The sequence below is a fragment of the Parabacteroides johnsonii DSM 18315 genome, assembly GCF_025151045.1.
In the GTDB taxonomy this organism is placed as follows: domain Bacteria; phylum Bacteroidota; class Bacteroidia; order Bacteroidales; family Tannerellaceae; genus Parabacteroides; species Parabacteroides johnsonii.
This window is the reverse complement of record NZ_CP102285.1, coordinates 1-230,686: the sequence shown is the minus strand read 5'-3', so window position 1 is coordinate 230,686 and position 230,686 is coordinate 1. Positions and strand designations below refer to the sequence as shown.

At 44.8% G+C, this 230,686-nt stretch carries 218 protein-coding genes, 2 tRNA genes and 6 pseudogenes (1 of these 226 cut by a window edge); 113 read left to right on the top strand and 113 right to left on the bottom strand.

Annotated features, from left to right (window positions below):
- Positions 1-1,442: the 3' portion of a type IV secretory system conjugative DNA transfer family protein gene (locus tag NQ564_RS01130; protein ID WP_129649713.1), read on the top strand. Its footprint begins 745 nt before the window's first position; 1,442 of the gene's 2,187 nt are visible here — the last part of the coding sequence; its start codon lies off the left edge, out of view; its stop codon occupies positions 1,440-1,442.
- A gap of 134 nt (positions 1,443-1,576) precedes the next feature.
- On the opposite strand, the pseudogene NQ564_RS01125 reads toward NQ564_RS01130, so the two are convergent.
- Positions 1,577-2,138, bottom strand: a pseudogene (locus NQ564_RS01125) (PDDEXK nuclease domain-containing protein); the annotation flags it as partial.
- Positions 2,139-2,461: 323 nt separating this feature from the next.
- The gene (locus tag NQ564_RS01120; protein ID WP_129649711.1) at positions 2,462-2,668 is read right to left on the bottom strand and encodes a hypothetical protein; all 207 of its coding nucleotides are present in this window, start codon (positions 2,666-2,668) and stop codon (positions 2,462-2,464) included.
- A 180-nt stretch (positions 2,669-2,848) separates the two neighbouring features.
- Here NQ564_RS01120 and NQ564_RS01115 point away from each other — a divergent pair, with 180 nt between their 5' ends.
- Complete coding sequence (locus NQ564_RS01115; protein WP_008151956.1) at positions 2,849-3,169, top strand: DMT family transporter; 321 nt, start codon at positions 2,849-2,851, stop codon at positions 3,167-3,169.
- A gap of 17 nt (positions 3,170-3,186) precedes the next feature.
- Complete coding sequence (gene nim / locus NQ564_RS01110) at positions 3,187-3,675, top strand: NimABCDEF family 5-nitroimidazole reductase (RefSeq protein ID WP_008151958.1); 489 nt, start codon at positions 3,187-3,189, stop codon at positions 3,673-3,675.
- Positions 3,676-3,850: 175 nt separating this feature from the next.
- Here the strand turns inward: nim and NQ564_RS01105 are convergent, their stop codons facing one another.
- The 4 genes from NQ564_RS01105 to NQ564_RS01090 all read right to left on the bottom strand — a co-directional run bounded on the left by NQ564_RS01105 (position 3,851) and on the right by NQ564_RS01090 (position 10,826).
- A complete protein-coding gene (locus NQ564_RS01105; RefSeq protein ID WP_008151960.1) occupies positions 3,851-4,870 on the bottom strand; it encodes a DUF3089 domain-containing protein in 1,020 nt (339 codons plus the stop codon).
- Positions 4,871-5,178: 308 nt separating this feature from the next.
- Positions 5,179-6,546 carry an efflux transporter outer membrane subunit gene (locus NQ564_RS01100; protein WP_008151964.1) on the bottom strand — a complete coding sequence of 456 codons (1,368 nt, stop codon included), beginning with the start codon at positions 6,544-6,546 and terminating at the stop codon, positions 5,179-5,181.
- Positions 6,547-6,564: 18 nt separating this feature from the next.
- Complete coding sequence (locus NQ564_RS01095) at positions 6,565-9,714, bottom strand: efflux RND transporter permease subunit (protein WP_008151966.1); 3,150 nt, start codon at positions 9,712-9,714, stop codon at positions 6,565-6,567.
- Positions 9,715-9,722: 8 nt separating this feature from the next.
- The gene (locus NQ564_RS01090; RefSeq protein WP_008151968.1) at positions 9,723-10,826 is read right to left on the bottom strand and encodes an efflux RND transporter periplasmic adaptor subunit; all 1,104 of its coding nucleotides are present in this window, start codon (positions 10,824-10,826) and stop codon (positions 9,723-9,725) included.
- A gap of 219 nt (positions 10,827-11,045) precedes the next feature.
- Between NQ564_RS01090 and NQ564_RS01085 the strand changes: the two genes are divergently transcribed.
- Together NQ564_RS01085 and NQ564_RS01080 are read left to right on the top strand one after the other, a co-directional pair.
- Positions 11,046-12,092, top strand: a complete 1,047-nt coding sequence (locus NQ564_RS01085) for a sensor histidine kinase (protein ID WP_039848399.1) — start codon at positions 11,046-11,048, stop codon at positions 12,090-12,092.
- Entirely contained in the window at positions 12,089-12,793 is a 705-nt protein-coding gene (locus NQ564_RS01080; protein WP_008151973.1) for a LytR/AlgR family response regulator transcription factor, read from the top strand. Before NQ564_RS01085 ends, NQ564_RS01080 begins: the two co-directional genes overlap by 4 nt.
- Before the next feature lie 198 nt (positions 12,794-12,991).
- Here NQ564_RS01080 and NQ564_RS01075 read toward each other — a convergent pair whose 3' ends face one another.
- The 5 genes from NQ564_RS01075 to NQ564_RS01055 form a co-directional block, all read right to left on the bottom strand.
- Positions 12,992-13,945, bottom strand: coding sequence for a fibrobacter succinogenes major paralogous domain-containing protein (locus tag NQ564_RS01075; protein WP_008151975.1), 954 nt, complete (start codon positions 13,943-13,945; stop codon positions 12,992-12,994).
- A gap of 39 nt (positions 13,946-13,984) precedes the next feature.
- Positions 13,985-14,647 (bottom strand): recombinase family protein, encoded by a 663-nt coding sequence (locus tag NQ564_RS01070; protein ID WP_008151976.1) that lies wholly within the window; start codon positions 14,645-14,647, stop codon positions 13,985-13,987.
- A 241-nt stretch (positions 14,648-14,888) separates the two neighbouring features.
- Positions 14,889-15,191, bottom strand: coding sequence for a hypothetical protein (locus NQ564_RS01065; protein ID WP_008151978.1), 303 nt, complete (start codon positions 15,189-15,191; stop codon positions 14,889-14,891).
- Positions 15,192-15,227: 36 nt separating this feature from the next.
- The gene (locus NQ564_RS01060) at positions 15,228-15,500 is read right to left on the bottom strand and encodes a hypothetical protein (protein WP_129649707.1); all 273 of its coding nucleotides are present in this window, start codon (positions 15,498-15,500) and stop codon (positions 15,228-15,230) included.
- A 7-nt stretch (positions 15,501-15,507) separates the two neighbouring features.
- Positions 15,508-15,786, bottom strand: coding sequence for a hypothetical protein (locus NQ564_RS01055; protein ID WP_008151984.1), 279 nt, complete (start codon positions 15,784-15,786; stop codon positions 15,508-15,510).
- A gap of 14 nt (positions 15,787-15,800) precedes the next feature.
- Between NQ564_RS01055 and NQ564_RS01050 the strand changes: the two genes are divergently transcribed.
- Positions 15,801-16,118 carry a hypothetical protein gene (locus NQ564_RS01050; protein ID WP_008151986.1) on the top strand — a complete coding sequence of 106 codons (318 nt, stop codon included), beginning with the start codon at positions 15,801-15,803 and terminating at the stop codon, positions 16,116-16,118.
- A gap of 119 nt (positions 16,119-16,237) precedes the next feature.
- Here the strand turns inward: NQ564_RS01050 and NQ564_RS01045 are convergent, their stop codons facing one another.
- The 4 genes from NQ564_RS01045 to NQ564_RS01030 all read right to left on the bottom strand — a co-directional run bounded on the left by NQ564_RS01045 (position 16,238) and on the right by NQ564_RS01030 (position 19,718).
- The gene (locus NQ564_RS01045) at positions 16,238-16,609 is read right to left on the bottom strand and encodes a hypothetical protein (protein ID WP_008151988.1); all 372 of its coding nucleotides are present in this window, start codon (positions 16,607-16,609) and stop codon (positions 16,238-16,240) included.
- Between the two features lie 31 nt (positions 16,610-16,640).
- Positions 16,641-17,144 (bottom strand): DUF4313 domain-containing protein, encoded by a 504-nt coding sequence (locus NQ564_RS01040; protein ID WP_008151989.1) that lies wholly within the window; start codon positions 17,142-17,144, stop codon positions 16,641-16,643.
- A 517-nt stretch (positions 17,145-17,661) separates the two neighbouring features.
- The gene (locus tag NQ564_RS01035; RefSeq protein WP_008151995.1) at positions 17,662-19,410 is read right to left on the bottom strand and encodes a ParB/RepB/Spo0J family partition protein; all 1,749 of its coding nucleotides are present in this window, start codon (positions 19,408-19,410) and stop codon (positions 17,662-17,664) included.
- A 56-nt stretch (positions 19,411-19,466) separates the two neighbouring features.
- Positions 19,467-19,718 (bottom strand): hypothetical protein, encoded by a 252-nt coding sequence (locus NQ564_RS01030; protein ID WP_008151997.1) that lies wholly within the window; start codon positions 19,716-19,718, stop codon positions 19,467-19,469.
- 143 nt (positions 19,719-19,861) lie between these two features.
- Between NQ564_RS01030 and NQ564_RS01025 the strand changes: the two genes are divergently transcribed.
- Positions 19,862-20,173: a hypothetical protein gene (locus tag NQ564_RS01025; protein ID WP_008152000.1), complete on the top strand. Its 312-nt coding sequence runs from the start codon at positions 19,862-19,864 to the stop codon at positions 20,171-20,173.
- A gap of 58 nt (positions 20,174-20,231) precedes the next feature.
- Here NQ564_RS01025 and NQ564_RS01020 read toward each other — a convergent pair whose 3' ends face one another.
- The 5 genes and pseudogenes from NQ564_RS01020 to NQ564_RS01000 form a co-directional block, all read right to left on the bottom strand.
- The gene (locus NQ564_RS01020) at positions 20,232-20,375 is read right to left on the bottom strand and encodes a hypothetical protein (RefSeq protein WP_157632070.1); all 144 of its coding nucleotides are present in this window, start codon (positions 20,373-20,375) and stop codon (positions 20,232-20,234) included.
- 179 nt (positions 20,376-20,554) lie between these two features.
- Positions 20,555-22,513, bottom strand: a pseudogene (locus NQ564_RS01015) (helicase-related protein); the annotation flags it as partial.
- Between the two features lie 356 nt (positions 22,514-22,869).
- Positions 22,870-23,217: a DUF6527 family protein gene (locus tag NQ564_RS01010; protein ID WP_008152007.1), complete on the bottom strand. Its 348-nt coding sequence runs from the start codon at positions 23,215-23,217 to the stop codon at positions 22,870-22,872.
- Entirely contained in the window at positions 23,204-24,379 is a 1,176-nt protein-coding gene (locus NQ564_RS01005) for a ThiF family adenylyltransferase (protein WP_008152009.1), read from the bottom strand. Before NQ564_RS01005 ends, NQ564_RS01010 begins: the two co-directional genes overlap by 14 nt.
- Complete coding sequence (locus NQ564_RS01000) at positions 24,354-25,043, bottom strand: multiubiquitin domain-containing protein (RefSeq protein ID WP_207212133.1); 690 nt, start codon at positions 25,041-25,043, stop codon at positions 24,354-24,356. Before NQ564_RS01000 ends, NQ564_RS01005 begins: the two co-directional genes overlap by 26 nt.
- A 123-nt stretch (positions 25,044-25,166) precedes the next feature.
- Between NQ564_RS01000 and NQ564_RS00995 the strand changes: the two genes are divergently transcribed.
- The 5 genes from NQ564_RS00995 to NQ564_RS00975 all read left to right on the top strand — a co-directional run bounded on the left by NQ564_RS00995 (position 25,167) and on the right by NQ564_RS00975 (position 30,240).
- Positions 25,167-25,811, top strand: a complete 645-nt coding sequence (locus tag NQ564_RS00995) for an RNA polymerase sigma factor (protein ID WP_008152013.1) — start codon at positions 25,167-25,169, stop codon at positions 25,809-25,811.
- Positions 25,812-25,823: 12 nt separating this feature from the next.
- Positions 25,824-26,162, top strand: coding sequence for a hypothetical protein (locus NQ564_RS00990; protein ID WP_129649703.1), 339 nt, complete (start codon positions 25,824-25,826; stop codon positions 26,160-26,162).
- Positions 26,152-26,949, top strand: a complete 798-nt coding sequence (locus tag NQ564_RS00985; protein ID WP_008152016.1) for an ImmA/IrrE family metallo-endopeptidase — start codon at positions 26,152-26,154, stop codon at positions 26,947-26,949. The genes NQ564_RS00990 and NQ564_RS00985 overlap by 11 nt, the downstream gene beginning before the upstream one ends.
- 361 nt (positions 26,950-27,310) lie before the next feature.
- Positions 27,311-29,320, top strand: a complete 2,010-nt coding sequence (locus NQ564_RS00980; RefSeq protein WP_008152017.1) for a DUF4209 domain-containing protein — start codon at positions 27,311-27,313, stop codon at positions 29,318-29,320.
- Between the two features lie 8 nt (positions 29,321-29,328).
- Entirely contained in the window at positions 29,329-30,240 is a 912-nt protein-coding gene (locus NQ564_RS00975; RefSeq protein WP_008152018.1) for a DUF4238 domain-containing protein, read from the top strand.
- 717 nt (positions 30,241-30,957) lie between these two features.
- On the opposite strand, the gene NQ564_RS00970 is transcribed toward NQ564_RS00975, so the two are convergent.
- Entirely contained in the window at positions 30,958-34,032 is a 3,075-nt protein-coding gene (locus NQ564_RS00970; protein WP_081450251.1) for an N-6 DNA methylase, read from the bottom strand.
- Positions 34,033-34,481: 449 nt separating this feature from the next.
- Between NQ564_RS00970 and NQ564_RS00965 the strand changes: the two genes are divergently transcribed.
- On the top strand, positions 34,482-35,516 hold the full coding sequence (locus tag NQ564_RS00965) for a PDDEXK nuclease domain-containing protein (RefSeq protein WP_008152022.1): 1,035 nt from the start codon (positions 34,482-34,484) through the stop codon (positions 35,514-35,516).
- 143 nt (positions 35,517-35,659) lie between these two features.
- On the opposite strand, the gene NQ564_RS00960 is transcribed toward NQ564_RS00965, so the two are convergent.
- The gene (locus NQ564_RS00960; RefSeq protein WP_008152023.1) at positions 35,660-36,286 is read right to left on the bottom strand and encodes a hypothetical protein; all 627 of its coding nucleotides are present in this window, start codon (positions 36,284-36,286) and stop codon (positions 35,660-35,662) included.
- A 75-nt stretch (positions 36,287-36,361) separates the two neighbouring features.
- The gene (locus tag NQ564_RS00955; RefSeq protein ID WP_008152024.1) at positions 36,362-36,586 is read right to left on the bottom strand and encodes a DUF7688 family protein; all 225 of its coding nucleotides are present in this window, start codon (positions 36,584-36,586) and stop codon (positions 36,362-36,364) included.
- Between the two features lie 528 nt (positions 36,587-37,114).
- On the opposite strand from NQ564_RS00955, the gene NQ564_RS00950 reads away from it, so the two are divergent.
- Both NQ564_RS00950 and NQ564_RS00945 read left to right on the top strand, forming a co-directional pair.
- Positions 37,115-38,284, top strand: coding sequence for an ATP-binding protein (locus NQ564_RS00950; protein ID WP_129649701.1), 1,170 nt, complete (start codon positions 37,115-37,117; stop codon positions 38,282-38,284).
- Positions 38,285-38,313: 29 nt separating this feature from the next.
- Positions 38,314-39,128: pseudogene (locus NQ564_RS00945) on the top strand (orotate phosphoribosyltransferase).
- A gap of 15 nt (positions 39,129-39,143) precedes the next feature.
- Here NQ564_RS00945 and NQ564_RS00940 read toward each other — a convergent pair.
- Entirely contained in the window at positions 39,144-39,815 is a 672-nt protein-coding gene (locus tag NQ564_RS00940; protein WP_008152030.1) for a M23 family metallopeptidase, read from the bottom strand.
- A gap of 219 nt (positions 39,816-40,034) precedes the next feature.
- Here NQ564_RS00940 and NQ564_RS00935 point away from each other — a divergent pair, with 219 nt between their 5' ends.
- From NQ564_RS00935 to NQ564_RS00855, 17 genes are all read left to right on the top strand, one after another.
- The gene (locus tag NQ564_RS00935; protein WP_008152032.1) at positions 40,035-40,793 is read left to right on the top strand and encodes a DUF4099 domain-containing protein; all 759 of its coding nucleotides are present in this window, start codon (positions 40,035-40,037) and stop codon (positions 40,791-40,793) included.
- A gap of 20 nt (positions 40,794-40,813) precedes the next feature.
- Entirely contained in the window at positions 40,814-41,038 is a 225-nt protein-coding gene (locus NQ564_RS00930) for a hypothetical protein (RefSeq protein WP_008152034.1), read from the top strand.
- A 22-nt stretch (positions 41,039-41,060) separates the two neighbouring features.
- Positions 41,061-42,665 (top strand): hypothetical protein, encoded by a 1,605-nt coding sequence (locus NQ564_RS00925; protein ID WP_008152036.1) that lies wholly within the window; start codon positions 41,061-41,063, stop codon positions 42,663-42,665.
- Positions 42,666-42,671: 6 nt separating this feature from the next.
- The gene (locus NQ564_RS00920) at positions 42,672-44,123 is read left to right on the top strand and encodes a toprim domain-containing protein (protein ID WP_008152038.1); all 1,452 of its coding nucleotides are present in this window, start codon (positions 42,672-42,674) and stop codon (positions 44,121-44,123) included.
- Positions 44,124-44,164: 41 nt separating this feature from the next.
- Entirely contained in the window at positions 44,165-45,550 is a 1,386-nt protein-coding gene (locus tag NQ564_RS00915) for a toprim domain-containing protein (protein WP_039848405.1), read from the top strand.
- Positions 45,547-46,044, top strand: a complete 498-nt coding sequence (locus tag NQ564_RS00910) for a PH domain-containing protein (RefSeq protein WP_008152042.1) — start codon at positions 45,547-45,549, stop codon at positions 46,042-46,044. Before NQ564_RS00915 ends, NQ564_RS00910 begins: the two co-directional genes overlap by 4 nt.
- Positions 46,025-46,720, top strand: a complete 696-nt coding sequence (locus NQ564_RS00905; protein WP_008152043.1) for a hypothetical protein — start codon at positions 46,025-46,027, stop codon at positions 46,718-46,720. The genes NQ564_RS00910 and NQ564_RS00905 overlap by 20 nt, the downstream gene beginning before the upstream one ends.
- 13 nt (positions 46,721-46,733) lie before the next feature.
- Positions 46,734-47,417 (top strand): hypothetical protein, encoded by a 684-nt coding sequence (locus NQ564_RS00900; RefSeq protein ID WP_008152046.1) that lies wholly within the window; start codon positions 46,734-46,736, stop codon positions 47,415-47,417.
- 11 nt (positions 47,418-47,428) lie between these two features.
- The gene (locus NQ564_RS00895; protein WP_008152047.1) at positions 47,429-48,094 is read left to right on the top strand and encodes a hypothetical protein; all 666 of its coding nucleotides are present in this window, start codon (positions 47,429-47,431) and stop codon (positions 48,092-48,094) included.
- A gap of 21 nt (positions 48,095-48,115) precedes the next feature.
- On the top strand, positions 48,116-48,946 hold the full coding sequence (locus NQ564_RS00890) for a M23 family metallopeptidase (protein WP_129649699.1): 831 nt from the start codon (positions 48,116-48,118) through the stop codon (positions 48,944-48,946).
- 23 nt (positions 48,947-48,969) lie between these two features.
- A complete protein-coding gene (locus NQ564_RS00885) occupies positions 48,970-49,254 on the top strand; it encodes a hypothetical protein (protein ID WP_081450239.1) in 285 nt (94 codons plus the stop codon).
- Positions 49,255-49,266: 12 nt separating this feature from the next.
- Positions 49,267-51,069, top strand: coding sequence for a hypothetical protein (locus NQ564_RS00880; RefSeq protein WP_008152053.1), 1,803 nt, complete (start codon positions 49,267-49,269; stop codon positions 51,067-51,069).
- Positions 51,070-51,094: 25 nt separating this feature from the next.
- Entirely contained in the window at positions 51,095-53,473 is a 2,379-nt protein-coding gene (locus NQ564_RS00875) for a MutS N-terminal domain-containing protein (RefSeq protein ID WP_008152055.1), read from the top strand.
- A gap of 4 nt (positions 53,474-53,477) precedes the next feature.
- Positions 53,478-54,992 (top strand): glucosaminidase domain-containing protein, encoded by a 1,515-nt coding sequence (locus NQ564_RS00870; protein ID WP_008152056.1) that lies wholly within the window; start codon positions 53,478-53,480, stop codon positions 54,990-54,992.
- 11 nt (positions 54,993-55,003) lie between these two features.
- Complete coding sequence (locus NQ564_RS00865) at positions 55,004-55,180, top strand: hypothetical protein (protein WP_008152058.1); 177 nt, start codon at positions 55,004-55,006, stop codon at positions 55,178-55,180.
- A gap of 78 nt (positions 55,181-55,258) precedes the next feature.
- On the top strand, positions 55,259-55,867 hold the full coding sequence (locus NQ564_RS00860) for a single stranded DNA-binding domain-containing protein (RefSeq protein ID WP_008152060.1): 609 nt from the start codon (positions 55,259-55,261) through the stop codon (positions 55,865-55,867).
- Positions 55,868-55,872: 5 nt separating this feature from the next.
- Positions 55,873-57,561 (top strand): zincin-like metallopeptidase domain-containing protein, encoded by a 1,689-nt coding sequence (locus NQ564_RS00855; RefSeq protein ID WP_008152061.1) that lies wholly within the window; start codon positions 55,873-55,875, stop codon positions 57,559-57,561.
- Between the two features lie 81 nt (positions 57,562-57,642).
- Here the strand turns inward: NQ564_RS00855 and NQ564_RS00850 are convergent, their stop codons facing one another.
- From NQ564_RS00850 to NQ564_RS00805, 10 genes are all read right to left on the bottom strand, one after another.
- On the bottom strand, positions 57,643-57,927 hold the full coding sequence (locus NQ564_RS00850) for a hypothetical protein (protein ID WP_008152064.1): 285 nt from the start codon (positions 57,925-57,927) through the stop codon (positions 57,643-57,645).
- Between the two features lie 4 nt (positions 57,928-57,931).
- The gene (locus NQ564_RS00845; RefSeq protein WP_008152065.1) at positions 57,932-58,126 is read right to left on the bottom strand and encodes a hypothetical protein; all 195 of its coding nucleotides are present in this window, start codon (positions 58,124-58,126) and stop codon (positions 57,932-57,934) included.
- Entirely contained in the window at positions 58,123-58,470 is a 348-nt protein-coding gene (locus NQ564_RS00840; RefSeq protein WP_039848406.1) for a hypothetical protein, read from the bottom strand. The genes NQ564_RS00845 and NQ564_RS00840 overlap by 4 nt, the downstream gene beginning before the upstream one ends.
- A 405-nt stretch (positions 58,471-58,875) precedes the next feature.
- The gene (locus NQ564_RS00835; RefSeq protein ID WP_008152068.1) at positions 58,876-59,301 is read right to left on the bottom strand and encodes a hypothetical protein; all 426 of its coding nucleotides are present in this window, start codon (positions 59,299-59,301) and stop codon (positions 58,876-58,878) included.
- Positions 59,302-59,737: 436 nt separating this feature from the next.
- The gene (locus NQ564_RS00830) at positions 59,738-61,003 is read right to left on the bottom strand and encodes a PcfJ domain-containing protein (protein WP_008152071.1); all 1,266 of its coding nucleotides are present in this window, start codon (positions 61,001-61,003) and stop codon (positions 59,738-59,740) included.
- Between the two features lie 2 nt (positions 61,004-61,005).
- Entirely contained in the window at positions 61,006-61,428 is a 423-nt protein-coding gene (locus tag NQ564_RS00825; RefSeq protein ID WP_008152072.1) for a PcfK-like family protein, read from the bottom strand.
- Positions 61,429-61,446: 18 nt separating this feature from the next.
- Positions 61,447-61,929, bottom strand: coding sequence for a hypothetical protein (locus NQ564_RS00820; RefSeq protein ID WP_039848339.1), 483 nt, complete (start codon positions 61,927-61,929; stop codon positions 61,447-61,449).
- Positions 61,930-62,390: 461 nt separating this feature from the next.
- A complete protein-coding gene (locus NQ564_RS00815) occupies positions 62,391-62,972 on the bottom strand; it encodes a hypothetical protein (RefSeq protein WP_008152079.1) in 582 nt (193 codons plus the stop codon).
- Between the two features lie 479 nt (positions 62,973-63,451).
- Positions 63,452-64,036 (bottom strand): hypothetical protein, encoded by a 585-nt coding sequence (locus NQ564_RS00810; RefSeq protein ID WP_039848407.1) that lies wholly within the window; start codon positions 64,034-64,036, stop codon positions 63,452-63,454.
- 351 nt (positions 64,037-64,387) lie between these two features.
- The gene (locus NQ564_RS00805; protein ID WP_008152086.1) at positions 64,388-64,678 is read right to left on the bottom strand and encodes a hypothetical protein; all 291 of its coding nucleotides are present in this window, start codon (positions 64,676-64,678) and stop codon (positions 64,388-64,390) included.
- Positions 64,679-64,770: 92 nt separating this feature from the next.
- Here NQ564_RS00805 and NQ564_RS00800 point away from each other — a divergent pair, with 92 nt between their 5' ends.
- The 3 genes from NQ564_RS00800 (at position 64,771) to NQ564_RS00790 (ending at position 68,482) form a co-directional block, all read left to right on the top strand.
- Positions 64,771-66,795, top strand: coding sequence for an energy transducer TonB (locus NQ564_RS00800; RefSeq protein ID WP_008152089.1), 2,025 nt, complete (start codon positions 64,771-64,773; stop codon positions 66,793-66,795).
- Positions 66,792-67,661: an immunoglobulin-like domain-containing protein gene (locus tag NQ564_RS00795; protein WP_008152091.1), complete on the top strand. Its 870-nt coding sequence runs from the start codon at positions 66,792-66,794 to the stop codon at positions 67,659-67,661. The genes NQ564_RS00800 and NQ564_RS00795 overlap by 4 nt, the downstream gene beginning before the upstream one ends.
- 119 nt (positions 67,662-67,780) lie before the next feature.
- Positions 67,781-68,482, top strand: a complete 702-nt coding sequence (locus NQ564_RS00790; RefSeq protein WP_008152093.1) for an SIMPL domain-containing protein — start codon at positions 67,781-67,783, stop codon at positions 68,480-68,482.
- A gap of 543 nt (positions 68,483-69,025) precedes the next feature.
- Here the strand turns inward: NQ564_RS00790 and NQ564_RS00785 are convergent.
- Positions 69,026-69,406: a winged helix-turn-helix transcriptional regulator gene (locus NQ564_RS00785; RefSeq protein ID WP_008152098.1), complete on the bottom strand. Its 381-nt coding sequence runs from the start codon at positions 69,404-69,406 to the stop codon at positions 69,026-69,028.
- Between the two features lie 156 nt (positions 69,407-69,562).
- On the opposite strand from NQ564_RS00785, the gene NQ564_RS00780 reads away from it, so the two are divergent.
- Both NQ564_RS00780 and NQ564_RS00775 read left to right on the top strand, forming a co-directional pair.
- On the top strand, positions 69,563-70,525 hold the full coding sequence (locus NQ564_RS00780; RefSeq protein WP_008152100.1) for an alcohol dehydrogenase catalytic domain-containing protein: 963 nt from the start codon (positions 69,563-69,565) through the stop codon (positions 70,523-70,525).
- Positions 70,526-70,536: 11 nt separating this feature from the next.
- A complete protein-coding gene (locus tag NQ564_RS00775; RefSeq protein ID WP_008152102.1) occupies positions 70,537-71,034 on the top strand; it encodes a GlcG/HbpS family heme-binding protein in 498 nt (165 codons plus the stop codon).
- Positions 71,035-71,112: 78 nt separating this feature from the next.
- On the opposite strand, the gene NQ564_RS00770 is transcribed toward NQ564_RS00775, so the two are convergent.
- Complete coding sequence (locus NQ564_RS00770; RefSeq protein WP_227963199.1) at positions 71,113-71,487, bottom strand: hypothetical protein; 375 nt, start codon at positions 71,485-71,487, stop codon at positions 71,113-71,115.
- 441 nt (positions 71,488-71,928) lie between these two features.
- Here NQ564_RS00770 and NQ564_RS00765 point away from each other — a divergent pair, with 441 nt between their 5' ends.
- Positions 71,929-72,102 (top strand): histone H1, encoded by a 174-nt coding sequence (locus NQ564_RS00765; RefSeq protein WP_008153459.1) that lies wholly within the window; start codon positions 71,929-71,931, stop codon positions 72,100-72,102.
- A gap of 214 nt (positions 72,103-72,316) precedes the next feature.
- On the opposite strand, the gene NQ564_RS00760 is transcribed toward NQ564_RS00765, so the two are convergent.
- The 15 genes from NQ564_RS00760 to NQ564_RS00690 form a co-directional block, all read right to left on the bottom strand.
- Positions 72,317-73,165, bottom strand: a complete 849-nt coding sequence (locus NQ564_RS00760) for a helix-turn-helix domain-containing protein (protein ID WP_129649693.1) — start codon at positions 73,163-73,165, stop codon at positions 72,317-72,319.
- A gap of 21 nt (positions 73,166-73,186) precedes the next feature.
- Entirely contained in the window at positions 73,187-74,596 is a 1,410-nt protein-coding gene (locus NQ564_RS00755; RefSeq protein WP_157632072.1) for an amidohydrolase family protein, read from the bottom strand.
- Between the two features lie 5 nt (positions 74,597-74,601).
- A complete protein-coding gene (locus NQ564_RS00750; RefSeq protein ID WP_008152109.1) occupies positions 74,602-75,165 on the bottom strand; it encodes a flavin reductase family protein in 564 nt (187 codons plus the stop codon).
- Positions 75,162-75,992, bottom strand: coding sequence for a carboxymuconolactone decarboxylase family protein (locus tag NQ564_RS00745; protein ID WP_081450240.1), 831 nt, complete (start codon positions 75,990-75,992; stop codon positions 75,162-75,164). Before NQ564_RS00745 ends, NQ564_RS00750 begins: the two co-directional genes overlap by 4 nt.
- Before the next feature lie 36 nt (positions 75,993-76,028).
- The gene (locus tag NQ564_RS00740) at positions 76,029-76,721 is read right to left on the bottom strand and encodes a flavodoxin (protein ID WP_008152112.1); all 693 of its coding nucleotides are present in this window, start codon (positions 76,719-76,721) and stop codon (positions 76,029-76,031) included.
- A gap of 26 nt (positions 76,722-76,747) precedes the next feature.
- On the bottom strand, positions 76,748-77,701 hold the full coding sequence (locus NQ564_RS00735; protein WP_008152114.1) for an aldo/keto reductase: 954 nt from the start codon (positions 77,699-77,701) through the stop codon (positions 76,748-76,750).
- A gap of 372 nt (positions 77,702-78,073) precedes the next feature.
- Positions 78,074-78,865 carry an SDR family oxidoreductase gene (locus NQ564_RS00730; protein WP_008152117.1) on the bottom strand — a complete coding sequence of 264 codons (792 nt, stop codon included), beginning with the start codon at positions 78,863-78,865 and terminating at the stop codon, positions 78,074-78,076.
- Positions 78,866-78,994: 129 nt separating this feature from the next.
- Complete coding sequence (locus NQ564_RS00725) at positions 78,995-79,900, bottom strand: helix-turn-helix domain-containing protein (protein ID WP_008152118.1); 906 nt, start codon at positions 79,898-79,900, stop codon at positions 78,995-78,997.
- Between the two features lie 254 nt (positions 79,901-80,154).
- A complete protein-coding gene (locus NQ564_RS00720; RefSeq protein ID WP_008152121.1) occupies positions 80,155-81,618 on the bottom strand; it encodes an OmpA family protein in 1,464 nt (487 codons plus the stop codon).
- A gap of 54 nt (positions 81,619-81,672) precedes the next feature.
- Positions 81,673-83,130, bottom strand: coding sequence for a MobV family relaxase (gene mobV, locus NQ564_RS00715; RefSeq protein WP_008152123.1), 1,458 nt, complete (start codon positions 83,128-83,130; stop codon positions 81,673-81,675).
- 218 nt (positions 83,131-83,348) lie between these two features.
- On the bottom strand, positions 83,349-84,191 hold the full coding sequence (locus tag NQ564_RS00710) for a MarR family transcriptional regulator (RefSeq protein ID WP_129649692.1): 843 nt from the start codon (positions 84,189-84,191) through the stop codon (positions 83,349-83,351).
- A gap of 61 nt (positions 84,192-84,252) precedes the next feature.
- Positions 84,253-84,774 carry a hypothetical protein gene (locus NQ564_RS00705; protein WP_008152126.1) on the bottom strand — a complete coding sequence of 174 codons (522 nt, stop codon included), beginning with the start codon at positions 84,772-84,774 and terminating at the stop codon, positions 84,253-84,255.
- The gene (locus NQ564_RS00700; protein WP_008152128.1) at positions 84,771-85,166 is read right to left on the bottom strand and encodes a hypothetical protein; all 396 of its coding nucleotides are present in this window, start codon (positions 85,164-85,166) and stop codon (positions 84,771-84,773) included. The genes NQ564_RS00705 and NQ564_RS00700 overlap by 4 nt, the downstream gene beginning before the upstream one ends.
- 57 nt (positions 85,167-85,223) lie before the next feature.
- Entirely contained in the window at positions 85,224-85,676 is a 453-nt protein-coding gene (locus NQ564_RS00695) for a hypothetical protein (RefSeq protein ID WP_008152131.1), read from the bottom strand.
- A gap of 20 nt (positions 85,677-85,696) precedes the next feature.
- Complete coding sequence (locus NQ564_RS00690; RefSeq protein WP_008152132.1) at positions 85,697-86,743, bottom strand: hypothetical protein; 1,047 nt, start codon at positions 86,741-86,743, stop codon at positions 85,697-85,699.
- A gap of 235 nt (positions 86,744-86,978) precedes the next feature.
- Here NQ564_RS00690 and NQ564_RS00685 point away from each other — a divergent pair, with 235 nt between their 5' ends.
- From NQ564_RS00685 to NQ564_RS00660, 6 genes are all read left to right on the top strand, one after another.
- Positions 86,979-87,629 carry a recombinase family protein gene (locus tag NQ564_RS00685; protein ID WP_008152134.1) on the top strand — a complete coding sequence of 217 codons (651 nt, stop codon included), beginning with the start codon at positions 86,979-86,981 and terminating at the stop codon, positions 87,627-87,629.
- Between the two features lie 344 nt (positions 87,630-87,973).
- Positions 87,974-88,630, top strand: coding sequence for a ParA family protein (locus tag NQ564_RS00680; protein ID WP_008152135.1), 657 nt, complete (start codon positions 87,974-87,976; stop codon positions 88,628-88,630).
- A 5-nt stretch (positions 88,631-88,635) separates the two neighbouring features.
- Positions 88,636-89,004, top strand: coding sequence for a hypothetical protein (locus tag NQ564_RS00675; RefSeq protein ID WP_008152136.1), 369 nt, complete (start codon positions 88,636-88,638; stop codon positions 89,002-89,004).
- 235 nt (positions 89,005-89,239) lie between these two features.
- Positions 89,240-90,754 carry a Y-family DNA polymerase gene (locus tag NQ564_RS00670; RefSeq protein ID WP_008152137.1) on the top strand — a complete coding sequence of 505 codons (1,515 nt, stop codon included), beginning with the start codon at positions 89,240-89,242 and terminating at the stop codon, positions 90,752-90,754.
- Positions 90,751-91,167 carry a hypothetical protein gene (locus NQ564_RS00665; RefSeq protein ID WP_008152138.1) on the top strand — a complete coding sequence of 139 codons (417 nt, stop codon included), beginning with the start codon at positions 90,751-90,753 and terminating at the stop codon, positions 91,165-91,167. Before NQ564_RS00670 ends, NQ564_RS00665 begins: the two co-directional genes overlap by 4 nt.
- A 74-nt stretch (positions 91,168-91,241) precedes the next feature.
- Positions 91,242-91,541 carry an HU family DNA-binding protein gene (locus tag NQ564_RS00660; RefSeq protein ID WP_008152139.1) on the top strand — a complete coding sequence of 100 codons (300 nt, stop codon included), beginning with the start codon at positions 91,242-91,244 and terminating at the stop codon, positions 91,539-91,541.
- Positions 91,542-91,762: 221 nt separating this feature from the next.
- On the opposite strand, the gene NQ564_RS00655 is transcribed toward NQ564_RS00660, so the two are convergent.
- A complete protein-coding gene (locus NQ564_RS00655) occupies positions 91,763-92,326 on the bottom strand; it encodes a flavodoxin family protein (RefSeq protein ID WP_008152140.1) in 564 nt (187 codons plus the stop codon).
- Positions 92,323-93,282: an arginase family protein gene (locus NQ564_RS00650; protein ID WP_039848411.1), complete on the bottom strand. Its 960-nt coding sequence runs from the start codon at positions 93,280-93,282 to the stop codon at positions 92,323-92,325. Before NQ564_RS00650 ends, NQ564_RS00655 begins: the two co-directional genes overlap by 4 nt.
- Before the next feature lie 177 nt (positions 93,283-93,459).
- Here NQ564_RS00650 and NQ564_RS00645 point away from each other — a divergent pair, with 177 nt between their 5' ends.
- Positions 93,460-93,810, top strand: a complete 351-nt coding sequence (locus NQ564_RS00645; protein ID WP_008152145.1) for a winged helix-turn-helix transcriptional regulator — start codon at positions 93,460-93,462, stop codon at positions 93,808-93,810.
- 48 nt (positions 93,811-93,858) lie between these two features.
- Here the strand turns inward: NQ564_RS00645 and NQ564_RS00640 are convergent, their stop codons facing one another.
- On the bottom strand, positions 93,859-94,719 hold the full coding sequence (locus tag NQ564_RS00640) for a helix-turn-helix domain-containing protein (RefSeq protein WP_008152147.1): 861 nt from the start codon (positions 94,717-94,719) through the stop codon (positions 93,859-93,861).
- A gap of 129 nt (positions 94,720-94,848) precedes the next feature.
- Here NQ564_RS00640 and NQ564_RS00635 point away from each other — a divergent pair, with 129 nt between their 5' ends.
- The gene (locus NQ564_RS00635; RefSeq protein ID WP_008152152.1) at positions 94,849-95,475 is read left to right on the top strand and encodes a nitroreductase family protein; all 627 of its coding nucleotides are present in this window, start codon (positions 94,849-94,851) and stop codon (positions 95,473-95,475) included.
- Positions 95,476-95,485: 10 nt separating this feature from the next.
- Positions 95,486-96,382, top strand: coding sequence for a DMT family transporter (locus NQ564_RS00630; RefSeq protein WP_008152154.1), 897 nt, complete (start codon positions 95,486-95,488; stop codon positions 96,380-96,382).
- Between the two features lie 131 nt (positions 96,383-96,513).
- On the opposite strand, the gene NQ564_RS00625 is transcribed toward NQ564_RS00630, so the two are convergent.
- Positions 96,514-96,804, bottom strand: coding sequence for an LPD11 domain-containing protein (locus NQ564_RS00625; RefSeq protein WP_039848412.1), 291 nt, complete (start codon positions 96,802-96,804; stop codon positions 96,514-96,516).
- Positions 96,805-97,204: 400 nt separating this feature from the next.
- Here NQ564_RS00625 and ung point away from each other — a divergent pair, with 400 nt between their 5' ends.
- Complete coding sequence (gene ung / locus NQ564_RS00620; protein WP_021861925.1) at positions 97,205-97,867, top strand: uracil-DNA glycosylase; 663 nt, start codon at positions 97,205-97,207, stop codon at positions 97,865-97,867.
- A gap of 36 nt (positions 97,868-97,903) precedes the next feature.
- Here ung and NQ564_RS00615 read toward each other — a convergent pair whose 3' ends face one another.
- From NQ564_RS00615 to NQ564_RS00550, 14 genes are all read right to left on the bottom strand, one after another.
- Entirely contained in the window at positions 97,904-98,899 is a 996-nt protein-coding gene (locus NQ564_RS00615) for a FimB/Mfa2 family fimbrial subunit (protein WP_039848342.1), read from the bottom strand.
- A 196-nt stretch (positions 98,900-99,095) separates the two neighbouring features.
- Positions 99,096-100,697: an Mfa1 family fimbria major subunit gene (locus NQ564_RS00610; protein WP_008152166.1), complete on the bottom strand. Its 1,602-nt coding sequence runs from the start codon at positions 100,695-100,697 to the stop codon at positions 99,096-99,098.
- Between the two features lie 53 nt (positions 100,698-100,750).
- Positions 100,751-102,598, bottom strand: a complete 1,848-nt coding sequence (locus NQ564_RS00605) for a hypothetical protein (RefSeq protein ID WP_008152168.1) — start codon at positions 102,596-102,598, stop codon at positions 100,751-100,753.
- The gene (locus NQ564_RS00600; RefSeq protein WP_008152171.1) at positions 102,595-105,390 is read right to left on the bottom strand and encodes a fimbrial protein; all 2,796 of its coding nucleotides are present in this window, start codon (positions 105,388-105,390) and stop codon (positions 102,595-102,597) included. Before NQ564_RS00600 ends, NQ564_RS00605 begins: the two co-directional genes overlap by 4 nt.
- A 359-nt stretch (positions 105,391-105,749) precedes the next feature.
- Positions 105,750-106,334 carry a hypothetical protein gene (locus tag NQ564_RS00595; protein ID WP_008152172.1) on the bottom strand — a complete coding sequence of 195 codons (585 nt, stop codon included), beginning with the start codon at positions 106,332-106,334 and terminating at the stop codon, positions 105,750-105,752.
- 66 nt (positions 106,335-106,400) lie between these two features.
- A complete protein-coding gene (sov, locus tag NQ564_RS00590) occupies positions 106,401-113,852 on the bottom strand; it encodes a T9SS outer membrane translocon Sov/SprA (RefSeq protein WP_008152174.1) in 7,452 nt (2,483 codons plus the stop codon).
- 37 nt (positions 113,853-113,889) lie between these two features.
- The gene (ruvA, locus tag NQ564_RS00585) at positions 113,890-114,483 is read right to left on the bottom strand and encodes a Holliday junction branch migration protein RuvA (protein ID WP_008152176.1); all 594 of its coding nucleotides are present in this window, start codon (positions 114,481-114,483) and stop codon (positions 113,890-113,892) included.
- Positions 114,484-114,856: 373 nt separating this feature from the next.
- A complete protein-coding gene (locus NQ564_RS00580; RefSeq protein ID WP_008152177.1) occupies positions 114,857-116,311 on the bottom strand; it encodes a TrkH family potassium uptake protein in 1,455 nt (484 codons plus the stop codon).
- A 1-nt stretch (position 116,312) separates the two neighbouring features.
- Positions 116,313-117,650 carry a Trk system potassium transporter TrkA gene (gene trkA / locus NQ564_RS00575; RefSeq protein WP_008152179.1) on the bottom strand — a complete coding sequence of 446 codons (1,338 nt, stop codon included), beginning with the start codon at positions 117,648-117,650 and terminating at the stop codon, positions 116,313-116,315.
- A gap of 29 nt (positions 117,651-117,679) precedes the next feature.
- A complete protein-coding gene (gene dxs, locus NQ564_RS00570; protein ID WP_008152181.1) occupies positions 117,680-119,587 on the bottom strand; it encodes a 1-deoxy-D-xylulose-5-phosphate synthase in 1,908 nt (635 codons plus the stop codon).
- 515 nt (positions 119,588-120,102) lie between these two features.
- Positions 120,103-120,399, bottom strand: a complete 297-nt coding sequence (locus tag NQ564_RS00565) for a helix-turn-helix domain-containing protein (protein ID WP_025018363.1) — start codon at positions 120,397-120,399, stop codon at positions 120,103-120,105.
- Positions 120,377-120,685 (bottom strand): helix-turn-helix domain-containing protein, encoded by a 309-nt coding sequence (locus NQ564_RS00560; protein ID WP_039848413.1) that lies wholly within the window; start codon positions 120,683-120,685, stop codon positions 120,377-120,379. Before NQ564_RS00560 ends, NQ564_RS00565 begins: the two co-directional genes overlap by 23 nt.
- Before the next feature lie 278 nt (positions 120,686-120,963).
- Positions 120,964-121,317 carry a hypothetical protein gene (locus NQ564_RS00555; RefSeq protein ID WP_008152188.1) on the bottom strand — a complete coding sequence of 118 codons (354 nt, stop codon included), beginning with the start codon at positions 121,315-121,317 and terminating at the stop codon, positions 120,964-120,966.
- A 122-nt stretch (positions 121,318-121,439) separates the two neighbouring features.
- Complete coding sequence (locus tag NQ564_RS00550) at positions 121,440-121,799, bottom strand: hypothetical protein (protein WP_050771065.1); 360 nt, start codon at positions 121,797-121,799, stop codon at positions 121,440-121,442.
- 395 nt (positions 121,800-122,194) lie between these two features.
- Here NQ564_RS00550 and NQ564_RS00545 point away from each other — a divergent pair, with 395 nt between their 5' ends.
- The 23 genes and pseudogenes from NQ564_RS00545 to NQ564_RS00435 all read left to right on the top strand — a co-directional run.
- The gene (locus tag NQ564_RS00545) at positions 122,195-122,398 is read left to right on the top strand and encodes a helix-turn-helix transcriptional regulator (protein ID WP_008152193.1); all 204 of its coding nucleotides are present in this window, start codon (positions 122,195-122,197) and stop codon (positions 122,396-122,398) included.
- A gap of 49 nt (positions 122,399-122,447) precedes the next feature.
- Complete coding sequence (locus NQ564_RS00540; RefSeq protein WP_008152194.1) at positions 122,448-123,665, top strand: nucleotide sugar dehydrogenase; 1,218 nt, start codon at positions 122,448-122,450, stop codon at positions 123,663-123,665.
- Positions 123,662-124,498, top strand: coding sequence for a radical SAM/SPASM domain-containing protein (locus NQ564_RS00535; protein ID WP_008152196.1), 837 nt, complete (start codon positions 123,662-123,664; stop codon positions 124,496-124,498). The genes NQ564_RS00540 and NQ564_RS00535 overlap by 4 nt, the downstream gene beginning before the upstream one ends.
- A 1-nt stretch (position 124,499) precedes the next feature.
- Entirely contained in the window at positions 124,500-125,243 is a 744-nt protein-coding gene (locus NQ564_RS00530; protein ID WP_050771076.1) for a class I SAM-dependent methyltransferase, read from the top strand.
- A gap of 2 nt (positions 125,244-125,245) precedes the next feature.
- Positions 125,246-126,361 (top strand): DUF512 domain-containing protein, encoded by a 1,116-nt coding sequence (locus tag NQ564_RS00525; protein WP_008152200.1) that lies wholly within the window; start codon positions 125,246-125,248, stop codon positions 126,359-126,361.
- A gap of 1 nt (position 126,362) precedes the next feature.
- On the top strand, positions 126,363-127,235 hold the full coding sequence (locus NQ564_RS00520; RefSeq protein ID WP_195486216.1) for a radical SAM protein: 873 nt from the start codon (positions 126,363-126,365) through the stop codon (positions 127,233-127,235).
- Positions 127,211-127,846, top strand: coding sequence for a class I SAM-dependent methyltransferase (locus tag NQ564_RS00515; protein WP_039848343.1), 636 nt, complete (start codon positions 127,211-127,213; stop codon positions 127,844-127,846). The genes NQ564_RS00520 and NQ564_RS00515 overlap by 25 nt, the downstream gene beginning before the upstream one ends.
- Positions 127,847-127,850: 4 nt before the next feature.
- Complete coding sequence (locus NQ564_RS00510; RefSeq protein WP_008152206.1) at positions 127,851-128,366, top strand: hypothetical protein; 516 nt, start codon at positions 127,851-127,853, stop codon at positions 128,364-128,366.
- A 10-nt stretch (positions 128,367-128,376) separates the two neighbouring features.
- A complete protein-coding gene (locus NQ564_RS00505) occupies positions 128,377-130,137 on the top strand; it encodes a polysaccharide deacetylase family protein (RefSeq protein WP_008152208.1) in 1,761 nt (586 codons plus the stop codon).
- Positions 130,134-131,183, top strand: coding sequence for a glycosyltransferase (locus NQ564_RS00500; protein WP_008152210.1), 1,050 nt, complete (start codon positions 130,134-130,136; stop codon positions 131,181-131,183). The genes NQ564_RS00505 and NQ564_RS00500 overlap by 4 nt, the downstream gene beginning before the upstream one ends.
- Positions 131,180-132,343, top strand: coding sequence for an ADP-ribosylglycohydrolase family protein (locus tag NQ564_RS00495; RefSeq protein WP_008152211.1), 1,164 nt, complete (start codon positions 131,180-131,182; stop codon positions 132,341-132,343). Before NQ564_RS00500 ends, NQ564_RS00495 begins: the two co-directional genes overlap by 4 nt.
- Positions 132,343-133,059: a metallophosphoesterase family protein gene (locus NQ564_RS00490; RefSeq protein ID WP_008152213.1), complete on the top strand. Its 717-nt coding sequence runs from the start codon at positions 132,343-132,345 to the stop codon at positions 133,057-133,059. Before NQ564_RS00495 ends, NQ564_RS00490 begins: the two co-directional genes overlap by 1 nt.
- A gap of 53 nt (positions 133,060-133,112) precedes the next feature.
- On the top strand, positions 133,113-133,901 hold the full coding sequence (locus NQ564_RS00485) for a GTP 3',8-cyclase MoaA family protein (protein WP_008152215.1): 789 nt from the start codon (positions 133,113-133,115) through the stop codon (positions 133,899-133,901).
- 56 nt (positions 133,902-133,957) lie between these two features.
- Positions 133,958-135,130, top strand: a complete 1,173-nt coding sequence (locus NQ564_RS00480) for a PHP domain-containing protein (RefSeq protein ID WP_157632074.1) — start codon at positions 133,958-133,960, stop codon at positions 135,128-135,130.
- Between the two features lie 9 nt (positions 135,131-135,139).
- On the top strand, positions 135,140-136,114 hold the full coding sequence (locus NQ564_RS00475) for an SDR family oxidoreductase (RefSeq protein ID WP_008152218.1): 975 nt from the start codon (positions 135,140-135,142) through the stop codon (positions 136,112-136,114).
- A gap of 350 nt (positions 136,115-136,464) precedes the next feature.
- On the top strand, positions 136,465-136,785 hold the full coding sequence (locus tag NQ564_RS00470) for a hypothetical protein (RefSeq protein ID WP_157632076.1): 321 nt from the start codon (positions 136,465-136,467) through the stop codon (positions 136,783-136,785).
- A gap of 279 nt (positions 136,786-137,064) precedes the next feature.
- The gene (locus tag NQ564_RS00465) at positions 137,065-137,223 is read left to right on the top strand and encodes a hypothetical protein (RefSeq protein ID WP_227963198.1); all 159 of its coding nucleotides are present in this window, start codon (positions 137,065-137,067) and stop codon (positions 137,221-137,223) included.
- 574 nt (positions 137,224-137,797) lie between these two features.
- Positions 137,798-138,550, top strand: coding sequence for a ParA family protein (locus tag NQ564_RS00460; RefSeq protein ID WP_008152224.1), 753 nt, complete (start codon positions 137,798-137,800; stop codon positions 138,548-138,550).
- Between the two features lie 5 nt (positions 138,551-138,555).
- Complete coding sequence (locus tag NQ564_RS00455) at positions 138,556-138,993, top strand: DUF3408 domain-containing protein (RefSeq protein ID WP_008152225.1); 438 nt, start codon at positions 138,556-138,558, stop codon at positions 138,991-138,993.
- A gap of 2 nt (positions 138,994-138,995) precedes the next feature.
- The gene (locus NQ564_RS00450; protein ID WP_008152227.1) at positions 138,996-139,370 is read left to right on the top strand and encodes a DUF3408 domain-containing protein; all 375 of its coding nucleotides are present in this window, start codon (positions 138,996-138,998) and stop codon (positions 139,368-139,370) included.
- On the top strand, positions 139,358-140,017 hold the full coding sequence (locus tag NQ564_RS00445; RefSeq protein WP_008152229.1) for a DUF4122 family protein: 660 nt from the start codon (positions 139,358-139,360) through the stop codon (positions 140,015-140,017). The genes NQ564_RS00450 and NQ564_RS00445 overlap by 13 nt, the downstream gene beginning before the upstream one ends.
- Positions 140,018-140,135: 118 nt before the next feature.
- Positions 140,136-141,074 (top strand): LysM peptidoglycan-binding domain-containing protein, encoded by a 939-nt coding sequence (locus NQ564_RS00440; RefSeq protein ID WP_008152230.1) that lies wholly within the window; start codon positions 140,136-140,138, stop codon positions 141,072-141,074.
- A gap of 401 nt (positions 141,075-141,475) precedes the next feature.
- A pseudogene (locus NQ564_RS00435) lies at positions 141,476-141,559 on the top strand (IS66 family transposase); the annotation flags it as partial.
- 108 nt (positions 141,560-141,667) lie between these two features.
- Here NQ564_RS00435 and tnpB read toward each other — a convergent pair.
- From tnpB to NQ564_RS00415, 4 genes and pseudogenes are all read right to left on the bottom strand, one after another.
- A pseudogene (gene tnpB, locus NQ564_RS00430) lies at positions 141,668-141,886 on the bottom strand (IS66 family insertion sequence element accessory protein TnpB); the annotation flags it as partial.
- Positions 141,874-142,257: pseudogene (locus NQ564_RS19290) on the bottom strand (hypothetical protein). The pseudogenes NQ564_RS19290 and tnpB, both read right to left, overlap by 13 nt.
- A 136-nt stretch (positions 142,258-142,393) precedes the next feature.
- Positions 142,394-145,141 (bottom strand): hypothetical protein, encoded by a 2,748-nt coding sequence (locus tag NQ564_RS00420; RefSeq protein ID WP_008152241.1) that lies wholly within the window; start codon positions 145,139-145,141, stop codon positions 142,394-142,396.
- A 100-nt stretch (positions 145,142-145,241) separates the two neighbouring features.
- Positions 145,242-145,619 carry a hypothetical protein gene (locus tag NQ564_RS00415; protein ID WP_008152243.1) on the bottom strand — a complete coding sequence of 126 codons (378 nt, stop codon included), beginning with the start codon at positions 145,617-145,619 and terminating at the stop codon, positions 145,242-145,244.
- 469 nt (positions 145,620-146,088) lie between these two features.
- Between NQ564_RS00415 and NQ564_RS00410 the strand changes: the two genes are divergently transcribed.
- The 16 genes from NQ564_RS00410 to NQ564_RS00335 all read left to right on the top strand — a co-directional run bounded on the left by NQ564_RS00410 (position 146,089) and on the right by NQ564_RS00335 (position 159,950).
- The gene (locus NQ564_RS00410; RefSeq protein ID WP_007843736.1) at positions 146,089-146,385 is read left to right on the top strand and encodes a DUF4134 domain-containing protein; all 297 of its coding nucleotides are present in this window, start codon (positions 146,089-146,091) and stop codon (positions 146,383-146,385) included.
- Positions 146,386-146,388: 3 nt separating this feature from the next.
- Positions 146,389-146,712 carry a DUF4133 domain-containing protein gene (locus tag NQ564_RS00405; RefSeq protein WP_004326321.1) on the top strand — a complete coding sequence of 108 codons (324 nt, stop codon included), beginning with the start codon at positions 146,389-146,391 and terminating at the stop codon, positions 146,710-146,712.
- Positions 146,709-149,228 (top strand): TraG family conjugative transposon ATPase, encoded by a 2,520-nt coding sequence (locus tag NQ564_RS00400; RefSeq protein WP_008152246.1) that lies wholly within the window; start codon positions 146,709-146,711, stop codon positions 149,226-149,228. Before NQ564_RS00405 ends, NQ564_RS00400 begins: the two co-directional genes overlap by 4 nt.
- Before the next feature lie 5 nt (positions 149,229-149,233).
- Positions 149,234-149,821 (top strand): hypothetical protein, encoded by a 588-nt coding sequence (locus NQ564_RS00395; protein ID WP_039848419.1) that lies wholly within the window; start codon positions 149,234-149,236, stop codon positions 149,819-149,821.
- Positions 149,822-149,865: 44 nt separating this feature from the next.
- The gene (locus tag NQ564_RS00390; RefSeq protein WP_008152250.1) at positions 149,866-150,225 is read left to right on the top strand and encodes a DUF3876 domain-containing protein; all 360 of its coding nucleotides are present in this window, start codon (positions 149,866-149,868) and stop codon (positions 150,223-150,225) included.
- Positions 150,222-150,851, top strand: a complete 630-nt coding sequence (locus NQ564_RS00385; RefSeq protein ID WP_008152252.1) for a DUF4141 domain-containing protein — start codon at positions 150,222-150,224, stop codon at positions 150,849-150,851. The genes NQ564_RS00390 and NQ564_RS00385 overlap by 4 nt, the downstream gene beginning before the upstream one ends.
- A 3-nt stretch (positions 150,852-150,854) precedes the next feature.
- Positions 150,855-151,868, top strand: a complete 1,014-nt coding sequence (gene traJ, locus NQ564_RS00380) for a conjugative transposon protein TraJ (RefSeq protein WP_008152253.1) — start codon at positions 150,855-150,857, stop codon at positions 151,866-151,868.
- Between the two features lie 32 nt (positions 151,869-151,900).
- Positions 151,901-152,524: a conjugative transposon protein TraK gene (gene traK, locus NQ564_RS00375; protein WP_004326315.1), complete on the top strand. Its 624-nt coding sequence runs from the start codon at positions 151,901-151,903 to the stop codon at positions 152,522-152,524.
- A 225-nt stretch (positions 152,525-152,749) separates the two neighbouring features.
- Entirely contained in the window at positions 152,750-154,081 is a 1,332-nt protein-coding gene (traM, locus tag NQ564_RS00370; protein ID WP_081450241.1) for a conjugative transposon protein TraM, read from the top strand.
- A gap of 47 nt (positions 154,082-154,128) precedes the next feature.
- Positions 154,129-155,043 (top strand): conjugative transposon protein TraN, encoded by a 915-nt coding sequence (traN, locus tag NQ564_RS00365; RefSeq protein WP_039848420.1) that lies wholly within the window; start codon positions 154,129-154,131, stop codon positions 155,041-155,043.
- Positions 155,040-155,597 carry a conjugal transfer protein TraO gene (locus NQ564_RS00360; protein WP_008152259.1) on the top strand — a complete coding sequence of 186 codons (558 nt, stop codon included), beginning with the start codon at positions 155,040-155,042 and terminating at the stop codon, positions 155,595-155,597. The genes traN and NQ564_RS00360 overlap by 4 nt, the downstream gene beginning before the upstream one ends.
- A gap of 6 nt (positions 155,598-155,603) precedes the next feature.
- Positions 155,604-155,786, top strand: coding sequence for a hypothetical protein (locus NQ564_RS00355; protein WP_008152260.1), 183 nt, complete (start codon positions 155,604-155,606; stop codon positions 155,784-155,786).
- Between the two features lie 547 nt (positions 155,787-156,333).
- Positions 156,334-158,142 (top strand): reverse transcriptase domain-containing protein, encoded by a 1,809-nt coding sequence (locus tag NQ564_RS00350; protein ID WP_039848421.1) that lies wholly within the window; start codon positions 156,334-156,336, stop codon positions 158,140-158,142.
- A gap of 4 nt (positions 158,143-158,146) precedes the next feature.
- Positions 158,147-158,947: a toprim domain-containing protein gene (locus NQ564_RS00345; RefSeq protein ID WP_157632094.1), complete on the top strand. Its 801-nt coding sequence runs from the start codon at positions 158,147-158,149 to the stop codon at positions 158,945-158,947.
- Positions 158,944-159,447 carry a DUF3872 domain-containing protein gene (locus NQ564_RS00340; RefSeq protein WP_008152264.1) on the top strand — a complete coding sequence of 168 codons (504 nt, stop codon included), beginning with the start codon at positions 158,944-158,946 and terminating at the stop codon, positions 159,445-159,447. Before NQ564_RS00345 ends, NQ564_RS00340 begins: the two co-directional genes overlap by 4 nt.
- A gap of 47 nt (positions 159,448-159,494) precedes the next feature.
- Positions 159,495-159,950 (top strand): glycoside hydrolase family protein, encoded by a 456-nt coding sequence (locus NQ564_RS00335; protein ID WP_008152266.1) that lies wholly within the window; start codon positions 159,495-159,497, stop codon positions 159,948-159,950.
- Between the two features lie 43 nt (positions 159,951-159,993).
- On the opposite strand, the gene NQ564_RS00330 is transcribed toward NQ564_RS00335, so the two are convergent.
- From NQ564_RS00330 to NQ564_RS00230, 21 genes are all read right to left on the bottom strand, one after another.
- Positions 159,994-160,341: a hypothetical protein gene (locus tag NQ564_RS00330; protein WP_008152268.1), complete on the bottom strand. Its 348-nt coding sequence runs from the start codon at positions 160,339-160,341 to the stop codon at positions 159,994-159,996.
- Positions 160,341-160,646, bottom strand: coding sequence for a helix-turn-helix domain-containing protein (locus tag NQ564_RS00325; RefSeq protein ID WP_004326306.1), 306 nt, complete (start codon positions 160,644-160,646; stop codon positions 160,341-160,343). Before NQ564_RS00325 ends, NQ564_RS00330 begins: the two co-directional genes overlap by 1 nt.
- On the bottom strand, positions 160,630-160,965 hold the full coding sequence (locus tag NQ564_RS00320; RefSeq protein ID WP_007560861.1) for a type II toxin-antitoxin system RelE/ParE family toxin: 336 nt from the start codon (positions 160,963-160,965) through the stop codon (positions 160,630-160,632). The genes NQ564_RS00325 and NQ564_RS00320 overlap by 17 nt, the downstream gene beginning before the upstream one ends.
- A gap of 56 nt (positions 160,966-161,021) precedes the next feature.
- Complete coding sequence (locus NQ564_RS00315; protein WP_008152271.1) at positions 161,022-161,792, bottom strand: hypothetical protein; 771 nt, start codon at positions 161,790-161,792, stop codon at positions 161,022-161,024.
- 2 nt (positions 161,793-161,794) lie between these two features.
- Positions 161,795-163,729 carry a hypothetical protein gene (locus NQ564_RS00310; RefSeq protein WP_008152273.1) on the bottom strand — a complete coding sequence of 645 codons (1,935 nt, stop codon included), beginning with the start codon at positions 163,727-163,729 and terminating at the stop codon, positions 161,795-161,797.
- Positions 163,726-164,319: a hypothetical protein gene (locus tag NQ564_RS00305; protein ID WP_008152274.1), complete on the bottom strand. Its 594-nt coding sequence runs from the start codon at positions 164,317-164,319 to the stop codon at positions 163,726-163,728. Before NQ564_RS00305 ends, NQ564_RS00310 begins: the two co-directional genes overlap by 4 nt.
- A gap of 42 nt (positions 164,320-164,361) precedes the next feature.
- Positions 164,362-164,628 (bottom strand): hypothetical protein, encoded by a 267-nt coding sequence (locus NQ564_RS00300; protein ID WP_004326296.1) that lies wholly within the window; start codon positions 164,626-164,628, stop codon positions 164,362-164,364.
- A gap of 86 nt (positions 164,629-164,714) precedes the next feature.
- Positions 164,715-165,605: a hypothetical protein gene (locus tag NQ564_RS00295; RefSeq protein WP_004326295.1), complete on the bottom strand. Its 891-nt coding sequence runs from the start codon at positions 165,603-165,605 to the stop codon at positions 164,715-164,717.
- A 26-nt stretch (positions 165,606-165,631) separates the two neighbouring features.
- Positions 165,632-166,351, bottom strand: coding sequence for an N-6 DNA methylase (locus NQ564_RS00290; protein WP_008152278.1), 720 nt, complete (start codon positions 166,349-166,351; stop codon positions 165,632-165,634).
- 21 nt (positions 166,352-166,372) lie between these two features.
- Positions 166,373-167,185: a DUF4121 family protein gene (locus tag NQ564_RS00285; protein WP_008152281.1), complete on the bottom strand. Its 813-nt coding sequence runs from the start codon at positions 167,183-167,185 to the stop codon at positions 166,373-166,375.
- Entirely contained in the window at positions 167,182-167,451 is a 270-nt protein-coding gene (locus NQ564_RS00280) for a hypothetical protein (RefSeq protein WP_004294953.1), read from the bottom strand. The genes NQ564_RS00285 and NQ564_RS00280 overlap by 4 nt, the downstream gene beginning before the upstream one ends.
- Complete coding sequence (locus NQ564_RS00275; protein WP_008152282.1) at positions 167,448-168,386, bottom strand: hypothetical protein; 939 nt, start codon at positions 168,384-168,386, stop codon at positions 167,448-167,450. The genes NQ564_RS00280 and NQ564_RS00275 overlap by 4 nt, the downstream gene beginning before the upstream one ends.
- 299 nt (positions 168,387-168,685) lie before the next feature.
- Complete coding sequence (locus tag NQ564_RS00270) at positions 168,686-168,979, bottom strand: DUF4120 family protein (protein ID WP_004326290.1); 294 nt, start codon at positions 168,977-168,979, stop codon at positions 168,686-168,688.
- Between the two features lie 33 nt (positions 168,980-169,012).
- Positions 169,013-169,990: a hypothetical protein gene (locus tag NQ564_RS00265; RefSeq protein ID WP_009121406.1), complete on the bottom strand. Its 978-nt coding sequence runs from the start codon at positions 169,988-169,990 to the stop codon at positions 169,013-169,015.
- Between the two features lie 18 nt (positions 169,991-170,008).
- Complete coding sequence (locus NQ564_RS00260; protein ID WP_008152291.1) at positions 170,009-170,353, bottom strand: hypothetical protein; 345 nt, start codon at positions 170,351-170,353, stop codon at positions 170,009-170,011.
- 15 nt (positions 170,354-170,368) lie between these two features.
- Positions 170,369-170,524: a hypothetical protein gene (locus tag NQ564_RS00255; protein ID WP_008152292.1), complete on the bottom strand. Its 156-nt coding sequence runs from the start codon at positions 170,522-170,524 to the stop codon at positions 170,369-170,371.
- 15 nt (positions 170,525-170,539) lie between these two features.
- Positions 170,540-171,157: a DUF4313 domain-containing protein gene (locus tag NQ564_RS00250; protein WP_227963196.1), complete on the bottom strand. Its 618-nt coding sequence runs from the start codon at positions 171,155-171,157 to the stop codon at positions 170,540-170,542.
- A gap of 56 nt (positions 171,158-171,213) precedes the next feature.
- A complete protein-coding gene (locus tag NQ564_RS00245; protein ID WP_039848345.1) occupies positions 171,214-172,095 on the bottom strand; it encodes a hypothetical protein in 882 nt (293 codons plus the stop codon).
- A 3-nt stretch (positions 172,096-172,098) separates the two neighbouring features.
- Positions 172,099-173,268 (bottom strand): hypothetical protein, encoded by a 1,170-nt coding sequence (locus NQ564_RS00240; RefSeq protein WP_008152298.1) that lies wholly within the window; start codon positions 173,266-173,268, stop codon positions 172,099-172,101.
- 240 nt (positions 173,269-173,508) lie between these two features.
- The gene (locus tag NQ564_RS00235; protein ID WP_086004358.1) at positions 173,509-174,744 is read right to left on the bottom strand and encodes a site-specific integrase; all 1,236 of its coding nucleotides are present in this window, start codon (positions 174,742-174,744) and stop codon (positions 173,509-173,511) included.
- 445 nt (positions 174,745-175,189) lie between these two features.
- Positions 175,190-175,262 (bottom strand) — tRNA-Phe (locus tag NQ564_RS00230).
- Positions 175,263-175,448: 186 nt separating this feature from the next.
- Here NQ564_RS00230 and NQ564_RS00225 point away from each other — a divergent pair.
- Positions 175,449-175,522: transfer RNA gene (locus tag NQ564_RS00225), tRNA-Pro, on the top strand.
- 99 nt (positions 175,523-175,621) lie between these two features.
- Complete coding sequence (locus tag NQ564_RS00220) at positions 175,622-176,269, top strand: pentapeptide repeat-containing protein (RefSeq protein ID WP_008152304.1); 648 nt, start codon at positions 175,622-175,624, stop codon at positions 176,267-176,269.
- Positions 176,270-176,274: 5 nt separating this feature from the next.
- Here the strand turns inward: NQ564_RS00220 and NQ564_RS00215 are convergent, their stop codons facing one another.
- Complete coding sequence (locus NQ564_RS00215) at positions 176,275-176,541, bottom strand: GNAT family N-acetyltransferase (protein WP_008152307.1); 267 nt, start codon at positions 176,539-176,541, stop codon at positions 176,275-176,277.
- A 4-nt stretch (positions 176,542-176,545) separates the two neighbouring features.
- Positions 176,546-180,097, bottom strand: coding sequence for a hypothetical protein (locus tag NQ564_RS00210; RefSeq protein ID WP_008152309.1), 3,552 nt, complete (start codon positions 180,095-180,097; stop codon positions 176,546-176,548).
- A 192-nt stretch (positions 180,098-180,289) separates the two neighbouring features.
- On the opposite strand from NQ564_RS00210, the gene NQ564_RS00205 reads away from it, so the two are divergent.
- Complete coding sequence (locus tag NQ564_RS00205; protein WP_008152311.1) at positions 180,290-180,754, top strand: MaoC family dehydratase; 465 nt, start codon at positions 180,290-180,292, stop codon at positions 180,752-180,754.
- A gap of 69 nt (positions 180,755-180,823) precedes the next feature.
- The gene (locus NQ564_RS00200; protein WP_039848346.1) at positions 180,824-181,081 is read left to right on the top strand and encodes a hypothetical protein; all 258 of its coding nucleotides are present in this window, start codon (positions 180,824-180,826) and stop codon (positions 181,079-181,081) included.
- Between the two features lie 268 nt (positions 181,082-181,349).
- Here the strand turns inward: NQ564_RS00200 and NQ564_RS00195 are convergent, their stop codons facing one another.
- Entirely contained in the window at positions 181,350-182,147 is a 798-nt protein-coding gene (locus NQ564_RS00195) for a M48 family metallopeptidase (RefSeq protein WP_036607361.1), read from the bottom strand.
- A gap of 317 nt (positions 182,148-182,464) precedes the next feature.
- On the opposite strand from NQ564_RS00195, the gene argR reads away from it, so the two are divergent.
- The 5 genes from argR (at position 182,465) to NQ564_RS00170 (ending at position 187,061) form a co-directional block, all read left to right on the top strand.
- Entirely contained in the window at positions 182,465-182,908 is a 444-nt protein-coding gene (gene argR, locus NQ564_RS00190; RefSeq protein ID WP_008152320.1) for an arginine repressor, read from the top strand.
- Positions 182,909-182,939: 31 nt separating this feature from the next.
- A complete protein-coding gene (locus tag NQ564_RS00185) occupies positions 182,940-183,521 on the top strand; it encodes a GNAT family N-acetyltransferase (RefSeq protein WP_008152322.1) in 582 nt (193 codons plus the stop codon).
- A 29-nt stretch (positions 183,522-183,550) separates the two neighbouring features.
- Complete coding sequence (locus tag NQ564_RS00180; RefSeq protein ID WP_008152324.1) at positions 183,551-184,750, top strand: argininosuccinate synthase; 1,200 nt, start codon at positions 183,551-183,553, stop codon at positions 184,748-184,750.
- A complete protein-coding gene (gene argC, locus NQ564_RS00175) occupies positions 184,747-185,715 on the top strand; it encodes an N-acetyl-gamma-glutamyl-phosphate reductase (RefSeq protein ID WP_008152326.1) in 969 nt (322 codons plus the stop codon). The genes NQ564_RS00180 and argC overlap by 4 nt, the downstream gene beginning before the upstream one ends.
- 218 nt (positions 185,716-185,933) lie before the next feature.
- Positions 185,934-187,061, top strand: a complete 1,128-nt coding sequence (locus tag NQ564_RS00170) for an aspartate aminotransferase family protein (protein WP_008152328.1) — start codon at positions 185,934-185,936, stop codon at positions 187,059-187,061.
- Between the two features lie 127 nt (positions 187,062-187,188).
- On the opposite strand, the gene NQ564_RS00165 is transcribed toward NQ564_RS00170, so the two are convergent.
- Together NQ564_RS00165 and NQ564_RS00160 are read right to left on the bottom strand one after the other, a co-directional pair.
- Positions 187,189-187,683: an FKBP-type peptidyl-prolyl cis-trans isomerase gene (locus NQ564_RS00165; protein ID WP_008152331.1), complete on the bottom strand. Its 495-nt coding sequence runs from the start codon at positions 187,681-187,683 to the stop codon at positions 187,189-187,191.
- Between the two features lie 72 nt (positions 187,684-187,755).
- Complete coding sequence (locus NQ564_RS00160; protein ID WP_008152332.1) at positions 187,756-190,044, bottom strand: alpha-L-rhamnosidase-related protein; 2,289 nt, start codon at positions 190,042-190,044, stop codon at positions 187,756-187,758.
- Positions 190,045-190,200: 156 nt separating this feature from the next.
- On the opposite strand from NQ564_RS00160, the gene NQ564_RS00155 reads away from it, so the two are divergent.
- Together NQ564_RS00155 and NQ564_RS00150 are read left to right on the top strand one after the other, a co-directional pair.
- Positions 190,201-192,507 (top strand): S9 family peptidase, encoded by a 2,307-nt coding sequence (locus NQ564_RS00155; RefSeq protein ID WP_008152336.1) that lies wholly within the window; start codon positions 190,201-190,203, stop codon positions 192,505-192,507.
- An 87-nt stretch (positions 192,508-192,594) separates the two neighbouring features.
- The gene (locus tag NQ564_RS00150) at positions 192,595-193,164 is read left to right on the top strand and encodes a copper resistance protein NlpE (RefSeq protein ID WP_008152338.1); all 570 of its coding nucleotides are present in this window, start codon (positions 192,595-192,597) and stop codon (positions 193,162-193,164) included.
- 95 nt (positions 193,165-193,259) lie between these two features.
- Here NQ564_RS00150 and NQ564_RS00145 read toward each other — a convergent pair whose 3' ends face one another.
- Positions 193,260-194,477: a C1 family peptidase gene (locus NQ564_RS00145; protein WP_008152340.1), complete on the bottom strand. Its 1,218-nt coding sequence runs from the start codon at positions 194,475-194,477 to the stop codon at positions 193,260-193,262.
- Between the two features lie 133 nt (positions 194,478-194,610).
- Here NQ564_RS00145 and proC point away from each other — a divergent pair, with 133 nt between their 5' ends.
- A complete protein-coding gene (gene proC, locus NQ564_RS00140) occupies positions 194,611-195,417 on the top strand; it encodes a pyrroline-5-carboxylate reductase (protein ID WP_008152341.1) in 807 nt (268 codons plus the stop codon).
- A gap of 121 nt (positions 195,418-195,538) precedes the next feature.
- Here proC and NQ564_RS00135 read toward each other — a convergent pair whose 3' ends face one another.
- Positions 195,539-196,717: a proline dehydrogenase family protein gene (locus NQ564_RS00135; protein ID WP_008152343.1), complete on the bottom strand. Its 1,179-nt coding sequence runs from the start codon at positions 196,715-196,717 to the stop codon at positions 195,539-195,541.
- 145 nt (positions 196,718-196,862) lie between these two features.
- Positions 196,863-198,494, bottom strand: a complete 1,632-nt coding sequence (gene pruA, locus NQ564_RS00130) for an L-glutamate gamma-semialdehyde dehydrogenase (RefSeq protein WP_008152345.1) — start codon at positions 198,492-198,494, stop codon at positions 196,863-196,865.
- 195 nt (positions 198,495-198,689) lie between these two features.
- Between pruA and NQ564_RS00125 the strand changes: the two genes are divergently transcribed.
- The 8 genes from NQ564_RS00125 to NQ564_RS00090 all read left to right on the top strand — a co-directional run bounded on the left by NQ564_RS00125 (position 198,690) and on the right by NQ564_RS00090 (position 206,705).
- A complete protein-coding gene (locus NQ564_RS00125; protein ID WP_008152347.1) occupies positions 198,690-198,878 on the top strand; it encodes a ferredoxin in 189 nt (62 codons plus the stop codon).
- Between the two features lie 294 nt (positions 198,879-199,172).
- Positions 199,173-199,727: a helix-turn-helix domain-containing protein gene (locus tag NQ564_RS00120; RefSeq protein WP_008152349.1), complete on the top strand. Its 555-nt coding sequence runs from the start codon at positions 199,173-199,175 to the stop codon at positions 199,725-199,727.
- 32 nt (positions 199,728-199,759) lie between these two features.
- A complete protein-coding gene (locus NQ564_RS00115; protein WP_008152350.1) occupies positions 199,760-201,430 on the top strand; it encodes an AMP-binding protein in 1,671 nt (556 codons plus the stop codon).
- Positions 201,408-202,532 (top strand): glutamate 5-kinase, encoded by a 1,125-nt coding sequence (gene proB, locus NQ564_RS00110; RefSeq protein ID WP_008152352.1) that lies wholly within the window; start codon positions 201,408-201,410, stop codon positions 202,530-202,532. Before NQ564_RS00115 ends, proB begins: the two co-directional genes overlap by 23 nt.
- 12 nt (positions 202,533-202,544) lie before the next feature.
- Positions 202,545-202,961 (top strand): hypothetical protein, encoded by a 417-nt coding sequence (locus NQ564_RS00105; RefSeq protein WP_008152354.1) that lies wholly within the window; start codon positions 202,545-202,547, stop codon positions 202,959-202,961.
- A 16-nt stretch (positions 202,962-202,977) separates the two neighbouring features.
- Positions 202,978-204,222, top strand: coding sequence for a glutamate-5-semialdehyde dehydrogenase (locus NQ564_RS00100; protein WP_008152355.1), 1,245 nt, complete (start codon positions 202,978-202,980; stop codon positions 204,220-204,222).
- Between the two features lie 120 nt (positions 204,223-204,342).
- Entirely contained in the window at positions 204,343-205,299 is a 957-nt protein-coding gene (locus NQ564_RS00095; RefSeq protein ID WP_039848347.1) for a Rossmann-fold NAD(P)-binding domain-containing protein, read from the top strand.
- 110 nt (positions 205,300-205,409) lie between these two features.
- Positions 205,410-206,705, top strand: a complete 1,296-nt coding sequence (locus NQ564_RS00090) for an NAD(P)/FAD-dependent oxidoreductase (protein ID WP_129649690.1) — start codon at positions 205,410-205,412, stop codon at positions 206,703-206,705.
- An 11-nt stretch (positions 206,706-206,716) separates the two neighbouring features.
- Here NQ564_RS00090 and NQ564_RS00085 read toward each other — a convergent pair whose 3' ends face one another.
- The 3 genes from NQ564_RS00085 to NQ564_RS00075 all read right to left on the bottom strand — a co-directional run bounded on the left by NQ564_RS00085 (position 206,717) and on the right by NQ564_RS00075 (position 210,952).
- Positions 206,717-208,816 (bottom strand): outer membrane beta-barrel family protein, encoded by a 2,100-nt coding sequence (locus NQ564_RS00085; RefSeq protein WP_039848424.1) that lies wholly within the window; start codon positions 208,814-208,816, stop codon positions 206,717-206,719.
- A gap of 84 nt (positions 208,817-208,900) precedes the next feature.
- Positions 208,901-209,131, bottom strand: coding sequence for a hypothetical protein (locus NQ564_RS00080; RefSeq protein WP_008154494.1), 231 nt, complete (start codon positions 209,129-209,131; stop codon positions 208,901-208,903).
- Between the two features lie 156 nt (positions 209,132-209,287).
- A complete protein-coding gene (locus tag NQ564_RS00075) occupies positions 209,288-210,952 on the bottom strand; it encodes an AMP-binding protein (RefSeq protein ID WP_021863050.1) in 1,665 nt (554 codons plus the stop codon).
- Between the two features lie 420 nt (positions 210,953-211,372).
- Here NQ564_RS00075 and NQ564_RS00070 point away from each other — a divergent pair, with 420 nt between their 5' ends.
- The 5 genes from NQ564_RS00070 to NQ564_RS00050 are packed head-to-tail and all read left to right on the top strand — an operon-like array spanning position 211,373 to position 217,048.
- Positions 211,373-212,452: a 6-bladed beta-propeller gene (locus NQ564_RS00070; protein WP_008152369.1), complete on the top strand. Its 1,080-nt coding sequence runs from the start codon at positions 211,373-211,375 to the stop codon at positions 212,450-212,452.
- A gap of 12 nt (positions 212,453-212,464) precedes the next feature.
- Positions 212,465-213,667, top strand: a complete 1,203-nt coding sequence (locus tag NQ564_RS00065) for an acyloxyacyl hydrolase (protein WP_008152371.1) — start codon at positions 212,465-212,467, stop codon at positions 213,665-213,667.
- 53 nt (positions 213,668-213,720) lie between these two features.
- Positions 213,721-215,043: a tRNA (N(6)-L-threonylcarbamoyladenosine(37)-C(2))-methylthiotransferase MtaB gene (mtaB, locus tag NQ564_RS00060; protein ID WP_008152372.1), complete on the top strand. Its 1,323-nt coding sequence runs from the start codon at positions 213,721-213,723 to the stop codon at positions 215,041-215,043.
- A 7-nt stretch (positions 215,044-215,050) separates the two neighbouring features.
- Complete coding sequence (locus tag NQ564_RS00055; RefSeq protein ID WP_008154490.1) at positions 215,051-215,959, top strand: lysophospholipid acyltransferase family protein; 909 nt, start codon at positions 215,051-215,053, stop codon at positions 215,957-215,959.
- Between the two features lie 24 nt (positions 215,960-215,983).
- Positions 215,984-217,048, top strand: a complete 1,065-nt coding sequence (locus NQ564_RS00050; protein ID WP_008152376.1) for a glycosyltransferase family 2 protein — start codon at positions 215,984-215,986, stop codon at positions 217,046-217,048.
- A gap of 10 nt (positions 217,049-217,058) precedes the next feature.
- Here NQ564_RS00050 and NQ564_RS00045 read toward each other — a convergent pair whose 3' ends face one another.
- The 4 genes from NQ564_RS00045 to folB all read right to left on the bottom strand — a co-directional run bounded on the left by NQ564_RS00045 (position 217,059) and on the right by folB (position 221,603).
- Entirely contained in the window at positions 217,059-217,703 is a 645-nt protein-coding gene (locus NQ564_RS00045; RefSeq protein ID WP_005648061.1) for a MarC family protein, read from the bottom strand.
- Positions 217,704-217,837: 134 nt separating this feature from the next.
- Positions 217,838-219,082 (bottom strand): PNGase F N-terminal domain-containing protein, encoded by a 1,245-nt coding sequence (locus NQ564_RS00040; protein ID WP_008152381.1) that lies wholly within the window; start codon positions 219,080-219,082, stop codon positions 217,838-217,840.
- Between the two features lie 6 nt (positions 219,083-219,088).
- Complete coding sequence (locus NQ564_RS00035) at positions 219,089-220,534, bottom strand: monomeric [FeFe] hydrogenase (RefSeq protein WP_008152383.1); 1,446 nt, start codon at positions 220,532-220,534, stop codon at positions 219,089-219,091.
- A gap of 706 nt (positions 220,535-221,240) precedes the next feature.
- Positions 221,241-221,603, bottom strand: coding sequence for a dihydroneopterin aldolase (folB, locus tag NQ564_RS00030; RefSeq protein ID WP_008152389.1), 363 nt, complete (start codon positions 221,601-221,603; stop codon positions 221,241-221,243).
- A 135-nt stretch (positions 221,604-221,738) separates the two neighbouring features.
- Here folB and NQ564_RS00025 point away from each other — a divergent pair, with 135 nt between their 5' ends.
- On the top strand, positions 221,739-222,095 hold the full coding sequence (locus tag NQ564_RS00025; protein WP_021863059.1) for a bactofilin family protein: 357 nt from the start codon (positions 221,739-221,741) through the stop codon (positions 222,093-222,095).
- 100 nt (positions 222,096-222,195) lie between these two features.
- On the opposite strand, the gene NQ564_RS00020 is transcribed toward NQ564_RS00025, so the two are convergent.
- The 4 genes from NQ564_RS00020 to dnaA all read right to left on the bottom strand — a co-directional run bounded on the left by NQ564_RS00020 (position 222,196) and on the right by dnaA (position 230,686).
- Positions 222,196-223,449, bottom strand: a complete 1,254-nt coding sequence (locus NQ564_RS00020) for a DUF6383 domain-containing protein (RefSeq protein ID WP_129649689.1) — start codon at positions 223,447-223,449, stop codon at positions 222,196-222,198.
- A 273-nt stretch (positions 223,450-223,722) separates the two neighbouring features.
- Positions 223,723-226,407: a 4-alpha-glucanotransferase gene (locus NQ564_RS00015; RefSeq protein ID WP_008152397.1), complete on the bottom strand. Its 2,685-nt coding sequence runs from the start codon at positions 226,405-226,407 to the stop codon at positions 223,723-223,725.
- Positions 226,408-226,500: 93 nt separating this feature from the next.
- Complete coding sequence (locus NQ564_RS00010; RefSeq protein ID WP_039848426.1) at positions 226,501-229,044, bottom strand: adenosylcobalamin-dependent ribonucleoside-diphosphate reductase; 2,544 nt, start codon at positions 229,042-229,044, stop codon at positions 226,501-226,503.
- Between the two features lie 253 nt (positions 229,045-229,297).
- Entirely contained in the window at positions 229,298-230,686 is a 1,389-nt protein-coding gene (dnaA, locus tag NQ564_RS00005; protein WP_005637083.1) for a chromosomal replication initiator protein DnaA, read from the bottom strand.

The following is a 230,686-nucleotide window of genomic DNA, read 5'->3' as shown; positions in this document are numbered from 1 at the left end:
TGTACTACCATTTCAAGAAGAATCAGAAGCTCGGCAAAGTGCCCAAAGGGTGCAAATTCAACATGATAAACTTCGTGGACGTGGAGTACAGCCGCCGGGTGAACCCCATTCAGGCGAAGTACATCAACAACCTTGCAGCGGCGAGCGAGACAGCGGAAACGTTGCTGGAATCCTTGCAGAAAGGTAAGAAAGAGGGCGGCGGCGGCAGCGACCAGTTCTTCCAGACCTCGGCGGTGAACTTTCTGGCCGCCTGCATCTACTTCTTCGTGAACTACGAACGCGAGCCTTACGATGCCAACGGCAAGATGCTGTACGCGGAGAAACGGCAAGACCCCGAAACAAAGTTCTGGAAGCCGACGGGCGTGGTGCGCGACCGCGAGGGCGGCGAAATCGTGGAACCGGCCTACTGGTTAGGCAAATACTCGGATATGCCGCATATCCTGTCGTTCTTGAACGAGAGCTACCAAACCATCTTCGAGGTGCTGGAAACGGACAACGAGGTGGCCCCGCTGCTCGGCCCGTTCCAAACAGCATTCAAGAACAAGGCGATGGAACAACTTGAGGGTATGATCGGTACGCTGCGTGTCTATACTTCGCGTCTGGCGACCAAAGAGAGCTATTGGATATTCCACCGGGACGGCGACGACTTCGACCTGAAGGTGAGCGACCCGAAGAATCCGAGCTATCTGCTGATAGCGAACGACCCGGAGATGGAGAGTATCATCGGGGCGCTGAACGCCCTTATCCTGAACCGCCTCGTGACCCGTGTGAATACGGGGCAGGGAAAGAATGTCCCCGTGAGTATCATCGTCGATGAGCTGCCGACGCTCTATTTCCATAAAATCGACCGTCTGATCGGTACGGCACGCAGCAACAAGGTGAGCGTAACGCTCGGCTTTCAGGAGTTGCCGCAGTTGGAGGCCGATTACGGAAAGGTGGGTATGCAGAAAATCATTACGACAGTAGGTAATGTGGTGAGCGGCTCGGCACGTGCCAAAGAGACTTTGGAGTGGTTGTCAGGCGACATCTTCGGCAAGGTGGTACAGATCAAGAAAGGGGTCACGATAGACCGGGACAAGACGAGTATCAACCTGAACGAAAATATGGACAGCCTCGTGCCCGCCTCGAAGATTTCGGACATGCCGACCGGCTGGATCTGCGGGCAGACGGCGAGGGATTTCATCAAGACCAAGACCGGCATAGGCGGCTCGATGAACGTTCAGGAAGCGGACGAGTTCAAAACCTCGAAGTTCTTCTGTAAAACAGACTTCGACATGAAGGAAATAAAGAAAGAGGAAGCCGCGTATGTGCCGCTGCCGAAGTTCTACACGTTCAAATCGCGGGACGAGCGGGAACGCATTCTGTATAAAAACTTCGTGCAGGTAGGGCAAGACGTGAAGGAGATGATAAAGGACGTGCTGAACAAGCGCGGAGCGAAATAAATCAAGCACCTGCAATAGCCACGAAATTATTGCAGGTGTTTTTATATTACGGAAATACTTCACTCTTCCGATGGCTAATTCTGACATTCATCCATCAAGAACTGTTCTAATTGCCGACGGTCTGGCAACTGCAACTAATATGTCGGAACAAAAAGCTGATTATCCATATTACCAAGGGCGTATTCCACCATCTTCTTCCCTTTGCGCGTACAAAGCAAAATTTTTACCGGTGGATTGTCACCCGGCTGCATTTCATTCTCGGCATAATAATTGACATAGGCGTTCAACTGTCCTATACACTTTTTCAAACCTACGATAATAGTACAATGAAGCAGGAGATTGTAGAAAACGAGGTCTGCAAAATAAAACTATCCGTCTATGATGATGCGTTTCTGGCATGTTTCGAAACAGAACCCTTTCCCTAATTCCAGCAAAAACTCCTGCAAATGCACAATCAAGGCTTCCTTAATGTCGCTTTCCGTAAGAACCGTCTTTGGCTTAGAGACCGAGAAACTCGAACGTATAGGGATCACGTATCTGAAGAATCGGAGAGTTTCGTTCCACCTTGCTATTCGTAAGCATAATCGGTTTCATTTTATCCTCCGACAAAACGATACGAACATGAAGATTGGAAACAATCTGGAAGTGCAGCTCTCGCACGCTCCATGTCCCGCGAATACATTCCGTTTCATAGAAAGTATGACCGCTCTTTCTCCCTCTTTTCAAGCTATCGTAGATTTTGCGGCAGCCGCCATATTCGACAATCCTTCCGGCAACGTCAGTCGCACCGTATAAAAAAGCAAAAATACCCCTGCTATTTCTTGCTTAATTCGCATAGTTTCATAATTTTGCATTCGGTCAAACGGATTTTTCCGTGAAGCACCCGTACCGGTATGTGTTCCATCCGGATCAGATGTTTTTTTGTGTCACTTTTGAATATGGTAAAACAATGAAAGCGAAACGAATATTGTCATCAGTCCTGCTCGCTGTCTTGTCAGTGATGCTTGTTACTTCATGCGCTACCCGCCGCCTTCATCATTCGTCTCCTCCTCCGGCGCATCATCTGCACGAACGACCGAAACCTCACCATAAGAAAGGGCCGAAACCGCATGAACGCCCCCGGCCGGGACACAGACCGGAGACATCTCCACCACCTCGTTCGCACAAGAAAGATGTTCCTCCACCGCCACCGGATATTCGTCCGAATCAAGGCCCGGAAACACCATCCCCGCTGCCTGCACCTACAGCATAGAGGGCACTCTTGCTGTAAGGAAAGCCGAAGCGGGCGTATATAAAAAAACGTTGTGTTGAACCTAATTTTCGGTCAGACAAAATACGATATGAATAAAAACCCGTAAATTTGCAATTACTTTTACATTTTGTCATAAATAAATTAAGAAAGCCGTATGAACTGGATTATTCTGATTGTTGCCGGATTCTTTGAATCCGGCTTTGCTTTTTGTTTGGGGAAGATGAAAGAAGTAACCGGCATGGAATACTACCTTTGGGGTGCCGGATTCCTTGTAAGTCTTACATTGAGTATGGTACTGTTGGCCAAGGCGGTGCAGACATTGCCCATAGGTACGGCCTATCCGGTATGGACAGGCATCGGTGCGGTGGGTACGGTTGTACTTGGCATCGTGTTCTTTCATGAACCAGTCTCGTTCCTCCGCCTGTTCTTTATTGTAACGCTGATAGCTTCCATTATCGGCTTAAAAATGGTTTAACGTTAAATTTCAGTAGTATGTTCAGAGAAATGCGTCGTAAACGACAGTTGTTACCACATGAGGAGAGCATAGCGATTCTTGAGAAAATGACAAACGGGACTTTGGCTCTTCACGGGGACGAAGGTTATCCTTATGCCGTTCCTATCAGTTATGTCTATGCCGATGGCAAAATCTACTTCCACTGTGCAATGAAAGGACACAAGGTGGACGCCATTATGCGAAATGAGAAAGTGTCGTTCTGTGTTGTGGAACAGGACAATATCAAACCTGCCGAGTTTACTACCTACTTCCGGAGTGTGATTGTCTTCGGGAGAGCTGGCATTTTAACGGACGAAACGGAAAAACGTGCCGCCCTGAATTTGCTGGCTGACAAATACTCTCACGGCGAAGCGGGCTTGTCAGATGAAATAACCAAGAGTTTCAATCATTTGCTGATGGTGAAGATCGACATCGAACACATGACGGGTAAGGAGTCTATCGAGCTGGTCAGAGAAAAGAATAAGTAAAGAGGGTCGGCTTTAATCAATGACACCAGAAGGTTTCCTAACTGCAAAAAAACCGGACAAATACAGTGTGATGTATCTGTCCGGTTGTCGTATGTACCTATAATTGGTAACTACAAATTACAGTGTCTATATATTCCTATTGTTTTTATTTGTCTGCTTTTCCTCCTTTTCGGCTTCACTCGCTCCGGAAGGCCGCAATCCGCTGTGCGATGTTCTGCTGCACATTCAGAAAATAGAGATTCAGCTCCTGAACATGGTAATTTCCTTTCGGAAACAGCTCCCCGATACTCGGAATGTAATAGGCGTCGTCATCCAAACCGTCCACGATTAAAGTACGGGTGTTTTTGTCAATCCGTACCCCGATGCGGTGGCGCAGGGTATCCATCCCACCTTTGCCGTCGAAGAATACCGCACCGATATGCCGCCCAGTCGGGGCATAGGCCGTGTCCGTGCGCCAGCTAAGCGGATTGATGCAGACCGCATTCTCGCCAAACAACGGAGAAACGGCCCCCGGCGAGGAAACGCTGTTGTAGCAGATCAATACCCCGCAATCCAGCGAGTCGCGGGCAGGACGGAATAATGGATATTTCTCCAACTCCTGCCGGCTGACGGTATAGCCGAATGCATAAGCGGCGACCATATTTTCATGCTGCTGGGGCGTAAGAGAGTGTTTCAGCAGTTCGATGACCGCTTTCGCTCCCTGGCTGTGCCCGGCGAGAATGAAAGGACGCCCGGCATTGCAATGCGTCATGTAGTAATCGAATGCCCGTACCACGTCCTCGTGGGCAACTGCGTACCTGCGTTCTGTTTCTTCGGGCGCAACCGTCCACGACTGCATCGTAACCTGACGATAGTAAGGAGAATAGAACCGGCAATATTTGCCGAACAAGGCATGAGCCAAGCGTATGGAACCGTCCACCCGACCTCGCTGTTTCGGGTTATCGACGTCCATGTGGTAGTAGGTCTTGCCATCCTGATCCTTCCAGTCCCAAATACAAGTCGGGGCAATGTAGAACACATCGACCTGTGCCGACGTATCCACTGGCGCATCGAACCACATCGTGCCGAGCGAATAATTCGGTTCGGCAGTCAGGTTATACCGTTTTCCTGACGAGCAGCCCGTCACAAAAAGGAACGCCGACAGCCATACCGCCATCCGTATTCCCAATGTTGTTGTCTTATCTTTATACCTCATAACCAAATATCTGTCTAATGTTGCAAATATAGAGGATTTTTAGATAAATACCTCGGTTGGAATCCCCATATTCCGAGCGCCTCCGATGGTTTTTCGGATTCCACCACCTGATTTTGCGAAGTGAACGCCTTTCAAATTTAATACTCACTCGTCCAGCATATTTATATTCATACAGAAAATCCCAGAAGACTGCTATCTGCCGGTCTTCTGGGATTTCTTTGCAATCTCCCACTTGAGATGTTCTGTCAAAAAGCCTTCATAAAGCGATTTGCCATCCACGTGAAAAGTACAATCCTCGATATGAACCATTATTCACTCCCACCACCCAGTGAGCGGTAGAGATTGATGACTCCCTGTATCTCGTCGAAACGATCCGAAGCTGCATCCAGTTCAGCCTGCAACAATGTCTGGCGGGCTGTTAATACCTCAAGATAATTCTGCGAACTATGTTTCATCAACAATTCCGCACTACGCACAGCTGATGTCAGGGCGACAACCTGTTGCTCGTCAAGTTTCAGTCTTCCCCTTGCCGTCTGCCATTGCACCAGGGCATTATTTACCTCCGTACCGGCATCGAGCAGACTTTGCCGGAAAGACAGCAATGCCTCTTCCTGCTGTGCCTTGGCAACTTTCAAATTAGCTATATTCTGTCCCCGATTGAAAAGTGGCTGTATAAGCGAACCGACAGCAGAAAACAGCCATTGACCGGGATTGGTGATTGCGGCACCCGCCGCATTCGTCCATCCGGCAGAACCCGAAAGCGTAATTGACGGGAAGAATGCAGACCGGGCCCGGTTTGTTACATAGAACGCGGCCGCCAATGCAGCCTCGCTCTGTCGTACATCCGGACGGCGTTGCAGAAGTTGTAACGGTACCCCCACTAAAAGCGTGTCGGGAAAAGACTGGCCGGAAAGCGTCGAACGTGTGATGTCGCCCGAAGCAGATCCCAGTAATGATGATAAGGTGTTTTCCAACTCGGTAATCTGCCGTTCAAGCGAAAGCAGTGAGGCATCTACGGATAATTTACCAGCTTCAGTCTGTGCCACAGCCATATCGGTAGTCTGTCCCGCCCTTTTAAGGGCTTTCATTACACGCAGATTTTCATTCCAGTTCTCGGCTGTACGACGGCTGATATTAAGCTGTTCATCCAACATCAGCAAGGTGTAATAATTGTTGGCAATAGTGGCTATCAACTGGGTTTGTACAGCCTGACGATAGGCTTCGCTCTGTTCCAGAACAGCACGGGCTTCCCGTTTGGCATTTGTCAGCTTACCAAAAATATCAATCTCCCAGCTCGCCGAAGCCGCCAGATCGTATGTCTTGGTTGTCTTTCCATGTTCCGCCTTACTTATTGTCCCTTGAGGACTAAGGTTGACGGACGGTAAATAGGAAAGACGTGCCGATTTAAGAAGCGCCTCGGCCTCTTTGACACGCAGGCGGGCAATGCCCAGATCGGAATTATTGCGAAGACCTCTCTCAATAAGTTTCTGTAATTGTGGGTCTGTAAACAACTCTTTCCACGAAAGGTCGGCAATGGAAGCGGCACTGTCGGCAGGCGAAATCTGCCGGCGGTAAAGGCTGTCCACGACCGCCACGTCAGGCCGCTTGTAGGGACGGTAGATTGAGCATCCGCCCAATACCACCGACAAGCATATATAGATAATTATTTTCTTCATTGTACAAATATATTCTGTTTATTGATCTTTTTCTTCCAAATTCGGCAACTGGCGTTCAGGCATAAGACGTTCCTGCAAATATTGGAATACGATAAAAAGTACCGGCACAATAAAAAGCAGGGCAACCGTACCGATCAACATACCGCCGACCGTACCCACACCGATAGAGATATTACCATTGGCTCCCACACCCGAAGCGAACATCAGCGGAAGCATACCGAAAATCATTGTCAGCGAGGTCATCAGAATCGGACGCAGACGAACTTGGGCGGCAGACACCGCTGCCTGAGAAATGCTCATACCCTGACGACGGCGTTCCGAAGCATATTCCGTAAGCAGGATTGCCGTCTTGGCCAAAAGTCCTATCAACATCAACAAACCGATTTGCAGATAAATGTTATTTTCCAGACCGAACATCTTGGCAAAAAGGAAACTTCCGGCAAGACCAAAGGGAACAGAAAGGATAACCGCAATCGGAACAAAGAGACTCTCATAAAGGGCACACAGGATCAAGTATATGAACACTACACAAATGATAAAGATAACGGTCGTGGAACTTCCCGTTGAAGCCTCCTCACGCGACATGCCACCAAACTCATAGCCGTAACCGGCCGGCAGCGTCTCCGCCGCCACCTCACGTACTGCCTGGATAGCCTGCCCGGTACTGTAACCGTCAGCCGGAATACCGTTGACATTGATAGCCGAGAAAAGGTTGAAACGGGAAAGTGTCTCGGCTCCATATACACGTGTAAGTTTCAGATATTGTCCTACGGGACTCATCTCACCTTCATCATTCCGTACAAACATATTGTTCAGAGCCTCTGTATCCAAGCGATATTCGGGAGAAGCCTGTACCATCACACGATATAGCTTGGAGAATCGGTTCATGTTGGAAGCATAGTTACCGCCAATATAGCCGGACAACACGGAAAGCACATCGGATGGAGAAATGCCGTTACGCTTGCAACGGGAAGCGTCCACCTCCACAAGGTATTGCGGGAACTTGGTATCAAACGAAGTTGTGGCACGTGCAATTTCAGGACGGGCATTCAGCTTGTCGATCATCTGCCGGGTTATGGACAGTAAATCTTCTACTTTCCCTCCTTTTTGGTCTTGTACATAGATTTCAAAACCACTGCTCACACCATATCCCGGAATCATAGGGGGAGCAAAGACCATAATGTCGGCCGAAGCGATGTCGGCTGTACGGCGGTAGATTTCAGATATTACAGAATTGATGTCATCTCCTTTTTCTGTCCGTTCACTCCAATCCTGAAGACGGACTATGAACATACCATTGGCCGCTCCCTGCCCGCTAATCATGGCGTTACCCGTAATCTTGGAGAACATGCGGATTTGCGGAATGTCCTTGATACGGCGGTTGATCTCATCCATCACAAACTGTGTTTCCGCCAAGTTGCTTCCGGGAGAAGTACGTACATCTATGAAAACCGTGCCCATGTCCTCTTGAGGTACAAGTCCCGTCTTGGTCGTTTTCATCAGGAAAAAGAGTCCGGTACCGGCTATTACCAGCAATACGGCAGCCAGCCATTTACGTTTGAGCATGAAAAACACACCGCCTTTATATTTCATCACAACACGGTGGAAAGCCGTATCAAAAGCGACGTGGAAACGCGAGGAGAAACTCATCTTCTCTCCACTGCCGGTATCCGCGTGCGGAGTCATGATAAGCGCACAAAGAGCCGGACTAAGGGTCATGGCATTAAGCAGGGAAATACCTACCGCCACGGCCATCGTAAGACCGAACTGGGTATAGAACGTACCGGTCGTACCCCCCATGAAAGATACGGGAATGAATACCGCCATGAAGACGAAAGTAGTGGTTACCAAAGCGGAGGTTATATTGCTCATGGCATCTATGGTGGCAAGATAAGGGGACTTATACCCTTCATCGAATTTCGCCTGCACCGCCTCGACGACGACTATCGCATCGTCCACCACCGTACCGATTACCAGCACTAAAGCGAAAAGGGTCAGCATATTCAAACTAAAACCTGCCACGGCCAGAAAAGCAAAAGTACCGATCAGGGAAACGATGATTGAAACGGCAGGTATAAATGTGGAACGGAAACTCTGCAAGAATACATATACCACCAGAATAACAAGGACTATAGCCTCGATAAGAGTCTTGATGACATTTTTGATGGACGCGTCAAGAAAGTCCTTCGTACTCATCAGGTCAGCTATTTCCATACCCTTGGGAAGGGTTTCCCGAATATCCTCCACCACCTTGTCGATTTCCTCGATAATTTCATTGGCATTAGAACCCGATGTCTGGGCAATCATACAGTTGGAACCCGGATGCCCGTTCACCTCACCGATATAAGTGTAAGTACGCGATCCCAATTCGATAGTGGCCACATCCTTCAGCTTCAGTTCCTCACCACCGGGAAGGGACTTGATGACCATATTCTCGTAATCCTGTTCAAATTCATAACGGCCACGGTATTTGAGCACGTATTGGAAAGTGTTTTCCGATTCAGTACCTAAAGTACCGGTCGGAGCCTCCAGATTCTGTTCGTCAAGAACTGCCGTGATGTCGCTCGGAACAAGGCCGTAACGTGCCATCTTGCCGGGATCAAGCCAGATGCGTAACGAATAGTCCGATCCCATTACATTCACCTCACCCACACCGGCTATACGAGCCAGACGGGGCTCGATGTTAATTTTCAAATAATTGTTCAGGAATTTCTCATCGAACGAATTGTCCGGGCTGTATAGGGCCAGAGCCTTGATATTACTGGTCTGGCGTTTACGCACCGTAATACCGCTTCGGGTAACTTCGGCCGGGAGCAACCCTTGTGCGGAAGCAATACGGTTCTGCACGTTTACCGTTGCCATATCCGGATCTGTCCCCTGACGGAAATAAATACGGATATTCGCCATTCCGGCATTGGTAGCTGACGAGGTCATGTACATCATGTTCTCCACACCGTTGAGAGCTTCTTCCAGAGGCACCACAACGCTCTTCTGCACGGTCTCGGCATTGGCACCCGTATAGTTGGCCTGCACGCTTACCGTAGGCGGTGCGATTTCGGGAAACTGTTCGACCGGCAGCTGAACAAGGCTGATAATACCCAATATAAGAATGAGGACGGAGATTACACCCGCCAAAATAGGTCTATCAATAAAAGTCCTTATTTTCATGGCACAGCTTATTCATTAGTGGTCGTGTGAGTTTCTATCTCGGTTCCCTCGCGTACAAGACCGGCACCTTCGGCAATAATCACATCGCCGGGAAGCAGGCCGGACTCGACAATATATTCCGTCCCGTTATTCAAACGGAACACTTCGACCGGAGTTGATTTGGCCTTGCCGTCAACCACCTTATATACGAAGACCCGGTTCTGTAATTCATAAGTGGCAGCCTGGGGAATGGCAATCACGCTGTCACGGTGCGAAGGGACGAATACCGTACCGCTACCACCGTTACGGAGCAGTTTCTCCGGGTTGGCAAACTCCGCACGCAGACTCACCGCACCCGTACCTTCATCCACGGTTCCACTCACCGCATTGATTTTACCGGAATGGGAATATGCCTTGCCGTTACTCAAGGTCAGCTCCACATCGGGCATCCCGTCCATCGCTTTCTGAAGCGAGCCGTATTGTTGTACCAAGTCCAATATCTGGTTCTCGTTCATCGAAAAATAGGCATAAACGCTCTCGTCATCGGAAACTGTTACCAACGGTTCTGTAATATTGCTACCCACAAGAGCGCCCACACGATAAGGGATCATGCTGGCAACCCCGTTGACGGGACTTTTAACCTCTGTATAAGACAAGTTATTACGTGCATTGGTTTCCTCCGCCCGGGCTTGGGCAAGAGTGGCCTGAGCCTCTGCAAGAGAGTTACGGGCGGTTTGGAGATCAAATTCGGAGACCACGTTCTCCCGGAAGAGTTCCTCCTTGCTCTCTGCCGTAAGCCGCGCGGTAGCCAGACGGGATTCAGCACTCTTTACGTTGGCTATCGCCGTTTCAAGCGCGGCCTTATAAGGAACCTGGTCAATGACGAACAACACTTGTCCCTTTTTTACCACGTCACCCTCGTTCAAACGAATCTCTGTAATGATACCGTCCACCTGCGGACGTATCTCAACATACTGCCGGCCCCGCAGACTGGCTGCATATCCGTTTTTCAGTGTCTGGTCAGAAAATTCCACGCGAAGCGTCTTGTACTTGGCACCCGGTTCTTGCTGTTGTTTAGAACTGCACGAAGATAGTAATGCCGCAACTGATAATAAAATGAAGAAGCCTTTCATTTTTCCTGTTTATTTATTGTTATTGAATTAAAATTAGTCCTCCCGAAACGGTTGGCGGCAAATCTAAAAAGATTTTATCTATATTCTAAGAATGTGTTGATGAACGACGGAAATGTGTTGACGAACGACAATGCTCCGGCTTTTGGAGGTATGAGAACAAAGAATTATCTTTGCAGAAACAATCTAATGTTCAATCATTCAAAAAGATATAGAGTTCAGATGCTTCTGGAAGGAATAAAGAAAATAATGAGGGGGACAGCGGCATATCCCGGGATAACCCTCTGTGTGGACCTGCTTTTTTGCCTGGTCATATTGCCCCTGACCATACTGCTTGTCCCGGTGGACAAGTGGTTTGTAACCCAGCCCGCTTTTGTAGTGACACTGGTCATATACCTTTATCTGCTTTATTTCGTGTACCGTAAGGTCAATATCCCGTCACTTTTCATGCGCAAAAGGTATGGGAGGATCATAATGACAGTCGTCACTCTCCTGCTCGTGACCGAGCTGATGACACATTTTCCCCTGCCGGAAAACTCCCATTCCAAACTGCCGCTGGATTTCCGCCGTCATCTTCATTCCCAGACCGTATGGTTCTTTTTCCTTATCATATCCGGATTCGGACTGGCTATTGAAGTCACCTTCGAACTTTTCCGCCAGATGCTTGCCCGTCAGGAAATAGAAGCGGAGAAGAACCGTGCCGAACTGGCCATGTACAAGGCGCAGATAAATCCCCATTTCCTGTTCAACACCCTCAATACCCTGTATGGTCTGGTCATAACCAAATCCGACCAGACCGAATCCGCTTTCGTCAAGTTCTCCAATATCCTCAAGTATATGTACCATAATGCCTCCGTGGAGAAAATAGACATAAAAAGTGAAATAGAATATATACGCCAGTATGTCGAATTGCAACAGTTACGGCTCAACGACCATACCAAGGTCATATTCGAGAGCAGCACAGATCAGGATAACATCAAGATTCCTCCCATGATCCTGATTACCTTCGTGGAGAACGCATTCAAGTACGGGACGTCTTCTTCCGAAGATTGTACCATACTTATACGAATTGTTGTAGAAGACGGTACGCTGCTTTTTAAGACACACAATTCCATTATGAGAGAAAAAGAGCAGGATACTCCTTCCATAGGTATAGAAAATTGCCGAAAGCGCCTGAAACTGCTTTATCCGGAACGTTTCACGCTGCTTACGGAAAAGGATGAGAACAAACGGGAGTTCATAACGAAATTAATCATACAGCTTTCATGAGAAAAATCAAATGTGTGGCCATAGACGATGAACCCATCGCATTGCTTGTTATCCAGCAGTTCTGTGAAAGAAGGGGAGATATGGAAATCACCACTTTCTGTGATCCCCGCATCGGACTCGAAGAAATCATGCGGACAAGACCGGACTTGGTATTTCTTGATATTGAAATGAACGGTCTCAACGGTCTGGATGTGGCAAAAGCCTTGCCTTCGGAATGTACCCTTATCTTCACTACCGCACATGCCAAATACGCACTGGACGGCTTCAATCTGGACGCCGTGGATTTCCTGCATAAGCCCATAGCCTATGAACGTTTCGAGAGGGCCGTGGAGAAAGCCATACCACATATTGAAAGCCTTACGGAATCACGGCAGGAAACTATTGTTGTAAAGCAGGATTACAGCAGTATAACCGTACCTGTTTCCGATATATTTTATATTGAGGCGATGGAGAATTACAGCAGGATATTCCGGATAGATGGAGAAAACATCATTTCCAGACTCAATATAAAGGCACTCCATGAAATGTTACCAAAAAACGAATTTCTGAGGATACATCGTTCGTTCCTGATTCCGATAAACAAGGTCAGCCGGTTTTCCAAGCAGGAAATACACCTCCAAGGGCTTGAGAGAACCATTCCCATAGGAAGAAGCTACGCCAAGGACATATACGAAATATTATCACAAAAACGGGGGAAATAAATACCCATTATGCCGGAAGAGGCATACAGTCTGCAAAAACGACAGAACAACCTCTATCAGGAATCTCGTCCGAAGGAATCCAAGAACAAGAAAATCGCGATGACCGCCCGCTTGTGTAACAAGTGCATTCGGGCAGGAGCGGTCATCACAATCCTTATATCATATATAACCATGCGGTCTTGCCGGAGCAGCGCAGCTCTATGGGGTCTCACGCACGGGGCGCACCGAATAGCCGTAGGCACGACATTCTTGGGTATATTTAGGCGCAACTTGTGTTTGGGTGAAATGCAGGTAATAGGATGTTTTCGCATTATTCGGATTGGCCGACCAATAATTGCCGTTAAGTCCGCCATGTCCGCTACCGGCATAACGATAGCCGTGACATCCATAGAAAATCGTACCGCCGCTATTGTCCCAGTTCAACAGCCCATTCATTTTACTGCAATAGAATATCCACCCCGCATTGTTTGTAAACTCGTTATAATATTGCTTGTAAGGCGAATTGATTTTGCCATACGAGTAAGCAGGGGCCTCCGAAACGCCGTTGCCATTATGCGTGACTCCCGTGAACGCATTTGCAGGCGGCACACAATAACCTACTGGTGAGGGGTCGTAAATGGTTTTGACCACCTTGTCGGTCGCTCCGGCGGTCGTTTGGGTAGCGTTCCAAAGGTTATGATAAGGTGTTGAACACCAGTCGTCATATGCGGATCTAACATAATGGAAATGATAGGGGTGCTGTATGCCGAGGTTAATAGCGACCTTCCCTGTACCAGTCACTGATTCGTCAACGAAAGTGAACTTGTATTGTAATGGGCCATATTGATCCTTATCCAGATTGTACGCTTCATCGTCATAGAACAACGGGAGCATCGGGTCTTTGCGCCCGAACTGGTAATAGGTGCAGTTACCCAGCATTTCGGTATAATATCTTGTCTGGGTGATTTCGAATTCGTCCGACTGCTGCCCCGTACCGGTCTGCTTGAAACGCACCTTCACTTTGCGCTCTTTGTATTCCAAGCTGTTGCCGTTGCACAGGCCGAGTTCGACGCCCATGAATGTATATTGTCGGTTGTTGATGTTGGTAACAACCATGTCTTTCGCAATCTCTCCTGCCTTGTAGTCGTCGGTCGATGTTGGCTGCTCCGGCACGTAGTCCGTTCCCCTACCTTGTCACGGTAGTTCACCTTCCTAAAAACCCTGCCTGTACAACGCCCTCACTCTTCTCCTCTCCTCTTTCTCGTTCAAGGCTTTCATGACATCCTTGTACTGTTTGCGAAACTTGGCGAACGCGTCCCGCGAGATGTCGAAGCGTCTGCATATATCGGCAACCGAGCAGTCTCGTTTCAACATGCCGATAATGATGCGACGGTTCTCGATAAGCACATTCGTCTTGGTGTAGCTGCCTTTTTTCCTGCCAAGCACGGTACCTTCGGCTTTTCTCAAGGCGAGGGCTTCTTTCGTCCGCAACGAAATCAGGTTATGCTCTATCTCCGCCACAAGCCCGAAGGCGAAGCAGAGCACTTTGCTGTTGATGGTGTTGTCGAACGAGTAGCCTTCCTTGGTCGTGTACAGGTTAATGCCCTTTTCCAGACATTTACCCATGATGGACATGATGTCGGTCAATGTCCGGCTCAACCGAGACACTTCCGTCACGATCAGCGTGTCACCGCTTTTCATGCGTTGGAGCAGCCCGCCGAGCTTGCGGTCAGCCCGTTTTTTCTTGCCACTGACAATTTCCGTCACCCAATGATCGACACGAAGATTCCTACTGTCGGCGAAACGCCGGATTTCGTCCTGTTGGTTAGCCAGATGCTGTTTGCTCGTGCTAACTCTCAAATAACCTATTATCATAATTTTACGTATTACACGGCAGCGACATTGCTCCCGTTTTTTCATTAAATAATAATAAGCTATCGAATAGGTTGAGAGAGGATAACATAAGATTTATTCTGCAAAACTTATCTTATCGTTCACTCTCCGGCAGCATTCAGAAAGGGACAGAAAAAGGAGGCGCATCATAACGCCGTGCTTTACGGATTATGACACGCCTTCGGTGATCTACACACATCCCCTACCGGTGCGCTGCGGTCGGTCAGGAGATATGACAATCGAGCAATTCGCCCAGCTCGTCGAAACACACTTCATCATGTACGCACTCCGTGCCCGTGTCGTTCTGGAGATAGACGGCATAATGGTTCGAACCATTCAGTGCGATGATGACGAACCCGGTGTACATCCTCCCACTGACGTAGAATTTCAGTGCGGGCATATTTTCGAATACCGTGGCTATGAAGCCTTTGAGTCCCCAAGAGATAAGGGCGTTCGTAGGGACTAATGCTACCAGCAGTTCCCTGATGGTCTCTACGACCTGCATTACATATTCTTTTTTCATCATTCCATTGCTATTTAAGTGATTATTTGATACTTTGTTTCAGTCGAACCAATCGGGGTTATCCTCTTTCAGCACCTCGATCAATTCGTTGTCAGAGAGTTTAAGGTTTTCCGCATCGGTGAAATAGAACACCTCGTCGTAGATCCTTTCGGCTTCTTCACCAGCAAAGCCTTCGTTCTCGTCATCGAAGCTGCCCGGTTGCAAGGCGTCGAGCAAAGCTGTCGGGGCAATCAGCAGTTCTTCGTTCTCATTTGATTTCACTACGCGGCAACGGTAGGTGGTGCCGTCAAATTTCAATTCTTCTGTTTTCATATCGCTATTATCTTAATGGTATATTGTATCCATGTTTATCGAGGTATTCCATGATAGCTTTAGCTTCCTCGTGCGAAGCTCTGTTGCGGTCGTCGTATCTACGGCTGTCGTCCGCCATCACTTTGATACACTCTCTAATCAGCCGATAAAGGCTTTGTTGTAATGTGGGGTGCATGTCGGGAATCGCTGCCGCGAAGCGTTTCGGGTTGAAGTTGTAACTGTTTACCGCCATTTCCCACTCTTTGGCGAGCTTGTACTCTTTGCTTTCTCGAATTTCGTTGTCCATAATCTTAAATTTTAATGATTGTTGTTTTTCTTCCCTCTGTTCGGCTTCCTTATTCCGGAGCCGCTTCGGGTTTTATGGTGCATCAAAAGGCTGTCGGGAAAGCCTCTCCCGCTGTTTTTTCTTGCCAATTACTCTTGCCCGGCAAGGAAGAATTTGCAAGAAATGCACTTCAAAACAGCGGAACAGGCACGACAGCCTACCTTTGCAGCGATAAAACCTATGCGGTGACGGTAAGGAGAGCCAGACGGGAGAAATCGGCGGCTCTTGCTGCTATAAAAGGGAAAAGGCAGATAGAAAAGGAAACGGGCGGTGGCGGGGTATCCGGGCGGTAAGCTACAAAAGGACAATGCGTGCCGGTGGCGGACGGTGCTGAACGACTTTCATCGAGCAATGAACGAAAGCGGAAAGGGGGAAACCACACCGAGTATCGCTGCCGGTGCGGTTTCTGTTCTCAATTATCGGCTACCAGTGCTTTCAGCTCACGGAGCGCATGATAGATATGTTCGGGGCACAGCGCCGGGGAATAGACTTTCTCCAGCTCGTCCGGTTCGTCGGGCAACTCCGCATATTCGGTGGCGACCATTTCCAACCAATGTTTTTCCTCGTCCGCATAATAGCATTTGACGATGGTACGCAGCAGGCTTTTCAGCGGATTTCCCGGATAGACCTTGTTCGTCGGCATACTTCCGTTCACGGTTTCCGACATCTGCACTTCGTTAGCAGAAAGAAAAGTGACGGCACAAGGCTCGTCGTGCGCTTTCTTCTCTGCAACCACTTCGGCCAACCAAGCGGTCAGCAGGTTTACTTTTTCTTCTTTGTTCATATCGCTTATCTATTTAGAGAACATATATAATTTACTCGAACAAGCAGATGTTCGCTTTTTGGAAGGTCTGCGGGGCGTGCTGGTAAAGCAACGGCAAGTTCAGCATGACCATCGGGTATTCCACGAATCCGCTTCTGCGTTTGTAGCCGGAATCGGTCGCCAATCCGTTTGCAGTCAGGAACTCCATAACTTCCGGATAGTGATTGACATCAATGAAAGTACGGTCGGGCAAATCGAGTGCGTCCATTGCTTCCAAATTGACCGACAGCACGATATACTCGTCTTGGTCTTCTACCAACTCCAACGTGAGCGCTAACCAACCGTTCGGGTAAAATCTGGGGACGAGGTAATAACGTTCTCCTCGGAACTCGTATTCTTTCCGCATGAGAGATTCGTCCGGCTCTACGATTTCAAATTCATCTTCGCCGACGGTAAAGGTTATCATGGGATTACTGGCATTCACATACACGTCATCTACCTTGTAACACAAATAATTCACGTTTTCCGACCGAACGATTGCAAATTGAATCTTCATAACTTTTTCGTTTTAAGTAATTAAACATCTTGTTTTTTTCTTCCCTCCGTTCGGAAGCCATCAGGCTTCTTCCGTCGGGATTTGATTTTTACGTGCATTCAGAAATTGCCTTTAAGGAAAACCAGACAAGGAATTTGGGCGGAATTTTATAGTAGCGGTTTGAGCGGCAGCGAAATATGACCGATTGAAAATCGGGAAAGCCACTGGAAAATTACGTTCAAATAGCAATAGCGGTACTTGAATGCTTTTCCGGGGCAATACCTTTGCACAGGAAAAAGCAAGTCCTGACGGCAAGCAGCCTTAGTCGAAGCAATTCCAAGTATAATAGGGAGAATGAAACCGGTAGAAAGGGTGAGATTCGCAGAGGTATAAAAGGATAAGGAGAGAACAGCGGATTATAAAAGGCCGGGGTACAAAAGGTCTCGGAGGAAGTAAAACGGGTGTCCCGGCGTTGCACGTCCGTAAGGAAAAGAGCGGAACGGATTGCTCCGTCCTGCTCTTGAATTATGAATTACGGTCAGGCAGCCACTTCTTCGGGGTGTGGCAGTGCTTCGGGTTGCGCCTCTGCTGTGGACTGTGTATTTTCGGTCTCGGCGGCTTCTGCCTGCTTCTGCTGCTGTTCCTTTACCAACAGCACGGCTTTGCGTTCCTCGATACGTTTATGGCGTTTCTCATACACCTCATTGTATTCACTTTCAATTCCGGCGAGCGTATCGGGCATGTGCTTCCGTGCAAAGTCAAGCAAGAGAGTGGCGGCGGCGTTACTGCCGTTTGCACCTTTGAAATTGGCAATCAGAAAATCCCTGCGGATAACGGCTTTCTGCTTGGCCGTGAGGTTGGCGATGATGTCCATCTTTTCTTCGTCTGTAAGATGTTGGTAGGTTTCTTTCTCCCCGATGCCAAATATCCCGAAGTGTTCCTTGCGGAGAGACGACAGCAGGAAGAAATATATCATCTTTTCCTCGTCCTGCGTGAATTTGCTTTCGGACATATCGACGTCCAAAATCTGTTTCTTGGTGTCCTCTACGGTCTTTTCGAGGGCGATTTCCTTGTTTCGTTTGTCCTGCTTTTCCAATTTTTCCACCGGAGAAAGCGGTTTTTCGGTCGTTTCGTCCGTATCGGCGGCACTTGCCTTATAGCACAGCTTAATTTCTTTCTGCCCGATACAGATATAAAACGTGAGTTCGCCCGTGTCGATTCGTTCATGGATTGACCTACATTTTTCCATATATTTGCTGAAATCCTGCTCGTATTCCTCATGCGCTTGCTCGTATTCCTCGATAGTGTCGTATTCCTCTTTTTCGGGTGCTACCGGCACTTCGGGATATGCCGTTGCGTAGGTATTGAGGTGTTCGACCTCGTACCCCATCGCTTTCAGGCGTTCCACTACAACCATGTTATTGTTGAAATCTTGATAGCCCAACGATACGGAGGGGTATTGCTCTACGAACTGCAAGGCTTTCTCTACAAGGTATGAAGCGTTCATTTCGGCCAGACAGCTTCGGTTGGCGCATTTTCCGCAATCACCCTCGCAGAACAAGGTCATGTTGTTGGTATTGTGGGGACATGACAGACAAAGGGTCTTGTCGAATGCGTAACGTTCCAAGTCGGTCGTATAGTCTCGTTCGATATACTTCGCTACCTCGGCGGCTTTCAGTCCTCGCCAACTACTGTACAACATACTTTCTTCTTTCAGATGTTTTATGTACACTTCCCGTTGAATGTCCTCTCCGTAACGGCAGATTTCCGCTGCCACGCTGACGGTCAACTCGTCCTGCTCCAACAGCAGAGCGATTTCGGGTATCAAGGAAGCGAATTTAAGACGTGTGCGGATATAGCTTTCGCTCTTGCCGAATTGTACGGCCAACGACTGCACATCATAGCGACCACTCTCCATGAGTTTTTGATAGGCATTCGCTTCTTCCATAGGGGTAACGTCTTGACGTTGCAGGTTCTCTGTTATTGCCATTTCTTCGGCGGTCTCGTCCGAGACGTTCAGAACGACAGCCGGAATTTCTTCCAACCCTGCCATGAGGGAGGCACGGTAACGGCGTTCTCCGAAAACGATTTCGAAGCGGTCTGTGTCCGCAACGGGGCGCACTCCGATAGGCTGTATCACCCCCTGCTGACGAATACTTTCGGCTAACTCGGCAAGGCTTGTCTCGTCAAAATACTTGCGAGGGTTGTAGTTACTTGGTTGAACATTTGCCAATGCTACCGCTACGATGTTGTTCTCTGCTACTGTTTGAAATTTTTCTGTTGCCATAATTCATTTAATCTTAAAGGTTTGTAATTGATTTTTATATAAAGTTCTTTTATTTGTCAGTGTGTCGGGTCAAATTCGTACATCTGCGGATTGTCGTACCCCTCGAACGATAGCCGGAACGTGTCGAAGTCTTTCCTGCTTGCCAGTCTGACGGTATCTCTCGCTCCGATGAAGTAGGGTTCGTTCATTACCCGAAAGGGTGCGCCGAGCGTTATCCTATCTACCAATGTGCAAACTTTGTCGGGTTGTTCGGGCATGATATAACCCAATGCGTACTCGTTGTAAACTACCAATTTGATTTTGTCCATATTTCTGTATGTTGTTAATCGTTTTTTTTCTTTTCCCTTATCTCGGTTCTTTTCTGCCTGAACCGTTTTTGGGTTTTATGGATGCGGTACACGGCTGTCGGTAGAGCTTCATACGACGGCTTTTTTTGCCAATTACGCTCCGAATGGAGGAAGAATTTGCAAAAAATTCACTTCAAGCCGCCGAATCAAGCGCGACGGCCGACCTTTGCGTCCAAAAAACAAAATCGGTGATGGCAGGAAGTACCCGAAGAAAGCAGCAGATATGCCGGTTAGAACGGGAAGGCCGGCGTGCCGGAGATAAAAAAGAGAAATACAGCTACAAAGGGAGAATACGGCCCGGACAGCGAGAGCAATGGCCTGCCGAGGCAAACATCGGGGGGACTTTTTCTGCCTTGCATCGTGCCGGAGTTCCGACAGCACGACGCAAAGCAGAAGATGTCACCGTTTGCCCATGACGCGGCCGGCCCGAAAAGAAAAGACTACGGAAAGAAGGCGGAAAGTGCCGTAACAACATCAGGCAGACTGCCTCATGGCGCAGAATACCGTGTTATTTCGACAAGTCGAAGCTCCGGCATGTAGCGACACGAAGCGGGCTGCCGTTGTTCCGGCACGGCCTTCCCGTACCTTGCAATGTAGGGCGGGCTGCGGCACAGACATCGCACCGAGCGGTATAAAGGGGAAACCGCAGTTTTCAAAAGGGGTGAAATACTTGTGAAAGTATTCGTTAAAAAGGCGTTCCTCGCGGGATTGGATTTTAACGCGGCGTAAAAAAATCCCCCTGCCGGGTTGTCGCAACCGAGCAGAGGGGAAGGATTGATATATGAATTGAATTATGGTCAGGCGGCCTGTTCGATGTTCTCGTGTCCGGAAAGTGCAGTCTGCGTTTGTTCCGCCTTTTTGAGACTTTCATCGATCTTCCGCTGCAACTCCTTGCAGTCCAGTTTGAGTTTCGCCAATTCGTCGGCTTTGTTCCAGTTTCGGTCTATGATACCCTGCAAGGCCGGTACCTCGCTTTCCAGTTTTGCGATTTTCTCCTGCTGTCCCTCTATCAGTACGGACAGCCTTTTCAGCGTATTTTGCGGATATTGTGCCGATTCGACAAATCCCAAAGGGAGTGCGCCCGACATGCCGCAACGGTATTTCAATCCGTCCGTTCCCTCTACGAAGAACGTGTTACGGTCGAATATGCCGTCAATGGTATATTCGCTACGCACCAGCAGATTAAGCCCTGCATAAGAGCCTATCGTGCCGTATGCTCCGCTGCGGTAGGTCTTGGCTATGCGGTGCAGTTCCCGTCCGGTCTCTTCGGCTGTGGCCTGCGGCATGTTCAGGAGTAAAGTCGTCCGATTGCCCGTGTACGAGGTGATGTATTCCATGTCCTGCGTCATACGCGCCGCCATGCGGCTTGCCTTTTCCATTTCTTCCCGATTGGCGGTTAACTTGTACTCGGCTCTGATACGCTCTTTCTTGAAAATGGCGTGTTCACGTTCCAACTGCATAATCTTGTTATCGAGTTTCGTCTTTTCGAGCAGGTCTGTATTTCCCGACAGAACGGCCACGAACTCGGCGAAATTCATTCCGCTGTTCTCGTCCATGCAGTCCTCGTCGATACGGCGCACGGCAATCGTACCGTCATTGATTTGGTTGATGAACATTTGCTTGTTCTTTAACAGATTGAACTTGTAGGCGTCGAGTGTCTTTTCCGTGCCGTAAACCACCACGTCCACCACATTGCCGCCCCAGTGCTTCACCGTATTGCCCTTGCGTACCGCCCGCCCGTTGCGCTGTTCCATGTCGGCAGGACGCCAAGGTATTTCAAGATGATGCACCGCAACGGCTCTCTGCTGCGCGTTTACCCCCGTACCTAACATGCTCGTCGAGCCGAAAAGCACACGCACCCGACCTTGGTTCATGTCCTCGAACAGCCTTTTTCTCGCCCGTTCGGTGGTGGCGCACTGAATGAACTGTATTTCATCAGCCGGAATGCCGAGCCGTACCAGTTTGTCCTTGATGTCGGCATAGATGTTCCACTCGCCCGATTTATATGTGGAAAGGTCGCAGAAGACGAACTGTGTGCCCCGGTTGGCGTTCGAGCGCATGTAGTAGTCGTAAACCGTCCTTGCACAAACGGAAGCCTTATTGTTCCCGTCGTCGCCGAACCGTTCGCCCAACAGCCGCATATCGAGGGACATCTTGCGGGATATGTTGGTGGCGACAAGCATTTTCGCCTTGTCGAGATTATCCGGTTGCGGCATATCGAGACCGAGGTCTTCCCATTTTCCGCTATGTGCAAAGGAGACAAGACGCTCGATCATATCTTTTTGCTGTGCCGTAGGTTCGAGGGAAAGGAAGCGCACGTTCTCTTTCGGTATGTCGAGGTTTATCATCTTGGCGGTACGATAGTCGGTAATCTCCCGCAGGAACATCGCCAGTTCCGGGACTTTGATGTAGGTTCGGAAACGTTCTTTGCGTTTTACCTCTCCCGTTACGCTCAACTCATAGTCGGAGGTCTTTTTCGTGAATATGGCCGCCCATGCGTCGAAACAACTGATCCGTTGCCGCCGGAGTTCCTGCGGACGCAGGTATTTGAACATGACATACAGCTCGGTCAGCGCATTTACCACAACCGTACCCGACAAGAACGTAGCCCCCAAATCCTTGCCCGTGCGGTGCTGAATGTCCCGAATGGCGAAAAGCAGGTTCATCGCCCTTTGCGAGCCTTGCGTGTTGCCTATTCCGGCTACTCTCGTGTGGCGTGTCTGAAACATGAGATTTTTGAACATGTGGCTCAAATCCGAAAGTTTGGATTTATCGCAGAAAAATATATCGAAAAAATGGAAATCTGAATCTGACAATTTAGCTACATTTTTGGGTTTCAAGGGAATAATTGATAGAAAAACATAGTTGCAAATTTCCCAATTCACAAGAGGAGGAATATGTAAAACTCAATTTTAGAGAGGACGAACTTTTAATCTAAAACTTGACTATCCTTATCAGCAATGAAAAGAGCCATATCATTACTCAAAAATAGAGTTTGATACGGCTTTTTTATGTTTGTTAGTTACAATCTGTAATTTTTTAGAGCGGTCATGTTAGTTTTAACACGCCCTTTCTTTTAGTGTTTTTGTTACAACAGTCTGAATCTTATCGTTCATTTCTCCCAAAATCGAAAAAAACTTTTCTTGGATTTTTTCTTCTTTTTTGATATTTGTTTTTCTTCCCAATCTTCAACAAATACACTTCGATTATTCCGAATAAAATAGTGTGATCTGCAAGGGAAATCCCAATTTCCAATGGAAGGATAGAGGGAAATGGTTTCCCCGTCAAATGTTAATTTCCAATCGTCGGGAGATATTGGTGTTACAACTTTTTCGCCACAGCCACAAGCGCATAAATGGATTACAATCTTACCCCGCATCGAAATATACAATACCCCTTGCTTAAATTCGTCAGGCATATAACCCACAAACTGAATTTCGTAATTATCAATCTTTTCCATTGTATATATCATTATCGTTTATGGAGTAAACAGAACGAACCTCTTGCTTTGTATCGCAGTAAAATCCTAACATTTTTTTCCATTTAATGATAGAATATATTGCAGCCATCGCATTTAATTCGGCTATTTGAATGTTGCTTGCATACATATCATCATCTTTAACATCATTACCGCTAAACACTTCTTTAATATGCGAATAATGATCCTTGTAAGCAGCTGTAATTTCCACCATCCCATCTAATGTACAGTTAGATAAACCTATACCTAGACCTGAGTTGATGAAGGGAATTTCGTTATCAATGAGGTATCCTGCTATTGTATTACGAACACTCACTTTGTCTATACACAAAAAAACGTAACTCATACTTTTTAAAGAGGTTATATTATCTTGTGTAATATATTCTTTATGAGGAATAATTCCTTTGTGAATTTGACTGTATTTTTTATACAGATACTCAACCTTAAAAAGTTGTTGTTCCAATTCTTCAACAGAAGCAGCACCAGGTGCTCGAAATGCATTGTGTGTATTAAATAAATCAGCATCAAATAAATGTATTTCGGAAACTGGTGTTTTAGAAACAAAATCAAGTATGTAAGAGCCAGTACCTCCTGCTCCAATGATAGCAATTTTCAGCGGATAAAACTTGTCATTAAAACAGGCTGTATTAGAATGGCTTGCATTGGTATCGGTATAAACCAATGGGCTATCTTCATTTTTGACAATCAATGGCTTTTTCAACTGACGACACGCTTCTGAATCTAAATTTATTGCAGGTGAAGAGATTATGTTATAGTATGTTGTAACTTTATCATAATAGTCAGCATAAACCCGATCATCAGGATGACACGAAAGATAAAAATCAGAGACGACATTTGCGTAAAGATTTTGTTTTTGGGGAGAATTTACTAATGAAGTAACAAAACTGCCATCAATATTACAAGGCTGCTCTCCAATGAAATATGCAGTATGATCTTTGGGCTTGATTGTGATATTCCCTGAATTAGCCAATGCCATAACAAGGGTACCTGATTTAATTTCCTTGTTTTTATTGAGATAAGGTATGTAGTGGACAATTAAGTATCCACTACATATTTCAATCCTATAATCTTCGCTTTGAAGTTTTATCAGGTCTGGACTACGATTGATGATTGCTTCTGACATTGAAATTCATATTATGTTTGACAAAAACTTCCGTTCCTTTGGACATCAAACCTTTAGGGTTTTCTTTTGGTCCATCGGAATATTTCACTGTATAGCCCCTATTTGGGTCATAGCTTCCATTTGCCAATCTGACAACCTCCTCAAAACTAATTTGGGGTTTATCGTACTTCTTTCTCGACTGATTTACAATGATTTCAACACCTTGAATTTTAGCACGACTAATAAAATGTTCCACGCCTGGACGCGCTAAATCAACAATTTCATCATCTTCGATAAAATCGTCTTTCCAACCATCTGGTAAATCCAAATAAAGTTCATCTTCACGAGGTATGTTACCTAGTTCCCGAATCTGAATACCGCGAATAAATTGTTTGTACCAAGTGTAGTGAACACCGTTAATGGTAAAATGTAATTTCTTCTTCACAAAGAAATACTCCGTTTCTGGTCTTGCCAGGTTTACTCGAACTTCATTTTCTATCAGTTCATCGTTGTATGGCCTGCTGATAGACAAAAATAACTCTGTATCCAAAGGAATACCTACCAATTGTTTTAACTCTGCACCGGTTTTGTACTGGTCAAAAGTCTCAAACTCTTTCCCTTCAATAACAAACTTCAAGGGAACTCTTGATTGCTGTGCGTTTGGCGCCCCGTCATTTAAATTCATAATCATTCTCAATTTAATTCAACTATTATACTGTAAAGCGTGACATTTTTTATAAATTTGCGGGAAATAGCATTTTACTGCAATGCGTCACGCTTATAGGTATATTAAATAGACTGGTAACAAATGGATATTTTACAAAATAAGGAACAAACATATATTTCATACTCGGATGAAGATTTGTTTGTAATGATGTCATTCCGAGAAGAAAATGAGATGGAGGCTCAAGCAGCCTTTAGAATATTCTATGATAGATATAAAGATTTTCTATGGAGCCTATGTTATAAGGTATGTCAAAATGATGAAGAGTTAGCAAAAGATGTATTTATGAATACAATGATGGCTGTTTATCAAAATTCTCATACCTATAATGCATCAAAAAGCAAGGTTACTACTTGGATGTCAAATATTGCAAAGCATGAAATGTTTGACCTGCTCGATGTGCTAAAAGAAAAAAGGATTGGAGAAAAAACTTTTGTTCCCCTAGATGATAATTTAGTAGTCCCAGATATTAAAGATGATACTAACATTGAGACTCCGGAAAAGAAGGCACTCAATGAAGCTTTACAAACTTTATCTGAAAGAGAAAGAGATGTCTTACTTACATATATGATGTATCAAGATGGCAATAAACACCTTCCAGATGAGGTTACAAAACTCTTATGCGAAAGATATGGAACTACTAGTGTCAACTTGAGAAAAATAAAACAAAGAACATTGGAAAAAGTAAAGACCCATATATTGCATAACACCCATCTTCTAAAATCGTAAATTCACATGATTATGAAAAAGAAAATTAATATACAAGAGGTAGATTTTGAGGTGTATCTTGATAATGCACTAAAATCTTGTGGATATTTATTTCCAGAAACAGATGAACAAATATCTATATTTGAAAAAGATATGGATCAAATCCCTATTCCAGAATGTCTCAATTCCCCTGATTTTGTGTTTAAATCTCAACGTAGAATTATAAAGAAAAGTCTAAAAGTCTTTGACAATTCAGAAGGTGATATGAATTGGGCTATAGCAGCTAGAGATGGCAAAGATATTCCCAGTGATATATTGGAAAAGATGAAACAGGACAAGGAGGAAGCAAAGAAAAGGCAAAATGGAAATTAGTAATGTTAGAAAAAATGAGCTTATTGAGTTAGCTGAATTTGTTGCTGACGACTTTTGCCCCAAAGGAATGATTATGCCTGAAATAATAGCTACACGATCAGGAATTACTTATAATTATGGGGAATATGGAACCTATTTCGACGGGGTTTTGGAACATGATGCCGGAGAATTTCATATTTACTTAAACAAGCAAAATATCCTATATCAAGACAATACAAGACTCAGGTTCTCTTTTGCTCATGAATTAGGTCATTTTTTTATAGATGAACATAGGAATGCATTAAAAAAGGGAAAATCATTACATAAATCATATCATAGATTATTGCCTAAGAATATCATAGAATACGAAGCTGATTGTTTTGCTTCGAATCTGTTAATGCCACCTAAGCGATTTTTGCAATTCGTTCACAAAAGAAAATTCGATTTTTCTGTCATAGAATCTTTATCAAAAGAATTTGGAACAAGTTTATCTGCTACTCTTTTCAAATTTGTTGAAATTGGCAATTATCCAATAATGGTAGTTTATTCAGAAAATAACAAAATCAAATACCATTGGTGTTCTCACGATTTTCCTTACAAATATTTTAAAGAACATTCTTCTAAAAAATTGCCACCACTTACAGTAGCTGGTGACTATTTCATTAATGGAATCACATGTGAGGATGCTGAAATTGTCAATGCAAACGATTGGTTTAGCTCATATGAAGATATTCGAGGTGTTAAACTTTTTGAAAAATGTATTTATCCTACTTATAATAATGTAGTAATTAGTATTATTTGGCAATAAGAAAGTGTACTAAAACATCCCTTTTAACAAAATCACTTTCGCTACAACGATCTGTGGCAAAGGTGATTTTTAGTCTATGAAAGTTTTGACATCCCCTTATTATGCTATGTATAATATTGTTTGTGTTATATCTTGAAATATTAAACTCTAATGAGAGAACTTTTTTTTGCTTCTTTTTTGTGATTCCACAATATTTTGATAACTTGCCACTGTTTTCAGATAGGTTGGTTGGATAATTGCTCATAACTTATTTTATCGCAACCTTGAAGCTACGAAACAACACCTGTTAATTAGCTGATTAACAATTAAATATAAATTATTAAATCATTTCAAAACTGTTTCTTAATCTTTTAATGTTTAAATGGGAAAAGGAGACCGAAAAACTCGTAAAGGAAAAAGATTTATAAATTCTCCCAGAAAGGGGGCTAGACATGAATATACAAAATCAGGAAACAAGAATATGGAACAGAAGGTAGAAAAAAAGCAAAATGCTTATGAAAAATATATCGAAAAATTAGACACTTCTAGTTATGGGCACAACGATTCATATAAAATTAATGATGAACTTCAAGAAGTGATAAGAAAACTTGTTGATGCAGGCTTAAATGATATTGCTATAAAAGCAGATTTAGATCGCCAAGTCTTTGCAGTTAGGAAGTCATTTGACTATGTTGATGATGAGGAACAAGGAATAGCGAAAGGATTGTCTTGGCAAGCATCAGGTATCAAAACTTTACAAGATGGTGTAGAAGCCCCTTTTTACTGGCCTGATGTTAGAAATTATACACAGGAAGATTTTGAGTATTTTGAAGAACGTTATAATGAAGCAAAAAATCTGTATGCAAAGACAGAATATGGGTTAATGGTGTACTTTGGAGAAAAGACGGATTTTTCTAAGCGGAATGATTTTAAATCTCAACTTAGCAGTGAACTACAAAAATTAGCAGAAAAATATTATGATGAAGCTCAGAAGGGAGATTATCAAAAAATAGGATACATTTTAAGTACTCTTACTATGGCATTCAAAATAGCATCAAGTTGCAAATTAGAAACACAACTTGAAAAAGCTATAAATTTATTATTTGAAATACAGCAAAACTGGGATATTGAATCTACTAATACTACATATGTTCCTTTGAGATATTCAGCATTTATGTCTGATAATTATAGTATATTCAAAAAATATATAGATTTTTCAAAAGTAGTAAGTCGTAATGATTATGCAATTAAAATAATTGAAAACGAAAATTCTTATAGTGCTGTTGATGCATTAATAATCAATGATAGAATAAAACGGAAAATTAATCAACCTATTGATGATTCTATTCGTAAAAGAGCCGAATTATACGAAAAAATTGCAAGCCAACGAAAGAACGATATGGCTTCTATTCATTTTATAGAGTTAGCATTAGCATTATATAAGCAACTTAACGATGAAGTCAAGACACAAGAACTTGAAATATTATATTCTGAAAATAGAGGCTCATTCCCTTTAAATCAAGTTAGCACACAGCTACCTCAAACCTATACGGATGCAGTAAACAAAGCGATTGAACAAACAATAAACACGAACAATGAAAAAGGTTTATTGGATGTATTTGCAAACTCTCCTTGGTACGAAACTGATGAATCTATTCGGTCATTATCTGAAACGGTAGAGAGAGGGTTAATTGATTCATTGCCTCTGTCCATAATTGATGAGCGTGGTAATACAATAAAAACCTACTCTCCTGATGAAGGTAAATTCTGGTCAACATATAGCTATTACTTTAGTTTTGGAACAATGAAAATGTTTGAATTATTTAAAGCTGCTGTAAAATCGGGAAGATTAACTTATGAATCGACTATATCATACTTAGAAAACACATGGTTAAATGAATCTATTGAAAGAAATTATAATGGAACAACAAAAATAGTTATACCATTAGACACTATAAAGCCGGGAATTAAAAGAATATTTGAAGAATTTAATAATGCGGTGAAAGATGAAAAATATGTCTGTGATTTTGTTACTATTATTGACAGCTTGACTTTAAAAATAGAAGGAGTGTTAAGATTCTTTATTGAAAGACTTGGCATACCGACTTTTGCCACAAGACGGACAAAAACAGGGAGTGTTATAATGGAAAAACTCTTTGATGATATAATCGCAGACTTGCAAAACACACCCGAAAAGCCAATTGGTTTTGAAGAAGATCACCGCACACTGATTAAATATGTAATGTCTGAAAAAATCGGCTGGAATTTGAGGAATGAAGTGGCACATGCTCTTCTACAAATAGAAGATTATACACCAGATAAAATTATTGTTTTATTTTGCTTGATTTTGAAATTAAGCAAATATTCATTTACTAATAAAAATGATAATTGAAATACAATATGGAAGAATCGTGGAGACATCATTATTTACCTCAGTTTTATATAAAAGGGTTTTGCGATGAGAATGGAACAATAACTGTATATAATAAGCAATATAAAAAATTTGAGAAGAAAACTCCTAAATATATTTTTTTTGAAGCGAATAGAAATACTTTTTTTGATGCATTAGGAAATCAAGGAGATACACTTGAAAAAATATATGCTTACTTAGAATCAACTATTTCTCCTCATCTAAACAATGCCATTAATGATACAACAGGAAAGATGGCAGTAGAAACTTTGAGAAATCTTATATTTTTAGCGTATCTGACTAAGTGGAGGAATCCTCTATATGATGAATCTTTTGAGAACTTAAAGGAAACTTTTACGGTTGATGACTTAGGTTTAGGATTAAGGGCAGATGGGGAAAGATTAGATATTGAATTAGAAAAATTTTTCCAGTCTGATCTTTCGCAAGAGAGTAAAAGGCTTCTTTTGTCGATTCAACCATTTAGGTTTAAAGATGATTACGAAATAATATTTAAAAACAGTTTTATTATTCCCTCATCCACCCCATGTTTATTAGGAGATTGTCCTTTTTTAGAGGCAAACATAGATGAGAATAGAGTTTTTGAAGACTTCATCTTTCCTGTTAGCCAAAATCAAAGATTAGTATATTCTAACAGAATCAACAAATATGAATTTGTAGAGTATTGTAAAAATAATGAATCTGCAGCATGTGACTTTATTCACTTATTTTCAACAACGAATAATCTTGCCACATTTCATTTAGCTGAAAAATATGTAGCTTGTTCCGATGAGACATATCTAAGAACAATAGTAGATTCTTACGACAATTTGATAAGAAATCAACTATGCAATATAAACTTACTCAGGCAGGTTTTTAGTATTTTACATAACTATAATACTTGACAGAAAACAAATATTACTTGTTTATAAATTAATTTATTTTATATCAGCCTACCATATTTGCGCTTTTTCTTTCAGCGCAGGAATGGCATTTCTTCTTTCGGGTGGTTCTCCGGTTTGGGATTAAAGGATTGAAAAAAGTCCTCCGGTTACACTATCCGAAGTATAGCTGTTCTCATAATGTGTGCCTGGTTGATTCTTTGATTGACTCTTGTACTTGTTCCTGTTTTCCACCATACAAATCATTAAATACGTTGGCTGAATACTCCTTACCCAGTCGGGAACTGTTCAGTATAGTATGGGTGGTAAGGTCAAAAAACGTAGTCCCATAAATCCGTCCTTCGTCGTTTCGCCGGAACAAAACATCAATACCCTGCAGCCTTAACTTGGTTCGGAATTCACTCTCACTTCGGCTGCCCAGCTTGGCTTCCGATATCGTTTTGAGTAACAGTTTGAAAATGGATCCAATCTGCTTTTTCATAGCTTTACCAAGTGTAATGAATTGATTCATTTATAATCCAGAGGATGTCTTTTTAAATATATTGTATATATTGCTTGGAATAACTCTCTGTTTCCATATAGGAAAGAAGAAGTGGGTAGGTATCTCTCTAATTTTTTAAATCCATGTTATATATTTTTTGTTAATAATAAATTGACAAGTAAGAAATAAAATCAGAATCAGTAAGGAATCCTATAACTGTTTATCAAATAGTTATAGAATTAAGTTTGGATTTTATTTTTGTTTGGATAATGGCACTCGTCCACGAAAATATGGTCGATACCCATTGTATGAAAATCCACCGTGTCGTCCTTGCGGTTGTCAATCTTCATTCGCAGTTCGGAGAGTTTGGCTTCGAGGTTCTGCTTCCGCTTTTCAAGTCCGTTCTGCATTTTGCCGCTCCGGTAGCGCATGGTGGACTGTTCGAGCACTTCGAGGCTGCGCTCCACGTCGGCGAGTTCTTCGGAGAATATCTCGAACATCGTCTGCGACGACTGGGGAATCTTGGCGAACTGGTCGTGCGTCAGAATGATGCAATCCCAGTTGTTGTTCTTTATCTTGGAGAACACCTCTTTGCGGTTGGCAGGCGTGAAATCTTCCTTACCGGGATAAAGCACCTTAGCCGAAGGATAGGCTTTGCGGAACGTGTCGGCTATCTCGTGTACGTTGGCTTTCAATCCGATAATGAGCGGCTTCCGCACCAGTCCGAGGCGTTTCATTTCGTAAGCAGCCGCACACATAACCATCGTTTTGCCTGCGCCTACGGTGTGCCAGCAGATACCGCCGCCGTTCTGCTTTATCATCCAAACGGCGTCCTTTTGCGAGGGGTACAGTTCATCGTAGGGGAAATGTTCAAAGGATAATCCCGGAAAGGTCTGTGCCGAGCCGTCATAGGCGGGACGCACATAACAGTTGAAACGCTCGTTATAGGTTCTTACCAGCTCGTCCCTGACTTCCGCAGGCCGATTGTCGAGCCATTGGTTGAAACGGTCTCTGATTTCCTGTATTTTGGTAGCGGCTTCTTGTATAGCTTCCTCGTCCGGCACACGTACCTTTTCCCCGTTGCGCTCTATCTCCTTCGTGATTTCCGGAACGGTATCGTGCAGGGCGTGTACAAACAAATCCTCGCCGTTGTAGTTGCCTATGGAGTAGGTATTGTAGGCTATGGGGGAATATCCTTGCAAACGCACCAAATAGGTATCGTTCACGTCGAAGTACATCACCTCTGCCTGCACCCCGAAGATTTCTTCTGCGAAGTCGGCATACAGCTGCGTGTCTATCCACCTTTCCCCCATGTTAATATCAAGCTCTTCGTAGGGGATCGCTTCGGGAACAGCTTCTTCCAGTGCTTTGACAGAGGTTTCCGTCCACGCTTTTTCCTTGTCCGAAAGGTCGGTCAGGCAGGAAACGATGTCTTTGCATTTGGCTATGACGTTACCCGCTATGAACTTGCCTTTGTGCTCCCATGCACGGACAAGAGGGTTGTAATAGATTTTGCCTTTGAGGTCGCCGGTGATTTCTTCCTCGCCCTTACCCGTTGCTTGTCCGATATAGTTCATATCGACTTTGCCGTAAAAGTTCAGGCTGCTTGCCAGCGCTTCGTCGGACGTAAGTTTCTTGTTCGTGTCTATCTTCCGGAAAGCTACCGGTTCGCGCATGATGTCGGCCTTGAAGATGTCCTTGCCGAGCTGCATTTCAATCGTGAAGACTTCCACGCCGAGACTGTCGAGCATGATAAATTCCTTGTTGTCGTTTTCGTGGAAACAGCCCCATTTGCGGGTGAACGTGTCGTAACAAGTGTTCAGCCGTTCACGCAGGTTCGGGTACTCTTTTTGTTCTTCCCTTTCTTTGATAGACAAATCAAAGTACGCCTTGCGAATAGGAAAATAGTCGTTTGCCCGTTCCATGTTCACCTTGCCCTCGTCCACCGGAACGAAATCAACGGCAACCTCCCGGTAGTGGCTCGACTTGCGGAACTGTACCGTGCCTACCTGCCCCTCGAAGACGACCATTGCGCCGTTCTTCATCCATGCTTCCAGTTTGTCCGTGTAGGCGCGTCTGCCTCTGTCGGCCGATACAAGGTTCATATCGTCACCGCCGAAAAGCGACATTTGCCGAGGTGTCGTTTCTTGTCCGTGATTTGCGAAAAGGTCTTTTCGGAAATAGCGTCCGAAGTCGTATTTCAGAAGTGCGGCGAGGTATTGTGTCATGGCACTTTCGCCGCCGAGCCACTGGTATTTGCGCACGTATTTGCCGAATTGGTTCAAGACAATGCGGCTGTCTGTCGCCAGTGCGGTTTTCGGCAGGGAGAACAGTTTGTTTGCGTGTTCGGTCATCGTTCCTGTCGTGTCCGCCTTTTCCTTGGCGACTTGCAGAAACACCCGTTCCCGTTGTGAGAGAGCCGCTTTGCGAGTGTGTTTCTGAAATATCAAGAGGTCGCTGCCTACCTCTATGCCGCTGGTCGGCATGAAAAGCGTATCGGGCAAGCGTAAGGCCGTTATGAGGTCGGCATGGTTCACGAGGTATTCGCGCACGAACTTGTTGCTTGGGGTGTCGGCTATGCCTCTCGACGTAACGAAAGCCAGCAGACCGCCCTCGGTCAGCAGTTCCATTGCCTTGACGAAAAAGTAGTTGTGAATGGTCTTGGTGGCTTGCTCGTATAGGCCGCCTTTTTTCCACAGCTCGGCGTCGAACACCCGAAAATTGCCGAACGGTATGTTAGAGGCTATGACATCAAAGGCCGTGTGTTCCAACTGTTGGTCGGCTATCGTCTCGAACCCGGTTGTCAGGGCGGTTGTATCATCGTTCAGAAGAGCGAGGATAAGCCCCGTGATACTGTCCTTTTCAAAGGCATAGCTGCGGGTTTCGGGCATGGCTACCGGTAAAAATCCGCCTATCCCGGCACTGGGTTCGAGGAATGAGCGCATTTGCAGGTCGTTTTCCCTGAATGTGGCGTGTATTTGCCTTGCCACCGTGTCGATAAGGAACTTCGGCGTGTAAAAAGCCGTGAGTACGGAGGCTTTTATGTTCTCCAAAAGCGAGCGATAGGTGTTTTCTTCATCGCCTGCAACGGCTCTCAACACCTCTTGCAGACGTGCCAACGGTTCGGCCAGTTCATCGGGTACGGGTTTGTCCGTTCCGATGTTCAGCACTTCTTTGATACCCCCGAAGCCGGAGTAACGAGATAATATCTCTTTTTCTTCACTCGTAGCCGTCCTGCCTTGTTCGTGGATTTTCATTGCTGTTTCGATGGCTCCCACGTTCGCCACCAATGACTTCAATTTGTTGTAATTCATATTCAACCTTTTTTTTATCTCCCTTTGTTCGCTTTGTTTGCGGCCGCAGGGATTATTTTTCTGCATTCCGAAGGTGGCAGGGACAATCGGACAAGGCTGATATGAAAAAATACGCTCGACCGAAGGAGAGGAAGATTTTTGCGTAGCACTCGCGGCGGCAGCCGGCATTGGCAAGATTGGAACGGCCAATTACCTTCGCGGAAAAATATATCTCCGCAGGCCGCACAGAGCGAATGATCGGAGTCAGCGCTACAAGAGGAAAGAATGGGAACGGTTACAAGGGGATAAGGACGGAACGGGTGTAGAAAAGGGAAAGTCGCTATAACGGGCATCATGCTGTCGGCAGAGCGAAAATCCGGTGCAGATGGGATTCGGCAAAGGATTTTTTGCGGTCAATCGAAAGAAAATCCTATCTTTGCAACTGATTTTCAGAAAAAAATAAATAAATCATGGCTGTAAAGAATAGTCTTACCATATCCCCCGAATATCTCGATTTCAGAAACGAGATTACCTCCCGCATCCGCTCGGCACAGTACGAGGCGTTGAAGGCCGTGAACAAAGAAATGATCGCCTTATATTGGGAAATCGGCAAACGGATTACCGAACAGCAAGCGGCATTGGGTTGGGGAAAATCCGTCGTGGAAAACCTTTCGCGGGACATACAGAAAGAGTTTCCCGGAATAAAAGGTTTCGGTGTTTCCAATATGTGGGATATGGCACGCTTTTATACTGAATACCAGTCGAATGAAATTCTCCAACCATTAGTTGGAGAAATCAGTTGGTCGAAGCACATCGTTATCCTGACCAAGTGCAAAGAGACGCAGCAGCGGCAGTTTTACATCTTGGCGACCCAGAAATACGGCTGGACCAAAGATGTCCTTATCAACAAAATAGAGGCAAAGACCTACGAAAACTATCTGCTCGGCCAAAGCAACTTCGACCTGACCTTGCCGGAGAAGATAAAGAACCAAGCCATGCTTGCGTTGAAAGATGAATACACATTCGACCTTGTGGGGCTTTCGGAAGAGCATTCCGAATACGAATTGGAGCAGGCGATCATAAAGAATATCCGTGCGTTCCTTATGGAGTTCGGCCCCGACTTCTCCTTTGTGGGCAACCAATACCGGATAGAAGTGGACGACAGGGAATATTTCATAGATTTATTGCTGTATAACAGGCGTTTGCAGGCCATGATAGCGGTAGAATTGAAAATCGGCGAGTTCCAGCCGGAATATAAAGGCAAAATGGAATTTTACCTGAACGTGCTGAACGACACCGTAAAACTGCCCCATGAGAACCCGGCTATCGGTATCATCATCTGCAAGTCGAAAAGCCGTATGATCGTGGAGTATGCCTTGAAAAGTTCGACAATGCCTATCGGCGTGGCCACATACAGTCTGTCGCCGGAACTGCCCGAAGCCTACAAGGAGCTGCTGCCGACTTCCGAAGAGATTGCGAATAAAATAGCGTTGCTTCTGGAGTAATGGGAACGGTTACAAGGGGATAAGGACGGAACGGGTGTAGAAAAGGGAAAGTCGCTATAACGGGCATCGTGCTGTCGGCAGACCGAAATTCAAAAAAATCCGTACCGGTCGTTTGCCGATACGGATTCGTTCTGAAAGGTCTGTTAGTCAATGTCGTAACCGATCATGTATTCGTCGTTGATAAGCAGGTAGTAGTAACCGTTCAGACACCCCCTGTATTCCTTGCTGAATCCTGCCGCCATATCGCCATTTTCGCGTGGCTCGCACCATAGCGTGCCGTCATAGCCGCAAAAGTCAAAGCGTCCGGTAGAAAACTTTTTGCGCTGTTTCAGAGCTTCCCTGAAAAGGCGCATGTTCATACTGCCGCAATATTTTTCGATGGTCGATAGCCGGATACATTGGCCGTCGATGCGTGTACCCGTAGTCATGCGGTTTTCATAGAGGAACTTTTCGGGGTCTGCGGAAGCGATTTTGCGAAGCCAGTCGTTGGTGTGCGTGGCGAGCTTTGCGAGTCTCTGGTACTTCAAAACCAGTTTTCGGTTTATATCCGTCTCTTCCTTTTCGGTGGTCGGGTAATAGATTTTTTCTATGGCCGTCCAGTTTGAAAAATAATAGCCCTGCCTGCGTTTTCTCGGTGCGATGATACCGATTACATTCATATCCCGGTTGATAAACAACTTCCTGCGTTTTCCCTCGATACGGACGTACAAGTACGGAGGGTTGTCTGTATTACGAAGGTAGGTTTCTGCCGGGTGAATTGTTGTTTCCATATCTGTCAATTCTTAATTTGGTTTTACATTTCTTTGTTCTTTTCGTAGGGACAAAACTGCGCCGTTCATGTCCGTTCAGAGTTTCGGGATTGTACCGCTCTTGTATAAAACTCCGTCCCGATAATAGGAGACAATGCCCGGTTTCAGCCCCATGCTGTCATAGACTACATACTTGACATAATTGCGGTATTTCTCCCCTGAAAAGTTCTTACCGCAGATGTTGTTAAAAATCATGGGTACGGAAAAGCCGTCCTCGCTCGACAATACAACTTTGTCGCCTTGTCTAATTTCTTCTATCATAACAGTTTGTTTTTAGTGATTAAACTTTGAAGCTGTTTTTTCTTTCCCTGCTTTCGCTTTGCTTCGCAGATCTGTTTTTTCAGCTTTTTGAGGCAGGAAATGGATAAAGCCGGAGCATAAACAGCCAAACCCGGATAGAAAACCGACCGTGTAACCGTCTGTTTTCGTTATCCGAATGAAATGTGGATTGGCGTTATGCGCTTTGTCCTACCTTTGCCGACGAAAAGAGAAAATCAGACCTGCCGGCAAACGGATCAAACTTGAGTCGTACAACAGGGATAAGTTAGTGTATGGCACAAAAAGAAGCAGATGTTTGCAAAATATACAGTATGATAAAGAAAGAGTGTTTCACGACAGAATGAATTGAACGAGTTTCGTCCGAGTTGCTCGGCATTATGTAAAAAGGGAGAGCTGCATAGAGTAGAATAGAAAAACCGGTATAGGACGTGAGAAAACATCCGGAAAAATTTGCGTCGCATCGCAAATTATGTAATTTTGCAGTTGTATTTCAAAATTGCATAAAACAATATGGAGACAAAATATATCCACAGAGAACTGTCCGCCGTGATAGAAGAGGCTTACCGCTATTTTTCGGTCATCACGGTCACAGGGCCGCGCCAGTCCGGAAAGACGACGCTGCTCCGCAACTTGTTCTCGCACCTGCCGTATTACTCGTTGGAAAACCTCGATGTACGGAGTTTCGCCGAAAACGACCCGGTCGCTTTTCTGAACCAGCATACGGAGGGCATGATTCTCGACGAGGTACACAACGCACCGAACCTGCTGTCGTATATTCAGGGTATGGTGGACGATGATGCCGACCGGCGGTTTATCCTTTCGGGCAGTTCACAGTTTGCCATGCTGAAAAAGGTTACGCAGTCGTTGGCAGGACGTACCGCCGTTTTCGAGTTACTGCCTCTGTCATACTCCGAAATACGGGAACAGGCCACCGATACGCCTCTCGACAACCTGTTGTTCAACGGCTTTTACCCCGCCATTTATTCGGGCCGCAACGTACCCAAATTCCTTTATCCGGCGTACATGAAAACCTACTTGGATAAAGACGTGCGAGACCTATTGCAAATCAAGGATATGATGCAGTTCCACACGTTTATCCGGCTTTGCGCCGGGCGTATCGGCTCGCTGTTCAAAGCCTCCGAACTGGCCAATGAGATCGGTGTCAGTTCGCATACCGTTACGGCATGGCTGTCCGTCTTGCAGGCATCCTACATCGTTTTCTTACTGCCTCCCTATTTCGAGAACACACGCAAGCGGCTGACCAAAACTCCCAAGCTCTATTTTACGGACACGGGGCTTGCCTGCCATCTACTCGGCATCGAATCACCGGAACAGCTCGCACGGGACAAGATGCGCGGGGCGTTGTTCGAGAACTTCATCGTAACGGAAGCCTTGAAGCGGCGGTATAACCAAGGCAAGGAGAGCAACCTCTATTTTTATAGGGATTCGAACCAGAACGAGGTCGATTTGCTGTTGAAGAAACATTCGGGCCTATGCGGTATCGAAATCAAGTCGGCGATGACCTACCATGCGGATTTCGAAAAGGCATTGAAACAGATGGACGGCTGGGTCAAAGAAAGCGTACTGGACAAGGCGGTGGTCTATGCGGGTAAGCTCGAAAATACCGCCGGGGAAATCAAACTTCTGAATTACACCCATCTGGACGATGTATTGGCTTAACAGCCCCGTCTCACTCAACCCGTATCGTGATGAACGAAAGGCTGCTGTTCCTGATACTGTTCGGCGTTATCGGTGTGCTATGGTGGATTGCCGGTTACTGGCGGCGAAAAGCCGGCAAAGCGGCGTTTGCCGCCGCACGGCTCGCAGATACTGCCGTCTGGCGGTACTGGCCGGCCATCGGGACGCTTGTCGCATGTTCTGCTTCTCGCACCCCAACCTTTTCGAAGATCATCCGCCGCTCAAGCCGTTCAAACTGCGCGGCATAAACATAGCCTTTTACGGGTATTACTATCCGGCACGATACGATGCGCTGCTCGGCGACGAACAACGGGCGTTCTGCCGTTCGCTCTATCGGTTCAAAGAGGGGGAAATACATGGCATCGAGTTCTTCAAGGCGTGCATGACCGCCCTGCAAACGGCCGGGAAGCCTTATCACATAATGTTCATGCCATGCAGTGACGGGTTCAAGTATGTCCGGCGGTTCAACCGGCTCGACTGGTATATCGGCAAGCGGCGGCCGGAACTGACATCGGGACTGTACGATGTCGATGTGTTCGAACCGCGCGATAGCCTGCATGAAGCCAAGGGCGTCGAGAGCCGCATTCTCGAACGGAACTACCGTATCACGGGAAATATCGCAGGGAAAGAAATCATTATTATAGACGACGTGCTGACAACCGGACAGAGCGTGGCCGACTACAAGGAGGAAATCGAGCGGAACGGCGGCAAGGTGGTAGCGGCCATTTTCTATGGCAAGACTGTCGTCATGCCGCCGTTATTGCTAATTAAAAGCCATGTATGGGGCAGCTATCTTGCCGATGCCATCCGGAAAGCGGTAACATAATCCGGTCTGCCTTACTTATTGCAGTTCGGCCAACGCCGCCACGCATTCTTTTTGCGTAGATTTTATATAATTCAGCAGCAGTAACGGATCGACACTTTTGCCGTTCAGTTTGCAGGTGATGTGCAGGTGTTCGCCGGTACTGCGTCCTGTCGAACCGGTAATGCCGACTATATCGCGCGGATAAACGGCTGCTCCTTTGACGGTACGAATCTGCGAGAGGTGGCAATAGCTGACCGTATAGCCGCCATGCTGCAAGGTCACATACTTGCCGGAAGCCTTGTCTTGCCCAACTTTAACGACCACCCCTTCCATCATGGCCAGCACTTCATCCCCTCTGGCGTGCAGATCGAGTCCGTTATGAAACTTTTTCTTGCCCGTAAGCGGGTCTTTGCGGTAGCCGTAGCCGGAATTGATTTTTATATGCCGTAGCGGATAACATACGCTCAAATAACGTTCCACCCATACCTTTTTGCCGATATTATCGGACGATACAGATGTGTCGTTGCCTGCCGGCGTGTCTTGTGCGGCAGCCGTCTTTCCATACCAGACCGCCGTCGTATCGGTATTCGAAGAAACGACTTCCACCTTGTACCTGTTCGGCATAGTTGTAACGGTGTTGAATTGCGCTTGGGAGGGTATCACGGCGAGTGCAATACCCGACATCATAACCAGTAACTTTTTTCTCATGCGGCAAAAATAACAAGCTCTTTCGAAGATAAGAACCTCCAGTTCCTTTTTCTCACCAAAATATGCTAAAAAAGAAGTTTTAAGTATGATTATTTCGATAATATCATACTTAAAAGATAAAATTTATGCCTTGTAATCAACTAATATCAATCGTTTTTTGCTTGACAGAATGAAAAGATTCTATATTTGCAGAGTATAATTATAATATGATAATAGAGTATGAAACAAGTACGATTTGAGTTAGAGGAATTACCCTTTTCAACACTGGCCCGGTTCGGTCTTACACAAGAGATGATCGAAGATTTGCCGATGCGCGTTCTGGAAGATCTTTGCCAAGGAAGGCACTCTCCGGTGCTGCCCGTCCGTGTCCGCGACGAAAATGGAGAGCAGGTCGAGAGTCGCACCCGCTTCGTCTTTATCCGCAGGGACGATGGACAGCCGGACGTGATGTTCTACCCCGCTTTGAAATCCTCGCCGTTGGAGAAATACGACGAAGCCCAACAGAAGCAGCTACTCGCAGGCAAGGCTATCATTGCCGATACGGAAACGGCGGACGGACGGCACAGCAAGGTATTCGTGCAGATTGACCCGGAGACGAATCAGGTGATGTCCGTTCCCACACCCATCATAGGGCGCAACCTGCAAGTTCTGGCCGAAGAGCTGCATCTGAGCTCTGTGGAAATCAAAGATATGCAGGAAGGCAATCCACAGACCTTGGTGATAAACGACGAACCGATTACGGTCGGTATCGACCTGAACAGCAAGACGGGCATCCGCTTCTGTTCGGGAGACGGGCAGAAATGGCGGGAACAATCCAAGCGCGAATGGGACAAATACACTTTCGGCGTGTATGGCTGCTGGATCATGGACGATGACGGCAACCTCGATTATGTTCCCGAAGAGGAATATACCGAAGAGTTGTGGAACGAACAGAAAAAGAGCGGCGAACGCAACCGCGCGGCGGCTCTTCACAAATAACCATTTAATTATCCGCAAATATGGCACAACACCAATATTATCCAGAAGACGTCCTCGTCGAGAAGATAGAACGGGGCGAATACGGCTGGCTCGATTACGTCAACCATTTCTCCGCCGAATGGCAGGAAGAATACACGCGCTATTGCGAAGAGCGCAGCCTCATGATCGGCAACGAATCAGCCGCCGAGTTCGTCCATTACAAGGACGAGCAATTAGAAGCGGCTATGGAAGCCGGGAACGCATAAAATCATCTTATCCTGAAAGACTATGGCGATACGAAAAAATACCAATCCACGGGCAATGGACTTGCAGCCAGAAATGCAACAGATATTGATGCGTAACGGAATGCAGGCCCATATCGTCAGCGACGGCACAGGCTATCGACTTGTCGTGCAAGGCCACGATTCGCCGCTGCTGACCTACGCCATTACCGAACGTCAGATGTTGGCCCTAACAGACTGGGGAACCAATACAGCCAACAAGAAAGCCTATAACGTGTTCACGAGTATCGTAGGCAAGGATTTCTATCTGCCCAAGAATTTCGTCCATGCCCGTAATGCGAACGGTCGTGTCGCTATGGGGCTACACGGCTACCGTATCGGTATCGGCGAGTACGGGCGTGTCGGACGTCTGGGTATGCCTCCTCCGTTTTTGGGCTGGACACCCCGCCACCAGTGGGGTTTTCATTTACGAAGGGTCGGCGGCCAACTGTTTTATCCGGGTGCTCCCGTCGTTCCCGAACGCTGGGACAGACGCATGAAGCCCGGAGAGATGCAATCGGGCGGTTACGGCTTCTATTACAAAGGCGGACAACCGGTACAGACGGCGCAGCAACCGATGCAGCAGACCGATGTCCTGCAAAACCTGCAAACGGTCATCACACCGCTGGTAAGCCGTCCGAGAAGTACAGAACCGGCACGTCCTTATAAAGAGTTGATTACCTCTTCGGTCTATTTCTCCAATGAGAAATGGCAGGAGTGCCTTGCCTCGCATGGTCTTATCGTCGATGAGCAGGCGCGAACACTGACCGTCCAGTCCGAAAAGGTTCCGGCCGATATGGTCTATGACCTGACGGAAGCGGAAGTTGCGACACTGACTTCCAATTCTCTCAAAGACCAACCTATTGAAAAACGTCTGGAAGTCCTGAATGAAGTCATCAAAGGAGATTTTGCCGACCGAGTAAGCATAGAGGCTTTGAACAGCGAACAACGTATCGGAATCGGCCTGCACCCGGAAGTTCAGCAAGAACTGGTGCAACGGCAACAGCAGGAGCAGGAAATCCTCGCTCCGTTGGAGTATGAAACTCAAAAAGAGGGAAACTACGAACAGACAACCTTTATCGGGCATGAGTACGGAGCCACGATAGACGGCCGGGACTTGCAGTACATCAAGGAAAACAAAGGCTGGTATCGGGAAGGGGCTCACGGCCGAGAGGTCGAGGTCGGCGAAATCACCGTACATCCGTCTCAAACAGAAGGGACGTACAAGATGACAGCCGTCATCGACGGGCAGGTCATCAGCCACGAAATCAGCCAAAAGGATTACGACAAATTCTTTGCGGTGGACGATTACCACCGAATGAAACTCTTCTCGAAGATTTTCAGCGAAGTGGATATGAAGACGCACCCGGAGGCGCAGCGGGGACTCGGCGTGAAGATTTTCGCCGCCCTCACTGCCGGCGCAGTGGTCGCATCGGGAGTCGCTCACGGCCTGCGTCACCATCACCACGGGCCGGAGTTCTACGGAGGACATTACGGCGGCCCGCCCCGCCCTTATTTCAAACCCGGCGTCGATACGCCGAGAGATGTAGCGATACGGAATTTCGAGGCCGAAATGAACCGTGAAATAAACGATATGAGAATGGGGAGATAAACAATCATGAGAGAAGGAGAACTTACTTACGACGATTTTCTGCAAAGGCTGAATATTCAAGAAGTGCTGATCGACGCAGGCTATCACCTGAACCGCCGCGACGGACTGCGCTACCCGTCCTACGTGCGCATCGATAGCGACGGGCGGCGTATCCGTGGTGATAAATTCATCGTGACGCAACAGGGAAAGTGCTGCTTTCAAGCGCAACAACAGAGAGTCTATAACATCATCTCGTTCATCAAGGAACACCCGCATTTCTTCTCGGAGTACCGAGTAGGTATGTCTCTCGACCGTCTGGTAAACCTCGTTTGCAACCGCCTGCTGAACCACCCCATCGAAGACCGGACAACACGGATAATCCAGCCCAAACGGGACATTCCGCCATTCGATATAACGAACTACGACCTGCACAAGTTCAACCCGCAGGACCGTGCAACGCAAAAGAAGTTCTATCCCTATTTCAAGAACCGGGGTATCGACCTCTACACACAGTATGCCTTCCATCGCGACTTTTATCTGGCGACGAAACACCGTGAGGACGGGGCAGCTTATACGAACCTTTCGTTTCCGTTGACCCTGCCCAAAGGTGACGGTACAATCGTAGGCTTCGAGGAACGGGGACGCGCGAAAATGGACGGCAGCGGCAGCTACAAAGGCAAGGCAGAGGGCAGTAATTCGAGCGAAGGACTGTGGATTGCCAGCCCTGCCCGAACCTCTCTTCCGGAGGCCAAGCATATCTACTGGTTCGAGAGCGCTTACGACGCAATGGCCTATTACCAACTTCACCAGAGGGAGAACAAGGATTTGAGAAAAGCGGTTTTTGTTTCGACCGGAGGAGCGGCGGGACAACAGCAATTCAAAAGCGTGATCGAAGCCGCTCCCCATGCCACACATCACCTCTGCTTCGACCGTGACCGTGCCGGACAGGTGTACGCCATCAACTTCGCACTTACCCATGCCGGTAAGGTGTTCACCAGTAAGCTGTCGAAAAACAACATGTTGGTTATCCGGCTCATCAACGAGAACCTGCAATGCGAAATGAACCTCGAACCATTCGATTTTCAACTCATAACCGCAACACTGGGCATAAATCCCGTGAAAGAGCCTATAAATAAAAAAGAAGTGGTTCATGATGACTTGGGTATTGGCGACGGGTATTTACAAGAGATGAAGATGACCTGTATAGACGAGTACGAGGCGGCTTGTGCCGAGGGAGCAAGCGGGGAGGAACTTGAAAGAATGAGAGAAAATCTGTCTGCTATCGAAGACGTGATCCGGGGCTATTCGGTCTCCGGTTCGACCCTTCAAAAATGTATTTTGTATGAACCGGCCGCAGACGGTTACAAGGATTGGAACGAACAGCTTTTGGCGAAGATCAAGCTGCAAGAATCGGCTCACGTAGAACCGGCCAGAGAGGAAGAACCCGAACAGGAACGGCAGGCACGTTTCCACCGATGACCATGCAGCATACCCTACATAAAACGATTAAGGATAAGACAATGAATGACAAGGAACTGACATACAGTGATTTTTTACAAAGGCTCGACATCCGAGATGTATTGCTCGACGCCGGTTATCGCCAAAACCGACGCTTCGGGCTGCGCCTTCCCTCGTTCGTCCGCACGGACAGCGAAGGACGACGTATCCGAGGCGACAAATTCATCATAACGCAGCAGGGAAAATGCTGTTTACAGCCGCCCCGACAGAAGGAATACAATGTTGTTTCGTTCATCAAGGAACACCCGCAGCTTTTTGCGGAGTACCGCGAGGGTATAGACCCGAACCGGCTGGTGAACCTCGTTTGCAGCCGCCTGCTGAACCTCCCCATCGAGGAACGCGAGAAACTGATCGTACAGCCCAAGCAGGACATTCGCCCGTTTGACATCGCAGACTATGTTCTGTACAAGTTCGACCCGCAGGACGAGGGGACACAGAAGAAATTCGCTCCCTATTTCGAGAACCGGGGTTTCGACTTCTGTACGCAGCAAGCCTTTTACCGGAATTTTTGTCTGGCGGTGAGACACGGGGCGGACGACACGGTACACGCCCATCTCGTTTTTCCGCAGACCTTGCCTCAAAATGATGGGACTGTCGTAGGCTTCGAGGTGCAGGAGCACACAAGCATAGACGGCAACGACAAAGAGATGGCCGAGGGAAACAATCCGAGCAAAGGATTATGGATTGCCAGCCCTGACCGGACACCTCTTTCGGAAGCCAAACATATCTACTGGTTCGAGAACGCCTACAACGCAATGACCTATTACCAGCTTCATCAGGCGCAACACCAAGAACTGCGAAAGGCGGTCTTCGTCTCGACGGACGGCAAGCCTACCGAAAGACAGATGCGGGGTGTGCTTGAACTTACCATTCCTGCCATGCAACATATCTGTTTCAACAACGACCGGGAAGGATGGAATTTCGCCCGAAAACTGCAAAAAGAAACATACCGTACAGTGCGTTCCGCCATCGAGGAGACACCGGAGAGGAAACCATACCTCGATTCCATACCGGAAGGCGGAGATCTGAACGAAGGGGAATTTTATCTGCTGCCCAAAGGTGGTTTGCAAGAGAGCTGCATACGGTTCGACGCCGAGCGAGAAGAGGCTATGTCGATGCGTTCGAGCGGGCTGTGCGCCCCGGAAGACGTGCAGGAGCAGATGGATACCATGAGAAAGTGTTACCGGGAGTTCCGTGAGAAGTTGCGGGACTTCCTCGGTATCGACAAGGAACATGATGTCGCCATGATCTGTGAAGAGGCGGATTATCGCCATACGAGCTGGAGTGCGCAACTTTTAGCTGAACAGAACCGCGAAGAGACCATCAGTCAGGAGTCGGAGAAAGAGGAAAAGACCGAGCAGGAACGACAAACACATTTTCGCCGATGAACACGTCACACCCCATACCAAACGACCGGAATATCGTCCTGCGACCGCACGCCGGGCAGTTCGTCATCGACGAGCTGCCGTTGATGGCGATTTGTGCGGCGGGATTGGTGTACGGTGGCATAGAGGATATGCCTCTGGGTGCTATGGCGGCCGCCGTTTCTCTGTTCCTGCTCCTTGCGCTGGCATACCGTTTCGCTTGCCTGCGTCGGATACGTTACCGGGTCGGCAGGGAGCAGCTTGTCAGCGAACACGGGCTTTTCTGCCGTAAGGTCAATTACATGGAGCTGTACCGTATAATAGATTTTCAGGAACATCAAAGTCTCATGCAGCAGCTTTGCGGTCTGAAAACGGTAAGCCTCCTCTCGACGGACCGAAGCTCGCCGAGACTCGACCTGATCGGCATAAGGCACGAAAACGACATCGTTTCGCTTATCCGTGAACGGGTCGAATACAACAAACGAAAAAAGGGAATATATGAAATTACGAATCATTAGTTTGAGTCTGTCCGCCGTCCTCCTCTGCCTGCTGCCGCAATGGGCAAAGGCGCAGATTGCCGCTTCCAACCCTTTGGAATGGGTGGCGCTGGCCGAAGGCAACGAGGTGATAAACGGGCAGATCGAGAAACAAATCAAGGGACAAACCCAGACGGCCCTGATGCAAAATACCATTGCAGCCGAGTTCAACCGCATACACCAGTGGGAAAAGCAGTACAACAGTTACCTGAAAACAGCGAACGGTTACGCTTCCTCGCTGAAAGCCTGCACGCACTTGTACAATGACGGCGTGCGGATTTTCCTCACGTTGGGCAAACTCGGCAAGGCAATTCAAAACAATCCGCAGGGCATTGCCGCCAGTATAGGCATGAATAACCTCTATATCGAGACGGCCACGGAACTGGTGTCCGTATTCACGCTGCTGAATGATGCGGTTGCCAAAGGCGGGACGGAAAACATGCTCACGGGTGCGGAACGCTCCAAGACCTTATGGGCGCTGAACGACAAGCTGTCTGCTTTCAGCCGCAAGCTGCACCTGCTCTACCTAAGTATCCGGTATTATACGCTGAACGACGTGTGGAACAACATAACGGCGGGCATGATCGACCGCAACAACGGCGAGGTGGCACGTATGGCCATGTCCCGCTGGCGTAGGGCGGCAGCCGTCGTACATTAAAACGCATGGGACGATGAAACGGATAATTATCATAGGGTTTCTGCTATTGTGTGCCGGCATTTTCAAGGTGCAGGCGCAGAACGATCCCGTGCTTGCCGGTATGATACTTCTCTACACCGACAAGGCGGAAAAGGAATTGAAGAATCAGGAGAAGGTAATGCTGATGCAAACTACGGGACATATATGGACGAAAGAGGAAGTGAAAGCCACAACCGACTTGCAACGGGAGTTCAACAATTATCTGAACTCCTTTCGCTCGATTGTCTGCTATGCGGCCCAGATTTACGGTTTTTATCACGAAATATCGAGGCTGACCGACAACATGGGGGATTTTTCCGACCAGTTGAGCCGTCATAGCACCCATGCGCTGGCCGTCGCTCTCTCTACCCGGCGGAACAAGATCTATCGTGAAATGATATTGAACAGCGTGGAGATTGTAAACGACATCCGCACGGCCTGTCTTTCGGACAACAAAATGACCGAAAAGGAACGTATGGAGGTCGTATTCGGCATTCGCCCGAAGCTCCAGATGATGAACAAGACACTGCAACGGCTGACCAAGGCGGTGAAATACACGTCGCTGGGCGACATCTGGCGGGAAATCGACGAGGGGGCGCGTCCCGTGGTTGACAAACAAGACATCGTGAAAGCCGCCCAAAGGCGTTGGCGGCAGAACGGAAGAAATGTAAGACCTTAAAAAGCAAGAATATGGGATTTTGGAGTACAGTATTGAAATATGGCGGCAAGACCGTCAAGGGTGTCGGTAGCGCCACGTCAGCTACCGGGAAAGCCGTCGGCAAGGCGGTATTGAACCCGGCCCAGACCCTCCGGAATACGGGTCAAGCGGTCAAGACCGCTACGGCCGGTGCTGCCGTCGGATATGTGGGCTGGGAGAAACTGACCACGGACAAGAGTGTCGCACGAATCGTCAGCGAGGCTGTGGTCGGCAAGTCCGCCACAGATGCCCTTGCCGGTACGGGAGAGAGTGTGAAAGAGCTGAAAGAGAAAGCCGGAGAGACGATTGAAGCAGCGGGCAATGCAGTGGCCGGTATCGACTCGAAACTGAATGGGGTGTCGAATTTTCTGCGGGAGACCTCCGGTGGCGGTCTGTTCGACATGCTCGGCGGTTTCTTACGCAATCTCGGACGGGGCAATGTGTCGGGGTTGAACATCGTAGGACTGGTAGCCGCCGCATTCCTTGTATTCGGGCGTTTCGGCTGGTTAGGTAAGATCGCCGGTGCGCTGCTGGGCATGATGCTTATCGGCAATAATGCCGGAATCGTCCGTGCTCCGAGTGCAGAGCAGCTATCGAGGGTACAGATGCCGACCATCTCCACGGAAGAACAAACCCAAAGCGGGGGTATGAGAAGATAGGAACACGAAAATATATAGAAGATGAAATATACAGAAGAAATGATCCTGCACTCCGAAAGCGGTTATTGTATGCCGTTCGAAGCTCCGCAGGGACAAGACGTAGAGTTGTCGCTCGGCTATGGCGAGCAGAAACACCCTCAAACGGGTGAAAAGTTTTTTCATCACGGCATTGATTTCAATGTCCGGCATTACATGTTGTCGGCTGTGGCCGACGGTATCGTGTCGGGTGTAGGAAACGACTCCGCACACGGTATTTGCCAGACTATCCGATACGGTATGTACGAAGTGACCTACGGCCATCTGGCCAATGTCTTCGCCCAGTTCGGGCAGCGCGTGCGAGCCGGGCAGACGGTGGCCATGAGCGGGGAACTACTGCATATCGGGGTACACTTCAAAAGTGAGGAACTCAACCCGCTGGAGTTCCTGACGATGCTCTACGGCAATATCCGGGCGTTGCAGGAGGCCGGCGGGCACGATACCGACTATTTCCCCGACTCGGAGATGACGTTGAAAACCGACTATGAACGGGACAAGAGGGAAATAGAAGAACTGATGTTGCGCTTCCTGCCGCACTATATGGAGGATTTGCAGCGGGGTGCATACACGCTTCCCGAACATACGGAACAGTCGCTGCGCCACATTTTCACCATAGGGGCTATGAAAGAGTATTTCTACGAAACCATGCCGAGTATGGCCAACCCGCTCGGATTGGGGCGCAAAGCCATGCCGCTGGCCTGCAAGGTACAGAACCTGCTTATCGCTGATTTTTTGAACTATCTCGCCCTGCGGCATGAGGTGTACCTCTCCACGATGAGCGGCGAGGTAAAAAAAAACTTCATGACGAAGCCGTAGCTCATAGCGGAATCATCGACCCGCTGGCGGAACTGGACATCGACATCCAAAGTTTCGACATACCGAGAATCGTTTCTGTCTATCCTGACCGGGCCGGCATACGCTGGTGGACGAAGGCTTGGTTCAACAACCGGGAGGAAGGGGAAGCCTCGGTGGAAATCGAACGGGAACAAGCCATACGCTTCATTCAGGACAACATCGAGAAGGACGCATGGCTCGAAGAGTTTTTTCCCAAGCAGATGGAAGTTTACCATAGCGCCATCGAGCAGACGAAAGAGCAACTATTGAAACAGATAAATATGATATAAAGATACTTGTTTATGGACGGAGGAATAAAGCAGAGCAAACGATTCGCGGAGATAGAGCGTCTTGTGGGCGACTATTTCCGCTGTCATCTCGCACCCGTCATGAGAGATACGCAGACCTATCTGACCGAGAAACAAGGTGAAGAGATGAAAGAATATTCCACCTCTTTGGGCGGCATACTTAGCATGATGACCGCATCGGCACAGCCGCTCGCCGATCCGTACCAGACCCTCAAGGTGACGGGTGAGTGGAACTCCAAAACTACGGAGGACTATATCGAGATGTGCAAGGAACGGATTCTCGGCTCGGAAGATATGCAACAGGATCTCGCTTACATGGCCGGCGAGTGGCGCGATACCGTCGTGCAAGAAATCGGTCGTGAGCGATACGATGAACTCTCGCAACAGCTCGGCGGCGATCTCGCCTACGCTTATATGGATTACCGTGTCGAGCAGCTGATGATCGACAAGCTGGTAAAAGACCGTATGCCCAAATCTTCGGCCGATTACATCATCCGTAAGGCGGCGCAGTCGAGCCTGCTCGGTCTGTCGCAGACTTTGAGCCGTTCGCCGCTTGCCGAAGAGATCGAAAAACGCGGCGAGGCCGCCTATCGTCCGACCCGGATAGAGAAAGGTGTAGGCTGGTTGTTGGGGGCGTCGGCGGATACCGTCATGTTGGGCGGTGTGGGTTCATGGGGAACGTTCGCCCGGTTCGTCGGTGCGGACGCAGCTATCTCGGCCGTCGCCTCCCATTTCGGGCAGGAAGAGCCTCACAAGCTCCCGGTCGAAGCGTGTATCAGCAAAGGCGTGTTCGGCAGCGAACGTAACGTGTTCGACGACTTCCGTAAGGAAGCCGCCATGATACCGGTCGGGGAAAATACGCTTATAGCCACGGCCAACGGGCAGTTGCAAAGAAAAATACCGGTCATAACATTCGATTTTATGGATTGGATAAAGAAAGGAGGAAGTGGTATGCCGTTTTGGAAAAATTATACCGAAGAAGAGCGGGAACGGACGGAAAAATACAAAGATGTGCCGCTCGTCGTCGCTCCCGGACAAGAGGAAGCCTACCTGCAACAGATAGCGAAATACAAAAACAAGGCAGACGGACAGCCAGAAGAGAAAACGGAGACAGAAGAGAAAACCGAAAAGGAAGTACAGTCTGTCTCCCCTATCGTAGAGAAAATGCAAGAGGAACAAACCCGACCGGAAACGCAGGTTATGCAGGGCAACGGAGACAGTTGGGACAGGTTGGTCCGTTCGCTGGGTTTGGACGGCATCGGCAATGTAGCGGGCAATTTGGGTTATATTCTGGCCATGCTACCCGACATTTTGCTGGGTGTATTCACCGGCAAGACGCAATCGCTGGGTCTGGAAGACAATCTGCTGCCGATAGCGAGTATCGTGGCGGGCATGTTCATCAAGAACCCGCTGCTGAAAATGCTGCTTATCGGTCTGGGCGGGGCAAACCTGCTGAACAAGGTAGGACACGAGGCATTGGGACGGGGGCAAACAGAGGGAAACAGAACCGATGCAGGTAAAAATGTGCAGTACAGATGCTATCCTGACGAACCGCTCAATCCGCGCATCGTGAATCCGGCCCTGCAAGGCAGTACACTGGTCGCCACGATAGACCGTGTACCCTGCACCGTCCAGCTTAGTCAGACCGTAGCCGATGCCTATCGCGCCGGAGCTTTGCCACTGAACACGCTGGCGAACGCCGTACTCGCCCAAAGCGACCGTCTCCGTCAGATTGCCTCACAGAACTATGATAACGGAGAACGGGAAACCATCGTGCGGACACGAGGCATCCAATAGTGCTGTAATCAACAAAGAATGGAATATGAAAGAGAAATCGACCATAGAAAAGAATGCCGAGGAAAGGCAGATAGTTTTGCTTTCCACGGCTTTAAGCGAAGCGTCGAACGCCGGAGGCCACTGGCTCAACGCATCGGGGAAGGGTTATCCGAGGCTTTACCCGAATGGCGTATCCGCCAGCCCGTTCAACGCATTGTTCATGGCATTGCACTCGGACAGAAACGGGTGCAAGACCAATCTGTTCACCCTTTACAGCGAAGCCAAGGCACGCGGCACATCGGTTCGGGAACACGAGCAGGGCGTACCTTTCCTTTTCTATAACTGGAACAAGTATGTCAACCGGAACAACCCGGAAGAGATCATCAGCCGGGAGGCTTACCTTGAATTGGACATAGAACAACGAAAACAGTACAAGGGAGTACACAACCGGGAGATACGCACGCTTTTCAACATCGACCAGACGACACTGCCCTATACGGACAGAGAGCTTTATGAAGCTGTTCTGGAACGGGACGGGAGTGCTGTGGAAAGAGGTTACACGGAAGCCGACGAACGCCGGTTGCACGTCCGCTTCAACGATTTCGTACAGAAAATGCGGGAGAATCTTGTCCCGATACGTTCGGACGGCAGCGGTGTCCCCCACTACGAGACGGATCGCGATGCAATCTATATGCCGCGCCAAAGGGAGTTCGAACATTATCACGATTACGTGCAGGAGGCTCTGCGGCAGATCGTCAGCGCCACCGGACACCAACAGCGTCTCGCACGGGAAGGTATGGTGATGAAAAACGGCATGGCCCCCTCGGAAGATGCCGTCAAGCAGGAACAGCTGGTCACGGAAATCGCTTCGGGAATCAAAATGTTGGAGTTGGGACTACCGGCCCGGTTGTCAGAGGAAAGCCTCAAAACGGTGGAATACTGGCAGCGGGAACTCAAGGAGAATCCCAATATGATAGACGCTCTCGAAAGCGATGTGAACAATGCGCTCGAAGTGATACGCAAAGCGGAACGGGGCGAAAAAATCGAATATGCCACCCTGCGGAACAGACATCAGACCTCGAACATGCGGGAACAACTGCCCAAGCATTATTTCGTGGCCGATGAAATCCGGCAGCACCCGAACAAGGACGAAAAAACCATCGTTCTTGTCATCGCTCCCTCCACAAAATCGGCGGACGTGATACTTCCTGCCGGTGCTTCTCCGGAAGTGGACAACGAGATTCCCGGCATGAACAAAGCCCGTATCGAAAGGGCTTTGCGGAAGGAAGGTATCGACAAGGTGCGCTTTTTCAATCCCGACGGCGTATGGGGTTACAGACCTGACGACACATACTTTGCCGAGAAACAGGTAACGCTGGCCCGATTGAAAAACTGGTCGCTGGAAATGCTCTCCACGCTGGATGTGTCCCCTGCAGTCAGACGGGCGAACGAAGTGAATTTCGACCGGGCGGAGATGATTCAGGACGACAAGAAGCGATGGGCGCTGTACATAAAGCCCGAAAACCAGAACGGTTACAGCATATACCCGGACAAGGAGGACGTGAACCGTTTCTTCTCCACGCTCAAGCAGGCGATGGACAACATCGACAAGGTGCGTATGGAATTGGCGCATAAGTATTATGCCCTTGCGGAAATCCAGCCCGACCTCAAAGTGGACTTGTTCAGCACCGAAGAGCAGGACATCGACCTGAACCGCATTCAGCGGGTATCTGTATTCAAGACCAAACAGGAAGGCATTTTATGTGTCGCAACCATCGACGGGAAGAAGCTGCAACCCCGAAGCGTCACTACGCAACAATGGCAGCGCATGTGGGTAGCGGAAGATAAGGCCGAGTACAAACGGAATCTGGCGGCCACGCTTTTCGCCGATGTGCTACGCAAAAGGGTGACGCAGGAAGAGACTGCCGTAGAGAAACAGGAAAAGGAAGCTACACAGCGACCGGTCGGCGAAGCGGTGGAAAACCGCACGAAGGAAGAAACAAACGAGACACTTTCCGCACATCGAAAATTCTGGGACGAACTCAAAGAGAAACACCCTGACGCCCTGCAACTGATCCGTGTGGGGAAGAGTTACCGGCTATACAACGAAGATGCGGCAAGGGGTGCGGAGATTTTGGGCATTCCACTGGAAAAATGGACAGAAAACCCAGCCAAGGGAATTACGGCGGTGTCCGAATTTCCGATGCATTTGATCGACACGTATCTGCCCAAACTTGTCAGAGCGGGCGAACGTGTTGCCATCAGCAACCTGCCGGAAGAGTTGGAACGTACAGCCAGTGTGAAGAAAGAAGCCGCCCCTTCCGCAACGGGTTATGATGCCGGACAAAAGGTAGCGGAAGAAAGGCAGGCGGAGATGGCTGCCGAACAAGAGGAAAACGAACAACGAGCGACAATCAGGAGATAAAGATATGGCAAGTAAAAATCAAGAATATGCAGAGCTATATGCCGAGTATGCGATGGAACAGATGCGCCGGTACGGTATTCCGGCCTCGGTAACATTGGCACAAGGCATTCTGGAAAGTAGTAACGGACAAAGCGAACTGGCACGCAAAGAGAACAACCACTTCGGTATCAAGGCTACGTCCGAATGGATTGCAGAGGGTGGCCGCTACGGTTTGTATTCCGATGATAAGCCCAATGAAAAGTTTTGCAGTTACGACAGCGTGGGCGATTCGTATGAACATCACTCTCGTTTCCTGAAAGAGAACAGCCGCTACTCCCGCTGTTTCGCACTTTCGCCCGACGATTACAAGGGTTGGACGCATGAAATTGAGCGTGCAGGGTATGCCACAGGCGGCCATTACGCCGACAGTCTGCAACGTATCATCGAGCGGAACGGGCTGCAAGCATACGACCGTCAGGTAATGGAAGAGATGGAAAAACAAGGGAAGAAATTCGGAGTGGAAAACAATCCGCTTCGGGAGGCTGAAAAGACGACAGGCTATTCGTTCCCGGTGGAACGGAAAGAATTTCTTTTCATTACCTCTCCGTTCGGCATGGGGCAAGATCCGGCGAACTCTGAAAAACAGCGAATGTATACGGGTATCGACATTCGCTGCAATGGCGACGCTGTACTGGCAACGGAAAATGGCGGAAAGGTTGTCGCGGTCAATGGCAAGTCGGTCACGGTGGAGTACGGTCGCAGGGACGGCAGCAAGGTACAGTGTACCTACATGAACACCGGTGAAATCTCTGTCAAGGTCGGCGACACGGTACAGGCTGGCCAACGTCTCGGCACAACGGGCAAAAGCGGAGAACATCTGCACTTCGGGGTCAGGTACATTCATGCGGACGGCACTCGGAGAGAGGTCGATCCGGCAGCCTATTTAGCCGAAATCGCGCAAAAAGGCAACATCAGGCAACAACTGATGCATAACGGAAATGACCTGTTGACCAAATACAAGGAGACGGAAAGCGTTAAGGAAAACATTCCGCTTTCTCCCGACGCATGGATGAAAAAGCTGCTCTCTTCGGAAGACAGCGGCATAGGTCTGTCCGGCTGCAACGATCCCATCGTGGATATGGCGATGACCGCCTTTACCTCTTTGATGCTTCTGGCCGTACAAATCGACCGAAAAGAGGAGGAAGAACAGAAGGCGGCTATATCCGAAGCTATGGACAGCAAAAGAATCGACCTGAAGCCGCTGTTACCGGGCATGAAAACCTGCGACCTCGTTATCGGGGAGAACGGCAGGGCTATCTTGCGGGCAGAAAACGGAAATGTTCAGGTATCGCGCGAACTGACTGCCGCCGAGTTGAGCCGTCTGTCAGCTACGCTGAACAACGGTTCTCTTTCCGAAGAAGCCAAGCGGTTGCGTGTTACCGGTATGTTGAATACCGTCATTCTCTCGGAGACTGCCTCGCAGAAATTCGAGCAAGGAATGTCCGAGCAGCAGGGACAAACGGAGAACCTAAAAAGATAACTTGGGAAGATATGATAAAGCGCGTGATGATACAACTGGGTTGGTATGTGTTAGGATTATCCTCTCTTTCCGTGCATATCCTATGCAGCTATATGCTGTTGGGACTGACCGGGACACTCGTCATTGCGGGTGTACAGCTGCTCATGGCTGCATGGATAATCTATATAAAGATACGTGCACCCGATTAGCGGCTTCCTCCAACCGATTCAACTTCAATAAATTCCACACTTGTCTGATGACCATGTTTCATTAAAAGACAAAGTAAGATGATTAAATGTAATGTTACGGTATGCGGCGTTATCGGCCGCGACGCTTCCATGCACACGAACAAGGAAGGAAATGCGTTTCTGTCTTTCCCTCTCCGGATTGTCATTCCGGGTAAAGACGGACAACATGAAACTGTCGAAGTCAGTGTCAGCAAGAACGGCAGTCAGGAAGAGACCTCCGGCTACCGAAACGGCTCGCGTGTGGAAGTCACGGGAGTCATGTATCTGAAACGCCGGGGAGAGAAACTCTATTTCAATCTCTCGGCCGAGCATATCAAGCCTGCGACGGGAAACGACGATTCCATCAAAGGACAGATGTCGTTTCGTGGGAAGGTCGGCCAGAACATCGAGGAACGGAAAGACAAAAAAGACAAACCTTATACGATGTTCTCGGCTTTCAGCACGGAGAAAGTAAACGATGGTTTCGAGTATCAATGGGTACGTTTTTTCTGCTTCGGCCAACAACGTGAAGAGTGGCTGCAAGCTGGTGTCAAGGTGGAAGTCAAAGGCGAAATGACGCTATCGGTGCATAACGGAAAGCCGGATCTCTCCTGCCGGGTGGAAGAACTCTCTCTTTATGTTCCGGAGACGGATAATTCCAATCAGTGACGGTTATGGCTGGTTACAGAAAACGGACGACAGAAGGACCTAACAGCGAAGACAAGGCTCTGGATCTTTTTGCCGAAATGATGATTGAGAAAATCGAGCAAATCAAGGGAGACTGGCATAAACCGTGGTTTACCGAAGGACAGCTGCAATGGCCACGCAACTTGTCAGGGCGGGAATACAACGGCATGAATGCATTCATGCTGCTCCTGCACTGCGAAAAGGAAGGCTACAAGATTCCCCGCTTTTGCACTTTCGACTGCGTACAGCAGCTCAACAAACCGGCAAAGGACGGTGAAGAGCTGCCGAGAGTTTCCGTGCTGCGCGGGGAGAAATCGTTCCCGGTGATGCTCACCACTTTTACTTGTATCCACAAGGAGACGAAAGAGAAAATCAAGTACGACGATTACAAAAAATTGTCGGACGAAGATAAACAGCAATATAACGTCTATCCCAAGATGCAGGTATTCCGAGTGTTCAATGTGGCCCAGACCAATCTGCGGGAAGCACGGCCGGAGCTGTGGGAGCGATTGGAGCAGGAGAACGGACACCTTCGGCCCGAAAATGGAGCGCAGTTCAGTTTCGAGCCTGTCGATACGATGATAAGAGACAACCTCTGGATTTGCCCGATCAAGCCACGACATCAGGACGAGGCGTATTATTCGATTTCGAAAAACGAAATTGTCGTGCCGGAGAAAGAGCAGTTCAGAGACGGGGAATCGTTCTACGGAACGCTTTTCCATGAGATGACTCATTCCACGGGAGCAGAAGGTGTACTCGACCGTATCAAACCCACGGCTTTCGGCTCGAAAGAGTACAGCCGTGAGGAGCTGGTGGCCGAACTCGGTAGCGCACTGGTCTCTCAACGTTACGGTATGATAAAACATATCAAGGAGGATAGCTATGCCTATCTCAAAGGATGGCTCGACGAACTGAAAGAATCGCCACAGTTCATCAAGACGACGCTTTTAGATGTGAAGAGGGCCACTTCGTTGATTACCCAAAAGGTGGATAAGATCGCACAGGAGTTGGAACAAGATGTCAATCAGGAACAAAAAAACAAGACTTCCAAGCCTGAAAAGACTTTCTATACTTCAGTGGTTTATCTCCAGCTCGCCGAGGACACGAATCAACTTGATGAACTCAAAAACAAAGGAGATTACAAAGGGGTGATGACGCTTATCAAAGAGCATTATGATGGGAACTGTGTGGATGAACTATACACCCAGTTGACTCCTTTTCAACACAAAGGGGACACTCTTTTGGTGGAAGACAAGGACTTTGCCGTGGTATATAATGGAAGTGTGGGGGGCACATATGAGTTGATGTTGAAGCATACCGAGCAGGAAGTCCGTGAGCATATCAAGCGTTACGGTATCAACCTTGCCAGTGATGCCGTGAAGGCAGTGGCCAAGGATATGGCGGCAGAACAGTTCAGCCGTATGGCGGCGGAGAAAATGCCGGTGCTGGAAATGCCGAATGGCGATGTGCTGTATGTCGGCTATAACAGAGAAACCGATTCGCTCGATGTCGGAGAGGCGACCAATGCCGGTATCGCCGTGCTGCATAGTTTCCCTTACGATCACGAAACGTCTCTTGACGCTAACCTACAAAGGGTAAATGAAAAGCTAAACGATATGGAAGAGTATCGGGTAGAGTTACAAGAGGCAGAGTACGGTGGCGGAATGCGCCGGTAAAGACGAAAGAAGGATGCGGAGGTGGTTTGCCCCGCATCTTTCTTATGTTGTTATAAAAATTCCGTATCATATTCTTGAATTTTAATTCTGTAAATAGTTTTTCCAGTCTTCATTGTCAATGGTTAATTTGTCCATTTCCCAATCGTATTCCACTTCCGGCATATCGGAATAAGGGAAATACACGGTATAGCCGATTTGCCCATAGGAGCAATGTAACGGTATAACGCAAATCTCCTGACCGAAATAAGATTGTGGTGTACAGTATTTCCGCCAATTAAAGCGACCTGCCATTATATTGCAGCAAAGTAATTTTAGCGTTATGATACCTTTCCAACTCTGAAAATCTTTTTTATAACTTTTTTCCATAATACTAATGTGCTATATTATAATAAATTTCGGGTTCACTTGACACGTTGTAAATCCAACTGCCGCAACGTACCAGCAAGGCATTTTTGCCATAATAGAGTTTCTTCATTCCGGCAATGCTCCCGGTTTTGTGAAAGTTAGGGAAGCGGCTTATTCCTATTCTTTCAGCGTCTTTGACGTAAAGGGTTTTCGTTTTCATTCTATTGTTTTTAATGTTTCATAAAGTTTTTCAATCGTTTTCTCGGCTTCCTCCATATCGCTTACTATATCTTTGATATGGTAGGGCGCACCGTTCTTGCCGTGTCCGTCCGAACCTATCCAGAGGTAGGCTTCATAGTCCGGGTCGAAACTTTCATAATACTGTTCCAGCTCATGCAAAAAGTTGTCGAAATCATCGTCTTTCATTTCAATACAGACATTGAAATCCTGTCCTTTGTCTGTATATCGCTGAAAATCGAACGCTACAACGTTCTCGTGCCTATTTGTCGATACTTGCCAACCCAAACCGGTAGCTACGGCTGTAATTTGTTCTACTGTTGTCATTGTTCCGTTGTTTTTATTTCCCTCTTTTCGGTTCCTTTCTCTGTCTGAACCGTATGGAGGTTTTACGGTGCAATACACGGCTGTCGATAGAGCTTCATACGACGGCTTTTCTTGCCAATTACTCTTCGCAGAAGGAAGAATTTGCAAGAAATTCACTTCAAGCCGCCGAATCAAGCGCGACAGCAGAACTTTGCAACCGAAAAACCCAACGGCGACGACAGAGAGGAGACCGCAACGAGTGCATATATAAAAGGAAGGTGGCTATGCCAAGTTATAAGAGCAAGAAACGAGGTATAAAAGAGAGCCTCCGGCGTTCCGATAATTTATAAATGGAAACCGCGCCTTTCGCCGATGGGGTTATCACGGGCGCAGTCCCTTTTATGGCCTACCGGAATTATCCATATCTTAAAGAGAGGAAGGCAATAAATCGCTCATCTTTTTTTCGGGCAGATTACAAAATCCCCTGACCACCGTATCGCCGTTTGTGCCTTCAAGTTGAGTGAACATTTGTAATGCGTCAAATCCCCTATCGAACTGCTCCATACTGACAGCGGGGGCAAAATGGATAATTCCTCGTGGATAGTTGCTCGAAACGCCAATCCACCCGCGTAGATAATCATCGAAGCGTCCTTCCGCTTTTGAAGCATGGAACTCTTGTGCATGGGAGCTGCAAATAGTCTTGCCATACATTTCGTCTCCTAAAATTAAAATGCCGGTTGGCGAATTATACATAAAGCGGCGGTTGGCTATCTGGAGGACATCTATGGTTTCCCGTTTGACATTGACCACCATCAGGATTTTTTCAGTCTGTTTTTTTGTACGTTTAGCCATTTCGTATTTTTTATTTTATGAGAAACTTCTGTTTTTCCCTCTTCTTGAAGCCTTTCGACTTCGCCCGAAGAGATGTTTTCATGTGCGAGACTCAACGGGGGGGGGTACAAGAACGACGGACAAGAAACCGGCAATGAAATTTTATGAAATACCGCAATCCGCGATTGCGGAAAGCTGTCGTCAAATTTCATTTCCGGTAGCGGCAGCGGTACTTGAACTACGTTCGTCCACCGTATCTTTGCACACGAAAACAGAGCTGCGGCTATTGCCGGGGCAAAAAGAGGAATGGTGCTTCTTGTTCGTATAAAGGGATATGCAGAATGATGTTATGACTGGAAGTGCTTGGAGCAAGCCAAGTCTTAAAAAGGCAATCCGGCGGCGTCCATCAGCCGCCTGCCTGTTCAGGCAAGCGGCTGACAATTATCGGCTATATTGGTTATGCAACCATACGCTTCCGAATAAGAGATACGTTCTTATTCACGAGCTTGATAATCCGGTCGTGGTACTCCGTATTCTGATTGCACGCTCCTCTGGACTGCAACACTTTGAATGTTTCGAGGCTCAACTCTACGGTCTCCACCCGTTTGTCCTCTATTCTTGCGGACAAAACCAACGTGTCGGGTTTGAGATAATATTCACGCTCTCCGACGCAATGATGCAGAGCGTTTCCCTCTTCGTAATAAGCTATCACGCTGTCCAACACACGCACGACTATCGTACCGTCCGTAAATTCCAGTCCGAAGAATTTACTTTTCATTTCTCGGAAACGTGCTTCATTCTCCATAGCTCTTTCCATTTGCGCCTTGCGCTTCTCCTGCTCGCGCAGCATACGCAGTTTTTCCTGATACCGGTCGTGTTCGGCGTGCAAATTGGCAGGGCAGACATAGTGGGCGTTGTGCAAATCCTTGCCACACCTGTCGAGCATACGCAGATAATCGACCCATATCCCCATATCCGTTATCGGGTATTTTTTTCGCAACACGATTTTGTAGGACGGCCAACAGAAATCCAAATCGCGAGGATTGTCAATGAAATGTTTTAAGTCTTTTTTCCGCCCGTTTTTGAGTATCGTTTCGACACGGCTGTCCGACAGCAATGCCGTCATCAGCTTTTGCGGTGCGATGTCAGCGAACGAACCTTTCAGCCCATTGCGTCTTAATTTCGGGATAACCGTGTAGTTCGGACAGACACAGCAATCGGCGATATGCTGATAAACCCCATTATCGTTTCGCAGTTCCAAGTCCGACCAGTAGGAAAAATTGTCCATATAATATCCCATTGTCCGCCTCAATGCCGTAACAGCGGTTTTCCCATTTTCCTTTATCCAGTATCTTACGACCTCACGCACTATGTTTTGCGGTTTTTTCCCTTTGCGATAATATACGTCCATTCTGAATACACGTTGTACCTGTATCTCGTCTTGTACTGTAATAACCGAAAAATAACTCCGGTTGTCAGCTTTTCGGCAAAGCGTGTCTATGAGTTTCAGTCGTGCGTTGCAATTCGGACAATGGCAATGTTTCGCTTTTGTCTCGTTCCACTGGTGGCCGCAATCGAGGCAGGTCGTCCGTCCGCTCGGCGTCCGAAAGGCAAAGTGTGGGAGGGTATGCCGGAACGCCCATTCTTTCTGCCGCTCCGTGATAGGCAGTAACCGCTCGTTGGCGGCTACTACCTCATGTTGAAATTTTGTCCGTGCTTTCATACTCAAAAATCAAAGAGAGAGAGTTCCGACTGGCTTGTCTGTGTCTTGGCTGCGGGTTTGGGTCGGCTGTTGCGTTGCTGCATTTTGCGTATTTCTTCTTCCTGATAGGCTTTAATCGCGTCCTTTCTCGCCTGCGCCTTTTCCTCGTCGGTCAATTCCACCTTGTGATTGACTACAATACCGCAACTGATAGGTTTGCCCACGTCGATATTATCCTCGTCGTAGTAGTGTATGGCGAGCGACCATACTTCGTCGTCGGTCATGCCGCAACAGCCACTGGCTTTTACCTGATTGAGAATGAACGTAATGCAGTCGTCCAAATTCTTATTCTCTTTGGCGTATGACACGGCAAAAAGTTCGTCCGTTTGCGCCCTGCCGTCCAAATATTCTTTGACGGTCTGTTTGAAACGCTCTGTTCCTTTCATCGTATTGGGATTTTGAGATTAGAAATGATAGTCGATAACACCACCGATATAGAGTATCGTGCCCGGTTCAAGCGAGCTGACAAACTCCATAAATGCAAAAGACTCTTCGGCATAAGACTGACAGCCGTCTCCGTCCAGATAAAAATTATAGTAAGTGTCCAACGGATTGTCCACAGCTCTTTTGAGATAATAGGTCGAACCCCATTCCAACATATTCTCGACGGTAAGAGCTTCCGCTTTCTTTCGGATATTGGCGACATATTCCTCTTTCCACTGTTCTATACCGCCCTTGTAGCGTAAGGTATCTTCGGATATAAGCTCGAACATTCCTTTGGGCAAAATATACTTGACCAAATCAGCGATGTCCTCCTTGCGTATTTCATCGCTTATATTCGCACAATAATCATAGCTACTGCCATCTCCTTGCAGGAGTGTGTCTTCATTCAGATAGTTCTCTTTGTCTATCCGCATTGTCGAAATTTGAAAAATTCTACTGTGCATAACTTTGAAATTTAATGGGTTAAACTTTTCTTTTCCCTTTTCTGGAAGCTCTTTCGGCTTCCTCGTCGGGATTGATTTTTTATGCAGGATAGGCAGCGGGAAAGGACAGATGGGACAAGTAAACGGCCGACGGATTTTACGGAATACCCAAATCTATGATTTGCGGAAGGCTGCCGCCAAAATCCGGAACCCGTTAGCGTGAGCGATACTTGGCTATCGGCCTTACGCTGTACCTTTGCATAGAAAAATCTCACCGACAAGGATTGCCGATGATGCGATTAGAGAATATCCGGATCAGGAAGACGCTAAAAATGGGTTCTATCGGTTGTTACCGACCATAAAAAAGGGAGCAAGCACCTGCCATTAAAAAAGGTATGGCAGCAGACTATACAGAAAAGCCCCTGCAATCTGCATTACAGATTGAGAGGCTCGATGATTGGGTTTTCAGACACTCGGTAAGGTCAATCCTCTATTTGGAACGGATAAATATAACAATAGGCGGTATCATCGTCTTCTTGCCATGTCCCGATAATCGCATTCACATCTTCTTCCGATTTTACGGGTTTCTCCAATATGTCTGCAAGCCATTCGTAGAGTGAAGGCAGGTCGCTGAAATACTCGTGATAGTATTCTTTGTCGGGCGTGTACATATCGACCAGATATTTGTCGGAGAAATACTTTCCGTCCTTGTCATTGGTTGCATATAGTGCCATGCCCGGCTCTTCCGTTTGATAGAAACAGCGGATTGAAGGAAACTTCTTGCAAACCAAATAGAACGTCTCCATACATGGCGCCCATGCCGTTTCCGTGGTAAACCTTAATGTGTCGCCAACCAATTCGAGACTGTTCCAATCTCCACGACACTCTATTTTATTCCAATCACCGCCCAAAGCGTCCACAAGACACCCCAGCCATGTCGTTCCGAATCCGTTTTCCACCGATGGTTCTTTTCGTTCTTGTAAATCCTTCATCAGTTCGTAAAGTTCTTTCACTTCTTTTGCGTTTCCTTCGATAACATACGCAGTTGAACACCAATTTGGCATAATCGTAAAATTTAATTAGTTGAACATTGTTTTCTTTTCCCTTATCTCGAAGCCTTTCGGCTTCCTTATCGGGATTTAATTTTTCATGCCGGAACTGACAGCGGAAAAGAACGGAAAGACAAGTAAACAGTGAATGGATAGAGCGGAATACCCAAATCTATGATTTGCGGAAGGCTGCCGTGAAGATCCGTGAACCGTTAGCGTAGCGGTACTTGACGACCGGATAGCCGCTGTACCTTTGCATGAGAAAATTCAACCGACAAGGATTGCCGATGATGCGATTAGAGAATATCCGGATCTGGAAGATGCTTAAAATGGTCTCCAACGGTTGTTACCGACCATAAAAAGGGGAGCAAACACCTGTTGTTAAAAAGGTATGGCAGCGGACAGCATAGGAAGACCCCTGCAACCCGTAGATTGAGGGGTTTGATAATTGCGTTATCAATACTCAACATAAAAGCAAGAATCGGCTTCTCGGCTTAATTTATGACTTTGAACCTGTCGATGTAACAATAGGCGTACTCACTTGTTTTCACCCACTGCGCCACGAGTCCATTCACCTGCTCTTCGGAACTAACTGGTTGCCCGAATATTTTTCCGAGCCATTCGAACACTTCCGGGAGTTCGATGAAATACCGAAGCAAAAACTCGCATTCCGGCGTGAAGACTTCGACCCGATACTTCTCCGGGAAATATTTACCTTCTCTGTCGTTGGTTTCGAACAAGATTGTGACTGGTTCTTCGGCTCGATAATAGCAGGCAAGAGATGGGTATTTTTTGCACACGAAGTCAAATGCCAAAGGTCGGGGTGACGATATTGTTTCTGTCGTGAACCGTAAGGTATCGCCAACCATTTCGAGGTGGAACCAAGCTCCCTGACAATTCGCCATGTAATAGCACTCGTACCCCAGAGCGTTCAAAAGACACCCCAGCCATGTTGTCCCGAATCCGTTTCTCACAAAGGGTTCTTTCCTTCTCTGCAATCCTTTCATCAGTTCGTAGAGTTCTCTCACTTCCTTTGCGTCGCCATCTATGACATACATGCTTTTACACCAATTTCTCATAATCCTAAGTTTTAATTTGTCGAACATTGTTTTTTCTTTTCCCTCCATTTCGAAGCCTTTCGGCTTCCTTGTCGGGATTTAATTTTTCATGCCGGGATTGACAGCGGGAGAGGACGAATAAGACAAGTGAACGGCCGACGGATTTTATGGAATACCCAAATCTTCGATTTGCGGAAGGTTGCCACTAAAATCTGGAAACCGTTAGTGCAAGCGGTACTTGGCTATCGGCCGAACGTTGTATCTTTGCATGGAAAAATTCGACCGACAAGGATTGCCGGCAAGAGTGCATAGAAAATTTGCTTAAACCAAACAAGAAAGGAATAGTCTAACTTATAGAAGTCTATTCCTTTCCTATTTAAATATGGAATATAACAACCAAGCCAAGAAAAAGATAAATAAGGTACATACGGCGATGAGCAATTTTGCCTTGAATACATATTTATTATCCGCATCTTCTTTTTCCAATGTCTTTCTTCGAATTTCCTCCATTTCTTTCACAGATATATCGGGCAATTTCGTACCATTCCCGATTTCCATAAGTCTATTGCAGGTTTCTTTCAATCTCTCCCTGCCTAATTTACGGAGTTCTCGGTTTTCTTTATCCCGTTGCAACATATCATTGATACAGCCTAAAGTGCCCATAATAAGAGTTTTAAATTATGGCAAATATTAGAAAATATTCGTTCTTTTAGTTCCCTTTTTCTATCTTTGTTATGGACTAAGCGTAATGTGGCATGAAAAAAATGTTTGTTCTCATAGGTTTACTCCTAAAATTTGGTATTCTTTCAGCACAAGAACAATGCATAAAAGATACATTAGTTTTGTTGGAAAACAAAATTTGGCGAGCACAGTTGCCCGAAGGAAAACAGTACTCTTCGGAAATGGAATTTCGTGACGCTATTTGGACACACACATTCCTATACAACGGGCAAGCAAAGACAATTGAAACCTCTTACAAGATATGTGGTGATACAATCAAAACGTATGACTTCAAGCGATATAAAATTCTCGAACTTTCCGACAGTACACTGGTTATTCAATATTTGCCAGAAAGACTGACGATAGGTGTTGGAGCGGTAAAGTACATCAATACCATCAATTCACCAGCAAAAATGCGTGAAAATGAAAACCGTTTGGACAGCATTTGGCGCAAAAAAGATATATGGAATAAAGGTGTTGCAAAAATAACCGGAGAACCTATCAAAGACTTATCATCAATAGAATCTCCCCGATGGGCAATATGGGATTACGATTTGACGAAATACTATGTTTCCCAAATGAAATACCCTGAAGAGTTGCTGAAAAAGAATGTAGCCGGATATTCCGTAGTAATGTTTGCTCTTGACACATTAGGACTACCTCGTTGGAATACTATTTTGACAACCGTTCAGAAAGAGTTCGATGCAGAAGTAATCAGATTGACAGAAGAACTTCCCCATTGTTTGCCGTGTCGGGACAAGGAAGGTAAACGGATGGAATGTTTATACACGGTATATGTACCCTTTTTGCCGCAACATTACAGAGATAGAGTAAAAGCGGACAGCATTCAGGAAGAAGAGTTAAAACAAATGTTTGTGACATGGGAATCTCCATCACGTTTCCAAGAGGGCAATCCGTCTGCCGTAACCGATTATATCAACGAACGGCTTACATATAACCCGCAGCTGTTGGGCAATCAAAAGCAAGCCAGAGGAATATATACGATAAGTATTGATTCGTATGGAGAAGTGACGGAAGTCAATGCCATGCGGAGTTGCGGCATTCCTGCATGGGACGATCAGGTGACAGACATCATCAAAACTATGCCACGATGGACTCCGGAAGTCAATTATCATGGGAAGGGAGAATACCGAAGCTCGGTTTGGACTGTTTCTGTTGTATTTAAAAAGGATAGTTTGATAACTCAACATAAGTCTTTCAATGAAGTTCATGATTATAATTGGCTTATAAAAACTTTAAGCAAATCATGTAAATACCCAGTAAGATTACAGAAAAAGAATCAAGAGGGAATACTTCGTGTTGCATACGAGATAGACATTAACGGATATATTATCAATCCTACAATAATTTATTGCGATAATCGGAAGTTAAAGAAGGCTACATTGGATGCTTTCAAAGCTGTTATTAATCTCCCTACCGTATTACAGGCAAGAAGGGATACGCTTCTTTTCCAGTTCAAATTGGATACTCCGACAACTCCTATGCATCCTCGTGCAGATGTTTTAATATTCGGTTATTCAACTTGCGATGTTCCTGTTTTGATGCGATATGAAAATTTACTAATAGCACATACCAACGAAAAACGGTTGGAAGTCGGTGTTCCCGTATGTTACTTGAACGAACGTGGAGATACCATTATCCCGTATGGCAAATATAGGTTCTGTCAAACGGACACGATACGAAACATAGGCTTTGTATATGAAAACGAATCTAATGCAAAAATCGTTTGTATAAACGTGAAAGGACGTAAGTTGTTCAATGTATTCAAATATGATAACGGAGCGGATTATGTCAGAGAGGGGCTTTTTCGTATAACAGATGACAAAGGGCTGATAGGATTTGCGGATACATTGGGCAATATAATCATCAAACCTCAATTCAAATTTGCTTTTCCATTCGAGAATGGCAAAGCGAAAGTTACCTTTTCCGGCGAAAGTAAGGAAGTTCCCGATTCCAATGGAGAAAAACACTATTGGGATAGCTCCCAATGGTTCTATATAAATAAGAACGGTAAAATAATCAATAATAGACGTGTATGAAAAAGCTGATTTATTTATTCGTCCTTTTGTCCGTTTGGACGCTGAATTTGAAAGCGCAGGACATTGATTTCCCTCTCTCACAGTCGGAAATAGAGAAGTACGAAAGCCGTGTGCGTATCCAACGGCTTCCCAATGTTGCCGTTACGCATCCGGACGCTTACAAGATTCGTACCCAACAGCCCGTTTACTCACCTTCAACCAAACGAATTACGCTGGACGTAATCAATGTCGATGCTCCCACTGCCGAGCCGGAATATCACCGGATGAAACATTGGAAAGACGGAAAATGGGAAGAATTTCCTTTTATCGACAATCTTGCCTTTGCTGGTGTAGGCAGGGATTTGTCCAAAGGCGATACATTACCCGAACATATATCAATGTCCGAGTTCAAATATCCGCTGAAACCGAACAAATATCAAGTTCACTTTTACGTGTTCTCTAATATCTACACATATTGTAACCTGACAGATACAGGCATTCAACCAGTACAAGAGACGGAAATGCAAGGGGCTTTTAGCTTCCGTGTATTGGAATCGGTCAATGACTCTATCCGTATTTTATTCGAGAATCATACAAACCTATCTGTACAACCCGTATTTTTCCCCAGTGTAGATACTGACAAACAGTACATGGCACATCCGTTTGCCCGTTCCGGGTGGAGTGGTGAAGCGGATTACATGAGAAGGCATGTACGTTTGGAAGCCGGAGAAGCTGTACTGTTTTCTATCCCTACATCATGGAATGTAAACCGCATTACCGACCCTAATTATAAAAAGCAATTCAGTGCAGGGAAATTATCTCCCGGCAAATACAAGATAGGATTGCAATTGAAAATATATATGAATACGGAGTTTGAAGTAAAATAAATTGTATGATGAAAAGGAAAATATCGCATAAAGAAAGGTTTTTCGATGAATAAAGGGAAAGACTGTTATACTGACTTCGTAGCCGAGTTTTATATAAGTAATTTTTAATTTGTAATATTATGAGAATAAAAACATTATTATTAGTAATACTGGCATTAACAATATACCCATTGTATGCCCAAGAAACAACCGACCATTATATTGAAGTGATTGGTACATCGGAAATAGAAATCGTGCCTGACAAAATTCATTACATCATAGAAATCCGTGAATACTTCGAGGAGGAATTCGACGGAAAGTCCAAACCCGAAGAATATCACACCAAAGTACCATTGTCACAGATAGAACAAGGATTGCGGAAGAACCTTGCTGAAGCAGGCATTACGCAGGATGCAATCCGTACACAAGAGATTGGCGATTATTGGCGAAAGCAGGGACAAGACTTCTTAGTTTCCAAGCAATTCGACATCACACTGACCGATTTCAAACAGATAGATGAAATAATCAAACGTATAAACACGAAAGGTATCAATACGATGCGTATCGGAGAGTTAGAAAACAAAGATATATTGGCATATCATCAAAAAGGGAAAATAGAAGCACTAAAAGCAGCACAGCGTAAAGCCGCTTATTTGGTCGAAGCATTAGGCAAAAAGTTGGGTGATGTGCTTCGTATCGTGGAGGGAGATAATACAAGTGGTCTTCCATTTGCGCAGAGCAATGTCAGTAATGTCATGTCCTCCAATGCTGCTTCATTCGACAGTTTCCGCACGATAAAGAAGAATTATTCCGTGATGGTTCGTTTTGAGATTACAGATTAAGTAAGTGGCAACTTACGTCTAACTCCCTCGATATAATCATTAAGCCGATCGATAAAAATTCATTTAGGAAATCGGATTGGCTTGTCGCTGTCCGTTTCCATCTCATTCTCGTCAATGCCGAACAGTTATTTTGATTTTTGAGAAAAATATAAAAGAAGAGATAGATATTGGGCTATAAAGGTTTTATAGCTTTATGGCGCGTCATTGCCGCAAGACAATCAGCGGCACTATCAATTAGTAAGGCCATAAAAAGTCCCCTTTCTCTGGGGACTTTTTTTAATATAGAAACTCCATACTTTCCTGCGCCGCTTTTTCCAATACTTCTTCCAAACAACAACAAGCGTCTGTATTATTTTTCGAATCATATAGCACATAACCATTGCCTTTTACAATTACATCGCAGACATTACCGTTCCATTCCGCATGAAACGTCCATTCGTAGGTTTGTACTATCTACTATCCATTGGTAACTCGTTGGCAGAGTTAAATATGCGCTAATTTAATTCCGCCAACAGGTTAAAGGGTAAAGTGAATAGTTAGTTTTTACTCAATGGATTTACAAGATTCTTTCGTTGTTATATTACCCATCTCATCGAACATATTCCGATGTTCGTTGCCCCATGCGTCCATCATGCGGATAATCGGCACAAGTGATTCGCCAAGTTCTGTCAGGAAGTATTCTGTTCTCATCGGAACGGTGTCATATACTACACGGCGCACGATACCGACCGATTCAAGTTCGCCGAGTTGCTGTACCAGCACACGTCTTGTTGCTCCCTTAATTGTATTCTGAAACTCTACGGGGCGGTGAATGCCTTTTGTCATGCAGTTGATGAGATAAGGTTTCCACTTCGCTCCCATAACATATTGTGTAATAGTCACACCACAATCCAAATCTATCGGAGGTATCTTATATTCATACATACATTATCCATAATTTCTTTTATACGCAGCAAAGGTATGAAAAAAATGCAGTGTGAGAAAAGAATCATACTATGACAAATTTATCACATATTGCAGTCTAACAACATTTTATGCAGTTTTGCAAACAAATTGAAAATCTAAAATAGGAGGATAAATATGAAAACAACAATGAAAGCGGTTCAAGTCCTTGCAAAAGGAGAGCCGATGAGATTAGTGGAAGTTCCCATTCCCCAACCCGAAGAAGGACAAGTGTTGATCCGTGTAGAGGCTTGCGGCATTTGTCACGGAGATTCCAAAGTAATAGAAGGTTGGGCATCGGAATACCCACGTATTCCGGGACATGAAGTCGTTGGAACAATAGAAAAATTAGGTAAAAACATCTCCAAATGGGAAGTGGGACAACGTGTCGGAATCGGCTGGCATGGAGGGCACGGACACACAACGGCTCTCTCTATTGACGGCGGTTACGCAGAATATATGGTGGCCTACGAAGATGGGTTGATTCTGATACCCGAAGGAATCACCTCGGAGGAAGCCGCTCCGTTACTCTGCGCCGGAGAAACCGTGTTCAGTGCCCTGCACAACAGCCGGGCACGCATGGGGGATCTTATCGCGGTTTCTGGTGTCGGAGGCTTGGGACACTTGGCTGTTCAATATGCACGAAAAGCAGGCTTTCGAGTAGCAGCCATTTCACGTGGAGAAGAAAAGAAAGAACTGGTTATGAGGTTAGGGGCACACCTCTATATCAATTCGGACAACGAGGATATAGTGCAGGCATTGCAGGCACAAGGAGGTGCAAAGGTTATCCTTGCTACCGCACCATCAGCAAAAGCTATTTCACCGCTCATTGGAGGACTTGACCGTGACGGAGAACTCATTGTCGCGGCCGTGTCTGACGAACCGCTCGGTTGGTCGGCAATGGATTTTCTGAAAGGACCGAACGCTGTTAAGGGTACGTTTACGGATATTAACGAAATGGAAGCCGCTGTTCGTTTCAGTATGCTGACGGATGTACGTCCGATAATTGAAATATTTCCGCTGGAACGGGCAAAGGAGGCCTATGAGAAAATGATGGCTGCTAAAACGCATTTCCGCGCAGTCCTTAAAATTAATGCTTAAAATCAAAATCCATGAAACGATTATTGTTAGTAGGATTTATTCTACTCTCTTTTGTGCAAATCACCGCGGCACAAGAGGCAAAAAATATAAATGAAATCTTGTCGGACAAATTGTGCGACAGACTGTGCGCCGCAGCACGAGAAAAGAGCAAAGAATTGGGTATCGACATCAGTTTTGCCATCGCCGATCGCCACGGCCTGCCGCGCGTATATCGTCGTTATGGCGATGCACTGGTATTGAGTATCACACTCGTACCGGGCAAAGCATATACGGCGGCTGTAACGCAATGCAAGACGAAAGATGTGGCTGCCGCAGCTGCCGAAGGCGCTCCGTTGATGAGTATTCAGACGAATGATTCGCGTATTACGCTCGTTGCAGGCGGTTATCCGCTGTTTGTGGACGGAAAGATTGTCGGTGCAATCGGTGTAGGCGGTGGTACAGAAGCACAAGACTGTGAAATTGCCGAGTATGTAATAGAAGTATTCAAAAAATTGTCAAAGCAGTCGTAGAATATATTCCCGGTTTAAAATTAAATGAAGCGAAATTAGTAAGGCCATAAAAAAGTCCCCTTTCTCTGGGGACTTTTTTTAATATAGAAACTCCATACTTTCCTGCACCGCTTTTTCCAATGCTTCTTCCAAACAACAACAAGCGTCTGCATTACTTTTCGAATCATATAGCACATAACCATTGCCTTTTACAATTACATCGCAGACATTACCGTTCCATTCCGCATGAAACGTCCATTCGTAGGTTTGTACTATCCATTGGATACATTCTGCCAACGTCGGGCATTCACACATATACATCGGAGTATTTCTCCCTTCTGTATCGTGTCGCAACCTATCCAGCTTGTCATACCAATATTTACAAGGAGCGTAATAATACAATTCTTTCATCATAAGGGCTGTCTCACTACTGACCAAAAATTCTTTGTTAATTTGTGAAATTAAATTTTCCATATCCGCATTATTTAAGTTGTACATCTGATTTTAATTCGTTGAACACTATTTTCTTTTCCCTTTGCTGGAAACTATTTTAGCTTCCTTTCCGGGGTTGATTTTACATGCAGGCTCGACAAAGGAAAAGGACGGGAAAGTCAAGTAAACGGCAGGGGATTTAAGGGAATACCCCAATCTACGATTTGTGGAAGGTTGCCATTCAATCCACAAGCCGATTAGCCCAGCGGTACTTGATGTCCGGACTGGTACTGTACCTTTGCATGGGAAAATCTCTCTGGCAAGGACGGCTAACGAGCGATAAGAAAATGCCCAAACCGAAAAATGAGGGAATAAAAGAGGGAGATTTCATTACAACTGAATGAAATATGGCGCAAATCAACCTTTGGGTTTCAATTTTTTCTATCTTTGTTCCAACATTGTATCATATTAAAAAAATATAGTATGGAAAAATCATTTGCACAGATCAGCGAATTGTTCGCTCAATTTTCAGAAAATGCCAAACTTCAGATGGAGAAAGGCAACAAGGCAGCTGGTACCCGTGCCCGCAAAGCATCACTTGAACTCGAAAAACTCCTCAAACAATTCAGAAAGGAGTCGCTCGAAGCATCGAAATAGTGTTATTTCGGTTTCTCGGCTGTACGTGTCGAGTGCTATATCGAAAAAAGCCTCTCCACTTCACAGCGGGGAGGCTTTTTTATTGTCAATCTGGTTCTGCCAATAAATAATAAGCATACTTGGCTTTTTGCATTATACCACAAGTTCACCTACTTGTTCTCGGATTTCACAGACGGACTGAAACCGCTCCTGATATTTTCACCGGTCGTTTCTCCTAAATAAAATTTTCCCTGTTCAATTTCAGATAATTCGCAGGTGCATACCCGTATTGCTTTTTGAACGCTTGTGAAAAATGCGACCTATTCTTGAATCCTACCATATAACTAACCTCCTGCGCCGACACGCCATCTTCAAGCAACATTTTTTTTGCCTTTTCCAAACGGTGCTCCGTAATCCAGCGTTGCGGCGACAGAGTGCTGATCTTGGCAAAATCACGTTTGAAAGTGGCAAGGCTTCTTCCAGTATAAGAGGCAAACTCTTCCAATGTCAGGTCCTCCGTGTAATTCTGTTCCATGAAATCCATAAGGTCTATTTTCCACACCTCGTTGAAGTCGAACAAGGTCGGATAGAAACGGGTATCTATGGCCAGCAGACACATGATGGCTTCCTGCACTTTCAGTTGCAGCCAGCCGTCCGCAGGTGTCTCCCCGCTATCCGTGTAAGGCAGGAACGAGCTGAACAGGCTTTTCAGCGCAACAGTCTGTGGCAGGACGTTTACAGTCTGTCGTATAGGGCTTATACCGTGCAACTTCTTACATGTACCCACAATACGGTTATAGTATTCTTTCAACTCTTTGCGTGGTAACGTAAAGTTTATACCCCGATAGGGTTTACCTTCAAGCGGCACTTTGGTTACATTGACAGAACAATCGCGGCGGACAAAAACGTAATTATCTGCCGTAATCTCGTCCGTTTTGTCCTTGCTTTCTATAACCAATTTCCCGGAACGAACGAAAATAATGGAATGGGCAGGCATCCGATGTTCCAGATGCATATCATGAGGTATGCAACAACTTAACAGGATGTCGCTATAATTGACCAAACTTTCTATACAATCATTCATATTGCAAATATAATATCCCTTTTACTTTTCACCTCTCATTTTAAGGAATATTTCGGGCATGGCAGCAGGATTCATCGACATCATATCCACCAGTTCCAGAGACTTTACCATGTGCAGCGTGCCTTGTTTGTAAGCCTTGAAATGCTCTGTCGCTATATGATGCTTGTAGGCATCTCGGTTGGCGTATATTTCCAGAATACGTATCTGGCAAGAATCCCGTTGCTGTACCATCGGGTATATGGCTATCACGCCCGGCTCCTCTCGAACGGAGGTTGCGCCTACTTCCAAAGCCATTCGCAGGTATTCTTCGTGGTATTCGGGATAGATTTCTATTTCCGAAATACGCACCAACATTTCAGTCTCCTTGTTATCACCCATGACAGATACGTTGTTTTCCGCTTTGACAATCTCTCTACTTATCGGCTGCCCAGAAAAAAGCCGGATGGCATTTTCCCACAAGAACATTTCCTTGTAAGGAGACAGCTCTTTATCTTCGGACAAGGCTTTTTCCAACAGTCGTAGGTTCCCCACCAGCACTTCCGCAGGTTGGTACGGATAGTCCGAGCCGTAAAGAATATGGTCGAGCGATGTGACGGTCAGCATACTCCGTATGGTTGCCGGTGAAGCTGCACCGGCCAGATCGTAATATAATCGTGAAAGGTTGCCTTCGAAGTCGATGTCATCCATCAGTCCTTTGGCTTGCATGGCAGGAATTATAGCCTTCAAGCGCGGTATGGCAAGCGGCAGGAAAGAGCCGCAATGCGGAACAACGACCTTGAGATTGGAATAACGCACCAAAATATTGCGGGCCATCATATTCATAATGGCTCTGGTCGTTTCTGCCGGATATTCGTATGCTGCAAGCGGAACGGCGGCCATCAGTTTTCCGTTCACTGGCACAGGTTTGTGCGGGTGGAGGATAATGACTGCATTCCTCTTGTCCAGCACTTCCATTAACGGGTCGAGTGCCTCGTCACCGAGATATTGGCCTCGGCTGTTTGTCGCCAATTTTATCCCGTCTGCACCGAGCGTGTCGAGCGCATAAACGGCTTCCGCAATGGCTGCATCCACGTCCGGCAAAGGCAATGAGGCACAGAACCTGAATCTTTCAGGATAGGCTGTTTTCAATCCGGCGCAGTATTCGTTGTAACGCCGTATGGTTTCCCGGCACTCTTTGCTATCACCGAAATAAGGCTGCGGGGCGGGCATGGTCAGTATGGAACGCCCTATGCCTGCGCTGTCCATAAATGCCAGATGAGAATCGACGTTCCACTCCGGCAAGGGGAAACCCTCGTCCAATGCCGCATTGTGTTTTTCCAGTGCCTCCATATAAAAAGGCGGGATATTGTGGCAATGCACGTCCACCACGTTCTGTGCATTACCGGTCAAATAGCTTATCATAAGAGAAATGATAAAAAGAAATCGTTTCATGTCCGTCATGATTGGTTCTCTTTGTATTTCCTGCCTGCATCCGTACAATGTCCGATGATACTTCCGGTTCGTAAGTACCGGTAGGTGGGAAATTCGAACAGTACCGGTTTGAGGCGGTCATAGTCTAATTTGCCGTCTGTGCCGAGCACGCTGTCATCGGCATACGTGCGGGAAACGCTGCAAATGAAATTCTCGAAGCCGTTGCACTCGTACACGTCTTCCACCTTACATTCCATGCTTAAAGGCGACTCTCGGGCCATCGGTGTTCCGTCATCTCCCGTCACGGAATCGAACACGACGCTTTTATCCGTCTTGCCGCCCGATACGATACCGCAGTAATCCGCTTTCGACAGAAAATCTTCAGTTACGATGTTTACAGACAAATGTCCGCTCTCCTTGATGCCTTTATTGATATAATGCGCGGAATGCAGGCTGACAAGCAGCCTGTCGTGGGCAACGATGCCCACATGCGCTACCAGTGTCCACGATGCCTTCCCATTTACCTTGGCGCCGATCACAACGGTCGGCATAGGATATAAAGCCAGTGTATTTCCGATGTTCTTTTTCATCGCTTCTCCTCCTGCAATTTATCATATTCCTTGTCGCTTACCGCTTCCAGCCATTCGTTGCTTGCCCCTTCTCCGGGTACTTCGACAGCCAGATGTGCAAACCAGCTGTCGGCTGTTGCTCCGTGCCAGTGTTTCACCCCTGCCGGAATATTGACCACATCACCGGGACGGAGCATCCGGGCCGGTTTGCCCCATTCCTGATACCAGCCGGTACCGGCCACGCAGACCAGTATCTGACCGCCGCCTTTCGAGGCATGGTGTATGTGCCAGTTGTTGCGGCATCGCGGCTCGAAAGTCACGTTGTGGATACCGACCTGTTCCGAGGATAGCGGTGCCAGATAGCTCTGTCCTATAAAATATTGGGCGAAGGCGTCGTTCGGCTTACCTATGGGAAATATCATTTCCCGTTCAAATTCAGCCTTGCCGTCCGTATCGGCACTCTCTTCCGCCCATACATCCTTTGCCAGACGGAATGCCGCCCATGCTTTCGGCCATCCGGCATAGAAACCGACCTGCGTCAGTATTTCCGCTATCTCGGTACGGGTGATGCCGTTCTTCTTGGCGGTTTGTAAATGGTACGTCAACGAAGAGTCCGTTATCCCTGAACTGACAAGTGCCGTGATCGTTACCATACTGCGGTCGCGCAAACCGAGTTTATCAGTCCGACTCCATACTTCTCCAAAGAGGACATCATCATTCAATTCTGCGAACTTGGGGGCGAAGTCGCCTAACTGGTCGCGACCTGCCGTCTGCTTGATTTTCTTCTGTGCATTTACCATAGGGGCTGATATTAGCAATGTTAATAATATACAAACAATCGTTTTCATATCTTTTGGGGTTTTAATTAACGGTTTTATAATCTGTCATTCTCCGGAAGTCGTCTCTCCTGAATAATCGATACTTTTCAACCAATCGGCAATCATGTCGTGGCTGCCTGAAGTCTGCGACGAACGTATCCAAAGGCTTGTCGTAAAAAACCTGCCGTCCGGAACGAGTCTCTTGGCATCTGCTTCAACACCGCTGATGCCACTGCTTGCACTGGACACGATAAGTCCGATATGTTTGTCCGCCATTTCATCGCCATAATGGAACAGAAAAGTCTGCATGGGAGCCGCCATATTGCTCCACCATAACGGAGTGGCCACGATTACCGTCCCGTAATCTTCCATTCGGACTTCCACCGGATCTATCGCAGGATAGGAAGAGGCGTCATCGGGATTTTCACGTATGGCCGCTATCTGTGCACTGCCGATAGCGTAATTGTTGGCCGCATAATCGAGTCCTTTTTCAGCAGGTTCGATTCTTATTACATCCGCAGCAATTTGTGCTTGCAACTCATTTACAATCGCTGCCGTATTGTTCGTATAGCTGTAATACACTACCAGCGTTTTGCCTGCCTGCGGCTGGTTCGGATTGTCGGAGTTTTCATTTCCATCTTCTTCATCTTTCGGGGTCTCTGTTTGCGGACCGTCCGTAGTCTGGTGGTCATCGCTGCAAGCCATACAGTTGAAAGTCATGCACAATGCCGCCGTCAACAGATATATCATCTTTTTCATTGTCGTATCTTTATTATATTTTCATTTCAGCACATGGAATGTTCCCATGAACCTTTTGTATTTACGTCCATCTCTCTTGAGGTTGAATCCAGCAGAGAAAGCTCATCTTCCGCCAAATTCAGCTTGGCGGCTTTTACCGCATCTTCCACATGGTGCATCTTGGTTACTCCTATAATGGGTAAAGTATGTTTGGCGATGGCCCACGCGATGGCGACTTGTGATACGGACGCCTCATGACGCAGGGCTGTTTCACGTAGGACGGAAAGCAGTTTCTCTATCCGTGGAAGTTGGCTGTTATAGGTCTCGCCGCGAGAAGTGTTTTGCGGCATAAGGTGCTGCGCGTCATACTTTCCGGAGAGCGCACCCTGTTCCAATACCATGTAGGCGAAGAATGTCATGCCATACCGATTGCAATAATCGATAATCCCCGCATCTTCCGAGGAGCGATAAATGAGGCTGTAATGGTTCTGTACGGCTGAAATATGGAATCCTTCGGCAGAAAGTATCTCTTCTGCGCGTTTCAGTTCCGCGAGGTTATGGTTCGATACCCCGACACGCTTTACTTTCCCTTTTTTCAGCAAGGGAATGAGGCCGGGAGTCCAACGTTCCACATCGGCGGGGTTATGAATCCAGTAGATGTCCACATAATCTGTCTCAAAACGTTTCAGACTGGCATCCAGCATTTCTTCCACAGCACCCGGAGAGTCCGGTGCAATTTGAGGAGTGAATTTGGTGGATATGGCCACCTGCTCGCGCGGACATTGCTTCACGAAACTTGCGAGTATGCTTTCCGAAGACCCCATACCATAGACGGTTGCCGTGTCCCAAAGGTTGAGTCCGTTCTTCATGGCCGTATCGAATACTGGCTTCAAATCTTTTGCGGAAAGGTTATTTCCGAATACTTGGTCGCCTCCGGCGGCTCCTGTTCCCCACGACCACGTGCCGAGGGCGATTTTGGGATAATTTTCCTTGTTTGCCATAACTTTGTTGATTTGATTTATTTTCTGTGGCAAAGTTAAGGCTGTTAAATAAGAATAATGTTAGTTTACGGCTCATTTATTGTTAGCAAACGGCTCAATATTGATAAATACCCGAAAAATTGTGAAGGTATATAAGACTTTAATCAAATCGTTACGATAAAATAAATTATCCAATAAAACCTCACACCTTAAAATATATATCGAGAAAGCCTCCCCGCTGTGAAGCGAAGAGGCTTTTTCGATTATACACAAATATTTATACTTACAATGTGATAATAATTTAACGCAAACAATCCAACTTTCTATTTTGCACCGTAATTATAATAAAAGCTAAGTGGGCAAAAAAACTCTTAGCTTTTATTTTATGGTGCATTATTCGAACAGTATCTTTGAAAAGTATTTTTTAAACTTTTCAGTTCCCATTCCAAGATATTGCTCATACAGTTTCCGACAAACGCTGTCGGTGGGATAACGCAGACGGTCTTCTTCATCAGTCGCAGCCTGCCAAACGACACCGGCAGCTTCCTCCGGTAAAGGAAATTCAGAATTGCCGTCCAGCAACCATGCTCTTTGTCTGGCTGATGCCTTTTCATATCCAGTCACGTCGTTAAGCGGAGTTTGAAAATTCGTTTTTGTGCCGCCCGGAATCATCGACTTGACCGCAACACCGAAAGGTTTCATTTCATACCAAAGGGATTCCATCATTCCTTCCTGTGCCCGTTTAGCTGCCCCATAAACAGCATCTCGTGGAAATGCGATGGTTCCGGCAAGTGATGTCGTAGTGAGAATGACACCGCTGCGACGCTGTTTGAAATGAGGAATAAATTGTTGTGTGACAAGCATAGCTCCGATAACATCCGTATCAAAAAGTTTCCGAATTTCCTCCTCCGGTATCCGTTCGAGCGGAGCCATGATACCGTATCCGGCGTTATTAAACAACACATCCACGTCATATTTTTCCAATGCTTCCCGACTGGTTTCTTTAATCTGCCGAGAATCGGTCAGGTCAAGCGGCATGACAACGACATTCGGTAACACCGCCAGTTCCTTCCCCTTTTCCGGATTACGCATCGTTGCTATAACCCGCCAGCCTTTGGCTGAAAATAACTCTGTCGTTGCCTTTCCGATGCCAGAAGATGCACCGGTAATAAATATTGTCTTCATAATAAATGCAGTTTGAAAAATGAAACATTTCTTTTACCAGTACAAAAGTAAGGAGAGCAGACAGACAAAAACTTATGCAGGACAAACAATAGTTGTTTGAATCAAACAATTTGTTTGCGCCAGCTGCATTTACCCAGCTTTCATACGCAAATCGGAAGGTGACGTACCGGTATGTTTCTTCACATAATTGCTGAATGAAGATACCTCGTTGAAACCCAATGCCCAGCCGATTTCACTTATCGAGCAAGGGCTATGTTGTAACAAAGCCACTGCTTCTTGCACAATACGACGATTGATTAAGTCCGAGGTAGTATGTCCAGTAACAGCCTTTACAACACGGTTCAGATGATTGACATGAATGGACAGACGTTCTGCATAATCGGTGGCAGAACGCAGCCGTAAAGGATTTGCGGGAAACTCCACTGGAAATTGATGGTCGAGAAGAACAAGGAATAACTCGACGGTACGTTGTGCTGCGTTTTTATGGGAAACATAATGATTTCCTTTTTCCAACATCATTGCTTTGTGAACAAGAAGATGAAGGTAACAGCGCAATACGTCAAATTTTTGTGGATAATCCGATGCTGTCTCACGACGTATTTGTCGCCCTATTTCCTGTATTTCGTCCAGTGTATCGTTATCCAGAAAATAAATACGGTCTTTTGACGAACAGAACAAAGGTGAATCGGCAAGTGTCCCCATCTGTTCGGAAACCTGTATAAACTCCTCGTTGAAAATACAAAACCAGCCTCGCTTTCCAGAGTCTGCCAACGCTTCCCAAGCATAAGGAACGGCAGGAGTGGCGAACATGAGAGCCGGGCGATCCACCATAATCCATTTGTCCGCATAATAAAGTTTACCTGTTTCCAGTAGCAAGGTTACTTTATAAAATCCCCGATAACCAAATATGGCTTGGTTGATATGGCAATGTCCCTCCTGCAAAGAAAAATATGGTTTCCCTTTCGTTACTCCGGCAGCTTCCGAGTAATTATATTGTCCTATTCGTTTATAAAAGTCTATAATGTTTTCTATCATATATATTTCTCTTAATACCTTAAAAAGACTTACTGCTACAAAATTATAAATTTCTCCCGAAGATTCACTAAATTATTTATAATGTGAAAGTTGGGGAACATATTTATATGATACCGATTCGTGGATCGAACTGATGAATAAAGAACAAACATTGCAAAACATCCAAACTATCGCTATTTGCCCAAAAGAGCCGATCCTCGCGGACAGGCTCTCTCCAAATGAAAAAAATTGTGTATTATTACGAACAAAAAGTTCTATTTGAAATAAAGCATTATTTTGGTATGCCTATTGGCTTTTTCCGGAGAGTAATCGGAAATACCGCCCATCGCATTTTTGGTGATGTTCTCTGCCGGTAATCCTCGTTTATTCAGTTCCGTTGCGATATAATCGGCTCTCAAAGCGCTCAACGTATCGTTTATGTCAACTGTACCGGTCGCACTGTCAGCTGCCCCTATTACGGCCACGGATAACCCGTATTTCTTCGCTACTCGTGCCAGTTCGTCCAGATTGATTAACTGGGAAACGTCTGTCAACCGGGCTGTACCGAGTTCAAAGAAGAAATATATCGGAGAACCGATACATTCATTTCCGGACTGCATAAGAGCGATATACTCCGTGGAAGTGCTATCGGCAGGATTGACGTACTTCCCTTTTCCAGAATCGGGTACACTGTCCTGAACACTCTTTGGTATGTCCTGTGCGGCCAAGGCTTGTGTATTCCCGTTTGACGGCTGTCCGTCAAAAACAGACTTGCCATCCCAACGCCGGTTCTTCAACCTTGCCCGAAGAGAGTTCAATCCACTGTAATTATTCACAGGATAACCGTCGTTGTTCAGGCTGTCATCATCAAAGAGGTGTGCATAGGTATCGAGCAATCCCTCTACCTCCAATATCTTCTTCAATTCGACAAGAGCCCGGCGGTCTTTGTCATGTCGGCCGGCATAGCGTCTGTTCTCTTCCGATAGCACATTGACATAATCGACAAGCCATTCATCACGACGGATATAAGGGCTTACGTCGATAGCCCGTTTCCATCCTACCTTTCCGATATTGAAAGAAAATCCGGCTGTAAGCGACAGCATGTGATCGCCGAAGCGGTTGGGTTTGCCATATCCGTCGAAGTCTTGAAATGTAGTCATGCCGGAGAGTTCCACAAGAGCACTGACCCGCTTGGAGATACGATACTGTCCTTGCACGCCATAAGAGATAGCAAACGGATTATGCCCGTTATCGGCGTTATGAACCAGTCCGACACCGGCGAAAGGCGCAAGCGTCCAACGGACTTGCTCTTGCCTCGTGTAACTGCGTCCGAGAACATTCCACAATAAATCGGCATGAACGTAATGGTACTCTTGTGTGGACAGTGTTCCGTCTTTGAATTGCAAGCCGTTGTAATTGATGCGTGCCCCGACAGTCGGTGAGAACCATTTACCGACAGCGAAGCTGTACGAAGGTTTCAACCGTCCGAAAAGATCCTCGCAGCCGAGCGGAGTACCGAGGAAAGCGGTTGCACCGCCGGCCATGCTGACAAACCAGTTGCCACTTCGGAAAATCGGCATAACCACTCCGTCAAGATAAACGGGCTGTATCGGTTGAAGCAATTCCGTTTTATTATAAAGAGGTACGCTGTGTACAGTATCCCTATCCGAAGGTTGTACATTCGCTTGTGCCTGCAACGAGCATAGCACCGCGAAAATAAAAATGATATTTTTCGTCATACTCTAATGATTTTACATGTTGTTTGTTTCTAATTCTTATAGCGCATTTGCCAGTTAGCGCTTCGTCTTCTTGCCGATGACCGGGCGCATCATACAGCACGCCATTCGCATACAACGGAGCGCCCATGCCCGGTTGTCCTCGTCTTCGTCCCGTCCCCATTTGAGGTCGTTTCCACCCCCTCCGCCGCCGTGTGTTTCGGCAAAAGTCGTGGCATCATCGATCATACCGAGAAACAATAACGTAGCGCAGTGCATGACTTCCGTGCCACGTTCGGCTACGGATTGTACGAGAGTGCCGCTGAACAGTCGCTGTTGCGGAAGTTCCAGTCGTGCCGATATATTCCGGTGTTCATTGACCATTTCTTCCAGCATGGCATCTTTAAGCAAACTATCCACTTTGGAATGGACATCGCGGGAGTATTTATAGGCTTCCTCTTTCAGTTCCTCGGTACGTTCCTGAACGGCATTCATGTTCTCTTTCAGATCGGAAAGCCGCTTGTCGGCTACCTGCAACTTTTCTTGTTTGTCTGCCAGTTTCGACTGGATAGAAGACAGCTCCTTTTCAAGTTTTTCTTTCCGGGCTGAAAGGGCAATGGCGTCTCCCTTTTGAGCGTTCAAATCACCTTCGAGTGCCGACAGCTGTGCTTCTTTTTCGGCCATCTCTTGTTTTAAGTTCTCGACCATAGAGGTCAGACCCTTAACCCTGCGTTCTGCCAGTCGAATATCCGAATGGAGAGCCGACAATACTTCCTGATGACGGTCTATGCGTTCCTCCATAGTCGTACATTCTTCCGACAGCATACGGCGATACTCTTCGGTTGTTCTGTGCCGCGCTCCGGTTTCGGCGATACTTCTTCCTCTCGACATCCCCCACTTCGAATTGACCTCGGTAAAGAAGTCGGTATGCAACTGTTTCATTCTGGCACTGTACTCGAACTTGTCTTTTCCTGCGAAGATTTCCTTGTATGCAAAGCGTCCGTCTTTTATCGGCAGAAGCGTGCAATGTACGTGTGGGTTCAACTCGTCGAGATGTACAATGAAAGCGGCTATGTTCTGTTCACCGTATTTGTCACATACGAACGAATAGACATCTTTCGCCCAGTCTTCGATTTCAGGTTTACGGACGATACGGGAATTGTCCGCCCCCTTCTCGAAGTCCACAGGCTGTTTGCCGAAAGCGAGTTCGTGCATCCGTTGTCGGGAACCGCCGAAAATGATATTGACCACCGTGCGATATTTCGGTTCCGCCAGTCCTTCGTTGGGATCTTTGATACCTCTCCGGTTCAGTATGTCGGCCATCCGCTGCGGAATGCTGCGGCTCGTATCAATGGGGCGCACTTTCCTTCCGGGCGCAATTTCGAAGTTCAGTCCTTTGCGTGTGGGATCGTAATTGCCCTTACTCATGGCATACTTCTCGGCCTGTTCGCTGCGCCTGCGCTGATGTTCGTTGCTCTGTGCCGTGGTGATGCCTTTGGATACCTGCACATCAAGCACTTGTTTCGCATTTACCATATCGTTTTTTCGTTACTTTGGATAATCCCCCCGTGTCCCAGCTTGCTGCTTGTTTGGACACCCATCCCACCGACGTCAGGCAGGTGGGGTATTAGGCTCCCCACTCCCTTTGTTCCGTGGCAGACGGGCAAGCCCGTTTGCCATCTAAAAATGGCAGGGTGCTCGTACTTTAGAGCGGGGCGGATTGTCCGGATTATACATTCGATTTCCGCCCCGGTTTAATTCGCAGCTTCCTGCGCCCTTGCCACAAGGGATAAAAAGGGTTTGCGAAGCGATTTGAGCGGGTATTCTTCTTCATCCATATCAACGGTCGATTCAGGATTCAAAATCAGTTCTACAAGTTCTTTCGAGGTCTCGATGAATCCTGCCCAGTCCCCACCAAGGTCGAGGCGGAAGAAATCGAGAATATCCAAACAATCATCGAACCTCGACTTGCGAAGCACGCGCTGCATGGCTGCCAATGCGATATTCTCCAATGCCGTCGTGCGAATATCCACCAGCCCCTTCTCATCGTGTCTGGCAGACATGCTAAGATTAACGTGCATGTCATCGGGCGGGTAAATATCTTGTAAGCCTATATCGGCTAAAGCTCGGCGAACCAACTGTCCACACGCCTTGCCGGTGTCTTCGGCGCTTGCTTTGCCAGTTATCCAATCGGACAACGCCTCACGTAATTGCATGGCAAGGTCTGTCTGATTTTGTACATCGTTATCTTTCGAAGAGTGGGCGGTCTGCAAGGACATGGTGATAATGACACTCTTTGTCAACCGGATTCTTTCCAACTGGCCGAGCGATTCCAGCGTGTCCAAAAAGGAGCGGACAGTGGCCCGATGCCAGTGCCATTCCGCAGCAAGGTCGGAAATCGTTACATGGCATTGGCAGGATTGAAGTTCGTAATCCTGTTTTCTTAAAAAGGGAGAAACGAAACCTGCCAGTGCTTTGTCCAACAAATCGCAATAGGCTTCCGTTCTCGTTTTCCGTTCGCCGACTTTCTCTTTGAGGTAGTCGAACACCTCTACATTCGCCAATATGGTGGCGGACATTTCATTTCTATTTTTCATTTTCATTCCCTTTTGTTTGATTATATATTGTGCGGATTTGTCAAGGCTGCCACTATCCGCATTATCGCGGCAACCCGGCGTGATGATTATCGGAATAACTGTTGGCAGATGTTTCGGCATGTTTTGTCCGGCCAACTCCTTCGTTTCCATCTTCCGGTTCGGACAAACTCTTCGAAGAAGGATAGAACAATGCCGCCAATAGAATAAAAGCAATGGTAACGGCCATCGTGTACAGATGCGGAACGAAACCGATGACCACTGCCACAAGTGCGTAAACGGCAAATGCCCGTGGTCGGTCAAGCAAATACCGCAACCATTTGTCCACTCGTTTGGAAGAGAACATAACGGCACATACTATGGTGGAAAGCACGACACCGAACTCGCCGATGTGTCCATTCGTAAAGACATAATGAAACAGGAGCAGCAGGACGAGCACTATTTGTGTGTAAAGCCTGCGGGCTTTGGCGCTTCGAACCATCGCAACGTGGAACTTTGCCATGAAACGATGTCTGCTTTTGTACAATACCAGCGGCAATGCAACCGGCAACATAAGAAAGAGGAATTGCAATATAATCCAAGTCATAGGTAATAGGGTTTTGAGGGTATGTAAACAGGACGTACCACGAGCTCCAACCGGACAACGCCGTAGGTGGCCAGCCGGATAATGTTCTCGGCATCTTCAGCCGTGAGATAGGCGCCGCCCTTTTTCATGCGGGATTTGAATGATCCGTTTTGTTTGCGGTAAGCTGCCAATGCCTTGTCCAGTTCATATTCGGGAATCGTCCATGACATACCTTTTTCGTATGTCCCATGCGCTTTGAATACTCGCAGGGCCAGTGTACGGGACACGAGGTAGTCGGTTCGGGTATTTCTCGAAATGACATGCTCCTTGTAGAGATTGCTGTCGGCAACCTCTATCCATGTCCGGTATGCGTCGATGCAGAAAATAAGCTGTCGGTATATCGTATTTCGCATAGTGCAAGGGGTTTCACATTTTATTGCAATGCTTCGTGTTCATTTGAGCGGGATTTATCACATGAAATCCATCAGCACGTCTTCCTGTTCTTTCTTGTATTTGAAATGCCCGCTTTCGGAGTGCAGTTTCAAATCGAGACACAAGTCGCCGTACATCAGTTCCAGCGAGTCGTAAATGGTCGCAACGATATGTTTGACTTTGCCGTCGGTATCCGTTTTCGCATTCATTTTGAACATCTGTCCGAAAGCGGGATTGGAATAAGCACATGTGCTGTGTCCGAAATTTCCCATTCCCGCCGGAATGTGGTGATAGAGGGTGATCAGTTCCATATCATCTTCGAACATATCCATTACCTCTTCCAAGTCATACGGGTCCCGTAACGGAAACGTGAGCAGGACATAATCGCCATAGAATTGCGGCTCTTCCATCGTTGTCACATCGAGCAACTGCGGCAGTTGCAGGGGAACGAGTGACATGAAATCGTCTAAAAAATGTCGTAGCATAATCATATTGTGTATTGTTATTGACTTTACATTGAAGCGATAAATATTTCCATGAGCATTCCCGGCAGCTCCGGCAGCCGGTTGCTGTCCGATTGCAGAACCTGATGCAACGTTTCGAACGCACGGGGCGTTTCCTCCGCAATTTCGTCAAGTGCCGCCTTGTCTTCGGGCGAAAGCAACATCATACAGAAATCGTCCAGCAAGACGTAGGGTTGCAAAATCATCCAGATATAGGCATGTGCCTGCTGGGGGGACTTGACCATTCCCCGGCGTATGTCATCGAGACAGGTTCGTACATTTTGTATCAGCCGACGGTTCGTCCGCATAGCCATACAGGTTGTAGCCTCTTTATAGGTAATTTCCTTTCGCTGGGCAGCGAGGAATATCTCGGAACAGCACTTTTCCGTATCACGGGTAATGTCGGACACATTTGCCTGCCCTAAATCGTGCAGGCCGACAAGAAAAGCACGGTAAACGGCATCTTCCTTTTCGATAAATTCCATCAGGTCTTTACGGCTATGTATGCCGTTAGTCAGGGTTTCCGAGAGCAGCGTATGGTATGCCGAACGGACTTGAATGCTGTTACCCCGGCAGGCCGGGCGTTTATCCAAAGCGGCAAAGAACGGGCGAATCTCCTCTGCCGAACGGCGCAGTTCTTCATCTCCGGCATAAGGAGAAAACTGTTCTTTCAGAGCGAGTACCTCTTTGTAAGTACGCGGTCTCGACAAAACAAGCCGAGAGAACTCCGCACGTATGGAATCATGCAACAAGGCACATTTTTCATGTGTACCGGTATGCAAGGTCGTGTCTTTCCGGATATGGGTGAACACAGAATCTCTGATTGTCCGCCAAACCATGAGCTGTGCCGCCAAGTCTCCGAAAGGAAGCTCGTCCGGCTTTCGTATTTCGGACAGGTACTCCCTATATACACCGGCAGGATCATATTCGGTTTCAGACAGTCGTTTGCCATTCCATCCGTCACAAGATGTAAGTATGATAACGGCCATTGAAACGGCAGATATTCCGGCAGTCAATGCCTTGCTTTTTAAGTATGATTTTTTATCTCCAATCATGCGAATTTATTTCAAACGCCGCAAATCTAATCATTATTTTTAGGACATATACAGTGAAAAATCATATTTTAGGCAAATTTTAATATCATACTTTGAAATATGATTTTGCAATGAAAATAAAAGCAACAAAAAGAAAATATGGAGTATGATTTTATAAAGTTTTCACGCAAAGTATGATTCTTGTTCAAATAAAACTTGTACTTTTGCGATTGTTATATAAATAGCATACAACGGTATGGCAAAAGTCGGTTATATATTTAAGGCAAATCATTACGACACTTTCGAATCAGACAAGGAGTGGATGCGCCAGTATGGTTGTGTACAGATAGTGGAAGAACCGGTCGAGCACGAAACGCTTCGGCCGCAGTGGAAACAACTCATAGCAACCCTTGGAAGGGGTGATGAAATTGTCGTGTCAAAATTCAGCAATGCCATGCGTGGAGTTCGCGAGCTTGTGTCATTTATCGAATTTTGCCGAATAAAGGTGATACGCATTATATCTCTTCACGACAAGATAGATTCACGGGGAGATATGTTTCCCGAAACGACGGCTGCCAATGTACTGGAAATGTTCGGGGCGTTTCCGGAAGAGACGGCTGCATTGCGTAAGGCTTCCGCTCATGTCATGCGTTTACAACAAAATATCAGACCCCCGATGAAGAAAATGAAAGCCATTCCCAAAGACGACCGGAAAAATCGGGAAAGCAGTATCGTGGATATGTACAATAACGGCTATTCGATTGACGACATCTGGGCTGTCAGCGGGTTCTCAAGCCGGAGTTCGGTTTTCCGTGTACTCAACAAAAATAACGTGAAACTTAATCGCGGGAAATTCAGCGGCCCTCTGGGAAAAAGGAAAAAGAAAGACGACTCTGCGGAAGAATAGTCACAAAAAGAGAAGTTGCGCCTTATTGACTGAAAACAGCTCCGCAGCAGGCAACAAGACTGATACAGGCTCATATCTTGGACGGCAAGCGCCATTACTTAATTATATAGTTATATAACATACACCCAAGTTGTCGATGTTGCTCTAACATCACTTCAAATCCCATATAAAACCATATATAGCACTGATTTCCAAAGCTATTATATGTTTATTTAATTATGTAATTATGTAATTATATAATTATATAAGATATTAAATATATAATTATATATGAAAATTGTTGGTATATCAAGTAAAAGACATTATATTTGCGTTAGAAACAACAACCTATAAAGCAGTAAGCGATGAAGAATAAAATTATCATATTCAGCAATATTAAAGGAGGTGTCGGGAAAACCACGCTCTGTGCCCTGTTTGCAAGTTACCTTGCAGAGAAAGGTTGTCCCGTCATAGCCATCGACGCCGACCTGCAAGCGTCGTTATATCGTCACCGACAACGGGAGAAGGACGTTGCTCCCGAAGCTCAAATTCCGTGGAATGTGGAGTTGCTGGACACGTCGGACAGAGGCCATCTTGAACGTGTCATGGGCAAACTGAAAAGTGTTCCGGGGATTGTCCTGATAGACTGCCCCGGTAATTTGAATGACCGCAATCTCGAATACATCTACAAATCGGCTGACGTAGCGATTATCCCCATATCGTTTGACGCGGATACCGTCGATGCAACGGGTATATTCGTCAAGGCACTGAAAACAGTATCTTCCGCTGACCTTGTGTTTATACCGAACCGGATCAACACCTCCGAACGGAAATCGGAAGAGCTGCGCCAAAGAACACAGACCACCGAATTTCTCGGCTTGGTAGGTACGGTCGTGCCGACAGTCAAACAAAGCGTATCCGTCAAAAGATATACTACCTTGTACCCGTTGGAGAAAAACCAACTTGCGGCAATCGAGCCGTCATTCAGTAAAATCATTGAGGAACTCCATATTAACAAATAAGAGCTATGGCAAAAAATAATCGACCCATAATAGACAATCCATTGGCAAGCATGGGACTTGACCAAATCGTTCGTAACATAACCGCTCCCGAAACCTCTGTGGAATCCGATAAAAAAGATGTGGAGAAAAACGCCGATGTACCTCAAAAGGTCGCCAGATCCCGGCGGGGCAACATGAAGGTTTTCGAGGAGAATCTTGCCAAATACACCGGCATCAACGAACAGGGCATTGCTATCTGGCTGCCCAAGGACGTCAAGAAAAATTTGGAACTTATCCGTGTCAATGCGAGTCGTAATATTCCGCTGCGGTCTTTGGCTGCGGCTATTATCATGACGTATATTTCGGAAAATAAAAACAAACTCAATGAATTATAAAACAAAGATATAAGATTATGTATTTATATAATTATTTAATTACATAAATATATAATTCAGTAATTATGTTGTTATATAAAAAAAGTATATAGAAGTATGGAAGTTATACTAATAATCGTCGTATTCTGGGTAGTGGGAAAACTCCTGAAAGGTGTGTTCGGAGGGTTCAGCAAAAGCGACTATCGACGCGATCAGTAGCAAGTTTTGTACACCGTTCCAACTGTAAACAAAGGGAATGATGATAGAAAACGGACGGACATACATCGCCATAGACCTGAAGTCGTTCTATGCTTCTGTGGAATGCGTGGAACGGGGACTTGACCCGCTCACCACGAACCTTGTCGTGGCTGACAAAAGCCGGACGGAGAAGACGATTTGTTTGGCTGTCAGTCCTTCTATGAAAGCATACGGCATACCGGGACGTGCAAGGCTGTTCGAGGTCGTACAGCGGATACGGGAAGTCAATGCACAGCGTAGAAGAGCGGCAGGCCGGCAAACAGCAACCGGAAGATCGGTGTCGGACACAGAACTCAAAGCACATCCTGAATGGACGGTAGATTATATCGTAGCACCGCCGCGCATGATGTTCTACATAGAGTACAGCACGCGCATATATCAGATATACCTGAAATATGTGGCTCCGGAAGACATTCATGTCTATTCCATCGACGAGGCATTCATGGACGTTACCTCCTATCTGCCTTCCCTCAAAATGTCGGCACATGAACTGGCGAAGAGAATCATACGCGATATATTTCGGCAGACAGGCATCACGGCCACCGCAGGGATCGGTTCGAATTTGTATTTGAGTAAGGTGGCGATGGATATTGAAGCCAAGCATATACAGGCAGACGAGGACGGGGTACGCATTGCACAGCTCGATGAAATGTCGTACCGCAGGAAACTTTGGCAACATCGTCCGTTGACGGATTTTTGGCGCGTGGGAAGCGGAATTGCCCGAAAGCTCGAACAATACGGGATATATACAATGGGTGATATTGCCAGACAGTCCGTGAAGAATGAGGAATTGTTATATTACCTGTTCGGTATAAATGCGGAACTGCTGATAGACCATGCTTGGGGCTGGGAACCCTGCACGATGGAAATGGTGAAGGCATACAAGCCCACAGTCAATTCGTTCAGTAACGGACAAGTGCTACAAGAACCATACACGGCTACCAGAGCCCGCATAGTGGTATGTGAAATGGCGGAAAGCATGGCGCTCGACCTGCTCGACAAGGGCATGGTGACAGACCAGCTTGTCTTATCCGTCGGGTATGACATCGTGAATTTGACCGACCCGTCCATCCGATCAAGATATAAAGGTGAGACAACGACCGATCATTACGGGCGGCAAGTACCCAAACATGCCCACGGTTCTATAAACCTCGACGAGCCGACTTCTTCCGCGAAACTGATAACAGATGCAGCAACACGCTTGTTTGACCGGATTGTCCAACCCGGTCTGCTGGTGCGCCGACTCAACCTCACCGTGAACCACATCGTATCAGAACAAAAGGCTGGCCAAACTTCTGTTCCGGTACAATATGACCTGTTTACGGACTATGCAGCCATTGAAAAGGAACAGAGGGAAAAAAAGGCATGGCTTAACAAGGAACGTCGGGTACAGAGTGCTGTGTTGAAAATAAAGAAACAGTTCGGTAAGAATGCGATCCTGAAAGGATTGAATTATGAAGAGGGCGCAACTGCCAAAGAACGCAACGAACAGATAGGAGGACATAAGGCATGAAAACTACATACGATGACATCATAGACTTGCCGCACCACGTATCCAAGGTACACCCGCAGATGTCCATGTACAACCGCACGGCACAGTTCGCTCCCTTTGCTGCCCTTACGGGCCATGAAGACGCTATCCGGGAGACTGCAAGACAGACAGATGAAGATAAGGAACTATCTGAAAGCGAAGCTGAAATACTGAACAGGAAACTGACTTATCTTATTCTGAAAAAGGAAGAAAAGCCGACTGTCTCCGTTACTTATTTTGTAGAGGACGGCAGAAAAAGCGGAGGCAACTATCGCACAGCTACGGGAATCATCAAAAGAATAGATACCGATAAAGGCATATTGGAAATGGCAGCCGGTCTCTCTATCCCCATCGGTTCCATCAAAGACATAGACGGGGAGTGTTTCGAGGATTGAAGATGACGAAAAAAGATTGGATATGAATTTATCATTAAAACGGATTTATAAACCTCATAAAATATTTTGAAAGTATGACAAAAGCAGAAATTGTTGCTCGGATTGCAAAACAAACCGGAGCAGAAAAGGAAGTGGTAATGAATGTAGTAGAGGCATTCATGGAAAGCGTAAAAGGGGCTATGATTGAAGGGAATGAAGTATTCCTACGAGGCTTCGGCAGCTTTATCATCAAACATCGAGCAGAGAAAGTAGCCAGAAATATTTCACAGAATACGACCATTGTAATCCCGGCTCACTCTATCCCGGCATTCAAGCCTTCCAAGGCATTCGCGGATATGGTTAATGGCAAAAACAATAAAGATAAAAAGCTATAACCTACTGCAATTCAGTTATTCTCCGTTTAAAGATACGGAAGGAAGCGCGATTTGCGACCTGCTCGTTTACGACAAATTTAGTTTGAAGAAAATGGAGTGCTTCTGCAAGAAACGTTACAAAGAAATACATTAAACTTACGGACATAGAATAAAAAAGTGGAGAAAGGCATCCCATTGATGTTTTTCTCCACTTTTGATGTGAATCGACGACCTATATGCAGTCAGGACAGACTTTGAAGCATGGCCGCCATATTATATCCTAACGTCTGCATGGTCTTGCTTCCCCTCTCGTCTCTTCCCATCGGGGAATGGCTGTCGAAGAGCATATTCCAATAACTGCTGCTGACTATGGGCATCTCGCTAAACGAAAAATACTTGTTAATGCGGTCAACCGTATTGTTCGCACCGGAACGCATACAACTTGCCACGGCAGCGGCGGGTTTTCCCCGGAACAGTCCGCCATGTGTGCTGGCAGCATAGAATACACGATCCAGTAACGCGCATAGAGCACCGTTGGGAGCGGCGAAATAGACAGGGCTTCCAATAATAACGCCGTCTGCTTTCAATATGGCTTCGATCAGATCGTTGCAAGTATCGTCCGAGAAAACGCAACGAAAGGTTTTACCGCACCCTTCGCAGTCAATACAACCACGCACAGGCCTGTTTCCGATCCAGAACCATTCGGTTCCGACACCTTTATCCTGCAATGCCTTTTCCACCAGACTTAATGCGTGATACGTTTCTCCCTTTTGATGGGGACTCCCGTTTACCAAAAGCACTTTCATTTCAGCAAGGGCAGTTGGTTTAACATTTCCTTGATACGGATAGCGGTACGGGGCATCGGTTCGGCAACGGTCAGACCCACAATTTCTTTCTCTTGTGCGATGTCGTTTATCACACGCACCACTTCCGCAATTTTCATCCCATTGGGAACAACACCGACTGCCGCTATTATTTCGGCAGGATCGAGTACATCCATATCGAAATGGACAACTACTTTCGACGCACCGCATGACTTCAACCATTCCCGTATCGCGTCGCTGTTCTCTCGCACGTCTTCCGATGTCAGATGTTTGATACCGTATCCTTTCTGCCTTTCCTTAATTTCGTCGCATTCCCAATCGCGTAAACCAATAAAAAGGATTTTAGACGGGTCTATCCTTGCGGGCAGTTCCGAGACGATTTGCTTGTCACCCAAACCCATGCAGGCCGTTACCGCCATGGCATGATAGGCCGGGTACACATCGCCGGGCAGAGTGATGTCCGGGTGTGCGTCGATCCAGACCATTGCCACATCATCCTTGTATTTTCCTGAAAGATACGTGAACGGCACGACGCTTACCGAACATTCTCCTCCCAACGTGACAATCCTGTCGGGTGACTGCACCTTCAATATATCCAGAGCAGCCTTTGTTTGTACGATGATGGCATCCTTGTCCAAAACCCCGTCCGTCACTTTCCGCTGCACGAGGTCTGTGGCCACCGGAACGGTGTATGTCTCCTGCCTGCTGTCGGGTGCAAGGAAGTTCAACAGCTGCGCCCCTAAATAATATCCTCTCGATGCCTGTTCGGGATCTTTCACTTCCGTTATCCACCGGGCAATGTCACCGCCCTGCCATTGTGGATAAACGAGCCTGATTGTCTTTAACTGTTTTTCCATATTGCTTTTACTGATAATTTTCTGCGCATGGACCGTCATGCCAATAGCCAATAACGTACCCAATACAAATAATTTTCTCATAATCATAATAACCGTATCTGTTTTTGCCGCAAAATTACCAAACTGCTTGCAGTCATGCAATTACTGCTGAATTATTCATATACTGATAATTTTATCATATACTGACAATTTTATCAGTACACATGAAAAGATTATAGCAGGAAAAGACTAATTTTGCACCATATAATAAACGAGATCATGTACGAAAAGAAAATACCGTTCAATATCGACTGCTGCATCAAGGTAACAATGGAAGTCATCGGCGGAAAATGGAAATGCTGTATCATAGACGCGCTGAAAGACGGGGCGAAACGTCCGAGTGAAATTCACAGGCATTTTTCCGAAGCGAACACGCGGGTCATCAACCAACAGCTGAAAGAGCTGGAGATGCACGGGATTATCGAAAAGAAAATTTTTGCCGAACTCCCGCCTCATTCTGAATATTCCCTGACCGAGATGGGACGGACGTTGCTCCCCATCATCGGTAAACTTGAAGATTGGGGCAATATGTTCCGCCCTACACTGAAAAAGATATATGGCATAGAATAATAATGATCACATTCCTATCGGGTAAACGGGAGGGAAACGGATGATTCCTCAAATTGCAAGATTATCTTTTCTGTATTTACCCGGCGACACTCCTTTTTCTTTTGTGAACACTCTTATAAAATGGGGCAAATCGCTGAATCCCACCAGATAGCATATTTCCGACACGGATTTCTGCGAGTGCTTCAACAAGCCGCAGGCAGTGTTCAAACGGTATTGCATAACGAACTGCATGAACGTCATTCCCTTATGCCGCTTGAAATAGGAGCAGAAAGCGGAACGGTTCATGCCCACTTCAGCGGCAATATCGTCGAGCGAAATCGGGTGGACGTAATGTGCCATGACGTATGTGCAGATCTGCTGCATACGCCTCACGTCGCGCTCGATTCGTACCGGCTTACCGGCAAACGTGTAATCTGTTGCGGTGAAGACGGTCGGCAAGAGCTGGAACATCGTGCATAGGCGTCCCAATTCATCCATTCCACTCATCTGCGAAAGTGCTTGCCGAATAGTCCGGGAGCTTTCCGGCCCGAATATCAGAGCCTCGGTCGGAAAAGTTATGCCTGCAAGCCTGTTCCGCAGTTCGGGAAACGCCTCGATACACTTTTGTACAAGGGAGTGGCTGAAAGCCACCATCAGGTAACGGACACACCCTTTATCGTCGGCCGATGACGGCTCGTAGTCCCAATGATGGTGCATTGAGGGTGGGATTAGTACCACGTCTCCTTCCGAAAAGGTCTGTAAGGTGTCGCCGGCCATTCTGGTTCCGTGTCCGTGTACCACGTAATAGAGTTCCCAAGCATCGTGTTGGTGCAACTTGGCCTCCAGCCGGGTGTCTATCCGCTGGTCTATGAAAAAAAACGAGTGGTTTTCCACGTCCGGCAATTCATACGGGATTATCACATCTTCCATCTTACAAAAATTTAATATTACAAATATACAACAATTATTTGAAACGATAAAGCAAATAACAAACAACAAACCGCACTACCTTTGCAAACGTAAATAATGATATGTCCAACATAATAAACGAATTACATTATGGATTTCTATGAAGTATTGGAGAAACGCCGTACATACCGTGATTTCTCCGACCGTGAAGTAAGCGACGAGATTTTGAAAAGAGTAATCGGTGCGGCATTCAAAGCTCCGACCAACGACCACCTGCGCCAGTTGGAGTTCGTCGTGGTGCGTGGGCGCGAGAATATTGCGAAAATAATCGCTCCGCTTGCCAAGAACATGGCGGCGTTCAAAGAGCTGGTGGCCGAAGTGGACGAGTCCGATGACGAGGACAAGATGGCGATGTTCGCCGACGCACTGCCAAAACAGCAAAGGATGTTGATACAAAGCGGCCTGCTTGTTATCCCTTTCTTCCGCCAACTGACATGGCCGTTGCTCAAACCCGTGGAGCAAAGCTCGCTCAACTATTTCGCTTCGGCATGGTGTGCTTTGGAGAACATGCTGCTCGCAGCCACCGCTGAAGGGCTGGGGACGGTGTTCCATATCCCCGTGGCTGACGAAGCGGAGAAAATCAAGCAAATCGTGAACGCTCCCGAAGACTACGAGTTCACCTGCCTGCTGACAATGGGCTATCCCGCCGAAAACGCATTCCTGCCCAAGCAGAAGGTAATCGATGTGGAAAGCAGAATACACACCGGCATCTGGTAAAATGGGCTGCATGAAAGGACATGTCCTCATATTGACAGCAAATATCCTGTTCGGCGTCAGTATGCCGGTATTCAAGTATCTGCTGACATCGGATTTTCCGCCGGAGGCGATTACCTATATGCGTGCTGCTTTCGCTTGTGCGATGTTCTGGATCGTGTCCTTTTTTGTTGTACCCGGAGAGCGAGTTCCCCCGAAAGATTTGGGACTGCTCGCCGTCTGCGGCTTATGCGGCGTGGGGTTCAACCAATGGTTGTTCGTTACCGGGCTACGGAGTTCTTCACCCGTCGATGCGTCGATCATCGCCACAGCCGTACCGATTTTCGTACTGTTGTTGGCGGCGGTTGTACTCAAAGAGCCGATAACTGCAAAAAAATCGGCAGGTGTCCTGCTGGGTGTCGGTGGAGGGTTGCTGCTCGTGTATAGTTCCGTGCACGCAATGGACGGTGAAAGCAGTCTGAAAGGTGATATGTTGATGTTGTTGAACCAGATGCTCTACTCCGTCTATCTGGTATTGTCCAAGCCGCTCTCATTGCACTACTCACCGGTTACGGTCATGAAATGGATGTTTCTTTTTTCGGCGTTGGCATTGACGCCGTTCTGCCTGCGGCATTTGCAAGAGGTTCCGGTTTTCCATCGGGAAACATTCGACGGCATGGAGTTGTGCGCTCTCCTTTATCTGCTCACCGGAGCCACGTTCCTTTCGTTCCTGCTGATTCCGATGGCATTGAAATATATCCGTCCGACCACCGTCAGTATGTACAACTACGTGCAGCCTATCGTGGCCTCCGGGATAGCCGTCTCGATCGGGCAGGATACCTTTTCCTTGCAGAAATTGACGGCAGCCGCACTGGTATTCGCCGGGGTCTGGTTGGTTACAAAGAGTAAGAAAAGGGAAATAATAAATTAGAAAAGGCAGGACTATAAAACAGGAAGATGGACCAATACCGTCAATTATTACAGCGATTGGCTGTTGAAGTGGTTCGGGAAGGGCTGTGCTTACTCACATAACCCTTTGTTCCCGAATCACATTTTGACGTATTATTCTTTAACTATTATCATCTTTTTGCTATATTCTATAATTTCGTCCATCGTCAGCCATTCCGGTTTTTCGTCTTCACTGAAACTGTCATACAGTTTTATCATGAAATCAATTTGCCGTTCTTCGTTCCCTGCCCATAAGCATTTAGGATGTCTGTTCCCATAATTGAGGTAATATTCGCAATCCGATTGAAGCCGGGAAAGTAGCATATACCTGAACCGTGAATCGCGTTGCATAATGTCATCGTCTGTCATTCTTCCATTTGGGGTTGTTTGATGTACTGTACTCATAATCTCTGTCGTTTTTAAGTTGATTTTTCTTTTCCCTTTGGTACTATCCTGCATCGAGAAATAAGAAATGGGAGCAACAAAAACGGGTGGTATAAATACCACCCGTACAAAAAGCCTTACTAATCATAGCCTGGCTTTGGTCAATAATTCTTTTTGTTTTTGCTGTCAAGGTTTCGGTTTCTTTTCATAGTTAGGGTTTTGATATGCACAAATGTAAACGATTATTTTAAAGTTTGCAAATCTTTATTGATTTTTTCTTTTAATAATGACGATTTTTGGATGAATTTCATTTTTATGACTATAATTGCACTTGCTTGTTGACTCTACCCTTCTTGATAATCTCTTGATAATCTCCTGCGAAATATATACTTTTGCATTGTCCTAATTAATGCGCTATGCCATGAATGTCAAAATAGAAGAAAGCTGGCGGAAACGCCTTCAGGAAGAATTTGATAAACCATACTTTGAGCAGCTAGTCACATTTGTCAAAAATGAATACAAAAAGGCCCATGTACTTCCTCCCGGACACCAGATATTCCATATCTTTAATACCTGTCCGTTCGAGAAAGTGAAAGTTGTTATTCTGGGACAAGATCCTTATCCTAATCCAGGACAATATTACGGAGTTTGCTTCTCCGTCCCGCAAGGAATTCCCATTCCGGGATCGCTAGCCAACATATTCAGGGAAATACATCAAGATTTAGGTAAACCAATCCCCACATCCGGCAACCTAGACCGTTGGGTAGAGCAGGGCGTATTTTCTATGAACTCGGTCCTGACCGTACGGGCTCACGAAACCGGCTCACATCGGAATATGGGCTGGGAAACTTTTACAGATGCAGTGATAAAAAAATTGAGTGATGAACGTGAGAATCTGGTATTCATGCTATGGGGAAGTTATGCAAAAGAGAAGATCGCTCTTATCGACACCCATAAACACTTGGTGCTGACAACTGTGCATCCATCTCCACGCTCTGCCGATCATGGTTTCTTCGGATGCAAACACTTCAGTAAGACGAATGCTTTCCTCCAAAGCAAAGGTATTCAAGGAATCGACTGGTGAGAGGTACGAATCGTCCGACAGGCAGACAGGTTTTCATTATATTTCACCTTCCGTCTGAAGATACCAAGTCCATCCATTGATCTGAATCTGTATGGCCTGCCACAGGTCGGAAGAAGATTCCGCAAAGAAAAAGACAATCTTATGTTCGTCTTGACGATCGAGATATTCCTGCACCCCCCAATTATTCCCCTCCATAGCAGTCATGGCAAAGTAATCAATCAAGTTGATACTGAAAACTTTTCTCCCAGTCGTCTTATCGGTCACGACAAAGCGGCTTTGGCGATCTTCCATCAATCGCATCGTATTCAACTCTACCACGGCGGCAGAAGAATTCTTCTGTTCCATATAATAAGGGCGGAAACTCAGAATATCGTCATCCAGCAACGAATTGTCATAGGCCATGTATCCGTTCGATTCAATTATCTCATAGTTATAATTATTCATATCCAGCCCCCAAGATTTTCCCGAAACACTTCTTGTATCCTCTCCAGAATATCCCTGGAAAACGAACCGTACTTTGTTCGTATTCTTGATCAGGCTTATTACTTCAATCTGGTTCGTGGTTCCTGTAAAATCCACCCGATGACTTACGCCATGCCAGAGCGGTTCCAACTTCTTATCTATAATACAGGATTCTTCCCGCTTTAGCCGTAACCGCATATCTACCATATCATAGCCACTTCTGGGTGTAGTGACGTCGTACGACTCGTGTACACCCACCCATGCAAGAAACCGATACTGTCCAACGGGCAACTTCACTTCCATCAGGTAACTGCCCGTAGCCAACACATCGCCTTCTTCCGACTGCATAAACAGGAATTTCCCCTCTTTGTCAAAAACGTAAAGTTCCACTTTATCAACCTGGGTATGGAATGCATCCGTGAAAAGCATATTATAGTCGTATTTGAATTTGACATACAAACGGCATTCCGGCAAATCTTCGTCGAAGATATTGCACGAGGTCACGAACAAAGAACCAGTTACAAGGAAAAGGCTCAAACAGAAATAATGTATAAGATTTTTCAGTTCCATATATTTTTTGATTATGCTATTATTATATTAGTTTCATGCAAGAGAAACAAAAGTTCCATGCAAGGAGAACAAAAGTTCCATAGGCATGAAACTTTTATTCCGTAAGCAGGGATTAGAGAATCGGAGCCGTCTTATAAGGAAAAGCACCGGGAGACAAACTCCCGATGCTTCAAAGGGAACGGTAGCCATTGCAGAATTAAAATTCTTCAACTTGCTTATACCAGGTCCAAGGGTTCACATTAATCTGTATGGACAACCATTTTTCATCTTCCTCATCCGGTTCGTCCGTTCCAGGGTCCGGAATGATCGGATATCCCGGATTATTGAACTTGCTGACTACGATATCATAAACAGAGTTACGGACTACTCCGAATTCACCTAATTCGTTAACGGCCGCATCAGTATCGTCATGTTTGATAATCGCTTTGTAGTAGCAGACAGCTCCTGCATAATAGGTGAGACTTCCTACCGTTTTTGCCCGTTCCGTGTCAGACTTTCCGAGGATAGCCGCCTTTTTGTTGCGGAAATCGTTCATTGTCGCAGGAATACCTGCCTTGTCGTCAGGAAGAACCACTTCACCGATGCCGATACCTTCTGTGCCCAGATATTTATTGAATGCGCTGGTCAATGCCGTTGAAATCAATAAAGGTTCCGGCTGGTTGAATTTATAGGTCAGCTCTGCTTCAATCCAACTCATCAAAGTCGTGAACGTATAATAGCCACCGTTGATAAGCATCCAGTCTCCTTTTTCATCCTGGTCCGTAGAGGCGGTAGCCGTTCCCGGCATTTTATATTCATTCGGGATGAATTTGGCTTTGAATAAGACATGCGTGGTATAAGCATGCATATTGCTCGCTGCATCCTGCGTATTTTCAAGACAATATTTACTTGTACCAGATGCCAACCAGTTACCATCTCCCGGATCAGCGGCCACATACGTGTAGTCTGTACCTACGTTATGGGAGGCGAAATTGGGATCTTTCCGGTAAGAACCTTTCCTATATTGGTCGAAAGGCGCACGGAATCCACCTCCGTTCGTTTCATACCAAGTTGCAAGCCGCTCGGAAACAGGAAAATATTTCTTATTTGTCACATTCAACAGCCATCCACCATTATCAAGATTAATAGTGGCGGAAGATTCGGTATTCGCATTGATCGCTACACGGACCTTTGCCACCACACGGTCGATATTAACAGATAACGGACTCGTTGTGGCTGCCTGTGAAGTCTTATAAAGCACTAAGTCCGTATCATCACCGTTACTCAGGGAAGGTTCCAGATGCCCTTTGGCATTTGTCATCATAAAACCATTTGTAGAAGAGATAAGACCTGCTTCTTCTGCAATCTCCGCATTGATTACACTGTATGCCTTACTGACAGTCGTGATTTTATCCGGAAACTTCGCAGAAGGATTAGCTACCAACAGGATGTGCTTGGAAGTGGCCGGAATCTTGAATGCCGTACCGGCGGTTCCTGTCGGCTGTCCGGTACTGCTCAGTCCGGCTTCATCATTTGTCAACTCGATATCGGCCGTAACTACCGGGTCCGCATCTTTTGTAAAGAAGATGGCTCTGACCGTCTTTATTTCCGATTCAGGTTCGGTTCCATTTTCAAAATCCGGATTGTTCAAAGCACGCGTAACAGGTGTAGATGGAGTGATCACCTTCAATGCCACCCAGGCTTCGCCTGTCGGATCCGTCACGATATCGCTGTTTCCACTCGAGCCGATGTCGTCATTACTGCACGCAGACAATATCATTGCCGCCAATGCAAACATACCAAAATACTTCTTTTTCATTTTTCTACAATTAAACCGTTATTAACTTATTTATTTATCCCTTTTCCATCCTATTAATTGCTTGCAATTCCTGATTGGGTAATTTCTATTTTAATTCGCCTTGTCGCATTACCATTTGCTGATGAACCATGTTCACCGATGGTGGTCAAGTACACAAGCCCTTTTCTTGCCGAACCTCCATTAGGCAATATTTCCATATATATGACTCCATCATCTACCGTTATACGATCCGTATCGTTCCGGTCACTATCCGGGATGGAAGGACGTAATTTGATCCAGTTCTTCGGATTGTCCGTTCCATCTTCCACATAAGCAGACAGGCAGTAATAGTTTATTTCACCGATTTCCGGATTCATGTTGTTTGTCGGCATATACCGCAGAGTCATTCCAGCGGCAGGTATCGCATTTCTCTGCCTTATGTGAACCTGCTTTTCCAAGTTTCCGAGCTTTAGTGTGATATATGCATTCTTTCTATCCTCGTAGCCGGGAGCCGGACCTTTCATGCCTTCTTCATACCATTGCAACCCGGCAGACACATTCACTCCGACCGCCGCTATACGCGGAGAGACATTATTATCGACGATCGGGATCTTTCCATCGGCAGGATATGCCAAGCGGAAGACACCTTCGGCAACCTCTTGTGCGTTGTCCGTCACACTTCTAGCATCCGGAAAATTGACCTTACAATCTGTAACCAGTCTAAACGCCTCATGATCGGCCATCTCATCCGCGTAGACTATAAAGACCGAATTACTGACTCCCAAGTAATAGTCGTTGTTGGCCGTGATTTCATAAGAATCGCTGTCATCTATCAAAATCATGAAATCAATGTCCGTGTTGGAGGCTTTAGAGGCTTTGGCATCCGCCACGCTATCGTAGCCCGGACCTTTCACCGTTACGATCGTAAACGTATAAGCACGATTCCGCAATATTTTAACCGGTTGCAGAAGCTGGTCCACAATTACCATTTTATAGTAATACTCACGTCCGCCATATTTTCCTTGAATAATCATATATGAGCCGGCCAAGATGCTCGATTCATATAGATATACCGGCGTTTTCTCCGTACTCTGTCCCTCATCCGTCCATTCGGCCGTAACCAATGGAGCCGAATAGGCAGCGTCATTCCGGTACTCCGTCAAGTTGGATGTGTTATCCATTATAGAGCCTGTCAGATTGTGTAACAACCCTTGCCGGGGGACATTTACAACCGCGGAAACTCCTTTCAATTCAAAATTAGGCGCCTTATTCGTGATCACCATTTTAGCAACCGCACGTACAAGTTGCAGCGAACTTTTGTCTGTGTTTTCTATTTTTGTCGTGTTATCTATCTTATCTACCGTCAGCAGATAGCTCATTGGGATAAGTTCACCTGCGCCGCTATAAGGGATAACCGTACAGGACGGAGCGTTCAATGGCTCGGTCAGTAAACGGGAACAGATATCAGACAAAGTCGTTACCTCCGGGGTCATATTCAATCGGAAATTTTCTGATGTAAACGAATATGCAGTGACGGCATCGCCATAATAAAAAAACTGTTGTGGGTTTGCCAATATCAGCAACCGATAGTTACTACCGGCAGGCTGCCTTGTCAATATCACGTATCTTTTTCCTGCCAGTTCGAAAGCCTGTGCCGCTTCTATAAAAGTCGCATTCGCATCATTGCCTTTGAAAACGAGAACCCAGGGAGCCATGCCGACCGTATTCTCATCCTCCAGTCCCTTTGTCAAAGGAAGAGGATAGGTATTCGCCCTGGCGAAAATCTCCACCCTCACTTTCCCGTCCGAACTATTCCCTTCTTCCGGCTGTCCCGATAAGAATACTTCGGATTCGCAGCCCGACATAAGCAACAGCAGTGCCGGACAAAGCAAATAAACCATATGTGTCAATATTTTTATCATCTCCTTACACAACGAATTGATAAACCGTAATGATTACTAATTGATTTCGGAGTCGTAGCCATATAATTGAGCTCCATACTCCACACGCTGCCATAAGGTGCGCCTTTCTCTTCTCCGTTTATTTCATTAGTCCATCCGGGAGCAGAAGAAGCAGCCCAGTAATATCCCGTCTCACTCACATACTCCAAGCTTCCGTCAGAATGCCACCTTCTTCCCGAGGCTGGCAAAAAGAGCGATGCATCATTGTCTGCATTGAAAAACAGGTTTCCTCCAAAAGCAGCCCCAGTATTATCCAAAGAGACTCCTTTGTAATAACTGATTTCCTCTGTAACACCGTCTACCCTTGTGGTTCCATTCAACATTTCGGCGGTTTTAATGGGTCGCCTATCAAAAAAGCCGTCGGCATAGAATCCGTACTTCACTTCACCCAGTACCACAGGTATATACTTTTCAGTTCTGTAAGTCTCATCAGAAGGGGAATCGGTTGTCAAATGATTCCCGTCTCCTCTCATCGGATTGCGGAACAAAGACATTCTCCATTCCGACTGGTTGACCTCCGTATCGTTGAAACTGTTAACAGCTTTACGGTCCAGTGGCCCGTCGGCCGGACGATAATATCCGGGAGGACATAGTTCGTAATAGTCCTTATATTTGGTTCCTGTCGCCGGGTTCCAATAGAAAGCCGTATTGAAACGCTTCATAGGCCACCCCGCGATCTCCCAAGTAGACTTGTTTACATTCGTCGGATGATATGCCCGTCGGGCCAGATCCGCATCTTCAACCGGCAATCCCCATTGGAAGAAAGCCCCTGCCTGTGTCGGATACTTGACAAAATCGACTTCATCCGCCAGATTGTTAAAATTAATCTGGTGCCATACAGCCTTTGTGCCCGGATCGTTCTTAAAAGCCTTTACCGTCAGATTAAACGGAGAGAACTTCCGTCCGAAAGAGCTTCCGGAACTTCCACTTCTCATCAGATAATCAGCAGCCTGTCCTTGACGGACGTGAATTGTTGTATGTACAAAAGATTCTCCATCTTTATAGCTGACATTCACGATGCCATACCTTGGTCTATCCGGATCGTGATTTTCCTCCCTCAATCCAATCCTAAAATAGATACGTCCTCTCCCACTGACCGAACTGCCATCTTCCGACTTGTACAGATTGGGAATCACCGGATATTTCTCAGGATCACCGGGGGAATCCGTCCCGATCTGGGGATCGAAACTCGGAGTGGAACTTAAAACAATAAAATCCTTATACTTGTCAGGAACTTCGGCCGTCCATTCGTGCCAATAACTCCATCTTATCCCACTAATCACCCTTTCACCGATTTCATTATCCCGGTAAAAAGCTCCGACATAAGGGTTAGACCACGGATCGGAAGTAGAGTTAGCAATAAACGGGTAGCGTATGCCCTCTTGTTTGACATGTACTGTAATCGTCCTTTTCAGCGGATTTACGGCAATGATATTTCCCTCTCCACCCTGATAATACTTTTCTGCTGCGACCAAAGTGATCTCATATGTCTCTTCACCAACCTCATTCGGGCGGTCCAGCAAAATATCCATATAGCCTGAGCCTGTATCCGGATTATACGAGATCCTTTCATCTGAATTCGGTTTCCACCATTGGCTGGACAAAGCATTGAAGACCGTATTTGTTTCCTGCTCTTCATTTGTGCGTACGACTCTAACCACCTCCGAAACTCTTACGACCGGCATATTCGACGAAAAAGAAATACGTGCTCCATTAAAATCGGTTATACTGACTTCGGTATGTGACACATTCAAGGTCCTATTACCGGAGATCTCCCACTCATTATCTGTTTTACCCCATTCGGTAGCTACAATATTCATTTCAAGGGATTCTCTTATAATCCCGGTTAGGTCAAGTTTCGTGTTATTAGGTAAGCTGTAGTCTACAGGATCAGAGGCGATCTTCAACTCACACGAAGGGTTGTATTTATCCTTCAGATTCACAGTAAACACTATCGCCTTATTCTTATCATCTTTCGTATCTAGTTCATTGGATGGCAAAATAATACGGGTTATTTTCTTTGCCCACGTTGCCCCTTCGACAGCCGGGATCGTATCAGAGAAATAGCTTTTATCACGTGTAAATGTCCGAGTGGTGCTCCGCTCTACTGGCGTACCGTTATAATTAGCCGTCAAAGGAACCAAATTTGGAATACCGCTGAACGTAACCCCCGTAAAGGCATCATCAAAATTATCCAAAGCAGCTACCGCCTCCAACACGACATCGACACGCACGGCCAACCTGTCTAAGGCTAACTGCAACAGAGAAGTCGTCGTCCCGTCTTCCAACCTGGCCCCCTGACCACTATCCAGGATCGTGACATTCTTGATTTCCTGTATCATCGGAATGATCCGCTCGGAAGTAAAGTAACTTTCAGGGAAAGCGATGTTATTCAGATCATCGTAACGCGAGATGGCCGACAGCCGGCCTTCGATAGAAGTATCGGTTACCGGTTCATTGGCCAGAAAGACAAAGTCATAGCTGCCTACCGTAACCGGATGCCGTATAATATCATTCTGTGAAGCCTTATAGCGTATATTCGTTATACAATTGCCAGTTGAAGGATCAAAAGTCAGAACACGAAGCGTCCGAATGACATAATCTTCCGAGCTTCCTGCATGTGTAGCACTCTGTACTCCCATTCCCTTGATAGAGATAAATGCCCCATCCGCATTACGCTCGACAAGAGTTTCATCTACACAAGAGGACAATACCGCCAGTAGTAAAACATAAATTATATTTTTATATACCATATACTCTGTTTCTGTAAATTAATATCCCTTCCGTTACCTATACAACAGGATATCCATCGTATAAATATTTTCAGTATTGCAAATTTCAGTAAATCAAATAGAATAGGAAAGGATATGTATTTCTGATACAGAAAACAGGAGCCATGAAGAATGACTAATAATGCTATTAAGTAAGAAGCACGTTGCTTTATATGCACAAGAAGGATAAATAAAGACTATATTTATATTATCCGTATAAAAAATAAAAACAAGTTTCGATAATCGCAAAAAAGCCGGTAGAGACACAGACATGTAGGACACGACCGTAATAACAAAGCGAAAGGTATATAAGAAAAAATGTCAGACGTGAATCAAAGCAGTCAAGGCAACCATTCGACAACACCAGTAACCGGATGCAACTTACGCCACTCTTCAAATTCGGCATACGTTCGTACTCCAGCCTGGATAACGGCCTGGTAATATTCTATCCCCATTATCTTTTCCGTTTCCGGAGTTTCGTATTTTAAATTCAAAATAGCATGTCGCGTATCCTCAGTCAGGACCGCCAAAATACGGTCAGCTACATTCTCGAAATAACCATCATAGCGGGAGCCTTCCTGAATATGGATCATATCGATCTGCCAAAGTTCTCCCTCCCCATCCTCGCACCATGCATGCCATTCGATGCAAGCCTCGACAGTATGCAGAAGATTGACACACTCTATCTTTTTGACTGATATATTCGCGGCAAGTTCAGCCATTGCACGGAAACTGTCAGACAAACTGATCTCAGAGGTATAGACATGGAAATCTATGTCCCGATGCTTCATTAGTAGTCCAGTACGCAGAGAACCGACCAGATTCACTTTCGCCCCTATGCTTTCCCATATCGGAATGATACGGGTTGCTTCTACTATCTTCCAGGCTTTTTGTTGATTCCGGTGTGCAATATCGAGAATGTCCATTTTCTATCCTTTTAAATAAATGCTGCAAAAGTATGAAAAAAATCCGGACACATCACCCTGCCTGAACTACTGTGCGAGAGAGAATCTCAGACTAATACCATAGTTTGAGTTCGAAGTCGGATAAGAAGCACTCGATATCAGCGGTTCGTTGATCTGGATATCATAGAATGCACGAATCGTCAACGCACGGCTCAAACCGTAATCAGCCGAGAACGAGATTGTCTTTGCTATGTTACCACTGGTAGCCTGCGTCAACTGCGTGTCAATTTTGCGGATCAATGATTGCATTTTATTGTACGAAAAATCCAAACGAACGGTGAGGTCATTACTGAAATCACGTGTCTTCTTCATCTTCAACACCTTATTAAACTCAGCATATTTATAACCCAGACCGATCGTCACTTTCTTGGAAAGCGCTTCAACCAACTGGTAAGATGTCGTATTCAAACTCAAATTGCGAGTAGTCGAATAGTCCGCCCGAACCGTCACGTTATTTAACAGGGTAGCATCTGCACCCAACAAAGGACTAAATGCTTCGGTAAGGCTGACAGACGAAATCGAATAAGGGGACGACGGTGTCGGGTTGTCATTCAGGATCGACTGAATATATCCCAATCCGTCCTGTCCGGCATCCACCCAGTTTAAGAAGGAGGTAAAAGCACCTACCGCATAGGAACAACGATACTGATGGCTTAACGTCACACTCTTGAAATACTTCTTGACAGCCGGAATCTTGATCAAACCGTCGTAAGTGATACGCCAGTTAGGCAACATACTCTTTAATGAAGGGAAAGCCGTCAAGCCCACCTTCTTTGGATCCTTACCGGTATAAGCAGCCAGAAATGCAGGAATCAGAACATCCGCCGAATTCCGGTTGACGCCGTTCACATTATCGGTTCCCGGATTATAAGGCATTCCTCCCAAACCTTGATCATGGATAAAGCCCACATCCGGATATTTCAAGCCCGAATACTTGCTTTCGATACGCTGGGCGATGATCTCTCGGTTTGCCAACAACCTGTCAAAGGCTTTCGAAGAATAGTTGTTCATGGCATTTCCACTCCCCCCGAAGGCACTTCCCAATGCGATTGTCGTCATAGTAAAGTTACCTCCCATAATTTCCGGCATACCTTCATACATAAATTGTATTTCTGTATTACGCGTATCATTACGAAGTGCCGTCAAATCAATCTTCAATCCTGTAATCGGTTCAAGATTTGCCCGTATATTCAAGTTCTTTGTACTGGTCATGATAGCTGCATTTACGTCTCTTTCAGTATCCGTAATCAGCCAACCTTTTTCATACGCCTCATCTATATAGCTGCGACGCACATCACCGAACGCAAAACCGATACCCGGAGAAAGACCAAATGAAGAATGTCCCTGACCAAAGATATCACCGATCTCCGGACGAAAACCGGGCAACATCATACCGGCAGAATTCGTAAACTGGATATTGAAACGGCGAACCATCATCAGAAAACGGGCACTATGTTCTACAGCCTTATAAAGGAAATCCTCTGTAGGAGCCGGTCCTGGTATGATTGTCAGTTTTAAACGTACCGTATCCTGGTTCAAAATCTTGACCTGTGCAAAGTTGATCGGCTTGAACTTTACTTTATAGACACGTCCGTCTGTCCTTCTGGCCGTGATTTGTACTTTCTTCGTAAACATTCCATGCTCGACAACAGTAGCACTGTCCGGATTCAGGACAATTTCTTTCTCCAACTTCGGCTTTTTCTTCTTCTCCGGCTTTTTAGCCGTAGCCCGAGTATTGTTGAACTTCTGGTTGATCTTCTTCAGATATTTGTTTTTGTTATAGAGGGATAACAAGTTCAAGTTCGCCTGCAAATCGAATTGGCGCTGGTTCTTGATCGTGTTACCCATCTCGATATCTTCGCTTACCGTTGCTCCACGGTCCCAGTTATAAGTAGCATTATAGCTCAAAGAGGCATTGGTCCAATCCAGAACCGGGATCAGTTGCAACGGTAACTGCCAGGTCGCCATAAACTGTTGGTCGTACTTCATCGGAGTACCTAAATCAGCGATGCTCTTCTTTACGGAATCTTTCCATAACTGATAACCATCCGGATTCAGTTCTTTATTTACCTGCACATACGGTTCTTCGATACGGGCATTCGTTCCAGAACTAAACGTTATGTTCAGGTTGTTCGTAAAAGCCCAATTCAAACTGAAAGCACGGTCCCAATAGAAATTCTGGCTGAATGTCACCGGGATATCGTTACTAACGCCTGTTGCGGCCCCTGTCAGGTCGCGCAATTTTATCTCATAATAATTACGCATCATAGCCGTCTGGAAATTGATAGACGGAGCTACATTAAACGCCAATTGCTTGGCATAGCGCGTATAGCCGTTGTTTTTCTTCAATAATTTATCAAACGGTTTGATCGGTTTGACATAAGGCACATAACTATAAGCGAAATTAGCGCGGTAATCTTTTGTCGTTTCATATTCTGTTTCCGGATTTTTCTTATCATTAATGCTGTACGAATATCCGAGCGTGAAGTTTGCCGGATCATAAGGCATCGGATTCTTACTCTTGATATTCACACGCACGTTATTAAATGAAACGCTTTTGATAACCGTCCTGTCTTGCGAATAGTTACGGATCGAATCCTTCTCTGCTTTTGTTTCCGCCTTATCGATAGCATCCTTCAGTTTGACATCCTGATCCAGCGGATTGTATTTCGGATCATATGTTTCTTTCGAATAGGCATAATAGAACGGGATGCTGACTTGTGCCTTTTCCGGGAACAACTTACCCAATTCGATAGAAGTGGCCACGTTATACTGCTTAAAGTCTTCCATCCGGCGTTCATTCAAAGACTGGTCAAGAGCACCAAAACCAGCCGTTTCGATACGTCCGCCCACATTCACTGTTCCCAAATCGGAAAGTGCGACATTCAAATTCGCATTAGCAGCCCATCCACCTTCTTCATTGAAGTCGGTCAAGCGCAATTCGTTCACCCAAACTTCCCCACTCTTCAATTTATTACGCACATTACGTACACCGATCATAACAGTCTTCACTTCAGAAAGGCTTGGATTACCTTTAACACGAATCGTATTCCCTTCATTATCCGGGTCCCTACCTGAATAGATAGTCTGGAAAGACACCCCATTTGCCCCAGAACGCTTTTCCCGGTTACGCTCCAGCTTCAAGTCTGTCAGAATCTCCAGACGGAAGTTCAACATATTTTCTGCTGGCCAAACAATTTTCTGATGTTCCGAATTATTATAATTATACTCCCCATGCGGAGTTAACTTCAGCGGGACTTCATATTCATAATAGTTATTCTTATAGTCTGATCCCAAGCGGATAAAGACAGCAAGATCGCCATCCGCAAGATCATTTACATCCAATTTTGGAGCCTCGGCATGTGTAAACAATTGCAAACGCTTATACTGCCGCAAATCATAGTTTGTATTCTTATACACGGCACGTGCATCCTGAGCAGCAAGGTCCGTTATCTTTAATGAAAGCGCCTGTTCGTTCTCCTGACGGATCTGAGGCTGGCTCGGATCCAGTACACGGCTGACACCTGGAGGCAATGTATAGCTGACCGGATCCCTGTCACTGTTTTCCTCAATATTGACAGTTGAAACTTCTAATTTACCCTTTACCGCGGGCGGCATTTTCGGATCGGACAAATCCTGCTCATAGGATCGCCATTCGCCACGTACCAGTTGTAAAGTACCAAAACGCAATACGACCGATTCCTTAAATCCAGTCATATACATACGCATGAAACGAATCGTCTTGAAATCATTGATCGCCCCCACACGGCGCTGGTATTGCCTTACCGGAATCTTGAATTGATACCAGGTAACGGATTCTGTCGTACCATCCGCCAATCTTACTAATGAGGTACGTTTATCCGCAATAAAGTTTTCACCGACAACCGTATCCTGCGGAGTGATCCTGACTTTGTATTCGAAATATTTTTCATTTTTGTTCAGAGTATTATCCTGATTGATGTCTTCTACATCAGGTACGGTCTTGGACGATGTGCTGTAGCGCTCGCCCGAATCGTTAATGTCTTTCGAGTTTCCTTCCGTTCCGTTGTAGCGTTTGTAACGTGTTAAGATATCCACCTCCTGAGAATCATAGTCTGAACCACGAAAATAGTGAAACTTGTCACCTGCCGGGTCAAAGAATGGAGACAGTTGCAACGGATCGTTCTCCATCTCGGTAAGAGTTGTTGCATTCAATTTCTGACGCAATTTATTCAGATAATCCTGATAGGCCGGATATTCTTTCTCTTCGTCCGAGGATAACCCGTTCAAGCCGACATCCTGTAATAAACGTGCACCGGCCGTATTATCGAATGCATAAACCGTACTCTGCTGCTTGGGAACCTTACCCCAAACCGTATAATCTACTTTTGATGTATCTCCATCAATCGGTAATCCGTTCTCGAAGAACTTCTTTTCATCCTTCAATATATCTTCCGATATCTCACCCAAATTAAAATACAGGTCACCACCTGCAGTCTGACGGTCATAGATAAACGGATCAAGCATCCAGAATTCGATATATTCGACATTCGCCGTCTCGAAGTCACTTTGGTCTATCTTACGCATCATACCGCCAAAACGCTTTTCCGGGTTCTGCAATGTTCCATCTGGATTAATATTATCGGCATCCAGGTTATATGGGCCGCGTTCCTGAGGATAGTAAGCCATGTTTAGGACTGTCAGCGTGTTACTTTCACTCATGCTTTGCTGCCGTTGCGGAAACAACTCCCTTGTCTCAATAGCACGGACATAATGGTTGGACAAATCTTTTGTCGTGATATACTTTGGACGCAAAGAAGAATTTTTACGTGTGAACAATCCGTCGATTGTGTACCAGGCTAATAAAGCACGGCTTTTCCCATAATCGATATTATTGGTCAGTCCGGCTTCCGGAAATAGCTGGGGTGTACCGTCGTCATAAGGCACACTGGACAACTGCCAAGGATAAGGATCAGAGAGATCGAAATTACTCTGTGTTGACTCAAAATCATCCAAATACGAATATCCACCTGTATTCTTGTTTTCATAATGTCCGGCAATCAAATGAGCGAACTCCGCATTAAAAGATATCTGGCTGGGTTTGCTCAGGTTCAGCAACGGCAGCTTGTCAAATACATTGGTAAGCCACTGACTTTCCCCCTTATAAGACATATTGACCCCCCAAAGTGTATTTTTGATCGCCTCGTCGCCCATCGTCGTTTTTGTGGTCAACGGCATTTCAGACATATGCATGATAGTAGCACCTAGCATCAGATTCGGATTGAACTGATAGTTCAAGTCCAATCCCATCATGGTCTTACGCTGCATATTATAGGCTGTTTGGTTTTCCAACGAGACGCTGACCGGAGTACCTGCAGAAATAATACTTTCATTTAGGATAGTCACCACACCGGAAGTATAATCGACGGTATAGTCCACATTTTCGGTCAATATCGCTCCACCAGCCGTAACCTTGACTGAACCTCGTGCCACATTGGAAGCCCCTAATTGTATCTCGGCACCCGAAGAGGCCTTGTATTCTCCTTCCAGTTTGAACTTGTTCTTTTCCGCAATCTGCCGGGCAACAGTCAATGTCGAATCATAGAGTTCCTGGAACACATACTTATCGGCAATCGCATCATTGTTAATCTTTTTACGCAGATAAGAGCCGAACGGTTCCACACTCGGAAAGATGATCTTCCCATTATCGGCCAGGACAGTCACTCCTTCAATAAAGTCATATATACCATCCGGATGCGGTTGATTATTGGAATCATAACTATCCAGGTTCAGCACCCGTAACAAGATTTGATTGGCAATCGCTCCTTCCGGCAAATAGTTGACATATGTACCGGTCGTATCGCTCTGGTACATGATATTCAGCTTGAATTTCTCTTTTTGGACAGAATAAGCTCCTAACGAATAAATGTTTTTCATCATCAGGTCCCAGAAAGGCATATCGGGAGACATGGTAATTCCTTTCAGCAACTTCACATACAGGCAAGAGGCAGCCGAAGAAGGATTGTCAGTCGAGAACTCACCAACCTGGTAAGTCTTTCCATCCGAATAGGTATAATTATAAGCGACAGCCAATACCTCATCCGCCTGCAACTGTGTTTTTAGCGAGATATATCCCAATTTGGTATTAACCGTATATTCGGACGCATCCAGCAAGCGGGCGCTTTCCACTTCTTCATACTCCGTACCGTTGACGAAAGTCCCTCCCAGCGCCTGATTTACCGTACTGATATCACGAGCACCAGAAAATTGCTGGTTAAGGGTATTATATAATGTGTTCGTATTATTATAAGGGATAGATAACGCCCCCGAAGGAGAAACGACCGCCGTATTCGATATATTAGCATGCTCGGCCAGATCGGCAAAAGCGACCACATTACGCGCCTGGTCATAAGTAGCCCGTTTGTTTGTCACCCAAACTTCCACCTTGCTAATCGTGACGGGAGAAGAAATCGTATTCAGGTTCTTCACCGCCTCATCATAACGGTCACGGAAATAGTGCGACAGAAAAAAGTGGCGATTCTCGTCATATTGGTCAATCGTCAATTCGAAAGGTTTTGTTTGCACGCCCCCTTTAGAACTGACCGTTTTTGATTCCGACTCCTGTTGTGCAAACAACGCATTGACTCGCAATTTCCCGAACTGGAGATCCGCTTTCATACCGAACAGAGCTGCTCCCCCGTTGATCAAGGAGTTACTGGTCGTCATACTCACGTTTCCGGCTTCCAGCGACTTAATAATTTCGTCTTCCTCCCCAGTATAAGCTAATTTCAATTTTTTGGAGTCAAAATCGAAAGAGGTTTCGGTATTATAGTTCATATCAAAATTCACTTTGCTGCCGACCGATGCCTGCACATTCAATTGAACATTCTCGTCGAAATTAAAGAAGGTGCGGTTACGAGCACGTTCCGGCAGAGACGGATTTTTGGTTTTATTCTGCTTCAAACCTAACTCCACTTCAGCCGATCCTTGCGTCTTCACCCGAACACCACCCGGTCCGAAGATACGCTCCGCCGCCCCAATATTGAACTGCATATCTGCTAAGTTGAACTGTTTATTAGCCGCTTTTTGAAATTCTTCCTCGTTTTTCTGGCGATAATAGGATTGAACAGATTTTTGGAAACTATAATCCTGGTATTCTTCGGGAGTCAACGAAATAGGGGTAGTCAGGTCGGCATCACCTAATTTGGTACGAACCACATACGTCCCGGTTCTGATATCGTATTCGACCACTGATTTCACGTTATCTGGCGTCTTCAAGTCAGCAGGCGACTGCTTGGTCAGATCCTGATATTCTTCAGGAACTGTCTTGGCTACCGGAAAACGGGTGCGCACCTTCGGCACTGTATCATCCGGTACGACCAGCAATTCAGTATCAGGCAACGACATTGCGTAGGCCAGGAAATCCGTATTCATAGAATACAGACCTGCACCAAACAGTAGAATTGTTATCCAAAGTATAAATTTTAGTGTTCTTCTCATGTTAATTGTCAATTGTCTATAGTCAATTGTCAATTGCTTAAAGCATTCTTAGAGCAGTTTTGATCACTTGCTCGACAGCAAGTGAGGGAGAACCTTTGAGAATCGTATGGACCGCCTTTTGTGAAGCGGCTTTCTGGAATCCCAACATGACCAGTGCAGCGACAGCTTCTTCCGCCACGGCATTATTCGACGCGGGAGTTTTGGGTGTGCTTACAGTTGTAAGTCCTTCGACCGCTTTCACCTTGTTCTTAAGATCCACAAGGATACGCTGAGCTGTTTTTGTTCCTATTCCTTTGACTGCAACTAGGGAATTTTCGTCTTTGTCGGCTATCGCCCGTACTAGTTCGGATGGTGACAGGGAAGAAAGGATCATCCGTGCCGTGTTAGGGCCTACCCCTGGCACGGTGGTCAGCATCAAGAACAGTTCGCGTTCTTCTATCCCGGCAAAGCCAAAAAGTACGTGGGCATCTTCTCGTATGATCTCGTAAACGTAGACCTTACCATCTGCCTTTCCATTATAAAAAGTATATGTATTCAGGGAAATATTCAGTTCGTAGCCGATTCCGGCACATTCCAGCACCATCCTGGCTGGAGTCAGTTCGACGATTTCTCCCTTAATATATTCGATCATGTTCTTCTTTGTTTGGGTAATTCGTATCAATTATAACGCAAAATTACAGAAAAGCGTATATATGACGACAAAAAAACTTTGATACGGTTACTGTTTTAATAATCTGAGAGCATTTCAAAGATTGTTCTGTCGGCTACAAAGCTCACTCTTTACAAACGAGATTATTACGTTTTGTTGCACAAGTATGGTTATACAAAATGATAGTACTATCCTATAAAAATCGGATTTGTAGGGCATCTATTTAAAATTACCCGCAGGGGTAATATTTTTTAACATTCTATTTGAACGCAAAAACCTTCTTTTGCTATCTAAATGTCAAAAGCATAAAATGAAGTCAAAGACTTGGATTACCCCTCAAACCATACTTGATTAATTATTGCTTCCAAAATCCTGGCAACAAGATTGTCAGCACCGTAAAGATTTCTAAACGTCCGACCATCATCAGAAAAGACAAGAACCATTTCGATACTGCCGGGACATCAGCATAGTTTCCAACTGGTCCCAAACTACCGAGTCCCGGCCCAACGTTGCCGATCGAAGAGATAGTAGCACCGATCGTCTCCTCAAATCCCATCCCGTCGATCATCAGTACCATACAGCTGACAAATATTAAAGCAATATAAGCGAAAGCGAAAGCCAATACCCGGTGGACAATATCACCCGAAATGGCATGCCCATTCATACGTACCGGAATAATGGCATGTGGATGTGTCTGCTTCTTAAACTCGTTAAAGAGGTTCTTGGTCAAGATCACAAAACGGCCCATCTTCAAACCTCCACAGGTAGAGCCTGCACAACCACATACCACCATCAAGACCAGTGCCAACAACCAGAAGAACGGTCCCCACGGAATATAGTCGACCGTGGCAAACCCACAGGTAGATACCAATGTCACAACTTGGAATATGGCCTGCCTGAAAGCCGTTCCAAAATCATCCACAATTCCCTTATACATAATCCAAACCGTTGACATTGCTGTTATAATCAGCACAAACCAAAAGAACCAGCGCGTTTCCTCATCTGTAAACAACTTCTTGGGCTTTCCGTTAAAAAAGAAATAAATCAGGGTGATATTGGTTGCCCCAATAAACATGAAGATCGTAACGACATATTCGATATAAGCAGAGTTCCAATAAGCAATACTGGCATTTTTAGTAGAATAACCACCAGTTGCAATACAAGTTAGCGCATGGTTCACTGCATCAAACAGATCCATCGGCCCCGCCCAAAGCAACCCGATTAGTATAATAGTCAGAAACAAATAAACTCCCCAAAGTCGTTTGGCAACCTGCGTTATGCGAGGTCGAAAACGTTCATGTGTGATTCCTGGTGTTTCAGCATTGAACATCTGTATGGCACCACCGCCAATGATAGGCATCAAAGCGACAGTAAAGACAATTACTCCGATACCACCCTGCCATTGCGTAAGGCTTCGCCAAAACAATATCCCATGCGGAAGTGCTTCGATGTCGGTCAATATGGTAGAGCCTGTCGTCGTGAAACCGGACATCGTTTCGAAATAAGCATCCGTCACATTATCTATATACCCCCCTAAATAAAAAGGCAACATCCCTAAGAGGGAGAAAAGAGCCCAAGTCAAAGTAACGGTCAACATCCCTTCCCGGCGTCCAGCCGTATGTTCGTTGGCTCGTAATCCGATCAGCATAAAAAGAACTCCCGTTCCGAACATGATACCACTCGACTGAAGAAGCGGATAGAAATCGTTTCCTTTATATAAGAAAGCGACTGCCGTTGCAGCCAGCATAAATAACGTCTCAAGGATGAACATCATCCCTAACATCTTAATTATAAAACGAATGTTTAGCATATCAATTAAAGTAGTCCTCCAATTTACGCATAGCCGTATCCAAACAGAACACAACAACGTGATCATAAGCCTGGATATGTGTATCCCCCTTGATCATCATAGGTTCTCCGTCACGAATCAATCCACCCAACGTTAAATCTTTCGGGAGGTTCAGATCTTTTACCTGCTTACGGGTAATCTTCGAATCGGGACGGGCAACAAGTTCCGCCACATCAGCATTGGCAAAAGTTAGACATTTCACGTTCGACACGTCTGCATCCAACAGGAATTGGTAAATATGGCTGGCAGCAATCAGTTTCTTATTAATAACCGAACCGATATCCATACTCTCCGCTAAAGGTATGTAGTCAATATTCTCGATCTTGGCGATGGTTTTGAATACTCCGGCGCGTTTAGCTGCCAAACAAGCCAAAATATTCGTACTTGAATTATCCGTCAGTGCAATAAATGCTTGTGCATCTTTGATTCCTTCCTGCATCAAGAGGTCAGTATCACGTCCGTCCCCATTGATAATCAATACATTTCCAGGGACAACCTCAGCTATACGATGACTCTTTTCTTTGTTTGTTTCGATTACTTTTACACGAATATTGTTCGGAAGATATTGACAAGTACGGATTGCGATACGGCTCCCCCCCATAATAATGACTTTCTTTACTTCAGGGTCTCGCTTGCCCGCATGCAACCGGACATCTTCGATATGGCCTTTAGTCGTTGTAAAGAAAACGATATCTCCCGATTCTATACGGTCCGTACCACGAGGAATAATAGTTTCATTCTGCCGTTTGATGGCAACGATATGATAGAGTTTCTGTTCATTCAGCAGTTCAAACAGATGTTTGTTCACAAGTCGGGAATTATCGCGCACCTTTACACCTATCAAGATCAGAGCGCCTCCGAACAGTTCCCAGTATTGCCGAGTCCACGGACGTTTAACAGCCGTGACAATTTCCTTGGCGGCCAGCATTTCCGGGTAGATCATGGAATCGATCCCCATCTTTTCGAATAGTTCCTTATTTTTAGGGAGCAAATATTCGTAATTGTTGATACGTGTCAACGTCTTACGTGCCCCTAATTTAGAAGCCAGAATACTGGCTGCCACATTGGTCGTTTCTTCCGGCGTGACACTGATAAACAGGTCTGCCTTTCTGATACCGGCTTCTTCCAGATCTCGAATGGAAGTCGGATTACCCACCATAGGAAGGATCTCCATACTTGAATTCGTAAAATTCAAACGTTCCTCATTCGGATCCATCAGGATAATATCCTGCTTCTCCTGTGATAACATTTTTGCCAGGTGGGTTCCTACTTCACCGGCTCCGGCTATAATAATTTTCATTTTATATAGAGATTAATTATAAGGACATATTATCCTCCGATAACCATCTTTTTTATTTCTTCTGCTATACATTTGGCATCCATGCCACACAGTTTATATAGTTCGGAAATCGGTCCGTGTTCGACAAACTCATCCGGAACACCAATCCGCTTAATTTTGGGGGTATAGCCGTTATCAGCCATAAATTCCAGAACAGCACTGCCCAATCCACCTCTGATCACGCCATTTTCAACAGTGATGATACGACTAAACTTCTTACCAACTTCATGTAACAGTTCTTCATCCATCGGTTTTAAATAAATCATATCGTAATGAGCTATTGATATGCCATCACCTTCAATCTCTTTTATAGCCTTTATCACTTCATTGCCAATAGGGCCAAGCGACAAGATCGCAATATCATCCCCATCACGGAGTTTCTTGCCTTTTCCGATCGGCAAAACATGCATTTCATTCCTCCAATCCGCCATCTCTCCCTTTCCGCGCGGATAACGGATCACGAAAGGACCGTTATTTTCTTTATATCCAGTGTACATCAGGTTTCGTAAATCCAGTTCGTTCAAAGGGGACGAGATAACCAAGTTCGGGACCGGACGCAGATAAGCGAGGTCAAACACCCCATGATGCGTCGCCCCGTCTTCGCCAACCAAACCAGCGCGGTCCAAGCAGATCACCATATGAAGATTCTGGAGGGCAACATCATGTATCACCATATCGTATGCTCGCTGCATGAAAGAAGAATAGACATTACAGAAAGGAATCATCCCTTCTTTGGCAAGTCCGGCAGAAAAAGTTACCGAATGCCCTTCGGCTATCCCAACATCAAACGCCCGCTTCGGGAACGCTTTCATCATATAAGTCATGGAACAGCCCGTCGGCATGGCAGGAGTAATTCCCACGATCCGTTCATCCTGTTCGGCCAACTCAACAAGGGTATGTCCGAAAACATCCTGATAAAGCTGGGGCTCATTCAGTTTATGAACAATGATACGTTCTCCTGTTTCCTTATTGAACAACCCCGGAGCATGCCATTCCGTTGCTGACTTTTCAGCAGGCTTGAATCCTTTGCCTTTTTTAGTTTTGATATGTAACAGTTTCGGGCCTTCCATATCTTTTATATCATTCAAGACTTTGATCATATAATCGACATCATGCCCGTCGATCGGACCAAAATAACGAATGCTGAATCCCTCAAACAGATTATGTTGTTGAGTGAGCAATGCTTTCAGGCTATTGTTGAAACGAAGAATATTTCCCCGACGGTCATTATTGATCAGTTTCATCTTCCGCAATCCGCGGTACACATCATAGCGCATTTTATTGTATGCCTGGCTGGTTGTAATATCCACCAGATACTGACTCAACCCACCGACTGCTTGATCTATTGCCATATCGTTATCATTAAGAATGATAAGTAGGTTGTTTGGATTAGCCGATGCATTATTCAGACCTTCGAACGCCAAACCACCCGTCATGGCCCCATCACCGATCACAGCTATCACATGCCTGTCTTTTTCTCCTTTCAGTGCAGAAGCAACCGACATACCCATAGCTGCCGAAATGGAATTAGAAGCATGTCCGGCAACAAACGCATCAAAAGTACTTTCCTGAGGATTAGGAAAACCACTGATTCCTCTAAATTTTCGGAGCGTATGAAAGGCTTCTCGACGTCCAGTCAGTATTTTATGACCATACGCCTGATGTCCTACATCCCATACAATACGATCATAAGGAGTATTAAAAACATAGTGTAGTGCGACCGTCAGCTCTACCGTACCGAGACTTGCCCCAAGATGTCCAGGGTTTTCTGATAATACATCTATTATATATTGACGCAACTCTGCACATACTTCTCCCAATCTATCAGGGGACAACTTGCGCAAATCCTCCGGGTAATCAATGGAATTTAATATGTGTTCATCCTTGCATTCTGTCATAACCGCTATAATTTTGTGGCAAATGTAAAGAATTAACGGGAGATAAAATAGTTTTAGTATGTCATTCTTTAGCAGTATGACACAATTAAACCGCTTCTTCCCCTTTCCCTATAATCAAATTTAATCCCATTTTGTTTTTGTACTTATGGTTTAAACAAACCACGAAAAACACAGAAAATAATGGGATTTGAAGGAAAAAACCGCCGAAAAGACACAAAAAAAGCAGTCACATTTAAATGCAACTGCTTGATTTTCAAGTGGTGCCACCAGGAATCGAATAATACTATTCAAAGTCCTAATTTGCAACACTTTAATATCTTTGGAAAAATCCCCGAACCACTAAATCAGCCATATGCCAAATTCACTAATTTTCGATAGATTCTCGTTACTCATCCTTTGACTTTACAAAGGTAAGTGTTCGGTTCTATTCCTCCAAATGTTTATATAATTATTTAGAGTAGTTACAAGTTATTTGCATGAAGTTTAGTTTTTGATTATTAGTGATTTAAGAAATGTTATTCAAATGCTAATACTTTGTTTCTTTCCAATATTTCTATAATGTCCTGTTCCTTGTATAGAATCTTTCCACCTATTCTGTAATAGGGCAATTTACCATTCATTCTATATTCAATGAGTGTTCTTTTTGTAATTTTGAGAACTTTAGATAACTCCTGTTCTGTAATATAGCGGTTCCCGTCCAATATAGGTCTGTAGATTAAAGAGTTTGTATCCAACATTTTGGATATACTTTCCATGACTTCAATAAATCTTTTAACCTCATTACTATCCTTATTCAATACCATCTGTCCCATTTCCATTATTTGTATATGTTTTAAGGTTTCTCCTCATATAGTTTAGAATATCTTCTTTTTTATAATATACTTTTCTGTCTATGCGACTGAAGGAGATTAGCCCTTTCTGCCTTAAAGACAATAGCTTCCTGTCTGATATATTCATAAGAATACATACATCCTGATTATCCAACCATTCTTTTAATTCAGATTTGGAAGAGTTCAGTCCTTTCAATTGTTTTTCTATTTTGAACAATATGTTGTTCATTTCCATAAATGCGCTGGCTTCTATATTCACTATCTCCATAATCATTAGTTTAAGTGGTTAGTACAAAAATAGAATAGGAGGTTGTGGAGCACAAAAGATTATCATCAAAGTTCATAATATGTCATCAGATGTCATAACGAAGGAACTGGATTATGCAGATCGGAGGGAGTTGAAATCCCTGTCTTATTTCGGGATTGGATAAGCGGGCTATGTTTTATTATTGAGTAAGGTGGATTTTCACAGCATTTGTAATACTATATAAGGGATATAAGTATAGCCGCCTTTTGTTTACGGCTATGCGTCACGTCGGTCGCAGTTTATCCCTGTAATCTTTCCTTTAATTCCAATCCGTTTGCCGCCGCATTCTTTTTCAGGTGAATTTTCATGGCGTTAGCCATAAGGAAAATTCTCCTGAAAAAAGGAATAAATGCGGCTGGCAAATCAGGATTGGAATTTATCTTTGATGGAAGGGATAACTGACTATTTTTAGCTGGTGTTCCGTAAAATAATCGTTCTTTTAAAAGATTAAGTCGCAATGAATGCTTTTTCTCGTCTTTATAAGAAAAAGTTTCTTCAAACATCATCTGACTGTTTCTTTCTCCCCTGGTGATAATAATAGTTTTCCTATCACTTTCGTCTTGCACTTCAATTGAGATAATTGTTCTGTTCATATCTACAAATTTTTCTTATTCTATATCTGAAAATTTGCGATAGAAATATTATGTCAGAAGTAAAGTTGTTATTTTATATTCAGTGTTATCGGCTTCTGTTGTACATAAAAGTGCATTCCAGTCTACAGGTTTATGTACATCACCGGATTCTGTCTCCTTCCCCACAGTTTCCTTATGCTCTGATTGAGGTATGGCGAATCATCCAGTTGCTTGCCATCAAACTCCCATCTTCCCTTCAGCTGCTCACACTCTGTCTGGTACCACCTGACGGGCTTGAATACTCCCACTATGTATCCGCAGCATATCGCAAACACCAGATCTGCCGAACCTGCTCTCTTTCCGTTCAGTCTCCAGTATTTTCTGGTACATTCATACAGACTTTCCCTCTCTCCTCCCAGGTAGGTTCTACTGACATTGACGCATACAATCTTTTCCGTTCCCAGGTTCTCAGATTCTCCGTAATCCTTGAATGGCTCTTCCATGTTTCTTGTTATTTTTTTCTTGCAAATTTATTTTTTCCACTGTATCAGCAATATACATCCTTCCTTTATCTTTTATTGAACTCTGTTTTTCCCTGCTCTAAGGTTCCTTTCCCGAAATCTCATCTTTTTCCCTGTTGTTTTATTATGGGTGTTACGGTAAGCTGTCGGGCTATCCGCTCCAAGTACTCGTTCCTGTGGGCTTTATTCTCCTATCCCTAACCTGCATACTGGGGTATAACAGTAGTGCTGATATACTGGTATGTTTTTTATGTAGGTTATATGTGTTCTTTCTTTCAAAAAATAGTACTAATACACAAATTACTTTTTCAATTAATCACATTTTCATATGGAAATAAAATAAATAGTAGTAACTTTGTTCAAATTATAAAACCTTTATGAAGACAAAAGATTTAAATAGACTGAAAGTCGTTTTAGTGGAACAAAAGAAGACTGCAAAATGGTTGGCTTCTGAGCTTAAAAAAGATCCATCTACAGTCAGCAAATGGTGTACTAATTCTTCCCAGCCTTCATTGGAAACTCTTAGTGAAATAGCTAATATTTTGAAAGTAAAAATGTCCGAACTTGTACGGCAAGATTAAAGAGCATGGGAGTGGTAATTAAAATTATAAATAAATTTTATTTCTTGGAATGGAGAAAGATATAAGAATAGCTGTTATTGGTTTAGGGTATGTTGGATTACCCTTATTTTGTTTAATCTCAAATCATTTTACTTGCAAAGGTTTAGATAATGATTCTAATCGTATAAGTCTATTAAAAGAAGGCATTGATAATCGTGAATGTGAGAAACGTCGTAATATTATATTTGCACTTCAAAGGGGTATGCTAACATCTTTATACTCAGACATAAAAGATTGTAATATATATATCGTATGTGTTCAAACTGGTATTGATGAATATAATGAACCAGATCTTACCCCTATAAAGAAAGTATGTGAATCACTAAGTGAAATTCTAAAACGTGGTGATATTGTGATTTTTGAGTCAACAGTGTTCCCTGGTGCTATAGAAGATATTTGTATTCCTATTTTAGAAGAATGCTCTTCTATGAAAGTCAATATAGATTTTTCAGTTGGATATTCTCCTGAAAGAATAAATGTGGGTGATAAAAGTCATAAATTAGAATTGATCCCAAAAATCATTTCAGCATCAAATAATGAAACTTTATCATTAATGAATAATATTTATTCTACTATTCTTTCTGCACCTATTATTCAAGCATCAAGTATAAAGGTTGCAGAGGCTGCTAAAATGTATGAGAATGTTCAGCGTGACGTGCTAATTGCTTTGGCAAATGAATTTTCTTCTTTCTGTGATGTGGAAGGAATAAATATTAATGAAGTGACAGAGTGTGCTGCAAGTAAATGGAATTTTGCAAAAGTTTATCCTGGCCTTGTTGGTGGTCATTGCATCGGCGTTGATACATACTATCTCCTTCAGCGAGCAAAAGAAAAAAAACATCAATTGAATATAATTCAAACTGCACGAAATGTTAATGAGGAGAAATCTCATGTTGTAGCAAATAAAATTAAGGATATAGCAATATCATTAGAAGCACATAATATTTTATTATTGGGCTTTTCTTATAAAGCTGATACACCTGATTATAGAAATACAAAGGTTCTTGATATTTATAACGAACTAAAGGGATATTTTACAGTTGTTGATTGCTTTGATTCAATTGTTGATAAAAAGAGCATAAAAAATGAATTTGGAATTTCTATAATAACTTCAGAAGATGCCTATCGGTCAAACTATGATTTAGTTGTTAAATTAGTGGATCACAAGGCATTCAAAAAAATAGAATTTCCAAATACCAAATTCATCGATATAAACGAGATATTATGATTCAGCAAATAAATAATCAATCTGTTAGATTTAAAGAAAAAGGGGCATCTGATATAGATTATCTTAAATCATTTTATAATACACATAAACATTTCCCATTATTTCAACAGGTCTTAATTGAGACTAGAACTGATTGCAATAATCATTGTCCATTTTGCCCACATGCTTTTAATGATAAGCCGTTAGGTATCATGAAGTGGAGTTGTTATACAACTATAATTGACCAATTATGTGAAATGAATTATAATGGACGTGTAGCACTCATGCTTTCCAATGAACCATTGTTGGATGATAGGCTATATAGCATGATTGAATATGCAAAATCAAAGTCACAGCGTTTATTTCTTGATATAACAACAAATGGCAGATTATTAACTGTAGAACTTGTGGATAAATTATTTAGTATAGGGTTGGATAATATAAATATTAATGATTATAGAGGTGACAGAGATAAAAATCCTGATGGATGGTCATCATATGTTGAGCCTATTTATAGAGCCTATGATAATAATCCAAAAATCAGTTTTAAACGGAGACGTTTAGATGAAATTTTGCCTAATTATGCGGGGAATATACCCCAGACCTTTAATGCTGAAGATTTTGGTTTTTGTAATTATCCATTCCGAAAACTAACTATCGCATACAATGGTAATATACTTCTTTGTTGTGACGATTTCTTGTATGATACTTGCTTTGGAAATGTGATGAATGATAAACTTTTAGATTGCTGGAATAATTCGGAGCTTAATGTAATACGTTTGTCCTTACTTGATAATAAACGTATCGGTTTATGTGAAAAATGTAATGATTTCCAAGAATATAATGTATTTTAATATGGGTATAGATTCGATAGATAATAACTTATATTCAATTAAATCAAAATGTTTCATATGTCCATTTTGTGGATATAGCGGAGAGTTAGATTTAATGGGGGCTGACCGATTTCCTGTTCTTCAAAAACTTCATGTTATAGGAGCTGGGAGAAGAGCAGCAAGATGTCCTAAGTGTAGTTCTACTGACAAAGAACGATTGGTATATACTTACTTAAAGGAAGTCGAGAAAATTCAGAATAGGAATAATATTAGCGTATTGCATATTGCTCCAGAAAACAATCTACAATTATGGCTAGGCTCTGTAATTAATAATTATATACCAGGAGATGCTTTTCTACAAAATCAAAAGTTTATTGGAGAAATACGATTTATTGATATAAAAAAAACTGAATTTGCAGATAACCAATTTGATTATATAATATGTAATCATGTTTTATGCGATATTAAAGATGTTGATGTTGCTTTACATGAAATTTATCGTATATTAAAAATTGGAGGACTTGCTATTTTACAGGTTCCTATTACTAAAATATCAAGTACAGTTGAATATCAAAATGTCCATACTAAGGAAGAAAGAGAGTTGGCTTATGGATATGGGTATCATGAGAGAATCTATAACAATATAGATTATATTAATACTCTTTCCAGTGTGGACTTTATGGTTAATGTAAGAAATATTTCCAAACAATACATCCAAAATGGGTTAAACCCAGAAGAGGATTTATATTTGTGTAAAAAAAGTTGAGTATGGTTTTAAATAAAGAACAGTTTGATGCATTTCGCATGGAGATTGCCACATTTGGCAACATTCCTATATTAAGTCAATATTGTGGGATAGGCTGTGTGTTTTGTAAAGTACATACAGACTCTTATCTTGGACATTATCCAAAAATTCCCCCTGTTGACAAAGAGGATCTTTTAAGAGGATTTGAATATATCAATCCTAAAGTTAATTATGTACGACTTGGTGCAGGGGTTTTAGTAGCTCCACATACAGATCCATTCTTACACCCTAATATCTATGAATTCATAAAGCTTGCTTCAGAACATTTTCCTACTAAAACGATTACTACGGTTACAACTGGGGCATATATCAAAGAAGATAAAATTGATTTCCTTAATTCTATATCCAATTTTGGTATTGATTTATCATTGATAACTATGCAAGAACAACGTGAGAAAATAATTCCTAGATCTGAACGAGAGCGAACTATACATATATTAAAATATGCTCCACTCAATAAATGTACGCTTATGTTTACCGGTAATTTAGAGGAAATAAAAAAAGATCTTGAATTATTATATAACCTCGGCGTCAATAAACGTGTCCGTCAAATTTTGGTTCGTAGAATGGAACACACATCCACATCACAACAACGTCTGAAAGATTTATCACAGGCTTGTATCGATAATTATGAGAAGTGTATTACATGGGTTAAGGCAAATTATCCAGAGGTCATCTTTACAGTACCTATTTTAAAAGATGTTTTTAGAGGTGGAAATAATGAGTATTTCATAGAAGCAGATAAAAGAATTGAGGCTCAAAAAAATATTATCAAGCAATTGCCAAAGAAAACTTTTGTAAATTTAATCTGTCCATTATCCGGTTATGACTATTTTACAAAAGCTTTTGAAGGATATGAAAATGTAAAAACCAATCTGATAAAAAACAATCTTTATGGTGGTTCAGTTTCAGTAGCTGGATTACTTAATCATAAAGACATTATGGAACAATTTCATCCTGAAAAGAATGATTTGATGATTATACCAAGTGAAATGTATAATGTAGACGGAGTTGATTTATTAGGGAAGAAGAAAGAGATTTTGGAAGATTACTATAATACAAAAGTAATATTGGCTTAGTATGAAATCAATTAAATGGAATAAACTCAGAATATTGGTTACAAATAAATGTAATTATCAATGTCCATTCTGTCATAATGAAGGACAAGAAAAAGGTGTGAAATTTAGTATGATGTCGTTTGATTCTTTCAAAATGCTAATTGACTTCTTGAATGATCAACAAATATCAGAAATAAATTTTAGTGGCGGTGAACCTTTCTTACATAAGGAAATCGTTAAAATGATATGTTACGCTGATCAACATATGAAGTGTGATATAAGTTGCGCTACAAATTTATCACTGATAACTGATGAACAGATTGATATTCTTAAAGGAACCAGAGTAAAATTTAATATTCAATTTCCTTTTATTTCGGAGAAAGAATTTTCTAAAAGTACGGGCACTGGAAATCTATATAATATAATTGATAAAATAAAAATAATAAAGAAGTCTGGTATTAATATCGGATTAAATACTGTTATTCAATCTCCTGACTATCTATCAATTGAGAATATAATAAGATTTGCTTTAGAGAATGATCTACCTTTAAAACTCTTACCACAAATAGGCTTAAAAGGAAGTAATCAATTTGTATACAATATAAGGCCCATGTTAGAGAAAAATGCCGTGAGTTTTATAGACAAAGGGACAGGTGCATTAAAATGGATTATCCAGAGTGGAGATCATCAAACCTCTGTTTTATATATTGATTCTCCATGTTTCAGACGAGATATTAAAACTTGTAGAAATTATGGCGAAATAAGAGTTCTGCCTGATTTTAAACTGCAAAGTTGTATACTGAAAGAAGCAAATGTACAACTTAATTTAGATGAAGGGAAAGATTATGTTATTAATCAATTTGAAGGATTATGGAACGACTTCAATCAATGCTAAGGGCGTATAATATCACACATGAAGAAGATTTCTTAGTAGCACCATGGAGCAAACAATATTGCGAAGACACTTTCCCAAAATATTGGGAACTTGTTTATTCCATACTGAAACCACTAAATAAAGATAATAGAATACTTGAAGTTGGTTCCGGTTTGGGTGATATTACTGCGATTCTATGTTATTTGGATTTCACGAATATTATAGCATTTGAGAAAGATGAACAGATTTGCCACATTGCTCAAAGAAGACTTAAAGACATGTTTAATAGAGAAAACATTGTTTACAATGAAAAATTTCCCAATAGGCAGAATTACTCATCAGATGTGTTGGTTCTAGTAAACTGTGCCTATGCAGATGTTGCAAAATCAAAAGAAGAATACCTTAGTCTGCTGAAGGAATACTACATATGTGCAGGCAAACCCCAATATTACCTTATGGAAATAATTGACTCTTCATATACAAAAACTGATAAAGAATTTCCTGAATACATAAGGTTAAACTATGATGAAGTAAGAACTCTTTTTCCTTGTTCAACAATTATGTCTTGGGAAACATATAAATATCCTATAAACAGAAAAAGTAAGACATTATATTTAATAATAAAAGATTAAGAAGATGGTGGCAATCGTTGATTTCACATCAGACATAAGTATTTTTGCTTGTAAAGTCTTTGAAGCTTTATATAAAGAGGATCGGCTTAAAACACTTTATGATGCTGGTCTCTACATGAATACGGGATGGCCTATTGATGAAGGCTATGAATCATTTATAGGTTTTGAGAAACTTGAAAAAAACACCTTATCTGGAACTAATATTGAAAAGACTATATTTTCATTAGATAGTATGTTTGGTTGTAGTTTGAATGATAAAGAATTTAAAGAATTCTTACAAAATAAGGATACTTGGTATAAACAATTTGAAAATCAAGAAAACATTTATATTTTAAATAAACTTCCTCACTACATGTGTAAGCACAATTGGTCTGAAACATATGAACATTTCCCAGATGGAACATTGAAAAATCCTTGTATTCAAGATTTAGAGTATATGGTTAATACATATTATAAACAATTCTCTATAGTAAAGAAATTAATTGATGGGACATATCATTATGGAATGATTATATCATAAGAAAATACTAATGAAACAGATACTTATAGTAACAACAGAATTTGGTTTGGAAGGTGGCGGAATGTCTCTTTCATGTACAAGGCTAGTTAATATTTTATCAAATAACAACTATGTTGAAGTTGCTGATTCTTTAGCATTGCCAATTGCTACTGCTTCTGGAGGAAAACTGACAGGACTAAACAAGTATATTCGAATGGAATACAAGCTAAAAACAGAATCGCAGAGATACAAAGACTTTGATATCATAATTGGCTTTGGAGGGAGATTTAATGGTTATTATGCCTCATTACTCGCGAGGCAGATAAACGCTAAATATATACTATGTTTAAGAGGAAGTGATATAAACCTTGCGAAATGGTCGATTGAAGATACATGGTATCTGGAGGAGGCCGTAAAAAATGCTGATAGAATTGTATGTCTTTCAAAAGAAATGGAACATAATCTTTCATTGGCATGTCGACATGCAAAAGGAAAAAGTACTATTATACCTAATGAACTTGTTGGTGAATACACACGTGTTGTATTCCCAAATCTTCCAAATTCCTTGAAGTTGGGATGTGCAGCTTCGCATCTTAATGAGAAAAAAGGCATTCTAAATCTGTTGCACATGATTAATGAATTCAAGAAGGTTTCAGATCTGCCTATTACGTTATCATTAGTTGGTGATATTGATGAAGACTTAAAACAAGAATATATACAGATAATAGAGCTGCTTAATTTGAGGAATAATATTGAATTTACGAGTAAAACCTCAAGGGAAGATTTGCTTAAGCTCATGAAAAATTGGGATTTATATGTTCAAGGTTCTGTATGTGAAGGGCATCCAAATGCTATTGTAGAAGCATTGCAAAACGGATGTGCTTTTATAAGTTCTAATACAGGATTTGTCTCGGAAACACTAAGTGAGGAGTTCCCATTCTTATTTTTTAAAGAGTGGACTCCCAAATCAATGTCTTTATCTTTGCTGAATCTAATATCATTGAATGATAAGGAGACTATTTATTTCAGAGCATACAAAAAGTTACAACAGTATTGCGAGAAAGAAGAAATATCAAAGAAATGGAATGCATTAATTGATGATAATACTTCAGTAATAGCTCATAAAAACATAGAACATATAATTGCAGTAGGTTTACATGATGTTCAAGGAACATTACATGACAGTATTACAACACCCATATCGGTATTTGCCAAATTTGTTAAACAAGTTTATTTAGCAGGCTACGGTCTATGTTCTATGTCTGATTACTTAGGAAAAGATATGGAAACAAGAAAGAATTGGATTGTTTGTACATTTGATGATGGATATAAAGGCCTGATTGATTTTGCTATGCCAATTCTTGACGAATATGGTTTTACTGCGACTGTTTTTGTTTGTACAGGATTGATTGGAAAAAATAATAGGTGGAATAATAAGGATTCACACCTTAGAGAACACCTAAATATGAATGAATTGAAAAATCTTAATAATCATGGTTGGGAAATTGCATCTCACGGTGTTTCTCATTATAATCTTTTGAAATTAACAGATGAGGAATTGGAGATTGAACTTCAACAGTCTAAAGATTTCATCATAAATCATTTCGGTGAATTTTCATCATACGCATATCCATATGGTGCATTTAATGATTATATAAAAAGTTGTGTTGCCAGGCATTATCAGTATGCTTTTTCAGTAAATAAAGGAGGTACATCTCTTTGTGTAGACTCTTTGCAAATAAGAAGATATTCCATATCAGAAATTTATAAAATGACATCTGTAGAAAAATGAAAAGGATAATTGGTATATTTCGTGGCTTCCCAGGATTAGGAAGAATAGTTGCTGGTGTTTCTATTTTAGAATACTTGAGAGATAACTATGGATACGAGATTATGTTTATTAGTTATCTTCAAGGGAAGAAATATTTGGAGTCTCGTGGCTATGATACCTTACAAGAAGTAACACCTATGGATTACTGCTCTATTGGACTTTTGCCTACTAATAACATAGGACATTATATTCACGATATTATTAATAAGTTTAATCCTGAAATAATAGTAATTGATGGTGAACCATTAATTTTACAGTCTATTAAAATTTCTCACCCTAACATAAAAATTGTCTCATTGCTTAATCCCTCTGATATTGATAACCCTCATAATAATCAAGAAGCTATGGATTTCTTTAAAGAAATGTATTCTTTAAGTGATCTAGGGATTGTTCATGGGTTGAGAATATTGGAACACAATGAAAAATTCAATGATTTCATTTCTGTCAACACTATAATCCGCAATGAGGTTATTTCGATTAAGAATGTTCCAACAAATAATATCTATTGTGTATTGGGTGGTGGCACCATCAATGTAGGAGAGCAATTTGTTGAAACGACCCTGCATATAGGTTTGTTGTGTAAAAAAGTAGCTGCTTATTTTCCAAAGTATAGAATAAACATACTTTGCTCAAGTAAAAATATTTATGATGAATTGAATAGAGATAATTGTCCTAATAATGTATTTTTATATAAGGAAATTATTCCAGCAGAGCATTATTACAAAGATGCTTGCCTTGTGATAACAAGATCCGGACGAAATACCTTGAGTGAATTGGCTTATTTAGGAATCCCAGCCATATCTATTGTTACTGGCGATATTTATCGTAGATATGAGCAAGTCCAGAACATTAAAGACCTGAATGTTAGCAATATTCAATCATTTTCAATGGAGGGAACCATATCTGATTTTATAGAAATTATGAATACGATGATAAAACTAGGGAAACAAGAAAACAATTTTAAAGTTGGTAACCAATTAAGTATTAATAAAATATTGGAAATATGACAAAACAAGATATTTTAAAAATTCTGCCTATAGCTGGTGCTATTGCAGGAGACATTATTGGCTCATCGTATGAATTAAAAGGGAATAGAACGAAGGATTACAATTTTACTCTATTCAATAATAATAGTACATATACGGATGATACAGTCCTTACTATTGCTGTTGCAAATTGGCTTTTGGATACATCGATACCATTACAACTAATAGTCCGTTCTATTTGTAGAAAATACATGGAAGTTGGTTATGGACATTCTTTTAAGAAATGGTTATTTTCTAGCGAACCTGAACCGTATCAAAGTTGGGGAAATGGTTCGGCTATGAGAGTCAGTCCAATTGTATTAAAAACTCCAAGTTTAAAGGATGCATTACAAGTAGCTGAAGAAACTGCTATTATTACTCATAACCATTCAGAAGGTATCAAAGGAGCAAAAGCAGTTACGGCAGCAATTTTCTTGGCAAGACATGGATTTACGAAAGTAAATATTAAAGATTATATAGAAAACAAATTTGGCTATAATCTTAGCCGTGATATAAACACTATACGTACTAATTATTCATTCGATTCTAGTTGTCAAGGAAGTGTACCAGAAGCTATAATTGCATTTTTACAATCATCTGATTTCGAGGATGCAATACGTTTAGCTGTATCTTTGGGTGGTGATGCAGATACACAAGCATGTATTGCAGGATCGATTGCTGCATCATTCTATGATGAAATACCTGATAATATTTTGGATTTTGTTTTTAATAAGCTTCCTGAAGATTTTATTGATATATTGCATAAATTTATTGATTCATTAATTTATGGTTCTCAGTCAGCAGTAATACTTACTGCGAAAGAAGATCTTTTTTTAAATAGCTATATTCGATATACTTTTGCATTAGCCGTAACGGACTCAACAAAAGTTTTTATTCCTAAAGGTACAAGAGTGTATGTTGAAATTAAAGATAGAAAATGTTCTATGACACAGGTGTTAAGTAATAGAGAACAAATTTTTTCTCGAATAGAAAATGAACTTAAAAATAAGTTTCCAGACTTTACATCTGAATATCCTTACCTATGTAACGGCATTTTACTAGATATAGATTTTGATATGTACAACAGTTTTTATATATCAGAGGTTTCTGATGATGATATTTTTAATCTGTTCAATATATAATGAGAATAATACATATTTCTGATATACACCTTGAGAATCATGGATTACCAATTTGGAATACAGACACCAAATTGCATTTTGATAAAGCTATTAAAAAGATTCAAACTATGGATAATATTGATGCTATTATCATTTCCGGTGATTTGTCTAATGATGGATCTGCATGGTCGTATAACTACATAGATAACTTATTGGCTAAAACTAATATTCCTACATTCTGTTGTCCTGGCAATCATGATAATCTTGATATATTTTATGGGAGTCATAAATCGTGGTTCTATAAGAATTGTGAATTGTTTATGCTAAATGGTTGGACATTTATAATGTTGAATTCAGTTATGGCGGGAAAATCTCGAGGTAATTTTTACCCTGACAAGTTTCTTGACCTATTAAAGCATTCTTGCGGTCCTACAGTGATTGTACTTCATCATCCACCTATTGAACAGGATGGATGGCTTAATAGGAAGTTACTTGAAAATCGTGATGTATTCAATGATATTATTCATAAATATAAAAATATAAGATTGGTATTATATGGACATACCCACCATCATGAAATTAAGACTATTGACGGTATAATATATAGTTCAGCATCGTCAATTGGCTTTGCTTTTCACCCGAAACTTTTAAAGTTTCAAATTGCACATGGAAGAGAAGGATTTTCACTTATAACTTTAAATGATTCAAATATTATAATAGAGAATATATTAATATGAGAAACTTTATATTAAATGGTTGGTATATATAATGTCAAATTTGATACTGTATTATGTTAGTTACAAAAGATAAAATCAGATTTATCGTTGATATTGTGGATCATTGCAATTTAAATTGTAAATGTTGTGGTCATTTTTCTCCGTTAGCCCAGAAATCCTTTCTAGACAAAGAAACATTTGAAAAAGATATTTGTAGGTTATACGAGTTGTTAAATGGAAATATCCATTGTTTGGAACTTATGGGCGGAGAGGCTTTGTTACATCCTCAATTAGAAGATTTTATAACAATTACCAATCAATATGTATCCGGAGAAAAATACTTATGTACCAATGGATTGCTTTTACCTAATCTCTCAGATAAAATATATAAATTATGTGCAGATACAAATACAATAATCAGTATTACCATGTATCCAATAGACATAGATTGGGATAAAATTAATATGAAAGCTAGTCTTTATGGTACAAAATTATATTGTATAAAATCCCCAGGCAAAGTTACTAAGAGTTGGTTTAAAAATTTGAGAGATAGTAGCGGTAGTCAGAATATGGAAGAAAATTTCAATAAGTGCTTTTGGAAAGCAAGGTGTGTTGTTTTAGAACATGGAAGGTTGTCTTCTTGTGTCGTTCCTTTTAAAGCAAAATTTTTTCAAAAATATTTCCATTCAAATATATTTGATACAAGCTTAAACAACTCTATTGATATTTATGACGCTAAGTCGATTGATGAGATCGTTGACTTTTTAAATAAGCCTATCCCGTGTTGTAAGTATTGTTTACCGAATCAGGAACAAGAAATACAATGGGGCGTATCAAAAAAAGATATTAATGAGTGGATATAAACAATAGATGTCTAATGAATATTCAAAATAAGAAGCTATATTATAAGTTTTTCGATTTGGAAAGAGCAAGTTTATTCTTCGGAGATGAAGAACTAAATTTATATGCAAATCAAATACTGAATCTTATCGATTCTTTTTCAAAAGAAAGTGACGATTCAATAATAGATCAAAATAATATTCACCAGTTAATCTTTGATAATAGAACAATTGGATATTTCAGAGAATATAAAAATAAAGGAACTATAGAATTTATTGATAGATATTTGGCTGACATTCCAGATTGGCTTCGTTCATTGATTTTGCCTAACTTTCTAGACCTTAAAGAACTTCGGTCGATAATAAAAAATGATTTGATAAATAGTAAGCAGCAACTATATCGCTATTATTTGTCAGATAAAGCTAAATCAATTTACGGAGCAGATAGAGCAGATCTATATGCGTATTATGTAGAAAACTTAGAAAGTGCTGATTTTCCACATAAATATGCAATCAATAATAATGGTTCCGAATCTTATATTTGTGGGAAAAAACTGTTTGGCTCTTTTCACAATCATACTAACTATAGTGATGGGCGTTGTAAAATTTCTGAATTAAGAAAATTAGCTATAGAATGTGGAAGAGAATACGTGGGCATATCTGATCATTCAAAAATAGTGAATGGCGTTAAAGAGGATGATTTATTTAAACAAATCGAAGAAATTGATAAGTTGAATAGATTATCAAGACCGACCATTCTGAAAAGTATAGAATGTGAAATTTTATCCGATGGATCTTTAGACTTTGAAACCAAAATCTTAGCACAGTTGGATTATGTAATTGTTGCTGTTCATAGAGATGTATGCATGACAAAGAAAGAAGCCACAAAACGGATATTAAAAGCTATAGAGCATCCAGAGTCAAATATTCTTGCACATCCAAGTTCTAGAATCTATAAGAGGAACATAGGTTTGTATTTAGATATGTATAGAATAATTGATGCTTGTGTACAAAACAATGTAGTTGTTGAAATTAATGGTGATCCTTTACGTTTGGATTTAGATCCAAAATATGTACAATATGCTATAACAAAAGGTGCAATGTTTTCACTGGATTCTGACACTCATACACAGAAGAGTTTTTATAATATTAATAATGCAATAAGAATTGCTGAAGATAATAATATCCCAATTGAAAGTATAATTAATTTGAAGACTAAAACAGAATTATTTAAAACAACTTTTAATAAATAATCACAAGCTATGAAAAAGATACTAGTTACAGGAGGAGCTGGTTTCATTGGCTCAAATTTATGTGAACATTTGTTGGAAAATGGTTATGAAGTTATATGTCTAGACAATTTTTCTACAGGTCACATGAGTAATATACAACATCTATTGGATAATTTCCCTACTCACTTTACTTTAATAGAAGGGGATATTCGTAACTTAGAAACATGTATCAGAGCATCCAAAGGTGTTGATTCTATACTTCATGAAGCAGCATTAGGTAGTATACCAAGAAGCATAGATGATCCCATTACAACTAATGATGTAAATATCGGCGGTTTTTTAAACATGCTTGTTGCTGCAAAGGATAATAATGTAAAACGATTTATTTTTGCTGCAAGTAGTTCAACTTATGGGGATAGTACTGAGTTACCCAAAGTAGAAGATCGTATTGGAAAACCATTATCTCCATATGCCCTTACGAAATATGTTGATGAATTGTATGCAGAAGTTTTTGCTAAAACTTATGGCATAGAATATATAGGGTTGCGTTATTTTAATGTATTTGGAAGAAGACAAGATCCTAATAGTACGTATGCAGCTGTTATACCATTATTCATTAAGCAATATTTAAATTATCAACAACCTAAAATAAATGGTGATGGTCTCAATACTAGAGATTTTACATACATTGACAATGTAATTCATATGAATATGCTAGCGTTGAATACAGTTAATCCATCTTCAATTAATCAAATATATAATACTGCATGTGGTGAACAGATAACTATTAATAAATTAGCTCATTTAATAAAAACATATTTATCACAATATGATTCGTATGTATCTACTATAGATCCAATTAATGGACCTTATAGATTAGGGGATATACCTCATTCTTTTGCTTGTATTGATAAGGCAAAATTGTTATTGGGATATAAACCTCTAGTTTTATTTAGAGAAGGATTGATTAGTACAATTGAGTGGTATGTAAATAACCATATATAAAGGATTTATAATTATTGTGTTTGTTTTTAAGTCATTTTACTTTCTTTTTATATTGTACGTTTTTGTAATTACTCACCCTATCAAATAAATCTATTGGGTGTTTTTTTTAAACTTGTTGTAGTATACAGATTTGTGATTAATAGAATATTTATGGTATGTTAGAATACGATTAGTTAAATACATATCAATACTTAATATCTTCATATGGGAAATAATAATTTATCGATGGCCTATATTATAAGTATAATGGTATATTCCCAATAATTGGACAGTGCCAGTTAGGTATTACACTTTAAGTGGTAGATTTTGATTTAGTAAAGTTCTTTAAAATTGAACATATTCATTTCCATATGCCAAGTTTGGGCTACGGTTTAGCTTGTGGTGAATGGAGTAAAATAAAAATCAGTCTATATAAAATATCTTTACATGAAAACGTTGAGTCAATAACCAATTATAATTTAATGAAAATCAAAATGAAAGAGTGTTTAGAAACTATCAATGGCATTATATCTGATTATGTATATGGTAAGATTGATGCGGAAGGTGTAAAAAAAAGAATCTCTGAAATAGATTTCTCGCTATGTCCGTTGTATAGTGGCGATCAACATAGTCAATATTGTAATCTAATGAATTTATGTGAGACTTTATCTAATATGATAGAGCCAAATTGATACCTTATTTACATAATGACATATAAAATGAGTGACTTCAGCCACCCTTTTTTATGCCCTTTCTAGGAGCTTATTTATATTAATTATGACGAAGAAGATCCCATAATCTGTCGTCATATTCTATTTATTCTTATATAATAATTTTCATTCAATAATCCATCATACAATTATTGTTATTTTGCTTTTCTACATTTGAACTGTCTTTTTACTTCTTTCGTCAAATTTTCCGACTTTGGAGGAAAATCCCCCGACCGTGAGGGAGGGTAAGTTGGTTTTTGTATGGCAGAATACTTTCTGTCGGACAAAAACACAACTTGCTCTGTTCGTTTGAACAGAGAATCCACCTCCGGCGGATTGCTGCGCGACGTGAGCGGCGTGCTGCTGTCCGTCGGAAGATGTTCCAAGCCGTTCATCGGTTCTGACTTTGCAAAATTATGACCGTGTAAACAGTTGTGAAATAGCGGATTGTATGACATATAATGACGCCTGATGACATCTGATGTCATGGTATTGGTTACATATTACCTGTATGCTTGAAAGACCTTATTTTTGACGCGATTTAAGCGTGCAATATTGCAATAACATAATGACATAATAACATAACAACATAGTATTGCAATAATATAATGACATAATAACATGGCAACATAGTATTACAATAACATAATGACATAATGACATAATAACATAACAACATAGTATTGCAATAATATAATGACATAATAACATGGCAACATAGTATTACAATAACATAAGGATATAATAACATAACAACATAGTATTGCAATAACATAATGACATAATAACATGGCAACATAGTATTGCAATAACATAATGACATAATAACATGGCAACATAATATTGCAATAACATAATGACATAATAACATGGCAACATAGTATTGTAATAACATAATGACATAATAACATGGCAACAATAGTATCACAATAGCGTAATGCCATTATAAGATTAGTGAAAGAAAAAGTGAATATTAACCCCAAAAACAAAAGGTATGAACAAACGTCCGATTCTTGTCGCCTTCAGCAATCAGAAAGGCGGTGTGGGCAAGTCCACGGTAACAGCGGTTCTTGCCAGTTATTTTAATTATGTAAAAGGTCTGAAAGTTGCTGTCGTTGACTGTGACTATCCCCAGTTCAGTCTGGAAAAACTAAGGGGAAGGGATTTGAAGAACCTTGAAAAAAGCGAGTATCACCAGCGACTTTTCTGCCGTCAGTTTGAAGACGGTTCCCGTAAGGCCTATCCGATCGTTACTTCTACTCCGGAGGCAGCTGCAGAGATTCCCGGCAAACTGGAAGACGACTATGACCTGATATTCTTCGATCTTCCCGGAACGGTGAACTCCCGTGGTGTATTTGAGTCCGTCATGAACATGGATTTCATTTTCACTCCCATTGTAAAGGACCGTATGGTCATGCAGAGCAGCCTTTCCTTTGTATCGACCGTTCAGGATTTTATCGGACAGCATCCGGAAGCTCCCCTGAAGGACATACGTTTATTCTGGAACCGTATGGACAGCCGTACTTCCAAGGAACTGTATGTAATGTATAATGCAATAGTGCTCCGTATGGGTTTGAAGGTCTTTGAAACCGTACTTCCGGATCTTGAACGCTTCAACAAGGAAATGACACCCTCTTCCAGGCAGCATTTCCGCTGCACCCTTCTCCCTCCTTCCGAATCACTACTGAAAGACAGCCGTCTTGAGGCGTTTGCCCAGGAGATGGAACATATCATATTTCCGGGATAAGAACTATGGCAAAGAAAAGAGAAATATTCAAGGTGGATGAGGATGCCTTGAAGGACATGATGGCCAGTGAATCCATTTCCTGTGGTAAATCTGGAGCAGATGTCGGTGAGAATGTTCTTCCTGTCAAAGAAAAGAAAAAAAATGTGCCGGAAGTAAAGACACAGGGACAGGAAAAGTCCCGCAAAACGATTCGCGCTGACCCCGGACTGGAAGAGAAGGTGGAAATGTACAAGGAACTGTTTCTGGACAGAAAGAAGTCCGTACACAGAAAGCAGACCTATATCAGCTATGACATGTATTGCAGGCTGGCCCGTATCCTTCCCCTTCTGAGTGATGACATGAGTGTGCCCGCTTTTTTGGATAATGTGCTGGCACACCATCTTGAGACTTACAGTGAAGAGCTTGGCGAGCTGTTTCGCCGAAAAACCCCAAAAACATTCTGAAAATGATGTGGATTGTATTGACTGTTGCCGTATTGGTTTGCGGTCTGCTGTTATGTTGCGTTTATGTACTGTCCAATAAGATTTGTTCACTGAAAAGACAGGTCAGAGAGTTGAATGAGAAAATAGGAATAGCGAACTGCTTTCCCGAATATAGCCGTGTGTATCTGAACGATACTCCAGTCGGGAAAGGGCGTCAGATTCGTATCCGTTGCGGTTTGTATAACAAGGCAAGCCGCCTTATTCCGTTTATGGCTCCCGGCATGAGTGTTTCAGTCTATGTGAGCAATATCGTGGAGGAACACTTGAAACGCCACGGAGAATTGCTGAAGAATGAACTTGAATGTTTTCTCTATAAGGATTCTTTATGGAAGAACTGATATACTTCTGTGTACGGATTGTCTGTATAGGCTATTTGCTGTACAGCGTGTATGGCTGGAGAAGGCGTATCGAAACTGTTTGTACCCTGCTTTATGGGAAACCTTGCGTGAAGAAGGAAAAGAAAGAAACTGTCGTAACGGAATCTGCGGTTTCAGATACAGAAGTGATGGGAAGTACCCGTTATGTCTATCTGGACGAGAATGCCGGAAAGACTGCCGCTCCCTTCATGAGCCAGCCACTTGAAAGGAATTTTATCGGTGAGGAGGAGGATGTGCAGCAGGAAGATGTGGAATGCAACCTTCAGCTGGAAAAGATGAAACTCCTGCAGGAAGTCCAGGAAGACCTTGATGCGGAGTCTCCCGAAGTGGAATCCGTATCACCTGTTCTGTCCAGCAGGGACATGGAAGTACTCGGCGAATATCTGACACATCAGGATGAAGCCGACCATGAGAAGGCCATGCAGGCAGCTCGTGTCCTGTTCTCCATCAGGCAGACCAGCCTGATTGATGTGTTCCTTTCCAATATGGAGAATTCCGCGATTGTAGAGGAACTGATAGACAGGTATCTTGATGAGGACGGTAATCCGAAACCGCTTAGACATAGGGAAGAGAATGAGTCTTTGGAAAACTGGCGGCAGTACATATGATTTTATGGTTATTTTAACGATATAATAGCATAGAAAATACCTAAAATTATTTGATATTTGCGAATAATTTATTAGATTCGTTTGAAATAATACACCATAATTCTAATTATATCCATCTATGAGTCAATATAATAATGTTTTTATAAGCAGAGAAGATTTTCTGGATTATAGAACAAAGGGAATCCCATATACTGGATTTGTCATAGGAGAAGGGTATGCTTTTGTACAATATCAGGATTATTACGAGGATAAAGATGGAACAGTCATAGATATGAATGACAATATACTGCCATACCAGACATTCATACCTGACATTGTTCAAATCCAATGCATTGATACCTCAAAGGAAATGATTAAAAAAAGCCTTAGAGGGCTGTTTGACAAAAACGGATGTGCAGGATATATCGTTTCTGAAGGAGATACTTTAGCATATATTGCAGAAATGTTTGACGTTACCGTTGAAGACTTAAAAAGATGGAATGACCTGTCAAGTGAGTATTCTATATCCATAGGACAAAGATTATTAATAATTGACATAACGGAAAGAAGGATTATAGATATACCCCACACGGTAGATAATGGAGAAATTAAAGAAGCTGGAGCTTTAACTTCGCTTGAATTTTGGTTGGATTCACCATCCGACACTTTTCTTGACGGCATAGGTAAGATAGTTGCCAACATACTTTATAGCAAGATTAATTCTCCTGTTGTCTTTTTTACAGGACGTACTTTTGCCGGAGCAAGTCAATTACCGGAAGAACGGTTTGAGGCTTTTTTGGATATAATACCGCTTCCTCTTTTTGAAGGGGTTAAAGCCATTGGCTTTTGTGGCAAAGTTGAAAAAGGGTTGATAAATGGATATAATCCATTTCTAAAAACCAAACAATATAAGATGTACAAACCTTCAGGCAAAGGTTGGCAAAAAGAAGCAAGCAAAAAATTTAAGCAGGCAAGAGAACATTACATAATGCATATCGAAAGTCAAGAATTTTGGAACGATATGAACTATGGAATCAGTATATGGAATGAATATTCAAAAAACGAAAATAATGATTGATATCGTAGGACTGAAATGTTTAGGCAAATATATTATTTGGCTATGGAGTAAATATGTAAAACGAAAACATATACCTTATATGGACCTTGAGTTTCATTATCCCAACTATCTCTTTATAGCACTGGGATGTCTTGTTGTTGCCATTTTTTTAGTCATAGCAGTTACTTATTTTTCAATTAAATAAAGGAAACAGAATGGCTAATGTCATCACATTAAAACGAATAGGAAAATTCATCATTTGGTTGTGGAATAAGTATATAAAGAAAAGATATATACCCTATATTGACCTTGAATTTTATTATCCTAATTATCTTTTTATAGTACTGGGAAGTATTATAGCTGCCATTATATTGGGCATAGCAATTGCCTATTTTTCAATTAAATAAGGGAAAACAAAATTATTGCAGGACTGTCTCAAAGACGGCAATATAAAGATAGACAATAATCTGGCCGAAAATGCGATACGTCCTCTGACGCTCTCTAAAGGAGAGAGCCTAAGAAAGAAGTATTAACTTTGCCAACAACACTGAATACTAACTGGGGACTGAACGGATATCACCGGAAATGCTGAACGGGTATCCACCGGAATATGCAACAGGACGTTTCTCGTAAAGCACATAAAAGCCGCGTTCATAATGAAGTATCTTCACGACCTTTCGGTTCCTGGACATAAACATATATACATTGGATGCATCACTCGGATCGAGTGACATCTCTTCCCTTATACTCTCGCATAATCGGAAAATACCTTTCCGTAAATCAACATTGCCGTTGAACAGGTAATAGTTCAGGTTAGCACTCAGTCCAAGCATATCAATCCCAGCACTTTATTAAGCAACAGACTCAAATCAAGAACGGTGGTATTTCGCAGAAACAGTGTAGCACCTGATGCCAGTTGTAACTTCACCCACCTTATCGGTGATTCTCCTTCCGGTTGTTTCACTTACATCTTAACGGTTGGACTATTGCAAGGTTTGCCGCTTATCTGGACTTTGGCAACCTTAGGTTGCTCAACATGAACCGTCTTGCCTAACTTCTCACTCCACAGCTGGTGTCGCTGCCAGTTCATGAACTTGTCGTAATTCACTCCATAATCCGAACAGAACCCACGAAGATCCTTGGTCTCGCTGCATAACTGATAGAGGTCATATACCTCCTGGTAGTTTACTTTCTCTTTTGCCATAATCATTGATGTTATTGGGTTATGGCGCAAAGATATGTCGGCTAACAACTTATGTCAAGGCGGAGAATAGAATGGTTACTTTACGAATGCTTACTTTTCAAATTTACAGTGTTCTTCACAAATTTATATTTACTGCTTAATTTAATCCAGAAATGAAGATAATGGTTAGGAAAAAGATAATTATAATTAACAATATGTATATCGTTAAGTTTTCTCTAATCTTTCTAGTTGTAAGAAGTTGTAGAAGCAGAATAAAATAGCCAAAACATGCACAAATACTTATTACTCTATCTTGTATATTGATTGGATTATTTTTATCACCGGAAAGATTACCTAAACCGACTGTTGCTATAGCAAGAAATGCTGCAAATACACCTAAAATCTGTACCGTATCTTTTTTATTTTCTGTCAGCAATTCATGCATTCTTTCGATAATTGACTTTTCATTCGCTTCAATTCTATTTTTAATGTCGTCAACGTTATTCTTAATATTATGATTTTGCGTTTCTTCCATTGTGGTTATATAAATTTGGTAGAAAAAAGTAGCGTTCAATTTGACTCTTTCTGTGTAATGCTCATATTTTATTTTTAAAATATTTAAACTTACTGGAGGTTGCCAGATTGAAGAAAGAAAAAATATATTTTTAGAGTCGTTATTCTCAGGATCAAAACCTAATTGGGTAGGATCTTTAATTATCATTCTCTCCACTTTTTCACCATTTTTCTGAAAGAAGCAATCCTGAAAAAAAGAACTATAGTTCATACAGTAAGAATCCGATTCAAGTTTCTTAATAAGCATTTGTAGGGAATTTAGTAAAATCTCTGCTAATCTAATATAGTCAAAACCTATAATTAGCTCATGGGACTCTTTTCCCGAACAAAGTATATCATCTTTCATAACTTTGTCCAACCACTCTAAATGTTTTAAAATAAATGCACACGAAATCATTTCAGATTCCTTATTTGCTTCAATGAATTCAGTAATTTCTTTAAGATAATCATCATTTCTCTTCTCTTTGATTTCTATCTTTAACTTTTTTATGTATCTACCATATTTTATAAAATGGTTTTTAAAGTTAAAATAAATCACATTGTTGTATGCAAAAATTTTTTCATTACAAGAACCAAGAATAGCATATAAAGGTTTTTCTAATGCTTGAGTCAGTTGCTTGTATTTTATTTCATAGTCTAATTCATTTTTACAAATGATCTCTGTAAATATTTGTTCATAACCTTTTAAATGCTTTTCTATGTTTTCACAATTCTTCTCTAAAAGTGCTATATAGCGTTCATAAATAATGTTCTGTTTTATATCAGGCAAAAATTGGGATGGAGGTAAAAATAGATAATATGGTTTTTCATGAATGTTCTCCACTTGTTCTGGTATAATGGCATGGTACACTATATCTTTTAACGAATATCCTGATCTTTTCCTCATTTTCAGAAGAAGAAGATCATTCTTGATGCCTACAAGCTTGATTGTATTTTCTAGTTCTTCAATGTTTTTTTTATTAATTAAAGTTCTCTTCTTTAAAGAGTCTAATACCATGAAAAAACTATAATTATTAGGCGATTGTTGAGAATTTAATTGTAAAATGCAATGCAAACGCAATAATACTATTAAGTTTTTATCTGTTGATATATAATTATGATCTATAAGACACATGTCCAATATCAAGTGAAAAATGTATTGCATAATTTTACCTAAGGCAGTTACTGTGTTAGCCAAAGGAAGTGTATTAACACACAAAGAGACATTATTCTCATAGTCGGTCTGTTCATATTTTTCTATATTAAATAAATGCTGTCGTTGCTTTATTTCTGTATACTTTTTAATTTTTTCAATAAAGATACTGTAATCCGCCAACATATTATTTACATTCATATAATGGATAAAAGGCGTTATTTTAGACTCTCGGTATAAGTCTATAAAACTACTTAGTAAAACCTTACTAAGGAATTGATGGTTCTCATCTTTTTTGTCTATATTAAAAAAAGTACATTTAGAGCTAAAGAATGATAATAGGTCATCTTTAAAATATTCCAACTCATTCTTTTCGTCTTTTTCAACACACGGTTCAGGCTCTACTTTTTCCTCTTGGTTATTATTATCGCCTTGAGATGTTTCTTCCTTTTCTTCTTCTAATATCTCCTCTGCTTCATTTTGTGCAGATGTATTTGAATCTTGATTTTGCAGATTATTCTCTTCAAGGTTAATAATTGCTGTTCGTTTAGTCTCTATGGAAGAATAAGTTACCGCTTTAGTTAGATATTCTTTTGCAAAATCATCATAAATCAAATATTCACCTTTAAGAAGAGACTGGCAAATGTTATTAAACAAATAGATTAAGAAATTTAACTGTTCTATCAAAAGTAAACCTGAATCTGTATCTTGTAAGAGTAAGTTTATATAACTTGTAAATTGCGTATCCTTTGAACCCAGTTTGTAGCTAGACACAGTATTATTATAATTTTGGTAATAATTCCATAAATCATTTATATATTTCTTGAAAGCCTCATGTACTTCGTCTTCACAAAAAGAAGTGTAAAATTTATCATCTAAAACAGTGTGTGTCAATTCTGAAAAGAATCTAAACAAGCCTTCTTTAGTACAGTTTGACTCTATTTTTATTTTTTTCTCAGGACAATGGTAAACGACTTTCAAGTCCTCTTCTTGTTCATCATATTCAACACTAAAAGATAAACTTATAATATCTTCAATATAAAAACTAATAGTTTCTATATATTGAAGAATTAAATTTCTAAGAAGTACACATTCATAGTCCCTGTTACTATTTTTTTTTACAAAATATTGATAGAAACTTTCACATAGTGGATTCAGTTCGACAATTTTTTTTATATTATTTCCATAGCTATTTTTCATATCGAATTCTTATTTGTTAAAAAATAATCATAATACAATTAAAACAAAAAAAGCCATCTCTTATATGTGATGGCCCATGTTATTTATTTAAATATGTCTTTCACTTTTGTTCGAGACTATTAATACTTACATAATCTACCTTTGTTATTATCTGCCGTTTTTTGCAAGGTCCCACTGATGTATACATAGATGATTTTACGCTATCTAATTCAAATCTATTACAAGCATCAAGTACATCTACAAAAGAAAGTCTTAATCGTTTTGCAGTTGCTTTTGCTTCATCAGACAATATAACTGTTTTCTCTTTCGGAGCAAGGTATACTTTACCTATTTTTTTTACAATAACTGTCTTTACCTCTGTATACTTGCAACTAGAAAATGAAACGCCTTTAGTCTTGTTAAAAAGACTCTCAGCCAATGCAATTTGTTCATATTTCTTCCTTTTTTTAGGATGATGATTATTATTGTTGATTATCATAAATACTATAGTAAAATAACAATTTTTGGCAATATAGCAATAATATTCTATATTTCAAAGCTATAATGTATATTATCACATTTTATTTTCATATTATATCTTTTTATATCTTTCTTAAGAAACTAGGATTTTCTATTTTGTTCTAAAAATTGTATCATGTAAGCTTTATATATTATCAATATGTAAAAGAGGCTTGTATAATCATCAACAAAATCAATTAATTGGAATTATAAGGAGATCTAGAATAGAATTCATGTCTATTATCAGAGTTTATAGGAATAAGTGAAAAATCACATTTAAAAAATTACCAATACGTTTTTTTTAATAATATAATTTTAAACTTTCATTTATTAGTGTTATCTGATGACATCTGGTGACACCTGATGACGGTGTTGTATCACAGCGGTTTAAGCCTTATATATTTGCAGTCGAATTCAAAATTTATGTCAAACCCCAAAATGATTCGACAATGAAGAGAAGAATCCTATTTTCAGTATTGTGTGTGCTGGCAGCGGCAGGTGCCTTCGCACAGGGACAGGGTCTTGCCGGCATCAATGAGGCTACCAGCCTTATGACTTCGTATTTCGATCCGGCCACCAAATTGTGTTATGCCATCGGAGCCGTACTCGGTCTGGTCGGCGGTATCAAGACGTATGGCAAGTTCAGCAGCGGCGACCCGGATACGTCCAAGACTGCGGCAAGCTGGTTCTTCGCCTGCATCTTCCTGATTGTGGCCGCCACCATTCTCCGTTCCTTCTTCCTGTAAGCCATGGATTACCGTATCAACAAAGGAGCAGGCCGTCCGATTGAGTTCAAGGGCTTGAAATCACAGTACCTGTTCTTTTTTGCCGGAGGTCTTGTGTCGGTCTTTCTTGCGGTGGTTGTCCTGTATATGGCCGGTGTCAGCCAGCTGGTATGCCTGTCTTTCGGGGCGGTATCCGGTTCCCTGGCCGTATGGCTGACTTTCCGCATGAATGCCCGCTACGGTGAGCACGGGCTGATGAAGATGCTGGCCGAGAAACGCCATCCGCGCTATCTGTCAGCCCGTCGCAGAATATTCAGAGCATTAACCAAAAAGAAGAGAAAGAAATGAGAAGTGTATTGAAGACCTGTGATCTGGAAGACAGATTCCCGATTCTGGCCGTGGAAAACAACTGCATCGTAAGCAAGGATGCGGACATTACGGTAGCCTTCGAGGTCGAGCTGCCTGAACTGTACACGGTGACGGCGACGGAATACGAAGCCATTCACGGTACCTGGGTGAAGGCCATGAAGGTGCTTCCCAATTATTCGGTCGTGTACAAGCAGGACTGGTTCGTCAAGGAAAACTACCGGAGCGAAGGAGACGGGACGGAAAGTTTCCTGTCCCGCAGCTATGAGCGTCATTTCAACGAACGCCCGTATCTCAGGCACCGCTGCTTCCTGTATCTGACAAAGACCACACGCGAACGTGCCCGACGTCGCAGTGATTTCAGTACCCTGTGCCGTGGCTATATCCTTTCCAAGGAAATCACGGACTGGGATTCGGTCGTGAAATTTCTGGAGGCGGTGGAGCAGTTCGAGCGTATCATGAACGATTCGGGGCATGTCAGGATGAAGCGTCTTAGAACGGAAGAGGTTGTCGGAACGGAAGAATGTCCCGGGCTGATTGAACGATACCTGACTCTCGGTATGGAGGACACGCACCCCGTATTACAGGACATCTGCCTTGATCCGGAACGTATGCGCATCGGTGACAAACGTCTTTGCCTGCATGTGCTTTCCGATACGGAAGACCTTCCCGGCAGTGTGGGCACGGACATGCGTTATGAGCGCTTGTCCACTGACCGTAGCGACTGCCGTCTTTCGTTTGCGGCTCCGGTAGGACTTCTGCTTTCATGCAACCATGTCTATTCGCAGTACGTGTTTATCGATGACGCGCAGGAAATCCTGCAACGCATGGAAAAGACTTCACGCAACATGCTGTCCCTGTCGAAATACAGCCGCAGCAATGCCGTGAACTATGAATGGGCAGAAATGTATCTGGACGAGGCGCATACGAAAGGGCTTGTTCCGGTTCGGTGCCACTGTAACGTACTGGCCTGGGCGGAAGACGAGGAAGAGTTAAGGCGTATCAAGAACGATACCGGCAGCCAGCTTGCCCTGATGGGATGCGTACCTCATTACAACACGATAGATACTCCGGTGCTGTACTGGTCTGGTATTCCAGGCAATGCGGGCGATTTTCCGGCTGAGGAAAGTTTCTATACCTTTCTGGAACAGGCTGTCTGCCTGTTTGCTTCGGAAACGAATTATCGCAGTTCGCCCAGCCCGTTTGGTATCCGTATGACGGACAGGCAGAGCGGCGTACCGCTTCATCTGGACATCAGTGACCTGCCCATGCGCAAGGGAATCATCACCAACCGCAACAAGTTCATACTCGGTCCCTCCGGCAGCGGTAAATCCTTCTTTACGAACCACCTTGTCCGCCAGTATTATGAACAGGGTACCCATATCCTGCTGGTGGATACCGGAAACAGCTATCAGGGACTTTGCAGCCTGATTCATGACCGGACACATGGCGAGGACGGTATCTATATCACCTATGAGGAGGACAATCCCATCGCCTTCAATCCGTTCTATACGGATTCCGGGGAATTTGACGTTGAAAAGCGTGAAAGCATCAAGACACTGATACTCACACTCTGGAAACGTGAGGATGAAGCCCCAAGGCGTTCGGAAGAAGTGGCCCTTTCGGGAGCGGTGAACGCATATATCCGCAGGATAACGGAAAACAGGGATGTCAGACCCGATTTCAACGGATTCTACGAGTTTGTGCGTGATGACTACCGCCGGATGATTGAGGAGAAGAAAGTCCGTGAGAAGGATTTTGACATCGACGGTTTCCTGAACGTGCTGGAACCGTTCTACCGTGGCGGTGATTATGATTTCCTGCTTAATTCGGACAAGGAACTGGATCTTACCAACAAACGTTTTATCGTATTTGAACTGGACAATATCAGCGGAAACAAGGTACTTCTGCCCGTGGTCACGCTGATAATCATGGAAACCTTCATCACCAAGATGCGCCGTTTGAAAGGCATCCGCAAGATGATACTCATTGAGGAATGCTGGAAAGCCCTTATGTCAGCCAATATGAGTGAGTACATAAAGTATCTCTTTAAGACCGTCAGAAAATATTTCGGGGAGGCCGTGGTGGTCACCCAGGAAGTGGATGACATCATCAGTTCCCCTGTCGTGAAGGAAGCTATCATCAACAACAGTGACTGCAAGATTCTTCTTGACCAGCGGAAATACATGAACAAGTTCGACCATATCCAGCGGCTTCTCGGACTGACCGACAAGGAACGCGGACAGATCCTGTCCATTAACCAGGCCAACCATCCCGGACGTTTCTACCGTGAGGTCTGGATCGGTCTTGGCGGTACCCATTCTGCCGTGTATGCCACGGAAGTCAGCGATGAGGAATATGCCGTATATACCACGGAAGAGTCGGAAAAGCTGGAATTGCAGAAGCTGGCCAAGGAACTGGGCGGAAATCTGGAACTGGCCGTGAAACGCATTGCGGAAATGAGAAGGGAAAGGAAAATGTCAAATGGTAAAGCATGACGGTTATGAATGAAAGTTTTGAATCTGATGAAAGAAAGCGTAATGAGATAATTGAATGTCTCTACTGGTCCCTGATGAACGGATGGGACATACCGAAGGAGATCCGTGAATATTACGGATTCTCTGAAGACTATGAGTTGTATCATCAGCTTGAAAGGCTGGAGCCTGCTGAATACAGGTTGAAAAGGCTGGAATGTGAGGTTCCTGATATTGTAGAGCTTGATGCACAACTGAAACATACCGTTGAGAATATTTTTGAGAGACTATGCCCCCGTCCTCCTGCTCCTTATATTGACAAATTATACAGGGACTTTAAAAAACTGGAGAGTATAGCTGCAGATCCCAAGAATATTGACAATCTCTTTGTATTCAGGGATTTCCTTGTCAGATATGGCATTGACCGATATTCCTCTGATGCAGTCAAAAAGGAACAGGCTAGGAAGGCATGTAAAGAACTTAATGCAAGACTTGACAGACTGACAGGTCGTAAGACGGCAGTTGATGATAACACCAAGGAAAAAGAACACAAGTCATATAGAAAAGTCCACATCCCGGTCAGCCCGAAGCCAAAAAGACGCAAGATGGGACTTTGAGAGATTCAGTAAAACAAGAACAACATCATTAAAAAAGACAAGACATGAAAAACAGACAGTTGTACAGACTGGCCGCCTGCCTGATCGGGGCGGCATCACTGCTGCTGCAGAGCTGTAGTGAAAGCAGGTTCAAGGACTGTGACCGCCTGTGCGGTTCATGGAGCAGTGTGGAAGGCAAGCCCGATGTCCTTATATATAAGGAAGGGGACGCCTGCAAGGTGACGGTCTTCGCCCGCAGCGGAAAGACACGGAAGCTGAAGCCGGAAACCTATCTGCTGGTGGAAGAAAACGGTAACCTGTTCATCAATACCGGCTACCGCATAGACATCGCCTACAATGAGGCGGCTGACGTATTGACCTTTTCTCCGAACGGTGACTATGTAAGGAAGGAGGTACGTCCATGAGAAAAAGACTGCTGCTGCTTTGTGCAGGAACCTTTTTCCTTGCCGGACAGATACGGGCACAGTGGGTGGTGACCGATCCGGGGAACCTTGCCCAGAGTATCATCAACATGTCGGACAATATCGTGCATACCTCTTCAACCGCGACAAGTACCGCCCAGAATTTTGCGGAGACGGTGAAGATATACCAGCAGTACAAGAAATACTATGATGCCCTGAAGTCCGTCAACAATCTGGTGAAGGATGCCCGTAAGGTCAGTGAGATTATCCTGATGGTCGGTGACGTGTCGGAAATCTACGTGACCAATTTCCAGAAGATGCTGGGTGACGAGAACTTTTCTCCCGAAGAGCTGGATGCAATCGCTTTCGGTTATACCAAACTTCTGGAAGAGAGCAACGGGGTGTTGCAGGATCTCAGGCAGGTAATCAACGTCAGCACCCTTTCCATGACCGACAAGGACCGTATGGACGTGGTGGATGACTGTTATGCCAGTATGCGCCGTTACCGCAATCTCGTGAATTACTATACGAACAGGAATATAGCCGTGAGTTTTCTGCGTGCCCGCAAGAAGAATGACCTTGACCGTGTCCTGAAGCTCTATGGCAATGACACCTCCAAATACTGGTAGCCTATGGTATTGTTATCCGTGGATTTCTCGAATCTCCATACCATTCTGGAGAGCCTTTACAATGAAATGATGCCCCTTTGTGAGGATATGCTGGATGTAGCCAAGGGACTTGCCGGACTCGGTGCCCTGTTCTATGTGGCCGTCCGTGTCTGGCAGTCGCTTGCCCGTGCCGAACCGATAGACGTGTATCCGCTTCTGCGCCCGTTTGCGATAGGCATCTGCATCATGCTTTTCCCGACTCTGGTACTCGGAACGATGAATACGGTGCTGAGTCCGATTGTGCAGGGAACCCACAAGATGCTTGAGGGGCAGACGATGGATATGCAGCAGTACCGTGAGCAGAAGGACAGGCTGGAACGTGAAGCCATGCTCCGCAATCCGGAAACGGCCTATCTGGTCAGCGATGAGGAGTTTGACCGTCAGCTGGACGAGCTCGGATGGTCGCCCGATGCCATGGCAACCCGCATGGGCATGTATATGGAAGTGGGCATGTACAATCTGGAAAAGAATATCCGTGACGCCTTCCGCAGTCTGCTGGAACTGCTTTTTGCCGCGGCATCCCTGCTTATAGATACGGTAAGGACCTTTTTTCTGGTTGTATTGTCCATCCTTGGTCCCATTGCCTTTGCCTTCAGTGTGTGGGACGGTTTCCAGTCCACGCTCAGCCAGTGGTTCACACGTTACATTTCCGTCTATCTGTGGCTTCCCGTGAGTGACCTTTTCAGCTGTATGCTGGCCAAGATTCAGGTACTTATGCTGCAGAGCGACATCCTGGAGCTCCAGAACAATCCGAACTATTCGCTGGACAACTCCAATTCGGTATATGTGATCTTCATGCTGATAGGTCTCATCGGATATTTTACCGTGCCGACCGTGGCCGGATGGATTGTGCAGGCAGGCGGTGGCGGAAACTATAACCGCAACATCAACCGTACCGCGACCAAGGCCGGAGGATTTGCAGCCGGTGTAGCAGGTTCCGGACTGGGAAATATCGGAGGGCGTCTGCGTGGAAAATAAACAGAACAGGAACATAAAAATCATGAAAACAGATGGAATTCAAATCACTGACCAATATTGAAAGCAGTTTCAGACGGATACGCCTGATGCTTGCGGTCTTTGTCGGATGCTGCACGCTTGTGACCGTCTTTGCCCTGTGGAACTCATACCGCTTTGCGGAGAAACAGCGTGAGAAAATTTATGTACTCGATGGCGGCAAGTCACTGATGCTTGCCCTTTCGCAGGATCTTTCACAGAACCGTCCGGCTGAAGCCAGGGAGCATGTAAGAAGGTTCCATGAGCTCTTTTTCGGGCTGTCGCCACAGAAGGATGCCATTGAGCACAATATCAACCGTGCCTTGCAGCTGGCGGACAAAAGCGCCTATCATTACTATGTGGATTTTGCCGAGAAAGGATATTACAACCGTCTCATTTCCGGCAACATCAACCAGGTGGTACGGGTGGACAGCGTGGTCTGCGACTTTTCCGGCTACCCCTACAGGGCCAGGACGTATGCCCGCCAGATGATTATCCGTGAGAGTAATGTGACGGAACGTTCGCTGGTGACTGACTGCCAGCTTCAGAATACGTCCCGTTCCGATGACAACCCCAACGGCTTTATCATCGAACATCTGACCATACTGGAAAACAAGGACATAAGGAGCGTAGAGCGATGAAAAGGAACCTGACGAGACAGGCGGACCTTCAACTCAGGAGGTTCTGCCACAGACTTACCGTTAAACAGCGCAAGGCCGTTCTCTGGATACTGTTTGTCCCGTTTGCCGCCGCATGTGTCTATACGGCATGCAGACCGTTTATAGGCAGTAAGAACCAGGAGTCCGGAATGGAATTTATGGAAAAGGATTCACTCCGTATGGAGTTCATTCAATCTATTGTAAGAAATGGAGAAAGAAAAAGTCAAGAAAGTAATGGAACGGCTGATGAAACCGTTCAGGCTCCGGTCCTCAAAGGACAGGAAGCCGCTGAGTGAGGAACAGAAACGCAAACGCGCCAGATTTGTTGTGTATCCTCTGATGTTCCTGCTGTGTCTGGGAAGTTTCTATCTGATATTCTCACCTTCCGGGCAGGAACGGGAGCGGCAGGATAAAGGACAGGGATTCAATACGGAAATCCCTTCTCCCGAGGACATCCGCCTGGAAGGAAACAAGAAGGATGCCTATGAAAAGGCTCTGATGGAACAGGAAAGCAGGAAAAGGAAGACATTCTTTGAAGCTGCGGAGTCCATGTTTGCCAAAGAGGAACGGAAAGACAGTGTCCGTCTTCCCGATAACATTCCACCGGAGAGGCAAACAAACACGGAAACGGAAACAGAAAAAGGCAATGCCGGACCGGTCAGTTCCTCGGCCGGAGCCTACCGTGAGATGAACCGTACGCTGGGAAGCATCTATGAACCGCGGACCGATCCGGAAAAGGAAAGGCTTCTGGAAAGGATTGAGGAACTGGAGCGTATGCAGCAACAGCAGCAGAAACAGGAGCCACTGTCAGGCATGGAGGAAAAGATGGCCCTGATGGAAAAATCCTACGAACTGGCCGCCAAATACAATAACCGTCAGGCAGTTGAGACTCCTTCTCCTGTCAGAAAAGCGGAGGACAAAAAAGCCATACCGGTGAAACAGGTTCACAATGAGGTGGTATCCTCGCTTTCCAGACCTATGAGCGACGAAGAGTTCATATCCGCCTTTTCGGGAGAACGCAATGCCGGTTTCAATACGGCTGTCGGCCGGAAGACAGTAACGGAAGGCAATACCATTGCTGCCTGTGTACACGGTACGCAGACCGTATCCGACGGACAGGCCTTGCGCCTGCGGCTTACCGAGCCCATGTCTGTTGCCGGACGTTTCATACCGAAAGGGACCGTACTGGTAGGTGGCACACGCATACGGGGTGAACGGCTGGAAATCATGGTCAATGCCGTGGAATACAAGGGAACTATCCTGCCGGTGGAGCTGGAAGTCTATGATCTGGACGGACAGCAGGGAATCCTGGTGCCGGGTTCACTGGAATATGACGCTGCCAGAGAGATTGCCGCCAATATGGGAACCTCGATGAACAGCAGCATCAACATTTCCACCGATGCCGGAGCGCAGATTGCCTCCGATCTGGGAAAAGGTGTAATACAGGGTGTTTCCCAGTACATATCCAAACGGATGCGTACGGTAAAGATAACTTTGAAGGCCGGACACCGGGTACTGCTCCATTCACCGGAGAAATGAAATACAGGAAAACTATGAAAGAAAAGACAACCATTAAACAAAAGCACATGAAGAAGATTCTGATGATGTTTGCCCTTTTACTGGGCGTATCGGCTGCTTGGGCGCAGCAGAGTAGCGGTGATTATTATGAGGGGCTGACCCGCAAGATCGGTTTCAGCCAGATGATTCCGCCGCACGGACTGGAAATAACGTATGACAAGACTGTACATGTCATTTTCCCGGCTCCGGTCAAGTATGTGGATCTTGGTTCTACAAACCTGATAGCCGGCAAGGCCGACGGTGCCGAGAATGTAATCCGAGTAAAGGCCACGACACGCAATTTCAGGGAGGAGACCAATATGTCTGTAATAACCGAAGACGGGAACTTCTATACCTTCAACGTGAAGTATGCCGATGAGCCGTTACTGCTGAATGTGGAGATGTGTGATTTCATCCATGACGGAGAATCGGTGAACCGTCCCAACAATGCCATGGAAATCTATCTGACCGAGCTGGATAACGAGTCACCCCGTCTGGTACGTCTTATCATGAAATCCGTGTATGAGAATGACAAGCGCCGTATCCGTCATATCGGCTGTAAGCGTTTCGGTATCCAGTATCTGCTCAAAGGGGTATACACCCATAATGACCTGCTTTATTTCCATACCCAGGTAAAGAACTCCTCGAATGTGCCCTTTGACGTGGATTTCATTACGTTCAAGGTGGTGGACAAAAAGGTGATGAAGCGTACGGCCATGCAGGAGCAGGTGATTTATCCGCTGCGTGCCTATAATTATGTGACACGTGTAAACGGCAGGGATTCGGAATGCACGGTATTCGCCCTTCCCAAGTTTACGATACCGGACGACAAGAAACTGGTTGTGGAGATGTATGAGAAACAGGGCGGCCGTCACCAGAGTTTTGAGGTGGTCAACGAAGACCTGGTGCGTGCTGAAACCATCAATGAACTGAAGGTACGATGAGAACGAAAGTATTGTATATGCTGGCATTGCTGCTTGTCCTTTCCGTAGGGCAGGCAGACGCCCAGCGGATTCTGCCAAGGATGCAGGGTGTGGAAATGCGTGGAGGTATGGCTTCCGATAACGGATACTATATGGGAATGACACTTTCAAGCTATGCCAAAAGCGGGAACAAATGGGTATATGGAGCGGAATACCTGCACATGAAGCACGGTTACCGTCATGTGACCATCCCTTCGGCGCAGTTTACGGCAGAAGGCGGATATTACCTGAATTTCCTTTCCGATGCAGGAAAAGTGTTCTTCCTCAATCTGGGAGGATCGGCTTTGGCCGGATATGAGACGGTAAACTGGTCCGATAAAAAACTCTATGACGGGGCCACTCTGAAAAACGGCGATGCCTTTGTGTACGGCTGTGCCCTGACGCTGGAGATGGAACTGTACCTTGCCGACCGTGTGGCATTGACGGCTTCCTTGCGTGAGCGTTTCCTGTGGGGCGGAAGTCTCGGACATTGCCATACCCAATATGGAATCGGCATCCGTTTTATGATAAATTAGCGGGTTATGGAACTGGAACAGATTAGACAGATTTCCATTGTCGGTTTTCTTGAAAATCTGGGGCATATGCCTGTATCCCGTAAAGGAAATGATGTCTGGTTCAGATCCCCTTTCAGAAATGAGAGAACCGCATCCTTCAAGGTGGATACGCAGCGGAATGTCTGGTTTGATTTTGATGCGCCCATATAGGCTACACAATAAATATCTCTATGGCAAGAGATTAGGTTAGAGTTCAACAGACCTATCCTCAACGACTTAGCTGGAGGAGAAATCCAAAGGTGACAGTAGCATGTCGGTAAAGCCATTAGTCAGCTAAATACCAAGCTGCGACTGCATGGCAAGAGGAAAAGGCAGACACAAGGATGAAGCCTGATTGGTTGAACGATAGTTCTGCGGCACACGTGCCAGCCCCGACGAAAGGTATTTGATTCACGTCGGGCTGAAGCACCCCATGTAAACCGAAATTGCAGCGGGGCAAGAACTGGCTTCAGAGCAACCGCAATAAGCGGAATAGGAACGTAAGTCGCATCCGACAGTCTGCCGAGCCAAACAGTTATTGTGAAAGCAAATGGGGATTCCCTAAATCAGAATGCCGTAAGGCTATGGGCATAAGGCTCTGAATATCTGACATGGGAACGGAGCTTCCGTAGTAGTCCGAGCAAGGGAAAGCCTTGTACATGGCGAAGGGGAGCAGTTAGATAACTTAATACAAACAATGGAAAATGTGCGAGACATTATGAGAAGTCCAGAGCAAGTATTAAAAGCTTTAAAAAAGCATGGTAAAGTTTCGGATTACAAGTTCGAAAGGCTGTACCGTATCTTATTCAATGAGGAGATGTTTCATGTTGCCTACCAGCGTATTTACGCCAAACCCGGCAACATGACACCCGGTACGGATGGGAAAACCATTAACCAGATGAGCCTTCAAAGAATAAACAAGGTCATTGCATCTTTGAGGGATGAGTCTTACAAGCCTAATCCGGCAAAAAGGATATACATACCCAAGAAGAACGGTAAGAAAAGACCGCTTGGGATTCCTTCCTTTGAGGACAAACTTGTACAGGAGGTGGTGTGCATGATTCTTGAAGCCATCTATGAAGAGGTGTTTGCAAACACCTCACATGGATTCAGGCCAAACAGAAGCTGCCATACCGCACTGACCCATATCCAAAAGACATTCACAGGTACAAAATGGTTTGTGGAAGGAGACATTAAAGGATTCTTTGACAACATAGACCACAATGTATTGATTGCAACTTTGCGGAAACGGATTGCCGATGATAGATTTCTAAGGCTCATCCGCAAGTTGTTGAATGCGGGATATATTGAAGACTGGAGGTTTCATAATACAAACAAGGGAACCCCACAAGGCGGCAACATCAGTCCTATACTGGCCAACATTTATCTTGACAATTTTGACAAGTATATGGAAGAATACGCCCTACGCTTCAACAAGGGAAAAGAAAGACACATCACCAAAGAATACAAGCAGTTCAGCGGTAAAATGCAAGGCATCCTTAAAAGCATCAAGAACATACAGGATGCAGATGCCAGACTACAGCTTATGGATGAGTATGAGAAACTGAGACGTGAAAGGCAAAAGATTGAGAGCAGAGACAGTATGGATGAAACATACAGAAGGCTTAGATATGTAAGATACGCAGATGATTTCCTCATAGGTGTTATCGGAAGCAAGGCTGACTGCGTTAAAATCAAGTCGGACATTACCAAGTATATGGAAGAAAACCTCAAGTTGGAACTGTCGCAGGAAAAGACATTGATAACAAACGCACAAAAGCCAGCGAAATTTCTTGGCTTCGATGTTTCTGTCCGTAAATCTGATGCAGTCAAGCGAAACAAGAACAATGTGCCAGCCCGCTATTACAACGGTAAGATAGTCTTAAAGGTCGCCATAGAAACGGTGCGGAACAAACTGGAAGAATACAGTGCCATCAGATACAAGGTAGAAAATGGCCGACAAGTTTGGTTTGCAAAGTTCAGAGGCAATCTCATGAAGAAGAAAATCGAGGACATAGTGGCGGCATATAACTCTGAAATCAGAGGGTTCTATAACTATTACCGCATTGCTAATAACGTGGCTTATGCACTCTCAAAGTTTGGATACATCATGGAGTACAGTATGTACCATACCATTGCAGCAAAGACCAACAGCACTGTAAGCAAAATCATTGACAAATACAAGGTTGGAAATGACATTATAGTGCCATATCATGATGCAAAAGGTAACTTACGGCACAGAAAATTCTATAATGAGGGATTCAAACGTAAACCACCAATGTACTATGCGGAAGTAAACGACTTATCCTATACAATCGCAATTCCACAACCGACGCTGACTGAGCGATTGGAGGCGAGAACATGTGAATTATGTAGAAAAGTCGGGCCTGTAGTCATGCGTCATGTCAGAAAGCTAAACCAGCTTAAAGGAAAGACTGAATGCGACAGGCTGATGCTTGAAAAGCATAGGAAAACATTGGTTGTCTGTGAAAAGTGCTATGCCCAAATACACAACCATGCCAAATAAAGTCATGTTATCAACGGAGAGCCGTATGCGTGGAGACATGCAAGTACGGTTTGGGGGCAGGTACGGGAAAACCTACTGCCGAAAGGCAGTAAGGCGTCCTGTACCGAGCCTACGCCTCGGAAAGGGAGGTGACATCTTCCATCTTGCCGGAGAACTGACCGGAAGTACCGGTTTCATGGAACAGCTGGAGTTCCTTTCAGGGAAATCCGGCATCCTTCCCCTCCGGCCTTTACAGGAACGTAAGAAGATACCCCGCGTTTCCGGATTCGAGGACGTGAAAGTGACGGAACTGAGTCATGAGGCATTGAAAGGTTACCTGAAAGAGAGAGGCATTGATCCGGCCATAGCCGGGAGATTCTGCAAGGAAGTGGCATACGGAATACGGGGCAAACGGTATTTTGCCATAGGCTTCATGAACCGGAGCGGCGGCTATGAACTCCGTAACCCGATGTTCAAGGGATGCATCTCTCCCAAGGACATTTCCTGTGTGTCCCTGTCCGGAAAGAAACAGGATACGTGCTGCGTGTTTGAAGGATTTGTGGATTTCCTTTCGGCATTGGTATTGCGGATTGTGAAGGACGAGGACTGCCTGGTGCTGAACTCTGTATCCAATCTGGAACGGTCGTATGCCGTTCTGGAGGGTTACGGTAAAATCCTGTGCTTTCTTGACCGTGATCGGGCCGGGATTACTGCACTGGAGACTTTGAACATACATTTCGGGAATAAGGTTATGGACTGTTCCGGTCTGTATGATGGATTAAAGGACTTGAATGAATATCTGACAAAAACAAGGGAAAACAAATGAAGACAGAAAAGAATATGAGAAAAGGATTTGGGCTGGCAGGCAAGATTGCCATGTTCTGTATCGGTCTGGTCAGTCTTGTACTGACCTCGTGCGAATCCGAGCTGGAAATCCAGCAGAGTTATCCGTTTACCGTGGAAACAATGCCGGTTCCAAAGGAACTGAACAGGAATGATACGGCGGAAATACGATGTGAGCTCAAAAGTGAGGGCGATTTTGACGGTACGGTCTATACGATCCGTTATTTCCAGTACGACGGGGAAGGTTCCCTGAAACTGGACAACGGTCTTGAATTCAAGCCGAATGACCGTTATCTGCTGGAGAACCGGAAGTTCAGGCTGTATTATACTTCACTATGTGACGAGGCGCAGAACTTCATTGTCGTTGTCGAGGACAACTGGGGAAACATGACGGAAATGGAATTTGACTTCAACGATGCAGGTGATGAAGAAACAGGTACTGTGGAAGATTCATTGTCAGCTCAGGAAGGAGGTGCCTTATAATAACCGTAAGACTTCTAAGGTCAGTACTGCCATTGGTGGTACTGGCCATGACGGTAACTTCTTTGTGTGCACAGGGGAATGTGGAAAACTCACGTTGGGAAACGGCTGTCAGGTGTATCAAGAAATATGAAGGATGGCATGGTCCGGAACATCATCCTTATGTCGCATACGGTCACCGTATCAGAAAAGGGGAAAAGTTTCCCGCCAGGCTGACAGAAAGTGAGGGAGACAGTATTTTGAGAAAAGACCTGAAGGAAATGTGTGCATTGTTCCGTCACCTGGGAAAGGATTCACTTTTGGTTGTGTGTCTGGCATACCAAGTGGGACCATATAAGTTGCTCGGTTATGGCAGGATGCCCAAAAGCACGTTGATAAGGAAACTGGAAGCCGGTAACCGGAACATTTATGTGGACTTCATACGATATTGTCACTATAAGGGAAAGAAAATTCCGTCAATAGAAAGGAGAAGAAAAGAAGAATACAGATTACTGTTTGTGCCATAGAAACAAGACAGCCGTGAATTTATCATGATTCACGGCTGTCTTGTTATAATATCCTGTCTAAAAAAAGTGACAGGGGATAAATGAACCGGTTATACTGTTTCAGAGCATCCATATCCAGCTTCTTGTTTTTGTAAGGATTTGAATCGTCCGTATAGAAATAGATGTCTGTTGTCCGGTTACCATTTTTTATAATTTTCCCGTTCAATGGTATCGCGTCCACATCCTCGAACTTTTCAAGGGGAAGGCCTTCAATAGAACCGGTTTCCTGTTTGCCGAGACTATTTGTATAGTGATTGAACAGTACAAATCCTTTTCGGGCATAATCAATGTGAATGCCGTATGGACGGTTGCGGTAAAAGTTTTCTCTGGCTTTTTCCTGATAATTTTCCATTATAATACCGGTTTGACAATTTCAATCTTCAATCCGAGTGCATCAATGATACGGCAGAACGTACTGATACCCGGATCTACAATACCTTTTTCTATTCTGGAGATATAGGACTTGTTGGTCCCGATTTTTTCAGCCAGTTCGGACTGGGTCATCTTTTCCTTCTTTCTGGCATCGCATATAATCTGTCCCATGCAGTAGGCGTATGCCTCCTTACGGAACTCCTCACGTTCAGGTGTTCCCGGCTTGCCGAATTCCGCATCCATGATAGCATCGATGCTGGTCAGGTTTTCATTTCTTGCTTTCATAATACTCCTCCTTTATCTTTAATGCCTTTTCTATTTCAGAAGGCGGTGTCTTCTGTGTCTTTTTCTGAAATCCGTTGAACAGGATTACGATGTTCCCGTCATCAAATATGAAGAATACCCGGAAGATGTTGCCTCCATATTCAGCACGGATTTCATAGAGTTCTTCGCGCAGATACTTTACGAACTTGCTGCTTACCCTTTCCTGTACTTTCAGCATATCAAGAATGTAGTATATCTTACGGGCTTCCTCTTTTCTGAGAGATGAGATAAAGTCCATAAAATAATTCTTGTAGGCTGATATGGTCCTTTCCTGTTTCATGCTGCAAATATATATAAAGTTTACATATCAGGCAACTTTGAAAGATAAAAAAGATTTTATGCTTTATTACCCAGGTTTGTGAAGTTGATGCAACCCGTTACTATGAAATCCTCTTTTCCGTAGTCAGCCAGTGATTTCAAATCAGAGAGGCTTTTACAGTAGAAAAATATAGTATTATCATATTCTTCAGGTATATCAGTAATTGCGATGTTTACGTATTCAGTATTAAGACTGTCTTTCCATATAATCTCGCACTCTGCAAGTTCAGGTTTTCTCCCGTATCTTTCGACAAATCTCTTGAAACCGTTTTCAATATCATTTTTTACGGCTTCTATGTCGCAGAGAATGGTATAATTGTCACACTTCTCACACCATCCATATAAGAATGACTCATCATCATAATTATAGAACTGTTTTGTATTCGGATTAATGAAGGCATTGCATATTACATGATTTCCTCCACATTTGCAACATATAACATTTTCTTCCAGTCCTGTATATTTTATCTGAAAGATGTTTGTTATGGCTTCCAGAATATCGTTAAGCCATACCGGATTGGCCAGAGCCGCCTCATGGCGGCTTGTTACCTTATAATTTTCTCCGGTTATCTTATCATGGACTTCAAGTGTGATTCCTTTTCCGACAGCAGTTACCTTGTGTACGGAACATTCGCACGGATCACCTATCTTGTCAAACCAGATTACGTAAACCGGATTGTCATTGTCTGTCAGTATTACTTCGGAAACCGAGTTTACCTTCATCAGTGCAAGTATCCTGCCGATGATTTCATCGCACAGGTTTTCAATTCTTTTTTGGAGAATATTCATATTCAGATAAGATTTAGATGTTGGACTTCTTTTTTGTATTTCTCCAGTGAAGGCTTGTATCCCTGTTCATGGATAACGTCCTTCAGCTCTTTCAGGGTATAGGTCCGGGCTATGTCCAGTCCGTAGTCTTCCGCAAAGGCTTCTATTCCGGTCAGACAATACCCCATATTGCGATGTACCGTTTCTGCATTGATTTCCATCGAATCATCAGTTCCTTTGGGGAGTACAGCCTGTTCCTTCAATTGACGGATCTTGTATTGCAGGCCGGAGGCGAGCCTTTCCATGTTCCTGTCATGGTAGGTCAGTCCGTCCTTGCGGATACAGTATTCCACTGTCTGCCCCATGAAAGAGTTGCGGAATATTTCGCAACCCAGTATAGTACGGATATGTTCCACCTCATAATACCGCATGGCTTGTACATCTTTCAAATCCTTTTGAATCTTCGGAATCCGGAATTGCGGGTCGTTGTCACATATTGTCTTTTCCAGCCATGTCCGGTGGAATGTGGTAATCTGTTTTCTGAACACTGTTTCGGCAGGCATATATCGGTTGGGATGGCGTGTCATAATGAGATAGTATTCACTTTCATGCCATCCGCGTTTACATTTTTGCAGGGCAATGTAAGCGAGTCCTATACGGCAGTATCGGCGGCTGTCATCACGGTCCCTGATATGCTCGAAATCCGTTTCACATCCATAGAATTCGGCTGGAAGTCCTGTATATTTCTGGAACTCCATGACCCGTTCCTTGAAATATCGGATATTTTCCTGGTCTTTTTGACATAACAGTCTGGACATTTCAGGTGTGATGAATTCCATCCGCAAATAATGGAAGTATTGCGGCTTCTCCTTGAGAACCTTCTCTGCAAGTTTTCTGGTCTGTAGTTTTTTCGGCAGTTGAGGAAGCCAGTACATGCTGTTTCCGTGTTCGGTGAAATATTCCACAAGTTCCCTGTTCCAGCGTTCCGATGGAATATCCGGATATAACGAATCCCTTCTGGCCAGTGCCATACAGACCTCTTTCGTCATCAGGTTCGGCTCAAGAATGAAGTTGTAACTGTTGATTTCTCTCTTTACTTCAAGTGTATGAATAAGTCTTTCCGGTGTCCGGAACCGTCCGGGAAGTTTGTTAAACAGGTTAGGTTCCAGCTCCATTGCTTTGTCAGCCATGGCATTATCCGCATGTTTGGAGAACCACTCGTAATGTCCGTATGAATCGAAAATGCCATGCAGGTTGCCTGTCTTGTGACAGATGGCCTCCCATACGGTGTCATAGTCAAGCCAGCGTGTATCCACTTCCTTGATACAGCGTATGGCCCATTCCTTGTAGTATGCTGCCTGTTTGAAACATTTAGGCATCATTTTGTCGATAGTCATGGTTGCGATACGTCCGTCATGGATCAGTTCTTTCCAAAGTCTGAAATCCTTGGCTTGTCGCGGAACGAAAGAAAGCATGACGCTTGTTTCATATAAGAACTGCTGTTCATACCTCTCTGAACAGTACCGGTAACCTCCGTTTTGCTGTACGTCACGGTAAAGGGAGTATATTGCATCACGGACTGTTCCGTTGTTCCATGAGGATGAAGGTATCAGATGCAGGTAGTGCATGAAATTCCTGTGTGCGAACAGCGATTCAAGTATGTCACTGTTCCTGTATTTTTCCGGTATGTCAGGAAAATTACTCTTTTCGGCCTTTATTGCCCTTAGACAAATCTGGCGGTTACGTTTTTCTTCAGGTATCTTCGAAAGCTGCCAGGAACGCCATCCGTAATCATCTGTTTTGAATATACTGTCAAGTATTTCAGAAGTAATATATTTCTCCGGCAGATAGTTGACCAGTTCCGGACGGTGTTCGGTCGCGGCCAGTTCAACCATTTCCATTGTAATGAATTTGTCCGGCATACATGATATAGCCTTTGTCATATTGATTTCTTTCATGATTCCAGTTTTTTAGGTTTGATGACTTTTATAAGTTGTGTTTTGCGGAATACATATACCGTTTTCCCTTTTTCACTGACTCTTTTGGGAAGGCTTTTCCAGATATCCCATCCGTTGACAATTTCCGGAGTGAATTCCAGTTTTCCCGTTTCGCCGATTACGGCAAAGGAAAGTCCTTTGTCCAGAGGGGAAGGTGTATGATCCTTGTCGGGAACAAAGACAGAAAATTCAGGATTGCTGATTTCATAGATTTTTCCTTCATAGCCCAGAAACCATCTGCCATTTTCATACAGGTAAGTCCAGTCACCGAGCAGGAAGAACTTTTCCTTGCCTGATATTTCCTTTGCTTCGTGAATGGGATTCCCATTATTCAAAGGCCAGCAGCTTGTCTTGTTTTCATTTGATGAGAGACTGCCTCCCAGATGGAGCAGGTTTCCCAAAGCGAGCAATTTTCTCACCCTGTCTTCCGTACGGTAGAATGTCCTGAGTATTCTTCCGCAGTTTTCAAAATCCCCTTTTTCAAAAATGGTGATGTACCGTATTCCTTCCGGCAGGGACATTCCGATGTAAGTGTTTTCATCATTTGTCATAGTCGTATATTTTTATATGATTGTTTATGAATGGATTCTTTGTCATTCCAAGTCTCTTGCACGGACTGGATTGTAGGGACAGGACTGTACCAGGTAATTGGTATTCCTGCCCTGAGTCTGACTGTGCTGTCTGAAACATTCGACGTCATCTTCCTCCAGTTTCAGTTTTCTTCTGTTCTTTTGCAGGAAGTCTGCTGCCTTTTCTATGGAAGAGAAAACTGCCTTTGGTTCGAATGAACTGTATTCGTGCCATGCGTTGCAGCTGAAAAGGATATACATTTCAGCCTTTTTTCTGTTACTTGCTGCCATATCTTATCTGATTATTACAGTTAATAAAATACAAAGCCCGATTCCGCTGGTGACGGAACCGGGCCTGTTGTCTTCGGTTTCAGATTCTAATTCTGGTTATATGAAAGCAGGAAATCGGCCATTGCTCCATTTTGTGGAATCATGGCAGGAAAATCAGTCTTTCCAGGCTTGTAGATTTCTGTCGCTACATTGTAGACATCCCACGCTGTAATGCGTGGCTGTTCAAGTGAGAGTTTGAGCAGTTCTTCCGTAAACACGGAAATCTGTCCCTGGTTGAGCGGATAGGTGTCCACCTGTGATGCCAGTCTCTTGTCTGCGCTGTCATGGGATACACGCAGAGCCGTCAGCATACCTATGATCATGTACAACTCACCGGGTGTCAGTACCTTTTCCTTTAGCCTTTGGATTCGGCTTCTGTCCGCATCCATGTCACGCTCAAAATTCCGCATCCAGTCATCCACCTTCCCGAACAGCTCCTCGGTAGTCACCTTGTCCTTGCCGTAGTTGGCAACGCTTCGTTCGGGTGAAAGGATACACTGGTTGTGGCAGATACGTACACAGGGACCTATTGCCGCCTGGATACCGTCCTGATGGTAGGCTACCACGAGTGTGGTTGTCAGTTCATCGGTATCTCCGTTCAGAATACGGATGGTGGTGAATATTCTGCGCAGTACATGTGCCTCTACCGCCTTCTCTCCATAGGTCTGTTCCACCTGCGGCAGGATGACCACTCCGGGCTGTGTCCGGTTCTTGTTCTGGGCGGCGAAGATTTCCTCCACCTCGTAGTTCAGGTTGTGACGGCGGCAGATGTCCGTCATACGCTGGATGACCTGGTAGTGGTAGATACCCCTGACCGGATTGCCGTAGATGTCGTTCTCCTTGTAGGTACGCTGTAGTGTTTCAAGGTCCATTACTTCGATTCCGTTGTTCTGGAAATCAAACTGTCTCTGATTGTTCAATGTTGCTAAAGCTTCCATAATTATATTTTTTAAATGGTTGGTAATTATTTGTCCAATAGGTTGATGATACGGACTGCCTCTTTGAAGCGTCCGATATTTTCCGGAAGAGGATTCCTGTATTCCTCTTCCTTCATGCGTCTTATAGAAGGTATTCCCGTCAAGGGCAGAGCCTGGTTGACTTTCCATCCGTCGGTGAATGCCTTCGGCTGGAGACTGTCATGACAGATCACTTCCCCGACACATCCGTGGACGAGCATGTTGCATACGGTCATCATGCAGCAGGTCCGGCTGATGTCTTCTCCGACCAGATAGTTTCCCGGATTGTGCGCATGGTATGCCAGCAAGAGCCTTCCGCTGCCGCATGTAGGGTCTCCCATCCTCTGTCCGGTCTCTTTTTTACCTGCCGCGCACATGACCATGAGTTCACAGATATGTGACGGCGTGAAGAACTGTCCGTTTGCCTGTTGTCCCGGTTTTGAGCAGTAGGCCATGTGGAGTTCACCGAAAGCGTCGAACCAGCCCGACCTGCCGATTTGTTTCTGCATGATACGTGTCCATTCGGCTGTCATTTCCATGAACGAGGCGTTTTGCTGACGCTTGTATTTCCAGTTACTTATTGGCGGTGCTCCAGGAGAGAAGCCGTGGATGATGAAACGCAGCAGGTCGTTGAATACGGTCTGTATTTCATAGCCGCATGAGGAGGCAAAGTCTGTGATGAGCCTGTCGAGCGGCCTGACTTCGTTGGAGATTTCATATCGTGCCATATTCCTTTATTTTATAATTGGTTATAGACTGTCGTTGATTCTGTATACTGTTACGGTATGGTTTTCATTGTCCGTGTGGATTCTGACCGGACCGTATCCCATGAATTTCATGCGGATTTGTCCGTGCTGTCCCATACCGTTCCACTGCTCACGTGATATTTCCTTAATGTCCATGCGGTATCCCCAAAGTACAAGAGAGTCAGGCAGGATTCCCTTGTAGAGTCTGCCTTTCAGGATTGCGGCCAGCTCGTCCAGCTCGCTCCGGCTGTACAGCGTGAATGAATCGCTGCGGAAGGTGTATTCGCCTGTCCTTTCCCTGTCCCGGTGTTTCATGATATGATAGCGGAACCAGTTACGGGTGGTGTAACCGTCATACAACGGATTCGGTTCTCTGCATTCCCATTTCCTGACCGGAGCTTCGAACCTTAGACTGCCCGTACTGCTGCGCTTCCCGAATCCCCATGTCCTGAATATGCGGATTTCAGTACCTGCGGGTTTCATGTTCCGGATATTGACCTGCGTCCAGGGACTTCCGGTGGTATCATAGGCGGCTTTTCCCATGTCATCGAAACAGAATACCGTTTCCGGTATCAGGCATATATCCGCATATTTTCCTGTTATCCGTTCTATATGAGCTTTTCCGAAATAGTCACCAGAACGTGAGACAAATTCCACGCAGTCTCCTTCTGTCGGGCACATCTGCCTGTTTCGGACATTCTCCATCAGTTCCAGCATACGGTTCACTTTCCGTACTTCCTTTTCTGTAATGGGATACCCGAAGTCACCGTTTGCCAGTTCAAGACTGTCAAGGTCATATCGTATCTTTGTATTCATCCTGTTCTCCTCCTGTTTTGTGTATAGCGTTCAACCTGTCGGGTGATCATATCACAGAATTTCTGGCCGTTTTCTTCCTCACCCCTGAAATAGGCGGCCATCATCAGCAGGTTCTTGTTGTAATAATGCACCCATTTGTCATGGAAATGTGCGCCGGGAACCTGTCCGAATGTTTCCTGAAACAGTTCCAGGGTCAGATCCTCGTCCTGTCTTCTGTTGTATTCCCATATTGCCAGAAGCAGTATGTCATTGTAATTCAGTCTCATATTGCGTTGGTATTTGAAATGGCCATTATGATGTTGCAGCAACCTGTCTTCCTGATATTCTCCTTCAGCTTTCCGTTGTTTACCAGTCTGTCGTATGCCTCATGCACGAACCTGTATGCCGGTGAATCATATCCGATACCGTGCAGATGTGATGTCGTCGCCACATTTATCCGTGATGCCATCATGGAAAGTATGTCTTCTTTCCCTGCCTGGCGGTTATTGAAGGCATCCAGTATATTCCTGTGGATGCACGTTTCGTATCTGGCACGGTAATATTCCATTTCTTCTTCATCGGTGAAGGAATACACCTCTTCCGCTATCGTATCCTTTACGAGACGGAATGTACGGCCTCCTTTTTTCAGTATGGCTGTAATCTGTGGAATATGCAGTGTTTCACAGTAGCCGCTTATTTCCATCGGATGCACGTACAGGCGTGTCTTTCCTTTTACAAGATACATGGCCTGTGATGTACAGCCTGTTCTGTCCGTGTCGAATCCCTCTCCATGAAATTTCTCTTTTATTTCCTTGTAGAATGCGTCCGTTTTCTCATGGGAAAGACCTTTTCCCCATTCATATCCGCTTTCCAGACTGAAAAGCAGATGGAAGAGGGTTGTCCGTCCGGTCTTGCTTTCCCAGTAGCCGTAAAGGTCAGTCGTGCCGGATTTCGGTCCGAACCTGTATCCGTCCGGAGTATAGCTTTCCATCACTTCCAGGAGTGAGTTCATGAAATTTTCCGATTCTTCCGAATTCCACCATTCTGACGTATCGTCATCCATGGCATAAGCCGGTATATGGTTCATAACCTGCAGGTATTCCGGAGTTTCTTTCAGAATGTCCAGCATCCTTGTGACGGCTTCCTTCCTTTGTCTGATGGAGAACAGTTCTGTTCCGGTATCCGCGTGAAGCCTGTTCTGTGTCTTCTGGTCTGTAATCATGACTTCTGATATTTATTGTTATACATTGTCTGCCTGTAAGGTACAGGCATTCTTATTTCTTGTTGTCCCTGTTGTCTGTTTGCCCGCATCCCTGCAAGGCTTGGCGGAAAAAAATACCGGAGCGAAGCGAGGATGATTTTTTTCCAGACAACCAGCCCGGCAGGGCCGCCTTGCGGGAGTTGCGCGGCAAACAGCTATTTTTGCAGCAAGAAATGAGGATGCTGTCATCATGTCTGCGGCATAAAAAAAGGGAACCCCATATTGCATGAGGCTCCCCAATACAGACTGTCGCATATATGTCAGGTATGTATGCTCCATCCGTGGAAACGTTCCATGGTGACGGCAAAGGACTCGTCCGGATTTCCATGATACAGCAGTCCTCCGACAATGCCTGTATTTCCGTCCGGATAACGTTCGCAGAATCCGAACGAATACGGCGCATGGTCGTAATAGAGTTCGATTTCGCATGGACGGTTCTCGTTCTTCTCCCATTGTTTGAGACGTTCAAGACAGTTTTCCAGTGTCTTGTCATTGATTGATTTTGCATACTGTACGACCTTGTCGTAATGCTCTTGTGAACAGCAGATTTTCATATCGTTTGAATTTATTGGTTGGTAAATGTTTTTTCAGTCAATCCAGAAAGTACCGCAATGAGGGCACCTGCATCCGGCAGGATATTCATTCGAATACCGCACGTCACGGTGGCGTTTGTAGTTCATGTCACCGAAGGTGCATTTCCCGTCTCGGAATGTCTGCTCATAAGCGGCTTCCTGTTTCTTGTATTCAGCCATCCGGCTTTTTCGGACAGATCCGGTAAAAGGTATCATGCCCGTTTCCCATTTTGTGGAATCACACCAGTCATTGGTCATGCCGCAGACTTCATTGGCATAGGAATAGTGTACCTGTGAATCGACAAACAGGTTCTCCCTTCGGAAAGGGAAAGTGATGTCCAGCGGAATCCGTACATGATGTCCGGAACCGTTCCGGCTGTCGGCAATGGCCACCATTACATTCCCGTGGAAACGGATGCTTTTGAAATCGTTCTCAGGGTCTTTGCTGATGAGCCTGTCAAACATGGCGTTGAAGTAGATGCGCAGTTCTCCGCCGTATGTGGCATTCTCTACCAGTTCTTCAATCTTCTCGTCAAACTGCCCCTTTTTCAGATGCAGTGCGCGGCGTACCTTATGGCAGGCCATGGCGACTGATTCTCCCCGCAGTGAACAACCGGTCAGATATCCGCTGATTTCCACTCCGAGCGAATAGAAGAAATTAGTGACGGATGAGTTGCGTATCAGATCCTTTACCGGGTCGGAATCGTTCCGGTCGTAGATAAGTTCCCTGATTTCATCTTCATGCTCTTCAAACTCTCCGGCTAAATTGTCCGTTTCCATATTCTTTCTTGTCTCCTCCAGATAGTCGTGCATGTTTGAGCTTTCCTGTTCCTCATACCATTCGTATGCCTTTTCATAGAGTTTTTCCATATTGTTGGAACGGATACATTCCTCCTGGATGTCTTCATGCTCATCAAGATCATCCCGGTAGTCCACGTAGTAGAGGCTTACATACTGTGGAATATAGTCTGTAAGTTGTAATGTCTGGTTCATGATTCCTGATTTTAAGAGTTATACAAACGAAAAAGCCCTGCTTGTCGTGCAGGGCCTGATTCTTGTGGAACTGAAACCTTTGGAATGTTTGTTTGTATGGTATCTCCATGCCTCAAACAGATAATCCTTGGTTCCCTTGATACTTCCGTGTACCATACATCCTTTTTCATCATACAGGTAGCAGGTGTTAAGGAGAACCGGTATGCCGTCATGCACCTTATACATGTGCAGCTCAATATCATTCTTTATGGCGGCAGACTTTTCCTTTTCCACTTTTCTGTGTATAGCTTTTCTGACCTCGCCGATATGGGGTGAGGTATAGCCGATTATTTCCGAATGGAATGCAAACTGATATTTTTCCATAACACTTTATCCGTATTAAAATTCTGATATAAGTTCATCTTCATATACCTCCAGTTCAAGACCGCTCTCGACAATCCTGACCAGCCAGCGGCATTCCAGTCTTTCCATCAGTTCGACGGCACGGTATCCCTTATAGGGACGTTTCAGAAATACAATGTCTCCGGTTTTCATATTTGTTCCTCCTTTTTATTGTGCGTAGATTGTTTCTATCAGTTCTGCATCCGTAAGATAGCGCAGTTCCTGTGTGGAGCAGAACAGGCAGATGCCATCCAGCAGTTCATATGCCGCAGCATCCAGGTTCCGTACTCCTTCGATCAGAGATTCTTCCAGTTCCTTGCTTGAAACAAGATATATTCCGTGAATGTCTTGAACAGTTCTCAAAGGGAAACGTCTTTCCTGATAGATGATGTCCTTTATCATGTCATCCTGTGGTGGCAGTTTGGCGCTGATTGTCTTGAACTGTTCGGGTGCGAGTTCCTTCAACCTGTCAGGATTGAAGCGAAACATTCTGAATCCCTGATATTCAAATCCGGCAGGCTCCGCTATTCTGTTACTGGTCAGGAAATCATGTACGTGTCTGTTGCAGTCCCGGTTGTCCACATAGGCATGGAACGGGGGAAGGGAATTGAGGTTGACGGTGATGTCCGTGTAGGATTCCCAGCATTCCGGATTCTCCTTAGACCGGGATTCAAGTCCTACATACAGATTGTCATTGTCGATATAACTGTTCAGGACGAGTCTGACCTCAATGCACTCAGCCGGATCTGTGGCTGTTTTCCAGTATAGAGTGTTCGATTTGTTCATACTTGTATTTTTTTTATGAGGGAATACGGCAGTCATTCTACCGCATTCCCCGAATATTATGATTTGATATTTATTTGTCCCTGTGCCGATTCCTTTTTCACGGTCCTCAGTCTTTTAAGGAGATACAGGAAATATTCACGGTCATAGATCCGGAAAAGAAATTCCTCTGATGTCTCCTTGATGTGTCCGATGAAAGTTGCGGATTCCCTGCCGGGAGGATATTGAAAGAAATGTCCGTCAGAAACAAGGGTGAACTTCTTTCCTGATACATGGTCTATCAGTTCGTCCGGAGTTTCGTAATGCCCTTTTCCTTTATAGAACTGATAATGGTTCCGGCGAAGACTTTTCAGGGTATTCGCCATGTCCGTCCTTGCTTGTCTGGAATCTGATTGGATGACAAGGTTGCAGATGAATACGGACTGTTTTCCGTCCAGTGAAAAATAATAGGGAATGAGTCTGGTTCCGGTTGTGACCATTTTGCTTGTTTCCTCTTTTGAGATCACGGCTTTCCGGTTGATGATTTCCATGTGACGGTCTATCTGACTGTCCAGTTCGGATTGCGGAGTAAGTATGGAACGTAGGCCCTTGAAATATCTTCCTTGACGGGTAAAGCAGAAAGAGTACATATTTCCGTAATACGGTTCTCCCACAAAGAACGAGTTTTGTCTCATGCGCAAGGGTGGCAGTACATCCAGCAGGTCATAGTAGTCTTCTTCGGTGATTTCCTTGAACGGTTCGGACAGGGACTTATGGTAAAGCCGCAGCTTCTTGTCTATATCAGAAGGTGTTACGGCTTTCAGATAGGGATTGTTTTCCCGTATGCGCAGTTCTTCGATTGTTTCCCCACCATAGTCATTGTGGAATCCGTCACTCATACTTGTCAGGCATGTCCCGTTGAAGTAGCGGGAATCGATTACATATTTCAATCGGTCTTTCATGTCTTATAGGTTTTGAAGGTTCAACACTCTTTTGACTGCATATACGGCATTCTGTGTAAGTTGCCGTTGCCATGCCTGGTATCTCGGCGACCATTTGAAACCGTATGATTTCAGTTCCTTGCGCCTCTGGTCATCCGGAATATTGTCAAACTGGATTTGCAGGCGGTCTGCCTCATAGTTCCATACCAGCGTTCCGCCTTCAAATTTCAGTTCACGGTTTTCCCGTTCTCTGATTTCCTGAAGTTTCAGTCTAGCCTGGCGTGCCATTTCCGGCAGTTGGAAGAAACGGTTCCGCGGAGTGATAACCGGTTTCTTGCATTGCGCATTGAAGTCTGTAATGAAGTCTACCGCTTTCTGTACGATTTCCACTTCTCCTTTTCCTGCATAGGTGCTTACTTTATTAAGGATACTGCTGACAAACAAGGTACGGCTGTATCCTCTTGCTTTACCGGTATCAATATCATGAATGGTCTGTGCGCTGCTTGCAATGTCACGCTTCAGGCGGTTCCATGCCTCTTCCTGCTTCTGTTCTTCCGGTTTGGCAGCCTCTTTCATCCTTTCCATGGCTGCCTTGAAGCGGTTACGCCAGTCATGAAATTCATCAAATCTGTTCTGGTATGCATCCAAGGCCTTGTTGTTGCGCTGGCAGTTGAATTTGGCAGGCCCTGTCACCATCGGACTGGCACATCGTGAGAGACTGCCCAACAGGGCGGAGAACTTGCTATGGTATGTACTGACATACTCGTTCTGCTTTTCTTCCGGAATCTGTTTCAGATCCTCTACAAGTTGTTTTTCATATTGCATGATGTCTGTTTCCGCCCTTGCTTCAGGTTCGAAGGAACTCCATCTGTACGCGTTGTATGCAGCATCAAACAGGTCTTCCAGATAGCCGGGATACAGAAATTCCACAGCTTCCCATTTTTCAAATTCAGACGGGTGCAGTTCTGTTTCCCCGTCTGCCGTTTCAATGGTGTGTACATAGGAGCCCATTCCCGTACAGCGTTTACGGAAATGAAAAAGGACGGCTTCGTCATCCGTCCCTTGTTCTCTGATTTTCTTCACTCGGTAAGCATTCTTTCTTGTCAACGTGACAACCGTCTGTTTTCCGGTCTTGTCCTTCATGAGGTCTGCTACTGTACCTTCACATACCTTCTTTCCAACTTCTTCAGTCATATTCTTTTATTTAAATTAGACATGACCGGCTCCGTGGAGCCAGTATTTCAATTTCTTACTGGCCCGGCTGTTCTTTGCCAATGACCGGTGCAAGGCTTGGCGGAAAAAAATACCGGAGCGAAGCGAGGATGATTTTTTTCCAGCCAACCAGCCCGACAGGGCCGCCTTGCACAGTCAGTGGCAAAGGGCTATATTTGCTGTAAGAAATGAAATAATGGTATATATAATAAGGAGTATTATTTATAATCCCATCTTGCTCCTTACTATATTCATGTTGTCCTTTAGGTTCTTGTCCATGACTCTTGCATAATGTTGTGTCATTCTTGTGGATGCATGTCCGAGCATGGCAGACACCTCCTGTAATGGAACGTTGTTGGCCAATGTGACGGTCGTAGCAAACGTATGTCGGGCTGCATGTGTGGTCAGATTCTTTTTGATGCCGCAGAAGTCCGCAATTTCCTTCAGGTAGCTGTTTGCCTTCTGATTGCAGACAACAGGAAGGCAAGTCCCTTGTTTAAGACATATCGGGTGTGATTCGTATTTCTTCAGTATTGCCAATGGAACAGGAAGAAGCGGAATATTGGCTATGGAACTTGACTTTCTTCTTCTCTCCAGTTTTACACGTCCTTTTCTTATCCACCAGTCACCGTTATTGTCCTGTTCCAGATGTTCCGGTTTTAATGTGGATACATCAGCGAACGCCAGACCGGTGAAGCACGCAAACAAAAAGATGTCCTTGACAAGCTCCAGCCTCGGAATATCGAAATTTCTGTTCATTATAGCCTGAAGCTCGTTGTTTGTCAGGAATACCGGATCAGTCTCGTCCTGTTCCATCTTATATCCGTAAAACGGGTCTTTCCGCATCCATTCTTTGGCTATTGCCATATTGGTGATTTTCTTCAGGCATTTCATGTAGCGGACTATTGTGTTGCGGCACAGTCCGGCTTCTGTCTTCAGGAAAACATCAAAAGCCTTGATGAAATCAGGGGAAAGTTCATGGAATGTAATATCATCCTTCTCATAAAAGCGCGGCACAAACGTTTCAAGTTTTCTGAGCACATTCTTATAACGGTTGATGGTGACGGGAGAATAGTCTATGTCAACAACCTTTTCCATAGAGGAAATTTCTTCTTTGACTGTTCCAAGCAACGTCCGGACAGTCTCATCCTTTCCGAACACACGCTTTAAAATCACCTTTGGGGTTATCAGTGCCGATTCAAAGGTCAGTTCCTTGTGCTTTTCGTATGCGCGTGTAGTGAGGGCGGAAATATAGTTGTTCAATTCGATGGAAGCCCTGTCTTTTCCTTTGCTGCATCCCTTGGCCGGATTCCAGTTCTTTAATGGAACGCTTCTCTGTATTCTTATTTCTTCATATTGCCCGTTTATGGTAATCCTCATTAGGATTGGAGCCTCGCCATTTTTCAGCAGTTTTGTTTTCAGAACGAAAAATAGAATGTTCATTGTTCCTTGTTTCATGATCATTTTCTTTTTGAAGTTGCACATTCGGTTATTTCGTCAATCCTGAATTGAGTGGATGGCTGGAGAGAAATGTTAAATTCGGTGGCTTTTATTATTGCCGGATCTAAAAAACCACCGTTTTTTGTTTCTCTTACTATTATCTGCCTGTAGGTACAATCATTATTGTCTGATATGAATGCCTGTAGCAGACGTTGTGTTTCATCCGTCATTCAGTAAGGTATGCAAATGTAGAATTTCATCCCTGAAAATGATTCACGCAAATCGTTGATAATAAGTGAAGTATGGTACATATCGGTGGTTTTTTCATGGGACTCAAAAAAAGCCACCGAATCAGCAATTTTTTATTGCACCAAATTGCATATTTTTGCGGACAGTACATAAAGAAAAAACCGCTGAAATAACTGTATTTCAGCGGTTTTCATGATTTTTCGTTTTGTAAAAGTGGTGCCACCAGGAATCGAACCGGGGACACAAGGATTTTCAGTCCTTTGCTCTACCAACTGAGCTATGGCACCGTTGTTTTGTTTAACGGGTGCAAAGGTAAACATTATTTGTTACACTCCAAACATTTCAATGAAAAATATTCAAATAAAATGCATTTTAAGGAAGATATAGAAAAAAATCACGTTTCACATGAAAAAAAACAGCAAAACTATTTGCAGTTTAAAAATTAGTTGTACCTTTGCAGCCGTAATCAAAAACGGGATGTAGCACAGTTGGCTAGCGCGCCACGTTCGGGACGTGGAGGTCGGAAGTTCGAGTCTTCTCATCCCGACTACAAAAACGAGGATATATCAAAAGATATGTCCTCGTTTTTGTATTTATACGGATAAAATATATACATTCACTTTCTCATTTATAAAACAGACAGTATATGAAAATTACACAACCCCGCTTGTCGAATACCCTTCATGAAAGCACAAATATACAGATAATGTTAGAAAAGAACGATGAGGATCTAACCGGATATTCCTTTAAAAGCCTGCGTATAGAAGGGGTAAAGAAAGGTAATCTTTCAGTGCAATCCTGTGTTTTCTCCAATTGCAGCTTCGGGGCATGCAATATACGAAAATCTCAATTCAGCGATGTTGTGTTCAAAAACTGCGATTTGTCGAATATAAACCTAACAGGTTGCGGATTTCACCGGGTAGAATTTATCGGTTGTAAGTTAATGGGAACTAATATGGCGGACGGGATATTCAATCATATCACTTTCGAAGAGTGCCGGGGAGAATACATGAATCTATCAATGAGTAAAATGCGACATATACAATTTACCTGGTCCAACCTACAGGGAGCCGGAATAGAAGGTTGCCAACTGACGAATGTCTCATTCGACGCCTGCAACCTGATGGAAGCAGAGTTTTACCACACATCCCTGAAAGGTATCGATCTGTCGAACTCTGAAATATCTGGCATCCGCATCACAAACCTTGCCAATAGCGAATTGAGAGGAGCTTCCGTTTCCTCTTTACAGGCTCTGGAGCTGGCACGAATACTGGGAATAGAGGTCAAAGACTGAACACCTTATCCGGCGTAATCGGGATGCCGATGTAACCAAGTGACCGCATAGCTACAGGTCGCCAACGGTTTCATGCCATTCTCGATTGCATAATCATAAGCGTATTTTACCAAAGCAGAAGCAATTCCACGCCCTCCGATAGCAGGAGGAACAATCGTGTGGATAATATCCAGTTTATCCCCAGACAAACGATACTGTACAAAAGCAGTCACGCCATCCACCTGCGTTTCAAAGCGCTTCTTATCCGGATAATGAGTTATAATGTAATCCATATTCTTAATTATTTACAGGTTTAACTTCTAATAATAATGCCTCCTTCCCTTCCTCCTCCGGAACGTTTTTTCCTGAAACATTCTTTTTACCCCGGAAGAAGTTCTTCACTTTTGTAAAGAAAGTCATAACTCCTTTGGCTGCATCCTGCTTCTTTTTGGAAACACCGACCGATTCAATCAACGGTGGTCTTAATATCTGCCACAAATAATTGAAAGTGGAATGATAAGGATCTCTTATTATTGAAACACTCGAATGACGCGGTTTGTTAAAACCTTTCCTTGTTTTATCCGGATTATCCTGTTTTAATATACGGTTGACCAGACCAGTCAGAAACTTCTTATCCGTTAATACACCATCTTTTTCTTTCAGCAAAGCGGCTTTCAAGTCATTATATAGAAAAAGCATCTCCACAGTTGCTCCTTTGCTGGAAGCCTCCGTACTGAAAGCCATCTCCCGGACCCATCCACTTTGGACTTCCGCCGAAGCCAGAGGGACCAGCAACTCATTCAACGCCGTCAGATCAAAACTGTCCAGGCGGGCATTCAACAGGAAACGGTCGTTCAATGAATCTACCGGCAACTTCCATGTAGCCGTAAAGTCCCCTTTCCCCATCAATTTGCCATTAGCATTCAAAACGATGTATTGATCAGGACGGGAGACGATATTTGTAAAACCGGTAAACGTACCGTTCATATTCGTAAAAAACAGTTTTCCGGGCACTGTTCCCTTCTTTGCCAGCTCTTCGTAAACGACGGAAAAATTCTTTACGCTCACCTTTTGGAAATCCAGTTTAACCGGAGCTCTCTGAAGTCCGGTATAGATCATCGGAACAATACGCCGGGGGACCGGTATTTTTTGATTCTTTAAATTTTGTAATACAGCATCCGATACCTGTACATCAGCTATCCGAAGCACCTTCTCCGAAAAATAAGAGGGCAAATCGATACCTGTCAGCGCAACCTGCCCGACACTCACATCAAACCAATCCTTATGATGAGGCTGCAAATAAGCAAACTGCATTTTAGGATAGGGAGAGATAACACGGATGTGATCAATGACCGCACTCGATCCGGTCAAATCAATACCCCCTACTTTTAGTGCATAAAAACCGTTATCCAAAGGAAACACCAGGTTACGGGTGGAGAAACGGATATCATCCAATTTATATGTACGAAGGCGGGTATCGACAGCCAAGCCTTCAACAAACAGGTTTGTCGTATCCAGCTTCTGATGTTGCAAAGAATCGCTTTTCCCATAATAGGCATAACGGATATTTGCATCCGTCAGGCAAAAGCGACCTAAGGAGATTCGTCCGGCAACTTTCCCTAAAGCTGTATAAAAATCAGCCGAACCCGCCTCTGTTTGGTGTGATAAAGTATCGTGAAAATGGCTGGAATAAATATCCGCCACAGGACTTTCCAAGCAAACCGAATCTAACTTCAACAAAGTGCTATCCCAAGAAATTCCTTCCAACGCCAAGCTTTTAAATAAAGCCGACACGCCGCTTCCGTCCGGTCTGGACACCCGGACATCAGGCGAATCTACCCGGAACGATGCCACCCGAATATTCCGGTCCAACCTTTCAGGTATCCGTTTTAGCCCGCCTATACGAAGTCTCGGTGAAGAAAACCGGATATATGTCTTCGCCTTCTTCTCCGCCGTATCTTGTGGGAGCAGTTTGATATCCTGTAATTCCAAAATTCCCTTTATGGTCGAAAACTGCCCTTTCCGCACAGACAGGCGATATTCTTTCCCCGGCAAATAGTTATCGAACCGACTAAAGTTAAATCCCATATTTCCGTAATCGAAAAACAGGCCGCTCCCCTTCCCCGTCTGCCGGTTCACCAAAATATCGGTTGCAAAGAAATTAAAGTCGTTCAATTTATAAGTAATCGGATCGGGCCTATTCTTATCATCGACCGTCACATACGCATGATTCAGACTCACCCGTTTAACAGAGAGATAACGGAGGAAAGGATTCAGGATCGCTTCCACGTCGACACGGCTGTTTACCGGCTTTACCGACTTCACTCCCTTCTTATTAAAGGAAGGAGCCATCACATAACGCAGATTCGGTCGGTCGATTTTCAGCAACCGGGCGCTGATCCCCTTATCGTACAATAAACCTCGGATTCCAACCGTATCAATACTTCCTGCCATATAATCATTCTGTCCGCGCACTGACAAAGGACGTAACCGGATCTGTTCCAGGTTAAAATCTCCGCTTTCCGTATCCAATGCCATGCGCTTCACCGTAAACCGGTGGTTACGTGCCGTCATCACCCCCTCAATACCAGTCGCTTCAAACGAGAAAGCACGCGAATACCAGAACCCATGCTGGGCCTCCGATACGGAATCTATCCGGAAATCGTTCGCCCGGAAATCGAAGTTCTCCAGTTTATACACCTCGATCGTGTCTTTAACTGCAAAAGAGTATTGCAACTTTGCCTGCCCGATCCCGATCGTACCGATAGAAACCGTATGCAAGACAGGCGAAATCAATTCATAAAGAGACAGGGAACGGACCAGAGAATCCTCTTCCGCCTCATTCAGGCTTTTCTTCTCCGTTTTTTTAGCGGGCGGCAGGCTTTCTCCCGCCAGATTAAAGGCCTGTATATCCGAAGAAATGATATCGAACGAGCGTGCCGTAAGGTAATTCAGCGCATTTTCACGACGGAACTGTATTCCTTTCACTTCAATGGCCCTGATCAACGCATTCAGATAGCTGTCCGGCCGCTGTTTCCGCTCCTCCCACAATTCACCTTGGGGAGTAAGCGTAATATTGGAGATAGAGATAATAGAATCTTCCGTACTTAGCAGAATCCGGTCCGTTTGCAAACGAAAGTCATTATTGGTCAGTAGCGTCTGCGACCGGTTAGTAATGAAATCAAAATTATCACAATAGAGCAACTTTCCGCTTTCAGACGAATTCTCATCCAAACGAAAACTATACGCATGGAAACTGACATCATTCAAGGCATAGACAATCGGGGAAACAGGATTCTCCACGGAATAGGAGACACTGGCGTTCTCCAAGTTCAGCACTCGGACAGTCAATACGTTAATATAAGGAGAGATTACCTCATACAAAGTCTTGGCCTCCGCTTCCTTCCTCACTTTCACCTCCGCCCGTGTCGAATAGTAAGGGTCAAACACCTGTATATCCGGTTTCCTGATTTCAAACGAATCAAAATGCAACTGCTTGTAACTCCAACGCCAGGTAAGGTTCAATCCTTTAAAATCGATCATGCCGACCTCAGCCGTCACATAGGTAGACGGCAAGCTGTCCTTTCTCTCCCAATCCCGGAAAACCGATGGGTCAGGATATAGCTTTATTCCCTCAAGCTTCAGTTCACCCTTAAAAAAACTGATGGAGAGGTTATCGAAAGAAAGCCTATAGAAGCCATCCGTAGCCTCGGCCGTCCGGTGAATCAGTTCCTTCCGAAGATACCGTTCGAGCCGTTTGGTCAGATGAAGATTGAGCAAGAATATAGCGGCGGTCAGCACGATTGCGATCCCCAACGTATATCCTAAGACTTTCTTTGTCTTCCCCATAAGACTCAAATAAGATTACAACTTAACTCTATCTATATAAAATCAACAAAATAAACAGAGTTAAGTTGCAATATTTGTTTATTCCAAGAATTATTGCGAAAATTGCAGAAACCCTCTGTTACGGCGGTATAAACAGATCGCGGTTACTTGACGGCGGACATATAAGATCATAAATCACTAAACAAAAGAATAATGGGAAAAGTAGTTATCAACTCGTACGAAGACTTTGAAAAGCTGGTAGGCCAGCAAATAGGAATTTCAGATTATGTAGAACTGACACAGGAACGCATCCATCTTTTTGCCGATGCGACATTGGATCACCAATGGATTCACGTGGACCCCGAACGCGCCAAAGTGGAAAGCCCGTTCCACAGCACAATTGCCCACGGTTACCTGACACTGTCACTCCTTCCGCACCTCTGGAACCAGATCATCCAAGTGAATAACCTGAAGATGATGATTAATTATGGCATGGACAAGATGAAATTCGGACAACCCGTATTGACCGGACAAAGCATCCGCCTGATTGCCAAGCTACAGACTTTGACGAATCTGCGCGGCGTGGCCAAAGCTGAGATCAAGTTTGCCATCGAAATTAAGGACCAGCCGAAGAAAGCATTGGAAGGCGTTGCGATCTTCCTGTACTACTTCGAATAAGTTTTCAGATAATCCTTCTCCGGAAAAGGTTATTTTCATACCTTCGAGGCATTAAACAAAAAGAGGACGATGAATAACTTGAATTTGGCCGCAATGGCTTTGTGGGCAGGACTCTCAATGTCCTGTTCACCAAAAACTTCTGGACACGCTTTCTTTCGGTACGGCAAATGCAGAAAAAACAGCAACAAAATCCTGGACTGCCGCGCCCTTCCTGCCGGCGGATATGCCTGGAACATGGAGGACGACGACACGAAGAACGTACGTTTAGTCGATGGCAAATGGACGATCAGCCAGCGCGGAAAGACGGTCTTTCTCCAGGAAGAGTAAACCGGAACTATTGTCAAATAGCCCAACCATAGACCTTTTGCCTTTAGTCGAAGGGGCTTTCGCCCTTGGTCAAAAACTCTTTCGACACTCGTCAAAAACCTTTTCGACTAAGGGCGAAAAGCTAAAGTGTGGAAGTAATCGCTGCAAATAACTGTGTATTTACCTATTAATTTAAATTGTAGCATCCTTATTTTTCACTTAAATATATTGTGGAAATGAAGCTGGGGACATGGTCAACCTAAATCAGGACGAGACATCTACCACCAGATCACTTTTTTACCCTGTACTTCTCTATCTCCGGCAAATGTCGCTTAATCTCATTGATACGGGTGGCATCGCTGGGGTGCGTGCTCATAAATTCGGGGGTAGAACCGGATTTGCCGGCAGACATTTTTTGCCAGAAATTGACGGCGACTTCGGGGTTATAACCAGCCATTGCCATAAAGACCAGCCCCATATAATCAGCCTCAGATTCGTGTTTGCGGGAGAATGGCAACATAACACCATATTGAGCACCCAAACCGTAAACAGAGTTACCGATCTGTTGGACGGCAGCCGATTTATTGCTTAACGCCTGTCCCAATATCTGCGCACCGTATTGCGCCATCAATTGCTGACTCATACGCTCGTTGCTATGTTTGGCTACGGCATGCGCTACTTCATGACCGACCACGACGGCCAATTCATCGTCCGATGAGACCAGCTGCATCAATCCCTCATAGACAACGATTTTACCACCCGGCATGCAGAACGCGTTGACCTGCGAATCGTTCACCAAGTTAAACTCCCAGGCAAAATTCTTGATTTCACTCTCCAATCCATTGTTTTTCAAATATTGTTCGGTAGCTGCCGCTATCTTTTTACCTACACGTGTCACCATAGCGGCACCATCTTTCGATGATGATTTCTTGGCCGATTTCATATAATCGGAATATTGGGTCAGGCTGGACGATAACACCTCCTGATCCGAGACAAGCAATACCTGCTTCCTTCCAGTCAACGGAACACTTCCGCAACTGCTCAACAACAGTAACATTGCGACGAATAAACCTGTAATTTTCTTCATTTTCTGTTCTTTATTCATATACCCTGCAAAATTATAATTTCTCTTCAAAAATACGACTTTCGGTTTTATCAAAATGTCATTGCCATCCCATCTAAATCGAATTAGTACCCCATATATTTGGAATTAGTATAGCAGCTAATATTTTTTAACGTTTCAGATTGTATTGCTTTCCGCATGCAAAGGTAACAATATGACACCCCCACTTTTTATCCGAAAGCCGGAGAATATAGAGGTTTATACAAAAAAAGAAGACTAAATTGTATAATTATTCAATTATACTCTTTATATTTGCAGCCTTGTTGCATAAATATACAAGTATGAGTACAAAAAAAGAACGATTGGATGCCATCTGCCGCATTATACAGACCGAGAAAATAGGGAATCAGGAAGAGCTGCTTAAACAATTGGAGAATAGCGGATTCCAGGTTACCCAAGCGACCCTGTCACGCGACATCAAGCAACTGAAAGTCGTCAAAGTACATGACGGAAACGGGAACTATGTATATCGCTTGCCCGATTATTCGGCACTTATGCAACCAGTGAAAGAGCAGACACAACATCATCCCAATATCGAATTTTCAGGCAACCTGGCCGTTGTCAAGACCCGTCCCGGATATGCAATGGGGATCGCTTCGGATATCGATACACATGCTCCTCACGAAATATTGGGAACGATTGCCGGAGACGACACGATCCTGATCATTCCGCGTGAAGGGATCAGTCGGGATAAGATAGTCAAAGCGTTGGCACATTTCATTTAATAATACGGAAGATAAAAAGAACAAACATAAAATGGAACAAGAAAGAAAAATTGATGTGATGATCGCTGAAGCTTGCCACGAGGAATATGTAGATATCATCCTCGACACGATCGAAGCCGCTGCCAAAGTACGCGGAACCGGTATCGCCAAGCGTACGCATGAATACGTTGCCCAGAAGATGAAGGAAGGAAAAGCCGTCATTGCATTGGAAGGCAACAAATTTGCAGGTTTCAGCTATATCGAGTCTTGGGGTAACAAACAATATGTGACCACCTCCGGCCTGATCGTGCATCCCGACTTTCGCGGATTGGGCATTGCCAAAAGAATCAAGGAGATGACCTTCCAGCTGGCTCGTATGCGCTGGCCCCACGCCAAGATTTTCAGTCTGACTTCGGGCGCCGCCGTCATGAAAATGAATACGGAATTAGGATATGTACCGGTTACCTTTGCTGACCTGACAGACGACGAGGCTTTCTGGAGAGGTTGCGAAGGCTGTGTTAACCACGATGTCCTCGAACGTACCGGCCGCCGTTACTGCATCTGCACCGGAATGCTTTTCGATCCGGATGATCCGCATCGGGCCGAGAGAGAGGCGAGGGCAATTAATAATTAAAAAATTAATAATTAAAGAGATATACGAAAATGAAGAAAAAAGTAGTAGTCGCATTTAGCGGAGGATTGGATACATCTTTTACTGTTATGTATCTGGCCAAGGAGAAAGGATACGAAGTATATGCAGCTTGTGCCAACACAGGTGGTTTCAGCGAAGAACAGTTGAAACAAAACGAAGAAAACGCCTACAAGTTAGGTGCAACTAAATATGTGACAATCGACGTTACAAAAGAATATTATGAAAAGAGTTTGAAATATATGGTCTTCGGAAATGTGCTCCGCAACGGCACTTATCCTATCTCCGTTAGCTCGGAACGTATCTTCCAAGCATTGGCAATCGCACGCTATGCAAACGAGATCGGTGCCGACGCGATCGCCCATGGTTCTACAGGAGCTGGAAACGACCAGATCCGTTTCGACATGACATTCTTGGTGCTGGCTCCTAATGTCGAGATCATCACGCTGACACGCGATATGGCATTGAGCCGCGACTACGAAATCAATTATCTGAAAGAACATGGCTTTGAAGCGGACTTCACAAAACTGAAATATTCTTACAATGTAGGCTTGTGGGGTACTTCCATCTGTGGTGGTGAAATTCTCGACTCCACACAAGGCTTGCCGGAAAGCGCTTATTTGAAGCAGGTGACAAAGACTGGCAGCGAAGAACTTCGTATAGAATTCAAGAACGGTGAAATCCATGCCGTAAATGGTGAAGTATTCGAAGACAAAATTGCAGCCATCCAGAAAGTGGAAGAAATCGGTGCAGCATACGGTATCGGTCGTGACATGCATGTAGGAGACACGATCATCGGTATCAAAGGACGTGTCGGGTTTGAAGCAGCCGCTCCGATGCTGATTATCGGCGCTCACCGCTTCCTCGAAAAATATACGCTGAGCAAATGGCAGCAATACTGGAAAGACCAGGTTGCCAACTGGTACGGAATGTTCCTCCACGAAAGCCAGTATCTCGAACCGGTTATGCGTGACATCGAAGCCATGTTGCAAGAATCACAGCGCAATGTGAACGGTACAGTCATTCTGGAACTTCGCCCGCTTTCGTTCTCTACTGTCGGCGTCGATTCAAAAGACGATTTGGTAAAGACCAAGTTCGGAGAATACGGAGAAATGCAGAAAGGTTGGACAGCAGAAGATGCAAAAGGCTTCATCAAGGTCACTTCTACTCCTCTGCGTGTTTACTACAACAACCATAAGAACGAAGAGATATGATCAAAATCGGAATTATTGGGGGAGCTGGATACACGGCAGGCGAATTGATCCGCCTGCTGCTAAACCATCCGGACGCCGAGATTACATTTGTGAACAGTACGAGCAATGCCGGCAACAAGATCACAGACGTGCATAGCGGACTTTATGGCGAAACAGACTTGGTGTTTACCGACGAGCTTCCACTGGAACAGATCGATCTGCTTTTCTTCTGTACCGCTCACGGCGACACGAAAAAGTTTATGGAAAGCCATACCGTACCCGAAAACGTGAAGATCATCGACCTCAGCATGGACTACCGTATCGAAAGTCCTGAACACGATTTCGTTTATGGTCTGCCCGAACTGAACCGACGTCGTATCTGCAACGCCCGGCATATTGCAAACCCCGGATGTTTTGCCACCTGTATCCAATTAGCTGTTTTACCCCTGGCCAAACATCTGATGCTGAACTCGGAATTGCATGTAAATGCAATCACGGGATCAACAGGAGCAGGCGTCAAGCCGTCGTCTACCTCTCATTTCAGCTGGCGAAACGACAACATTTCGATTTACAAACCGTTCACGCACCAGCATCTGGCAGAGATCGGACAGAGCTTGCGACAATTGCAAAACAGTTTCAACAGTGCGATCAACTTTATCCCAGTGAGAGGGAATTTCTCACGAGGTATCTTCGCCACGACTTATTTGGATTGCAAAATCGGACTGGATGAGATCAAGCGTATTTATGAAGAATACTACGCCGATCACTCATTCACTTTCGTTACTGACAAGAACCCGGATTTGAAACAAGTGGTAAATACGAACAAGTGCCTGATCCATCTGCTGAAACAGGAAGACAAATTGCTTATCGTTTCGATGATAGACAACCTGTTGAAGGGAGCGAGCGGACAAGCGGTCCACAACATGAACCTGCTGTTCGGTCTGGAAGAAACGGTTGGACTGCACTTGAAACCGTCGGCATTTTAATTTATATTCAGAATGCTGATTTATGGGTGTGAAACATGGATGGCATGATCATATACAAATATAATTGTCGTTCTGTAGGGGCAGGGCTCTGCTCTGCCCTTTGAATCCGCAAGACAAACATTATTGACATTGGGCGGAGTAGAACCCCACCCCTACGAGTTGCTATTATTAATTCATACCCCATAAATCATCATTTATAAACAACACACTTATTCATCATGAATTTATTTGACGTATATCCATTATTCAATATAGAGATCGTAAAAGGCAAGGGATGTCATGTATGGGATGCAGAGGGAAACGAATACCTCGACCTGTATGGCGGACACGCCGTAATCTCGGTCGGCCATAGCCATCCCACATATGTAAAGGCCATCACCGAACAGGTAAACAAGTTAGGATTCTATTCCAACTCTGTCCTCAACAGTCTCCAACAGAAGTTAGCAGACCGCTTGGGCAAGGCATCCGGCTATGACGACTATTCGCTCTTTCTGATCAACTCTGGAGCCGAAGCCAATGAAAATGCTTTGAAGTTAGCTTCTTTCCACAACGGGAAGAAACGGGTGGTCGCTTTCAAACATGCCTTCCACGGACGCACATCTGCCGCCGTACGCGTGACAGATAATCCGAAGATCATCGCTCCGGTAAACGAAGACCTCGCCGTCACCTACCTACCTCTGAACGATGCGGCAGCCGTAGAAGCCGAATTGCAGAAGGGGGACGTATCTTCGGTTATCATCGAAGGTATTCAGGGTGTGGGCGGCATCCAGTTGCCGACCGATTCCTTTATGCAGGAACTGCGTGCTTTATGTACGAAATATGAAGCCTGCCTGATTCTCGACGAAATTCAATCGGGTTACGGACGCAGTGGTAAGTTCTTCGCCCATCAGTATGCCGGAATCAAACCGGACCTGATTTCAGTGGCAAAAGGTATCGGCAACGGTTTTCCAATGGGCGGATTGCTGATCAGCCCGATGTTCAAACCGGTATATGGGATGTTAGGCACGACTTTCGGAGGCAATCATTTAGCTTGTGCGGCCGCCATTGCCGTACTGGAAATCATGGAAAATGAAAAACTGATTGATAATGCGCGGGAAGTAGGAGCTTATCTGTTGGATGAGTTGCACAAGTTACCGGGGATTAAGGAGATTCGCGGACGCGGCCTGATGATCGGTATCGAGTTCGAAGAATCGATCAAGGAAGTACGCAGCAAGTTACTGTTCGAAGAAAAAGTCTTTACGGGAGTGGCCGGAACCAACACGATCCGCCTGTTGCCGCCGCTCTGCCTGAGTATGGACGAAGCGAAAGAGTTCATCGCACGGTTCCGCAAGGTGTTGAATGCTTAACGAACCTCCGTCACGTGACTTAATTGTTTCTTTAATATAATAAGATCCACCATCGGAGCTTCCGGTTGGTGGATCTTTTATTTTTGGAGGAATAATAAATGATAATTTACATTCTTCATCCTATTAATTAATTGAACTTCTCTACTGTGTAGGTGAAGATCAGGGTTGAACCGCCGGGAATGCCCCGATAATCAGAATAACCATATCCCAAATAAGCAGGGATAATCGCCTCGACACGTTCGCCGATAGTATTATTCAGCAATATTGCTCCTAATCCTGGCACAACACTGGCAGGAGTAAGCGTCATCGTCATCTCCTTCTGGAAATTCTGGCCGCTGATAAAATCACCTTTCAAGGTCATTGTCACAGAGGTCTGGGCCGTCGGACATTGCGTTTCCTCTCCCTCCTTGCTCAACACACGATACAAAGCGGTGTCGCCACCTAAAACAACCTGCTTATAAAGCAACTCTCCATTGTCTCCCTTCAATACTTTCTTTTCGCGGATATAGTCGCGATTCTTTTCGAAATAGGCAACGTTGCTGTCATCGTCATCCCCACAAGCGGTAAACCCGGCCAGCAGCACCATCATCAGACAGGCTACTGCATAAATAGATCTCTTCATTTGTTCTTTAGCCTTTTATTGTTTTGAAGGCGCAAAGATAGCATACAAAGCCATACTGAACAAATGGGACGGTCAATTCACTACAAAGGTATAGCTACCGGAACCGATCTTCCCGACAGAGAGGAACGGCTCTCCCTTCACCTTAGCGACTTTCACCGGAACGCCGTTATTCGTTACGGTATATTTACCGGACGGGAGCGGAAGATACACTTCGGCATCCATATTGGCAGGAATTGTCACTCTAAGGACATAGGTGTCCGCCTTATTCTCTACCTCCATACGAATCGCACCCCGGATCGTCGGAATCGTAGCCTCCGCCCATTCGAGCGAAGCAAGCTGCGGTTTGATACGGGCAGTAGCGAAACCGGGCGTCAGAGGCTCCACTCCCATCAGGCGACGTGGGATGATATTGGCAGGAGCTGCTCCCCAAGCATGGTTCCAGTCCTGATTCGGTTTGTACTTATTGTCCCAGGCTTCAAGCGAGATAGTCGAACCGACACGGATCATATTATACCAACTGCGATCGTCCGTCTTGGTCAGCATATGCAAAGCATATTCGGCATCATTCGCTTCATAGAGCGCATCCATCAAGAATTGCGAACCATAGACACTACAAGCCATCCCGCGGGTTTGGATAAAGTCGACGACGTTTTGTTTCTTCCCAGCCGGGACCAGGTCGAACGCCAACGGAAACATATTGCCATGCAGGGAAGCATGGTCGGTGTCGGAAGCAAGGCCATCAGTGAAATAACCCTTGCGAGCATTAAAGAACGAACGGATGAACCGTTTTTTGAAAGCATCCGATTCAGACGCATAGAAAGTGGCGTCATCCTGCTTACCCAACGCACCGGCAATACCTTCCATCAGCTTCAAAGCCTCGTAATGCCAGGCATTCGTCACCGCATTATAATCGGTAAAGGCAAACCCGTCGTCTTCACCTCCTTGCTTCTTCCCCAAACCGAGTATTCCAGTATGCGGCCAGTCCACAATATCCCGTATCTGTCCCTTCATACGGATCGAGCGGAGGAAATCATCCGTCTGCAACCCGGTTGTCGTGCTGATCAGCCCGTTCTTCTCGCGGAGAGCCATCAGGACACGCGGTTTCAACAATTCATAACTGGATTCGAGTGAACGGCTATCGCCCGTGTACAGATAATCGTACCAGGCAATCGACAACGCCTGTAAAATCCATTCGGTCGGCCATGTCGGATGCTGTAGCAGGTATTCATGCGAACGACGAGCAATCGCATATTCACGATCCACCCCATAATGGCAAAGTTGGTTGATCAAGGCATCCGCCTCATAAGGAATACGTTCGCGGTCACCATCCACATAAACGCCTAAGAACGAAGTAGCCCGGACAGAATATTTGCAAAGATCCCAGATCTGGTTCAGCAGTTCATTGGAAGAACGGAAAGAAGAGGCTGTCTCGTCAAACGGATAATGTACCGTCTCGCGGACAACCGAGGCCGGTGACAAAGGTACCTCATATCCTTCGATCTCACAATAGCGGAAAGGAACGACTTCTCCCACATAGGCTGGCATCAACACGGCAGCCGATCCTGTATTCCTTTTATCCTTACCGATTTTGATCCGGTATGTATGAGTACCCTTCAGCAAAGCCAGCGGATAACGGTGATAACGGATTGTCGACTTGCCCGGATCACGCAGGATGCGCCCTCCTTCGAGACATTCCCCTAAATGCACGATCACCGAATCGCGCGTGCCATCGGATGCCAACGTCAGTACCAACTGCCCAAAAGCATCTTTCCCAAAGTCGACAAGGCGCGTACCGGGGTGGATTTCCGTTATCCCGGCCGGAAACTCCATCGTCTTCACCTGCGGATAGTAGGCCGTTTCATATTCGGACAAACGGTCGGCAGTACGGAAGGCCTTCACTTCAGACCATTCGCTTTCTCCTTCGGTGTTCGTCACCGTCTTTACCCGCCAGAAATAGGATTTGCCGGGTTTCAATGCTTCACCGGCGTAACGGACGGCTACGGACTGATCGCTCCCGACCACCCCACTGTCCCACAGATTACCTCTCCCCGAAGCAGCATCCTCATGGTTATCGGCCACGATCACACGATAAGCAGTCTGTCGTGTCCCCCCGGTTTCACCAGGTACGATCCAGGAAAAGGCGGGATGTGACGAACGGATAGCGGCATATTGCAAAGGTTCGATCGCCTCATCGAGTTGCCAGACCGGAAGGTTTGACGCGTATCCGTTCTGCCACGTCTGCCCGGTATGCTCGATCAGGTCAGTCATCAGCCCGGAAGGTTTTTTATCAACAGCCTGCAAGCAAAAAGCCGAAAAGGCGAAAGAGGCCAGCAAGGTAAAGCGGTTTAGTAATGTACTCATGGTATGTTTATTTATTGATTGATTTCTGCGGCAAAGATAAGGAAAGACAAGGTTTCCGGATTTCATATATCTGACAGTTTTCTTCTGTATTATGATTTGTACATTCGAAAAAACATTCCGTTCTTTGCAGGCAGCTAATTATTAAAACTAATATACATGAAACTAAACAAACTCATTCTTCCGGTAGCGTGCATCCTGCTGGCCGGAAATGTAAGTATGGCACAAATCATGCCATGGGAAAACCGGACGGAGACGGACGGCGATCCGTTTGCACAAAGCGAAGCGACCACAGCAAAGGGTAGACTCCATTTGGAAGATGTCGTTGGAGGACGACTGGTGCAGACAAAAGGAATCGGCGCCATGACATGGATGAAGGATGGCGAACGATACAGCCGGATGGAACCAAACGCCGAGACAGGCGGTATGGACATTGTTGCCTACCGCGCCAAAGACAACCGGCGGGAAGTCATCATTCCTTCTTCTATGTTTATCAACAAAGAGACCGGGAAGCCGATTGCCATTCGCAGTATCTCCTGGAGCACTGACAACGGAAAGGTTTTGATCTATAATAATACGAAACGGGTATGGCGTTACGACACGAAGGGCGACTACTGGGTACTGACTCTGAAAGACGGGACTTTGCGCCAATTGGGGAAGGGACTTCCCCAATCGTCGATGATGTTTGCCAAATTCTCGCCTGACGGAACACGTGTGGCTTTCGTTTCGAACAATAATATATATGTAGAAGATGTCGCTTCCGGCCAGATCACGCAACTGACCTATGACGGGAGCCAGACGATCGTGAACGGTACATTCGACTGGGTGTATGAAGAAGAATTCGCCTGCCGCGACGGTTTCCGATGGAGCCCGGACGGACAGTATATCGCCTACTGGCAGAGCGACACGAAAGGAACGGGTGTGTTCGACATCATCAATAATGTGGATTCCATCTACCCGACCATCCTGCATTTCCCTTATCCGAAAGCCGGCAGCACGAACTCGGCGGTCAAAGTGGGCTATCTTCCAGTAACCGGGGGAACAACAACCTGGATCGAGATTCCCGGTGATCCGCGGAACAACTATATTCCCCGTATGGAGTTTATCCCCGGAAGCAACGAGCTGTTCATCCAGCAGATGAACCGTCCGCAGAACACGAACAAAGTCTGGATCACCCGCATCGGCAGTTCCACACCTCAAAACATCTTTACCGACACCGATGCTGCATGGCTGGACACGAACGACAATATTCAATGGCTGAAGGACAACACCTGGTTCACCTGGGAGAGCGAACGCGACGGATGGCGCCATCTCTATCGCATCAGCCGGGACGGGAAAGAGATACAGCCGATCACGAAAGGTAACTTCGACTATATATCACAAGTCGGGACGGATCTTCAGAAAGGATTGGTATATTTTATCGCTTCACCGGAAAACTATACCCAACGTTATCTCTACAGCGCAGAGCTTTTCGGAAAGGGAGAAGTGAAACGGCTCAGTCCGGCAGACCAGCCGGGACAGCATCGTTATAATATGTCGCCTACCGGAAAATGGGCGGTCCATACCTATAGCAATGCGGCGACTCCTTCGGTGATTGACATGGTTTCCTTTCCCAAACATCAATCTGTAAGGGTGATAGAGGACAATGTAAAGGCACGCGAACAATATGCCGCACTGGGACTGAACCCTAAAGAGTTCGTCAAAGTGACCTCCGGCGACCTCGAATTGGATGCCTGGATGATCAAACCGGTCAACTTCGATCCGACAAAGAAATACCCCGTCATCATAGAGGTCTATGGCGAACCGGCCAGTTCGACCGTACAGGACGTATGGGGCGGCGGCGACCTCTGGAACCAGTATGTCGCCAACCTCGGATATATCGTTGTCAGCATTGACAACCGAGGAGCCAACACTCCACGCGGCCGTGAATGGCGCAAATGTATCTATGGTGAAGTCGGCACGTTTGCTTCCGAAGACCAAGCACGAGGCATCCAGGATATGGCACGCCGTTATCCGTTTATCGATGCAGATCGTATCGGCATTACCGGATGGAGCGGCGGTGGAAGTCAGACGCTGAACTCCATGTTCCGTTATCCGGACGTCTTCCACACGGGTATCGCTATCGCTTTCGTTGCCGACCAACGCACCTACGACACGATCTACCAGGAACGGTATATGAACACGCCACAGAACAATCCGGAAGGTTACCGAAAAGGTTCTCCGATCACATACGCATCCGGACTGAAAGGAAATCTGCTCCTGATACACGGTACTGGCGACGACAACGTCCACTATCAAAACTGCGAGATGCTGGTCGATGAATTGGTGAAGCATGGCAAGATGTTCAGCCAAGTCAGCTATCCGATGCGCAGCCATGGCATTTACGAACGTCCGGGCACGACCTTACACTTGCGAATGACGATGGCCAAATACTGGCTGGACCATCTACCCGCCGGCGGTAGATAGTTAAAAAGACCCTCTGCAAAAACAAAATGCAGGGGGTCTTTTGTTATATCTCCAAAAGTCACTAAATCTCTAAATAAAAAGTACAAAATGAAAAAGTATTTTATCGCAGTAGCAGCGCTGGCATTTTTGGCTGCATGTAACGGGAAGGTTGCAAAAGACACTCCCGTGTTGGTTGAAGAAGAAAGTATTGCTGTCGCCGAAGCGGCTCCCGATGCTCCTTCCCTGCCGGAGCTACCGGTAGTAAAGGCTAAACCCGCAAAGCCAATCAATATGCGCGACTCCTTGAAACTGGACCCGAAAAAGGGTGCGGTCGTACAGAAAAAATACAAAGGGACTGTTCCGGCAGCCGATGGCCCCGGTATCGTTTACGACCTGACTTTATTCTATCAGCAAGATAGCGATGACGGAGTTTATGCACTGGACGCCACTTATTTGGAAGCAGAAAACGGCAAAGACCAGACATTCACTTCTACCGGTAAACGCCAGGTAAAAAAAGGAACTCCTGCCGATGCAAGCGCAATCATATATGAACTGATTCCAAGTGACGGCAGCATGGTATTTTATTTCCAGGCAGAAGGGGATAGCCTGACCATGTTGAACCAGGAATTACAAAAAGCCGCCTCCGACCTTAATTACACGCTAAAACTCGTACAATAATTGATACATCTTCACAGCACATCTTTGTATAAATAGAAAAGAGGCACCCCGAAAGAAATCGGAATGCCTCTTTTGTTTATTTCTCAATTGTCAATTTATTTGATTCCCAACTTAGCTTTGATTGCTTTAGGAAGTGCATCTTTGTGAACGACGATGTTCATGGTCTTGTAACGGACAAATGCTTTGGATGCATACCAGATACCTTCATACTTATTGGAAGTACCCCAAGAGTTCTTCACCATGTAGTACTCGTTACCTTCCTGGTCTTTAGCGATACCATAAATCTGCATGCCGTGGTCATCAGTCGTTTCGTAGTTATCATAAGCCAGCTGGCGTTCTTCCTGTGTACACCATTTCTGCGGTTGAGGCTTTGTATTCAGTTTCTTTTCTTCCGGTTTCAATTTCAACCAATGGGCCATGTCGGAACCGCTTAGTTCCTGAACTTTTTCATTGTCAGGCATAACGGCTACACCATCACGGGTAAAACCAGATTCGCTTACGTCAGAACCCCAGGCAATTGTATAACCGGTATTGATAGCATTGTCGAACACTTCCATCAATTCGTCGATAGGCAAGTTGTAAGACAATCCATGACGCCAGTTATCCTGAACCTCGATCGGGAATTGAGTATAGAACGGACGATGTGTATAAGAAGTCAAAGACACATAGTCGGAAGGATTCAAACCGGTAGACTTATAAAAAGACTGCGGAGTATATTCTTTACCTTTATAAGTAAACTTCTCAGGAGCCTTGCCTAAATAAATTTCGTGAACGGCAGCAACTGCTTTTTTCCACAACATGGCGTTATTTTCATCTGATTGCAATTTACGCAGTTTGCCTTTGGCAACAGCAGCGACCATTGCATCCGCAAGGGCGGAAAGTTCGGTATGGTTGCTCAACGTATCACCATACATCACACCCGGACGCATTTCTTCTTCCGGAACCAGGCCGAAAGCTTCCATTCCATAAATCACGTCATAGAAAGAACCACCTTGCGAAAAGGAAACATCTCCGTGAGTACGCACAGCAGCATCCGCACGATCCAGATAAGTATTGTAAACCGTAAACATTTCGGATAAATCATATTCACCCTTTCCCATACGAAGCAATTCCGATTCCAGGAATGCCATTGTCGAGTAACACCAACAAGTTCCGGCGCGATTCTGGTTCTTAATCGAAGTGATCGGATTCTCCTTTACTGTCGTAAAAACAAACCCTTCTTCATTTTCTTTCTTCTCTGATTCTTGTGCATGGATTGTTGCAGACATCGTCATGGCGAACAGCATACCAACCGCAATAATTGTCTTTTTCATGTAAATCTATTTATATTATGTTATTAGATTAATTTTGAAGGGCAAAGATACGATTAAATTGACAATGGGCAATGAACAATTGACAATTTAAACTGTATCTTTGTCAGACATAATAACTGTAACATAAGAAAACATGAAAATCACAATTATCGGTGCCGGAAATATCGGCGGTGCCATAGCACGAGGATTGGCAAAAGGTCATATGTTTAAAGCATCAGACATCACTTGCACAGCACAATCAGATGCAACTCTGGAAAAGATAAGGAATACTAATCCAGATTTCGTCCTGTCTTTGGACAATGTAGAAGCGGTCAAAGGTGCCGATATCATCATCATTGCTGTAAAACCCTGGCGCGTGGAGGAAATTATCGATCAAATCAAAGGTGTACTCAACTACGACAAACAGATCATCGTTTCTGTTGCCGCAGGTATCACATTCGATTTGTTGAACACCTATCTGACCAAAAACACGGGGTTCGACGATTGCCTGGTTACCCCGACTATTTTCCGTATCATGCCGAATACGGCGATCGAAGTGCTCAGCAGTATGACCTTCGTAGCCGCCCGTAATGCTTCTAAGGAGCAAACAGACTTAATCGTTACTATCTTCAACGAATTGGGAAATGCGATGTTGGTCGAAGAACGCCTGATGTCTGCCGGAACAGCTTTGGCTTCCAGCGGAATTGCATTCGCCCTGCGCTATATCCGCGCCGCCATTGAAGGCGGTGTCGAACTAGGCTTTTACCCGAAACAGGCACAGGAAATTGTAGTTCATACGGTAAAAGGGGCTGTCGATCTCTTATTGGAAAACAAAAGCAATCCTGAAATGGAAATCGATAAGGTTACAACTCCAGGGGGTATCACCATCAAGGGGTTGAACGAAATGGAACTCTCCGGCTTCACTTCTTCCGTCATTCGGGGACTGAAAGCAAGTAAGTGAAGGGGGGCAAATATCGGTATTCAGAGGACGCAGACTAGCGCAGACGGACGCAGATATATAATTATCAACAAAATAAATCTGCGTCCGTCTGCGTATTCTGCGTTATCTGCGTCCAGTAATGTCAGTTTGATACACCTCTCTTTCTTCGGTCCAATTCAGACTTCAGCATACGAAGTTCACGGCTAGTTTGTCCGGCAACCGAAGTATTTTCCTCGGCACGGCGGATCAGGTACGGCAAAACATCTCGTACTTTTGCATACGGCACATATTTGGTTACGTTATAGCCTTCATGGGCCAGGTTGAAAGAGATATTGTCACTCATCCCCAACAGTTGAGCGAAGAAGATACGAGAATCATCGCGCTTCAAGCCTTTTTCATCTATCAATTTGGCCAATTTATAATTACTCTCCTCATTATGCGTCCCCATAAACATTTCGAAACGATCAAGATGATCCATTGTGAAGCGGACAGCCTCGTCAAAGTTCTCGTCCGTTGCCTGCTTATTCTTACAGATCGGATCGGGATATCCCAAAGCAGCAGCCCTGGCACGCTCGGCTTCCATATAAGCGCCACGTACGAATTTCACACCGGCAATATATCCTTTCTCTTTCGCATCATCCAAAATGCGGCGTAAATAGGGCATACGGTCATGACGATACATTTGCAAGGTTGCAAATACAATCGCACGCTTCTTATTATATCTGCGCATAGCCTCATCGGTCAAAGTGTCGATGGCATCCTGAAAACAATAGTCCTCAGCATCCACAATCAAGCGCACGTCATTGTCGTAAGCACGCTGGCAAAAAGCCATAAAGCGTTCCTTGAATTCACGGTAGGCTTTTACTTCTTCGATGGTCAGCTCCTCCCTCTTTTCGGATACTTTGGCAAGAAGTTCGTCCGTTATGATGGTGGACGGTTTGAATACGGCATAGGCCAGATTATCATTTCCCTTTGCAAAATCGATCGAACGTATGGTTTCCTCAAAAGTAGCCTGTATTCCTTCGGGCGTTTGCTCTCCTTCGGCTGAAAAGTCCAAGGTGGAACGTACATTGAACTTCCGCAGATGGTCGATCGCCTTTGTACAATCCTGCAACGTTTCACCTCCGACAAATTGCTTGTATAAAGTCGGTTTGACAGCCCATCCTAACGGGAAATGAATCTTCAAAGCAATATTACTTGCCACACTGGCACATTTTACCAGCCACGGATATTTGATTGTGTTGAACAGCAAATAAGCATTTTTCAGTTCGGACTGCGATTTGGCAGAGAAAGCAATTTCGGTATTATTAAAATCTAACATGGTATTTGATATTAGTTGACAGTTAACGTATAAATAATAAGCAGGAACACCGTTTTACAAAATGTGCCAATTACCAATTCATAAGAGAAACTCTTTCATTGGTATATTGGCACATCCTGATTTATCGGTTCATTATTCGGATTAATTACTTTTCTCCAAGAAACGGATAACCATAGCTTGTCGGCGGAACCAACGCCTCTTTGATACAGCGGGCATTTGTCCAACGGATCAAGTTCAACGGTCCTCCGGCTTTATCATTCGTACCCGAAGCACGCGAGCCGCCAAACGGCTGCTGGGCAATGACAGCGCCTGTCGGTTTGTCGTTGATATAGAAGTTACCCGCCGCATAACGCAATTTATTGAATGCCATATCGATCGCATAACGATCACGTGCAAAAATAGAACCGGTCAAACCATACGGAGATGTACGGTCGCAGAGTTCGAGTGTTTCTTCATATTTATTATCATCATACACATAGATCGTGATAACCGGACCGAAAATTTCCTCCACCATGCTCTTGAACATCGGATCTGTCGTTTGAATCACAGTCGGTTCAACAAAATAACCTACAGACTTATCCCCATTTCCTCCGAAAACGATTTCTGCATCAGGGGACTGCTTTGCATAATCGATATAGCTCATGATGTTGTCGAACGAAGCTTCATCGATAACCGCATTGATAAAGTTCGTGAAGTCTTGGACATCTCCCATTTTGATTTCTTTCAACATATCACCGACATATTCCTTCACTTCTTTCCAGAGTGAAGCAGGGATATAGGCACGTGAACCTGCCGAACATTTCTGCCCTTGGTACTCAAACGCACCACGTACGATAGCAGTTGCAACATCCAAAGCCGGAGCAGAAGGATGAACGAAGATAAAGTTCTTGCCGCCTGTCTCGCCGACAATCTTCGGATAAGATTTATAATGTCCCAAATTCTCACCGATCTGCCGCCAAAGGGTATTAAATGTAGAAGTGGAACCTGTGAAATGGAAACCACCTAAATCACGGCTGGCCGTCACGACCTTGCCGATCACGCTTCCCTGCCCCGGGATAAAATTGACGACACCGTCGGGCAAACCGGCTTCCTGAAATACTTTCATCAGGAAATAATTGGAATGGATAGCTGTCGTCGACGGTTTCCAGACGGCCACGTTTCCCATCATAGCAGGAGCCATGTTCAAGTTAGAAGCAATAGAGGTAAAGTTGAACGGCGTGAGCGAGAACACAAAACCTTCCAAAGCACGATATTCCATACGGTTCAGTATACCAGTTTCCGAATAAGGCTGGTCGGCGTATACCTGGCTGGCATAGAACGTACTGAAACGAAGGAAATCGATCAATTCGCAAGGCGCGTCGATTTCCGCCTGGAACGGATTCTTGCTTTGTCCCAACATGACGGAAGCGTTCAATATATAACGATATTTAGTGGAAAGCAATTCTGCCACACGCAGCATGACGGAAGCACGTTCCACCCAAGGAAGTTCGGACCATTCCTTATGCGCCTTCATGGCTGCATCGATAGCCATCTGCACTTCTTTCTCCCCAGCCTTATGATAAGTTGCCAAAACATGATGGTGGTCATGAGGCATTACGACTTTGCCGGTATTGCCTGTACGGATTTCTTTACCTCCGATAACTAATGGTATATCCCATTCTTCAGAAGAGAGCTGTGCAAGCGCCTTTTTCAAGGATGCTTTTTCACTTGAACCGGGAGCATAGGCTTTTACCGGCTCGTTAATAGGTTTGGGGAAACTAAAAATTGCGTTGTCCATAGTATCTGTTATTTATTAAGTGTTCAAAGGCTGATTATTTCAGCGCCGTAAACATAATCAATAATTTTTTAAAATAATAGACAGAAGCGTTAAATTAAATTTAAATCAAAATGCGGGGATATTCTCGTCCGGCCTCAACAATTCAAGCCGTAGAGTTGTTATCTTTGCATATTAATCATCTTAAATGTAAAGCATATGGCTATAAAGAGTGTTTGGATAGAAGAAGATTGTATCGCTTGCGGTACATGCGAAGGTATTTGTCCCGAAGTATTTCAGGTCACAGATCGCTCACGTGTAAAAGAAGGAGTTGACTTCAACGATTATGAAGAAGGCATAAAGGAAGCTGCCGAAAGTTGCCCGGTCAGTGTTATCAAATATGATTAAGAATCTTTCTTGCACGATGTCATAGTTTATAATAAATTAATATTCAGCAATCTAAAGTTTCCCCGCATAGAAAACTCCCGTTCCCATAGCGGGGAACGGCTGTTTCCTATGCGGGGAACTGTTGTTTCCTTAGCAGGAAACGACGATTTCCTACTAAGGAAACGACCACTGCCTAAAAGCCCCCTCCTATACGTCCCGTCAAAAATAACCAAATAACATTATATACTTCTTTCCTTAGACATTTTGCTTTTTATTTCTATCTTTGGAGCATCATAAATATAATAATTAACGGAGATGAACGAACAGATAAAACAAATTGCGGAGCGTTTGGCCGGACTTCGGGATGCATTGGAAATTACGCCTGAAGAAATGGCTGGGGTTTGCAACCTGACTCCCGAACAGTATATGAAGCTGGAAAGCGGTACTGTAGATATTTCAGTAAGTGTATTGCATCAGATTTCGCAGGCCTACGGCGTAGAACTGACGACACTGATGTTCGGTGACGAACCGAAGATGAGCAGTTACTTCATTACCCGTAAGGGAAAAGGCATCGCTGTAGAGCGGACCAAAGCCTATAAATACCAGTCACTTGCCGCCGGTTTTGCCGGTCGTAAAGCAGACCCGTTCATGGTTACCGTCCACCCAACATCTGACGATACACCGATTTATCTGAACTCGCATCCCGGACAAGAATATAATATGGTACTGAAAGGACGCCTACAGCTACAAATCAATAACAAAGAACTGATACTGGAAGAAGGCGACAGTATCTATTTCAACTCCGAACTGCCGCATGGAATGAAGGCACTCGATGGAGAAAAGGTTAGTTTTCTGGCCATAATACTGTGATGATTTATGAATTATAATTCACAATTACCATCATGTTAGAAAGATTCATAGACAAAACGACTTTCGAGTCGCAAGAAGATTTTAGAAAGAATTTCAAGATAAAAGTCCCGGAGAACTTCAACTTCGGATATGACGTAGTAGATGCATGGGCGGAAGAAGCCCCCGATAAGATTGCGCTTTGCTGGACAAACGACCAGGGAGAACATATCGATTTCACCTTTGCCGACCTGAAGAAACAGACCGACCGGACAGCCGCCTATTTCCAGTCGCTGGGGATCGGCCACGGTGATATGGTCATGTTGATATTGAAACGCCGTTATGAATTCTGGTTCTCGATTATCGCGTTGCATAAATTGGGAGCTGTGGTGATCCCTGCTACTCACCTGTTGACAAAGAAAGATATCGTCTATCGTGCGAATGCCGCCGATATCAAGATGATCGTCTGCGCGGGCGAGGAAGTGATCACCAAACATATTATCGACTCGTTGCCCGATTCCCCCTCTATAAAGAGTGTTGTTTCGGTAGGTCCCGACATACCCGAAGGATTCGAGGATTTCCACAAAGGCATCGAAAACGCGGCTCCGTTCGTACGGCCGGAACATCCGAATAGCAATGACGACATTTCACTGATGTATTTTACTTCCGGTACGACCGGCAACCCGAAGATGGTAGCGCACGATTTCACCTACCCGCTGGGGCATATCGTGACTGGAAGTTTCTGGCACAACCTGCATAAAGACAGCCTCCACCTGACGATTGCCGACACCGGTTGGGGGAAAGCCGTATGGGGTAAACTGTATGGACAGTGGATTGCCGGAGCAACCGTATTCGTGTACGACCACGAGAAATTCACACCGGCCGATATGTTGCAGATGATACAGGACTACCGCATCACATCTTTATGCGCACCTCCTACGATCTTTCGTTTCCTGATACGCGAAGACCTGACGAAATATGACCTGTCGTCCCTCCAATATTGTACCATTGCCGGTGAAGCTTTGAACCCTGCCGTATTCGACACGTTCTACAAACTGACAGGCATCAAGTTGATGGAAGGTTTCGGGCAGACGGAAACAACCTTGACCGTCGCCACGTTCCCGTGGATGGAGCCGAAACCCGGCTCGATGGGTGTCCCCAATCCTCAGTACGACGTAGACTTGTTACGCCCGGACGGAACCCGTGCCGAAGATGGCGAACAGGGACAGATCGTGATCCACACTACAAACGGCAAGCCGATCGGTCTTTTCAAGGAATATTACCGGGATGCCGAACGCACACGTGAAGCATGGCACGACGGTCTATACTATACGGGCGATGTCGCCTGGCGTGATGAAGACGGGTACCTCTGGTTCGTAGGCCGTGCCGATGATGTTATCAAGAGTTCCGGCTACCGTATCGGCCCGTTTGAAGTAGAAAGCGCCCTGATGACACATCCGGCGGTTGTAGAATGTGCCATCACTGGTGTTCCGGACGAAATCCGCGGACAAGTGGTAAAAGCCACCATCGTACTGGCAAAGGACTACAAAGAAAAAGCCGGAGAAGCTTTGGTCAAAGAATTACAAGACCATGTCAAAAAAGTGACAGCTCCGTACAAATACCCACGTGTCGTCGAGTTCGTAGACGAACTGCCGAAGACGATCAGCGGCAAAATACGCCGAGTCGAAATCCGAGCAACCGACAATGAAAAGAAACATACAAAATAATGGCCAATTGCCAATCGTCGATTGGCAATTCAACCGTATTGCGGTCAAGATAGGTAGCAACGTGCTCACCCGCAAGGATGGCACGTTGGATATTACCCGAATGTCCGCCTTGGTGGATCAAGTGGCCGAACTACATCGGAAAGGCGTGGAGGTCGTCCTTATTTCTTCCGGTGCGGTCGCTTCTGGACGCAGCGAGATAAAAGCCGGCAAAAAGCTGGATTCCGTCTCTGCCCGCCAGTTGTATTCCGCAGTTGGACAAGCCAAGTTGATCAATCGGTATTACGAACTGTTTCGTGAACATGGCATGACTTGTGGCCAGGTACTCACCACGAAAGAGAACTTTGGTAGCCGTACGCATTACCTCAACCAAAAACACTGTATGGAGGTAATGCTCGAAAATAAAGTGATTCCCATCGTGAACGAAAACGACACGATATCGGTTACAGAATTGATGTTCACGGACAACGACGAGCTTTCCGGACTGATCACCACCATGATGGGAATGGAAGCTTTGATCATCCTGAGCAATATCGACGGAATATATAACGGCAACCCCTCCGACCCGTCCTCTACGGTTATCCGGGAAATAGATGGAGGTAAGGAAGACCTGTCGGAATATGTACAGACCAGCAAGTCATCGTTCGGCCGCGGCGGTATGCTGACTAAATGCAACATCGCGCAAAAGGTAGCCGACGAAGGCATCACGGTTATTATCGCCAACGGCAAGAAGGATAATATCCTGGTAGACCTGCTCGCCAAAGACAACCATACCGTCTGCACGCGCTTCATCCCGTCAGACAAACCTGTCAGCAGCGTGAAAAAGTGGATCGCCCACTCCGAAGGTTTTGCCAAAGGAGAGATACATATCAACCAGGGAGCCGAAGAGGCGTTGTTGGGTCCAAAGGCTACCAGCATCTTGTTGGTCGGCGTGACTCGGATCACAGGCGATTTCGAAAAAGACGATATCGTCAAGATCATCAACGAGGAAGGCATCCAGTTGGGAGTCGGATGCGTAGGTTACGACAGTACGGAAGCACGGAAGCTGATCGGTTGCCGGGATAAGAAGCCGTTGATACATTACGATTATTTGTATCTGGATTAAATAGAAGAGAGTATGAAAAAGTATTGGTTATCATTCGCATCAGTCCTAATGATTATAGTAGGACTCCTTAGAGGTATGGGAGGCGTCACCCTTTTAACACAAGGGGATAAAGTGAATTTGGGACTGCCCGTTACAGCTTCGCCGACCGAGTTGAAAATAGCAGCCTACGGCCTGATTGCGGTATGCCTCCTGCTTGTCATCTCCGCTGTTAGCCTGACAATACGAAGGCTTGTATCGAACTACGCATTCTGTTGGGCGAGCCTCTTGCTGTTCCTCGCAAGTGGCCTTATCAACGGCTTCCTCCTATTCGGCCATCCGTTAGGTAGCGGCCAGCTTATCAACTGGGGTGTCAGCTTCGTCATCGGGCTTTGCCTCGTATTAGGAAAAGATTCCGTCCATTCGAAATACATTCAGGAATACGAAAAATAACAATGATCATACGACCATGATTAACGAATTATTGCAACAGACCCTTGCCGCTTCGCGCCAACTCGTCATGTTGGACGATGTCACCATCAACCGCATCCTTACAGACACGGCTTCGGCTTTGTTGTCGCACCAGACAAAAGTCTTGACCGCCAACGCCGAAGATTTGCAACTCATGGACCCGGCAAATCCGAAATACGATCGCTTGAAATTGACGGAAGAACGTCTCGCAGGTATTGCAGGAGATATGAAGAACGTCGCCTCTCTACCGTCACCTCTAGGAAAACTATTAAGCGAAACAACACGACCGAACAGTATGGTGATCCGGAAAATAACTGTCCCTTTCGGCGTGATCGGTGTCATCTACGAAGCACGCCCGAACGTCACCTTCGATGTTTTTTCTCTCTGCCTCAAAAGTGGAAATGCCTGCGTACTGAAGGGTGGTTCCGATGCTGATAGTACCAACCGTGCTTTAGTGGCGATCATCCATAACGTACTGGCAAAACAAGGCGTCAATCCGGCTGTTTGTACGCTCCTTCCGCCCGACCGCGAAGCGACGACTGAGCTGTTGAACGCCGTTGGCCTGGTGGACCTTATCATTCCGCGGGGCAGTAGTTCGCTGATCAATTTTGTCCGCGACCATGCCCGTGTGCCGGTTATCGAGACGGGAGCCGGTATCTGCCACATCTATTTCGACAAGGACGGCGACAAAGAAAAAGGACGCGAAATCGTCAACAATGCCAAGACACGTCGCGTCAGCGTCTGCAACGCTCTGGACTGCCTGATCGTCCATCACGACCGGTTAGACGACTTGACTTATCTGTGCGGCAAGCTGTCCGACAGCAACGTCGTTATCTATGCCGACGAACCGGCCTTTGCCGTTCTTTCAGGACACTATCCTGCCGCTTTACTTCAGCCGGCTACAGTAGACAGCTTCGGTACCGAGTTCTTAGACTACAAAATGGCGATCCGTACAGTCTCCTCCTTGGATGAAGCTCTGCAACATATCGCCCGCTACAGTTCGAAACACAGCGAAAGCATCGTCAGTGAATCGACAGAAACCATCCGCCATTTCCAACAAATGGTCGATGCCGCCTGCGTCTACGCCAATGTATCTACAGCTTTCACCGACGGGGCACAATTCGGATTCGGAGCTGAAATAGGTATCAGTACACAAAAGTTACATGCCCGAGGGCCAATGGCATTACCAGAGTTGACGACCTACAAGTACATCATCGAAGGAGACGGACAAATACGAAAGTAGCCCCTGCTTCAGCGTTTAGTATTATCATATGACACTGATAATACAGATATAACAGTATTGCTATAAATCTGAAATCATTGTTTATCTTTGTAGGCAGAACAATTTTAAATGAGACATGATATGAGAAACTTCACTTGTGTACAGGATTTGGGCAACCTCAAGCAGGCGCTCGCCGAAGCTTTCGAGATTAAGAAAGACCGTTATCAGTTTACCGAGCTGGGCAAGAACAAAACGTTATTGATGATATTCTTCAACTCCAGCCTCCGGACCCGCCTCTCAACCCAGAAGGCAGCCATGAATTTAGGCATGAACACGATGGTGCTCGACGTGAACCAGGGTGCCTGGAAACTGGAAACCGAACGCGGTGTGATTATGGATGGCGACAAACCTGAACATCTCTTAGAGGCGGTTCCGGTCATGGGATGCTATTGCGACGTGATCGGCGTACGTTCATTCGCTCGTTTTGAAAGCAAGGAAGATGATTACAACGAAAAGATATTGAATCAGTTCATTCAATACTCCAGTCGTCCGGTATTCAGTATGGAAGCGGCTACCCGCCATCCGTTGCAGAGTTTTGCCGACCTGATCACCATCGAAGAGTATAAGAAGACAGACCGTCCGAAGGTCGTCATGACTTGGGCTCCGCATCCTAAATCGCTCCCACAAGCTGTTCCGAACAGTTTTGCCGAATGGATGAACGCAACAGATTATGAATTCGTGATTACCCACCCGGAAGGCTACGAACTGGACCCGAAATTCGTCGCGGGCGCCCGTGTGGAATACGACCAGAAAAAGGCATTCGAAGGCGCGGACTTCATCTACGCTAAAAACTGGTCGGCTTATGCAGATCCCAATTACGGCAAAGTTCTTAACATGGACCGCAACTGGACTGTCGATTCCGAAAAGATGGCACTGACCAATAATGCCTATTTCATGCACTGTCTGCCCGTCCGCCGCAACATGATCGTAACGGACGACGTAATCGAAAGCCCCCAAAGTATCGTAATTCCTGAAGCCGCCAACCGCGAAATCTCGGCACAGACGGTATTAAAGAAGATATTGATGGGATTGCAATAAGAATCCCATCAAATCTCGGTTACTCATTCCAATAACGTATACCCCTCTGCTTTCCTGCAACTTATTACCAAATTATTTGTTTTATCATAAAGCATAAAACACAGGAGAGCATGGGGTTCAACATTGCAGACACAGGTAAGAAAAGAGTCGTTATCATTGGCGGGGGCTTTGGGGGATTAAAGCTTGCCAACAGACTTAAGGGTAGTAATTTCCAAATCGTATTGATTGACAAGAACAACTATCACCAGTTCCCGCCATTACTTTATCAGGTAGCCTCTTCCGGACTCGAATCGAGTTCCATATCTTTCCCTTTTCGCAAGATATTCCAAAAACGGAAAAACTTCTTTTTCCGGCTTGCCGAAGTGAGAGCGATCGTACGGGAAAAGAACCTTGTGCAGACCTCTATCGGCGAGTTGAAATATGACTACTTGATCATAGCTTCCGGCACAGTCACCAACTTCTTCGGAAATGAGGTTATCGAAAAACAGGCGCTGCCGATGAAGACCATCGAAGAGGCTCTTATCCTGCGTAACACGCTTCTTTCCAATTTCGAAAAAGCGACAATCTGTACCAACCCGAAAGAAAAGCAAGCCTTGATGAACATCGTTATCGTGGGAGGCGGTGCTACTGGTGTCGAAATATCGGGTGTTTTAGCGGAGATGAAACATTTCGTCCTCCCGAAAGATTATCCCGACCTAAAACAGTCGGAGATGAACATTTTTCTGGTGGAAGGTTCCCCTCACCTACTCGCCGCCATGTCGGAAGAAGCCTCCGTCCACGCAAAAAGTTTTCTGGAAGGAATGGGAGTAAAAGTCATACTGCAAAAGAAGGTCATCGATTACAAAGAGGGTAAAGTAATCCTCGATGACGGCAACTCCATCGAAACGAAAACAGTTGTCTGGGTCAGTGGTGTAACCGCTACCCAATTCGAACAGATAGAGAATAAAGAATTGGGACGAGGCGGACGCATTCTCGTCAACGAATATAACCAACTTCCTGGTTCCCAAAACGTCTTCGCCATCGGCGATGTCTGCCTGCAAACCGAAACCAACTATCCCAACGGACACCCTCAAGTGGCCCAGGTTGCCATTCAGCAAGGTATCCTGCTTGCCGATAACCTAAAACGCCTCGAAAAAGGCGAGACTTTAAAGCCATTCCACTATAAGAATCTCGGAACCCTGGCAACTGTCGGCCGCAACAAAGCGGTAGCCGATCTCCACAAAATAAAACTGCACGGTTTCTTCGCTTGGCTAGTGTGGATGGGTGTACATCTGCGTTCCATCTTAGGAGTAAAGAACAAGATCATGGTCCTGATCGAATGGGTGTGGAGCTACTTCACCTACGACCAGTCCATACGATTAATCCTGTTCATCCCGAAGAAGAAACAGAACAAACAGGAAGAATAACACTCGGTAACCTACAAGTTATACGTCAACGTCACCCAAGTCACCTGAGCGTCACGATTGCGGATCTGGGTCATTTGCAAGTCTTTCGTATCAACGATCGTTGTTTCTTCGAGACCACCTAAAATATTATTGATACTCAGGTTGGCACGTAGCTTGCGGTTCATGAAATATTGGGAGATACCGGCATTGACACTGGAACGGTGCTCGATCTTTCCTTGAGGGGTAAGCTGGTCGGAAATGTAAAAGCCATCAAGTTGCAACTCCGTCGTCGGGGTGATACTAATGTTGACAGAACCTTTGATATCACCGCAAACCATTGACTTCTTTTCGTCATAACCAATCGTACGTCCATCAATCTCATCCCGGTAGATATCGCCGGATAAGCCAATCGACAAAATACGAACTGGCTGCCAGGTTCCGGACAGTTCAAAACCGAACGTCTGACTATGGCCGATATTCTCCTTTGTCCAGATCGTCCCGCTTGCACCCGCATTTTCCACCTTATCCATGATACGGTTCCTCTTATTCCGGTAATAAAAGCTCGGTGACAACCGGAAGACAGAAGTAGCATACGAATAAGACAATTCGATCGAATGGATCATTTCGTCTTTTAAATCCGGGTTACCTCTCCAAATATGCGTAGCATCGCTACGATCAGTAAACACATTCAGGTAACTACCATAAGGTCTGATTACGCGTTGCACGTAGCTGAAAGCCAACTCCCCAACTTTATCCGTCTGGTAACCGAACTTCAAACGGGGGAAGAGGTGAAAACGGGAAGTGCTCTTGACCATCGGGATCTTTTCAAGCACATCGTCGGTCTGATAACGCGTATCTATCTTTTGCCAGTTCAGTTCGCCTTGTACGCCTACTTCAGCATAGAAGCTGCTCCACCTCTTTTCCAAAGCGGCCAGCAACAAATTCGTACGGCGATTAAAGTTATATTCATTTCCCTTTTGCAAGTCGGACTGCCACTCTCCGGCAGCCAGTTTATTCCCGAAAGCATGATAACTCTCATCCTTAAAACGCCCGATGTATCCTACCCTCAAGCGCCAATCATCGGCAAGAAGTTTACCGTAAACGGCAGACAGGTAATAATTATTCTTATTCTGATTGACATAATAGTTGTCCTCAGCGATAATCTTGCCCGTTTCCGGCTTCTCGTTCTTATATTCGTTATCTTCGTCATACCCGAAATTATTGTAATTGAACACGACACTCAAACGATCCTGAGGAGTGTCGAAGGTGTGGTTCCAACGTGCTTCAGCAGCATACGCTTCCTGGCACTGATCATTATAACGATGACGGAACATCACCGGTTGCAGATTTCCATCCACCAACTTACTGTTATGAATTTTCCCATAGCGGCTATAGTCCATCAGACTGTACAGACCGTAGACTGTAAGCAGATCATTAGCAGTCAAGTCGTATCCAATACTCAAATCAGCCAAATGCACATCAGGCCTGGCGGACGCATTATTGTTCATGACAGTCGTCCCAGCCTTATTCGTCGTCGATTTACTGAACGTACGTTTACGAAATTCGCGACGATAATTGTACTTTCCGACAATATGAAACTTACCCGGATGCAGATTCAGGATCGCACCGGCATTATAGCGTTCTTGAAATCCAGCTCCCAAGGTCAGGGTGAGCGGAGAATCACCGGCCGTATAAACTGCGGGCGATAAGTTCAGGATTCCCGCATCCCCATCCGGAATCAGTTCGACAGAAGGAGTTGCCGTCATCGATACCCTGCCAAAAAACAACGCTGGAAGCTGAATCAGCATATCCCCGCTATATTCTTCCATCAGCCCATAGGGCACTCCGTTTATCAACAGGCCAGGATTGCAGGAACCACGAAAAACAATTCCTCCCTCGATATCCGTCACAACGGAAGGCAGCAGACGAAATACATCAGCTGCCGTCCCAGTTAGGCCACTCAGATTACGGTCCACTCGCAGGCGTTTCACTTCTCCGCCAGTCAGACCGCCAAAGTGCTTTCCCTGAATTTCGATACTTTGCAACGAGACAGTTTTATCTACAGGAGTCTGTGAAAAAGCAAACAGACTCAGACTGGCAATAGCCGGAAGAAGTAATAGCGTTCGTTTCATATACATAAATTACATAGGTTTAAAAACAAAAAAGTCTGTATGTTACACGCATACAGACTGTCCTCATCACTGATTGCTGAATGATTATTCAGCAGGAGCAGCTTCAGTTTCAGCCGCCGGAACTTCAACAGCAGTTGAATCACCTTCAGCAACTGTAGCCTCTTCTGTTGTAGCTTCTTCAGCAGGAGCAACCACTTCTTCTATTGTAGCTTCTGTTTCAGTTTCTGCAACTTCAGTATTCTCTGCTGATTTGTTGCCACAAGATACGAATGATACAGCTGCGATAACAGCAGCAAATGCAACTAACTTTTTCATTTTGTTTTTTAATTTAAACGGTCTATAATATCTTCTTGTCTTAAAACGATGCAAATGTATGTATTAATCAAACATGTTGTACAACATAGTGTTCTTTTTTTTTAAATATTTTCCACACAGGCAACAACAAGCTGATTTACAGACCAAATAAATTAATCAATAGTTGCTATACAAATATCGCTTAATACTTTTCTTAGGCGTCTTTTCGAATTCTGTCGGATACAATTGCAGGGCGGATACAGCTTCGTAAGGAGCTAAAAGTTTGTTAAGTTCGATCCGGTTCTGCTCCATGATGATCGGAAGGTCTTCGTGCGAAACTCCTGTGCTGTCCACCGTATCATAATCCGGATAAACAAGTCCCACCAGCTTACCATTCTTTTCGATTATGATGCTTTCCATTACGAACGGCAGATTGTTCAGTTTCGATTCGATCTCTTCCGGATAAATATTCTGTCCGCTAGCTCCCAAGATCATCGTCTTGCTGCGACCACGGATATAGATACGGTTGTCAGCATCAATTGTCCCCAGATCACCTGTACGCAGCCAACCGTCCTCCGTAAAGACTTTGGAAGTCGCTTCCTCGTTCTTATAATAGCCTTTCATCACATTTTCACCGCTTACTTGAATTTCCCCAACCTTATTATAGGGGTCTTCCGAGTCGATACGCACCTTCATGATACCCTTCAATATCTGGCCGCATGATCCGGGTACATACTCGTCATTATGGTCATAGCTGATCAGTGGTCCACATTCCGTCATACCGTAACCGATCGTGAACGGAAATTTGATCTTATAAAGGAAGTTCGTTACCTCTTCATTCATGGCAGCCCCTCCCACGATCACTTCACGAAAACGTCCTCCGAAAGCATCGACCAGCTTCTTTCGGATCTGTGCATAGATACGGGAGTCCAGCAACGGGATATTCAATGCCACCTTCATCGTCGTCTTGCTAAGTTGCGGCAGGATCATCTTCTTGTAAATCTTCTCCAAGATCAACGGAACCGTCAGGATCAAATTTGGTTTCACTTCTTCGAAGGCTTTCAACAAAATTTTGGGAGAGGGCACTTTACCCAACAGGTAGACATGCGCCCCGACAGCCATCGGTACCAAGAAATTGAACGCGCAACTATAGGCATGCGCCAACGGCAAGAAACAGAGTTCGCGTTCCCCTCTGTACAACACGCCAAGCTCGATGCCGTACATCACATTGCCCGCCAGGTTGTTTCCTGTAAGCATGACACCTTTGCTGAATCCAGTCGTGCCGGAAGTATAGTTCAACAAGACCACTTTGTCGTTATCCAGTTCCGCATATTTGATATCGTCCTTGCCGAAACCGTTCGGATACTTCTCCGCCATCTTCTCATCCATCCCTTTCAAGAGCTTCTGAATGCTTTCACCATCGCGCTGATGCAGGCAGCGGAAATCGGACAGCGAAAAAACACCACGCACGTCCTCGATCATCTCTTCTTCCAACGTATCCCAAATACGGTCGCTGACAAAAAGGAAAACCGATTCAGAGTGATTGATAATATGGTGTACATCGTTCGGACTGAAGTCCTGCAAAATAGGTACTATAATTGCCCCGTACGTCACAGCAGCCATGTAAACAATACACCAGCGAGCACTATCTTTTCCGATCAGAGCAATCTTATCCCCCCGCCGTATCTGGCATTCTTCAAATAGGATGTGGATACGGGCAATCTCCTTAGCCACGTCGGCGAAAGAAAAAGTCGTCCCTTTGCTGTAATCCGTCAGGGCAGGCAGTTCCCAGTTTTTCTTGAAACTTCCCTCATATATTTTGATAAAATTCTCTTGTATCATATTGCACACTGTATTATAATTTGCGCAAAAATACAGACTATCCGACAAATACACAACAGATAGCCAGAGTTTAACCCTTACAACAAAATATAAGGAACAATGCATCCCCGCTACAAGAAAACTTATCTGTATAGGCATAAAAAGATAAGAGTGCCTACTAATTCTATAATCAGTGACTGTGATTATGTAATCAGTACCACCGATTATATAATCAGTGCCAGTGACTATGTAATCGCTGCCGCCGATTACAGAATTAGTAGGCATTTAAGAAAGAATTATTCGGAACGAAAAAGGGATTTCTCTCCATAGAAGTAAGAAATTGTTGTCGTCGAATTAGGTGTGGTTGTCCTGAAATGATAATCTATAACTCCCAAATAAACAAAATTTTCCCTATCTTTCGGCGGCCTAATAATATGATATATGAACAAATGGATACTGCTACTATGCGGAGTATTGGCTGGTTGCCAGCACTCTCATAAACAAAAGACAGGCGATGCGGTCTGCCAAACAATCAATATAGCCCCCGTTTTCGATAGAGAGCCGACCGAAATAAAACTGGACGAATGGGCGGAAAACGTACGTTTCATCCCGTTGGAAACAACAGACTCCGTATTATTGACCGGATACATTCCGCAGATTGTCTATCACCAAGACAAGCTGGTTGTCTTCAACAACGATAAAATATACCTGTTCAATCCAGAAGGAAAATTTATCCGGATAATCGGTACTAAAGGTGAAGGACCGGAAGAATACCTATCCGCCGGCAATCCGAAGATAACCCCGGAAGGCATCCGTATCGACGACAGCAGCAAATGGCTCAAAACATACGGTTGGGACGGCAAATGGAAACAGACAACAACCGTCCCTTCCCATAAAAATATCAGAGAAGTGCTTTCCCTACCCGACGGGCGCAATATCGGATACGTCCAGAATATCTCAGGCAAAGAGCCGATACGGATGTACTTGTTCCGCGACTCGGCCGTACTGGACTCGATCGCATACACCCGGAACTTCGAGCCGGGAGAAATCACGATAGTGTTCTACAACGAATGCAAGGTTTTCTCCACCCCGACCGACAACTATGTGAAGGAAATGTTCAACGACACGATTTTCCTGATCACAAAAGAGAACACGCTTATCCCACGCTGGGTAGTAGATGCAGGAAAATACAAGTTGGAAGAGGGTGGACGCTACCGGTTACAAGACCCGCGTAACAACCTGTTCAAGGAAAAAAATGCGGCACAGATCAATGTCGTAGGAAACAGCAAAGACAAATTGTATCTGACAGCCAACCTAAATGGCAACTCCTATCTGATCAGCTACGATGATAAAGAGGGAAAAGTGGAAAGCGTCAAGTTACCTTATCCCGGACATGATTTCGATTTTAAAGAAGGGAACACGTTCGTCCCCCGTTTTACATCCGAAGACGATCGTTATCTGATAGGCTATGAAGTACAAGAGAACGATGAGAATCCGGTCATTATCCTGGCTGAACGTTAAGCAATCAATAGTATGAACTTGAAAGTACTCATAATAACAGGGATGTGTATACTGAGATGCACCCCTATATGTGCACAAGGGACAGGGGCGAACGACACCGTATCCCATCATCCGCTCACTCACGAGGTCGGCTTCGACTTCCGCCCCGTTTACATCATCCCCACCAATGAGTTCTTTGCAGGTGAGAATGCGACATGGCAACCTTTGCGTAAGTCCGTATCAGCGCACCTGAAATACTCTTTCCGGTTTCATCCTGAATCGCGTAACGGGAAATTATATCCGCACACCTACCAGGGAATCGGCATTTCATACCATTCTTTCTTTGACAAGGCCGAGATCGGAACTCCTGTTTCGGTATATGCCTTCCAAGGGTCACGCATAGCCCGGCTCTCCTCCCGTCTGTCACTGGATTACGAATGGAACTTCGGAGCCTCCTTCGGATGGGAAAAGTACCATCCGGGAACCAATACCTACAATTATGTCGTAGGGTCGAAGATCAATGCCTATATCAATTTGGGATTTCTGCTGAACTGGCAACTGGCGACGGGATGGCGACTAACGGCAGGCATCGACCTAAGCCATTTCTCCAACGGAAACACCCAGTACCCCAATGCAGGTGTCAATACTGTCGGGGGCAAGATAGGCTTGGTGCACACCTTCGGAGAAAATGCCGGGATGATGATGTCCGACAGGCTAACCACACAACGCATCAAACCGCACATCAGCTACGACATCGTTTTATACGGTGCCTCGAAACGGAAAGGGGTTATCAAGCCAGATGAAGCCTACCTGGCCCCCGGTTCGTTCGGTGTATTGGGATTTAATTTCAATCCCATGTATAACTTCCACAAATATTTCCGTGCCGGAGCATCGCTCGACGTACAATATGACGAAAGTGCCAACATCAAGGAATACGAGGCCGACTATAACGACCAGGCCGAACATCAGTTTTACCGTCCGCCATTCAAAGAACAATTAGCTATCGGGCTATCCGTACGAGGTGAACTGGTCATGCCGATCTTCACAATCAACGTAGGCATAGGCTACAATGTTTACCACAAATGCACCGACACACAAGGGATGTACCAAATCCTGGCATTGAAAACATCCATCACACGCGACCTGTTCCTGCACGTAGGGTACCAGTTGAGCAAATTCAAAGACCCCAACAACTTGATGTTAGGGATAGGTTACCGGTTCCACAATAAACGATAAGAATATACTATGTCCAAACATTTTCGCTAAATTTGCGCGATAATTAAAAGACAATGATTGATAAGACTGTTTTTGAGAATAAGATAGCCGCATACTATACCTTAGGATGCAAGTTGAATTTCGCCGAAACTTCGACCATAGGGAAAGTACTTGCCGAACAGGGCGTACGCAAAGCACGTCCGAGTGAAAAGGCTGATATTTGCGTCGTCAACACTTGCTCTGTGACAGAGCTTGCCGACAAGAAATGCCGCCAGGCAATCCGCCGGATCGGCAAACAACACCCGGGGGCGTTCATCGTCGTGATCGGTTGCTACGCCCAGTTGAAGCCGGAAGAGGTTTCGCATATCGAAGGAGTCGACCTCGTCTTGGGCGCCGAGCAGAAGTTAGATATACTCATGTATTTAGACGACTTGAAAAAGAAAGAAGAGGGAGGTGCCGTAATCGCTTCCCAGACGAAAGATATCCGTTCCTTCTCCCCCTCCTGCTCGGCAGACGACCGCACGCGCCATTTCCTGAAAGTACAGGACGGGTGCGATTACTTCTGCTCCTATTGCACCATCCCCTTTGCCCGCGGACGTAGCCGCAACGGGACGATTGCCAGCATGGTAAAACAGGCCGAAGAGGTCGCCGCAAGTGGGGGGAAAGAGATTGTATTGACAGGTGTCAATATCGGCGACTTCGGGAAGAGTACCGGGGAGACGTTTATCGATCTGATCCGGGCACTCGACGAGGTGGAAGGGATCGTCCGCTACCGCATCTCTTCCATCGAACCGAATCTGATCACAGACGAAGCGATCGATTTTGTGGCACATAGCAAACATTTCGCTCCCCATTTCCATATCCCGTTGCAGAGCGGAAGCGACGATGTACTGAAACTCATGCGCCGTCGTTACGACACTACCCTGTTCCGGCATAAGATCGAAAAGATCAAAGAGGTCATGCCACACGCCTTTATCGGCGTCGATGTGATTGTCGGTACGCGAGGCGAAACGGATACCTATTTCGAAGATGCCCGCACCTTTATCGAAAGCCTGGACATCAGCCAACTGCACGTATTCAGCTATTCGGAACGGCCGGGCACACAGGCACTCAAGATCGATTACGTCGTCGACCCGAAAACCAAGCATGCCCGTAGCCAGCAATTGTTGGACATATCCGACCGTAAGCTCCATACCTTCTACGAAACCCATATCGGTAAGCAGGCGAATGTCTTGTTTGAACAAACACGCAAAGGGGGTATGATGCACGGCTTCACCGAAAATTATATAAAGGTGGAAATTCCTTACGACAGTTCACTGGTAAATGAGACCCGGCAGGTCACGTTAGGCGATTGGAACGAGGACAAAACAGCGTTAGTAGTAAAGATTATTGAATAAAATCATCATGTGGAATAAAATACAATATGCGCTTATCTACAGCTGGGTAAAGGTCCATGCACTTTTGCCGATGTGGGCGCTATATATATTATCGGATATTCTCTATGTGCTGATTTATAAAATCATCAGATACAGAGTGAAGGTCGTCAGGCAAAATATGAAAGCCTCTTTCCCTGAGAAATCGGATACCGAACTGCGCCGGCTGGAACGCGAGTTCTACCACCATTTCGCCGACTATGTGGTCGAAACGATCAAGCTCGCCCACATCTCCCTCGAGGAATTGCAACGCCGGGCTTTCCTGAAAAACCCCGAACTGGTAGACAAGCTGATGGAAAAAGGACATACCTGTTTTATCCTCCTGATGGGACATTACGGCAACTGGGAATGGTTTTCCGGCTCTACCTCCCGTTTCCAGGACTCCCGCATCTACCAGATATACCGACCGCTCAGCAACCAGGCTTTCGACCGCCTGTTCATCAACTTACGAACGAAATTCGGCTCCTTCGGAATCAAAAAACAAGATACTGTGCGCGATGTCATCACCCTGAAGAAAAACAAAACCCGCTGTGTCGTGATCTTTATCGCCGACCAGACACCGAGCCGAAACAACTTGCACTATTGGACGAACTTCCTGAACCAGGATTCCTCCATCCTGACCGGCCCCGAACGCCTTGCCCGCAAACTGGATTTGCCGGTCATATTCCTCGATACGAAGCAGGTGAAACGCGGCTACTATACCGTAGATATGAAACTGGTGACCGAGACTCCCAAAGAGACGCCCGAAAACTGGATTACCGAACAATATGCCCGTCTGATGGAAAAATGTATCTTGCGCAATCCGTCGGGCTGGCTTTGGACACATAAGAGATGGAAACATAAGAGAGTTGAAAGTGGAGAATTGAAAGTTGAAAGTTAAATTACACAAAAAAGAACACACAATATGAAAACAAACGAAAACTTTCAACTTTCAACTTTCAACTTCCAACTAAACAAACGCCTTGCCGTCGTTATCCTCAACTGGAACGGCCGGGCACTGATGGAAGAATACTTGCCCTCCGTTGTCGCTTACACACCCGACGAATGGGCGGATGTAATCGTTGCCGACAACGGCTCTACTGACGATTCCATCGAGATGCTGAAAGCAAAGTTCCCTACGGTCGGTATCATCCGGCTGGACAAGAATTACGGCTTTGCCGAAGGGTATAACCAGGCATTGAAGCACATCGGGCACGAATACACGGTCTTGCTCAACAGCGATGTCGAAGTCACTCCGGGATGGCTGGATGCACCTGTCGCCGCGATGGATACCGACAAAACCATTGCCGGAGTTCAGCCCAAGATACGTGCCCTACGAAACAAGGAATATTTCGAGTATGCCGGAGCGGCAGGGGGATATATGGACCGGTACGGCTATCCATATTGCCGCGGACGTGTCCTGCATGTCGTAGAAAAAGACGCCGGACAATATGACACGCCTGCCGACCTACTTTGGGCCACAGGAGCCTGTCTGTTCGTCCAAACAGCAGTCTACAAGGAGGTCGGAGGTCTCGATGCCGGTTTCTTTGCCCACCAAGAAGAAATCGATATGTGCTGGCGACTACGTTCACGTGGCTACCGGCTGGTCTGTACGCCGTCGTCGGTCGTGTACCATGTGGGAGGTGCTACACTAAATGTCGAGAGTCCGCGTAAGACGTTCCTCAACTTCCGCAACAACCTGCTGATGTTATATAAGAATTTACCGGAAAAAGATCTGAAACATGTAATGCGTGCACGTTTCTGGCTGGACTATATTGCCGCCGCCAAGTTTCTGCTGACCGGCCATTATCCGAACGCCCGTGCCGTGTATGAGGCTCGGAAAGCATTCCATGAACTAAAACCATCTTACGAACTGGTCCGCCGTGAGAATCTTGCCAAAACAAAACTTTCCGACATCCCGGAATTACGAAAAAGGAGCCTGATCATAGACTTCTATTTACAAAGGAAAAAGAAATTTACGGAGCTGTAAGCAGAGAAGTTCAAAGGTTCGAGTGCTGCAAAATGTCGATCATGATTGGCTTAAAACCACTCACGAAACACTCTACGGCGATCACCATCAAGATCAATCCCATCAGGCGCATCATGACGTTATTACCCGTCTCGCCCATGTAGCGATTCAAACGTGTAGAAGCGCGGAGGATCAGGTAGGTGATAAAATAGATCAGTCCGATCGTCCCGATCAGGATACACTTCTTTGCCAATGTCACGGCATCATCCATCAGCATCAAGGCATTAGCGATCGCACCGGGTCCGCAGAGCATCGGGATGGCAAGGGGCGTAATGGAAATATCGTTCACATACGTCTTCACCTCCTCCTCTTTCAACTTAGCTTTCGCATAACGCGCCTGCAACATGTCGAAACCGATCGTGAAGATGATAATGCCACCCGCAATACGGAACCCGTTTGTCGAAATACCGAAGAACTTGAACAAGAACTGCCCGGAGAAAGTGAAAACCATCAGCGTCAGGAACGACACGATTGTGGCGCGGCGGACAATGGCACGACGCTGCTCCTCACTCATGCCATTCGTCATGGTCAAAAAGACAGGCATCGTACCTAACGGATTTGTCAGCGTAAAAAACGAGGTAAAACATAATAGAAAGAAAGGCAACAACGAATCCATGATAATACTCTATTTTAAATTATTAATGAATAACCTGCCAACAAGATAATATTCCTATGGACCAATGGGATACCTCAAAAGTATTTCCCTTCACTGGCATATTGGCATATGATACCTATCGGCATATTTATACTTCATTCCTCCCACACCAGATAAGCAGACACGAGCCAATGGTTCAGCTTATTCCCATCTATCTCGGCCGCTTCAGGAATACTGACCGTGAAGGTATGCTTTCCCGGCCCGATATCCGTCAAGAGAACCTCTTCAGGCATCACATCGGAACCAGGACACCAGTTGGAACGTGACAGATCGGACGATCCTAACGGTTCTTCCACTTTCTTTTCCGAATAACCATCTTTGGCGATATAAGAAGCCAATCGCTCTTTCAGCCATACACCCGTTGCCGGGTTGAAACGGCGGAAAGAGGCACAATCCGAACGCCAGGGGATGAAGTTTAACACTTCTTTCCCATCGACCGAAACGATATTGCGTTTCTCGACAAATTCATCCCCACCGGAATGGCCGCCATGACCGGTCACGATATATTTCAGCCGGACATTACGGGCACCGGCGGGAATCTCGAAGTCCGTCGACACGTCCCGACGGGCAAAGATATCCGGATAGGTCTGCCCTTCGTAATAAACCGTATTCATCAACGGCTCCACATGACGGCAGGGTAACGGATCATAGGCCAGGCCGGATTCATCTACATCGACCGTCATACTGGCAATATAGCCCTCCGTCGTCCAGGTGTCGATAAAGATACCGACATAGGCTCCTCCCTCCAAAAGCGGATACAGGTCGGTTATATCCTGTTCCCAGCTAACGCTATCTTCCCAATGGTCGATATAGACCGGCTTACGGTTATGCGTCAAGCTATCATCAGGAGCACTGAAATGTCCTACTCCGAAAGGGGTCATGAAGCGCATCAACTCGACCGTCGGTTTATAATCTTCGCCGGCAACGATCCCGACCATGTGTTCGAGCTTCGTACTATCCACCTCAGGGAACTGCTTCTCTCCCTTAGCAATGTTCAGTAGATTGATACCCGACGCCTTCGGCAAGACGAAACAGGAACCGGATTTATCCCAGCGGTCACCGTTGGAAGCAATCGTCACCTTCAATTTGACATAGACATTCCGTTCGTATTCGGGTAACATTATTTTCTTCAAGATAATACGCCCGTTCACCAAATGATAGATACTGTCCGGTCCCGGCGCATTATAAGCTCCCGGATAGATATCCGGGGCAAACCGTACAGGAGTATCATCAAACACACGTACGGTAAAATCTCCTTTCGCAGGAATTTCCCGTGGCCCGCATGCCGTCAGCAACAACATCTCCGCCAGTAAAAAGAGTAAAACAATCTTTTTCATCATTTGCGTTTAATATTTAGTAAGTTCTTTAAGCAACTGCTTCTGCCCGGCAGACCTGTCGCCATGCACACAAGGACCCGTCACACAACCGCCTTCGCAGGCCATCACTTCGATGAACTGCCCCGGAGCCTTGCCCGTTTTGGCATATGCACGCAACAAAGCAACGTTCTTCTTCGTAAGGTTAGCGACCTGAATCGTGTTGAGGTTAGCGACCTGGTCTTCTTTCAGATACACCTTCACAGCATTGATCACGCCTCCGGTCTGGGCAAATCCATGCGCCTCACGTACAGCATTGAACAAGACGGAGAACGGTTGTGCCTCTTCCACCTTTATATCCATTCCGGTCAGCACCGAGCCTATTTCTTCGAACGTAAGCGTGAAATCCACACACGGATCCATCTTCACCTCTTTCCGCTTCGCCACGCACGGGCCGACGAACACGATCTTAGCATCCGGATATTTCTCCTTCACGATCCGGGCGGTGTAGTACATCGGTGAACCGGTAGTCGAAATATATTTCTTCAAATCCGGGATATGCTTCTCGGCAAGTTGGATATAAGAAGGACAACAACTGGTCGTCATGAATGGTTGACCTTCCGCCAACTTTTCTTTCAGTTCTTCTGCTTCGCGGCGAGTCGTCTCCATCGCTCCCTGTGCCACCTCGACAACTTCGAGGAAGCCCAGCGATTTGATGGCGCCATAGACCTTCTCTACCGGAGCTGCAAACTGGGCCAGGATAGACGGGGCGACAATAGCCACCATCGGCTCTTTGTTGCGCAGACGTTGCAGGATGTCGAACACCTGGGATATCTCGAAGATCGCCCCGAAAGGACAGGCATTCACGCATTTGCCGCAATAGATACATTTGGATTCGTCGATATGTTCCACTCCGTACTCGTCCTTGCTGATCGCCTTCACCGGGCAAACTTCCTCGCAAGGGATCGGGATATACACGATGGCATGATAGGGACAGTTCTGGTGACATTTGCCGCAACTGATGCAGGTATCATGGTCGATCTCCGCCTGCCCGTTCTTTTTGAAACGGATCGCATCTTTCGGGCAGTTCATATAGCAGCTTCGAGCCACACATCCACGGCAAAGGTTCGTAATCTCATAGTTCACCTGCACACAGGACGAACAGGCTTCATCCACCACGCACATCAGGTTCTCTTTCTTGTTTTCCGAACGCAGCAATGCTTGTTTGGCGTATTCAGACAAAGGTGTCAGTTCGTCGACCTCATCCTGCATATCGAATCCGAGCAGCGGCAGTGTCTTGTATTTCCACACAGCCCGCTCCTTGTGCACACAGCAACGGCCGATGACTTTCGACTTACGAGGACTCAACTCGATAGGCAACCGGTCTATCTCTTCGAGCAGACGGTTCTCCTTCCAAAGTTTCACTAACTTCGCCAGCAATCCGTGGCGGACAATCATTACGTTGTTGGTAAATGCCATGGTGAATATATTATTTGTGCTTTATCTGGTTACAAAGATACATCGCATAGTCCCTCTTTCAAAAAAACAGGGCGAGCTAAGTAGTAATAATTAGTTAAACATAACTTTTTTACATACAAAGCATAGTTTCCGTACTCAGAAAGCGATGTTTCTCGCTTGGCGTGACAATTGATTTTCAATTAGGGTAACCACACCGAAATCATAAAGTGCCCATCTACTTTTACAACCGATACGGACAAATATATATAAGTGTTTTTACAAGAACAACCATCATACCATCATAATCTCCCATATACTACTCTAACACAATGTATTACATTTATGATAGTTACCGTTTTATACTATCATTCATCTATCATAACTATCATGGTCAAAAATAATAACATACTGTATATCAATCTACGACAAAAACAAAGAACGATCAGGAATAGGTGCAGAATATGTAAAACGGCTTCTTTTTTCACCAAGACAAGCATTTCTTTTGACAAAAACAACTTGGATAGCTACTCAAGACCCGGGTGTAAGAGGTATGGACATCCGGATGTGGGAGAGGTGCAGACCCGGATCTTCGTGGATTCCTGCCGGAGATGCAGAGAGGTTTATCTGCCATGTCAGGGACACTTTTATGCCCTGTTTTTACTTCTTATCCGACGGAAAAGGACGTTTCTTACAAATAGCCTCATTTTTGATGCGGTTGTCCTAATTTTCAAGGGTAAGTCTCGTCAAGAATGATCGAAGCGCTATGAATATCGCCTCCAAAAGGCGGGTTCAGTTTGGAGAGTTTTAACTCGATAGCTGCCAGCTGGGGAAAACGCTCCTTCAGGACATACAAAATCCGTCCTGCCACATGCTCGATCAGTTTGGAAGGGATATCCATCTGTTCTTTTACAACCTCATAAACAGCGGCATAGTTGATCGTATCGTCCAGTTCATCACTTCTTACGGCCTGTTCCAAAGGTGCCGTAAGGATCAGGTTCACAACAAAATTGTTCCCTACCTTTGTTTCCTGCGGCATTACACCGTGATAGGCATAGAATCTCATTTCCTTCAGTTCTATTCTTGTTGTCATAATTCGTTATTTTATCTGTAAATGTAAATAAAGTAAACCTTTCTGCAAAAAAATAGTCTTATATTTGCGATATACGAGGGTGAGTCCCATGAATACCGATATTTGACACCCCCTCAACAAACAATACGAAACATGATGGGAATAAAGCAAAAAGAAGAAAACACGAATGGCGGCCTGCATAATACCCTCGCCGCCGGCACAACCGTAAAAGGCGACATCGTGACGGAAACAGACTTCCGACTGGATGGAAAAATAGAAGGAAATGTGAGTTGCAACGGTAAAATCGTGATCGGCCCGAAAGGGAATGTCACAGGAAACATCGTTTCTGCAAATGCCGAAATATTGGGAGAAGTGGAAGGTTCCATACACGTCAGTGCCAAACTTGTCCTAAAAGCGACCGCCGTCATCAAAGGCGATATATTCGCCCAAACGCTGGAAATCGAACCGAATGCCCGCTTCAACGGGGTTTGCAAGATGTCAGGGGAAAAATAACGACAATTTCTTTTTCCAATACATAAATAAAGCCACAGAAGTAGGGAGTTTTCCTCTCCACAACTCTATGGCTTTTTATTTTATATCCGGACAATCCCTCTTAGCGCAACAAAACTTTCACACATGTCCCATCTTCCAAGACAACAATATAGATGCCCTCAGACAGGCCGGTTATTTCGCTATAGCCATCCGATAGACAAGCGGAGCGAACCGTCTGCCCAGCAATATTGACTACGCGTACTTTCATCGATTCGGATGTCGTGATACAGATACGCCCATCGATCGCCTGTATGCGGTTTTCTCCCGTCACTATGGTTTCCGTAGTCGTCGGATCATCGCCGAGAGAGACTTCCACGGCCGAACTACTATCGAATGTCGGAACAGACAACTTATCGTCCGCGAGGTTCGCCTTGCCGTCCCAAGGAAAGTCTTCGCCATTATTCGGGTTGGTGAAGAGCTTCTCGTTGATGGTAGTCACGAAGTCAGCAGCCGATAGAGCCTTAGCAAGCATACCGGAACCAGTACCTTCCAGATAATAGCAGTCGATAATGGGGAGCGGCTCTTCCTCTCCAGAGCGGAGGAGGCTTTCACTATAATCTTCACCCGAAATCGCGCCACCGGTCACTTTGCCCATATTGTAGCAGTTATAGACGCTCGCATCGCTACCAATATATCCGGTGATGCCACCTGCCATACCCGCCGGATCAATAACCGTCCCGGCGTTATAGCTGTTCGAGACGCTACTGATCTTGCGCATACCACCGGTCAGTCCACCGATGCTTCCTTCTTCCGTCCCAGTGACAGTAGCGGTGCTAAAGCAGTTCTCAATGCGCCCGTAGCTGAGCATCCCGCTGATGGCACCGGTATATTCCTGCCCGTCATCGGCTTTGGAGGTGACCGTGCCACCGACTATACCGAGGTTCTTCACCACACCCCAAGCGACATAGCCGAACAGCCCGTACGACTGCCTCCCGTCGATCGGCTGGACGTTCAGTCCCTTGATGACATGTCCCTGCCCATCGAAGTAGCCTCCAAAACGGATTTCATCAGGCTCCTCACCATTGTTATACTCACCGATCGGCGTCCAAGATTCGCCACCGAGATCGATGTCGGCCATCAGTTTGGCGTTGAGCCGGACAATCGTTTCGTCATCCATGTTGATCTGACCGTCACCATTAGTGTCCACTTGTTTGTGCTCGGAAGCATTCACCTGGTCCCGAAACCATCTCAGATGTTCCGCATTCTCTATCAAATAATACCCATTCTCGTCCTGCGAGGGTTGAGTTTGCCCGAAGGCCGAAAAAGTCGGCACCATAAATAAGGCAAAACAATAAAAGTAAAGTTTGTTCATCATATATTATAAAGTTTAAATTAGTAATATTCGGTTTGTACCAATTATATATTTCTTCCGTACACATTATAATTAAGGAATGGATAGCCGGCGCCTCAAAAAAAGCCGGCTATCCCCTTCATATATGAAGGGAGCTACGGATACTTTTTTCGTTTAAACCTACCTTTATACCTTGCAATGAGACAAATATATATAAAAAACAACAGAGGAGCACTCTATTTCTCTATTTTTTCAGAAAATAGTGTGCCCCTCCACAGATATATAACGGCAGATTGCCTATTTTCTTCCTGAACCCTTAATCAGTTCCGTAATCTTGTTATTCAGACTATCTGCCTCGATCAGTTTCTCCAACGTGATGTGCATCCTGTAGCGCCAGTAGTGGTTTGAATCGGACGGGACATTGATGCGTTCCGCTTCGTAGTCTTTCCGCTTGACGGAGTCGTCCATTGCAAACCAGTCCTGCATAGGGATAATGGTCAGCATCGAGGTGGTTGCCAGATGGTTGGAAACGATCTGTGTCGCCAAATCTGCCGTACATTCTTCCGGAGCATCACCGGTATGCCCCAGCACATTGTTATAATAACGCTGTATCTTGGCACGGTCCTCTTTCCACCAGCTACGAAGCGGTGTCATATCGTGGGTGGATGTCGTACAAACCGAATGATAAGGCAGGTTATACAAATCCGAGAATTCGCGTTGCGGAGTCTTGGGCATACGTTCTATTTCCAGGCTGAATATCTGCAACTTGTTCATCACATCGGGAACGGATTCCGGAATCATCCCCAAATCTTCGCCGCACACTAGCATGTCCGTGCTACCAACCAACGGGGTCAGGCGGTTAAAGGCTTGCGCCTTCCAGAATTCGTTATGACGGTGATAGAAAAAATTCCAATATAGTTGGTCGAAAGCATATCGGTCGGAAGCGCTCAACTCGCGATACAAATAGGACTGGTTGGCCGAAATGCGAGGGTGGAACTTATCCGGTTCACGCGGATCGCGCAGGAACAGCACTTCATTGGCGATGGCAAACAGTCCTTTCTTTATCCGAAGGGATACCTCGTCCGTCTTTCCGGCAAACAGAGCTTCCACCTTGCGTTGCGTATCACAATAAGGTTTCAACACAAAATGCCGTGATGACGACTGGGCCAAGAACGTACCTATCACCTCTTCCGTCCGGTCACCAAACAATTCAGGCAAAAACTCACGGTTGATATGCGGAGTAGTCAAGCGGGCTTCATCAAAACCCAAGCCATACTGTTCGATTTCATTCGGGGTAAGTGGCAAAGCGGGGTTGAAATGTCCGCAAAGTCCCTGAACATAATCCAACGGCACTTCCCAGATACGGAAAAAGCCTAAGATATGATCGATACGGAAGCAATCGAAATAGTCTTCCAGCTTGCCGAAACGTTTCCTCCACCAAGAAAAATTATCTTTCTCCATCGTATCCCAATTATAAGTCGGGAATCCCCAGTTCTGACCGTTTACGGAGAAATCGTCGGGCGGAGCACCAGCCTGGCCATCCATATTGAAGTATTTCGGTTCCATCCATGCCTCGACACTCGTACGGTTCACCCCTATAGGCAAATCGCCTTTCAACACGATCCCGTTCTTGCGGGCATAATCGGAAACACCCTTAAACTGCGTATGCAAGATATATTGCAAGAAATACAGGAACGATATTTCCGGATATGCCTTGCCCTCCACGGAACAAAGTTCACGGATGTTATTCTTGTCGAATACGGAGTTTTCTTTCCATTGTGTAAAGTCGGAAGTCCGGTACGTGTCACGCAGGTAACAATAGGCGGCATAGGGCATCAGCCAGGACTCGTTCTGTGCGAAAAACTCCTGATATTCGGGAGTGGACAAAATAGCTTTCCCCTCCTGCCTGAAGTATTCCCGGCAATATTCCAGTTTATATCGAACCACCTGCTCGTAATCGACGGCATCCAAGCCATTCAACTCTGCCTGTTTCCGGGCAAAAAAGGCTGCCTTTTCCGAATCGGCCAATTCTCCCAGATCGGGCAAGCTGATATACATCGGATGAAGAGCATAAATTGAAATAGCGCTATAAGGATACGAATCGGTACGGGTATGCGTCGTCGTCGTATCATTCATAGGAAGTACCTGGATAATACGTTGGCGCGTTTTTCTGACCCAATCCACCAAGATGCGCAAATCCCCCAGGTCGCCGACTCCGAAGCTCTTTTCCGAACGTAAAGAAAAGACCGGAATCACCGAACCGGCACACCGCCACAAAGGCAAATTATCACGAAAATAAAGACCCGAAACGATCGCCGTCTCTCCCACCTGTTGCGGAGGCAGATTCAAGACACGGTTCTCATCTTCTTCCCAATATAAAGGTTGTTGCTGATCATCGCAGATCAGAAACTTATATTCCAACGGGTAGGTAATCTCACCCGCATCCAAATCTATATGCCAGACAGGAAAGGTGTCGCAGCTCAATATCAACGCTTTATCAGGATGCCAATTACCCAGGCACTCCTGATTGCCGGTGATAGCCACGCGCTGGTTCTTTTCGACACGCGGGACAGATATCTTGATCGTAAGCCTCTTACCGCTCTTTACCACCCGTTCATGCGTATTACACGGATGTGCAAACAGACTTTTAGTAAATGCAGAGGAATAAAAGGCCAGATTGGCAGGACGAACCTGCCAATAATCATATAACGTATATTGATCTGCCTGACCGATAAAGAATACCTGATGGTTCTTTTCCCATTCCTCGAATATCTGCCTATCGTTTACACTCAGGAAATATCTGTATTCTATATCCTTGACAGGGGAGGTCACTTCCAACTCAAGCTGCCAGTTTCCATCCCCCTTATAACTCATTTCTTTTGCCAAAGCCGGCTCCCAGGAACCCAGCTCAGGAATCGACCCTACAACACATAACTTCTGCCCCCAAACGGTATGGAAGTTGATATTAAAGGTGACTTTCATGGTATCTTTTATATTTATGATTTATGATTTATGATTTTTGATTTATGATGTACGCGTCAACGATAAATCATAAATCATACATCATAAATTTTTTCATCCGCATCTTGAAGCGCCACAATTAGTACAGATCAGACAGCCTTCCTGGTAGACCAGTGTTTCATGTCCACAATTCGGACATTTCTGCCCTTTTGCCTCCGTACCGTTCGGCAAATATTTCTTCAAAGCGCGTTCCACACCGTTCTTCCAGGTGTTGATAGATTCGTTATTCAACTCCATGCCTTGAACCAACTTGATCACCTGGTCGATCGGCATACCGTAGCGCAAGACACCAGAGATCAGCTTAGCATAGTTCCAAAACTCTGGATCAAACTTACCATCCAGGCCTTCGATCGTCATCTTGTAACCACGCTTATTTTTGAACTGGAAGTCGTAATGCTTCTGACCGTCCTCATCATAACTCTTGATAATACTACCTTTCGACACGTTCTTTGGCAACATGATACCCTCTTCGTCATCGGCAAGACCGGTAAAGATTTCATACGGGCGACCATTCAGCAAACCGACAAACGCGATCCACTTCTCACGGTTGTTCTGGAACTTCACCACATCAGCTTCCAATTCGCGCGGACGGGTAGCTACGATAACTGGCGGCTGCATACAATTGCAATCCTCTTTTTTCTTCTTCTTGTTATCCGTAGACAACAATACACCTGAACGGGAACCGTCACGGTAAACCGTACAGCCCTTGCAACCACACCTCCAGGCTTCCACATACAGGGAGTTCACAAGATCTTCCGTCACATCAGCCGGCAGGTTGATTGTCACGCTGATGGAGTGGTCCACCCACTTCTGGATACGTCCCTGCATACGGACTTTCTGCAACCAATCTACATCGTTTGACGTTGCTTTATAGTAAGGAGACTTAGCAACCAATTCTTCCACTTCTTCCTGTGTATATTTCTTGGAAGCAGAGAAGCCGTTAGCCAACATCCAGGTTACGAATTTATGATGGAATACGATATATTCTTCGAATGCGTCACCCGTTTCGTCTACAAAGTCGACACGAGCTTCCGCATCGTTCGGGTTCACCTTACGGCGGCGGCGGTATACGGGCAGGAATACCGGTTCGATACCCGAAGTAGTCTGTGTCATCAAACTGGTCGTTCCGGTCGGTGCGATTGTCAGACAAGCGATATTACGACGGCCGTATTTCACCATGTCGTCATACAGCTCCGGATCTGCTTCACGCAGACGGTTAATAAACGGATTCTTCTCTTCACGCTTTGCATCATAGATATCGAATGCACCACGTTCTTTGGCCATCTCCACAGAAGAACGATAGGCCGCCAGTGCCAGCATTTTCTGAACCTTCTCTGCAAATACCGTCGCTTCTTCCGTGCCGTAGCGTAATCCTAAGGCGGCAATCATATCGCCTTCGGCAGTGATGCCCACACCGGTACGACGTCCCTGCAAAGTCTTTTTCTGGATCTTCTCCCACAGATGACGTTCGCTCTGTTTCACTTCCAATGATTCAGGATCGGTATCGATCTTCTCCAGGATCTTTTCAATCTTTTCTGATTCCAGGTCGATGATATCGTCCATGATGCGTTGTGCCAAGATAACATGCTTCCGGAACAGGTCAAAGTCGAAATAAGCCTCTTTTGTGAAAGGATTGACAACATACGAATATAAGTTGATCGCCAACAGGCGGCAGCTATCATACGGACACAGAGGAATCTCACCGCAAGGGTTGGTTGAAACCGTACGGAATCCGAGATCTGCATACGAATCGGGAACAGACTCTTTCAAGATCGTATCCCAGAAAAGCACGCCTGGTTCAGCCGACTTCCATGCATTATGAATGATTTTCTTCCAAAGTTCGGCCGCATTGATTTCCTTCACATTTGTGGGTTCCGATGAATCGATCGGATATTGTTGTTTATAAGGAGTTCCGTTGACTACGGCCTGCATAAATTCGTCATCGATCTTCACAGAGACGTTAGCCCCTGTTACCTTTCCTTCCGTCATCTTGGCATCGATAAACGATTCTGAATCCGGATGCTTGATAGAAACACTAAGCATCAAGGCACCACGACGGCCATCCTGGGCCACTTCGCGGGTTGAATTTGAGTAACGTTCCATAAAAGGAACCAATCCGGTCGATGTCAACGCCGAGTTCTTAACAGGAGATCCTTTCGGACGAATATGTGATAAATCGTGACCAACACCGCCACGACGTTTCATCAACTGCACTTGTTCCTCATCAATTCGAATAATCGCACCATATGAATCGGCATCTCCATCCAATCCGATTACAAAACAGTTAGAGAGTGAGGCAATTTGAAAATCATTGCCAATTCCCGTCATCGGGCTTCCTTGCGGCACGATGTAACGGAAATGATCAAACAGGTTAAAAAGTTCCTCCTCCGACAACGGGTTAGGATACTTCTTTTCTACACGGGCAATTTCACTTGCCAAACGATGATGCATATCTACAGGAGACTCCTCATAGATATTCCCGAATGCATCCTTCAAGGCATACTTATTTACCCATACTTTTGCGGCCAATTCGTCGCCGGTAAAGTAGTCCAGTGAAGCTTTAAAGGCTTCATCGAAGGTGTAAGTTTTACGATTCACGATTGTTTTAAGTTTAATGATGTGCAAGTTTAAGCATAGTTTACGGATTAGCCAAATTATTCAACAAAGAAAATATACATTGTTGACAAGTTTCCCTTTTCACAAATAAACCATGTTATTTATCAACAGCTTATCCATTCTTTTAGTTTAAAAAGTTTTCCAAAAAGAAAACCGATCACACAACATGGTTTTCCAAAAACAGAAAAAGGACACAACCCTGAGGCGTATCCTTTCATATAAATATCTCATTAAATCAAGCTTTGAGCAAAGCCTCGATCTCTTCTACCGAAGAACGGAAAGATTTATTCGTTTCGATCTGATCCCTTACCGTCTTGCAGGCATGCAGAACAGTTGCATGGTCACGCTTTCCGACGATCTTCCCGATATGAGAGAAAGAACTGTCGGTATACTTCTTCGCCAGGTACATCGTAACCTGACGTGCCTGCACAATTTCCCGCTTGCGCGAGTTGGTCTGGATAGCGGCCAGTTCCAGGTTATAGTATTTACAGACTACATCCTGAATAGATTCCACAGACACTTGCTTCTTTTCCAATTTCACGACACGGCTCACCACCTGCTTAGTCAAAGGCAGGTCAATCATCCGGTTGAAAGCCGTAGAATAAGCCAGTAAGGATGCAACGATACCTTCCACATCGCGTACATTCTCCGTCACATTGCTTGCAATAAAATTGAACACATCATCCGGAATCACCACACCATCGTGACTGATCTTATTTTTCAGGATTTTCTTGCGTAAATCCAGATCCGGGCGATCCAGCTCTGCCGTCAACCCCCATTTCAAGCGGGTGATCAAACGTTCCTCCATTCCCTGCAAATCGACAGGAGCTTTATCGGAAGTCAGGATCAATTGCTTGCCCAGTAAATGCAAGTGATTGAATATATGGAAAAATGTATTCTGTGTCTTATCTTTCCCGATCAGTTCTTGGATATCGTCCAAAATCAACACATCCACTCCCTGATAGAAATACATGAAATCATTTGTCGTATTTTTCCGGATAGCTTCCGTATATTGTACGGTAAAAAGATGGGCTGATATATACAACACTTTCTTTTCCGGGTGAATTTCCTGAATTCGGTTACCAATCGCATGGCATAAGTGTGTTTTTCCCACACCGGACGCCCCGAACACAAACATCGGGTTAAAGGTCTTTCCCGGTTCCTGTGCGATAGCCTCGCTCGAAGAACGGACCAGACGATTGCTTGTTCCTTCAAAATAATTGTCGAAGTTGTATTTAGGGTTCAAATGAGAATCCCAATCCTGACGGGCTTTAGACTCGAATAGCGAAGGGATATCCGCACTTTTCTTACCGGTACGGGGAGCGTCATTACCGGTAGGTAAAGTAATCATGCCATCTTCTTTCACCTTATCAACGACCTTGATACGATAGTTCAATATCGTACCCTGTCCTATCACACGATATAAAGTAACTTTCAATACGTTCACATACTTCTCTTCCAGATACTCGTAAAAGAACTGGCTGGGTACTTGAATCGTAAATTTATTATCCTCGTATGATAATGGTATGATAGGCTTGAACCATGTGTTAAAAGCGGCCTCAGGGACAATGTCCTTAATGACTGCGAGGCATTTATTCCACAAAGTTTGATATTCAGTCTGCAT

What these genes read in the sequence shown, in the direction of transcription:
- NQ564_RS00490 (WP_008152213.1), top strand. Translation starts at nt 132,343, where the DNA reads ATGAGAATAATACATATTTCTGATATACACCTTGAGAATCATGGATTA.
- NQ564_RS00055 (WP_008154490.1), top strand. Translation starts at nt 215,051, where the DNA reads ATGTGGAATAAAATACAATATGCGCTTATCTACAGCTGGGTAAAGGTC.
- traK (WP_004326315.1), top strand. Translation starts at nt 151,901, where the DNA reads ATGGAATTCAAATCACTGACCAATATTGAAAGCAGTTTCAGACGGATA.
- NQ564_RS00955 (WP_008152024.1), bottom strand. Translation starts at nt 36,586, where the DNA reads ATGATAGAAGAAATTAGACAAGGCGACAAAGTTGTATTGTCGAGCGAG.
- NQ564_RS00925 (WP_008152036.1), top strand. Translation starts at nt 41,061, where the DNA reads ATGGCGATACGAAAAAATACCAATCCACGGGCAATGGACTTGCAGCCA.
- NQ564_RS00845 (WP_008152065.1), bottom strand. Translation starts at nt 58,126, where the DNA reads ATGAAAACGAAAACCCTTTACGTCAAAGACGCTGAAAGAATAGGAATA.
- dxs (WP_008152181.1), bottom strand. Translation starts at nt 119,587, where the DNA reads ATGACAGAATGCAAGGATGAACACATATTAAATTCCATTGATTACCCG.
- NQ564_RS00645 (WP_008152145.1), top strand. Translation starts at nt 93,460, where the DNA reads ATGTACGAAAAGAAAATACCGTTCAATATCGACTGCTGCATCAAGGTA.
- NQ564_RS00865 (WP_008152058.1), top strand. Translation starts at nt 55,004, where the DNA reads ATGATAAAGCGCGTGATGATACAACTGGGTTGGTATGTGTTAGGATTA.
- NQ564_RS00495 (WP_008152211.1), top strand. Translation starts at nt 131,180, where the DNA reads ATGACAAAACAAGATATTTTAAAAATTCTGCCTATAGCTGGTGCTATT.
- NQ564_RS00050 (WP_008152376.1), top strand. Translation starts at nt 215,984, where the DNA reads ATGAAAACAAACGAAAACTTTCAACTTTCAACTTTCAACTTCCAACTA.
- NQ564_RS00755 (WP_157632072.1), bottom strand. Translation starts at nt 74,596, where the DNA reads ATGAAACGATTTCTTTTTATCATTTCTCTTATGATAAGCTATTTGACC.
- folB (WP_008152389.1), bottom strand. Translation starts at nt 221,603, where the DNA reads ATGACAACAAGAATAGAACTGAAGGAAATGAGATTCTATGCCTATCAC.
- pruA (WP_008152345.1), bottom strand. Translation starts at nt 198,494, where the DNA reads ATGGACAACGCAATTTTTAGTTTCCCCAAACCTATTAACGAGCCGGTA.
- NQ564_RS01055 (WP_008151984.1), bottom strand. Translation starts at nt 15,786, where the DNA reads ATGGACAACGAAATTCGAGAAAGCAAAGAGTACAAGCTCGCCAAAGAG.
- NQ564_RS00595 (WP_008152172.1), bottom strand. Translation starts at nt 106,334, where the DNA reads ATGGACATTCTCGATATTGCACACCGGAATCAACAAAAAGCCTGGAAG.
- NQ564_RS00180 (WP_008152324.1), top strand. Translation starts at nt 183,551, where the DNA reads ATGAAGAAAAAAGTAGTAGTCGCATTTAGCGGAGGATTGGATACATCT.
- NQ564_RS00250 (WP_227963196.1), bottom strand. Translation starts at nt 171,157, where the DNA reads ATGAACAAATCGAACACTCTATACTGGAAAACAGCCACAGATCCGGCT.
- NQ564_RS00245 (WP_039848345.1), bottom strand. Translation starts at nt 172,095, where the DNA reads ATGAAAGACCGATTGAAATATGTAATCGATTCCCGCTACTTCAACGGG.
- NQ564_RS00445 (WP_008152229.1), top strand. Translation starts at nt 139,358, where the DNA reads ATGGAAGAACTGATATACTTCTGTGTACGGATTGTCTGTATAGGCTAT.
- NQ564_RS00305 (WP_008152274.1), bottom strand. Translation starts at nt 164,319, where the DNA reads ATGACAAATGATGAAAACACTTACATCGGAATGTCCCTGCCGGAAGGA.
- NQ564_RS00460 (WP_008152224.1), top strand. Translation starts at nt 137,798, where the DNA reads ATGAACAAACGTCCGATTCTTGTCGCCTTCAGCAATCAGAAAGGCGGT.
- NQ564_RS01085 (WP_039848399.1), top strand. Translation starts at nt 11,046, where the DNA reads ATGCTTCTGGAAGGAATAAAGAAAATAATGAGGGGGACAGCGGCATAT.
- NQ564_RS00930 (WP_008152034.1), top strand. Translation starts at nt 40,814, where the DNA reads ATGGCACAACACCAATATTATCCAGAAGACGTCCTCGTCGAGAAGATA.
- NQ564_RS00995 (WP_008152013.1), top strand. Translation starts at nt 25,167, where the DNA reads ATGGATATTTTACAAAATAAGGAACAAACATATATTTCATACTCGGAT.
- NQ564_RS00940 (WP_008152030.1), bottom strand. Translation starts at nt 39,815, where the DNA reads ATGAGAAAAAAGTTACTGGTTATGATGTCGGGTATTGCACTCGCCGTG.
- NQ564_RS00025 (WP_021863059.1), top strand. Translation starts at nt 221,739, where the DNA reads ATGGGAATAAAGCAAAAAGAAGAAAACACGAATGGCGGCCTGCATAAT.
- NQ564_RS00300 (WP_004326296.1), bottom strand. Translation starts at nt 164,628, where the DNA reads ATGGCAGCAAGTAACAGAAAAAAGGCTGAAATGTATATCCTTTTCAGC.
- NQ564_RS01100 (WP_008151964.1), bottom strand. Translation starts at nt 6,546, where the DNA reads ATGAAGAAAATAATTATCTATATATGCTTGTCGGTGGTATTGGGCGGA.
- NQ564_RS00660 (WP_008152139.1), top strand. Translation starts at nt 91,242, where the DNA reads ATGACAAAAGCAGAAATTGTTGCTCGGATTGCAAAACAAACCGGAGCA.
- NQ564_RS00120 (WP_008152349.1), top strand. Translation starts at nt 199,173, where the DNA reads ATGAACGAACAGATAAAACAAATTGCGGAGCGTTTGGCCGGACTTCGG.
- NQ564_RS00795 (WP_008152091.1), top strand. Translation starts at nt 66,792, where the DNA reads ATGAAAAAGCTGATTTATTTATTCGTCCTTTTGTCCGTTTGGACGCTG.
- NQ564_RS00830 (WP_008152071.1), bottom strand. Translation starts at nt 61,003, where the DNA reads ATGAAAGCACGGACAAAATTTCAACATGAGGTAGTAGCCGCCAACGAG.
- NQ564_RS00520 (WP_195486216.1), top strand. Translation starts at nt 126,363, where the DNA reads ATGAAATCAATTAAATGGAATAAACTCAGAATATTGGTTACAAATAAA.
- NQ564_RS00705 (WP_008152126.1), bottom strand. Translation starts at nt 84,774, where the DNA reads ATGACTTGGATTATATTGCAATTCCTCTTTCTTATGTTGCCGGTTGCA.
- NQ564_RS01030 (WP_008151997.1), bottom strand. Translation starts at nt 19,718, where the DNA reads ATGGACAAAATCAAATTGGTAGTTTACAACGAGTACGCATTGGGTTAT.
- NQ564_RS00935 (WP_008152032.1), top strand. Translation starts at nt 40,035, where the DNA reads ATGAAACAAGTACGATTTGAGTTAGAGGAATTACCCTTTTCAACACTG.
- NQ564_RS00525 (WP_008152200.1), top strand. Translation starts at nt 125,246, where the DNA reads ATGGTTTTAAATAAAGAACAGTTTGATGCATTTCGCATGGAGATTGCC.
- NQ564_RS00735 (WP_008152114.1), bottom strand. Translation starts at nt 77,701, where the DNA reads ATGGCAAACAAGGAAAATTATCCCAAAATCGCCCTCGGCACGTGGTCG.
- NQ564_RS00320 (WP_007560861.1), bottom strand. Translation starts at nt 160,965, where the DNA reads ATGAAACAGGAAAGGACCATATCAGCCTACAAGAATTATTTTATGGAC.
- NQ564_RS00045 (WP_005648061.1), bottom strand. Translation starts at nt 217,703, where the DNA reads ATGGATTCGTTGTTGCCTTTCTTTCTATTATGTTTTACCTCGTTTTTT.
- argR (WP_008152320.1), top strand. Translation starts at nt 182,465, where the DNA reads ATGAGTACAAAAAAAGAACGATTGGATGCCATCTGCCGCATTATACAG.
- NQ564_RS00900 (WP_008152046.1), top strand. Translation starts at nt 46,734, where the DNA reads ATGAAACGGATAATTATCATAGGGTTTCTGCTATTGTGTGCCGGCATT.
- NQ564_RS00285 (WP_008152281.1), bottom strand. Translation starts at nt 167,185, where the DNA reads ATGAATACAAAGATACGATATGACCTTGACAGTCTTGAACTGGCAAAC.
- NQ564_RS00240 (WP_008152298.1), bottom strand. Translation starts at nt 173,268, where the DNA reads ATGACTGAAGAAGTTGGAAAGAAGGTATGTGAAGGTACAGTAGCAGAC.
- NQ564_RS00505 (WP_008152208.1), top strand. Translation starts at nt 128,377, where the DNA reads ATGAAACAGATACTTATAGTAACAACAGAATTTGGTTTGGAAGGTGGC.
- traN (WP_039848420.1), top strand. Translation starts at nt 154,129, where the DNA reads ATGAAGAAGATTCTGATGATGTTTGCCCTTTTACTGGGCGTATCGGCT.
- NQ564_RS00100 (WP_008152355.1), top strand. Translation starts at nt 202,978, where the DNA reads ATGATTAACGAATTATTGCAACAGACCCTTGCCGCTTCGCGCCAACTC.
- NQ564_RS00600 (WP_008152171.1), bottom strand. Translation starts at nt 105,390, where the DNA reads ATGGTATATAAAAATATAATTTATGTTTTACTACTGGCGGTATTGTCC.
- ruvA (WP_008152176.1), bottom strand. Translation starts at nt 114,483, where the DNA reads ATGATCGAATATATTAAGGGAGAAATCGTCGAACTGACTCCAGCCAGG.
- NQ564_RS00635 (WP_008152152.1), top strand. Translation starts at nt 94,849, where the DNA reads ATGGATTTCTATGAAGTATTGGAGAAACGCCGTACATACCGTGATTTC.
- NQ564_RS00275 (WP_008152282.1), bottom strand. Translation starts at nt 168,386, where the DNA reads ATGATTACAGACCAGAAGACACAGAACAGGCTTCACGCGGATACCGGA.
- NQ564_RS00125 (WP_008152347.1), top strand. Translation starts at nt 198,690, where the DNA reads ATGGCTATAAAGAGTGTTTGGATAGAAGAAGATTGTATCGCTTGCGGT.
- NQ564_RS00345 (WP_157632094.1), top strand. Translation starts at nt 158,147, where the DNA reads ATGTTATCAACGGAGAGCCGTATGCGTGGAGACATGCAAGTACGGTTT.
- NQ564_RS00510 (WP_008152206.1), top strand. Translation starts at nt 127,851, where the DNA reads ATGGTGGCAATCGTTGATTTCACATCAGACATAAGTATTTTTGCTTGT.
- NQ564_RS00065 (WP_008152371.1), top strand. Translation starts at nt 212,465, where the DNA reads ATGAACTTGAAAGTACTCATAATAACAGGGATGTGTATACTGAGATGC.
- NQ564_RS00020 (WP_129649689.1), bottom strand. Translation starts at nt 223,449, where the DNA reads ATGATGAACAAACTTTACTTTTATTGTTTTGCCTTATTTATGGTGCCG.
- NQ564_RS00670 (WP_008152137.1), top strand. Translation starts at nt 89,240, where the DNA reads ATGATGATAGAAAACGGACGGACATACATCGCCATAGACCTGAAGTCG.
- NQ564_RS00280 (WP_004294953.1), bottom strand. Translation starts at nt 167,451, where the DNA reads ATGAGACTGAATTACAATGACATACTGCTTCTGGCAATATGGGAATAC.
- argC (WP_008152326.1), top strand. Translation starts at nt 184,747, where the DNA reads ATGATCAAAATCGGAATTATTGGGGGAGCTGGATACACGGCAGGCGAA.
- NQ564_RS00650 (WP_039848411.1), bottom strand. Translation starts at nt 93,282, where the DNA reads ATGAGAAAATTATTTGTATTGGGTACGTTATTGGCTATTGGCATGACG.
- NQ564_RS00855 (WP_008152061.1), top strand. Translation starts at nt 55,873, where the DNA reads ATGGCTGGTTACAGAAAACGGACGACAGAAGGACCTAACAGCGAAGAC.
- NQ564_RS00330 (WP_008152268.1), bottom strand. Translation starts at nt 160,341, where the DNA reads ATGGAAAATTATCAGGAAAAAGCCAGAGAAAACTTTTACCGCAACCGT.
- NQ564_RS00710 (WP_129649692.1), bottom strand. Translation starts at nt 84,191, where the DNA reads ATGAAAAATAGAAATGAAATGTCCGCCACCATATTGGCGAATGTAGAG.
- NQ564_RS00135 (WP_008152343.1), bottom strand. Translation starts at nt 196,717, where the DNA reads ATGTTAGATTTTAATAATACCGAAATTGCTTTCTCTGCCAAATCGCAG.
- NQ564_RS01005 (WP_008152009.1), bottom strand. Translation starts at nt 24,379, where the DNA reads ATGTCAGAAGCAATCATCAATCGTAGTCCAGACCTGATAAAACTTCAA.
- NQ564_RS00420 (WP_008152241.1), bottom strand. Translation starts at nt 145,141, where the DNA reads ATGAAAAATAGCTATGGAAATAATATAAAAAAAATTGTCGAACTGAAT.
- NQ564_RS01105 (WP_008151960.1), bottom strand. Translation starts at nt 4,870, where the DNA reads ATGAGGTATAAAGATAAGACAACAACATTGGGAATACGGATGGCGGTA.
- NQ564_RS00395 (WP_039848419.1), top strand. Translation starts at nt 149,234, where the DNA reads ATGAATGAAAGTTTTGAATCTGATGAAAGAAAGCGTAATGAGATAATT.
- NQ564_RS00860 (WP_008152060.1), top strand. Translation starts at nt 55,259, where the DNA reads ATGATTAAATGTAATGTTACGGTATGCGGCGTTATCGGCCGCGACGCT.
- NQ564_RS00530 (WP_050771076.1), top strand. Translation starts at nt 124,500, where the DNA reads ATGGGTATAGATTCGATAGATAATAACTTATATTCAATTAAATCAAAA.
- NQ564_RS00160 (WP_008152332.1), bottom strand. Translation starts at nt 190,044, where the DNA reads ATGAGTACATTACTAAACCGCTTTACCTTGCTGGCCTCTTTCGCCTTT.
- NQ564_RS00915 (WP_039848405.1), top strand. Translation starts at nt 44,165, where the DNA reads ATGAATGACAAGGAACTGACATACAGTGATTTTTTACAAAGGCTCGAC.
- NQ564_RS00485 (WP_008152215.1), top strand. Translation starts at nt 133,113, where the DNA reads ATGTTAGTTACAAAAGATAAAATCAGATTTATCGTTGATATTGTGGAT.
- NQ564_RS00095 (WP_039848347.1), top strand. Translation starts at nt 204,343, where the DNA reads ATGAGAAACTTCACTTGTGTACAGGATTTGGGCAACCTCAAGCAGGCG.
- NQ564_RS00985 (WP_008152016.1), top strand. Translation starts at nt 26,152, where the DNA reads ATGGAAATTAGTAATGTTAGAAAAAATGAGCTTATTGAGTTAGCTGAA.
- NQ564_RS00780 (WP_008152100.1), top strand. Translation starts at nt 69,563, where the DNA reads ATGAAAACAACAATGAAAGCGGTTCAAGTCCTTGCAAAAGGAGAGCCG.
- NQ564_RS00390 (WP_008152250.1), top strand. Translation starts at nt 149,866, where the DNA reads ATGAAAAACAGACAGTTGTACAGACTGGCCGCCTGCCTGATCGGGGCG.
- NQ564_RS00760 (WP_129649693.1), bottom strand. Translation starts at nt 73,165, where the DNA reads ATGAATGATTGTATAGAAAGTTTGGTCAATTATAGCGACATCCTGTTA.
- NQ564_RS00360 (WP_008152259.1), top strand. Translation starts at nt 155,040, where the DNA reads ATGAGAACGAAAGTATTGTATATGCTGGCATTGCTGCTTGTCCTTTCC.
- NQ564_RS00550 (WP_050771065.1), bottom strand. Translation starts at nt 121,799, where the DNA reads ATGGAAGAGCCATTCAAGGATTACGGAGAATCTGAGAACCTGGGAACG.
- NQ564_RS00155 (WP_008152336.1), top strand. Translation starts at nt 190,201, where the DNA reads ATGAAACTAAACAAACTCATTCTTCCGGTAGCGTGCATCCTGCTGGCC.
- NQ564_RS00640 (WP_008152147.1), bottom strand. Translation starts at nt 94,719, where the DNA reads ATGGAAGATGTGATAATCCCGTATGAATTGCCGGACGTGGAAAACCAC.
- NQ564_RS00215 (WP_008152307.1), bottom strand. Translation starts at nt 176,541, where the DNA reads ATGGATTACATTATAACTCATTATCCGGATAAGAAGCGCTTTGAAACG.
- trkA (WP_008152179.1), bottom strand. Translation starts at nt 117,650, where the DNA reads ATGAAAATTATTATAGCCGGAGCCGGTGAAGTAGGAACCCACCTGGCA.
- NQ564_RS00165 (WP_008152331.1), bottom strand. Translation starts at nt 187,683, where the DNA reads ATGAAGAGATCTATTTATGCAGTAGCCTGTCTGATGATGGTGCTGCTG.
- NQ564_RS00800 (WP_008152089.1), top strand. Translation starts at nt 64,771, where the DNA reads ATGAAAAAAATGTTTGTTCTCATAGGTTTACTCCTAAAATTTGGTATT.
- NQ564_RS00220 (WP_008152304.1), top strand. Translation starts at nt 175,622, where the DNA reads ATGAAAATTACACAACCCCGCTTGTCGAATACCCTTCATGAAAGCACA.
- NQ564_RS00015 (WP_008152397.1), bottom strand. Translation starts at nt 226,407, where the DNA reads ATGAAAGTCACCTTTAATATCAACTTCCATACCGTTTGGGGGCAGAAG.
- NQ564_RS00580 (WP_008152177.1), bottom strand. Translation starts at nt 116,311, where the DNA reads ATGCTAAACATTCGTTTTATAATTAAGATGTTAGGGATGATGTTCATC.
- NQ564_RS00440 (WP_008152230.1), top strand. Translation starts at nt 140,136, where the DNA reads ATGAGTCAATATAATAATGTTTTTATAAGCAGAGAAGATTTTCTGGAT.
- NQ564_RS00615 (WP_039848342.1), bottom strand. Translation starts at nt 98,899, where the DNA reads ATGGAACTGAAAAATCTTATACATTATTTCTGTTTGAGCCTTTTCCTT.
- NQ564_RS00770 (WP_227963199.1), bottom strand. Translation starts at nt 71,487, where the DNA reads ATGGAAAATTTAATTTCACAAATTAACAAAGAATTTTTGGTCAGTAGT.
- NQ564_RS00035 (WP_008152383.1), bottom strand. Translation starts at nt 220,534, where the DNA reads ATGGCATTTACCAACAACGTAATGATTGTCCGCCACGGATTGCTGGCG.
- NQ564_RS01065 (WP_008151978.1), bottom strand. Translation starts at nt 15,191, where the DNA reads ATGATGAAAAAAGAATATGTAATGCAGGTCGTAGAGACCATCAGGGAA.
- NQ564_RS01050 (WP_008151986.1), top strand. Translation starts at nt 15,801, where the DNA reads ATGATTGTTGTTTTTCTTCCCTCTGTTCGGCTTCCTTATTCCGGAGCC.
- NQ564_RS00970 (WP_081450251.1), bottom strand. Translation starts at nt 34,032, where the DNA reads ATGAATTACAACAAATTGAAGTCATTGGTGGCGAACGTGGGAGCCATC.
- NQ564_RS00665 (WP_008152138.1), top strand. Translation starts at nt 90,751, where the DNA reads ATGAAAACTACATACGATGACATCATAGACTTGCCGCACCACGTATCC.
- NQ564_RS01020 (WP_157632070.1), bottom strand. Translation starts at nt 20,375, where the DNA reads ATGTCTGTGCCGCAGCCCGCCCTACATTGCAAGGTACGGGAAGGCCGT.
- NQ564_RS00535 (WP_008152196.1), top strand. Translation starts at nt 123,662, where the DNA reads ATGATTCAGCAAATAAATAATCAATCTGTTAGATTTAAAGAAAAAGGG.
- sov (WP_008152174.1), bottom strand. Translation starts at nt 113,852, where the DNA reads ATGAGAAGAACACTAAAATTTATACTTTGGATAACAATTCTACTGTTT.
- NQ564_RS01025 (WP_008152000.1), top strand. Translation starts at nt 19,862, where the DNA reads ATGGAGGAAGAATTTGCAAAAAATTCACTTCAAGCCGCCGAATCAAGC.
- NQ564_RS00335 (WP_008152266.1), top strand. Translation starts at nt 159,495, where the DNA reads ATGACGGTAACTTCTTTGTGTGCACAGGGGAATGTGGAAAACTCACGT.
- NQ564_RS01035 (WP_008151995.1), bottom strand. Translation starts at nt 19,410, where the DNA reads ATGGCAACAGAAAAATTTCAAACAGTAGCAGAGAACAACATCGTAGCG.
- NQ564_RS00880 (WP_008152053.1), top strand. Translation starts at nt 49,267, where the DNA reads ATGGACGGAGGAATAAAGCAGAGCAAACGATTCGCGGAGATAGAGCGT.
- mobV (WP_008152123.1), bottom strand. Translation starts at nt 83,130, where the DNA reads ATGGTAAATGCGAAACAAGTGCTTGATGTGCAGGTATCCAAAGGCATC.
- NQ564_RS00450 (WP_008152227.1), top strand. Translation starts at nt 138,996, where the DNA reads ATGATGTGGATTGTATTGACTGTTGCCGTATTGGTTTGCGGTCTGCTG.
- NQ564_RS00630 (WP_008152154.1), top strand. Translation starts at nt 95,486, where the DNA reads ATGAAAGGACATGTCCTCATATTGACAGCAAATATCCTGTTCGGCGTC.
- NQ564_RS00695 (WP_008152131.1), bottom strand. Translation starts at nt 85,676, where the DNA reads ATGATTATGCTACGACATTTTTTAGACGATTTCATGTCACTCGTTCCC.
- NQ564_RS00465 (WP_227963198.1), top strand. Translation starts at nt 137,065, where the DNA reads ATGGCAGAATACTTTCTGTCGGACAAAAACACAACTTGCTCTGTTCGT.
- NQ564_RS00170 (WP_008152328.1), top strand. Translation starts at nt 185,934, where the DNA reads ATGAATTTATTTGACGTATATCCATTATTCAATATAGAGATCGTAAAA.
- NQ564_RS00775 (WP_008152102.1), top strand. Translation starts at nt 70,537, where the DNA reads ATGAAACGATTATTGTTAGTAGGATTTATTCTACTCTCTTTTGTGCAA.
- NQ564_RS00560 (WP_039848413.1), bottom strand. Translation starts at nt 120,685, where the DNA reads ATGGAGATAGTGAATATAGAAGCCAGCGCATTTATGGAAATGAACAAC.
- NQ564_RS00990 (WP_129649703.1), top strand. Translation starts at nt 25,824, where the DNA reads ATGAAAAAGAAAATTAATATACAAGAGGTAGATTTTGAGGTGTATCTT.
- mtaB (WP_008152372.1), top strand. Translation starts at nt 213,721, where the DNA reads ATGATTGATAAGACTGTTTTTGAGAATAAGATAGCCGCATACTATACC.
- NQ564_RS00210 (WP_008152309.1), bottom strand. Translation starts at nt 180,097, where the DNA reads ATGGGGAAGACAAAGAAAGTCTTAGGATATACGTTGGGGATCGCAATC.
- NQ564_RS00555 (WP_008152188.1), bottom strand. Translation starts at nt 121,317, where the DNA reads ATGAACAGAACAATTATCTCAATTGAAGTGCAAGACGAAAGTGATAGG.
- NQ564_RS00815 (WP_008152079.1), bottom strand. Translation starts at nt 62,972, where the DNA reads ATGCCAAATTGGTGTTCAACTGCGTATGTTATCGAAGGAAACGCAAAA.
- NQ564_RS00235 (WP_086004358.1), bottom strand. Translation starts at nt 174,744, where the DNA reads ATGAAACAAGGAACAATGAACATTCTATTTTTCGTTCTGAAAACAAAA.
- NQ564_RS00740 (WP_008152112.1), bottom strand. Translation starts at nt 76,721, where the DNA reads ATGAAAAAGATGATATATCTGTTGACGGCGGCATTGTGCATGACTTTC.
- NQ564_RS00610 (WP_008152166.1), bottom strand. Translation starts at nt 100,697, where the DNA reads ATGAAAAAGAAGTATTTTGGTATGTTTGCATTGGCGGCAATGATATTG.
- nim (WP_008151958.1), top strand. Translation starts at nt 3,187, where the DNA reads ATGTTCAGAGAAATGCGTCGTAAACGACAGTTGTTACCACATGAGGAG.
- NQ564_RS00500 (WP_008152210.1), top strand. Translation starts at nt 130,134, where the DNA reads ATGAAAAGGATAATTGGTATATTTCGTGGCTTCCCAGGATTAGGAAGA.
- NQ564_RS00340 (WP_008152264.1), top strand. Translation starts at nt 158,944, where the DNA reads ATGAAGACAGAAAAGAATATGAGAAAAGGATTTGGGCTGGCAGGCAAG.
- NQ564_RS00080 (WP_008154494.1), bottom strand. Translation starts at nt 209,131, where the DNA reads ATGAAAAAGTTAGTTGCATTTGCTGCTGTTATCGCAGCTGTATCATTC.
- NQ564_RS00290 (WP_008152278.1), bottom strand. Translation starts at nt 166,351, where the DNA reads ATGGCACGATATGAAATCTCCAACGAAGTCAGGCCGCTCGACAGGCTC.
- NQ564_RS00145 (WP_008152340.1), bottom strand. Translation starts at nt 194,477, where the DNA reads ATGAAAAAGACAATTATTGCGGTTGGTATGCTGTTCGCCATGACGATG.
- NQ564_RS00040 (WP_008152381.1), bottom strand. Translation starts at nt 219,082, where the DNA reads ATGATGAAAAAGATTGTTTTACTCTTTTTACTGGCGGAGATGTTGTTG.
- NQ564_RS00975 (WP_008152018.1), top strand. Translation starts at nt 29,329, where the DNA reads ATGGAAGAATCGTGGAGACATCATTATTTACCTCAGTTTTATATAAAA.
- NQ564_RS00870 (WP_008152056.1), top strand. Translation starts at nt 53,478, where the DNA reads ATGGCAAGTAAAAATCAAGAATATGCAGAGCTATATGCCGAGTATGCG.
- NQ564_RS01000 (WP_207212133.1), bottom strand. Translation starts at nt 25,043, where the DNA reads ATGAATTTAAATGACGGGGCGCCAAACGCACAGCAATCAAGAGTTCCC.
- NQ564_RS00385 (WP_008152252.1), top strand. Translation starts at nt 150,222, where the DNA reads ATGAGAAAAAGACTGCTGCTGCTTTGTGCAGGAACCTTTTTCCTTGCC.
- dnaA (WP_005637083.1), bottom strand. Translation starts at nt 230,686, where the DNA reads ATGCAGACTGAATATCAAACTTTGTGGAATAAATGCCTCGCAGTCATT.
- NQ564_RS00470 (WP_157632076.1), top strand. Translation starts at nt 136,465, where the DNA reads ATGCCAAGTTTGGGCTACGGTTTAGCTTGTGGTGAATGGAGTAAAATA.
- NQ564_RS00350 (WP_039848421.1), top strand. Translation starts at nt 156,334, where the DNA reads ATGAGAAGTCCAGAGCAAGTATTAAAAGCTTTAAAAAAGCATGGTAAA.
- NQ564_RS00265 (WP_009121406.1), bottom strand. Translation starts at nt 169,990, where the DNA reads ATGAACCAGACATTACAACTTACAGACTATATTCCACAGTATGTAAGC.
- NQ564_RS00515 (WP_039848343.1), top strand. Translation starts at nt 127,211, where the DNA reads ATGGAACGACTTCAATCAATGCTAAGGGCGTATAATATCACACATGAA.
- NQ564_RS00690 (WP_008152132.1), bottom strand. Translation starts at nt 86,743, where the DNA reads ATGATTGGAGATAAAAAATCATACTTAAAAAGCAAGGCATTGACTGCC.
- NQ564_RS00825 (WP_008152072.1), bottom strand. Translation starts at nt 61,428, where the DNA reads ATGAAAGGAACAGAGCGTTTCAAACAGACCGTCAAAGAATATTTGGAC.
- NQ564_RS00605 (WP_008152168.1), bottom strand. Translation starts at nt 102,598, where the DNA reads ATGATAAAAATATTGACACATATGGTTTATTTGCTTTGTCCGGCACTG.
- NQ564_RS01080 (WP_008151973.1), top strand. Translation starts at nt 12,089, where the DNA reads ATGAGAAAAATCAAATGTGTGGCCATAGACGATGAACCCATCGCATTG.
- NQ564_RS00685 (WP_008152134.1), top strand. Translation starts at nt 86,979, where the DNA reads ATGGCAAAAGTCGGTTATATATTTAAGGCAAATCATTACGACACTTTC.
- NQ564_RS00625 (WP_039848412.1), bottom strand. Translation starts at nt 96,804, where the DNA reads ATGAGTACAGTACATCAAACAACCCCAAATGGAAGAATGACAGACGAT.
- NQ564_RS00730 (WP_008152117.1), bottom strand. Translation starts at nt 78,865, where the DNA reads ATGAAGACAATATTTATTACCGGTGCATCTTCTGGCATCGGAAAGGCA.
- NQ564_RS01010 (WP_008152007.1), bottom strand. Translation starts at nt 23,217, where the DNA reads ATGGAAAAGATTGATAATTACGAAATTCAGTTTGTGGGTTATATGCCT.
- NQ564_RS01060 (WP_129649707.1), bottom strand. Translation starts at nt 15,500, where the DNA reads ATGAAAACAGAAGAATTGAAATTTGACGGCACCACCTACCGTTGCCGC.
- NQ564_RS00850 (WP_008152064.1), bottom strand. Translation starts at nt 57,927, where the DNA reads ATGGAAAAAAGTTATAAAAAAGATTTTCAGAGTTGGAAAGGTATCATA.
- NQ564_RS00115 (WP_008152350.1), top strand. Translation starts at nt 199,760, where the DNA reads ATGTTAGAAAGATTCATAGACAAAACGACTTTCGAGTCGCAAGAAGAT.
- traJ (WP_008152253.1), top strand. Translation starts at nt 150,855, where the DNA reads ATGGTATTGTTATCCGTGGATTTCTCGAATCTCCATACCATTCTGGAG.
- NQ564_RS00325 (WP_004326306.1), bottom strand. Translation starts at nt 160,646, where the DNA reads ATGAAAGCAAGAAATGAAAACCTGACCAGCATCGATGCTATCATGGAT.
- NQ564_RS00655 (WP_008152140.1), bottom strand. Translation starts at nt 92,326, where the DNA reads ATGAAAGTGCTTTTGGTAAACGGGAGTCCCCATCAAAAGGGAGAAACG.
- NQ564_RS00475 (WP_008152218.1), top strand. Translation starts at nt 135,140, where the DNA reads ATGAAAAAGATACTAGTTACAGGAGGAGCTGGTTTCATTGGCTCAAAT.
- NQ564_RS01040 (WP_008151989.1), bottom strand. Translation starts at nt 17,144, where the DNA reads ATGAAGATTCAATTTGCAATCGTTCGGTCGGAAAACGTGAATTATTTG.
- NQ564_RS00790 (WP_008152093.1), top strand. Translation starts at nt 67,781, where the DNA reads ATGAGAATAAAAACATTATTATTAGTAATACTGGCATTAACAATATAC.
- NQ564_RS00565 (WP_025018363.1), bottom strand. Translation starts at nt 120,399, where the DNA reads ATGGGACAGATGGTATTGAATAAGGATAGTAATGAGGTTAAAAGATTT.
- NQ564_RS00415 (WP_008152243.1), bottom strand. Translation starts at nt 145,619, where the DNA reads ATGATAATCAACAATAATAATCATCATCCTAAAAAAAGGAAGAAATAT.
- NQ564_RS00810 (WP_039848407.1), bottom strand. Translation starts at nt 64,036, where the DNA reads ATGAGAAATTGGTGTAAAAGCATGTATGTCATAGATGGCGACGCAAAG.
- NQ564_RS01120 (WP_129649711.1), bottom strand. Translation starts at nt 2,668, where the DNA reads ATGGTGTTTCCGGGCCTTGATTCGGACGAATATCCGGTGGCGGTGGAG.
- NQ564_RS01115 (WP_008151956.1), top strand. Translation starts at nt 2,849, where the DNA reads ATGAACTGGATTATTCTGATTGTTGCCGGATTCTTTGAATCCGGCTTT.
- proC (WP_008152341.1), top strand. Translation starts at nt 194,611, where the DNA reads ATGAAAATCACAATTATCGGTGCCGGAAATATCGGCGGTGCCATAGCA.
- NQ564_RS00905 (WP_008152043.1), top strand. Translation starts at nt 46,025, where the DNA reads ATGAAATTACGAATCATTAGTTTGAGTCTGTCCGCCGTCCTCCTCTGC.
- NQ564_RS00400 (WP_008152246.1), top strand. Translation starts at nt 146,709, where the DNA reads ATGAGAAGTGTATTGAAGACCTGTGATCTGGAAGACAGATTCCCGATT.
- NQ564_RS00455 (WP_008152225.1), top strand. Translation starts at nt 138,556, where the DNA reads ATGGCAAAGAAAAGAGAAATATTCAAGGTGGATGAGGATGCCTTGAAG.
- NQ564_RS00410 (WP_007843736.1), top strand. Translation starts at nt 146,089, where the DNA reads ATGAAGAGAAGAATCCTATTTTCAGTATTGTGTGTGCTGGCAGCGGCA.
- NQ564_RS00720 (WP_008152121.1), bottom strand. Translation starts at nt 81,618, where the DNA reads ATGACGAAAAATATCATTTTTATTTTCGCGGTGCTATGCTCGTTGCAG.
- NQ564_RS00675 (WP_008152136.1), top strand. Translation starts at nt 88,636, where the DNA reads ATGGCAAAAAATAATCGACCCATAATAGACAATCCATTGGCAAGCATG.
- NQ564_RS00765 (WP_008153459.1), top strand. Translation starts at nt 71,929, where the DNA reads ATGGAAAAATCATTTGCACAGATCAGCGAATTGTTCGCTCAATTTTCA.
- NQ564_RS00840 (WP_039848406.1), bottom strand. Translation starts at nt 58,470, where the DNA reads ATGACAACAGTAGAACAAATTACAGCCGTAGCTACCGGTTTGGGTTGG.
- NQ564_RS01090 (WP_008151968.1), bottom strand. Translation starts at nt 10,826, where the DNA reads ATGAAAGGCTTCTTCATTTTATTATCAGTTGCGGCATTACTATCTTCG.
- NQ564_RS00195 (WP_036607361.1), bottom strand. Translation starts at nt 182,147, where the DNA reads ATGAAGAAAATTACAGGTTTATTCGTCGCAATGTTACTGTTGTTGAGC.
- NQ564_RS00750 (WP_008152109.1), bottom strand. Translation starts at nt 75,165, where the DNA reads ATGAAAAAGAACATCGGAAATACACTGGCTTTATATCCTATGCCGACC.
- NQ564_RS00270 (WP_004326290.1), bottom strand. Translation starts at nt 168,979, where the DNA reads ATGAAAATCTGCTGTTCACAAGAGCATTACGACAAGGTCGTACAGTAT.
- NQ564_RS00255 (WP_008152292.1), bottom strand. Translation starts at nt 170,524, where the DNA reads ATGAAAACCGGAGACATTGTATTTCTGAAACGTCCCTATAAGGGATAC.
- NQ564_RS01045 (WP_008151988.1), bottom strand. Translation starts at nt 16,609, where the DNA reads ATGAACAAAGAAGAAAAAGTAAACCTGCTGACCGCTTGGTTGGCCGAA.
- NQ564_RS00680 (WP_008152135.1), top strand. Translation starts at nt 87,974, where the DNA reads ATGAAGAATAAAATTATCATATTCAGCAATATTAAAGGAGGTGTCGGG.
- NQ564_RS00310 (WP_008152273.1), bottom strand. Translation starts at nt 163,729, where the DNA reads ATGAAAGAAATCAATATGACAAAGGCTATATCATGTATGCCGGACAAA.
- NQ564_RS00150 (WP_008152338.1), top strand. Translation starts at nt 192,595, where the DNA reads ATGAAAAAGTATTTTATCGCAGTAGCAGCGCTGGCATTTTTGGCTGCA.
- NQ564_RS00545 (WP_008152193.1), top strand. Translation starts at nt 122,195, where the DNA reads ATGAAGACAAAAGATTTAAATAGACTGAAAGTCGTTTTAGTGGAACAA.
- NQ564_RS00075 (WP_021863050.1), bottom strand. Translation starts at nt 210,952, where the DNA reads ATGATACAAGAGAATTTTATCAAAATATATGAGGGAAGTTTCAAGAAA.
- NQ564_RS00090 (WP_129649690.1), top strand. Translation starts at nt 205,410, where the DNA reads ATGGGGTTCAACATTGCAGACACAGGTAAGAAAAGAGTCGTTATCATT.
- NQ564_RS00835 (WP_008152068.1), bottom strand. Translation starts at nt 59,301, where the DNA reads ATGGCTAAACGTACAAAAAAACAGACTGAAAAAATCCTGATGGTGGTC.
- NQ564_RS01095 (WP_008151966.1), bottom strand. Translation starts at nt 9,714, where the DNA reads ATGAAAATAAGGACTTTTATTGATAGACCTATTTTGGCGGGTGTAATC.
- NQ564_RS00200 (WP_039848346.1), top strand. Translation starts at nt 180,824, where the DNA reads ATGAATAACTTGAATTTGGCCGCAATGGCTTTGTGGGCAGGACTCTCA.
- NQ564_RS00700 (WP_008152128.1), bottom strand. Translation starts at nt 85,166, where the DNA reads ATGCGAAATACGATATACCGACAGCTTATTTTCTGCATCGACGCATAC.
- NQ564_RS00895 (WP_008152047.1), top strand. Translation starts at nt 47,429, where the DNA reads ATGGGATTTTGGAGTACAGTATTGAAATATGGCGGCAAGACCGTCAAG.
- NQ564_RS00950 (WP_129649701.1), top strand. Translation starts at nt 37,115, where the DNA reads ATGGAGACAAAATATATCCACAGAGAACTGTCCGCCGTGATAGAAGAG.
- NQ564_RS00745 (WP_081450240.1), bottom strand. Translation starts at nt 75,992, where the DNA reads ATGAAAACGATTGTTTGTATATTATTAACATTGCTAATATCAGCCCCT.
- NQ564_RS00980 (WP_008152017.1), top strand. Translation starts at nt 27,311, where the DNA reads ATGGGAAAAGGAGACCGAAAAACTCGTAAAGGAAAAAGATTTATAAAT.
- traM (WP_081450241.1), top strand. Translation starts at nt 152,750, where the DNA reads ATGGAGAAAGAAAAAGTCAAGAAAGTAATGGAACGGCTGATGAAACCG.
- NQ564_RS00315 (WP_008152271.1), bottom strand. Translation starts at nt 161,792, where the DNA reads ATGAATATTCTCCAAAAAAGAATTGAAAACCTGTGCGATGAAATCATC.
- NQ564_RS00205 (WP_008152311.1), top strand. Translation starts at nt 180,290, where the DNA reads ATGGGAAAAGTAGTTATCAACTCGTACGAAGACTTTGAAAAGCTGGTA.
- NQ564_RS00910 (WP_008152042.1), top strand. Translation starts at nt 45,547, where the DNA reads ATGAACACGTCACACCCCATACCAAACGACCGGAATATCGTCCTGCGA.
- NQ564_RS01070 (WP_008151976.1), bottom strand. Translation starts at nt 14,647, where the DNA reads ATGATAATAGGTTATTTGAGAGTTAGCACGAGCAAACAGCATCTGGCT.
- NQ564_RS00805 (WP_008152086.1), bottom strand. Translation starts at nt 64,678, where the DNA reads ATGGGCACTTTAGGCTGTATCAATGATATGTTGCAACGGGATAAAGAA.
- NQ564_RS00295 (WP_004326295.1), bottom strand. Translation starts at nt 165,605, where the DNA reads ATGGAAGCTTTAGCAACATTGAACAATCAGAGACAGTTTGATTTCCAG.
- NQ564_RS00085 (WP_039848424.1), bottom strand. Translation starts at nt 208,816, where the DNA reads ATGAAACGAACGCTATTACTTCTTCCGGCTATTGCCAGTCTGAGTCTG.
- NQ564_RS00890 (WP_129649699.1), top strand. Translation starts at nt 48,116, where the DNA reads ATGAAATATACAGAAGAAATGATCCTGCACTCCGAAAGCGGTTATTGT.
- NQ564_RS00725 (WP_008152118.1), bottom strand. Translation starts at nt 79,900, where the DNA reads ATGATAGAAAACATTATAGACTTTTATAAACGAATAGGACAATATAAT.
- ung (WP_021861925.1), top strand. Translation starts at nt 97,205, where the DNA reads ATGAATGTCAAAATAGAAGAAAGCTGGCGGAAACGCCTTCAGGAAGAA.
- NQ564_RS00070 (WP_008152369.1), top strand. Translation starts at nt 211,373, where the DNA reads ATGAACAAATGGATACTGCTACTATGCGGAGTATTGGCTGGTTGCCAG.
- NQ564_RS00960 (WP_008152023.1), bottom strand. Translation starts at nt 36,286, where the DNA reads ATGGAAACAACAATTCACCCGGCAGAAACCTACCTTCGTAATACAGAC.
- NQ564_RS00820 (WP_039848339.1), bottom strand. Translation starts at nt 61,929, where the DNA reads ATGCACAGTAGAATTTTTCAAATTTCGACAATGCGGATAGACAAAGAG.
- NQ564_RS00965 (WP_008152022.1), top strand. Translation starts at nt 34,482, where the DNA reads ATGGCTGTAAAGAATAGTCTTACCATATCCCCCGAATATCTCGATTTC.
- NQ564_RS00260 (WP_008152291.1), bottom strand. Translation starts at nt 170,353, where the DNA reads ATGGAAAAATATCAGTTTGCATTCCATTCGGAAATAATCGGCTATACC.
- NQ564_RS00875 (WP_008152055.1), top strand. Translation starts at nt 51,095, where the DNA reads ATGAAAGAGAAATCGACCATAGAAAAGAATGCCGAGGAAAGGCAGATA.
- NQ564_RS00185 (WP_008152322.1), top strand. Translation starts at nt 182,940, where the DNA reads ATGGAACAAGAAAGAAAAATTGATGTGATGATCGCTGAAGCTTGCCAC.
- NQ564_RS00355 (WP_008152260.1), top strand. Translation starts at nt 155,604, where the DNA reads ATGGAACTGGAACAGATTAGACAGATTTCCATTGTCGGTTTTCTTGAA.
- proB (WP_008152352.1), top strand. Translation starts at nt 201,408, where the DNA reads ATGAAAAGAAACATACAAAATAATGGCCAATTGCCAATCGTCGATTGG.
- NQ564_RS00785 (WP_008152098.1), bottom strand. Translation starts at nt 69,406, where the DNA reads ATGTATGAATATAAGATACCTCCGATAGATTTGGATTGTGGTGTGACT.
- NQ564_RS00405 (WP_004326321.1), top strand. Translation starts at nt 146,389, where the DNA reads ATGGATTACCGTATCAACAAAGGAGCAGGCCGTCCGATTGAGTTCAAG.
- NQ564_RS00920 (WP_008152038.1), top strand. Translation starts at nt 42,672, where the DNA reads ATGAGAGAAGGAGAACTTACTTACGACGATTTTCTGCAAAGGCTGAAT.
- NQ564_RS00540 (WP_008152194.1), top strand. Translation starts at nt 122,448, where the DNA reads ATGGAGAAAGATATAAGAATAGCTGTTATTGGTTTAGGGTATGTTGGA.
- NQ564_RS00105 (WP_008152354.1), top strand. Translation starts at nt 202,545, where the DNA reads ATGAAAAAGTATTGGTTATCATTCGCATCAGTCCTAATGATTATAGTA.